Genomic DNA, 230,686 nt, shown 5'->3' on the forward strand with positions numbered 1-230,686 from the left:
ACCACCCGTCGGTCCCCGCGGGTCCCCCGCTCCCGCGGTCCCCTGTGGCGGTCCCCCGTTGACCCCCGTTGCGGACGGGTCCGGTGTCCGGTCCGCCGCCCCGTGCCGGCGGTCCCCTCCGTGCCCCTCCGCGTCCGCCACTCTTCCGTTTCCGCTGGTCGCGGCCATCCGCGCGGCTACTCAAACCCGTACCTGAGTACGCGTACCCAGACGCCGCGCGGGGTGCTCACGCTAGGGTGCGCGCATGTCCGTGCTCCCGCTCGTGTTCACCAGCGGCTGGGCCAGCGGGATCAACGCCTATGCCGTGGTCCTGCTGCTCGGTCTGTCCGGTGCGACCGGGGTGACCGACCAGGTCCCCGGGTCGCTGCAGCGCGCCGACGTGCTCGTGGTGGCAGGCGTGCTGTTCCTGTGCGAGGCGGTCGCCGACAAGATCCCCTACGCGGACACCGCGTGGGACGTGGCGCACACCGTGGTCCGCCCGGTGGCGGGCGCGGTGGTGGCGGCGCTGCTCGCCGGACACCAGGGGTCGCTGTCGCATCTGGCGGCGGGCGCGATCGGCGGGTCGGCGGCGCTGGCCAGTCATCTGGTCAAGGCGGGCACGCGGATGGCGGTGAACACCTCGCCCGAGCCGGTCAGCAACATCGTGCTGAGTCTGGTGGAGGACCTCGGGGTCGCCGCGATCGTGGTCTTCGCGCTGTTCCACCCGGTGGCCGCGGCGGTGATCGCCGGGGCGCTGCTCGCGGCGGGGCTGTGCGTGGTGGTGTTCGCCTTCTCCCGCATCCGGCGGTACTGGCGGCGCCGCCGCGAGCGCGGGGCCGGCCGCACGGGCGGTCCCGCGGGTGGTTCGGGTGGCGCGGGCGGCTCCGGCGGCGCGACGAGGTGGCCCGCGGCGACCTGACGCGGCGGGCCGCGGGTCCGGGCCCGGGGTACGGACCGGGGCCGCATACGGACCGGGCCCGGGGTACGGACCGGGGCCTCGCGTACGGACCGGGCCCGCGCACGGCCGCGCGCCGGGGTGCGGCGCACGGGTCCGGGCCGGGTGCGGCGCACGGGTCCGGGCCGGGGACCCGGGGCCGCGTACCGTCCTCTACAGTCCTGGTCATGGCACGGATTGCGGTGATCGGCGCCGGCATGGCGTCCATGGCGGCGGCGGCCCGGCTGGCGACCGGCGGCCACCGGGTGGTCGTCCACGAACGCGCCGGGACGTACGGCGGCGGCGTCGGCCGCGTCGCGCGGGACGGCTTCGCCTTCGACACCGGTCCCGGCCTGCTGACGCTCCCCGCGGTCTACCGCGACCTGTTCGTGAAGACCGGCAAGGAGTCCCTGGAGGACCGGGTCGACCTGGTCCAGGTGGACCCGGCGGGGCGCCACCTCTTCGCCGACGGCACGTCCGTGACGCTGCCCAACGCCTCCCGGTCCGGCGTGATCGCCGCGCTCGACGCGGCCTTCGGCGCGGGCAGCGGCGAGCGTTGGAGCGAGGTGCTGGTCAAGGCGCGGGCGACGTGGGAGGCGGTGCGTCGGCCGATGCTGGAGGAGGTGCTGCGGGACCCCGCGCTCGCGGCCCGCGACCCGTATCCGGCGCCGGCCATACGCGGGCTGTTCCGGCGGGCCGCGCCGCCGACGCTCGCCGGGGTGGCGGCGGCCGAGTTGGGCGATCCGCGGCTCGCCGCGGTGCTGGAGAGCTGGGCGCTGGGCGCCGGCCTGGACCCGCGGACCGCGCCCGCGTCGGCGACCGTACTGCCGTACCTGGAGGCGACGTTCGGACTGTGGTACGCGCGCGGCGGGATGCGGGCGCTGGCCGACGCGCTGTACGAGCGGTGCCTGGCGCGCGGGGTCGAGTTCCGCTTCGACGCGGAGGTGACCGGCCTGCTCACGTCCGAGAAGGGCGCGGCGGCCGGCGTCGAACTGGCCGACGGCACGCGCTGTGAGGCGGACGTCGTGGTCGCGGGGGCGCCGCTGCCGGCGCTCTACCGCGACCAGGTGGTGCCGTGGGAGCGCCAGGACGCGTGGCCGCCGATGGGTCCGGTCGGCGAACCGGGGCGCTGCACGGTCCACTTGGCGCTGCGCGGCGCGCGGCCCGCGGACGCGGCGCACCGCGCGGTGGTGCACGCGGCGGACCGGGGGGCGGCGCTGGACTGGCTGTTCAGGCCGCGCCGCGAGGCGCTGCCGCGGCCCGGGGCGCTGACGGTCGGCGTGCTGCGGCCGGACGATCCCGCGGTACGGCCGGACGACGGGCACGAGGCGGTGACCGTGGTCGCGACGGTGCCCGCGCACCAGGCCGGCGGGGTCGACTGGGACGCGCCGGGGGTCGCGGAGGGGGTCGCGGCGCGGATGGTCGAGGCGGCGGAGGCGGCCGTGCCGGGGCTGCGCGAGCGGGAGTTGTGGCGCGAGGTGCGGACGCCCGCGGACGCCGAGCGCGCCACCGGAGCGCCTGGCGGGTCGGTCCCCGCGCCGACGCTGCCGGGGATCGACGGTGCGCTCGTGCGGGCGCCCAACCGGGCGGCGCCGCCCGGGCTCTACGTGGTCGGCGGCTGGGCGCATCCCGGTGGGGGCCTGCCCCACGCGGGCATGTCCGCGGCCATCACCGCGGATCTCGTCGCCGGAGGCCCGGGCGGCAGCACATGACGCCGGGGCGCCGCGCCCCGATCGGCCCAACGCCGCGCGTCGTCCCCCGGCCGCCCCCCAAGGCCGGCGCAGCGTCGGGCGTCAACCCGCCCAGGGGGCGCGAGGAACGGCGCGACCAGCCACCCACCCGCTCGGTGATCCGGACACGACGGCGACAGCCCCTCCCGGCCGGTGACGACCCGCAGCACCGCGGTGGCTCGTCGCGCCCACGCGGCGCCAGCCGCACAGAAACCACAGCGCGGCGTCCCGCGCTGAAACCGCCCGGGAGGGGGTTATGCCTCGGGGCGGGCGGATTCAGCAGATCGAGGGGAAAGGCCGCCCGTTCGCCGCACGCCGAGCGCGAGCGACCTAGCGTGGGCGCGACCGACCGTGCAGGCCCGATGGGGAGGCATCACGCCGTGGGACAACCCTTCGTACTTCCGGACTTCTACATGCCGTACCCCGCGCGGCTGAACCCGCATCTGGAGCGGGCCCGCGCGCACACGCGGGAGTGGGCGCGCGGGATGGGAATGCTGGAGGGCTCGGGGATCTGGACGGCCGCCGACCTGGAGGCGCACGACTACGCGCTGCTGTGCGCGTACACGCACCCCGACGCCTCGGGCCCGGAACTCGACCTGGTCACCGACTGGTACGTGTGGGTGTTCTTCTTCGACGACCACTTCCTGGACATCTTCAAGCGGAGCCAGGACATGGCGGGCGCCAAGGCGTACCTGGACCGGCTGCCGGCGTTCATGCCGGTGGACCCGGCGCGGGAGGCGCCGGAGCCGACCAACCAGGTCGAGGCCGGCCTCGCCGACCTGTGGGCCAGGACCGTGCCCTCGACGTCGCACGACTTCCGCCGCCGCTTCCACGAGAGCACCCGGCATCTGCTGGAGGAGTCGCTGTGGGAGCTGTCCAACATCAACGCGGGCCGGGTGTCGAACCCGATCGAGTACATCGAGATGCGCCGCAAGGTCGGCGGCGCCCCCTGGTCGGCGAACCTGATCGAGCACGCGGCGAACGCCGAGGTCCCCGCGCGCATCGCGGCCTCCCGCCCGATGCGGGTGCTGCGCGACTGCTTCGCCGACGGCGTCCACCTGCGCAACGACCTGTTCTCGTACCAGCGGGAGATCGAGGACGAGGGCGAGCTGTCCAACGCCGTGCTGGTGCTGGAACGCTTCCTCGGCCTGGACCCGCAGCAGGCCGCCGAGCGGGTCAACGAGCTGCTGACCTCGCGGCTGCACCAGTTCGAGCACACCGCGCTCACCGAGGTCGAGCCGCTGGCCGAGCAGTTCGCGCTGACCCCGGCCGAGCGGCTGGCGGTGTTCGGCTACGTCAAGGGGCTGCAGGACTGGCAGTCCGGCGGCCACGAGTGGCACATGCGCTCCAGCCGGTACATGAACGGCGCGGACGCCGGCGCCCGCGAGGTCGGCGTGCGGGCGGCGGGGGCGCCGGGCGGGCCGACCGGGCTGGGCACCTCGGCCGCGCAGGTCGCGCAGATCCTCGGGTCGCTCGCCACCACGCTCCCGCAGCGCGCCCGCGCCTTCTCGCACGCCCCGCACCGGCCGACCGGCCAGGTGCGCAGGGCCGAGGTGCCGATGCCGTTCCCGACCACGCTCAGCCCGCACCTGGACGCGGCCCGGGCGCACGGCGTGGGCTGGGCGCGGGAGATGGGCATGCTCGGCCCCGAGCCGGGCTTCCCGCTGCCGGGCGGGCTGTGGGACGAACGCAAGCTGGTGGACTACGACTTCGCGCTGTGCGCGGCCGGCATCCACCCGGCGGCCACCGCGCAGGAGCTGGCGCTGACCACCAACTGGCTCACCTGGGGCACCTACGGCGACGACTACTACCCGATCGTCTTCGGCCGGGGCGCCCCTGACCTGACCGCGGCGCGGGCCGCCACCGAGCGGTTCAAGCTGTTCATGCCGCTGGACGCCGGGCCCGTGCCGCCGCCGCTCACCGCGCTGGAGCGGGGGCTCGCCGACCTGTGGCGGCGCACCGCGGGTCCGATGGACGCCCAGGCGCGGCGGCGCTTCCGCACCGCGGTCGAGGACATGTGCGAGAGCTGGGTCTGGGAGATCGGCAACCAGAAGCTGAACCGGGTGCCCGACCCGGTGGACTACATCGAGATGCGCCGCGCCACCTTCGGCTCCGACCTGACGATGAGCCTGTCCAGGATCGGCCACGGCGGCGCGCTGCCCGACGAGATCTACCGCTCCCGGCCGGTGCGCGGCATGGAGACCGCGGCCGCGGACGTCGGCTGCCTGATCAACGACGTGTTCTCCTACCGCAAGGAGATCGAGTTCGAGGGCGAGATCCACAACGCGGTGCTGGTGGTGCAGAACTTCCTGGACTGCGAGCCGCAGCAGGCGATGGACGTGGTCGGCGATCTGCTGGCCGCCAGGATGGCCGAGTTCCAGCACATCACCGGCGAGCAACTTCCCGCGCTGTACGAGGAGTTCGACCTCGACGATGCCGCGCGCGGGGTGCTGGAGGGCTATGTGCAGGAGCTGCGCGACTGGATGGCCGGCATCCTCACCTGGCACGAGGGCTGCCACCGCTACGAGGAGGCGACGCTGCTGCGGGACTTCCCGCACCCGGCGGCGCGTCCGGTCCGGCCGTGGGGCGTGCCCGCCGGCCTCGGCACCTCGGCGGCGTCCTGGATGACGCGGCGGGCCGCCGGTCAGTAGCGGTAGGGGTCGTACGGATCGGCGTACTGCTCGCGGGCCTGGTGCGGCTGCTGCTCGTGGCCGGCCTGCTCGGAGGAGGGCTGGTGCTGCTGCGGGATGTAGGGCTGCTGCTGGTCCTGGCCGTAGGCCGCGTAGGGGTCGGCGGCGGGCTGGTCGCCGTAGGAGGGGGCGGCGTAGCCGGTCCAGTCGCCGGCGCCCGCGGCCGTCCCGCCGCCGTAGCCGTAGCCGCCGCTGCCGTCGGCGTAGCCCGGTCCGGCGTCCTGGCCGCCGTAACCGGCGTACCCGCCGCCGTAGGAGGCGTCGTAGCCGGCCGCCGCGGGCTGCTCCTGCGGGTAGCCGTAGCCGCCGCCCTGGGCGTACTGCTCGCCGTACCCCGGACCCCAGCCCTGCTCCTGGCCGCCGCCCCAGCCGCCGGAGGCGTCGTAGCCGCCCTGCTGGGCGCCGCCGTCGTACGAGGCGGTGGCCGCGGCCGGCTGCGGCTCGCCGTCCCAGCCGCCGTAGCCCTGCGCGCCGTAGCCCTCGTAGCCGCCGCTGGTGTACGGGTCGGGGGTGTACGAGGAGCGGCTGTTGAACAGCGGGTACTCACCGCTGTCGTCGTGCATCGGGACCGGCTGGTAGACCTGCTCGTCCAGCTCCGCGTCGTCGCGGGCCAGTACGTCGTCGCCCGCGGGGGCCGCCGCCGCGGGGTCGTACTCCGGCTCCACGGGCGTGACTTCGAGCACCGGCTCGGCCGGGCGGGCGCCGCCGACCCTGCGGCGGCGGCTGGAGCCGGGCCGGCCGCCGAGCGCCCAGCCGGTGGAGAAGCCGCGCTTGTAGGACAGGGTGACGAAGCTCTGCCCGGTGCCGAAGGCGAGCGCGCCGAGCACGATCACCGCGATCTGCTTGCCGGCCACGCCGCCGACCACGCACATGAACCCGGCGAAGGCCAGCACCCGCCAGCGCAGCCGCGCCTTGTACTGCAGCAGCACCTCGCCGAGCAGCCAGAGCGCGACGACGCCGAAGGCGACGTAGAGCACCGAGTAGCCCATGTGCCCACTTCCTCACCGTTTAAGGGGTCACGCCGTCCGCTGGTGCAGCCCGAGGTTCTCGTAGATCTCCAGCGAAGCGGTGGAGTGGTTAAGCGTAATGAAGTGGAGCCCGGGGATGTCCTCCGCGAGCAGACGGCGGCACATCTCGGTGGTGAACTCGATGCCGATCGCCCGGACCGCGGCCGGGTCGTCCTGCACCGCGAGGATGCGGTCGGCCAGGTCGGCGGGGAAGGGGGCGTTGCCGAGCTGCGCGAAGCGCTCGATCTGCCGGACGTTGGTGACCGGCATGACCTCGGGGATGATCGGGATGGTGCAGCCGGCGCGGTCGACCCGGTCGCGCAGCCGCAGGTAGTCGTCGGCGTCGAAGAACATCTGGGTGATCGCGAAGTCGGCGCCGGCCCGGCACTTGTCGATGAAGTGCCGGGTGTCCTCGGCCGGGTCGGTGGACCGCGGGTGCATCTCGGTGAACGCGGCGACGCCCACGCAGAAGTCGCCGGAGTCCTTGATCAGCCGGACCAGTTCGGCGGCGTAGGTCAGCCCCTGGGGGTGCGGGACCCAGGGGGCCATCGGGTCGCCGGGCGGGTCGCCGCGGACGGCGAGCATGTTGCGGATGCCGGCGTCGGCGTACTGTCCGATGATGTTGCGCAGCTCGGCGACGGAGTGGTTGACCGCGGTCAGGTGCGCGCAGGGCGTCAGCGTGGTCTCCGAGACGATGCGGTCGGTGGCGCGGACGGTCCCCTCGCGGGAGGAGCCGCCGGCGCCGTACGTCACGGAGACGAAGGTGGGGGCGACCGCCTCGATGCGGCGGATCGCGTTCCACAGCGTCCGCTCGCCCTTCTCCGTCCGCGGGGCGGCGAACTCGAAGGAGTACGAGCGGCCGCCGCCGGCCAGCAGGTCACGGATCGTGAGCGCGCGGTCGGTGCGGGTGGATGCGGTGCCCAGGGCCATGCGGCCCAGGCTAGCCCGGAACGCCCCCTCGGCGTCCCCCCGCCGCCCACTTTGCCCTTCTTGCCCCGCCCTGCGCCGCCTCAGCGCCGGACGCCGCGCCTGCCGGGGGCGCGGCCCCGGTATGCGCCGCCTCGACGCGGGAAGGCCGACCGGCCCGGCCCGGAGCGTCAGGCGAGCGCGGCTCGGAGCGCGGTCGCCGCCGCAGCGGGGTCCGCCGCCTCGGTGAGCGCGCGGACGACGACGACACGCCGCGCGCCCGCCGCGACGACCTCGGAGACGTTCGCGACGTCGATCCCGCCGATCGCGAACCAGGGCCGCGCAGGGCCGAGCGCCGCCGCGTACCGCACGAGGGACAGACCGGGCGCCGGGCGCCCCGGCTTGGTCGGCGTGGGCCAGACCGGCCCGGTGCAGAAGTAGTCCACACCGGGCTCCACCGCCGCCGCGTCGACCTCCGCCGCCGCGTGGCAGGACCGCCCGATGATCACATCGGGCCCCAGGATCGCCCGCGCCGCCGCGACCGGCAGGTCGCCCTGCCCGAGGTGCAGGACGTCCGCGCCGGCCGCGTGGGCGACGTCCGCCCGGTCGTTGACCGCGAGCAGCGGGCCGTGCCGGCGGCACGCCTGAGCCAGCACGGCGAGCGCGGCCAGCTCCTCGCCGGCCTCGATGCCTTTCTGGCGGAGCTGGATGACGTCGACGCCCGCGCTGAGCACCGCGTCGGCGAACTCCGCGAGGTCGCCGCGCCCGGCCCGTGCGTCGGTGCACAGGTACAGCCGGGCCTCGGCGAGCTTCGCCCGCGCCGCGGCCCCGCGCGCGGACACCGGGCCGGGCGCGGGACCCGCGTCGCGACCGGGAGCGTGGCCGGAGGCGTGTCCGGAAGCGGAGTGGGAGTCGGCGGCGGTCATCGGGCCCCCCGGGGTCGGGTTACACGGCGAGCGCCTGCGCCCGGCGCTTCACCTCGGTCCCGCGATTCTCGCGCAGCGCCTGTACCGGGGTGCCCGGCAGGGTCGGGTCCGGGGTGAAGAGCCACTCCAGGGCCTCGTCGTCCGTGAACCCGTCGTCCTTCAGGACGGTCAGCGTGCCGGTCAGACCCTTGACGATCTTGCCGTCCCCGATGAAGTCGGCCGGCACCATGAGCACCTTGTTCTCCCCGCGGCGTACCGCGAGCAGCTGGCCCTCCTTGATCAGCGGGCGGATCCTGGTCACTTCGAGTCCGAGACGCTCGGCCACCTCCGGCAGGGTCAGCCAGGAGGGCACGAGAGCGTCGATGTGTGCGTCAACCGACGAGAAAACAGTCACGGGACAAGCCTGCCACCTGCCGCCGACAACCGCTGCGGCACGCCGCCGTACGGGCGTCAGACCACCGCGGACTTCAGCGGGACGGCGGGGTCCGCGACCAGCGCGGGGTCCACCGCGGCGCCGCGCGGGATCAGCTTGCGGGCCTGCGCCATGTCGCGCGGCCTGCCCACCGCGAGCACCGCGGCCAGGGTCCCGCCGCGCAGCCACACCGCCGACCAGGCCGGCGCCGCCGGGTCGCCGCGCAGCAGCATCGCGTCGGCCGCGCCGTGGTGGCCGGCGTACTGCACGAACCGGCCGAACTGCTCGGACCAGAAGTACGGCACCGGGTCGTAGCGCTCGTCGCCGCCGAGGAGGTTGGCCGCGGCGGTCCGCGGGCCCTGGACGGCGTTGTCCCAGTGGTGCACCAGGAGCCGCTCGCCGTAGCGGGCGGACGGGAAGGACGCGCAGTCGCCGACCGCGTAGACGTCCTGGGCCGTGGTGCGCAGCCGGTCGTCGGCGCGGACCGCGCCGCGGTCGTCCAGCGCGACGCCGGAGCCGCCGAGCCAGCCGGTGGCCGGGCGCGCGCCGATGCCGACGACCACGGCCGCGGCGGACAGCCTGCTGCCGTCGCCGAGCACGACGGCGCCGGGTTCGAGCGCCGCGACGGGGGAGCCGGTGAGCAGGTCGACGCCGGCCTCCTCGTACCAGTGCCGCATCGGGGCGGTGACCTCGGGCGGCAGCGCCCCGGCCAGCGGGCGGTCCGCGGCCTCCACGACGGTCACCGGGCAGCCGGCCTGGCGGGCCGCGGTGGCGAACTCCGCGCCGATCCAGCCGGCGCCGACCACCACGACGTGCCGCTGCCCGGCGAGCACCGGGCGCAGCGCGGCGGCGTCGTCCAGGGTGCGCAGCGGGTAGACCCCGGGCAGGCCCGCGGTGCCGGGCAGCGCGGTGGCGTAGGCGCCGGTGGCCAGCACCAGGCGGTCGTACGGGACCGGTCCCGCGTCGGTGGCCAGCTCGTGGCCGGCCGCGTCCAGTCTCTGGGCGCGGACGCCGAGGCGGAGGTCGACGTCCAGCGCGGCGAAGTCGACGTCGAAGCGGACGTCCACCGGGCCGGTCTCCGGGCCGGTCTCCGACCCGGCCACCGGTCCGGCCTCCCCCTGTGCGGCGCCCGCGCCCGCGGTGGCGGCCGAGGCCGCGAGGAGGACCGCCTTCGACAGCGGCGGGCGGTCGTACGGGGGATGCGGCTCGTCGCCCAGGAGGGTGAGGGCGCCGCGCCAGCCCTGGCCTCGCAGCTCGACCGCGGTCTGCACCCCGGCCATCCCGGCCCCGACGATCACGACGCGTCCGCTCACCCCTTCACGTTAACCCCTCCCCCTCGCCGCGGGACGCCGCGCTGCACAGCGGGCGCGGGGAACGGCCGCGCGGCCGGCGAGGGGCGGTGTCCGGTGCGTCGCCCGCCGGCCGATTTCGGGAACGGTCGTTCTTGACTGATCGTTCCTCAACTGCGTACCGTGGCGGTCATGGGCAGACCGAGGGCGTTCGACGAGGACGAGGTGGTGCGGGCGGCCGTGCGGCTGTTCGGCGGGCGGGCGTACGACGGGGTGTCCGTCGACGACCTCGTCACCCACCTGGGCGTGCACCGCAACAGCCTGTACAAGACGTTCGGCAGCAAGCGTGGCCTCTATCTGGCGGCTCTGCGCCGCCACGTCGCCGACGACGTCCGCCCGCTGGTCGACGCCCTCGCCGGTGCGAGGGAGGCGACGGACGTCGCGGCCGTGCTGCGGCTCGTCACGTCGGCCGACCTCGGCCTGCTCCTCCTCGCGGCGGTCGACCGCGCACGGGTCGACGCGGAGGTCGCCTCCGAGGTGACGGCCGCGTTGGCCGCCGTCGACCGGGCGATCGCCGACGCGCTCGGTGCTCGCGCCGACCTGGCCGCCGCGCTCACGGCCGCCGCGCTGGGCATGCTCGTGCGCGGCAGCCCCGGCGACGTCGCGACCGCGCTGGCCCGCCGCCTCGGCCCTTCCGCCTGACGGCCCGACAACTAGACAGCCCGACCACCCGACCACCCGACCAAGGAGCCCGGACATGGCACAGATACGTATCGTCGGCGACGACCTCGTCGTCGTGATGGAGGGGCTCGACAAGCTCTGGGCCTTCAAGGGCCGCCTGACCGTTCCGCTGGCCAACGTCCGCGGCGCGACCGCCGATCCCGGCATCGCCGCCGCGCCGAAGGGGATCCGCGCGCCGGGCTCCCACGTACCCCGCGTGATCACCGCGGGCACGTTCCACCAGGACGGCGACAAGGTCTTCTGGGACGTCAGGGACCCCTCGAAGGCCGTCGTGGTCGAACTCGCCGACGAGGAGTACGCACGGCTGGTCGTGCAGGTCGACGACCCCCGCGCGACCGTCGCCCTGGTCGAGGACGCCCTGGCCTGACGCGGCAGGCGCCCGGCGCCCGTCTGTGCGCTCGGAGCGCTAGAAGGCGGGGCGCTCCAGGTCGGGCAGGCCGTGGGCGGGAGAGGAGGCGAGGGCGTGGTGGCGGCGGGGGATGCGGCCGGCGAGGTGGGCCAGCCGCCCCGCGCGGACGGCCGCGCGCATCGCCTCCGCCATGAGGACCGGACGCTGCGCCCGGGTGACCGCGGACGCGAGCATGACCGCCGCGCACCCCAGTTCCATCGCCAGCGCCGCGTCGGACGCCGTCCCCGCCCCCGCGTCGAGGATCACCGGCACCGACGCGCGCTCCACGATCAGCTGGAAGTTGTGCGGATTGCGGATGCCGAGCCCGGAGCCGATCGGCGACCCCAGCGGCATCACCGCCGCGCATCCCACGTCCTCCAACTTCCGCGCCAGCACCGGATCGTCGTTGGTGTACGGCAGCACGGTGAACCCGTCGTCCACCAGCGTCTCCGCCGCGTCGAGCAGTTCGACCGGATCGGGCAGCAACGTCCGCTCGTCGGCGATCACTTCGAGCTTGACCCAGTCCGTGCCGAGCGCCTCGCGCGCCAGCCGCGCGGTGAGCACGGCCTCGCCCGCGGTGAAGCAGCCCGCGGTGTTCGGCAGCGCGCGGATGCCGTGCCGGGCCAGCACCGAGAGCACCGACCCCTTGGTCCGCGGGTCCAGCCGCCGCATCGCGACGGTGGTCAGCTCGGTGCCCGAGGCCAGCAGCGCCTGCTCCAGGACCTCCAGGCTGGGCGCGCCGCCGGTTCCCATGATCAGCCGGGAGGAGAAGGTGACGCCCGCGACGGTCAGCGCGTCGTCCGCGCCGGGGGCCGCCTGCGCGGAGGACGCCGCGGGCGCGGTCCCGTTCGTCGCCGGCTTCGGGGTCGGCTGCGGCGTCGGCTGCGGCATGGGTTTCGTCGTGGTCATCGCTCAGCCTCCCTGGACCGCGGTGAGGATCTCGATCCGGTCGCCCTCGGCGAGCGCCGTGTCCGACCAGCGGGCACGCGGCACCACGGTCTCGTTGAGCGCGGCGGCGACGCCGGAGGGCGCCGAGGTGACGGCGGCGACCAGGGCGTCCAGCGCCACCGGGGCGGCCAGCGTCCTGCGTTCGCCGTTGACCTGGACGGTGATGGCCGCGCTCATGCGTGCTGCTCCTGCCGTGCGGGGGCGGGCGGTACCGGGCCCGTCCCAGTCGTGGTGAACCGGTTGGCGCCGAACGCCCGTGCGTACTGCGGCAGTTCACCGGTGGACGAGGTGAGGACCTCGGCGAGGACGTCGCCGGTGACCGGGGTCAGCAGCACGCCGTTGCGGTGGTGGCCGGTGGCCAGCAGCAGCCCGTCCAGCGCGGTGGCGCCGAGCAGCGGCGCGTTGTCCGGGGAGCCGGGCCGCAGCCCGGCCAGCGTCTCGGTGAGCGCCAGTTCGGTGATGCCCGGCAGCAACTCGTGTGCGTCGCGCAGCAGTTCGTAGACCCCGCCGGCGGTCACCGTGGTGTCCCAGCCGAACTCCTCGCTGGTCGCGCCGAGTACGAGTTCGCCGTTGTCGCGCGGCACCAGGTAGACGTGGCTGCCGCGGACCACCGCCCGGACCGTGCGGGTGAGGAACGGCGGCTGTCCGGCCGGCATCCGCAGCCGCAGGATCTGCCCCTTGACCGGGCGCACCGGCGGCAGCGCGTCGTCGGGCAGCCCGGCGATCCGGCCGCTCTCGCTGCCCGCGGCCAGCACCGTCCGCGCCGCCGCGACCACCGTGCCGTCGGCGAGCACCGCGCCGGTCACCCGGTCGCCGTCCGCGGTCACCCGCGCGACGGCCGAGCGCAGGAACACCACGCCCGCCAGGTCCGCGGCCCGCAGCAGCGCGGTGGACAGCCGCCGCGGGTCCACCTGGTGGTCGCCGTCGACGCGCAGGCCGCCGCGGACGCCCGGCGCCAGCATCGGCTCCAGCCGGCGGCACTCGCGGCCGCTGAGCCACTGGGACTCCAGGCCCAGCGAGGTCTGGAACGCGTGCAACTCCCGCAGGTGCGCGCGGTCGTCCGCGTCCAGCGCCACCGCGAGGGTGCCGCAGCGGCGGTAACCGGTGTCCAGGCCCGTCAGTTCGGTCAGCTCCGCGGCGAAGTCCGGGTAGCGGGCGGCCGAGGCGAGGTTGAGGTCGAGCAACGCCTGCTCGCCGTACTGCAGTTCGGTGACCGCGGCGAGCATGCCGGCGGCGACGTGCGCCGCGCCGCCGCCGGGCGCGGGGTCCGCGACGGCTGTCGCGAGCCCGCGCTGGGCCGCGCGCCAGGCGGTGACGAGTCCGATGACGCCGCCGCCCACGACGAGGACGTCGGTGGTGTGGTGCAGGCCGTGTTCGCGCATCAGGTGGCGCGCTCCCTTCGCCGGCATGACCCGGATCAGGTTCGTACGGTCGGCGGCCGTCCAGCCGCCCTCTCAGCCCGGTCGTCCGGGCTCCCGCGTCTTCCTTTGGCCCCGCCAGCTTAGCCCCGGTCCCCGGCCGCGCGGCGCGGCAGGTCCGCGCCCGGCCCCGCGAGGGCGGCCGGCCGTCCCGGCCGGCGGGGCGGTCGCACGGCGCGGACCCGGGGACGGCTCGGCGTCCGAAAGGGCGGGCAGGTCACGGGTGTGTCCCGGAATGCCACGCGTTGGGCACAAGGACCACGCGTCGACCCGAATGGACCGAGCCGCCCTCGTAGAATCGGACGTCGTGGACATCACCGTGGAAGACCCGCTCGTCGGGCAGACGCTCGACCGGCGCTACCGGGTCGACAGCCGCATCGCCGTCGGCGGGATGGCGACGGTGTACCGGGCCGTGGACCTGCGCCTGGACCGCGAGCTCGCGCTGAAGGTGATGCACCCGGCCCTCGCCGCGGACACCGGCTTCGTGGAGCGCTTCATCCGCGAGGCCAAGGCGGTCGCGCGGCTGTCCCACCCGAACGTGGTCGGGGTGTTCGACCAGGGCACCGACGGGCCGTACGTCTACCTCGCGATGGAGTACGTCGCCGGCTGCACGCTGCGCGACGTGCTGCGTGCGCGCGGCGCCCTCCCGCCGCGCGCCGCGCTGGACATCCTGGAGCCGGTCCTCGCCGCGCTGGGCGCCGCCCACCGCGCGGGCCTGGTGCACCGGGACATGAAGCCGGAGAACGTCCTGATAGGGGACTCCGGCGGGGTCAAGGTCGCCGACTTCGGGCTGGTCAGGGCGGTCGACACGCAGACCAGCGCGAGCACCGGCGCGCTGCTCGGCACGGTCTCCTACCTCGCGCCCGAGCAGATCGGCCACGGCACCGTCGACCAGCGCACCGACGTGTACGCGTGCGGGATCGTGCTCTACGAGATGCTGACCGGCCGCAAGCCGTACGACGGCGACACGCCGATGAAGGTGATCTACCAGCACGTCAACGACGACGTCCCGGCGCCCTCCGCGACCGTGCCGGGCCTGGCGCCGCGGCTGGACGCGCTGGTGGCGCGGGCCGCCGCGCGCGATCCGCGGGACCGGCCCGCCGACGCCGTGCGCCTGCTGGCCGAGGTGCGCGAGGCGCGCGCCGCGCTGAGCCCGGCGGAGCTGGACCTCCAGCCGCGCGGCGCCGCACCCGCCGACGCGCCGCCGGCCGATCCCCGCTCCCCCGGCTCCGCACCCGCCGATCCCCGCTCCCCCGGCTCCGCACCCGCCGATCCGCGGACCGGCGCCGCTGTCCCCGTCGCCCCCGCCGCCGCGCTGGACGCGACGACCGTCCTCCCCCGGCTCCCGCGACCGCCGCCGCCTCCGGCTCTGCCACCGCCCCCGACGAGCTGCACCGCACCACCCGCCTGCTGCTGCCGCCCGCGACCGTCGACGAGGCTCCGCACGCCACCGTGCCGCACGCCCGCCGCGGGCCGCTGGCCGTGCTGGTCGCGCTGCTGGTGCTGCTCGGCGTCGGCGCCGGCGTGTGGTACATCACCGACGGCCAGTTCACGAAGGTGCCCGCGGTGCTGTCGCTCCCGCAGGCCGACGCCGAGCGCAAACTGCACGCCGCGGGGCTCGACTCGACGGTGCGGCAGGACTGGTCGCTCACCGTGCCGCGCGGCAGCGTGGTCGCCACCGACCCGGCGCCGGGCAAGCGCATCCGTTCCAACGGCTCGGTGACGCTGACGGTGTCCAAGGGCCCGCGGCTGGTGACGGTGCCGCCGGTCGCCGGGAAAACGCTCTCCGACGCGCGCGAGGCACTGCGCGCGGCCGGGCTGACCCCCGGCACCGTCACCCAGGACTTCAGCGACGACGTGCCGCGCGGCGCGGTGGTCGCCACCGACCCCGCGGACGGCACGAACCGCTCCCCCGGCACCCCGGTGGCGATCACGGTCTCCCGCGGCGCCCCGGTGGACGTGCCGGACGTGATCGGCGAGAGCGTGCCGGAGGCGCAGCAGGACCTGGAGGACGCCGGGCTGGACGTGGTGCTCGCGCCGGACAAGGTGTTCTCCGACGACGCCGACAAGGACACCGTCGCGCTGGAGTCGCCGAAGGCCGGTGAGCAGGCCGGCGAGGGCGAGACCGTGACGATCACGGTGTCCAAGGGCCGGCAGAAGTTCGACGTGCCGGACGTGACGGGCAAGAGCGCGGACGACGCCAAGCAGATCCTCCAGGACGCGGGCTTCGACGTACGGGTGATCAACCTGTTCTTCGGCGACACGGTCTTCAGCCAGTCCCCGGACGGCGGCGGCCAGGCGCCCAAGGGCGCGACGATCACCTTGTGGGTGCGCTGACCCGTGCCGCAGCCCGTGCCCGCGCCGTCCGTGCCACCCGCGCCGCCCGTGCCACTCACGCCGCCCGCGCCGCCGCGCAACCCCGTCGGCGGCCACGTCCCGGTCGCCGGCGGCCTCGCCGCCAAGGGGCTGGCGTACGCCGAGCGGATCGGCGCGGAGGCCGTGCAGGTCTTCGTGGCCAACCCGCGCGGCTGGGCGACCGGGCCGGGCGATCCGGCGGAGGACGAGCGGTTCAGGGCGCGCTGCGCCGCCTCCGGCATCCCCGCGTACGTGCACACGCCCTACCTGATCAACGTCGGCTCGCACACCGCCGCGACCGCCGAGCTGTCGGTGGCCTCGCTGCGGCACTCGCTGCGGCGCGGGCGGGCGATCGGCGCGCGCGGGGTGGTGGTGCACACCGGCTCAGCGACCGGCGGCCGTACCCGCGCGGCGGCGCTGGCGCAGGTACGGGAGCGGATGCTGCCGCTGCTGGAGGAGCTGACGCACGACGACGACCCGTGGCTGCTGCTGGAGCCGACCGCCGGTCAGGGCTTCTCGCTGTGCTCGCTGGCCGAGGACCTGGGCCCGTACCTCGACGCGCTGGACCGGCATCCGCGGGTGGGGGTGTGCCTGGACACCTGTCACGCCTTCGCGGCCGGCCACGACCTGGACGCGCCGGGCGGCGCCGAGCGGCTGCTGGACGAGCTGACCGCGGTGGCCGGGCCCGGCCGGCTGCGGCTGGTGCACGCCAACGACTCGGTCGGCGCGCGCGGCTCCCGGCGCGACCGGCACGCGAACATCGGGCCCGGTCTGATCGGCGCGGACGCGTTCGCCGGTCTGCTGCGGCACCCCGCGACGCGCGACGTGCCGTTCGTGATCGAGACCCCCGGCGGCCCCGAGGGCCACGCCGCGGACGTGAAGCTGCTGAAGTCGCTGCGCGAGGCTCCCGACGGCGCGGCGGCCGGACCCGGCGAACCCGCCGCGCACCCCGCCGGGCCGGCGGACCCGGCGGGCCCGACCGGCCCCTAGAGCTCCGGGCCGTCGCCCGGTTCCTCCTGGTAGGAGTAGCGCTGCTCGCTCCACGGGTCGCCGATGTTGTGGTAGCCGCGCTCCTCCCAGAAGCCGCGGCGGTCGGCGGTCATGTACTCCACGCCCCGCACCCACTTGGGGCCCTTCCAGGCGTAGAGGCGGGGGACGACGAGGCGGACCGGGAAGCCGTGCTCGGCGGTGAGGGGCTGGCCGCCCTGGTGGGTCGCGAAGATCGACGAGTCGTCGAGGAAGTCCTCGATCCGCAGGTTCGAGGAGAAGCCGTACTCGGCCCAGACCATGACGTGCGTGACGTTCTCGGCCGGCGGGGCGAGCTTGACGACGGTGGACGCGGAGACGCCGCCCCACTCCATGCCGACCATGGAGAACTTGGTGACGCAGTGGAAGTCGGCGACCACCGTGGCATAGGGCAGCGCGGCGAACTCCTCGTGGTTCCAGCAGGTCTTGTCGCCGTCGGCGGTCGCGCCGAAGACCCGGAACTCCCAGCGGTCGGGGCGGAACCGCGGCACCGGCCCGTAGTGGGTCACCGGCCAGCCGTGCTGGAGCCGCTGCCCCGGGGGAGCTGCTCCCCCTCGCGACGCTGCACCTGGCCCATGCGTCCATGGTGACAGACCGGGCGCAGTGCTTCGGACCAGGGCATCCCGGCCGCGTCCGGACAGCGCCCCAGCCGCGTCCCGGACAGCGCCCCAGCCACGTCCCGGCCGCAACTGAATGTAAGCCTCCGCTTACTGGAAGACCGGCACCGCCGGTGCGAGGATGCGGGCGACCATTGCGCGCGGTCGCGCGGACCGGACCGCCCGCAGGACTCCCAGGGAAGGACGGCGTTGCCATGCAGGGCGACCCCGAGGTGCTCGAGTTCCTCAACGAACAGTTGACCGCCGAGCTGACCGCGATCAACCAGTACTTCCTGCACGCGAAGATGCAGGAGAACTTCGGCTGGGTGAAGCTCGCGAAGTACACCCGGTCGGAGTCCTTCGACGAGATGCGGCACGCCGAGCTGATCACCGACCGCATCCTGCTGCTGGAGGGCCTGCCCAACTACCAGCGGCTGTTCCACGTGCGGGTCGGGCAGACCGTCACCGAGATGTTCCAGGCCGACAAGCAGGTCGAGGTGGAGGCGATCGACCGGCTGCGGCGCGGCATCGAGCTGATGCGGAGCAAGAGCGACATCACCTCGGCGCGGCTGTTCGAGGCGATCCTGGAGGACGAGGAGCACCACATCGACTACCTCGACACGCAGCTGGAGCTGGTGGAGAAGCTCGGCGAGCCGCTGTACATCGCGCAGTTGGTGGCGCAGCCCGACAGCGAGGACTGAGCGGCGAGGACTGAGCGGGGAGGGCTGAGCGGGGAGGGCTGAGCGGGGAGGGCTGAGCGGGGAGGGCTGAGCGGCGAGGACTGAGCGGCGAGGGCTGAGCGAGCGGGCTGAGCGGCGAGGACCGGACCGCGCGCTCAGGCGGCCCGCGTGTCCGGGAGCGCCGGAGCCGCCGCCGGGGTCTGCTCCAGCCGGGTGGCCGTCGCGCAGCCGGCGCCTCGGCCCAGCAGCGCCTGGATGCGCTTGACGCACGACCCGCAGTCCGTGCCCGCCTTGCAGGCCGAGGCGATCTGCCGGGGGGTGCAGCGGCCGCTGTCGGAGTGCTGCTTGACCTGCTGCTCGGTGATGCCGAAGCAGGAGCAGACGTACACGCGGTCACCGCCATCCGGGGCCCGAGGGACTGAGGTAAACCTCACCTTACCCGGCGTCCCCGGTACGGAAAAGCGACAAGGGGCGCGGACCGGTGTGATCCGCGCCCCTTCTCGGGCGGGTGCGCGCCCGGCCGCGGGTCCGCGCCCGCCGCCGGGCCGCCGCCCCGCCGCCGGGGTCACCGCGCCGGGGTCACTGCCCCCGGTACATCTCCGCGACCAGGAACGCCAGGTCCAGCGACTGGCTGCGGTTCAGCCGCGGGTCGCACGCGGTCTCGTAGCGCTGGTGCAGGTCGTCGACGAAGATCTCGTCGCCGCCGCCGACGCACTCGGTCACGTCGTCGCCGGTCAGCTCCACGTGGATGCCGCCGGGGTGGGTGCCCAGCGCGTGGTGCACCTCGAAGAAGCCCTTGACCTCGTCGAGCACGTCGTCGAAGCGGCGGGTCTTGTGCCCGGAGGCGGCCTCGAAGGTGTTGCCGTGCATCGGGTCCGACACCCAGACGACCTGCGCGCCGGACGCGGTGACCTTCTCCACCAGCGTCGGCAGCTTGTCCCTGACCTTGTCCGCGCCCATCCGCACGATGAAGGTCAGCCGGCCGGGCTCCCGGTCCGGGTCCAGGCGCTCGATGTACGTCAGCGCCTCCTCCGGGGTGGTGCCGGGGCCGAGCTTCACGCCGATCGGGTTGCGGATGCGGGAGGCGAACTCGATGTGCGCGCCGTCCAGCTGCCGGGTGCGCTCGCCGATCCACAGCATGTGGCCGGAGACGTCGTACAGCTCGCCGGTGCGCGAGTCGGTGCGGGTCAGCGCCGACTCGTAGTCCAGCAGCAGCGCCTCGTGGGAGGCGTAGAACTCCACGGTGCGGAACTCCGCGGGGTCGGTGCCGCAGGCCGCCATGAAGTTGAGCGCGTTGTCGATCTCGCGGGCCAGCGCTTCGTACCGCTGACCGGACGGCGAGGACTTGACGAAGTCCTGGTTCCAGGCGTGCACCTGGCGCAGGTCGGCGTAGCCGCCGGTGGTGAAGGCGCGCACCAGGTTCAGCGTGGAGGCGGAGGCGTGGTACATCCGCTTCAGCCGCTCGGGGTCGGGGATGCGGGCCTGCTCGGTGAACTCGAAGCCGTTCACCGAGTCGCCGCGGTAGGTCGGCAGCGTCACGCCGTCGCGGGTCTCGGTGGGCTTGGAGCGCGGCTTGCTGTACTGGCCGGCGATGCGGCCGACCTTGACCACCGGCACCGAGGCGGCGTACGTGAGCACCGCCCCCATCTGCAGCAGCGTCTTGAGCTTGTTGCGGATCTGGTCGGCGCCCACGGCGTCGAACGCCTCGGCGCAGTCGCCGCCCTGGAGCAGGAACGCCTCGCCCTTGGCGACCGCGCCCAGCCGGGCGCGCAACTGGTCGCACTCGCCCGCGAACACCAGCGGCGGATACGAGGCGAGGTCGGCGATCACATCGCGCAGCGCCTCGGGGTCGGGCCACTCGGGCTGCTGCGCCGCGGGGAGAGCGTGCCAGGTGTTGCCACCGGTCTGGGTGGGTGCGTTCACGGTCACGGTCACCAGGTTAAGGGGTCCGGTCGCCCGATCCGCCGTCCGCCCAGAGGGTGAGACATCGGGGACGCGCGAGGCCGGTCCCGGGAACCGGTGGGGTCACTGCTAACGTCTGCGGCTTCGGGGGCGGTCTCCGACCGGGGGGCTGCCGCAGGGGAGGGTGCGCCTGCGGGCGTGCCGGAAAGCCGGGGTCTCACCCGTGTCACGCAGCAGGAACCGCAACAGACACCGCAGGCGTACGTCGCTGATCGCGTACGGCGCCGGCGCCGCCGTGCTGGCCACGCTGGCCACGTACGGCACGCTCGCCATGGCGTCGCCGGGAGGGGGCGGCGCCGACGCCGAGGCCGCTTCGGCATCCTCCGCGCTGCAGGCCGACTTCGCGTCGGCCGCGCAGGAGTTCAAGGTCCCGCAGAGCGTGCTGATGGCGGTCTCGTACCGGCAGACGCTGTGGGACGCGCACGCCGGGAAGCCGAGCGCCACCGGCAACTACAACGTGATGGGCCTGACCCAGGTCCGCCCGCAGGACCTGGAGCAGCCGGCCGCCGCGGACCGGCTGGCCGAGATGAACCTCAGCGGCGACCCGGCGATCAGCCTGGCACTTCGACGCCGCCCGGGCGCTCAAGGCGGACCCGGCGCAGGTCGACACCTCCGACCCGCGGCTGCACACCCTGGACGCGGCGGCCGACCTGATCGGCGCGTCCGCCGACGAGCTGCGCAGCGACAGCCGGCAGAGCGTGCGCGGCGCCGCGGCCCTGCTCGCGCAGTGGGAGAAGGAGGCGTACGGGTCGCTGCCCGCGGACGCCGGCCGCTGGTACCCGGCGGTCGCCCGCTACAGCCAGTCCCCCGACGCCGGCGCGGCCGACCGCTTCGCGCAGCGCGTGTTCGCCTCGATCAGGACCGGCGAGTCCCGGGTCACCGACGACGGCCAGCAGGTCGTGCTGCCGGCCGACCCGTCGGTGAAGCCGGTCAAGGTCGGCAGGCAGGCGCTGACGGTGAAGGCCGCCGACGCCACGACCGCTGCGGTGACCGCGGACTGCCCGAGCACGCTGAGCTGCGCCTGGGTGCCGGCCGCGTTCAAGCTGAACGGCTCGGCCACGGACGACTGGGGCAACTACAACCCGGCCAACCGGGTCGCCGGGCCGCCCGCCGCGGGCGCCGAGGACATCCGCTACATCGTCGTGCACGACATGGAGGGCTCGTACGAGGGCTCCATCCAGGAGTTCCAGAACCCCGCGGTCTACGCCAGCGCCCACTACCTGGTGGCCGACGACGGCCGGGTCACGCAGATGGTCCAGAACAAGGACGAGGCGTGGCACGCGGCCAACAAGACGGTCAACATGCACTCCATCGGCGTGGAGGACGAGGGCTACGCGATGAAGGCGGGCTCCTGGTACTCCGAGCAGGAGTACGAGACGTCCGCGACGCTGGTGAAGTACCTGGCCCAGAAGTTCCACGTGCCGCTGGACCGCCAGCACATCATCGGCCACGACGAGGTCCCGGGCGTGCTGGACCCGAACGTCGCCTCGCAGCACTGGGACCCGGGACCGTACTGGGACTGGAACCACTACATGGCGCTGATGGGCGTCCCGCAGGGCGACCAGGGCGCCGGCGGGGTGCTCAAGACCGGGCAGCTGGTGCGGATCGTGCCGCCGTACACCACGGCCAACCAGCCCACGCTGACCAACGGCGGGACCGCGTTCGCCGCGCACCCGGCGAACTTCGTCTACCTCTACACCTCGGCCTCCACCTCCGGCGCGAAGAACACCGACCCGTATCTGGGCACCGGCCCGGCGTGGAGCGAGGGCTCGAACTGGGCGGACAAGGCGGTGACCGGCAGCGAGTACGTGGTCGCCGGCACGTCCGGCAACGACTGGACGGCCATCTGGTACGCCGGCAAGAAGCTGTGGTTCTACAACCCCGGCGGCCAGTGGACGGCGCCGGTCGGCACCACCGGCCAGACCGTCGTCAAGCCCAAGGCCGGCACCAGCGGCTACATCCCCGTCTACGGCCGGGCCTACCCCGAGCAGGCCGCGTACTCCGGCACCGGCGTGCCCGTGCAGGCCAAGAACGACGACCCGCTGACCAAGTACGGCGTCCCGCTCGGCCAGGGCCAGGCGTACGCGCTCGCCGGGCCCGAGGCGGCCGGCGACTACTACTACGCCGGCACCTACGCGGGCACCGCGGCCGGCGACCGCACGCTGGTCTCCGGGACGCAGCAGTTCTACCCGATCCAGTTCAACCACCGGATCGCCTGGGTGAAGGCGAGCGATGTGGTGCTGTCCACCAGCACCACGCCGGACAGCGGCGCCACCCGCAGCGACCTGATGGTGCGCGACTCCTCGGGCAACCTGTGGCAGTACCAGGGCACGGGCAAGTCCGCGGCGCCGTTCCTGAGCCGCTACAAGGTCGGGCCCGGTTGGAACACCTACAACCAGGTGACCCGGACCACGCCGCTGCGCGCGAACGGCACCGGCAACCTGGTGGGCCGCGACTCCACCGGCACCCTCTGGTACTACACGGCGTCGGGGAACATATCGAAGCCCTTCACCGGCCGCAGCAAGGTCGGCACGGGCTGGAACCAGTACAACCTGATCCTCGGCGGCGGTGACGTCAACGGCGACGGCAAGGGCGACCTGCTGGTCCGCGACTCCACCGGCACGCTGTACTACCACCCGGGCGCGGACACCGCGACGCACTTCAGCGCCCGCACCAAGATCGGCACCGGCTGGCAGCAGTACAACGCCCTGATCAGCCCCGGTGACATGACCGGCGACGGCAAGGCCGACCTGCTGGTCCGCGACGCGTCCGGCACCCTGTGGCTCTACCAGGGCACCGGCAAGCCCGCCTCGCCGTACCTGACCCGCACCAAGGCGGGCACCGGCTGGCAGTCGTACACCAAGATCCTCGGCGTCGGCGACATCACCGGCGACGGCAAGCCGGACATCCTGGCCCGCACCTCGGACGGCACGCTCTACGTCCACCCGGGCACCGGCAGCGCGACCGCTCCGTACGGCTCCCGGCTGAAGATCGGCACGGGCTGGAACCAGTACAACCTGTTCAGCTGAGCCGGCCGGCTGCGGTAGGGTCGGCGGCATGAACGCGCTGCCGGCCCCGCAGGCCGATCCGATCTCGCACCAGAACTGGTGGTGGACCGCTCCCCGGGCGGCCCACTGAGCATCGCGCGTATCCATCTCCCGCGAAGGCCGCCCCCCAAGGGGCGGCCTTCGGCGTTTCCCGGCCCGGCCGCCCCTTCCCCGCCCAGGAAGGACCACCGCCCGTGTCACGGACCACCGATCCCGCCGCGCCCGCCGAGCCCGCGGAGCCCGCCGCACCTGCCGCTCCCACCGAGGCCGCCGCTCTCGTCGAGCGGCTGCTGGCCGCCGACCGCACGCCGTTCGCGCTGCTGCACCGCCGCTCCCCCGGCCGCCCCGAGGGCGTGGTCGAGGTGCTGGTCGGGCCGGTCGGCGAGGTGGACCTGCTGGCGGACATCCCGCTGCCGGCCGGGGTCCCGGACGGCGGCCGGGCGGCCGTGGACGCGCTGGCCGTGGTGCCCTACCGGCAGATCCGCGAACGCGGCTTCGAGGTGCCCGACGACGGCGCGCCGCTGCTGGTGCTGCGGCCCGAGGAGGTCCTCGACGTGCCGCTGGCCGGGCTGCTGGACGCGCTGCCGCGGCGCGAGGTGCGGGTGGAGGGCGGCGCGTTCGACGTGACCGACGAGGCGTACGCGCGGGTGGTGCGGCGGGTGCTGGAGGAGGAGATCGGCAGCGGCGAGGGCGCGAACTTCGTCATCCGCCGCACCTTCCGCGGCGTCGTGCCGGACCACGGGCCGGACGCGGCGCTCGCACTGTTCGGCCGGCTGCTGCGCGGCGAGCGCGGCGCGTACTGGACGTACGTGGTGCACGTGCCCGGCCGCCGCACGCTGGTCGGCGCGAGCCCCGAGGTCCATGTGCGGGTCAGCGGCGGCACGGTGGTGATGAACCCGATCAGCGGGACCTACCGCTATCCGCCGCAGGGCCCGGACCCGGACGGCCTGCTGGCGTTCCTGCACGACCCGAAGGAGGTGGAGGAGCTGACCATGGTGGTGGACGAGGAGCTGAAGATGATGTCCGCGATCTGCCCGCTGGGCGGTGTCGTGGTCGGCCCGCGGCTGAAGGAGATGGCCCATCTCGCCCACACCGAGTACGAGTTGCGCGGGCGCACCGAGCTGGACGTGCGCGAGGTGCTGCGCGAGACGATGTTCGCCGCGACCGTCACGGGGTCGCCGCTGCAGAACGCCTGCCGGGTGATCGAGCGGCACGAGCCGCGCGGCCCCGGCGACGCCGGGCGCGGGTACTACGCGGGCGCGCTGGCGCTGATCGGCCGGGACGGCGCGGGCGCGCAGACGCTGGACTCGCCGATCCTCATCCGCACCGCGGACATCGCGCCGGACGGCGCCCTGAAGGTGCCGGTGGGCGCGACGCTGGTGCGCCACTCCGACCCGGCCTCGGAGGTGGCCGAGACGCACGCCAAGGCGGCGGGCGTGCTGACCGCGCTGGGCGTGCGTCCGGCGCCCGCGGCACGGCCGGCCGGGCCGCGCGGGCGGCTGGCCGACGACGTGCGGGTGCGGGCCGCGCTGGACGCCCGCCGGGCCCGCCTCGCGCCGTTCTGGCTGCGGATGCAGGCCGCCCCGGAGCGTCCGGGCGATGCCGGGCACGCGCTGGTGGTGGACGGCGAGGACACCTTCACCGCGATGCTCGCGCACGTGCTGCGCTCGGCCGGCCTGGAAGTCTCGGTGCGGCGCTACGACGAGCCGGGGCTGCGGCGGGCGGCGCTGGCGCACCGCGGGCCGGTGGTGCTGGGACCCGGCCCCGGCGACCCGGCGGACACCTCGGACCCCAAGATGCGGCTGCTGCGCTCGCTCGCCGCGGACCTGCTGGCGGCCCGCGCGCCGGCCCGGGCGGACGGCGAGCCGGGGGCGTCCGGGCCGGCGGGCGCCGCGGTCGGCGCGGGCCGCGGCGGGCTGCTCGGGGTGTGCCTGGGCCATGAGCTGATCGCCGCGGAACTCGGCCTCGACCTGGTCCGCAAGGCCGAGCCGCACCAGGGCGCGCAGCACACGATCGATCTGTTCGGGCGGCCGGAGACGGTCGGCTTCTACAACTCCTTCACCGCGCGCTGCGACGACGCGGTGACCGCCGAACTCGCCCTGCACGGCATCGAGGTGAGCCGCGACCCGGCCACCGGGGACGTGCACGCGCTGCGCGGGCCGCACTTCGCGGGCGTGCAGTTCCACCCGGAGTCGGTGCTGACGCTGGGCGGCGCGGCGATCGTCGCCGACCTGCTGGCGGCGGTGGCGGTCCCGGCCGGGCCGGTCGCCGACCGCGCGTAGCGGGCCCGTCCGCACCTGGCGCGGGACTGACCGCGCGCGGGTCCCGCGCCGGTCCGCGGGGCCCGCGCCGGTCCGCGGGGCCCGCGGCGGCTACGCGGTCTCGCCGAACTGGCCCGCGTGCACCGGCAGTTCCGCGCCGACGGGCTCGGCGAGCACCGGACCGATGAGCGCGAGCACCTCGGCGATCATCGTGAACTCGTCGGCGGTGCCGTCGACCACCAGGTCGGCCAGCGAGCGGGAGGGGGCGACGTGCGCGGCGTGCCGCTCCCGCCCGCTGGACAGGTAGTTCAGCAGCGAGATCCGCGGGTCCTGCCGTTGGACCTCGATCTTGCGGAGGATCTTCCGGGCCAGCCGGATGTCGTCCGGCGTGTCCACGTAGACCCGCCAGGAGGCTCGGCCGGTCACCGCCGCGAGGGTGAGGGCGAACAGGCCCTCGACGACGACCAGCCGGTGCCGTCCGGCCCGGGTCATCGCGTCGACGGCTTCGGCGACCGCGGCCTCGTCGATGGACCCCGGGTGGTTCCAGTCGAGCGTCTCGGCGCCGGTGGCGCTGAGGGTGCGCACCCCCCGCCGCGGATCGTGCGCGGGGGCGTAGAAGTCGTCCAGGTGCAGGAGGCCGACGGCCTCCGGATGGTGCCGCGCCAGCGCGTCGGCAAGGGTGGACTTGCCGGACGCGGTGCCGCCTGCGACCGCCAGTACGGGCACGTGCTGCCCTGCTGCCACACCCGCCATACCGGGCGCTCCTTCGAGGTGCTCAAGGAAAAACGAAGCGGCCGGACGAGCCGGGTGCAGGGATGGTAGGGCGAGGAGATCGACTGCGGCAAGCGCCGGTTCCGGCGTGGCTATCCGAAGAACACCCCGGCCTCGGCGTACAGGCCCGGGTCGACGGTCTTGATGGCGGCCGTGGCGTCGCCGATCGGCACCCGCACGATGTCGGTGCCGCGCAGGGCGACCATGGTGCCGAAGTCGCCGTCGCGGACCGCCTCGATGGCGTGCAGCCCGAAGCGGGTGGCCAGCCAGCGGTCGAAGGCGCTGGGGGTGCCGCCGCGCTGGACGTGGCCCAGCACGGTGGTGCGCGCCTCCTTGCCGGTGCGCTTCTCGATCTGCTTGGCCAGCCACTCCCCGATGCCCGACAGCCGGACGTGGCCGAAGGAGTCCAGGGTGCCGTCCTTGAGGACCATGTCGCCGTCGACCGGCATCGCGCCCTCGGCGACCACGACGATCGGCGCGTAGCGGATCTTGAAGCGGCTCTCCACCCAGGCGCACACCTGCTCCAGGTCGAAGCGCTGCTCGGGGATGAGGATGACGTTGGCGCCGCCGGCCAGGCCCGAGTGCAGCGCGATCCACCCGGCGTGCCGGCCCATCACCTCCACCACCAGGACCCGCATGTGGGACTCGGCGGTGGTGTGCAGGCGGTCGATGGCCTCGGTGGCGATGTTGACCGCCGTGTCGAAGCCGAAGGTGTAGTCGGTGGCGGACAGGTCGTTGTCGATGGTCTTGGGGACGCCGACGCACCTCACGCCGTGATCCCGCGAGAGCCGCGCGGCCACCCCGAGGGTGTCCTCGCCGCCGATCACGATGAGCGCGTCGACGCCGTCGGCCGCCAGGTTCTCCTGGACCCGCGGCGCCCCGCCCTCGACCTTGAGCGGATTGGTGCGCGAGGAGCCGAGTATGGTGCCGCCGCGCGGGAGTATGCCGCGGACGGCGGGGATGTCGAGACGGACGGTGTCCCCGTCGAGAGGGCCGCGCCAGCCGTCCCGGTAGCCGATGAAGTCGTAGCCGTATTCCTGGACGCCTTTACGGACGATGCCGCGGATGACCGCGTTGAGGCCGGGGCAGTCTCCGCCGCCGGTCAGAACTCCGACCCGCATGGACTCTTCCCTTCGTCGCAAGCCAGCTGTGCCGGATGTGCAACCTCCGCCAAGCTAGCGTGACTTGGGTCACATGTCGCCGCCCTGGTCGCCGTCCTCGCCGGCGCCCGGCCGGTCCAGGCCGCGTTCGATCGCGTACCGGACGAGCTCCACGCGGTTGTGCAGCTGGAGCTTGCCGAGGGTGTTCTGCACGTGGTTCTGCACGGTGCGGTGCGAGATGACCAGGCGCTGCGCGATCTGCTTGTAGCTCAGGCCCTTGGCGACCAGGCGCAGCACCTCGGTCTCGCGCTCGGTCAGCCGGGGCGCGGCCGGGCCGTCCTTCGCGGCGGCCGGCGGCGGCTCGGTGGCCAGCCTGCGGTACTCGCCGAGGACGAGTCCGGCCAGGCCAGGGGTGAACACCGGGTCCCCCGCCGCGGTCCTGCGCACCGCGTCCACCAGCTCGTCGCGGCCCGCGGACTTCAGCAGGTAGCCGGTCGCCCCGGATTTGACCGCTTCCAGTACGTCCTGGTGCTCGCCGCTGGCCGACAGCACCAGCACCCGCAGCGCCGGGTCGTGGCCGACGACCTCCTTGCACACCTGGACCCCGGAGGCGCCGGGCAGGTTGAGGTCGAGCACCATCACCTGCGGGCGGGCCGCGCGGGCCCGGCGCACCGCCTCGGGGCCGTCGCCGGCGCCGGCCACCACGTGGAAGCCGGCCTCGGACAGGTCGCGGGAGACCGCGTCCCGCCACATCGGATGGTCGTCGACGACCATGACCGTCACCGGCGGCTCGCCGCCCTCCCCCGGTGTCGCGCTGCCGAGCGTCATCGCCCTGTTCTCCCGTTCGAGTCGCCGAAAGCCGCCGCGGCGTCCGCGGCGGGGGTGGTGCCGGTGGTCTTCGTACGCCCGGTCCGGCCGGTCCGGCCGGTGTGCCCGGTGTGCCCGGTATGCCCGGTGCGGTCCGCGGGGCGGGGCAGCCGCAGCTCGACCTCGGCGCCCTGGCCCGGTACGGAGACCAGGTCCGCGCTGCCGCCGAGGTCGCGCAGCCGGCCGCGGATGGACTGCGCGACGCCGAGCCGGCCCTCGTGCTCGGCCGCGGCCAGCCGGCCCTCCGGGATGCCGGGGCCGTCGTCCCTGACCGACACCAGCACCGCGTCCGGCTCGTCCTCGACCAGCACCCACGCGTGCGCGCCGTCCCCGGCGTGCCGCCGTACGTTGTCCAGCGCCGCGCCGACCGCGGCGGTCAGCTCCGCCGCGTCCCGCGCGTCCAGCCACACCGGCGTGCCGGGCGCGGAGAGCGTCACACGCGAGGACGCCGCGTACGGCGCGAGCAGGACGCGCAGGTCCTGCGGGCCGTCGGCCGCGTCCAGGGCGCCGACGCCGCTGACGACGCCGGAGCCGCCTGAGCCGCCTGAGCCGTCGCGGCCGTGCGCACCGTCCGCGCCGTCCCGGCGGGCCGAGGCGCCCCCGCCGGCCGGGCCGCCCGGAGCGCCCGGGTGCGGCGGGATGCCGGTGATCAGCGCCCGCAGCGCCGCCTCCTGCTCGCCGGCCAGCCGGCCCAGCTCGGCCGCCTCGCCGCCGGCCCGCACCCCGCGCCGCTGGACCATCGCCAGCACCTGGAGGACTCCGTCGTGGATGTCGCGGGCCAGCCGCTCGCGCTCGCGGGTGGCGGCCTCGATCTGGAGCGCGCGGGCCAGGGTGCGCTCACTGGCCCGGGCCACCTCGACCACGTAGCCGATCGCGACGCCCGCCACCCACACCAGGATGACGTTGTGCACGGTGTCGCGGCTGGGGGTGCCGCGCTCGGCCAGGTCGGCGACGGCCACCAGCGTCGAGGCCAGCGCCGCCCAGCGCCAGCCGCCCTTGAGGGCGTACGCGAGCACCGCGCCCGCCGTCCAGATCGACGGCAGCGTGAAGGCGCCCGACTCGATCCGGCCGGCGGTGTCGACCCAGCCGGTGAGCAGGATGCCGCCGACCGCCACGGCCATGTCCGCCGCCAGGAACGGCCGGGTGCACCGCTCGGCGTTCCTGACCCGGCCGAGCGTGGCCAGCGTCCACACCGCGAGCAGCGCCATGTAGCAGCCGCCGGGCAGCGGGTGCCGCAGCGCGCGGTAGGAGTGGACGTAGAGCACCACCGCGTAGCCCATGGTGAGCACGCGGTAGGCGGTCAGCGCCCGCCACAGCGGCTGCTCGACCGACATCCGCGCGGCCACGCCTCACCCCTCCGCGGCGCGCTTGGCCGCCTCGGCGATCTGGCGCTTGGCGGCGGTGGCGTAGATGTCCACGTACTCCTGGCCGGAGAGCTTCATGATCTCGTACATCACCTCGTCGGTGACCGAGCGCAGGATGAAGCGGTCGCTCTCCATGCCGTGGTAGCGGCTGAAGTCCAGCGGGCGGCCGATCCTGATGCCGGGGCGGACGCTGAACTTGGGCATCACCTGGCCGACCGGCTGCACCTTCTCGGTGTCGATCATCGCCACCGGGATCACCGGCGCCCCCGAGGCGAGCGCCACCCGGGCCAGGCCGCCGGGCTTGCCCCGGTAGAGCCGGCCGTCGGGCGAGCGGGTGCCCTCGGGGTAGATGCCGAACAGCTCGCCGCGCTCCAGCACGGCCAGGCCGTCCTTGACCGCGGCCTCGCCCGCGCCGCGCACCCCCGAACGGTCCACCGGCAGCTGCCCGACGCCCTTGAAGAACGCGGCGGTCAGCCTGCCCTTGATGCCGGGCGAGGTGAAGTACTCGGCCTTGGCGATGAAGGTGACCTTGCGGTCGAGCACCGCCGGCAGGAAGAAGGAGTCGGAGAACGACAGGTGGTTGCTCGCCAGGATCGCCGGGCCGTGGGCGGGGATGTTCTCCAGACCCTCGACCCACGGGCGGAAGGCCGCCTTGATGGGCTGGCCGATCACGATCTTCATCGCGCCGTAGAACAACCGTGCCTCCTGTTTCCGACGCAATGACCTTAACGCCCCGGAGGGCCGGTGGGGCTTACCCCTGCGTGTGACGGCCGCGTACGCTGAACTGTCCGACCATGCAACGCCTCGCGTCGGCGCCTTGGCGCCCCGGAACGCCCGGAACAGGAGAATCCACGGTGCCGCTCATCCCCGGAGCCGAGCCGTACCGCCACGAAGGCGGCGAGACCGGCGTCCTGCTCTGCCACGGCTTCACCGGCAGCCCGCAGTCCCTGCGGCCCTGGGCCGAGTACCTGGCAGAACGCGGTCTGACGGTCTCCGTCCCGCTGCTGCCCGGCCACGGCACCCGCTGGCAGGACATGCAGGTCACCGGCTGGCAGGACTGGTACGCCGAGGTGGACCGCGAGCTGGCGCGGCTGTCGGCGCAGTGCTCCCGGGTGTTCGTCGCGGGCCTGTCGATGGGCGGCGCGCTGGCGCTGCGGCTGGCGCAGAAGCACGGCACCGCGATCAGCGGGCTGATCCTGGTCAACCCGTCGGTCAAAGCGGACAGTCCGCTGCTGAAGGCGGTGCCGGTGCTGCGCCACCTGGTGCCGTCGGTGGCGGGCATCGCCAGCGACATCGCGCTGGAGGGCTCCACCGAGATCGGCTACGACCGCACGCCGCTGCACGCGGTCCACTCGCTGACCTCCCTGTGGCGCACGGTACGTCCCGCGCTGCCGCAGGTCACGCAGCCGCTGCTGCTCCTGCACAGCAGGGTCGACCACGTCGTGCACCCGTCGAACTCGGCGGTGGTGCTCGCCAGGGTCTCGTCCCTGGACGTCACCGAGCGGGTGCTGGAGCGCAGCCACCACGTGGCGACGCTCGACCACGACGCCGAGCGGATCTTCACGGAGTCCTACGACTTCGTCCGCCGGCTGTCGCGGGACGTGGCGCCGGCGGCGGGCGTCAGACAGAACGGTAGGCACGAGGAGGGCACGGCCGTCGCCGAGGAGGGCACAGGTGGCTGACCCCGACCGCGAGGACGAGGGCGCCGCGCCGCTGGACGAGGACGCGGCGTGGGCGGCGCTGGTCGCGGGCTTCGACGAGGAGCCCGAGCCGGGCACGGAGCCGTCCTGGCCGGAGGCGGAGAACGTCCCGGAGGGCCGGGACCCGGTGCCGCCGCTGCCCGAGCCGAAGCCGCTGCCCCCGCCGCCCACCCGGAGCATCGTGATCCACCCGGTGATCCAGGGGCCGCGCGACTTCGAGCTGGAGGAGGACGAGGACGCGCACTACGAGCCGCCCGAGCCGCCCCCGCTGCCGGACGCGGACGTCACCACCAAGTTCGCGTGGATCGCGGTGCTCGGCGGGCCGCTGCTGCTGCTGGCGTTCGTGCTCTTCCAGCTCGACCTGACGTGGTGGGCCGTGGTGGTCGGCGTCGGCGGGTTCCTGGGCGGGTTCGCGACGCTGGTTGCGCGGATGCGCACGGACGAGGACGACGACGACCTCCCCGGCGGCGGCGCCGTCGTCTAGCCCCACCCGCCGGCTCCGCGCTGAGCGTTGCCCCGCTTTTCAGGGGGCGCGGGGCTCAGCGCCGAGCTGACGAGGAGGGGACGCGGACCGCGGCGAGGACCGGGAGGTGGTCGGTCGCGGCGGCGAAGTCCGCGGGGGCGACGCCGGCCGCCGCGGTGGGCACACCGCACCCCAGGACCTCGACGGCGCCCGAGGCGAAGACCGCGTCGATCCGCTGCCGCGGCGCCGCCGCCTCGGACGTGAACTCCCCGCCCCACGGCGCGGCCGCGTACGCGTCGGTGAGCGTCCCGGCGATGCGCCGGAACGCCGCCCCGCCCGGCCCTTCGTTGATGTCGCCGCCGACGACCGTGTGCGGCGTGCCCAGCGCGGCCACGCGCTCCAGCAGCAGCCCGGCCTGGGCGAGGCGCTCGCCCGCGTCGAGCGAGAGGTGCGCGGAGACGGCGCCGAGCCGCGCACCCCCGATCCGCAGCACGGCCGTGGCGAACCCCCTGCGGTGCAGGCCGGGAGTGTGCGGCAGCAGGACGTCCTCGGTGCGCTCGACGTGCGCGCGCGGCGACACCAGGATCATCGGACCGGTGGCCGGCGCGCCACCGGTGGCGTAGAACAGGCCGGTCGCGCTCGCCAGCCGGGCCGCGGACTTGCGCCAGCGGAAGAACCGCGGCGCCTCCTGGACCAGGACGAGGTCGGGGGCGCAGGCGCGGATCACCCGGGCCAGCGCCGCCGTGTCGTCCCGCATGGAGCGGATGTTGTAGCTGAGGACGCGGACGACGGCCGAGCCGTCCGGCTCCGTCGCCGACTCCGGCAGTTCCTCCACGCGCTCCCCGCTCCCCGCTCCTCGTTCTACCGTGCCTGCCGTACGCCCGCGCCCGCGGTGCCGCGCCGTGCGGACGCCGCGCGCCCGCGCCGTGCCCGCGGTCAGCCCTGGCGGGCCAGGTCCGCCGCGCCGACCAGTCCGGCCTTGCCGCCCAGCTGCGCGGCCAGCACCTGCGCGTGCGGGCGCCACTCGCCGCCGATCAGCCAGCGCCGGAAGGACTTGCGGATCGGGTCGAGGACCAGCTCGCCCTCGTCCGAGACGCCGCCGCCGACGATGAACGCCGAGGGGTCGAAGAGCGAGGCCAGGTCGGCCAGGCCCGCGCCGGCCCAGCGGGCCAGCTCGCGGAAGGAGTCGACGGCGACCGGGTCGCCCTGCCGGGCGGCGGCGCTGACGTGCCAGGCCCTCGATGCCGTCCGGGGTGCCGTCGCCGAGCGCCAGCAGCACCGCGGCGTTCTCGGGAGTGGCGGCGGCGCGCTGCCGGGCGTAGCGGACCAGGGCGCGGCCGGAGGCGTACTGCTCCCAGCAGCCCTGGCTGCCGCAGCCGCACAGCAGGCCGTCGGGGACCACCCGGATGTGGCCGAACTCGGCGGCGACGCCGAACCGGCCGCGGCGCAGCTTGTTGCCGATGATGATGCCGCCGCCCAGACCCGTACCGAGTGTGATGCAGATCACATCGGAGTGCCCCTGGCCGGCGCCGAAGCGGTACTCGCCCCACGCCGCGGCGTTGGCGTCGTTCTCGACCACCACCGGCAGGCCGACGCGCTGCTCGACCTTGTCCTTGAGCGCTTCGTGCCGCCAGTTGATGTTGGGCGCGAAGAGGACGGTGGCGCGCTTGTCGTCGACGTCGCCGGCGGCGCCGATGCCGACGGCCTCGATCTGATGACCCGTGCTGACCTGGCGTACGGCCTCGACGATCGCGTCCACGACGCCTTCGGGAGTCGACGGTGTCGGCACCTTCACGGTTTCGAGGATCGAGCCTTCCTCGTCGACCACTCCGGCCGCGATCTTGGTGCCGCCGATGTCGACGCCGATGGTGAGTCCCATGTGTCCCTCGGTTTTCGGTCGTTCCCCGCTAAGAGAACCGTACCGGAGTGAGGGTCAGTCGAGGTCGATGTGTTCAGCCGTTGAACGCTTGGACCCCTCACCGGCGGTCCAGCGGGCCTCCGCGCCGGCCACGGCGGAGCGGTAGGCCGCCAGGAGTTCGGCTCCGGCGGCCGCGAGGTGGTCGAAGAGGTCGGGGTTGCGGTCCACGATGGGTTCGACAACAGAACGCATCTGGGAGACGACGCCCTGGGCCGTCATCCGCACCGCGGGGTTGTCGAGGGCGGCCAGCTTGTCGGTCACCGCGGCCCCCACGGCCGAGGCGAGCCGGCGCAGCTCCTCCGCGGCGCTGCCCGTGTCGGCGCCCGCCTCCGCACGCCTGCGGGCCCGCTCGGCCGCGATGTCCTCGGCGCTGGCCTTCGCCCACGCGTCGGGCTCGGGCCGGTCCGTCGCTTCGCTCATCCTCGGCTCCCCACGGAACGTCATGTCGCCTTCTCGCCGCGTTTGCCCCGGCTCCCCTTCGACGGTACCCGAACTCCCGCGGGAGCAGAGGTGGTCGCGGGGCCGGCCGCGCGGGTCCGCCGGGTCCGCCGGGTCCCCGGGTCCCGCGCGGCACCGGAGACGGTCGGCGATCCGTCGGCCGGTCCGGCAGCGGGTCCGCCGCCAGATCCGTCGGCCGGTCCGGCAGCGGGTCCGCCGCCAGATCCGTCGGTCGGTCCGCCGACGGGTCTGTCGGCAGATCCTGACGGCCGGTGCGCCGGCCGGTTCGTCAGCGGGGCCAGAGGCCGGGGTCGGGGGTGAAGCGGACCCGCAGCGCGCCGTCGCGCAGCGCCGCGCCGGCGACCGTGCAACGGCGCAGCGCCGAGGGCAGCGGCACGATACGGCGGAAACCGCCCGCGTCGACCACGAGTTCGTCGCCGCGGCGCACCAGGTCGAGTCCCTCGCGGCCGGCGCCGGGCAGCGGCAGCGTCCAGACGAGGTGGCCCTCGGCGGCGAGGCGGTCCGCCACGTGCCAGGGGTCGGGACGAGGGGCGTCGGGCTCGGCGGCCCCGCCCGTGACCCCGCCTTCGGCAGGGCCGTGCCCGAACCCCGGCGCGGCGCCGGCGGGCCACCCCGCGGCGTCGAGCGCGTCCGCGAGCGCGGCCAGATCCGCGGGGGTGCGCGGCGCGCGGCCGAAATGCGGGATCTCGTGGTGCGGGACCTCGCGGGCGCCGTGGCCGTCGTCGACCGCACGGGCCTCGCGGTCCGCGTGGGGGGCATGGCCATCGCGGCCCGCGCGGGGGTCGTGGCCGGTGCGGCCCGCGCGGGGGTCGTGGCCGGTACGGTCCGCACGAACGTCGTGGCCATCGCGGCCCGCGCGCACGTCGTGGCCGGCACGCTCCGCGCACTGCGCGGCGAGCGACGTGAGCACGTCCTGCTGCTCCGCGGACAGGGCCGCGAGGAAAGGGTCGGCGGACCCGGTGGGCAGCACCCGGTCCGCGAGGACGCCCGCGAGCCGGTGGCCGTGGAGGGCCAGACCCGTGCGCGCGGTGCTCAGGACGTCCGCGGCGGACGGCCCGGAGGGGTCGAGGACCACCGCGACGGCGGTGCCCGCGGCGTCGATCACCCGCTGTACGGCGGCCAGTTCGCGGTCGGCGCGGGTCGCCGCGTCGTACGCCCACTCCGCCGGCATCGGGACGCCGGCGAGCTGGGCGAGCACCGGGCGCAGCGCGCGGGCTGCCTGGCGGTCGGCGGGCAGCAGCCGGCGCAGGTAGCGGCGCAGCTGCTCGGGCAGCGCGAGCAGCGCGACCGCCTCGCGGACCGGCGGCAGGTCGACCACGACCAGGTCCCAGCCCGCGCCGGGCAGCGGCGCGCCGGGGCCGTCGGCCGGGTCGCCGCCCGCACCGCCGCCCTCGGCGGGCACCGCGCGGGCCTCGCGCAGCGCCCGCAGCAGCGCGAACGCCTCGGCGCCGGGCAGTTCGGTCAGCTCCTCGGGATCCAGCGGCGGCGCCCCGAGCATCGCCAGCAGGCTGCCGATCCGGGCCTGCACGTCCAGCGCGCCGGCCCGGTAGGAGGCCGCGGGGTCGACGCGGGCCACGTAGAGGAGGTCGACGTCGGCGACCGGCGACGGCAGCGGCAGTCTGGTCGCGGTGACCTCGCCGCGCCGCCCGCTTCCGTCACCGTTCCCGTGCCCGCCGGGGGCGCCGGGCACGGCGGGCGGCAGCAGCGGGTCGACCACGGCGCGGTCGCCGGTCAGCAACAGCGTGCGCGCGCCACGGCGCGCGGCGGCCAGCGCCGTCGCGGCGGCGGCCGTCGTCCGTCCGGCGCCGCCCGCCCCGGTGACGAGCAGCGTCCGCACGGGCACGCCGCCGCCGGGCACGGCAGAGCCCGGCGAGGTCTCGTCACCCGGCCGCACGGGCCTCGCGTCGTGTTCCCCTTGCACCGGTCAGGCCGACCCGCCGGACGTCTTGGTCGGGCTGACCTCGTCGCGGCCCGCCGTCGTGGCGTCGGCGACCGCTGCGTCGGCCGTCGAGGCGTTCGCGGCGTCGGCCGTGGAGGCGTTCGCGGCGTCGGCGTTCGCGGCGTCCGGCGCTCCGGACTCGACGCGCTTCTTCAGCCCGGCCAGCGCGCGGTCGATGATGACCTTCTCCGCCTTGCGCTTGATCATCCCGAGCATCGGAATCTTGACGTCGACGGTGAGCTGGTAGGTGACCTCGGTGCGGCTGCCGCCGTCCAGCGGCGCGAGCGCGTACGAGCCGTCCAGGGTGCGCAGCATCTGCGACTTGACCAGCGACCAGCGCACCTCGTGGTCGCCGACCCAGGTGTACGCGAGGGTGTGGTCGTCGCGGATCGCGCCCGCGTCCAGCAGCAGCCGGACCTGCTCGGCGCGGCCGGCCGCGTCGGTGGCCAGCACCTCGGCCTCCTTGACCTCGCCGGTCCACTCCGGGTAGCGGCCGAAGTCGGCGATGACGCCCATGACCGCGGCCGGGGCCGCTTCGATCGTGATGCTCGACCTCGTGTGTTCCGCCATGGCCGTGGCCCTCCTGAACGGTGCTGCCAGTGCTGCCGGCTGCCGGACGCCGACCCGTCTGAAGGCTATCGCGCCGGAGTCCGCGCCACGCCTACCCGGGACGCCCGCTCCACCGCCCGCCCCGGCAACCGGGGAGAACCGACCCGCGGCGTAGCGCGGCGTACCGTGTGTGATGCTGAAAACATCTGTACAGCCCCCCTATCCCCGGAGCTTTACCGATGGGTAACGTCCAGCCCGTCCATCGTCCCTCCGGGTGCGCCGTGGCACCGATGAGGAGCAGTCGCCTTGCGTGAGTTCAGCCTTCCGGCACTGTACGAGGTCCCGGCGGACGGCAATCTGACGGATCTCGTCCGCCGCAACGCCGCGCAGCACCCGGACATCCCCGTGATCGCCCGCAAGGATCCGGCGGGAGGCTGGCAGGACGTGACCGCGAGCGCGTTCCTCGCCGAGGTGCGCGCCGCGGCCAAGGGGCTGATCGCCTCCGGGGTGGAGCCGGGCGACCGCGTCGCGCTGATGTCGCGCACCCGGTACGAGTGGACGCTGCTGGACTTCGCCGTGTGGAGTGCCGGCGCGGTGACCGTGCCGGTCTACGAGACCTCCTCGCCGTCCCAGATCGAGTGGATCCTCGCCGACTCCGGCGCCGTCGCGGTGGTGGTCGAGTCGGCCGCGCACGAGGACGCGGTGGAGTCCGTGCGGGTGCGGCTGCCGCGGCTGAAGCACGTGTGGCGGATCGACGCGGGCGGCGACGGCGCGAACGCGGTGGAGGCGCTGGCCGCGGCCGGCACGGACGTCTCCGACGCGGCGGCCGAGGAGCGGGCCGGCGCGGCCCGCGCGGACTCGCCGGCCACCATCGTCTACACCTCGGGCACCACCGGCCGGCCCAAGGGCTGCGTGCTCAGCCACCGCAGCTTCTTCGCCGAGTGCGGCAACGTGGTGGAGCGGCTGGCGCCGCTGTTCCGCACCGGCGACTCCTCGGTGCTGCTGTTCCTGCCGCTCGCCCACGTCTTCGGCCGGCTGGTGGAGGTGGCGAGCGTGATGGCGCCGATCCGGCTCGGCCTGGTGCCGGACGTCAAGACGCTCACCGACGACCTCCAGGGCTTCCGGCCGACCCTGATCCTGGGCGTGCCGCGGGTGTTCGAGAAGGTCTACAACACCGCGCGGGCCACCGCCCAGGCCGGCGGCAAGGGCCGGATCTTCGACCGGGCCGCGGCGACGGCGATCGACTACAGCCTGGCGCTGGACACCCCGTCCGGCCCCTCGCTGAAGCTGCGGCTGGCGCACCGCGTCTTCGACCGGCTGGTGTACGCCAAGCTGCGCGCGGTGCTGGGCGGCCGGGCCACCCACGCGATCTCCGGCGGCGCGCCGCTCGGCGAGCGCCTGGGCCACTTCTACCGCGGCATCGGCTTCACCGTGCTGGAGGGCTACGGGCTGACCGAGTCGTGCGCGGCGACCGCGTTCAACCCCTGGGACCGTACGAAGATCGGCACGGTCGGCCAGCCGCTGCCCGGCTCCACGGTCCGCATCGCCGACGACGGCGAGGTGCTGCTGTACGGCGAGCACCTGTTCACCGGCTACTGGAACAACGACGCGGCGACCGCGGAGGCGATGGCCGACGGCTGGTTCCACACCGGCGACCTGGGCGCGCTGGACGAGGACGGCTACCTGTCGATCACCGGCCGCAAGAAGGAGATCATCGTGACGGCCGGCGGCAAGAACGTCGCGCCCGCGGTGATCGAGGACCGGATCAGGGCGGACGCGCTGGTCGCCGAGTGCATGGTGGTCGGCGACGGCCGGCCGTTCGTGGGCGCGCTGGTCACCCTGGACGAGGAGTTCCTGCCGCACTGGGCGGAGCAGCACGGCAAGACCGGCCGCACGGTCGCCGAACTGGCCGCGGACCCGGACCTGCTGGCCGCGGTGCAGCAGGCGGTGGACGTGGGCAACGCGGCGGTCTCCAAGGCGGAGTCGGTGCGCAGGTTCCGCATCCTGCCCGGCCAGTTCACCGAGGAGTCCGGCCACCTCACGCCGTCGCTGAAGCTCAAGCGGAACGTGGTGGCCAGCGATTTCGCGGACGAGATCGAGGCGCTGTACGCGGCGCCGCGCGGGTAGCCCCACCGCGACACCGCGCGTGAACCCCTACAGCAGGGACGTCAGCCGGGTCGCCAGCAGGTCCCAGCGCCAGGACTCCTCGACCCAGGCGCGGCCGCGTTCGCCCATGCGGGCGCGCAGTTCGGGGTCGCGCAGCAGCGTCAGCACCCGCTCGGCGGTCTGCTCGCCGGAGCCGCCGCGGACCACCCAGCCGGTCTCGCCGTCCAGCACCGCGTCCGGCGCGCCCCCGGAGTCGCCGGCGACGACCGGCAGGCCGGTGGCGGACGCCTCCAGGTAGACGATGCCGAGGCCCTCGACGTCCAGGCCGCCGCGGCGGGTGCGGCAGGGCATCGCGAAGACGTCGCCGGCGCCGAAGTGCGCGGGCAGGTCCTTCCACGGCACCGGGCCGGTGAAGCGGACCGACGCGGCCACGCCGGTGCGTTCGGCCAGCCGCTCCAGGTCGCGGCGGTACGGCCCGCCGCCGACGATCAGCAGCACGGCGTCGGGGAACTCGCGCAGGACGCGCGGCAGCGCGAGGATCAGCGTGTCCTGGCCCTTGCGCGGCACCAGCCGCGACACGCACACCACCACCGGCCGGTCGGACAGGCCCAGCGCGGCCCGCACCGCCGCGCCGCCGGAGCCGGGGTGGAAGGTCTTCTCGTCGACGCCGGGCGGCAGTTGGACCATCCGCTTAGCCGCCCGCGGACCGAGCGCGGGCGCGATCCGCGAGCGGGTGTACTCGCCCAGGTAGGTCACGGTGTCGACGCCGTCGCCGATCCGCCGCAACAGCCGCCTGCTGCCGGGCAGTTGCGCCCAGCCGGCCTCGTGCCCGTGGGTGGTGGCCACCAGTCGCCGGGCGCCGGCCGCGCGCAGCGCGGGGGCCATCAGCCCGAGCGGCGCGGCGGCGCCGAACCACACCGAGGTGCAGCCGTGCTCGCGCAGCAGGGCCGCGGCCCGCCGGTTCACCCGCGGCACCGGCAGCAGCATCTGGGTGCGGTCCCTGATCACGGGGAACGGCTGCTCCGCGTCGAACCGCGCGACCTCCTCGCGGTCCTTCCACGTCGAGCAGTACACCACCACCCGGCCGGGGTCGAGCCGCAGCGCCATGCTGTGCACGAAGGACTGGATGCCCCCGGGCCTGGGCGGGAAGTCGTTGGTGACGATCAGCGTCTTGTCCATCCCGGCCGACAGTACCCGCTTCCCCGCGCCGGGTGGCGTGGGGCGTTCACCCGGGTGGGGGCGGGGGTCGCGTTCGTGCGGGCATCGGGGCGGGGCGCGACGCATGATGCGTTGCGTGACAAAAGCTGACAAAAGTGTGGAACGGCCGTCGGCGAGGCGGCCGTCGGCCGGACGGATCCTCGCGGTGTGGGCGGTGACCAGGGCCGCGATGCTGGTGTTCGTCTTCAAGGTGTTCCGCCTGCCCAAGCAGGTGATCCTCAACGACGTGTCGCACGTGTACGAGCCGTGGTTCGCGGTGCTGCGGCACGGGACGTTCCCCGCGCACGACGTGACGTGGCAGTACCCGCCGGGCGCCGCCGCGGTGATGGCCGCGCCGGCCGCGCTGCCGCTGGTGTCGTACACCACCGGCTTCTTCTGCCTGGCGTTCCTCGCGGACGCGGGCGTGCTCGCGGCGTTGCTGCGCGACGCGCGCCGGTCGGGGCGGGCCGCGGGGGCGTGGGTGTGGACGGCGGGCGTCGCGCTGCTCGGGCCGCTGGTGTACGCGCGCTACGACGTGCTGGTCACCGCGGTGGCGGTGGCCGCGATGCTGGCGCTGCCCCGGCGACCGCGGCTGGGCGGGGCGCTGGCCGCGGTGGGCGCGCTGCTGAAGGTGTGGCCGGTGCTGCTGCTGGTCGGCACCCCGCCGGGCCGGCCGACCCGGCGTGCGTGGACCGCGGCGGCCGGCACGGCGGCCGGGCTGCTGACGCTGTTCGCGCTGACCATGTCCGGCTCGCTGTCGTTCCTGACCATGCAGCGCGACCGCGGCACCGAGGTCGAGTCGCTGGGCGCGCTGGTCTTCCACCTCGGGCGGCACGCCGGCTGGCACGGCACGGTGCGGATGAACTACGGCTCGATGGAGTTCCTCGGCCCGCACGTGCACGCGGTGAGCCTGGCCGCGCTGGGCCTGAGCGTGGCCGGCTTCGGCTGGCTGCTGTGGTGGCGGCTGCGCGCCCGTACGTTCACCGCGGCGACGCCCTACGACGCGGCGTTCACCGCGCTGCTGGTGTTCACCACCACCAGCCGGGTGATCAGCCCGCAGTACATGGTGTGGCTGATCGGCGCGGGCGCGGTGTGCGTGACCGTGCGCGGCAGCTGCCAGCGGCTCCCGGTGCTGCTGACCCTGGCCGCGACGCTCTTCACCACGCTGGAGTTCCCGCTGTTCTTCCAGGAGGTGACGGCGAGCACCGCGTGGGGCGTGCTGCTCATCGCGGTCCGCAACGCGCTGCTGGTCGCCGCGTCGCTGCTGGCCTGCCGCCGGCTGTGGCGGGCGACCGGGCCGGGCGCGGCGGCCGACCGGTCCGCGTCGGCGACGCCGCTGCCGGCCCCGCCTCGGCGTCCGCGCTCAGCACCTCGCGCTGAGCGGCGATTCGTGCGGTGACCGCGGGCCGCGCCGCGACCGCGAACCGCGCCGCGACCGCGGGCCGCGCCGCTACCGCGGGCCGCCCGGTGACCGCGGGCCGCGCCGCTACGGCCGTCCGGCCGGCTGGGTCCTGGCCATCGCGATCCGCGCGGCCGGCGCGGGGTGCGTGGACAGCAGCAGGTGCAGCAGCCGCGGCGGATCGGGATCGGCGACGTTGGCGACCGTCAGCCGCCGCTGCATCGCGATGAACTCCTCGGGCGCGCCGGTCAGGTGCAGCGCGTGCAGGTCGGCGCGGCGCTCCACCCGGCGGCTCAGCGCCCGGCCGAGCGGCCCGAACAGCGCGCCGCCGAGCGCGGCGACCGCGGCGAGCAGCCACGCCGAGCGCGGGTCGGCGAACCGGTCCACGCCCGCCGCGTCCAGCAGCGGCCCCCATGTGACCACCGCGGCCAGGACGCACACCCCGAGCCCGGCGCCGAGCGCGCCCAGCAGGGTGCCGCGCGGCACGTCCCGGTGCACCACGTGCCCCAGCTCGTGCGCCACGACCAGTTCGACCTCGCGCGGCGCCGCGGTGGTCAGCAGCGTGTCGTAGGCGACGATGCGGCGGGTCCTGCCGAAGCCGGAGACGTACGCGTTCAAGGCGGTGGTACGGCGGGAGGCGTCGGCCACCAGCACGTCGCGGACCGCGACGCCGTCCCGCGCGGCGAGCGCGAGCAGGGCGTCGCGCAGCTCCCCCGGCGGCATCGGCGTGAAGCGGTTGAACAACGGCTCGAAGAGCAGCGGCGCGAGGAAGGACAGCACGACCGTCACGACCGCCGCGCCGAGCGCCGCCCACAGCCACCACAGCCGGGTGGCGCTGGCCAGCGCGTAGACCGCGAAGAGCGCTCCGAGCAGCAGCGGCAGCGAGATCAGCAGGCCGCGCAGCTGGTCGACGGCCCAGCCCCGCCAGCCCTGCGTGACCAGGCCGAACCGGGCCCGTACCACCCGGCCGCGGGCCGCGAACGGCAGGCCGAGCACGAACGGCAGCAGCACCAGCGTCACCGCCGCGCCCACCACCCGCGCCCACCAGGCCCCGCCGAACGCCCCGACCAGCCCGGCGCCGCCCGGCGTCAGCCCGAGGGCCGCGGTCAGCGCGAAGCCGGCCGCCGAGTCCGCGAGCGCCACCGGCACGACGCCGCGCCGCAGCGCCCGCCCCCGCGCCACCTCCTCGGCGCTGAAGTCGCCGGCGGCGTCCCGGGGTTCGTCCCGGACTTCGGAGTCGTCCGGGACCGCGGAGTCGTCCGGGACCGCGGAGTCGTCCCGGACCGCGGGGTCCTGCGGGGTCGCGGAGTCCTGCGGGGTCGCGGAATCGTCGTCGGGGAGCGGGGACTCAGCCGGGGGCAAGGTCACGCCAGCTCCTCCTTGAGGTAGGTGTGCCAGCGCGCGGTGAACTCGGTGAGGCCGATGCCGAGCGCCGCGCGCAGCCGCGCGTCCAGGTCGCCGCCGCGGGCGACGGCCCGGTAGAAGGCGACGAGGGTCTGCGGCGACCACTGGTCGGCGACCATCCGGCAGGCGAGCCAGCCGCCCTCGTACGCCTGGGCGAGATCCGCCGCCCGCGGGCGGAAGTCGGCGGCGCCGGGGAGCGCCGCCGGCAGGCGTCCGGCACGGACGTCCGCGGCCAGCTCCGGGGCGATCTCGCGCGCGGTGCGACCGGCGTCGCGGTAGGCGACCCAGTCGGCGATGCCCTCGGAGAGCCACAGCGGGGTGTGCGCGGTGGTCGCGGCGCGCGTGGCCACGTGGGTGGTCTCATGGGTCAGCACGGCCTGCCGGCCGAACGCCGACAGCTCGCCGAACGCGGCGGGGTTGACCACCACCCGGTCGGCCGGCGCGCCCGGGCCGACGCCCGCCTCGCCTGTGGTGACCGCGGCGATGTCCTGGTACGTGTCCGCGCCCCCGCCCAGCAGCGCGGTCAGCTGCGCCTCGGTCTCCGGCGCCTCGACGACCACCGTGCCGGGCCAGTCCGCGCCCCACGCGTGGGTGACCTCCGGCACCGCGCGGTCCGCGTCGGCGGCGTACTCGCGCAGCCGCGCGGGGTCGCCGAGGCCCAGCACCAGGCTGTGCGCGCCGCGGACGACCCGGACGCGGCCCTGGTCCCACAGCTGGACGTCGGTGCGGTGGCCGGAGGCGTTCCCGTCGTCGTCGGCGGCGAGGTACCACCGGCCGCCGCGCCGGTCGAACGTCAGGTACGCGGTGGAGACCACCGGCTGGGCGTCGTAGCCGCGCAGCCGGTAGCTCAGCCGGACCTCGGCGGCGGTGCGGTGGGCGCCGTCCACGGCGGCGGGCAGCCGGAAAGCGGCCGGACCGGTCCGCACCACGCGGTACGACCACGACGCGAGGGGTACGTCGGCGAGGTCGGCGAAGACCTGGCGCTGCGCGGCGGTGAAGCGAGTCGCCCTCGGGTCCAGGCCGCGGTCGAACGCGGCGCTGTCGTGCGTCACGACGGCGTGGGACCTGGCGGTCAGCAGGCGCTCGATCGCGGCGGTGTCCGAGCGCTGGGCCGCGCTCTTTCCGGGGGTTGCGCCGCCCCCGGTGCAGCCTGCCGCCACGCTTGCGGCGAGCGCCGCGCCGACCACCCACCGCGTCCCGCGGCGCACCCCACGCATCCCCCGATCCTACGCTCGGCGCTGCCCTCAGCCCGGCGCTGCCCTCAGCCCGGCGCTGCACCTCCCCCCGGGGCGCACCCCCAGCCCCTCAGCTCGGCGCTGAACCTCACCCCGGGGCGCACCCCTGCCCGCCCGCTCGGCGCTGGACCTTAATCCCAGGAGCGCGGCCACTTGCCCGCCGGCTCGGCGCTGGACTTCAACCCCAGGGGCGCGGGGAACTGCGCGAGCAACCACCCACCGGCTGGGGGTGCCTCCCAGGCGAAGCTCTGGGGGAGGTCCGGATCGGACCGATCTGCCCCTTCGGGACGGTGACGACCTGCGGGCCGCAGATGGCTGGTCGCGCAGTTCCCCGCGCCCCTGAAAAACAGGCCCAGCGCCAAGCTGACGGGCGGGGGGTGCACCCCGGGTTAAGGTCCAGCGCCCAGCTGACGGGCAGGGGCCGCGGCCCTGGTCTGGGCGCCCGGCGTCGGGCTGACGCACGGGAGCTGACGTCCGGCGCGGGGGGCGGGCTCAGGGGCGGGTCACGGCGGTGACGGGCATCATGTCGACCCGGTCGACGCGGACCCGGGCGCCCGGGTAGGGCGCGTGGATGACCCGCCCGCCGCCGATGTACATCGCGACGTGGCTCGCGTCGGCCCGGTAGATGACCAGATCGCCGGGCCGCGCCTGGCTCAAAGGCACCCGCACCCCCGCGTTCATCTGCTCCTGCGACGTCCGCGGCAGCGACACCCCCGCCCGCCGGTAGGCGTACTGCATCAGCCCGGAGCAGTCGAACGCGTTGGGCCCGGTCGCCCCCCAGACGTAGGGCGCGCCGATCGCCCGGCGGGCCGCGGCGACCGCGAGGGCCGCCCGCCCGGACGGCGCCGGCAGGTCCCCGAGGTGCGCGAGGTCGGGAAGGCCCGCGCCCCGGTCGCGGGAGGCGCGCGGGTCCCCGTAGGGATCGCCCGCCGCGTAGGCGGCGCGCTGCGCGGGCGGCAGCGTGCGCAGGAGCGCCCGCGCGGCCACCAGCGCCCGCTGGACGTCCCGCTTGCGCGCGGCCAGCTGCGCGCCGGTCCGGCGGAGGTCCGCGAGCTTCTGCGTGGCCTGGCCGCGCTGCTGGCGCAGTCCGCGCTCGGCCTCCTGGAGCTGTCGCAGCCGCTCGCCCTGCTGCCCGCCGAGCCGGTCGATCGCGGACGCCCGGTCGAGGAAGTCCGCCGGGTCGTCGGAGAGCAGCAGCGCGAGCGTCGGGTCGATCGCGCCCTCGCGGTACTGCGAGGCGGCCAGCACGCCCATCTCGTCGCGCAGTTCGTTGACGCGCTGCTGCGTGGCGGCGGCGCGGTCCTCCAGCGCGGTGAGGTCGGCGCGCAGCTGGCGGGTGCGCTCCTGGGCGGCGTCGTAGCGCTGGGTGGCCTGCTCGGCCTGCTGGTAGAGGCCGTCGATGCGCGTCGCGGTGTCCTGGGGAGCGGCGCCGGGGTCGGCGGCGGCCCGCTGGGCGGCGGTGCCGGCCAGCGCCGCGGAGGCGGCCGCGGCGGACAGCACGGTCACGCGGGTGGTGCGGGCGGCCAGCCCGGGCTGAGGGGTACGTCGATGCGAGACCACGGCAGCAGACAGTAGCCATGCCGTGGCACGCTGTACAAAGACCTGCCCGCTCGTACATCCGGACGGTGCGTCCCCGCCGCAGGTCACACGCGGGCGCGGGGCCCTGCGGGGCGCCCCCGCGTCACCCGTACGCCGTACCCCGCCCGGGCGTGCCGCGGACCGTCACGCCGCCGGACGCCGACCAGGGTTCGGACGGGGCCGGATGGGGCCGGACGGGGTCAGATGCGGACGCCGAACTCGAAGGGCATGTCGCTCATGGCCTCGTACCGCACCGACGCGCCGGGCTTCGGCGCGTGCAGGACCATGCCGTTGCCGGCGTAGAGGCCGACATGGTGGTAGTCGCCGTAGAAGATCACCAGGTCGCCGACGCCGAGCTGGGAGGCGTTGTAGATGCGGGTGCCGGCGTTGGCCTGCTCCTGCGAGGTGCGCGGGATGGACACGCCCGCCTGGCTGTAGGCCCAGGAGGTGAGGCCGGAGCAGTCGAACGAGCCGGGTCCGGTGGCGCCGTAGACGTACGGGTCGCCGATCTTGGACTGCGCGGCGGTGAACGCGGCCTGGGCGCGCGCGGTGGCGGCCTTCGCGTCGCCGAGGTCGACCCGGGAGCTGGCCCGGCTGGCGGCTATCGCGTCCTGCCGGTCCATCTCGGCGCGCTGGGCGGCGGTCAGCGAGTTCAGCACGGCCCGCGCCTGCGAGAGCTTGGTCTTGGCCTCGGCCTTGCGCTTGGCCAACTCCGCGCGGGTGCTCTGGAGTTCGGTGAGCTTCGCGGTGGCCTCGGCGCGCTCCTGGTCCAGCGTGCGCTTGGCGTCCTGGAGCTGGTCGAGCGAGCTGGCCTGCAGGGACGTCAACTGGTCCAGCGCGGTGGCCTTGTCCAGGTAGCTGTCCGGGTTCGAGGAGAGGAAGAGCTGGATCGTCGGGTCGACGCCGCCGCTGCGGTACTGCGAGGCGGCGATCGTGCCGAGGCTGTCCCGCAGCGCGTTGAGGTGCTGCTGCTGCCGCGCCACCTGGTCCTGAAGGGTTGATGCGTCCTTCTGGAGGGTAGAAAGCTTCTCGTTGGCCGCGTCGTACTTCTCGGTCGCCTGCTCCGCCTGCGTGTAGAGGGCGTCCACCTTGGCCTTGGCGTCCTTGACGGACTGCTTGGCGGGGGCCGCGTTGGCGGCCTGGGCGGAGAGGGCGACGGCCGCCGCAGCGGTCGCGGTCAGCACGGTCACGCGCGTGCGGCTTGCCGGCTTGGGACGACGGTGGGACGCCACGAAGGCGATCTCCTTCTTCCTTCAGCCGCCTACCGGTTCACTGGCGGGCGGCCCCCGAGCGTCATCCGGGTTGGATGATCGACTGCGCGGAGGTTCGACGCCTGACCCTAGTGACCCATCTGTGATCGGTTCAAATCCTTGTAGGCAAAATCTCGACCGGTTCGCACATTATTTACGGCAGCCGTACGGGCGGTGAGCCGATCGCGACGCACAGTGCCGTACGAAGCCCGAACAGCCGTGTCATCCACGGGCGTTCGCACCGAATCGGACGATGAGCGGACATCGTGGGTCAGCCGCGGGCGAGGCGCTTGAGCAGCAGCGTGGAGGCGACCGGGCGGGCGCCGGCGCGGGCGACGCCGTCGGCGACCTCGCGGTCCGCGGAGACCACCACGATCTGCCGGCCGGGCGGCTCGGCGCGCACCAGCCGGCGGATCAGCTCGTCCGCGGTCTCGCCGGCCTTGGAGAACAGCACCCGCACCCCGCGCGGCGGCGCGAGCAGCACCGGCGCGTCCAGGTCCGCGCCGTCGAAGACGCAAGTGACCTCGGCGCGGGTCTGCGCGGCCAGCACGGCCAGGCCCCCGAGCAGCCGCAGCCGCTGCTTCTCCAGCGGCAGCGCGGGATAGCCGGTCTTGGTGACGTTGTAGCCGTCGACCACCAGGTGGGCCTGCGGCAGCGCGAGCAGCTGGTCGAGCAGCGCCGGATCGGTCTCGGACAGCGCGCGGGTGGCGATGTCGCGGGCGCTGAACTGGCCGGGGGCCACCGCGTCGACGGTGTCGGCGGGGCGCACCGCCATGGAGTCGCGCGGCGGCAGGGCCAGTTCGCGGCGCAGCCCGGAGGCGGCGTCCAGCACCGTGTCCAGCAGCAGCCGCAGCCGTACGTCGGCGACGCCGCGGCCCTCCCTGGCCGAGCGGCGGCCGGCCTCGACCGCGGCCTCGGCCTCGGCGAGCCGGGTGCGCAGTCTGCGGGCCTCGCTCTCGGCCGCGGCGCGCTCGTGGGCGGCGGCGGCGCGCAGCTCGTCCAGTTCGGTCTGCACCTTGCGCTGGGCGGCCTCGGCGCGCTTCATGTCGCTGAGCGCGGCGCGCAGTTTGCGGTGCAGCGCGTCGCCGTCCTTGCGGGCGGCGTCGAGTTCGGCGCGGGCCCGGGCGGCGTCGCCGCGCGCCTGCTCCTGCAAGGACTCGACCTCGGCGCGCAGCCGGGCGACCTCGCGCAGCGTCTCCTCGTCGGCGCGTTCGGCGTCGGCGCGCTGCGCCTCCTCGCCGGCGGTGGCCACGAGCTTGGCCCAGCCGCCGGCCGCAGCAGGTAGGCGGCGGCGGCCACGTCCAGCGGGTCGGCGGCCGGCGGCGGGGTGCCCGCGTCGAGCGCGCCGGTCAGCTCCGGCTGCGCCTCGCGCAGCCGGGAGGCGACCTTCTGCCGGAAGGCGGCGTCGGACTCCAGCGCCGCGGCGAGCGCGGTCGCGGCGTACTTCACCCGCCGCGAGGGCGTGAAGCGGGCGTAGGGGCGCAGCGAGACGGGCAGTTCGGGGAAGGTGAAGCCGCCGAAGGCGTCGGCGGCGATCGTCACGACGCGGTGGCGCACGCCTTCGGGCAGCGGGCGGTCGAGCACCGGCTCGCTGTCGCCCGCCGCCCGCGGTGCGCCCGCCTCGGCGGCCGGCTCGCCGTCGCTGTCGTCCACGCGTCACTCCTGTCGCTTCCCGGCGTCCTCCCGGCCCCCTTCGATCCTCCGGCCGCCGCCCGTCGGTCCCCCCTAGGGCCTGTCGTGCGGGTCTCCGCGGAGACCCGTACGACGAGCCGTCGCCTCCATTGTCCCCGCAAGAGGTGTGAAACCTGCCTCGAACCGCACGTTCGGTCACCCTACGGCCTCGGAGGCCCGCGCGGTGCGGCGAGGCGGTTTTTGCCCGTTGTGCCCGGTCCGTCATGATCGGTGCATGGTCATCCCGGTGCACGACAAGAACCCGGTCCGCCGCACGCCGGTGGTGACGTACACGCTGATCGGCCTGTGCACCGCGGTGTTCCTGCTCGGCCCGCTGTCCGGCTTCATCCCCGCCTACGGCGGCGGGCATGCGCTGGCCTGCCGGCAGGCGGTGTACTTCGACCGGTGGGGGGTGATCCCCGCCGAGCTGTTCCACGGCCGGCTGCCGGTGTCGAGGCTGCCGCTGCCGCCGGCTGCCCGGCGCCGCACGACGGCTGGAAGTCGCCGTTCTTCTCGGTGCTCACCGCGATGTTCCTGCACGGCGGCTGGCTGCACCTGATCGGCAACATGCTCTTCCTCTACGTCTTCGGCGACAACGTGGAGAACCGCATGGGCCGCACCCGGTTCGCGCTGTTCTACCTGGCCGCGGGGTATCTGGCGACGTACGGCTTCGCGCTCGGGCACCCGGGCGACACACAGAGCCTGGTCGGCGCGTCCGGCGCGATCTCCGGGGCGCTGGGCGCGTACCTCTACCTCTATCCGAGGGCCCGGGTGACCAGCCTGTTCCCGTTCCTGTTCTTCATCCCGCTGCGGTTCCCCGCGTGGGTGGTGCTGGGCTTCTGGTTCGTGCTGCAGTGGCTGGCGGCGCAGACCGCGAAGGGCGGCCCGGGCGTCGCGTACCTGGCGCACGTGGTGGGCTTCGCCTTCGGCTTCCTGTGCGCGTGGGCCTGCTACCGGCCACGGCGTAAGGTGAGCGTCGTCATCGGGCCGACCCAAGGAGACATCCAGCCGTGATCACCGCGATCGTGCTCATCAAGACGTCTGTCGACCGCATCCCGGAGATCGCCGAGGCGATCGCGGCGCTCGACCATGTGAGCGAGGTCTACTCGGTGACCGGCGGATACGACCTGATCGCGCTGGTGCGGGTGGCCCGGCACGACGACCTCGCGGACATCATCCCGGGCCGGATCAGCAAGATCCCCGGCGTCGAGGCCACCGACACCCACGTCGCGTTCCGCACCTACAGCCAGCACGACCTGGAGGCGGCGTTCGCGATCGGCCTCGACTCCTGACCGGTCCCACCGGCTCCGAAGAGCCCGGGGACCCCGCCCGCCCGCCGGGCCCGACGACCGGGATCCCCGCAGCCGCTCAGTCCTTCTGCGGCACGCAGCGCCCGCCCTCGGTGGTGTAGCGCCACGCCGCGCCGTCCCTGACCAGGGTGCGCACCGCGGCCACGAAGCGGTCGACGTGCTCGACCGGGGTGCCGGCGCCGAAGCTGACCCGGATCGCGTTCAGCGAGCGCTCGCCGGGCGCCGCGTCGGGCGCCCCGCACTCCCCCGGCTCGCCCGGGTCGGAGTCCAGCAGCACGCGCACCAGCGGGTGCGCGCAGAACAGGCCGTCACGCACCCCGATGCCGTGCTCGGCGGACAGCGCGGCGGCGAAGTGCGAGCTGTTCCAGCCGTCCACGACGAACGAGACCACGCCGACCCGGGGCGCGCCGGGACCGAACAGCGACAGCACCCGCACCGCGCCGATCTCCCCGAGCCCGTCCAGCAGCCGTGCCAGCAGCGCCCGTTCGCGTTCCACCAGCGCCTCGAAGCCGGCGTCGCGCAGCGCCCGGCAGGCCGAGGCGATGGCGTACGCGCCGATGACGTTGGGCGAGCCGGCCTCGTGGCGGGCGGCGCCGTCGTGCCACTCGACGTCGACCCGGCCGTCCGCGCCGCGCGTGACGGTACGGGTGGCGCCGCCGCCGGCCAGGTACGGCTCCGCCTCGCGCAGCCAGTCCGGGCGGCCGGCCAGCACGCCGGAGCCGAACGGCGCGTAGAGCTTGTGGCCGGAGAAGGCGACCCAGTCCACGTCCAGCGCGGCCACGTCCACCGGGTGGTGCGGGGCCAGCTGGGCCGCGTCCAGCACGATCCGGGCGCCGTGCCGGTGCGCGGCGGCGGCCAGTTCGCGCACCGGCCACAGCTCGCCGGTGACGTTGGACGCGCCGGTGACGCACACCAGCTTCGGGCCCTTGGGCGCACCGTGCAGGGCCACGTCGAGCGCGGCCACCGCCTGCTCCGGGGTACGCGGCGCGGCCAGGCACACCACCTCGGCGTCGGTCGCCCGCTGCCAGGGCAGCAGCGCGGCGTGGTGCTCGGTCTCGAAGACGTAGACGCGGGTGCCGGCCGGGAGAGCGGCGGCCAGCAGGTTCAGCGAGTCGGTGGTGGAGCGGGTGAAGAGCACCTGGTCGCCGGGGCGGCAGCCGAGGAACTCCGCGACGGTGGCCCGGCTCTGCTCGAACAGGTCGGTGGACAGCTGCGAGAGGTAGCCGGCGCCGCGGTGGACGCTGCCGTAGTACGGCGCGTAGGCGGCCACGTCGTCCCAGACCCGCTGGAGGGCGGGGGCGCTGGCGGCGTAGTCGAGCGCGGCGTACGTGACGGTGCCGCCGGTCACCAGCGGCACGGACACGTCCCGGCCGAGCACCGGCAGCGGGGCCCGGCAGGCGGGGTCGGAGACGTCGCGGCAGGGGTCGGAACAGGCGGGTTCGGCGGCGCCGGCGGGCGCGGCGGCGGAGGCCGCGGCCGGCGCCGCGGGGGCGGACAGCGCGGCGGGCACGGCGGCGGTGCTGGAGACGGTGCCGGAGACGGTGGCGGCGGAGGGGGTGGCGGTGGTGGTGACGGTCACGGCGGAACTCCCGGAGGAAGGCATGCGAGGGTGCGCCCGCCGGCGCTACGGCGCGGCACAGCGGGGCGGTGCGGAATCGAGTCGACGGACGGAAGTGCGGAGAAGACGCAGAACCGGGGCCTGAAGGCCCTATCGCATTCGCTTGCTCATGAAAGAACTCCCCATGTCCGGCTTGCTGCGAGCCTTGCTGCTCACAGCCTGGTCATCACCCGGGGCACCCCGCCTCGGACGGAGGGTTGCCGGACAGCGAGCCGGGGCCTTTGCGCTGTCACTCGTGACCTGCAAGGAATTGTGCCACACCGTCCGCCCGGCGCAAGACGCCGTCCGATCGGTGGACGCCGTCGTGCGCCGGGCTCGTCTCGCGCCGGACGCCGAGCGCCGCGGAAAAAGCCGCGGAAAAAGGGGACAACGCGGCGACAAGGGCATCAGGCGTGGGTGGCCGCGGCCCAGCGCTCCAGGACCGCCGCCGCGGCGCCGGAGTCGATGGACCGCGCGGCCTGCTCCAGGCCGGCCGTGATCTGCTCCTGGAGGGTGCCGTCGGTGGGCGTGAGAGCCGCCAGCGCGGCAGCGGAGTTGAGCAGCACCGCGTCCCGTACCGGACCGGTCTCGCCGGCCAGCAGCCGGCGCGCCACATCGGCGTTGTGGGCGGCGTCCGCGCCGCGCAGCGCCTCCACCGGGACCAGCGGCAGCCCGACGTCCCGCGGGTCGAAGGACGTCCGCTCGACCCTGCCGTCGCGCACCACCCACACCTGCGAGGTCGCGGTGGTGGTCAGCTCGTCCAGGCCGTCGTCGCCGCGGAACACCAGTGCGGAGGAGCCGCGTTCGGCCAGCACCCCGGCCAGGATCGGCGCCATCCGCGGATCGGCGACGCCGGTGGCCTGGGCGCGCACCCGGGCCGGGTTGGTCAGCGGGCCGAGGAAGTTGAAGGTGGTGCCCACCCCCAACTCGGCGCGGGCCTTGGCGACATGGCGCAGCGCCGGATGGAAGCGGATGGCGAAGCAGAAGGTGATGCCGGCCTCCTCGGCGACCTCGGCCACCCGCTCCGGGGCCAGCTCCAGATTGACGCCGAGCTTCTCCAGCACGTCGGAGGCGCCGCTGGCGGAGGAGGAGGCGCGGTTGCCGTGCTTGACCACCTTGGCGCCGGTGCCGGCCACCACGATCGCGGACATCGTGGAGATGTTGACGGTCCTGGCCCGGTCGCCGCCGGTGCCGACGATGTCCACCGTACGGCCGGGCACCTCGATGGTGTTGGCGTGCTCGTACATCGCGCGGACCATGCCGGAGACCTCGTCGACGGTCTCGCCCTTGGCGCGCAGCGCCACCGCGAAGCCGGCGATCTGCACGTCGGTGGCCTCGCCGCGCATGATCCGGTCCATCGCCCAGGCCGTGTCGTCCACCGACAGGTCCCGCCCGGCGAGCAGCGCGCTCAGCAGGTCGGGCCAGGACCGGGGGGCCGTCGTCTCGCCCCCGCCGGTGTTCACAACGCTCATGCCCCACGCTCCCGCAACGGCTCCCTGAGTGGACCCTCACCCTATCGGCAGCGGCCGTGGACGCGGGTCGGCCCGGTGGGTCCGAAGCGGGACCCACCGGGCCGACCCGGTGTGTGGCGACGCCCAGCGCGGCGTCAGGGGCGGTCAGTGGTGACCGTGGCCCGAGGTGATCTCCTCGTACTCCTCCGCCGTCGGCTTCGGGATCTGGCTGTGCTCGCCGTAGAACCCGCGGGACAGCTTCGCCTGGAACTTCGCGACCGGGTTGGCCTTGCGCTCCACGCCGTTCTCGTCGACCTCCGGGCCGACCTCGATCGGCTTGGGCTGGACGTGCGCGGTGAGCACGTGCAGCTGCTGCTGCGACAGCGGCTCGTGCACCTCGATGAACTCACCGTGCGGCAGCCGCTTGATGATGCCGGTCTCCCGGCCGTGCAGCACCTTGTCGCGGTCCCGCCGCTGCAGGCCGAGGCAGATCCGCTTGGTCACCCAGAAGGCGAGGACCGGGGCCACGAAGAAGCTGACCCGTACGAACCAGGTGATCGCGTTGATCGACAAGTGGAAGTGGGTGGCGAAGATGTCGTTGCCGCCACCGATCAGCAGCACGAAGTACAGCGTCAGCCAGGCCACGCCGAAGCCGGTGCGCACCGGGCGGTTGCGCGGCCGGTCCAGCAGGTGGTGCTCCCGCTTGTCGCCGGTGACCCACGCCTCGATGAACGGGTACACCGCGATCGCGACCATCACCAGCGGGAAGATCATCAGCGGGATGAAGACGCCGAGCACCAGGGTGTGGCCCCAGGCCCTGATCTCCCAGCCGGGCATCACCCGGATCAGGCCCTCGGAGAAGCCCATGTACCAGTCCGGCTGGGCTCCGGTGGACACCTGGTCGGGCCGGTACGGACCCATCGTCCAGATCGGGTTGATCGTCGCGATCGCCGCGATGGCCGAGATGATGCCGAACACCAGGAAGAAGAAGCCGCCCGCCTTGGCGGTGTAGATCGGCAGCAGCGGCGAGCCGACGACGTTCTTCTCGGTCTTGCCGGCGCCCGGGAACTGGGTGTGCTTGTGGAAGAACACCAGGATCAGGTGTGCCACCAGCAGACCGGCCATCAGGCCGGGCAGCAGCAGGATGTGCACCGAGTAGAACCGGCCCACGAAGTCGTGGCCCGGGAACTCCCCGCCGAACAGGAACATCGACAGGTACGTGCCGACGATCGGCGTGGAGAGCACCGCGCCTTCCATGAACCGCACACCGGTGCCGGACAGCAGGTCGTCCGGGAGCGAGTAGCCGGTGAAGCCGGTGAACATGCCGAGGAACAGCAGGGTCCAGCCGAACAGCCAGTTGATCTCGCGCGGGCGGCGGAACGCGCCGGTGAAGAAGACGCGCATCATGTGCACGATCATCGCGGCGATGAAGATCAGCGCGGACCAGTGGTGGATCTGCCGGATCAGCAGACCGCCGCGGACCTCGAAGCTGATGTGCATCGTGGAGGCGTACGCCTCGGACATCCGCACGCCCTGCAGCGGCGCGTACGGGCCGTGGTACACGACCTCGTTCATGCTCGGGTGGAAGAACAGCGTCAGATAGACACCCGTGAGGATGAGGATCGTGAAGCTGTAGAGGCAGATCTCGCCGAGCATGAAGGACCAGTGGTCCGGGAAGATCTTGCGCAGGTTGGACTTGGCCAGCTTGTACAGCCCGAGCCGGCCGTCGGTCCACTGCGCGACCCGCTCGCCGGGGTTGGTCGGCCTGCGGCGGCTCGGCGTTTCGGTCGTGGTACTCATGAGCGCTCCCAGAAGGCCGGGCCGACGGGCTCTTCGAAGTCACCGAGGGCGACCAGGTTGCCGTCGCCGTTGACGCTGATCCGCAGCTGCGGCAGCGGGTGTCCCGCCGGGCCGAACAGCACCCGGGCGCCGTCGGAGAGGTCGAACGTCGACTGGTGGCACGGGCACAGCACGTGGTGCGTCTGCTGCTCGTAGAGGCTGATCGGGCAGCCGACGTGGGTGCAGATCTTGGAGAAGGCGACGATGCCCTCGTGCGCCCAGTCGCGCTCGCGCTTGTCCTTGATGTCCTCCGGCTTGAGCCGGACGATCATCAGGGCGGCCTTGGCGATCTGCTCCTGGAAGTCCTCGTCGGTCTCCTCCAGGCCCTCGGGCTTGGCGAAGGTCAGCGAGCCGACCACCACGTCCTCGGGCCGCAGCGGCTTGTCGGTGTTGGTGTTGACCAGCACCTTGCCGCGCGACCACATGGTGTGGTCGAGCTTCTTCTCCGGCAGCGGGCCGAGGTCACGCAGGATCACCAGGCCGGACAGCGGCACCAGGGTGAGCGCGCCGAACATGGTGTTGCGGATCAGCTTGCGGCGGCCGAAGCCGCTCTCCTTGGCGCCGGTGATCCACTGCTGGCGGACGTTCTCGCGCAGCTCGTCGTCGGCGTCGACGGGGTGCCGCTCGTCGGCGACCTCCTCGTCGGACATCAGCGTGCGGGCCCAGTGCACGGCGCCGGCGCCGATCGCGAAGAGCGCGACGCCCAGCGTCAGACCGAGCGAGAAGTTCAGCGCGCTGACATGGCCGATCGGGAAGATGTAGACGATCTTGTCGATCGGGAAGATGACGAAGCTGGCGATGAAGCCCAGCGTGCCCAGCATCGACAGGGTGAACAGCCCGGCGACCACGCGCTCGGAGTGCTTGGCGGCCTTCTCGTCGATGTCCTGGCGCCGGTACTCGTGGGGCGGCAGCCCGGGGTTGGCGAACGGGTCGGACGTGACCGCTACGTCGCCGCCGTGGGCGCCGTGTTCGCTCGGCAGGTTCTCTGACACGTCGTTGTGGGGTCCGGTTTCGCTCATGACTTCTTGGCCTTGGTCGTCCGGGCGGCAACCCAGGTGGCGGTGGCGAGCATCGCGCCGAGTCCGAAGACCCAGGCGAACAGGCCCTCGGGCACCGGGCCGAGCGCGCCCAGCGTGAAGCCGCCGGGGTTCTCGGACTTCGCCGTGTCGACCGCGTTCAGGTACGCGATGATGTCGGCCTTGGAGTCCTGCGGCATCGTGGTGTCCGGGAAGGACGGCATGTTCTGCGGGCCGGTCTGCATGGCCTCGTAGATGTGCTTGGGGTCCACGCCCTTCAGGCTCGGCGCGAACTTGCCCTCGCTCAGCGCGCCGCCCTTGCCGACGAAGTTGTGGCACTGCGAGCAGTTGGTGCGGAACAGCTCGCCGCCCTTGGCGGCGTCCGCGCCGGCCGGGCTGTACTGGTCCTTGGTCGGGATGCTGGGACCGGGGCCGAGGGAGGCGATGTACGCGGCGAGCTGGTCGATCTGCGCCTGGTCGTAGATGACCTTCTTCTTCGGGATCTGCGCGCCGGGCTGCTGGGCCGGCATGCGGCCGGTGCCGACCTGGAAGTCCACCGCGGCGGAGCCGACGCCGACCAGGGTCGGGCCGTCGGAGCTGCCCTGGCCCGAGGTGCCGTGGCAGCTGGCGCAGCCGACCGAGTACAGCTTCTTGCCCTGCTCGATGGCCAGGGACTGCGCTGAGTCGTCGGCCTGCGCCTTGGGCGCGGGCGCGAGCGCGGCGTACAGCCCCCCGGAGGCCACGAGCGCGAAGAGTAGGACGACGAGCGCCGCCAGCGGATGGCGCCGTCGTGCGGAGAGCTTTTTCACGGATTACCCCGGTGTCAGGATCTCTTGTGTCGATGCTGCTGGATGGTTCGGTCCCCGCACCGTCGTGGGGCGGTGCGCAGCCGGGCTACTTGATCAGGTAGATCGTGGCGAAGAGGCCGATCCAGACGACATCGACGAAGTGCCAGTAGTAGGACACGACGATGGCGGCGGTGGCTTGCTGGTGGGTGAACCGCTTGGCCGCGTAGGTGCGGCCGAGTACCAGCAGGAACGCGATCAGACCGCCGGTCACGTGCAGGCCGTGGAACCCGGTCGTCAGGTAGAACACCGAGCCGTACGGGTCGGAGCTGAGCGAGATCCCGTCCTTCTTGACCAGGTTCGTGTACTCGAAGATCTGCCCGCCGATGAAGATCGCGCCCATGACGAACGTCACGATGAACCAGGAGCGCAGCTTCTTCACGTCGCCGCGCTCGGCGGCGAACACGCCCATCTGGCAGGTGAAGGAGGAGAGCACCAGGATCGTGGTGTTGGTCGCGGAGAACGGCACGTTCAGCGCGTCTGCGTGTTCCTTCCAGAAGTCGGCACCCGTGACCGACCGGAGGGTGAAGTACATCGCGAAGAGGGCCGCGAAGAACATCAGCTCGGAACTCAGCCAGATGATGGTTCCGACGCTGGTCATGTTCGGCCGGTTGACCGACGGGTGCGCGTGCCCGGTTTCTACTGCTGTTGCTGTCGCCACGTCCGACATTATGTCGGTCGCTTATCCGGCGCTCACTCCGGGGGTCCCCTTCGGTGTGTCAAGGCCCCTGGGCTGGCAGCGAGTCGCCCTGGGGCGACGCGCCGGGCGATCACCCGCACGGGCGAACCCTTCTGGGGAAGCCGCTGGCGGGAGTAGCATCCGAGACACCTTGAGAAAACCTTCACGAGGAGGATCCAGGATGCAGGCGACCGCCACGGTGCTGGTCTACAGCGACGACGCGAACACCCGGGAGCAGGTCCGGCTCGCCGTCGGCCGCCGGCCTGCCGCAGACCTGCCGCCGGTGGAGTTCGTGGAGTGCGCCACGATGCCGGCCGTCCTCACCGAGCTGGAGCGCGGCGGCATCGACGCGTGCGTGCTGGACGGGGAGGCCAACCCGGCCGGCGGCATGGGCGTGTGCCGCCAGATCAAGGACGAGATCTTCCACTGCCCGCCGGTGATGGTGCTGATCGCCCGCCCGCAGGACGCCTGGCTGGCCACCTGGAGCCGGGCGGACGCGGCGGCGACGCTCCCGGTGGACCCGGTGGCGCTGAGCGAGGCGCTGGTGACGCTGCTGCGCCGCCGGGTCGCTCCGGCCTCCTCGGCCGTCGCGACCCGGTAGGGACCCGCAGCGGTCACAGGGTCTGCGGGCGCAGCCGCGCGGGGTGGGTGGCCGGGACGGTGGCGTCCACGGCGGTCTGGTCCTGGTCCGGCGCGGCGGCGGCCGGGCCGCCCGACAGGGCGCTGCCCTGCTGCCACTTCGACCAGCTCATGTTCCAGTCGCCGAAGCCGTTGTCGAAGGCCGTCATCATCGGGCCCTGGCTGTTGACGACCTGGACCAGGTCGCCGGGCCGCACGTGCTCGAAGAACCACTCGGCGTTCTCGGTGCTCATGCCGGTGCAGCCGTGGCTGACGTTGGCGTACCCCTGGGAGCCGACCGACCAGGGCGCGGCGTGCACGTACTCGCCGCTCCACGTCACCCGGGTGGCCCAGTAGACGGGCAGGTCGTACGAGTCGGAGCTGCCGGCGGCTATGCCGACCGTCTCGCTCTTCATCTGGACGAACTGCTGCTTCTCCAGCACGACCTTGATGCCGTTGCGGGTGTCGAAACCGGGCTTGCCGGTGGTGACCGGCATGGTCCTGATCACCTTGCCGTTGTCCTTGAAGGTCATCTGGTCGGTGCCGGCGTCGGTGATCGCCTCGATGCGGTCGCCGGTGTGCAGGGTGAGCGGCTTGTCGGCGCCGCCGTAGAGCTTGCCCTGGACGTGGACGCCGCTCAGGCCGCTGCTGACGGTGATGGTGGCGTCGGCCGGCCAGTACGTCTGCGGCCGGTAGTGCAGTGTCTTGTCGTCGACCCAGTACCAGGAGCCCTTGGCGGCCTGGGGGGTCGAGGAGACCCGCAGGTGGCCCTCCACGGCGGCCCTGGCGGCCTTGTCGTGCACGGGCTTGCTGAGCACGGCGGTGATGGGCTGGCCCACGCCGTAGGTGCCGGCGTCGGGGCCGAAGGCGACGTGCAGTCCGGCGTCGGCGGAGGTGGTGTCGAAGGAGACGACCTTGCGGCCGGGGTGGCCGTCGGAGTCCTCGGTGCTCACCCGGACGGTGTAGTGGACGCCCGCGGCGAGCGGGGCGGTGGACTGCCAGGCGGTGTCGTCCGCGCTGCGCCGGCCGGCTATGTAGCGCCCGGCGGAGTCGGTGGCCGTCACGTCGGTGATCCGGCTGCCGTCCTTGACGGCGACCTTGAGGGGCTTGTTCGGGTCGGCCTTGCCGCCCGCCGCGGTGCCGAAGGAGACGGCGGCGGCGGCCTCGTGCGGTGACGCGGCCAGCGGGTTGCCCCCGCTGCCGCAGGCGGTGAGCCCCACCGCGAGGGGGGCTATGAGAAGTGCGCAGCTCAGCGCCGTACGGCGCAGCGCCCGGTAACGGGGCGTGTCGGTAGCGTGGCTCATACCGCCACGCTAGGAACGCGCCCGGTTTTCCGCTCGGTGGGCGCGTGCAAACGAGCGGCGCCGGCCCGGGTCCGGGCTGGCGCTGCTCGTCGTCGCGCCGGGGCCGTCGCGGTGCGCGCACCGCGACGGCCGGGGAGGGCCGTACGCCCCTTACTGGGTGCGGTTCTCGCCCTTGTAGTACTCGAAGACCCAGCCGTACACACCGAACAGGATCACCGGCAGCGAGAAGAACAGCAGCCACCAGCCGAAGATGATGCCGAGGAAGGCGAGCGAGCCGCCGACCCCCAGCGCCAGCGGCTGCCAGCTGTGCGGGCTGAAGAAGCCCAGTTCGCCCGCGTCGTCGGCGACGTCCGCGTCCTCCCGGTCCTGCGCGCCGGTGTCGGCGCGCCGGGCGGTGAAGGACAGGTAGAAGCCGATCATCGTGCACAGGCAGAAGGACAGCAGCAGCGCCGTGGTGCCCACCGGCTCCTTGGACCAGAAGCCGTAGACGATGCCGGCGGCCAGGATGAAGACGGCGAAGCCCAGGAACATCTTGCCTTGGACCTTCACGACCGGCCCTCCTTGTCGTCGGCGCCGGTCAGCGGAGCGGTCGTGGCGCCCTGTGCCGCAAGGGCGTCGACAGCCGCGATCTCCGGGTGGTGCAGGTCGAACGCCGGGGATTCGGAGCGGATGCGCGGCAGCGTGAGGAAGTTGTGCCGCGGCGGCGGGCACGAGGTGGCCCACTCCAGCGAACGGCCGTAGCCCCAGGGGTCGTCGACCTCGACCTTCTTGCCGTACTTGGCGGTCTTCCACACGTTGTAGAGGAACGGCAGTATCGACAGCCCGAGCAGGAAGGAGCTGATCGTGGAGACGGTGTTCAGCGTGGTGAAGCCGTCGGCGGCCAGGTAGTCGGCGTAGCGGCGCGGCATGCCCTCGGCGCCCAGCCAGTGCTGGACCAGGAAGGTGCCGTGGAAGCCGAAGAACAGCGTCCAGAAGGTGATCTTCCCGAGCCGCTCGTCGAGCATCTTGCCGGTCATCTTCGGCCACCAGAAGTGGAATCCGGCGAACATCGCGAAGACGACGGTGCCGAAGACCACGTAGTGGAAGTGCGCCACCACGAAGTACGAGTCCGAGACGTGGAAGTCCAGCGGCGGCGCCGCGAGGATGACACCGGTCAGACCGCCGAAGGTGAAGGTGATCAGGAAGCCGATCGCCCACAGCATCGGTGTCTCGAAACTCAGGCTTCCCTTCCACATGGTGCCGATCCAGTTGAAGAACTTCACACCGGTCGGTACCGCGATCAGGAAGGTCATGAAGGAGAAGAACGGCAGCAGCACACCGCCGGTGACGTACATGTGGTGCGCCCACACCGTCACCGACAGGCCGGCGATGGAGATCGTCGCGGCGACCAGGCCGATGTAGCCGAACATCGGCTTGCGGCTGAAGACCGGGATGACCTCGGAGATGATGCCGAAGAACGGCAGGGCGATGATGTACACCTCTGGGTGGCCGAAGAACCAGAAGAGGTGTTGCCACAGCAGCGCGCCGCCGTTGGCCGCGTCGAAGACGTGCGCCCCGAACTTGCGGTCCGCCTCCAGGCAGAGCAGCGCGGCGGCCAGCACCGGGAAGGCCAGCAGCACCAGCACGGCGGTCAGCAGCACGTTCCACACGAAGATCGGCATGCGGAACATGGTCATGCCCGGCGCGCGCATGCAGATGATGGTGGTGATGAAGTTGACCGCGCCGAGGATGGTGCCGAAGCCGGAGAGCGCCAGGCCCATGATCCACATGTCGGCGCCGGCGCCCGGCGAGTGCACCGCGTCGGACAGCGGCGAGTAGGCGAACCAGCCGAAGTCCGCCGCGCCCTGCGGGGTGACGAAGCCGCCGACCGCGATGAGCGAGCCGAACAGGTAGAGCCAGTAGGCGAACATGTTCAGCCGCGGGAACGCCACGTCGGGCGCGCCGATCTGCAGCGGCATGATCCAGTTGGTGAACCCGGCGAACAGCGGCGTCGCGAACATCAGCAGCATCACGGTGCCGTGCATCGTGAACGCCTGGTTGAACTGCTCGTTGGACAGGAACTGGTTGCCGGGGCGGGCGAGCTCGGCGCGCATCATCAGCGCCATGACGCCGCCGATGAGGAAGAACGCGAACGACGTCACCAGGTAGAGCGAGCCGATCGTCTTGTGGTCGGTGGTGCTCAGCCACTTGATGACGACGGAGCCGGGGCTCTTGGTACGGACGGGCAGCTCGTCCTCGTAGCTGTCGTCGGCGGGCGCCGCGCCCTGGGGTTCGTTGAGAATGCTCATGTGGTCTTGGGCTCCGAGTTCTTCGCGTTGCCCGTGGTGGCAATGCCGGCCGGGATGTAGCCGGTCTGACCCGCCTTGGCCAGGTCCTTCAGGTGCTGCTGGTACTGGTCGGGCGTGACGACCTTGACGTTGAACAGCATCCGGGAGTGGTCCTGGCCGCACAGCTCGGCGCACTTGCCGCGGAACAGGCCGATCTTGTTCGGCGTGACCTCGAAGACGTTGGTGTGGCCGGGGATGACGTCCATCTTCATCAGGAAGGGCACCACCCAGAAGGAGTGGATGACGTCACGGGAGGTCAGGACGAAGCGGACGGTCTGTCCCTCGGGAAGCCACAGCGTCGGGCCGGGGTTCTCCTCGGTGCCGCTGGAGGGGGTGCCGACGTCGTAGACGCCCTCGGCGCCCTTGGGCATCAGCAGCTTGTTCGCCGGGATCTCGTCCAGCTGCTCGGGCACCTTGGCGGGGGTGGCCGGGTCGCCGTCGACGTTCTCGACGTAGTTGAAGCCCCAGCTCCACTGGAAGCCCACCACGTTGATGACGTGCTGCGGCTTCTTGGAGGTGTCGAGGAGCTTGTTCTCGTCCCGGGCGGTGAAGTAGAAGAGCACCGCGATGACCAGGATCGGGACGATCGTGTAGAACGCCTCGATCGGCATGTTGTACCGGGTCTGCGGAGGAACCTCGACCTTGGTCCGGCTGCGCCGGTGGAAGATCACGCTCCACAGGATCAGGCCCCAGACGAGGCACCCCGTCGCCAGCGCGGCGGCCCAGGAGCCCTGCCACAGCGAGAGGATCCTGGGGGCCTGTTCGGTTGCCGGACTTGGCATGCCGAGACGGGGATAGTCCTTGTACGAGCAGCCAGTGGCGGTCGCCAGGACCAAGCCCGCGGCCAGCACCCGCGGCAGCCATCGCCGTACCGGGCGCCGCGACATGGGGGTTCCGCCCACGCCCTTCTGGCCGTGGGGGAGGTCGGAGCCGTTGGGACTCACGTAGCGCCTTCCCGAGAGTCTCGCCCGCGCGTCCGAGTGTTCCGGCCGTCTGCTGGTCGGTCGGCCCGGTGCGCGGGCACTAGGTGTGGATGTTTATGCGGACCAAACCCTACTGGACGCCCTTCCGGCTCTCGCGGGGAGGGGGTCCAACGCGCCGGACCTCACCCCCAAGGGGCTGCCGATGAGGTCCGGGACGGTGCGCGGCGCGCCGCGAGCCGGTGTCCGCGGGGCCCGGAGTGCACGTCGGGGCAGGCGTTCTGACGCCTCGCCCGGGCCGCGCTGTACGGTGCGGAGGTGTCCTATTTCGACATGGCTTCGGCCGCTCCGCTGCACCCCGTGGCGCGCCAGGCGCTGCTGGCCGCGCTCGACGACGGGTGGGCCGACCCGGCCCGGCTGTACCGCGAGGGGCGGCGGGCCCGGCTGCTGCTGGACGCGGCGCGGGAGTCGGCCGCGGAGGCGGTCGGCTGCCGGCCGGACGAGCTGACATTCACTCCTTCGGGGACACGGGCGCTGCACTCGGCGGTGGCCGGCGCGGCGGCGGGCCGCCGCAGGACCGGCCTGGCACGTGCTGGTCTCCGCGGTCGAGCACTCCGCGGTGCTGCACGCGGCCGACGCCTACGACGCCGAGCGAGTGGGGGTGGACCGGACCGGGCGGGTGGACCCGGCGGCCTTCGCGGCGGCGCTGCGATCGGACACCGCGCTGGCCTGCCTGCAGTCGGCCAACCACGAGGTGGGCACGGTGCAGCCGGTCGCCGAGGTGGCCGAGGCGTGCCGGGCGGCCGGGGTGCCGCTGCTGGTGGACGCGGCGCAGTCGCTGCCCTGGGGCCGGCGCCGGACGGCTGGTCGCTGCTGGCGGGCAGCGCGCACAAGTGGGGCGGTCCGGCGGGCGTGGGCCTGCTCGCGGTGCGCAAGGGGACCCGGTACGCGCCGCAGGAGCCCGCCGACGAGCGGGAGTCGGGACGGGCGCCGGGCGCGCTGAACCTGCCCGCGGTGGTCGCCGCGGCGGCGTCGCTGCGCGCGGTGCGCGCGGCGGCGGCCGAGGAGGCGGCGCGGCTGGGCGCGCTGGTGGAGCTGATCAGGGCGCGGGTGCCGGATCTGGTGCCGGACACCGAGGTGGTCGGCCACGCCCGGCTGCGGCTGCCGCACCTGGTCACCTTCTCCTGCCTCTACGTGGACGGCGAGGCGCTGTTGACCGCGCTGGACCGGGCCGGCTTCGCGGTCTCCTCGGGTTCCTCGTGCACCTCCAGCACGCTGACGCCGAGCCATGTGCTCAAGGCGATGGGCGTGCTGTCGGAGGGGAACGTGCGGGTGTCGCTGCCGCCGGGGACGACGCGGGAGGAGGTGGAGCGCTTCCTGCGGGTGCTGCCGGAGGTGGTCGCGCGGGTGCGGGCCCAGGTGGGCGCGCCGGGCGCGTCGGGCGCGGGGGCGACGGCGGACGCCTCGGCGGGTGCCGGGGCGGGGGCGGGCGCGGGGGCGGACGGAACGGCGGGCGCGGGGGCCGGGGAGCCGGCGGCGCCGGCGGCGGAGAGCACCGAGCCGGGGGCCGGGCTGGTCGTGGACTCGCTGGGCAAGCGCTGCCCGATCCCGGTGATCGAGCTGGCCAAGGTGATCGGCGAGGTCCCGGTCGGCGGCCTGGTCACGGTGCTGTCCGACGACGAGGCCGCGCGCCTGGACATCCCGGCGTGGTGCGCGATGCGCGGCCAGGAGTACGTGGGCGAGCGGCCGGCCGAGCGCGGCGCCGCGTACGTGGTGCGGCGCCGCGACTGAACGTCAGGCCGGCAGGTGGGCCTGCACCTCGGCCGCGGCGGTGTCGCCGTACGCCTTGGTGAAGCGCTCGATGAAGTGGCCGCGGCGCAGCTCGTACTCCTGGGTGCCGACGGTCTCGATGACCAGCGTGGCGAGCATGTTGCCGATCTGCGCGGCGCGTTCGAGGCCGACGTTCCAGGCCAGGCCGGACAGGAAGCCGGCCCGGAAGGCGTCGCCGACACCGGTCGGGTCGGCCTTGCGCCGCTCCTCGGCGCAGTGCACGACGATCGGCTCCTCGCCCTTGCGGTCGATCCGCACGCCCTGCGCGCCGAGCGTGGTGACGCGGGTGCCGACCCGGTCCAGGATCTCCTCCGCGGTCCAGCCGGTCTTGGTCTCGATCAGGCCCTTCTCGTACTCGTTGTTGAACAGGTACGCCGCGCCGTCCATCAGCACCCGGATGTCCTCGCCCTCCATCCGGGCGATCTGCTGGGAGAAGTCGGCGGCGAAGGGGATGCCGCGGCTCCGGCACTCCTCGGTGTGCCGGATCATCGCCTCCGGGTCGTCCGCGCCGATGGACACCAGGTCCAGGCCGCCGACCCGCTCGGCCACCGCCTGCAGCTCGATCAGCCGGGCCTCGCTCATCGCGCCGGTGTAGAAGGAGCCGATCTGGTTGTGGTCGGCGTCGGTGGTGCAGATGAACCGCGCGGTGTGCAGCACCTCGGAGATCCGCACCGAGGAGGTGTCCACGCCGTGCCGCTCCAGCCAGGAGCGGTACTCGGCGAAGTCGTTGCCGGCCGCGCCGACCAGCAGCGGGCGGGTGCCGAGCTGGCCCATCCCGAAGCAGATGTTCGCGGCGACCCCGCCGCGGCGCACCTCCAGCGCGTCGACCAGGAAGGACAGCGAGACCGTGTGCAGCTGGTCGGCGACGAGCTGGTCGGCGAACCGGCCGGGGAAGGTCATCAGGTGGTCGGTGGCGATGGATCCGGTGACGGCGATGCGCACGGCGACGGGCTCCTGGGAGGTGAGGTGACGGCGGACGGACCCGGCGGACAGGTCCGGCGGACGGGGCTGGCGGGCGGGCGGCTGACGGGCGGCAGGCGGCCGGGGACGCCCGCGCGCCACGGAGAAACTACCCGATAGTAGGGCTTTCTCCTTCGGCACCCTCTGCCTAGGGTCGCATTATGAGCACCGACGCGCCTGCCGTTCTGCCCTCATCCCCCCTCGGCGAACCCGAAACGCTGCAGCAGCTGCTCGGCGACTGCCACCGGATGGCCCTGCACTGGAAGACGCCGGCCCCGCACGAGGAGGCGGTGGTCCTCCCGGCCGGCCTGCACGGCATCACCGTGCCGGCCGCGTCCGCGCACGTGGTGAGCGCGATGGCGGAGTACGGCGACTGACCGTCCGCGCCGCCTGCCGCGCCGCGGTGGAACCGGACGGCGGGGCGCCGCGTCACATCGGCACCTGACCGTTACGGAGCCGAAGGAGCACGCGGTGAGCACGGAACAGCACGACCACCCCGGCGACGGCCATCTCGGCGACGGACGTCCGGGAGCGGGACACCCGGGTGGCGCCGACCGGGGCGACGACGGGACCGACGGCGCGGGCGGCGCGGGCGCCACGGATGACGCGGGCGCCACGGTTGACGCGGGCGGCCCCGGCGCCTCGGGCCCGGACGGCGGCGCCCGGCGTGGGCCGCGGCTGACCGTCCTGGCCGTCGCGGTCGCGGTGCTGCTGGCCGGCGGCGGCGGTGCGTACTGGGCCGCCTCGTCGGGCGGCGACCACGGCGACGGCAAGGCGTCGGCGTCCCAGCCGCTGCGGTTCGACGGACCCGACCCGGTGAGCGGTGCGCCCGGAGCGGGGACCAACAGCATGCCGGTGACCGGCGGCGACACGTACAAGCTGACCGGCACGCTGCCGCAGGGGCCGGAGTCGGCGGCGGTCTACCGCGCGGCGCGCGGTCCCGACGAGGCCGCGGTGAAGAAGCTGGCCGAGCGGCTCGGGGTGACCGGGCCGGTCCGGCGGGTGAACGGGTCCTACGTGGTCGGCGGCGGCAAGGACGGCGGCGTGCCCACGCTGATGGTCGGCACGGACGCCCCGGGCGCGTGGTCCTACACGCGTTTCGGGCCGCCCGCGGTGGCGCAGCCGGACGGCGCCGATTCCTCGTCGTCTTCCTCGTCGTCGTCGTCCTCGTCCGACGACTCGGGCGCGTCCGCGCAGGGCTCCGACTCAGGGCCGGTGAGCGAGCAGCGGGCGCGGTCGGTCGCGCAGCCGCTGCTGGACGGCCTCGGCCTGTCCGGCGCGCATGTCGACGCGAGCCAGACGGTGGGCGCGCTGCGGACCGTCACCGCCGACCCGGAGTTCGGCGGCCTGCCGACGCACGGCTGGTCGACCACCGTGCAGGTCGGCGCGGACGGCGTGGTCGCCTCGGCGTTCGGGCGGCTGTCGGAGCCGGTCAAGGGCGCGTCGTATCCGGTGGTGAGCGCGGCGGCGGCGCTGAAGGAGCTGAACTCGCGGGCAGTGGCCTACCCGCAGATCTGCGCGATGCCGCTCCCCCAGCCCCGGCTGCCCGCACCCGGCGCCCGGTCCGACGGCGACGCGAAGGGCACGACCGGCGCGAGCGGCTCGGGCAGCGCGAACGCGTCAGGCAGCGGGAACGGGTCGAGCGCGGCGAAGGGCACGACCGGCGCGGGATCGACGCCGGGCGGCTCCAAGCCGTGCGTCCCCGCGGGCCCGCACGAGGTGCAGGTGCGCGGCGCGACCTTCGGGTTGGCGCTGCAGTTCGTCTCCGGCGTGCAGAGCCTGGTGCCGGCGTGGCTGTTCGACACCGCGCAGGCGGGCGTGGCGCGGACCGCGGTGGTGGCGCAGACCGCCGTGGACCCCGCGTACGTCACCGGCGGCGGCAGCGGCAACGGCTCGGCGTCGCCCACTCCGGTGCCGCCCGGCACGGTGAGCCCGGCCCCGGCGAACCCCGGCGGCCCGCGCCGCCCGGTGCCGCCCGCACCGTCCGGCCCCTCGGCGCACACCGTCGACGTGACCGCGTACCACGCGGCGGGCAGCACGCTCACCGTCACGTTCGAGGGCGGGCTCTGCCCCTCCTACACCGCGTCGGCCGACGAGAGCGCGGGCCAGGTCCGGGTCCGCGTCACCGAGACCCCGGCGCAGCCGGGCAAGATGTGCCCGATGATCATCAAGACGCTCACCCGCACGGTCACGCTGGACACGCCGCTCGGCACGCGGACCGTGGTGGACGCATCGGACGGGCAGCCGGTCAGGGGACAGTGACCGCTGCCGCACAACAGACCGGCGGCACCTGGTGGGGGTGCCGCCGGTCTGCTGTCCTGTCGCCGGCTTCACGCCGGCGACGACTCGGTCAGTGGAAGGAGTCGCCGCAGGCGCAGGAGCCCGTCGCGTTCGGGTTGTCGATCGTGAAGCCCTGCTTCTCGATCGTGTCCACGAAGTCGATCGAGGCACCGCCCAGGTACGGCGCGCTCATCCGGTCGGTCACGACCTTGACGCCGCCGAAGTCCTTCACCACGTCGCCGTCGAGCGAGCGCTCGTCGAAGAAGAGCTGGTAGCGCAGGCCGGAGCAGCCGCCGGGCTGGACGGCGACGCGCAGCGCGAGGTCCTCGCGGCCCTCCTGCTCCAGCAGGCTCTTCACCTTCGCGGCAGCGGCGTCGGACAGGAGGACGCCCTCGCTCGTGGTGGTGGTCTCGTCCTGAACCGTCATGTGCTTCACTCCCGGGTTGTACGGACGCTCAATGACTACCGATGCCTAACCGGTGCCCGCCCGGATTCATTCCGCACCTCCCGCGGCACGGCGAATCCGACCCGTCCGATGTGACGTCTTGCCGTCCATGCTCGCACACGACGCCCGCCGCCGGACCGTCCACGGGGAATGCGTCACACTGACGCACCCGGCAGCGTCAAACTGACGCGAACGGGTTATGATAGATAGCGTCAAGTAGACGAAAAGTCTGCGCTGCTGCGAAGAAAGGGCTACGGGCCCGTGACCACCACACAAACGCTGGACGTACAGCCCACCCCGCTCGCGCTGCTGCTGCTCGGCCGCGCGTCCGACCCCGCCAGCGAACGCGGCGTCGACTGCCCCGGCGACCTGCCCGCGCCGTCCGACCCGGACCTGGTGGAGCGCGCCCGCGCCGCCAAGGCGAAGCTCGGCGACCGGGTGTTCGTGCTGGGCCACCACTACCAGCGGGACGAGGTCATCGAGTTCGCCGACGTGACCGGCGACTCCTTCAAGCTGGCCCGGGACGCGGCGGCCCGCCCCGAGGCGGAGTACATCGTCTTCTGCGGTGTGCACTTCATGGCCGAGTCCGCCGACATCCTCACCTCCGAGCGGCAGCAGGTGATCCTCCCGGACCTGGCGGCCGGCTGCTCGATGGCCGACATGGCCACCGCCGAGCAGGTCGCCGAGTGCTGGGACGTGCTCACCGACGCGGGCGTCGCGGACACCACCGTCCCGGTCTCGTACATGAACTCCTCCGCGGACATCAAGGCGTTCACCGGCCGGCACGGCGGCACCATCTGCACCTCCTCCAACGCGCGGCGGGCCCTGGAGTGGGCGTTCGGCCAGGGTGAGAAGGTGCTGTTCCTGCCCGACCAGCACCTGGGCCGCAACACCGCGGTGCTGGAGATGGGCCTGGCGCTGGAGGACTGCGTCGTCTACAACCCGCACAAGCCGGGCGGCGGCGTGACCGCCGAGCAGCTGCGCGCGGCCAAGATGATCCTGTGGCGCGGCCACTGCTCGGTGCACGGCCGCTTCGCGCTGGACTGCGTCGAGGACGTCCGCGCCCGCATACCGGAAGTCAACGTGCTGGTGCACCCCGAGTGCCGGCACGAGGTGGTCACCGCCGCGGACTACGTCGGCTCGACCGAGTACATCATCAAGACGCTGGACGAGGCGCCGGCGGGCTCGGCGTGGGCGATCGGCACCGAGCTGAACCTGGTGCGGCGGCTGGCCGCGGCGCACCCCGACAAGCAGATCGTCTTCCTGGACAAGACGGTGTGCTTCTGCTCGACCATGAACCGCATCGACCTGCCGCACCTGGTCTGGGCGCTGGAGTCGCTGGCGGACGGCAAGGTCGTCAACCGCATCCAGGTCGACCCGGAGACCGAGCACTACGCCAAGGCCGCGCTGGAGCAGATGCTGGCGCTGCCGTAAGGCGGGGGCAAAGATGGATCGGTGATTCTTCGATCCGTCCGTGACGACGAGGAGGACGCGGAGGCGGTCCGCGAGATCGCTGCGGCCGCCTTCGGGGGCACGCGCGCGCTGCGGCCGGCGGCCGGCGCCGCGCCGGTGCCCGGTGAGCGGGGGTTCGGCGGGCCGGGACCCGGCGGCCGGGGTCCCGGCGCCGGCCGCGCCGCCGCCGGCCCCGACGCCGAGCGGATCACCCGGCAGGAGGGCCGGATACGGCACCTGGCGCGGACCGACCCCGAGGGCTGCTGGCTGCTGGAGGACGAGCACGCCGGGCCGGTCGGCGCGGTGCTGTCCTCGCGGCGCGAGGGCACCTGGGCGCTGTCGCTGCTGGCCGTGCTGCCCGAGGCGCAGGGCAAGGGCGTCGGCAAGGCGCTGTTGGCCCGCGCGCTGCTGTACGGCAGGGCCTGCCTGCGCGGCGTGGCCTGCCTGCCCGACGACCCGGTCCCGGCCCGTACGCTGCGCCGGGCCGGCTTCACCCTGCACCCGACGATGCGGCTGTCCGGCCTGCCCGACCCGGGCCGGCTGCCCGCGCCGGACGGTCCGGTGCACCAGGGCACGGAGCGGCACCGCGACCTGATGGACTCCGTCGACCGCCGCACCCGCGGCGGCGCGCACCGCGCCGACCACGAGGAACTGCTGCGCCACCACCGGCTGTTCGTGGTGGACGACCTGGCCGGCAGCGGCTACTGCTATGTCCGGCGGGGCCGGGTGGAGACGCTCGCGGCCACCTCCCGCCGGCTGGCCACCCGGCTGCTCACCGCGGCGCTGCTGGCCGCGCCCCCGGGCGAGCCGGTCCGCGTCGACCACGTCACCGCGCAGGCCGAGTGGGCGGTGGACGTGGCGGTGGCGGCGGGGCTGCGGATCACCACCTCCGGCTACGTGGCGCTGCGCGGGATGCGCCCGCCGGAACTGGCCCTGCCGTCCACGGCGTTGCCCTGACAGGCGCCGAGGGGGCGCGGCGGAAGCCGGGGTGGGCGCGGGGCCGTGGCGAGCGCGCCGGCCGGGCCGCGGGCCGCTGACCTCGCGAGCAGCCGTACGAGCGGCTAGCGGTGCGGGCGGACCAGGCCCGACTCGTAGGCGGCGACGACCAGTTGGGCCCGGTCGCGGGCGCCGAGCTTGGCCAGCGTGTGGTTGATGTGCGTCTTGACGGTGAGCGGGCTGACGCCGAGGCGCTCGGCTATCGCGTCGTTGGACAGCCCGGCCGCGACCTCCACGAGCACCTCGCGTTCGCGCGCGGTCAGCGTGTCCAGGCCGGTGACCGGCGTCGGCTCCGCGCTGTCGGCCGCCGCCTGCTGCTGCGCCACGAACCGGGCGATCAGGCTCTTGGTGGCGGCCGGCGACAGCAGCGCCTCGCCGCGGGCCACCGTCCTGATGGCGGCGAGCAGTTCGGCGGGTTCCGCGCCCTTGCCGAGGAAGCCGGCCGCGCCGGCCAGGATGGCCCGCACCACGTACTCGTCCGCCTCGAAGGTGGTCAGCACCAGCACCGCGCAGCCGGTCAGCGCCGGGTCCGCGGTGATCGCTCGGGTCGCCGCGATGCCGTCGACGCCCGGCATCCGGATGTCCATCAGCACCACGTCCGGCCGCTCCGCCCGCACCAGCGCGACCGCCTCCGCGCCGTCCGCGGCCTCCCCCACCACCACGAGGTCCGCCTCGGACTCCACCAGCATCCGCAACGCGCCGCGCATCAGCGCCTGGTCGTCCGCGAGCACCACCCGCAACGCGGCCTCCACCGGCGCCTCCACGCCCCCCGGCCCGGCCGCCCGCTCCCCGGCGGCCCCGCCGGAACCGCCCTCGCGGCCCGCCTGGCCCCGCGCCACGGCGACGGACCGCGCCCCGCCCCGGCCCGAGCGCGTCCCGACCGCCTCGGCGGCCGACGCGTCGTGGGCACCGGCACCGCGCCCGGCCGTCGACCGGGAGCCCTGCGCGGAGGCGGGTCGAGGTGCCGGAGCCTCCGCGCCGGCCCGCGGCCCGCCGGGGCCGGCGCGGCGCGCGGTGGCACCCTCGGCCGCCCCTGCGTCGTGGGCGGCCGGCGGGCGGGGGTCCCGCGCGGACGCGGTGTGCCGCCCGCGCGCGGTGGGGTCGAGCCGGGTCATCCGGCGGCCTCCTGGCCGGAGGCGGGGAAGTGGCGGGTACGCGGCGGGGCGGACAGCGGCAGCCGGACGTGGACCCGGAAACCGCCGCCGGGGCGCGCGCCGGTGCGGCAGACGCCGCCGAGCGCGGAGGCGCGCTCGTGCATGCCGAGCAGGCCGTGCCCGCCGCCCGGCGCGGAGTCCGCGTCCCGGCCCGCTCCTGCGAACACCGCGTCCTGCTCGGTGCCGCTCGCGGCGGACCGCGGGCCGGGTCCGGCCGCCGGGCGGCCGCGCCGCGCGGACGGCAGCAGGGCCGCCGCTGCGTTCGGATCGGGCGCGCCGGGACCACCGGGCGCGCCGTCGTCGTCCACCACCAGGTCGAGCACACCGGACTCGCGGCTGATCCGCACCACCGCGCCCGCGTCGGGCCCGGCGTGCTTCTGCACGTTCGTCAGCGACTCCTGGATGATCCGGTACGCGGTCAGGTCGATGCTCGCCGGCAGCTTCGGCGTGGCCGCCCCCGCGCACTCCACCGCGACGTGCAGCCCGGCCCGCCGGAACCCGTCGATGAGCTGGTCGAGCACGCCGAGCCCGGGCGCCGGCTCCATCGGCGCCTCCGGCTCGCCCGACTGCCGCAACAGCCCGACGGTGGCGCGCAGTTCGTCGAGCGCGGACCGGCTCGCCTCGCGCACGTGGGCGAGCGCCTGCTTGGCCTGGTCCGGCCGGCTGTCCATGACGTGCGCGGCCACCCCGGCCTGCACGTTGACCAGCGCGATGTGGTGCGCGACCACGTCGTGCAGCTCGCGGGCGATGCGCATCCGCTCCTCGGCCACCCGCCGCCTGGCCTCCTCCTCGCGGCTGCGCTCGGCGCGCACCGCGCGCTCCTCGATCGCCGCGACGTAGGCGCGCCGGCTGCGGGCCGCGTCGCCGACCGCGGCGGCGAGGCCGGTCCAGGCGAAGACCGCGAAGTTGGACTGGCGGTACCACGGCCCCGGGCCGAACGACATGGCCAGCACGGTCAGGCCGACGCACACCGCGAGCCCGGTGGTCCTGGTGGTCGGCCGGTCGGAGCGGGCCGCCACCGTGCACAGCGCCACCGCGACCGCGACCACCAGCGGGATGCGGCCGTCGACCGGCCGCAGCGTCAGGAAGAGCGCGGCCAGCAGCACGGTGAAGCCGAGCACCGTCCACGGCAGCCGGCGCCGCAGCATCAGCGAGCCGCAGGCCAGCGCGGCGAGCGCGGTGTCCAGCACGCCCGGCCGGTAGGAGTCGATGCCGACCACCGCGCCGATCAGCATGAGTGCGAACGCGGCCGCCGCGAGCGCGGCGTCCGCCGTGCTCTGGTGCGCGCGCAGCCACCGCCGGGGCGCTGCGAGGAGACCGGATGCGTACTGCACGGTAAGCAACGGTAAGGGACGCGGGGACGCCCCGCGCCGCCCGCACCCGAACCGGCCCCGGAACAGCGCCGGATCAGCCCCGGATCGGCCCCGGATCGCCCCGACGGCGCGGGACCCGGGCGGGACCCGGGCGGGACCCGGGCGGGACCCGGGCGGGATCAGCCCGGGATCAGCCCGTCGTCCCTGAGCATCGCCCTGACCTCCTCCAGCGTCGCGTCCGGCGACGGCAGGATCAGCCCGGACGGCTCCAGCGCGTCGTCGGGCAGCGGCTCGCCGCGGCTGCGCACCCCGTCCAGGAGCGCGCCCAGCGTGCGCCGGAAGCCCTCCTCGTCGGCCGCCTCGATCGCCGCGAGCAGGGCGTCGTCCAGCGTGTTCAGCTCAGGGAGATGGGCGTCGTCCAGCACCAGCTGGCCCTCGCCCATGATCCGTACGATCACAGCGGCCTCCTCCGTAGCCGTGCGCGCCGCGGTCGTGCCCGTGCCCGCGGCGGCGCGTCCTGCCGGTTCCGCGCGTTCCTACTGCTTGTCGAACCGCGGGGTGTCCTGGGGCTGCGCCTGGGCGGACTGGCCGCCCTGCCCCTGGCCGCTCTCGATCGCCTGCTGCGTGCCGCCGCCGGCCAGCTCCGCCTTCATCCGCTGCAGCTCCAGCTCGACGTCGCTGCCGCCCGACAGCCGGTCCAGCTCCGCCTGGATGTCGTCCTTGGCCAGGCCGCTGGGGTCGTCCAGGGCGCCGGAGGCCAGCAGCTCGTCCAGCGCGCCGGCCCTGGCCCGCAGCTGCTCGGTCTTGTCCTCGGCCCGCTGGATCGCCATGCCGACGTCGCCCATCTCCTCGGAGATGCCGGAGAAGGCCTCGCCGATCTGGGTCTGCGCCTGGGCGGCGGTGTAGGTGGCCTTGATGGTCTCCTTCTTGGTGCGGAAGGCGTCCACCTTGGCCTGCAGGCGCTGGGAGGCGAGCGTCAGCTTCTCCTCCTCGCCCTGGAGCTGGGTGTGCTGGGTCTCCAGATCGGCGACCTGCTGCTGCAGCGCCGCCCGGCGGGACAGCGCCTCGCGGGCCAGGTCCTCGCGGCCCAGGGCGAGCGCCTTGCGGCCCTGGTCCTCGTACGTCGACGACTTCTTCTGCAGCTCGGACAGCTGCAGCTCCAGGCGCTTGCGGGACGTCGCGACGTCGGCCACGCCCCTGCGCACCTTCTGCAGCAGCTCCAGCTGCTTCTGGTACGAGTAGTCGAGGGTCTCGCGCGGGTCCTCCGCCCTGTCCAGGGCCTTGTTGGCCTTCGCGCGGAAAATCAGTCCCATCCGCTTCATGACACCGCTCATGGGCCTCGCGCGCCCCCTTCTCGGCAAAAGCTCCAGCACCTCTACAGACCCCAGCCTACGGGCCCTGGTTCCATTACCGCACTGTTCGGGCGTCGATGCGGTCATCCGCAAGGACGATCACGCGGCGTCGGCGTAGGGCCCAGGGAGTAGGTGGGGGTCCCGGGGCCGGTGTTCCGTACGGGTCCGGCGCGGAACCGCGCGCGGGGGCGGTGTCCGGCCGGCGGACCGTGGTCTAGGGGCTGCGGCCGGGAACACGTAACCTTGGGGTTGTGTTCCGACGTCGCTCCCACGATTCCGACGACCGGTCCTCGGCCACCACCGCGGTGCTCGACGAGGACCAGGTCCGCGACCCGCAGGCTCCCAAGGGTCGCCCCACCCCCAAGCGCAGCGAGGCGCAGGGCGCCCGCCGCAAGGCGATGACCGTGCCCACGGACCGCAAGGCCGCGGCCCGGCAGGCCCGCGACGCGCGCAGGGCCCAGATGGCCAAGCAGCGCGAGGCGCTGCAGAGCGGCGACGACCGCTACCTGCCGGCCCGCGACAAGGGCCCGGTGCGCACGTTCGTCCGCGACTACGTGGACTCGCGGTTCCGCGTCGCGGAGTTCTTCCTGCCGATCGCGGTGCTCATCCTGGTGCTCAGCATCGTGCGGGTGGGCTCGCTGCAGACGGTCTCGCTGCTGCTGTGGCTGATCGTGATCGTGATGATCGTCGGCGACTCGTTCGTCACCGGGTTCCGGCTGCGCGGCCAGCTGCGGCAGCGGTTCCCCGACCGGAACACCAAGGGCGCGGTCGCCTACGGGCTGATGCGCACCCTCCAGATGCGCCGGCTGCGCCTGCCCAAGCCGCAGGTCGGCCGCGGCACCAAGCTCTGAACGGCGGGACGGGAGCCGTTCCCGGGGCCCAGGGGTTCGCCGGGGGCGCGGAGAACTGGCTGGCCGGTCTCGGCGGCCTGCGCAACACCGTGCGGCAGGAGCTGGTCGCCCGGCAGCTCGACGAGCAGCTCGCCGGGCTCGACGCGCTGGACGCGGGTCCGCTGCGGGTGCTGGACATCGGCCCCGGCCAGGGCACCCAGGCGCTGCGGCTGGCCCGCGCCGGCCACCTGGTGACCGGCCTGGAGCAGGACGTGCAGATGCTGCGGGCGCTGCGCGCGCAGGTCGCCGCCGAGCCGCCCGAGGTGCGCAACCGCTTCGTGGTGCTGCGCGGCGACGGCCGTGAGACCGGCCGGCACTTCGGCCCGGCCTGCTTCGACGTGGTGCTGTGCCACGGCGTCCTGATGTACGTGCCCGACCCCGAGCCGATGCTGGCCGCGCTGGCCCGCGTGCTGGCCCCCGGCGGCCTGCTCTCGCTGCTGGTGCGCAACGGCGACGCGCTGGCCATGCGGCCCGGACTGCTGGGCGACTGGGCGGGCGCGGCCGGCGCGTTCGACGCCGAGGGCTACACCAACCGGCTGGGCCTGGCCACCCGCGCGGACCGGCGCGGGCCGCTGACCACGGTGCTGACCGGCATCGGCGTGCCGCTGCGCGCCTGGTACGGGGTGCGGGTCTTCACCGACGCCGCCTCCGACCTGGCGCGCGTCCCGCAGGACCCGCACGAGCTGGCGCTGCTGCTGGACGCGGAGGAGCGGGCGGGGCGCACCGACCCCTACCGCGGGGTGGCGGCGCTGACCCATCTGTGCGGCGTTCGGACGTAGTGCCGGCGGCCCGGCTCCCGCCCGCGGCGCGCGGCCCGGGTGCGGACCGCCGGTGCGCGGCTGCCGGGCGCGGTCCGCTCGCGCGCCGGAGCGGGTAACCCGGGTGCGGTCCGCTCGCGTACCGGAGCGGGTAACCCGGGTGGGTGCGCGGGCCGGGCCGCGGGCGCGGCCGGACGTGATGATGCGGACATGAGCCGATCGCCGTACGCCCGTATCCGCCTCCTGCTCCCCGTCGCCGCGGCCACCGCCGCCGTCACCGCGACCGCGCTGCTGGCCGCCGGCTGCAGTTCGTCGGACTCCGGCTCCACCGGGACCCGGGCGAGCGGGGGCGCCAGCCGCAGCGCCGCGCAGCAGGCCGCGGCCGACACCGCGGTCTCCGACAGCGGCGCGCAGGGCCTGCAGAGCGCCTACCAGGACGCGGTGAAGAAGGTCCTGCCGTCCGTCGTGCAGATCACCACCGGCCAGGACCTGGGCTCCGGCGTCGTGTACGACGACAAGGGCGACGTGGTGACCAACGCGCACGTGGTCGGCGACGCCAAGACGTTCCAGGTGTCCCTGGCCACCGGCGGCAAGCCGCTCACCGCCAGGCTGGTGTCCTCGTTCCCGGCGAACGACCTCGCGGTGATCCGGCTGGAATCGCCGCCGAGCAAGCTCAAGCCGGCGTCGTTCGCGGACTCTTCCAAGGTGGCGGTCGGCCAGATCGTGCTGGCGATGGGCAGTCCGCTGGGCCTGTCCAGCAGCGTCACCCAGGGGATCGTGTCGGCCACCGGGCGCACGGTCAGCGAGGGCGCGTCCGGCGGCGGCACCGGCGCGACCATCCCCGACATGGTGCAGACGTCCGCGGCGATCAACCCCGGCAACAGCGGCGGCGCGCTGGTCGATCTGGACGACCAGGTGATCGGCATCCCCACGCTCGCCGCCACCGACCCACAGCTGGGCAGCGGCGCGGCCCCGGGCATCGGGTTCGCGATCCCGTCGTCCGCGGTGAAGCGGATCGCCGACCAGATCATCGACCACGGCAAGGTCACCGACTCCGGGCGGGCCGCGCTGGACGTGGCGGTCCGCGGCGTCGTCGGCCAGGACTTCCAGCCGGCCGGCGCGGCGATCGTCTCGGTCGCCAAGGGCGGCGCAGCGCAGAAGGCCGGGCTGCAGGCCGGCGACGTCATCACCAAGCTCGGCGGCACGCCCGTGACGACCGTGCAGTCCCTGACCGAGGCGCTCGCCGACGACAAGCCGGGCCAGAAGGTCCCGGTCACCTATCTGCGCAACGGCGCCACCAGGACCGTCCAGGTCACGCTGGGCTCCCTCTAGGAGCGGTGACGGGTCAGGCTGGGAGCGGTGGCGGGTCAGGGCCGGGCGCCCGCGCCGCCGTCCGCGAGGGCGACCGCGCCGCCGTCCGCGAGGGCGACCGCGCGCGCCTCGGGCACTCCCAGCATCAGCAGGCTCGTGACCGCCGCCGCCCGGGCGCCGTGGGTCCCGTCCGGCAGGTCGCTGTCGGCGATGGCGAACACGGCGCCGTAGGCGACCTGGCTGAGCAGGCCGGCAGGTACCGGGCGAACACGTCGGCGTCCTGGCCGCGCCGCACCAGGTCGGCGAGGAGTGCGTCGACCGGCCCGAGCAGTCCGTGGATCGCCTCGCCGTACTCGCCGCGGCGCAGCGCCAGCAGCACGCGGTACCGGTGCGCCACCGGCCACAGGCGGGCGACGAACGCCGCCCACGCCGCGTCCGCGTCCGCGACGGCGGCGGTGACGTCGGTGAGCACGGCCGTCATCTCGGTGACGGCCCGGTCGGTGAGCGTCTGGATCAGGTCCAGGCGCGAGGGGAAGTGGCCGTAGACCGTCCGGCGGACGACGCCGGCGGCGGCGGCGATGTCGCCCATGCCGGCGTCGGGGTTCTCCCCCAGTACGTCGAGGGCGACGTCGAGAATGCGGTCGCGTGTCTCGCTGGTCGAGCGCGCGCGGGAGGACTCGGTGGGCACGCGGCCATTTTTGCACACCGGTGTGCAGTGACGTACATTGCACACCGGTGTGCAATGAAGGGTCGCACCGTGCTCCGGCACTGTTCCGGCGCCGTTCCGGCACTGCTTCGGCATGTTCCGGCACCCGCCCAGGCACTGTTCCGGCGCTGCTTCGACGTACAGGAGAAAAGACGATGACCGCACCGACGCCGCACCTCTCGGACCTCGTCCGCCCGTTCACCGTCTCGATCCCGGACGCGGCGATCGACGACCTGAAACAGCGGCTGGCCGGGACCCGCTGGCCGGACCCGGAGACGGTGGGCGACTGGTCGCAAGGGGTCCGGGTGGAGAACGCGCGGGCCCTGGCCGACCACTGGCAGCACCGCTACGACTGGCGGCGGCTGGAGTCCGCGCTCAACCGCCACCCCCAGTTCGTGACCGAGATCGACGGTCTCGACATCCACTTCGTCCACGTCAGGTCCGAGCATCCCGACGCGATGCCGCTGATCCTCACGCACGGCTGGCCGGGGTCGGTCCTCGAATTCCTGAAGCTGATCGGCCCGCTGACCGATCCGGTCGCCTACGGCGGGGACGCCGCCGACGCGTTCGACGTCGTCATCCCCTCGCTCCCCGGGTTCGGTTTCTCCCAGAAGCCCACGCGGACCGGGTGGACCGCGTCGCGCGTCGCGAGCGCGTGGGCGGAGCTGATGACGCGTCTCGGCTACTCACGATGGGCCGCGCAGGGCGGCGACTGGGGCGCCGTCGTCACCACCGCGCTCGGGGCGATGCGGCCCGAGGGGCTCGTCGGGATCCACCTGAACACCCAGTACGCCTTCCCCGACCCGATCCCCGCCACCTTGTCCCCCGAGGAGCGCCGCGCGGTGGAGACCGCCGCCCTTTACGCCGGCGAACTCGGCGGGTCGAACCACCTCCAGCGCACCAAGCCCGAGACCGTCGGGTTCGCGCTCGCCGACTCCCCCGTGGGTCAGGCGGCCTGGATCTACGAGAAGTTCCAGTCCAAGAGCGACAACGACGGGCTCGCCGAGGACGCGCTCGACACGGACGACATGCTCGACGTGATCTCCCTCTACTGGTTCACCAACAGCGCGGCGTCCTCCGGCCGCATCTACTGGGAGAACGCGTCGGCCACCCTCGCCGGCCCGAAACTGACGCTCCCGGTCGGCGTGACCGTCTTCCCCAAGGACATCCCCCTCCCCCCGCGCAGCTGGATCGAGGACACGTACAGCGATCTGATCCACTACGGCGAGGCCGAGAAGGGCGGCCACTTCGCGGCCATGGAACAGCCCGAGACCCTGACCGCCGAAATCCGCACCACCTTCCGCCCCCTCCGCGCATAGCATCCGCCGAGCGCCAGCCGCTCAGGGGCGCGGGGCCGCATCCCATGTGCGGCTGGCGCCGCGTGCGCGCGACCAGCCCCCGGCGGCCCGCGGTAACGCCGAGCGCCAGCCCATCAGGGGCGCGGGGAACTGCGCGACGAGCCCACCACTCACCGGTGGTCCGGAGACAACAGCGCCACCCCACCGGCCCGGTGACGACCCGCGGGCCGCATGGGCCGAAGGCGAAGCGACGCGGCGTCGCTACGCCTCCTCGGGTGTGGACGAGGCTTCAACGTCAACGGAACCCGCGCCGGAGTCGGAGGCGGAGTCAGAGTCCGAGGCGGCCTCGGATCCCGCGTCCGCGCCGGAGGCGAGACTCATCGGCCCGTACACCCGCTTCTCCCCCTCGAAGAGGACGACCTGATCCGCGCCGCCCTCCGCGAGGTCCTTCCACACCTCGCCGATCCACGACTCCGCGTCGCCCTGCGTGGTGAACTCCTCCGGCTCCACCGCCGGGGCCACCTCCGTGCCGTCCGCCTTCTCGAACCGCCACGTCCACGCCATGTAACGTCTCCTCGCTCGTTCGCCGGATGGTCGGCAGGTGCTGCTCCGCAGCGTATCGGCCCGGTCCGCGGCTGTGACCGGCACCCGTACGACGCCCCGCCGGCGGCGTACCGGCGGGGTACTGGCGGCGTACCGGCGCGCGGGGCCGCCCCGCGCGCCGTCGGCGCTGACGCGAGACGATCGTCCCGTGGAACTGACCCTGCTCGGCACCGGCGCCCCCGCGGGCCTGCCGCTGCCCGACTGCCCCTGCGCGGCCTGCGCGGCGGCCACCGGCGCGGGCGCGCGGGCCGCGACCTCCGTCCTGGTCGACGGCGTGGTGCTGCTCGACCTGACACCGGGCGCCGCGCTGGCCGCCGCCCGGGCCGGGCAGACGCTCGCCGGGCTGCGCCTGGTGCTGCTGTCGCACCCGCACGACGGGCCCGCGGTGGAGATCCCGGCCGGGCTGCCGGCCCCGCGCGGGTGCCCGACGGGCGCAGGCTGCCGCTGACCACCGGCCACCGGGTGCGCGCGGTGCCGGTGGACGCGCCGGGCACCGGGTACGCGGTCGAGTCGCCGGACGGCCTGCGCGCGCTCTACCTGCCGCCGGGCTGCGCTCCCGCCGGGCTCGCCGAGGACGGCGCGGCGCCGTACGACCTGGCGCTGCTCGACGTGCTGGGCCGCCCGGACGCGCTCGGGCGGCTGCGCGCGGCCGGCGCGGTCACGTCCACCACGGACGTGGTCGCCGTCCACGTCGGACACGCGGCGCCGCCCGAGCCGGAGCTGGGCCGGCGGCTGGCCGCGCTCGGCGCCCGCGCGGTGCCCGACGGCACGACGCTGACCGCGGGCGACTACCAGCAGGTGCCGGACGTGCCGCGGCGCACCCTGGTGCTCGGCGGGGCGCGCTCGGGCAAGTCGGCGGAGGCGGAGCGGCGCATGGCCGCGTACCCGGAGGTCGTCTACGTCGCGACGGGCGGCCTGCGCGAGGGCGACCGCGAGTGGGCGCGGCGGGTGGCCGCGCACCGCGAGCGGCGGCCGACGAGGTGGCGCACGGAGGAGACCTGCGACCTGGTGCCGCTGCTCGCGGACGCGCAGGGGCCGCCGCTGCTGGTGGACTGCCTCGCGCTGTGGCTGACGCACGTCATGGACGAGGCGGGCGCGTGGGACGACGCGGCGTGGCACGAGGGCGGGGCACTGCGCGCGGTACGGGACCGGGCGGACGAGCTGGTCGCGGCGTGGCGCGGCACCCGGCGCACCGCGGTCGCCGTCTCCAATGAGGTCGGCTCCGGCGTCGTCCCCGCGACGGCGTCGGGCCGCCGCTTCCAGGACGAGCTGGGCCGCCTCAACGCCGCGATGGCCGCGGAGTCCGAGCACGTCCTCCTCGTCACCGCCGGCTGCCCCGCTCCCTGAAGCCCTGAGTCCGGCTCGACGCTGGACGTCATTCCCAGGGGCGCGGGGAACCGCTCCCCCGGACTCCGTCCGGGAGGTGCCCCCCACCAGCCCGTCTGCGGCCCGCAGGTCGTCACCGGCCCGAAGGGGCAGTTTCGTTCGGTCCGGACCACCGGCGGATGGGCCACGTCCGGCGGACCGGGGCAGCCGGGAGGGGATGCGCAACCCCAGCGGGAGCGGACCGGTAGGGTTCCGGGCGTGGACCGTATTGACTTGGACGCGTTCGGAACGCTGGTGGAACGCCCCGACGCGAGCATGCGTCGCGACTCGCAGGACCGATGGCGCGACCTGGTCCGCCCCGCCGCGGGCCTCGGCAAGCCCGCCGAACTCGCGGACTGGCTCGCCGCCGTCCAGGGCCAGGTCCCGGCCCGCCCGATCACCCGCCCCCGCGCCCTGGTCTTCGCCGCCGACCACGGCGTCTCCGCGCTGGGCGTCTCGGCCCGTCCCGCCGGCACCGCGTCCGCGCTGGCCCGCGCGGTCGTCGACGGCACCGCGCCGGTCGCCGTACTGGCCCGGCTGTACGGCGCGAGCATCCGCCTGGTGGACATGGCGCTGGACTGCGATCCCGCGGAGCTGCCCGCCGAGGCGACCGCGCACCGGGTACGCCGCGGCTCCGGCCGGGTCGACGTCGAGGACGCGCTGACGCTGGAGGAGGCCGACCAGGCGTTCCGCGCCGGCGTCGCGATCGCCGACGAGGAGGCCGACTCCGGCACCGACCTGGTGCTGCTCGGCGACCTGAGCGTGGGCGGCACCACCGTGGCCGGCATCCTGATCGCCGCGCTGTGCGGCACCGACGCCTCCGTGGTCACCGGCCGCGGCTCCGGCATCGACGACCTCACCTGGATGCGCAAGTGCGCGGCGATCCGCGACGGTCTGCGCCGCGCCCGGCCCGTCCTGGGCGACCAGCTCGCGCTGCTGGCCGCGGTGGGCGGCGCCGACTTCGCGGCGATCACCGGCTTCCTGCTGCAGGCCGCGGTCCGCAAGCTGCCGGTCGTGCTGGACGGCGTGGTCAGCGCGGCCTGCGCGCTGGTGGCGCAGCGCATCGCGTTCCGCGCGCCGGACTGGTGGGTGGCCGGGGTGGCCACCGGCGAGGCCGGGCAGGACAAGGCGCTGGACCGCGTCTCGCTGGAGCCGCTGCTGGACCGCGGGGTGAGCACGGGCGGCGGCGCCGGTTCCGTACTGGCGCTTCCCCTGCTCCAGGCCGCGGCCGCGCTCTCCGCCGAGCTGCGCCCGGAGACGCCGGAGCGGTCGGAGGCCGAGCCCACCCCTGACGTCACGGCATAACGGGCACAAGCCGCTTACCGGATAATCCGGTCATCAGCGCATATGCTTCCCGTTCATGGGAACCGCCCGGCGCGCCGCCGCCCTCACGGTGTGGTACCTCCGCATCGTCACCGCGGTGAACCTGCTGGGCGCGGTCTGGGTGAGCTTCGGGGCCGACATCCGCCGGCACAACGCGCAGGACTACTTCACGCCCTACCTGCTCACCGCCGGCTTCACCTCCACCGCGTTCGCGCTGTTCCTCGCGGTCGTGATGGGCCGCCGCAAGCGCGCCGCGTGGATTCTCAACCTGGTGCTGTGCGGCCTGTTCTTCGCGGCGCTGGCGCTGAGCATGGTGTGGCCCGACATCCACCGGCACCCGCAGAACTGGGTGTCGCTCGGCGTGACCACCGCGTTCCTGGTCGCCCTGCTGCTCGGCCGGTCCGAGTTCCGCGCCAAGGGCGACCCGGCGAACCCGTGGACCGCCGCGGTGGTCGCCGCGGTCGGCCTGGTGCTGGCCGCGCTGGTCGGCACCGGCCTGGTCGCCGTCACCAACGCCGCGCACGGCGCCGGCTTCGGCGACACCTTCGGCTACGCGCTGGTCCGGCTGGTCTCGCTGGTGCCCAGCGACGCGGACTTCATGACCATCTCCACGCCCGGCTGGGTGGACGTGGTGATCAACATCATGACCACCCTGCTGTTCCTGCTGGTCCTCTTCGTCGCCTTCCGCTCCCCGCGCGGCCGCGAACTGCTCGGCGCGCAGGACGAGGAGCGGCTGCGCTCGCTGCTCGCCGCGTACGGCGAACGCGACTCGCTCGGCTATTTCGCGCTGCGCCGCGACAAGAGCGTCATCTGGTCGCCCAGCGGCAAGTCCGCGATCGCCTACCGGGTGCTCGGCGGCGTCACCCTCGCCTCGGGCGACCCGATCGGCGACCCCGAGGCATGGCCCGGCGCTATCGACGCGTGGCTGGCCGAGGCCCGCCGGCACGCGTGGGTGCCCGCGGTGATGGGCGCGAGCGAGGAGGCCGGCACCGTCTACGCCCGGCACGGCCTGGACGCCCTGGAACTGGGCGACGAGGCGATCGTCGAGACCGGGGACTTCACCCTGGACGGCCGTGCGATGCGGACCGTCCGGCAGGCGTACAACCGGGTGAAGCGCTCGGGCTGCACGGTCCGCGTCCGGCGGCACGCGGAGATCCCCGCGGACGAGATGGACGCGCTGGTGGAGCGCGCCGACCACTGGCGCGACGGCGGCACCGAGCGCGGCTTCTCGATGGCGCTCGGCCGACTCGGCGACCCCGCGGACGGCGACTGCGTGATGGTCGAGTGCCACGACGGCGACGGCCGGCCGGTGGCGATGCTGAGCTTCGTGCCGTGGGGGCCGCACGGGCTGTCGCTGGACCTGATGCGGCGTGACCGCGGCGCGGACAACGGGCTGATCGAGTTCATGGTGATCGAGCTGATCCAGCGGGCCGACGAGGTGGGGGTGGCGCAGATCTCGCTGAACTTCGCGATGTTCCGGTCGGTGTTCGAGCGCGGCTCGCGGCTGGGCGCGGGCCCGGTGCTGCGGCTGTGGCACTCGCTGCTGACGTTCTTCTCGCGGTGGTGGCAGATCGAGTCGCTGTACCGCGCCAACGCCAAGTTCCGGCCGATCTGGGAGCCGCGGTATGTGCTGTTCGGGAAGTCGAGCGAGCTGCCCAGGATCGGCATCGCGGGAGCGCGGGCCGAGGGCTTCCTCGGCGTCCCCCGCATCCCGGTGCCGCTGCGGCGGCGGCGTGAGACGCCGTGAGGGGGCGTGGGTCCCGGGCCCGCTGCGGCGGTTCGCGCGCGCCGAGTGGGGCGTCGTCTTCCCCGACGTGTGGCGCCGGCTGCGCAGCGCGCGGCTGCGGGCGGTGCCGCTGACGCTCGCCTCCTGCGCGGGCGTCCTGGTGTTGCAACTGGTCCAGCACGACGAGGAGTCGAGCGACTGGGTCGAGCGGCTGGGCGGCGTCTACGCCACGCTGCCCTGGTGGATCGCGGCGCTGCGCACACCACTCTCGCTGTTCGTGCCCGACCCCTCGCTGCCGGTGTGGGGACTGCTGCTCCAGGTGGCCGTGGTGTTCGGCATCGCCGAGACCACGCTGGGCGCGCGGCGCACGCTCGTGCTGGCGCTGCTGGCCACGGTCGCGGGCACGTGGTTCGCGCGCTGGTCGCTGTGGACGGGCGCGGACCCGCTGCTGGGCCTCGCGCCCCGCGCCCTGCGGGTCCGCGACACCGGGCCGTCGGCGGCGGTGGTCGCCCTCGGCGTCCACACCGCGTGCCGCTACCGCGCGTGGACCACGGCGGCGGTGATCGCCTCGGCGATGGCGCTCGAAGCACTCTGGGACCCCAACCTCGCGGGCTACGAGCACCTTGCGGGCATCACCGCGATCCTCGTCGTGACCTTCGCCGAACTGCGCACGCCGGCGCTGCGCCGGGCGTGGCGCTTGTAGGCGCGGGGCGGGCGCGGAACCGGCAGGACGCGGAGCCGGCAGGCGCCGGGCTGGACCGAGTGGGCGTCAGCCGGAGACTTGGGTGCGGGTATCGCGGGCGCCGCGTGCTCCGGTGCGGGCGCCGCGTGCTCCGGTCCGGGTATCGCGGGCTCCGGTGCGGCCGGTGAACTCCCGTGGCACTGACCCCATGAGTCGCGGGAGTGCCCTGGAATCCCTTGACGCGAGGACCGTGCGCACCTGAGACTGAGCACGTCTCGGAGAGCGCTCTCCAACCACCGATCTGCGCCTGCCCCGCTCGCTCGCGACCGTCGTCGGCCGGGGTGAGCCGCCCGGCCGGGCGACCGCGCACCCGTAGCGCCGCGCATGCGTAGCACCGCGCGCCCGCACACCCACACCGGACCTGGGAGAAACGCATGACCGTTCGTCCGAGCCCGAACCTGAGTCCGCGCGGGGGCAGCAGCCCACGCCGAAGCCGACGCACGAGCCGTCGTCCCGTGTCCGCGTGGGCGCGGACGGCCGCCGCCGCGACCCTCGTCCTGGGCACGGCACTGGGCGGGCTCACCGCCGCGGGCTCCGCCCACGCCGACACGCCGGACGGGGTGTCGATCGACCTCGGCGGCGCGGGCGGTGACGGCTTCATCGCCGACGCCTACGGCACCGGGGGCCGCCCTGACACCATCCCCGCGGGGACGCCCAGCCTGCCCAACTTCGGCCGCACCGTCGCCCATCCGATCCCCGCCTCGATCTGGGACACCTCGCGCGTCGGCGAGTCCCATTACACGATCCCCGGGCTCACCGCGGGCGCCACGTACCAGGCCCGGCTGTACTTCATGGACTGGTACTACAGCCGGCCGGGCGAGCGGAAGTTCGACGTCTCCGTCAACGGCACGCGGGTCCTCACCGACTTCGACATCATCGGCACCGCGGTCGCCGCGGGCGCCGACGGGCAGGAGGCGTTCGGCGTCGAGGAGGACGTCACCGCGACGGCCGACAGCAGCGGCGTCGTCACCCTCGACTTCGACCGCGGCTCGGCGAACCAGCCGCAGGTCAACGCCATCGTGCTGGCGCCCGGGGAGTGAGGGCGCGGTAGCCTCGCGGGATGGCCGAGGCGGAGACGGGAGCGGGTCCGGGAGCGGGGACAGGCGCAGGGACGGAGACGGATGCGGGGCCGGGAGCCGGAGCCGAGACGGGAGCCGGAGCCGAGACGGGAGCCGGAGCCGGGCCGGGAGCCGGAGCCGAGACGGGAGCCGGAGCCGAGACGGGAGCCGAGCACGAGCCCGCACCCGCACCCGCACCCGCACCCGCACCCGCACCCGCACCCGCACCCGCACCCGCACCCGGCGGGGGACGTGCGACCGTCGCGCAGGGGTTGCGCTTCGCGTTCGGCACGCTGACCGCCGTTCCCGTCCGGCTGACCCGCTGGGACCGGCCCGCCGCCCGCGCGGGCATGGCGGCCGCGCCCTTGGTCGGCGCGGCGGTCGGCCTGTGCGCGGCGGTCGCCGGGGCCGCTCTGTTGCGGCTGGGCGCGAGTCCGTTGCTCGCGGCGGTCGCCGCGGTCGCGGTCCCGGCCGCGCTGACCCGCGGCCTGCACCTGGACGGCCTGGCCGACACCGCCGACGGCCTGGGCAGCGGCAAGCCCGCGCCCGACGCGCTGCGGATCATGAAGCAGTCGGACGTCGGGCCGTTCGGCGTGGTCGTGCTGGTGCTCGTGCTGCTCGGCCAGGTCGCGGCGCTGGCCGGCTGTTACGGGCACGGGTGGCGTGACGGCGGCGCGGCCGCGGTGGTGGCGGGGGTCGCGGGGCGTACGGCGATGACGCTCGCGTGCCGCCGCGGCGTCCCCGCGGCCCGCCCCGACGGCCTCGGCGCGGCGGTCGCCTCCTGCGTGCCGCCCCCGCTGGCCGTCGCCGCCGCGGCCGTCACCCTCGCCCTCGGCGCCGCCCTCGCGACCTGGCACGGCGCACTGGCCGCGGCCGCCGCCCTCCTGGCCGCCGAACTCCTCCTCCGCCGCTGCACCCGCCGCTTCGGAGGCGTCACCGGAGACGTCTTCGGCGCCCTGGAGGAGACAGCCTGCACCTGCGCCTACCTGATCCTCACCCTCCGCTGACCCCGCCGGGCCGCCGTCGACCGAACACGCCGTACCCGAACTCGGGGAGGCGCCCAGGCAGTCGTTCGTCGCCCGCGGCGCCGGCGCGGTGATGCCCGGTCAGGGCGGTGGCGCGTGCGTCTGTTGTGCCGATCGCGCGGAGAACCGGCGGGAGTCCGGTCCGGCTGGCCACACTGGTCGGGACGGTCGTGTCGGGACGGTCTGGTCGGGACCGTCTGGGCCGGGACCGTCTGGCCGACGACGGCCCGTGTCGCGGGTCGGCGTGGCCGGCACGGGAGTCGGGGTGGGCGCTGAGGGGGCGACGTGAGGACGGGAACGTACGCGCGGCTGCACGCCGAGATCGTGAGCACGCGCCTCGAACGCGAGCCGCTGCCCGCACGCCTGCACCGTACGCTTCGCGCGGTGTCCGGGGAGATGTCGCTGCTGCGGGCCGGCACGCTGGTGTGGCCGTCGATGACGGAGGACGCGTACCACCGCTACGGCCGCGTGCTGGCCGCTCAACTGGCCGAACTCGCCGTACGGGGACACCTGTGGCTCAGCTACGGCCGCGACCTGCCGGGACCCGCCGGTCTTGAGGTCGCCCGGCACTCGGGCGCCCCGCCGCCGGCGAGGGAGGAAGAGGCCATGCTGATGCGCGTCGTCCTCGGCGGTGAGGACAGCGTGCGCCTGGCGAGCCGGACCGACGGGCAGGCGTGGGACCGGCTGGCCGCGACGCTCCACAAGGCGCTCAAGGACGACGGCCTGGGCTGGAGCCGGCTGGACCGCTACCGGACCTGGAAGATCCTGTTGACGCTGAGACGGTGGATGGCCGAGTACGCCCGCCGGGAACCCGCCTGGCGGACGGACCCCGCCCTGCACCTGGCCGGCTCTCCCTACGCCGTCCTGTTCGGCATCGAGAACGGCTCCATGAGCTGGCCGCACCCTCCGGAGGAGGTCGTGTACCTGCCTTCCCTCCTGCCCCAGGCGTGCGACATGGCGGTCAACGGCACGGGGAGAAGCGCGTGGTGACCTCGTACGGCGGCCCGGGCGAGGAGGAGACCACGCTGGACGACACCGGCGGTGACCACGAGGACGCGTGGCCCCCCGGCACCCGCCTTCTGGACACCTACGAGATCACCGGCGCCCCCAGGCACGGCGGCATGGGCGTCGTCCACCCGGCCCGCCACCTCGGCTGGAACACCACCCTCGCCGTCAAGAGCCCGCGGCGGCGCCTGCTGAGCAGCCCGGCCGACCGGGAGGACTTCGTCCGCGAGGCCCGGACCTGGGCCGACCTCGGACTGCACCCGAACATCTGCGCCTGTCACTACGTCCGCACGGTGGACGGGTTCCCCCGGGTGTTCGCCGAGTGGGTCGGCCGAGGCAGCCTGGAGGACTGGATGCGCGGCGCGCAGGCGCCGTTGTACCAGGGCGGGCCGCGGGCAGCCGTGCCCCGCGCCCTCGACATCGCGATACAGACCGCGTGGGGTCTGGAGCACGCCCACGCCCAGGGCGTGGTCCACCGGGACGTGAAGCCGGGGAACATCCTGGTGGGTGACGAACAGCAGGTGAAAGTCACCGACTTCGGGCTGGCCCAGGCGGCGCGAAGCCACCGGGGCACACCCCGGTACCGCTCGCCGGAGCAGACCGCAGGGCAGCGGACGGGCCCCGCGACGGATGTGTGGAGCCTGGCGGTGGTCGTCCTGGAGATGTTCACCGGCGAGTGCACCTGGCTCGACGGATCGGCGGCCGGGGAAGCCCTGGCCGACCGCGTCGAGTCCGGCGCACCGATGGCCCTGCCCCTGCCGGAGGGGCTGCGCGAACTCCTGGACCACTGCCTGGCCCACGAGAGCGCGCAGCGCCCGGCCCGCATGGCGGACGTCGCCGCCGCGCTGGTGGCCGTCCACACCCGGGCGACCGGAGAGCCGTACGGCCGACAGCCGCCGGCCGCCTCCCGGCCGCGCGCCGCCGAACTCAACAACCTGGCCCTGTCGCGGCGCGACCTCGGCCAGGACGAGGAGGAGGTGCGGGGTCTGCTGCGCCAGGCCCTGGCGGCCGACCCCCGGCATCCTGAGGCGTCCTACAACCTGGGCATGATCAGCTGGCGGGCCGGCGAGACCACCCCCACCCAGGTGCCGGACGAACTGCGGGCGGCACTCACCGCCGGCAAGGACCTCCCCGGCTCCGCCGGCGCCGAGTACGACCTGCGGGTACGGCGCCTGATGGCGCTGGTCGACGCCGAACGCGGACAGTCCGCGCCGGCCGTCACGATCCCCGTCGTCGGCGATGCGATGGCCGCCGTGATGCGTCCGCTGCCCGACGGGACGCATGTGCTCGTCGGCCACGACGACGGACGGCTCACCCTGCACGCCACGGCCACCGGCGTCCGCGTCCGCACGTTTCCCGGCCACGCCCCCCACCAGGTGAACGCGCTGCACGTCTCCCGCGACGGGCGGCACGCCGTCAGTTCGGGCAGCGACCGCGTCGTCCGGCTGTGGGACCTGGCCACCGGAGCCCGCCTGGGGGCGAAGAAGCGCCGCGGCCCCACCGCGTATCTGACGGTGGCCGCGGACCTGCGGGTGATGGCCCTGCAGCCGTTGGCCGAGGAGGCCGACCGGATACGGATCTGGCGGCTCGGCACCCGCCGGCCGCGTCCGTACGTCCTCCCTCTTGCCGGCGAGGCCACCGCCGGCCCCTCTTCCTCGACGAGAACACGGTGCTGGTCGCCGAGCAGGGCGGCGCCGTCGACATCTGGGACTGGCGGCGGGGCCGGCGGCACGGCGCCTTGTCGGGGCACACCGGATCGGTACGGCACATGGCCGCCGACCGGACCGGACGGCTGGTGGTCACCGCCGCCGAGGAGAGCGATCTCGCCGTCCGGGTCTGGGACGTCCGCGCGGGACGCTGCCTGCACCGCCTCGAAGGGTGCATCGGGCCCCGGTGAGCGCCCTCGCCGTGAGCGCGGACGGGCGGCTCGCGCTGACCGGGGACGGCGGCCAGTCGGCACGCCTGTGGGACCTGGACGCCGGCGCCGGCCTCGGGGAGCTGGCCGGACACACCGGAGTGGTGGGTCGCGTCGCTCTCGCGGCGAACCGGGCGCTCACCGTCGAACTGGGCGGCGCGGCCAGGGTCTGGGACCTCGCCACGGGCCGCTGTCTGAACGCCTACGACCAGGTCGACGCCCTCGGGGCGCACGCGGAACTCACCGCGGACGGCCGCTACCTGCTCCAGGCCGGGCTGGGCCGGGTCGTCGTGCGGGACCTGGCCCGGCGCCCGGACGCGTCCCCGCTCCAGATCTGCCGTCCCCGCTCCACCGACGCCGTCTTCAGCGCGGACACGCGCAGCACGGCGCTGCTGCGGCGGGCAGCGCGCGAACGGGACGAGAGCAACACCGCCGCCGCGCTCGGCCTGCTGCGCGTCGCCCGGTCGCTGCCCGGTCACGAGCGATCGCCGGAGGCCATGGCCACGTGGCGGCAGATGGCGTCGACCACCCGGCCGACGGGATTCCGCGCCGCGTGGCTCAGCCGCCGCCTCGAAGCCGGTGACCAGCCCGTCCACGACGTGTGCAGCACCCCTGACGGGCGGCTCGCCCTCACCAGCGGCCACCGTGACCACTGCGTGTGGATCTGGGACCTGCCGGCCGGCCGCCGGGTGGGACGGCTCACCGGGCACACCGGCCCCGTGCACGCGCTGTGCGTGACGCCCGACGGCCGCCACGTCGTGACCGCGAGTTCAGACCGCACCGCACGGGTGTGGGACCTCACCGCGCTCGCCCACGGCCCGGCCGACCTGGGCGCGGGCGCCACGCTGGCCGGGCACGGCGACGCGGTGCTCGCCGTCGACGTGACGCCGGACGGCGGCCACGCGGTGACCGGGGACAGGGACGGCGCGGTACGGGTCTGGGACCTGCGGACCGGCGCCCGCGTCCACACGATGACCGGGCACCGCGGACCGGTCGACACGCTGTGCGTGACCGCTGACGGCCGCCATGTCCTGTCGGCCTGGCCGCTGGACGCGGGCGTCCGCCAGTGGGACCTGGGCACCGGTCGCTGCGTGCGGGTCCCGGAGACCTACCCCGCCGGCGGGCCCGTCTCCATGTGCCTCACCCCCGACGACCACCTGGTGACGGCCACCTGGCTGCGGAGCCAGGGCGGCGTACGGGTCCGGCACCTGCCCACCGGCAGGTTCCTGCACCGCCTCGGCACCGGCGACGCGGCCACGGCCCTGCGGGCGGTGCACTCCGTGCCCGTCGGCGGCTTCGTCCTCACCGCCGGCTCCGACCACGTCCTGCGGCTGTGGGACGTGGCCTCGGGCCGGAACGTGGGGCGGCTGGAAGGCCACCGGTGCGACGTGAACGCCGTGCACATGACCGCCGACTGGCAGCACGTCCTGGCCGCGGGAAAGGACGGCAACGTCCACATCTGGGACGTCGACTGGGAGCTTGCGGAACACCGGCCGCAGTGACGGCGCCGGTCCCCGCCCCGGCGTCCGGGCGCGTCACGGAGGTCTGCGCGCGCTCCCGAGGTGAACGGGGCCGGGCGGGTGGATGGCCATGGGTGGGACGGGGGCGCATACCATGCGAGGGGCCGGGCCGGCCCATCCACCGGCCGCTCGCACCAGGACCTCCGACCGAATAGGACCTCATCCACCGTGACTGCTCTGACACTCAGTACCTCCTCCGCCGCGGCGCTGCGCGCGGACGCCGTCGTCGTGGGAGTGACGAAGGGGGCCAAGGGCCCGCGTCTCGCCCCGGGAGCGGAAACCGTGGACGCCGCCTTCGACGGCGGCCTCGCCGGCGTGCTGGAGACGCTGGGCGCCTCGGGCGCCGAGGGCGAGACGACGAAGCTGCCCGCGCCGGCCGGCGTCAAGGCCGCGGTCGTGCTCGCGGTCGGCCTCGGCGAGGCCCCCGAGGACGGCGACGCCTTCGACCCGGAGGCGCTGCGCAAGGCCGCCGGCGTGGCCGCGCGCACCCTGGCCGGAGCGAAGAAGGCCGCGTTCGCGCTGCCCGCCGGCGCCCCCGAGGACGTCGAGGCGGTGGCCACCGGCGCGCTGCTGGGCGCGTACGCCTTCACCGCGTACCAGTCGCAGAACAGCGGCGGCAAGGCCCCGCTCGGCGAGGTCGCCGTGGTCGGCGCGAAGCCGCGGGACAAGGCGCACAAGGCCGCCGCGGAGCGCGCCACCGCGGTGGCCGCGGAGGTCAACCGGGCCCGCGATCTGATCAACACCCCCTCCAACGACCTGAACCCGACCGTGTTCGCCACCACCGTGCAGGCCGCGGCCAAGGAGTTCGGCCTGAAGGTCGAGGTGCTGGACGAGAAGGCGCTCGCCAAGGGCGGCTACGGCGGCCTGATCGGCGTGGGCCGCGGCTCGGCCACCCCGCCGCGGCTGGTCCGGCTGGCGTACACGCACCCCAAGGCGACGCGGACGCTGGCCTTCGTCGGCAAGGGCATCACGTACGACTCGGGCGGCATCTCGCTGAAGCCGGCCGGCCACAACGAGACCATGAAGTGCGACATGAGCGGCGCGGCCGCGGTCTTCGGCGCGGTCGTGGCGAGCGCCAAGCTGGGCCTGAAGGTCAACGTCACCGGCTGGCTGGCGCTGGCCGAGAACATGCCCGGCGGCAACGCGACCCGCCCCGGTGACGTGCTGAGGATGTACAGCGGCAAGACCGTCGAGGTGCTGAACACCGACGCCGAGGGCCGCCTGGTGCTGGCCGACGCGCTGGCCAGGGCCTCGGAGGAGTCTCCCGACGCGATCGTGGACGTGGCCACGCTGACCGGCGCGATGGTGCTGGCGCTGGGCGAGGGCCGGTTCGGCATCATGTCCAACGACGACGAGTTCCGCACCAAGGTGCACACCACGGCGCTGGCGGCCGGCGAGGACTCCTGGCCGATGCCGCTGCCGCAGCAGCTGCGCAAGACCTTCGACTCCCCCACCGCGGACATCGCGAACATGGGCGTGCGGATGGGCGGCGGCCTGATCGCCGGCCTGTTCCTGCGCGAGTTCGTCGGCGAGGGCATCACCTGGGCGCACCTGGACATCGCCGGTCCCGCGTTCCACGAGGGCGCGCCGTTCGGCTACACCCCCAAGGGCGGCACCGGCTCCGCGGTGCGCACCCTGGTCGGCCTGGCCCGGCAGGCCGCGGACGGCACCCTGCTCTGATCGGGTGAGGCGCGTCGGCCACGGCCCCGGGTCCCGCCGGCCGGGGCCGTACGCGCCTTCCGCGTCCCGTCGGCCGGGGGGCCGCACGGGTCCCCGCGCCGCCGCCTCCCGCCGTCCGGCCCGGGTATCTCGTTCGTCTCACACCGGCGGCCCGGTGACCCGCCGGGCGCGAAGAAGTGCGAGGATGTTGTCTCGGCACGACAGGGCCCCCTTTGAGACAAAGCGGCCGAACCAAAGCCGCCGACCGGTCATGGAGGCCGGACCCGGCGTACATGCATGGAGGACGTGACGTGGCGAACGACGCCAGCACTGTTTTCGACCTAGTGATCCTCGGCGGCGGCAGCGGCGGCTACGCAGCCGCTCTGCGTGCCGCACAGCTCGGGCTCGACGTCGCCCTGATCGAGAAGAACAAGCTCGGGGGCACCTGTCTGCACAACGGCTGCATTCCCACCAAGGCGCTGCTGCACGCCGGTGAGATCGCGGACCAGGCTCGCGAGAGCGAGCAGTTCGGCGTGAAGGCCACCTTCGAGGGCATCGACATCGCGGCCGTCCACAAGTACAAGGACGACGTGATCTCCGGCCTGTACAAGGGCCTGCAGGGCCTGGTGGCCTCGCGCAAGGTGACGTACATCGAGGGCGAGGGCCGGTTGTCCTCGCCGACCTCGGTCGACGTGAACGGCCAGCGGATCGAGGGCCTGGCACGTCCTGCTGGCGACCGGCTCGGTGCCGCGCTCGCTGCCGGGCCTGACCATCGACGGCAACCGGATCATCTCCTCCGACCACGCGCTGGTGCTCGACCGGGTCCCGCAGTCCGCGGTGATCCTCGGCGGCGGCGTGATCGGCGTGGAGTTCGCCTCCGCGTGGAAGTCCTTCGGCACCGACGTGACGATCGTCGAGGGTCTGCCGCACCTGGTGCCGGTGGAGGACGAGAACAGCTCCAAGCTGCTGGAGCGCTCCTTCCGCCGCCGCGGCATCAAGTTCAACCTGGGCACCTTCTTCCAGAGCGCGGAGTACACCGACAGCGGGGTCAAGGTCACCCTCGCCGACGGCAAGACCTTCGAGGCCGAGGTGCTGCTGGTGGCGATCGGCCGCGGCCCGGTCTCGCAGGGCCTGGGCTACGAGGAGCAGGGCGTCGCGATGGACCGCGGCTACGTCCTGGTCGACGAGTACATGCGCACCAACGTGCCGACGATCTCCGCGGTCGGCGACCTGGTGCCCACCCTGCAGCTCGCGCACGTCGGCTTCGCCGAGGGCATCCTGGTGGCGGAGCGGCTGGCCGGTCTGAAGACCGTGCCGATCGACTACGACGGCGTGCCGCGGGTGACGTACTGCCACCCGGAGGTGGCCTCCGTGGGCATCACCGAGGCCAAGGCCAAGGAGGTCTACGGCGCGGACAAGGTGGTCACGCTCAAGTACAGTCTGGCCGGCAACGGCCGCAGCAAGATCCTGAAGACCCAGGGCGAGGTCAAGCTCGTCCAGGTGCGGGACGGGGCCGTCGTGGGCGTCCACATGGTCGGCGACCGGATGGGCGAGCAGGTCGGCGAGGCGCAGCTGATCTACAACTGGGAGGCGCTGCCCGCCGAGGTCGCCCAGCTCATCCACGCGCACCCGACGCAGAGCGAGGCGCTGGGCGAGGCCCACCTCGCGCTGGCCGGCAAGCCGCTGCACGCCCACGACTGACACCCTCCGTAACGCCACCCCATCCGCACTGATCCGTTAGGAGCAACCGCAACCATGGCGGTTTCCGTAACCCTCCCGGCGCTCGGCGAGAGCGTGACCGAGGGCACCGTCACCCGCTGGCTGAAGGCCGAGGGTGAGCACGTCGAGGCCGACGAGCCGCTGCTCGAGGTCTCGACCGACAAGGTCGACACCGAGATCCCCTCCCCGGCGTCGGGCGTGCTCGCGTCCATCAAGGTCGCCGAGGACGAGACGGTCGAGGTCGGCGCCGAGCTGGCCGTCATCGACGACGGCTCGGGCGCCCCGGCCGCGGCGCCCGCCCCGGCCGCCGAGTCCGCGCCCGCCGCCCCGGCGCCCGCGCCCGCCGCCGAGCCCGCTCCGCAGCCGGCCGCGGCCGCGCCCTCCACCGAGCAGGCCGCCCCGGCGCCCGCGCCGACCGCGCAGGCCGCGGCCGGCGGCAGCGGCGCCTCCGGCACCGACGTGGTGCTGCCGGCGCTCGGCGAGTCCGTCACCGAGGGCACCGTCACCCGCTGGCTGAAGGCGGTCGGCGAGTCGGTCGAGGCGGACGAGCCGCTGCTGGAGGTGTCGACGGACAAGGTCGACACCGAGATCCCGTCGCCGGTGTCCGGCACGGTCCTGGAGATCCTGGTCCAGGAGGACGAGACGGCCGAGGTCGGCGCGAAGCTGGCGGTCATCGGGGCGGCCGGCGCCGCTCCGGCGCAGGCTCCCGCTCCCGCCGCGCCCGCGCCCGCCCCGGCGGCCCAGGCGCCCGCGCCGCAGGCTCCCCCGGCTCCGGCTCCGGCCGCTCCGGCGCCCGCGCCCGCCCCCGCCGCGCCCGCCCCCGCCCCGCAGCAGGCGGCTCCGGCGCCCGCCCCCGCCGCGCCCGCTCCCGCGGCTCCGGCCCCCGCGCCGCAGGCTCCGGCGCCGCAGGCTCCGGCGCCTGCCGCCGCGTCCTCCTCCGCCGCGGACGACGGCGCCTACGTGACGCCGCTGGTCCGCAAGCTGGCCGCGGAGAACGGCGTCAGCCTCGCCTCGGTGCGCGGCACCGGCGTCGGCGGCCGCATCCGCAAGCAGGACGTGCTCGCCGCCGCCGAGGCCGCGAAGGCCGCGGCTCCGGCCGCCGCCGCGCCCGCGGCCAAGGCCGGGAAGGCCGCCCCCGCGGCGTCCCCGCTGCGCGGCCAGACGGTCAAGATGACGCGGATGCGCAAGCTCATCGGCGACAACATGATGAAGGCGCTGCACTCGCAGGCGCAGCTGACCACCGTGGTCGAGGTGGACGTCACCCGCATCATGCGGCTGCGCGCGCAGGCGAAGGACGCGTTCGCGGCCCGCGAGGGCGTGAAGCTGTCGCCGATGCCGTTCTTCGTCAAGGCCGCGGCGCAGGCGCTCAAGGCCCACCCGGTGGTCAACGCCCGGATCAACGAGGACGAGGGCACGATCACCTACTTCGACACCGAGAACATCGGGATCGCGGTGGACTCCGAGAAGGGCCTGATGACCCCGGTCATCAAGGGCGCGGGCGACCTGAACATCGCCGGCATCGCCAAGAAGACCGCGGAGCTGGCCGGCAACGTGCGGGCCAGCAAGATCACGCCCGACGACCTGGCGGGCGCGACCTTCACGGTCAGCAACACCGGTTCGCGCGGCGCGCTGTTCGACACGGTCATCGTGCCGCCGAACCAGGCCGCGATCCTCGGCATCGGCGCGACCGTCAAGCGCCCGGTGGTCGTGGAGACCGCCGAGGGCACGGTCATCGGCGTCCGGGACATGACGTACCTGTCGCTCTCCTACGACCACCGGCTGGTGGACGGCGCCGACGCGGCCCGCTACCTGACCGAGGTCAAGGAGATCCTGGAGGCCGGCGAGTTCGAGGTCGAGCTGGGTCTGTGACCGGCTGAGCGCACGGTGACCGGCGCCCCCGCACCCCACGGGGTACGGGGGCGCCGTCCGTTCGGGGCGCCCGCCGTTCAGGGCGCCGTCCGTTCAAGGCCGTCCGTTCGGGGCGCCGCGCGTCCCGCGAGGCGCGGCCCGCGCCGCCCGGTCCCGCGTCGGGGGCGGGCGCGGCACGGCGGGAGGCATCCTTGCGCCATGCCCGTATCGTCTAAGGCACGCAACACGTGAAGGAGTGCGCACGATGGTCTCTGCCGCCACCTCTCCCCACCTGGTCGTGCACAGCCTCCGCGAGCAGATCCGCGAGCACATCCTGGAGGGCATCGTCAGCGGCCGGTGGCAGCCCGGCGAGCGCATCGTGGAGCGCAGGATCGCGGTGGAGCTGCAGGTCAGCCAGACGCCGGTGCGCGAGGCGCTGCGCGAGCTGGAGTCGCTGCGGCTGATCGAGGCGGAGCCGAACAAGGGCGTGCGGGTGCGCAACCTGACGGCGGCCGACCTCAAGGAGAGCTACCCGGTGCGGGCCGGCCTGGAGCAGGTCGCGGCGGAGCTGGCGGCCGAGCGGCTGGCCGCGGACCCCTCGGCGCTGGAGCGGGAGGTCGCCGCGCTGCACGCGGCGGACGCCGAGCTGGACGGCGAGGAGCAGGTGCGGCACACCGTGGCCTTCCACCACGAGCTGGTGCGGGCGGCCGGGAACGCGGTGCTGCTGCACGCCTGGGAGGCGCTGGGCATCGAGGTGTGGACGACGCTGTCGATCCGCTGGCTGAGCCCGGCGCCGCGCGCGTACGCCGCCGAGCACCAGGACATCGTGGACGCCTTCACCCGGCGCGATCCGGCGATCTGCGCGCTGATCAAGGCGCACGTCCTGAGCTGTGCGCCCCAGGTCTGAGGTTCCGCCACCGATTCGAAGGCGACAGCCATCGGGCACTGGGTGCCCTTAAGGCTGGCACCGCGTGCCGACTTGGAAGATATGGCCGTCCACCATTGATCGATCATCGATCGAGGACGTATCGTCGACCGTGGGGAGCGAAGCCCTGTCGTGCCGACACCGCATTCGACCCCTGAAGACCCTCCCTCCGTTCGGAAGGCGGCCACCCATGCCCGACGCCGTACGCAAGCACCGGCCGAGCCAGCTCGACCAGATCCCCGACCGGGACTCCGAGGAGACCGCCGAGTGGCGCGCGTCCCTGGACGCCGTCGCCGCGGCCGCCGGCCCGCACCGTGCCGCGTACCTGATGCGCCGCACCCTGGAGGCCGCGGCCGACAGCGGCGGCATCGCACTGCCCTCGCTGCTGGAGACCGAGTACATCAACACCATCCCGACCTCCGCCGAGCCCGCCTACCCGGGCGACGAGGCGATGGAGGCCAGGATCACCGCGTGGAACCGGTGGAACGCCGCCGCGATGGTCACCCGCGGCAGCCGCCAGGGCCTCGGCGGCCACATCGCCACCTTCGCCTCCGCGGCCTGGCTCTACGAGACCGGGTTCCAGCACTTCTTCCGCGGCAAGGAGGGCTCGGGCTCCGGCGACCAGCTGTACCTCCAGGGCCACGCCTCCCCGGGCATATACGCGCGCGCGTTCCTGGACGGCCGGCTCACCGAGGCGCACCTGGACCGGTTCCGGCAGGAGGCCGGCGGCGACGGCCTGCCCTCGTACCCGCACCCGCGGCGGCTGCCCTGGCTGTGGGAGTTCCCCACCGTCTCGATGGGCCTCGGCCCGCTCTCCGCGATCTACCAGGCCCGCTTCAACCGCTACCTGGAGCACCGCGGCATCAAGGACACCTCGGACTCGCACGTGTGGGCGTTCCTCGGCGACGGCGAGATGGACGAGCCGGAGTCGACCGCCGCGCTGGCGCTGGCCGGCCGCGAGGGCCTGGACAACCTGACCTTCGTCATCAACTGCAACCTGCAGCGGCTGGACGGCCCGGTCCGCCCCAACTTCAAGATCGTGCAGGAGCTGGAGGCGCAGTTCCGCGCCGCCGGCTGGAACGTGATCAAGTCGCTGTGGGGCGCCGCCTGGGACGAGGTCCTCGCGCTCGACACCGACGGCGCGCTGCTCCAGCGGCTGCGGGAGACCCCGGACGCCCAGTTCCAGACCTACGCCACCCGCGACGCGGGCTATGTGCGCGAGCACTTCTTCGGCGCGAACCCCTCGCTGCGCCCGATCGGCGCGCGGCTGGACGACGCGAAGATCACCGAGCTGTTCCGCGCCTCGCGCGGCGGCCACGAGCCGCGCAAGGTGTACGCGGCCTACCGCGCCGCCGTCGACCACAAGGGCGCGCCGACGGTGATCCTGGCGCAGACCGTCAAGGGCTGGACGCTCGGCGAGGGCTTCGAGTCGCGCAACGCCAACCACCAGATGAAGAAGCTCACCGGCGCGCAGTTCCGCGCCATGCGCGACCTGCTGGAGCTGCCCATCCCGGACAGCGCGCTGGACGCGGACGTGGTGCCGTACTGGCACCCGGGCGAGAACTCCCCCGAGGTGCGGTACCTGCGCGAGCGCCGCGCGGCCCTCGGCGGCCCGGCGCCGGCCCGCAAGGTCGTCGCCAAACCGCTGCCGCAGCCGGCCGACAAGGCGTTCAAGGCGCTGGAGAAGGGCTCGGGCAGCCAGGAGATCGCCACCACGATGGCCTTCGTCCGGCTGGTGAAGGACCTGATGCGGGAGAAGGAGACCGGCCGCCGCTGGGTGCCGATCGTCCCCGACGAGGCCCGCACCTTCGGCATGGAGTCGCTGTTCCCCTCGGCCGGCCTGTACTCGCCCAAGGGCCAGACGTACGACCCGGTGGACCGCGACCAGCTGCTGTACTACAAGGAGGCGAAGGACGGCCAGATCCTCAACGAGGGGATCACCGAGGCCGGTTCGCTCGCCGACTTCACCGCCGCCGCCACCGCGTACGCCACGCACGGCGAGCCGATGATCCCGTTCTACATCTTCTACTCGATGTTCGGCTGGCAGCGCACCGCCGACCAGTTCTGGGCGCTCGCCGACCAGCTGGGCCGCGGCTTCGTGATCGGCGCGACCGCCGGCAAGACCACGATGACCGGCGAGGGCCTGCAGCACGCCGACGGCCACTCGCACCTGACCGCCTCCACCAACCCGGCGGCGATCTCCTACGACCCGGCGTTCGCGTACGAGGTCGCGGTGATCGTCCGCGAGGGCCTGCGCCGGATGTACGGCCCCGGGCGCGACGGCGAGGACCAGGACGTCTTCTACTACCTGACGGTCTACAACGAGCCGAAGGTGCAGCCCGCCATGCCCGAGGGCGTGGAGGAGGGCATCATCAAGGGCCTCTACCGCTACCGGCAGGCCGAGGCCCCCGCGGCCGGCGCGCCCCGGCTCCAGCTGCTGGCCTCCGGCACCGCGATCCACTGGGCGCTGGACGCGCAGAAGCTGCTCGCGCAGGACTGGGGCGTGGCCGCCGACGTGTGGTCCGCGCCGTCCTGGACCGAGCTGCGCCGCGAGGCGCTGGAGTGCGACGCGGCCCGGCTGCGCGGCGAGGAGCGGGTGCCGTACGTGACTCGCGCGCTGGAGGGCGCGCCCGGTCCGGTCGTCGCGGTCAGCGACTGGATGCGGGCGGTGCCCGACCAGATCGCGCCGTGGGTGGAGCAGGACTGGACCTCGGTGGGCACCGACGGGTTCGGCCTGTCGGACACCCGCGCGGCGGCCCGCCGGCACTTCGGCGTCGACCCCGAGTCGGTCACCGTGCAGGCGCTGGCCGCGCTCGCCCGGCGCGGCGACATCGAGCCGGCGAAGGTCAAGGAGGCGGCGGAGCGCTACGGGCTCTGACGCGGGTGACGCCACGGCGGGCGGCCGGGCGGGTGGCGGATCTGCGCCGCCGCCCGGCCGCCCGTCCGGCGTGCGGCGGACGGCCGGCTGCCACCCGGAGGGCGTCCGCGAACGGCCGCCGTCCGCGCCCGGCCGCCGTCCGCCGCCTGCCGTTGCCGTCTTCCGTCCCGGCGGGCGTCCCGGTGGGTGGCCTGGCGGGAAACGGGCGGCGAACGGGCAGTGGCCGGGCGGAACCGGGCCGCAGCCGGGCCCGGTGGGCATCGGCGGTCGTAGCCGGTGCGTAGACGCGCCGTCGTCCATCACACGTAGGGCCTGGCGTATCCGGCGGGCGTCCCGGGCGCCGGGTGCGCCGGCCCGCGACGCCCGGGGCGGCAGCCGCGGGCCGGATCGGAGCTGAGAGACGCGCGTAGCCCCCGGGGCCGCCGCGACAGGCGGAGCGTCCACCGACGGGTGGGGCGCGTGCGCCGGCCGGGGCGGCGCCGCGGCGGCGGTGAATCGTTCTTGCGGGCGCCGTCACCGGCCGCTACGGTCCCCCGGTGCCTGCCAATCCCGCCCCCTTGACGGCGCCCACCGCCGACGACCTCCGCGCCTGGCACCGCGTGCAGTCCGCCGCTCTCGCCCACGACCGGCCCGGCGAGCCGGTGCCCGACCAGGAGGCCGTACGGGGCGAGCTGACCGTCCCCGGCGTGGACAGCCGGCGGGTGCTGTGGCTGGTGCGCGGGCGCAACGGCGACGCGGTCGCCACCGCCTCCTTACAGCTGTTCTCCGACCCGGAGCGCGCCCGCACCGCGGACGTCGGGCTGACCGTCCACCCCGCGCACCGGCGGCTGGGCGCGGGCTCCCGGCTGCTGGCCACCGTGGTCGAGGCCGCGGCCCGGGCCGGCTGCCGCACCCTGGTCGCGAACGCGGCGGCCGGCACGACCGTCGAGGCGTTCCTCGGCGCGCGCGGCTTCTCGCCGGCGCTGCGGCTGACCCACCAGCGGCTGCTGCTCGACGAGGTGCCCGAGCGTGTGCGGGACCGCCCGGACGCGCCGGACAGCGGTTACCACCTGGTCTTCTGGCCCGGCGCCGCTCCCGAGCACCTGATCGCCGGCTTCGCCCGGGCCCGCGGCGAGGCGGCCGCGACCGCCACCGGCCGCCTGGACCTCGGCCCGCGGTGCTGGGACCCGGCCCGGCTGCGCAAGGCCGCGGAGGTGGTGGCCCGCCGCGGCGAGCGGTTGCTGACGGTCGCGGCGCTCTGCGGCCCGCCGGACGGCGACGCCGGGGAGGGCGCGGGGTCCGCCGACGGCGGGATCGCGGGGTTCACCGAACTCGTCGTGCCCGCGCCGGGCGCCGGACACACCGCGCGGCAGTACGCCACCGCGGTGCTGCCCGCACACCGCGGCAACGGCCTCGGGCTGCGGCTGAAGGCCGAGATGCTGCGCCGGCTGGCCGCGGACCACCCCGGGATCACTGAGGTGCGCACCGACACCGCCGACGACGACCGGCACATGCTGGCGGTCAACGCGGCGCTGGGCTTCCGCGCGCAGCGCCGTACGGTGGTCTACCGGATGCGGCTGCCGGCGCGCTGAGCCCGCCCCCGGGTTTCGGTAACGAGACGGGTGCCATCCGGCGCGCTGGGCGTGCGTGGGACGGCCGCAACCGGGAAGCTTGACGCGTGATGGACGAGACCGAGTTCTGGGAGATCGTCGACGGCACGCGGGAGGCGGCCGAGGGCGATCCGGAGGAACACGCGGACCTGCTGGTCGAGCGCCTCACCCAGCTCGACCCGGAGGCCGTGCTGGACTTCGCCCGGCACTTCGAGACGCGCTTCGCGCGGGCGAACACCTGGGAGCTGTGGGGCGCGGCGGACATCATGCTCAGCGGCGCGGACGAGGAGTCGTTCGACTACTTCCGCTGCTGGCTGATCGGGCAGGGCCGGCACGTCTTCGAGGGCGCGCTGCACGCGCCGGACGAGCTGGCGGAGCTGGTCCCCGAGTTCGATCCCGAGACGGACGGGGACGCGGAGGATCTCGGCTACGCGGCGGACGAGGCGTACGAGCAGCTCACCGGTGTCCGCCTGCCCGAGCTGGGCCTGCCGGCCGCGGCCGGCGACGCGCCCGAGGGCGCGCCCCTCGACTTCGAGGACGAGGCCGCGATGTCCGCGCGCTACCCCCGCCTCTGGCTCCGCTTCAACTGAGCCCCCCACCGGGCCGGTGGTCCGCCCCCGACCTCATCCGCCCCTCGGGACGGTGACGCCCCTCCCCGCCGCGACGGCTGATCGGGGCACCCCCCGGACGGGGTCCGGGGGGTGCCGTTCCCCGCGCCCCGATGTGCTCGCGTCGAGCGCCGGCGGGTCGGCTCGACATTGGGCGTCGGCTCCCCAGAGGCGCGGGGAACGGCGCGAGCAACCGCCCACGGGCCGGTGGTCCGGAACAAGCCGCACAGCCCCCTCGGGGCGGTGGCGACCTGCGGGTCGCGGATGGTCCCTGATCGGCGCAGTGCCCGGCGTTTTGTGTGGGGGTCCGGGAGGATGGGGGCATGCGGATCGTGGTGAGTGGAAGCTCGGGGCTGATCGGGAGCGCGCTGGCGCGCACGCTGCGCGCGGACGGGCACGACGTCGTCAAGCTGGTGCGGCGCCGGCCGAAAGCCCCGGACGAGGCCGGCTGGGACCCGATCGCCGGCACCGTGGACAGCGCCCGGCTGGAGCACGCCGACGCGATCGTCCACCTGGCCGGCGCCCCCGTGGGCACCCGCCGCTGGACCCCCGCCCGCAAACGCGAGCTGCGCGACAGCCGTATCGCGGGAACCCGCACGATCGCCCGCGCGGCGGCGGCGCTCACGTCCCCGCCCCGCACCCTGCTGTGCGCGAGCGCGATCGGCTACTACGGCGACACCGGCGCCGACTGGGCCGACGAGCGGAGCCCCGCGGGCGCCGGCTTCCTGGCCGACCTGGTCCGCGGCTGGGAGGCCGCCGCCGACCCGGCCAGGGACGCCGGCATCCGCACCCTGCACGCCCGCACGGGCCTGGTCGTCTCCGCGGCCGGCGGCGCGTGGGGCCCGCTGTTCCCGCTGTTCCGCGCCGGCCTCGGCGGCCGGCTCGGCAGCGGACGCCAGTTCTGGAGCTTCATCGCGCTGCACGACGAGATCGCCGCGCTGCGCTTCCTGCTGGACACGCCGTCCCTGTCCGGCCCGGTCAACCTGACCGCCCCCGAGCCGCTGACGAACCGTGAGATCACCAAGGCGATGGGCCGCGTGCTGCACCGGCCGACGGTGGCCACCGTGCCCGCGCCGGTACTGCGCCTGGCGCTCGGCGAGTTCGCCGGCGACGTGCTGGGCAGTCAGCGGGTGCGCCCCAAGGTGCTGCTGGACGCCGGCTTCACGTTCACGTACCCCGAGATCGAGCAGGCGATCAGGGCGGCGCTCGACGCGCGCTCCCCCGTACCGCACGAGCCCGGCACACCGGACGCCGAGGGTGCGCAGGGGCCCGGGGGTGCGGAGGGCGCCGGGAGTGCGCAGGGTTCCGGGGACGCCGGGGACGCAGGCGACGCCGCCCCCGGCGCGGAGCGCGGCGAGCGCCCCGAGCCTCCCGGCAAGGGGTGATCCTCGGCCGGACGCGGGCCCGATCGTCCGGAAAGGGAACGTTCATCCCGCATCGATTGCCCTCGTCCGGGGCATGACCTCTACCAGCGTTCGCGCGACAGCGGCCACCCCCCGTGCCGGGGGGCGCGGGGTCGGGACCCCCGTGTGTCCGCACGCCTGCCCGACCGGCCCGTCGCCGTACGCGAGCGGGGAACGGACCCGATCTCCGGGAGGGGCATCGTGCTCGCACCAGCACGCCGGCAAGGGGCAGCCGCAACGGCGGACGTGATCGTGATCGGGGCGGGGCCGGCCTCGCCGCGGCGCGCCATCTCATCGACGGCGGCCTGCGGGTCACCGTCCTGGAGCGCTCGGACCGCGTCGGCGGCCGCAGCGCCACCGACACCGTGGACGGCTTCCGGCTCGACCGCGGGCCGCACCTGCTCAACACCGCCTACCCCGAGCTGCGCCGCCTGCCCGCGCTGCGCGGACTGCCGCTGGCGCCGCTCGCGCCCGGCGCGGTGCTGCGCTCGGCCGGCCGCGGCTACCGGGTCGGCGATCCGCGCGGGGCCCGCGCGGCGTTCAACTCCGCCCGTGCGCCCATCGGTTCGACGCTGGACAAGGCGCGGCTGGGCACCACGCTCAACCGTCTCGCCGCGACGCCGGTCGCGCGGCTGACCGCGCGCCCGGAGACCACCGCGGCGCTCGCGCTCGGCGCGCGCGGCTTCGCGCCGCGCACCGTCGAGGGGTTCCTGCGGCCGCTGCTGGCCGCGTTGCTGTGCGACCCGGAGCTGGGCACGTCCAGCAGGGTCGCGGACGTGGTGCTGCGCGGCTTCGCGCTGGGCCGCGCGTGCCTGGCCGTGGGCGGCGCGGCGACCGTGCCGGAGCGGCTCGCGGCGGCGCTGCCGCCGGGCACGGTACGGCTGGGGGTCGGCGCGGCGCGCGTCGCGGTCGACTCGGTGCTCACCGAGGACGGCGAGGAACTCCCCTGCCGCGCGGTGCTCGTGGCCACCGACGCGCGCGTGGCGGCCGAGCTGCTGCCGGGGCTGCGGGTGCCGGGCTTCCACCAGGTGACGGTGGTGCACCACGCCGCGCCCGAGCCGCCGCTGCGCGAGCCCGCGCTCGTGCTGGACGCGGACCGGCTGGGTCCGGTGTCGCACACGTTCCCGGCGAGCCTGGTGGACCCCACCCGGGCGCCGCGGGGGCGGGCGCTGGTCACGTCCGTGGTGCTCGGGCCGCCGCCGGACGGGGACGACGACAAGGCGGTGCGGGCGCACCTGGCGGAGCTGTACGAGGTGTCGACGGACCGGTGGGAGCTGCTGGGGATGCGTACGGACGCGGAGGCCCTGCCGGCCATGGCCGCGCCGCACGATCTGCGGCGGCCGGTGCGGGTGCTGTCCGGCCTCTACGTCTGCGGCGACCACCGCGGCACCAGTACGGTCCAGGGCGCGCTCCTGTCCGCGCGCCGCGCCGCGCGGGCCGCCCTCCGCGACATCCCCTCGCGGGGAGCCCGCCCCACCCCCGGCCGCCGCGCCGCATAACGCTGGGCGCTTTGCCCCCGGCCACGACACCAACTGCCCCTCCCGGGCCGGTGACGCCCCGCGGGCCCACCGTAGCTCGCCCCCCGGGGGTGACCCGACGCCCGACGTCACCCCCAGGGGACCATCCACGCCGCGACAGCTGATGGGGGTACCTCCCGGACGGAGTCCGGGGAGCAGTCCCCCGCGCCCCCGACAAGCCACGCCCGCACAACGGCCAACGTCACCCCCGGGGGCGCGGGGAACGGCGCGAGCAACCACCCACCGGACCGGCGGTCCGGGCACGACAGCAACAGCCCCCTCGGGCCGGTGACGACCATCCACGCCACGACAGCTGACGGGGGTACCTCCCGGACGGAGTCTGGGGGGAACAGTTCCCCGCTCCCCCGACAAGCCACGCCCGCGCAACGCCCGACGTCACCCCCCAGGGGCGCGGGGAACGGCGCGAGCAACCACCCACCGGACCGGTGGTCCGGGCACGACAGCAACAGCCCCCTCGGGCCGGTGACGACCATCCACGCCACGACAGCTGACGGGGGTACCTCCCGGACGGAGTCTGGGGGGAGCAGTTCCCCGCTCCCCCTCCAGGTGCTCGACGCCCAGCGCCACGCTGGCCGCCACCGCCGGGGGCCGGAAGTGGGCGCCACGCTCAGCGTGGGGGAAGCGCGGCGAGGCGATCGCGGAAAGCCCGAGCGGGCGCGGCGTCGCGGTAGGGATCGAGCCGCCGGGCGAAGTCCCGGACGTACTCCGCCGCACGGGCGGACCGCATGTCGGCCGCCGCGCGGACCACGTCGAACCCCAGCGCGCACGCCGCGTCGACCTCCCCGAGCCCCAGCCTCGCGCACGCCAGGACCGTACGGCAGAAGAGCCGGCTGCGCGCGTACGCCGGCGCGCGCAGCGCGAGGGACCGCTCGGCGTGCTGCGCCGCGGCCCGCCACTGCCGCAGGTCCCGGTGGCAGTGCCCGAACTCGTCCGCGAGCTGCGCCTCGTCGAAGAACCGCGCCCACCCGGGCACCTCGTCGCCGCCGCGCGCGGCGCCCAGCGACCGCTCGGCCCGCGCCAGCGCCGCCGCGCACGCCCGCGCCTCACCGAGCAGCCCGTGCCCGCGGGCCTCCGCCGCGTGCAGCAGCGCCTGCACCGCGTGCGGCGCCGCCGTGCCGACGCCCTGCTGAGCGACCCGCGCGAGCTGCACCGCCTCGCGCCCGTGCCCGAGGTACACGGCCTGCCGGCTCATCGTCACCAGGACGTAGCCGCCGAACACCCGGTCCCCCGCGGCCTGCGCCAGCCGCAGCGCCTGCACGAAGTAGCGCTGCGCGAGCCCGTGCGCGCCGATGTCGTACGACGTCCAGCCCGCCAGCCTGGTCAGGTCCGCGACCGCGCCGAACAGCTTGCGGCCGAGCGTCTCGCCGTAGCTGCCGCGCAGCATCGGCTCGGCCTCGTGCTCCAGGTAGCGGACCAGCGCCTGGCGCGCGTGGCCGCCGCCGTACGCGTGGTCGAGGGTGCGGAAGAGGTCCGCGACGGCCCGTACCGCGCTGATGTCGCCGGGGCCGACCGTGCCGGGCTCGGCGGGGACGGGCCACGGCACGCTCCCCCGGCTCTGGGCCGGCACCCGCGGCCCCGCGGTACCGGCCGCCCGCCCGCCCGCCGCCTCGGCCGCCCCCGCGGCGGCGGCAGCGAACGCCGCGCCCACCGCCACGGACCCGGGCCCCGCGCCCACGGACCCGGGCCCCGCGCCCAGGGAACCGGGCCCCGCGCCCACGGCCCCGGGCGCGACCGGCCGCGGCACGGACGCCACCGACTCGTCGGCCCGCCCGATCAGCCAGTCCCGGCTGGGCACCACCAGCCCCGCCGGCGTGAACGCGATCTTCCGCACCTCGGGCTGGTTCCCGGTGTCCTTGCGCCACAGCCCGCTGACGATGTCCACCGCCTCGCCGGGCGTCGAGGCGTACTCAAGGCCCGCGTAGACCGGCGCCGCCGCGTCCATGCCCAGGTCCTGCGCGGAAAGCCTGCGGCCCAGCCGCTGGGTGAAGACCTCGGCGATCAGCGCGGGCGTCGCGCCGCGCGGCTGCTGGCCGCGCAGCCAGCGGGTGACGGACGTCTTGTCGTACCGCAGGTCCAGGCCGTGCTCGGTGCCGAGCTGGTCGACCCTGCGGGCCAGCCCCGCGTTGGAGAAGCCGGCCTCCGCGATCAGCTCGGCGAGCCTGCTGTTGGGGCGGGTCGCGCGGCCCTCGGAGGGCTCCCCCGAGGCAGCCGGGCTCCCGGCCCCGGCTGCCTCGGGGGCCGCCGGGGCCTCCCGGACGGGCGGCGCGGCGAGCGCCGGCGGGCGGTCGGGCTCTGACTGGGGGGCACGGTCCGTCATCGGCAGGGCGGTCCACTTCCGCTGGGCGGGTCTTGGAGTCGGCGTGAATGTAACGGTCGGTGCCGAGGAGCTCACCGGAAGAACCTCATATTCCCCCGAACGAATGACCACCCGGCCCATTTCCGGGTAAACCGACCGGCGCGCTCCGGTGCTCGCTGCTACGCCCTCCGGGACCCGTGGGAGCCCCGCGGAGCCTTTCACCGGGCGTCCGCGGAGCCCCTCGCCGAGCCTTCGGCCGGCCCCGGCCGACGCGCCCGCCGCCGCCCGCATCGACCGCCGTACAGTGAGAGGGGCATTGCGACCACGAGCAGAGCCACAGCAGAAGGAGTCGTCGTGAGCGAGCTGCACTTCGTGCACCTGGGGTTCGGGGCCGACGCGGTGGAGTACACCGAGGCATGGCAGGAACAGCGCCGCGTGCACGGCGCGCGCTTCGCCGACGAGATCGAGGACACCTGCCTGCTGCTGGAGCACCCGCCGGTCTACACCGCGGGCCGCCGCACCGCCGACGACGAACGCCCGCTGGACGGCACCCCCGTGGTCGACGTGGACCGCGGCGGCAAGATCACCTGGCACGGCCCCGGCCAGCTGGTCGGCTACCCGATCCTGAAGCTGCCCCGGCCGGTCGACGTGGTCGCCCACGTGCGGCGCCTGGAGGAGGCGCTGATCCGTACCGCCGCGGACTTCGGGCTGGAGACCACCCGGGTGGAGGGCCGCAGCGGGGTGTGGGTGCTCGGCGACCCGGTCGAGGAGCGCGCCGCCAGGGGCCTGACGCTGGACTTCGACCCCCGCCTGGTGGGCCCCTCCTGGCCGAAGGCGGGCAAGGAGGGAGAGGAGTTCGACCCGCGGCTCAACGGCCCGGAGTACGCGCCGTCCAACGCCGGCCAGCGCCGCGAGGACCGCAAGCTCGCCGCGATCGGCATCCGGGTCGCCAAGGGCGTGACGATGCACGGCTTCGCCCTCAACTGCAACCCGGACAACACCTGGTTCGACCGGATCGTGCCGTGCGGGATCAGGGACGCGGGCGTCACCTCGCTCTCCGCGGAGCTGGGCCGCGAGGTCACCGTCGCCGAGGTGCTGCCGGTGGTGGAGAAGCACCTGACCGCGGTGCTGACGACCGCGGTGCCGCTGCCGCGGGCGGTGTAGCGGGCCGCGGTGCCGGTGTGACCTGCCAGGCATCCGCCGCCGCCCAGGAATGCGAGGGCGTACCCTGGCGTTCACCGAAGAATTGAAGCCGTAGGCAGAATCTCAGCTTAGGGAGCCGGCCGTGTCCGCAGTCTCACCCGACGGACGCAAGATGCTGCGCCTGGAGGTCCGCAACAGCCAGACCCCCATCGAGCGCAAGCCCGAGTGGATCAAGACCCGGGCGAAAATGGGCCCCGAATACACCCAGATGCAGAAACTCGTGAAGAGCGAGGGCCTGCACACCGTGTGCCAGGAGGCCGGCTGCCCCAATATCTACGAGTGCTGGGAGGACCGCGAGGCCACCTTCCTCATCGGCGGCGACCAGTGCACCCGGCGCTGCGACTTCTGCCAGATCGACACCGGCCGGCCGCAGCCGCTGGACCGCGACGAGCCGCGCCGCGTCGGCGAGTCGGTGCTCACCATGGACCTGAACTACGCCACCATCACCGGCGTCGCCCGCGACGACCTGCCCGACGGCGGCGCGTGGCTGTACGCCGAGACGGTCCGCCAGATCCACGCGATGACCGCGGACCGCCCGGCCGGCCGTACGAAGGTCGAGCTGCTCATCCCCGACTTCAACGCCGAGCCGGCCCAGCTCGCCGAGGTCTTCGGCGCCCGCCCCGAGGTGCTCGCGCACAACGTGGAGACGGTGCCGCGGATCTTCAAGCGGATCCGCCCGGCCTTCCGCTACGAGCGCTCCCTCGACGTCATCACCCGCGCGCGCGAGGCGGGCCTGGTCACCAAGTCCAACCTGATCCTCGGCATGGGCGAGGAGCGCGAGGAGATCAGCCAGGCGCTGCACGACCTGCACGACGCGGGCTGCGAGCTGATCACCATCACCCAGTACCTGCGGCCCTCGGTCCGCCACCACCCGGTGGAGCGCTGGGTGAAGCCCGCGGAGTTCGTGGAGCTGAAGGAGGAGGCCGAGGAGATCGGCTTCGCCGGCGTGATGTCCGGGCCGCTGGTGCGGTCGTCCTACCGCGCGGGTCGGCTGTTCCAGCAGGCCGTCGAGCGCCGGGAGCAGCTCCAGGCCGCCGCGGCCCGCTGACCTCGGCGCCGCGGTTGCGATCGGCTGCACCCGGGTGGCGCGCGGCCGCCGGCCACCCGTATCCGGCCCCTCCCGGCGCGGGCGCGGCGGCTTTCATCCGCGATTGACCGAGTGGTCACTGCCTGGTAACACGGAGTGGCCAGGCTGGTTCGGGCAGGGCCCGGCATCCCGTGCCGCGTCCGCACCGGGCGGCGCACCGCCGCGCCGCGCGGGCCGTGCCGCGGCCGTGTCCCGGCCGGCCGCTCACGCACCGCAGCCGTACCCGCCCCGTACCTTCCGCGCTGACGAGCCCAGGAGCACGCGATGCCGTCCCAGCCCCAGCAGGCGCACCCCCGTCCGCGCCCGTACGCGCCGGTGGCCGGCGCGCTGCGGGTCGTCGAAACGTTCCTGCTCAGCGGGGGCCAGCAGACCGCCCGCCGGAACGCCTGGGCGGCCGTGGTGGCCGACCGGCAGCGGGCCAGGGACCGCCGGGAAGCCGAGCGGGCGATGGCGGGCCTGACCGGTCCGCAGGCCCCCTCCCTGCCGCGGTGACGCGGGCCGCCGGGGCCGCCGCGCCGACGCCGCCGCGATGACCCGGTCGCGGTGACGGTGTCCCGCCAGGCCACGTATCCTTTGCGGCATGGCGAGGAAGGAAACATCCGAGAACGCTGGGCGGCTGGCACAGATCGCCCAGACCTACAAGATGACCCGGCAGGCCGACTCCACGATCGGTCTTGTCCTTGCGGCTGTGGGAATCGTCACCTTCGGTGTCATCCTCGCCCTCGGCTTCTTGATCGGTCACCCCATCTACGCGGGCATCCTGGGTCTGCTGCTCGCCCTGCTCGCGACGGCGGTCGTCTTCGGCCGGCGCGCGGAGCGGGCGGCCTTCGGCCAGCTGGAGGGCAAGCCCGGCGCGGCCGCCGCGGTGCTCCAGAACGTGGGGCGCGGCTGGACCGTCACCCCCGCGGTCGCGATGAACAAGAGCCAGGACGTGGTGCACCGCGCGGTGGGCCGCGCGGGCGTCGTGCTCATCGGCGAGGGCAACCCCAACCGGGTCAAGGGCCTGCTGGCGGCGGAGAAGCGCAAGGTCGGCCGGGTCGTCTTCGACGTGCCGGTGCACGACTACATCGTCGGCGACGGCGAGGGCGAGCTGCCGCTGAAGAAGATCAGGTCCACGCTGCTGCGGCTGCCGCGGGCGCTGAGCGGCCCGAAGACCACCGAGGTCAACGACCGGCTGCGGGCGCTCGGCGATCTGATGTCGAACATGCCGATTCCCAAGGGTCCGATGCCGAGGGGCATGCGGATGCCGAAGGGCCGCTAGCCGCTAGTTCCGGGGGCGACCCGGTTCCGGGTGACGGGGACGGCGGGCGGGACGACTCACGGGGGCGCGGACGACCGCGCCCCCGTTCGCGTACCGCGTCCGGATCGCGTACCGCCCCCGGATCGCGCGCCGGCGGGCTCCCGCACGGGACCGCGTCCACGTACGGCGCCCCGCTCGCGCACCGCGCGGGTCAGATGCGGACCTCGACCGACTTGGCCGCCTTGTCGTGCAGGCCCCGGGTGTCGCGGTCCCAGACGACGGCCGGGATGACGATCAGCAGCAGGACCGTGCGCACCAGCGCGGCCAGCGGGCTGAGCCGGCTGCCGTCGACGCCGACCACGCGCAGTCGCATGATCAGCTTGCCGGGCGTGGCGCCGACCAGCGCGAGGCCGATCAGGCTGACCGCGCCGAACACCGCGAGCGCCCAGTTGTTGGCGAGGTGGACGTCACGGCCCGCGATCAAGCCGTATGCGATCACCACGCAGAGGATCCAGTCGATGAAGACGGCCGCGACGCGGCGGCCGATCGACGCGATGGACCCCGGCCCCGACTCGGGGAGCCCGAGGCGCTCGCCACGGTAACCGAACTCCACGCCCATCTGCTCGGCGGCGGCCCGGGGCCCCGAGAGCCACGAACCGATGACATCCCTGTTGTCCACCCGTCCACGGTAACCCCCCGCGGATCCCGCCCGAACCGGGCTCCCCGCCGGCCCGCCCGCCCCCTCGCTCCCCCACTGCTTCCCCACTGGTCCCACGGGTGCGCCCCGGCCGCGCACCGCCCTCCCCGACGTGGCGGTTAACGTCCACGAAACAAATGGGTCATGCTGGAGAAATCCCTGATCCCTACTGTCGGGGTCAGCGTGCGCCACCGCACTGGCCGCGTCTCGATCGCCCACCCGACCGCGCTCCGGCCGGGCCTAGGAGGAGTTGGATGTTCCAGAACGCCGACGACGTCAAGAAGTTCATCGCGGACGAGGGCGTCAAGTTCGTCGACGTCCGGTTCTGTGACCTGCCCGGCGTCATGCAGCACTTCACGGTCCCGGTCTCGACGTTCGACCCGACCGAGGAACTGGCCTTCGACGGCTCGTCCATCCGCGGCTTCCAGGCCATCCACGAGTCGGACATGGCGCTGCGCGCGGACCTGACGACCGCGCGGGTGGACCCGTTCCGCAAGGACAAGACGCTCAACATCAACTTCTTCATCCACGACCCGATCACCGGCGAGGCGTACAGCCGCGACCCGCGGAACGTGGCGAAGAAGGCCGAGGCGTACCTGGCCTCCACGGGCATCGCCGACACCGCGTACTTCGGCCCCGAGGCCGAGTTCTACGTCTTCGACAGCGCGCGCTTCGCCACCCGGTCGAACGAGTCCTTCTACCACATCGACTCCGAGGCGGGCGCCTGGAACACCGGTGCGCTGGAGGACAACCGCGGCTACAAGGTCCGCTACAAGGGCGGTTACTTCCCGGCCCCGCCGGTCGACCACTTCGCCGACCTGCGCGCCGAGATCACCCTGGAGCTGGAGGCGGCCGGGCTGCAGGTCGAGCGCCAGCACCACGAGGTCGGCACCGCGGGCCAGGCGGAGATCAACTACAAGTTCAACACGCTGCTGGCCGCGGCCGACGACCTGATGCTCTTCAAGTACATCGTGAAGAACGTCGCGTGGCGCAACAACAAGACCGCGACCTTCATGCCCAAGCCGATCTTCGGTGACAACGGCTCCGGCATGCACGTCCACCAGTCGCTGTGGCAGAGCGGCTCGCCGCTGTTCTACGACGAGCAGGGCTACGCGGGCCTGTCCGACACCGCCCGCTACTACATCGGCGGCATCCTGCGGCACGCGCCGTCGCTGCTGGCCTTCACCAACCCGACGGTGAACTCCTACCACCGTCTGGTGCCGGGCTTCGAGGCGCCGGTGAACCTGGTGTACTCGCAGCGCAACCGGTCCGCGGCGATGCGCATCCCGATCACCGGCTCGAACCCGAAGGCCAAGCGCGTCGAGTTCCGCGCGCCCGACCCGTCCTCCAACCCGTACCTGGCCTTCTCCGCGCTGCTGCTGGCGGGCCTGGACGGCGTGAAGAACAAGATCGAGCCGGCCGAGCCGATCGACAAGGACCTCTACGAGCTGGCCCCCGAGGAGCACGCGGGCGTCCCCCAGGTCCCGACCTCCCTCCCCGCGGTCCTGGACGCGCTGGAGTCCGACAACGACTACCTCCAGGCCGGCGGCGTCTTCACCGCGGACCTGATCGAGACGTGGATCGACTACAAGCGCACCAACGAGATCGCCCCGATCCAGCTCCGCCCGCACCCGCACGAGTTCGAGCTGTACTTCGACATCTAAGCCGCCGGCTCGCCTCTGACGAGCGCCGCCGCCCCTGGGGGCGGCGGCGCTCGTCGGTGTTCGCGGACGAGGTGGCGAACGAGCCGGTGCTTTCGTGCCTTGGCGGCACGCCGTCTTCGTGGTCTGCAGCTTCACGCGAGCGGCTTCACGCGGGCGACCCACCTCTCGGGGTCGGCGATCTCGTCCCGGGTCGGCATCAGCGAGGGGTCCGCCCACGCCAGGTTGAGCGTGTCGACTCCGGCCAAGGTGACGACGTCGACGGCCCACACCGCGCCCGCGTCCTGGATGGCCTGGCGCGTCTCGGTGTCCGTGCCCTTGTCCACAACCGCCATGAGCGTCTTCATGTCCACCGACTCCCGGCCGGTCCGCGCACCGATCTTCCGCCCGATCAGCCGCGTGGTGACCTCGCCGTCCGCCCACCGCGCATGCCCGTGGAGAGCGTGGGCCGGCGCGATGTCAGGCCATCCCCGGACCTCCCGGAGAAGCGTCGTGTGCGCCAGGAACGCCCGCCCGTCGCTTGCCCGGTGCTGTGCCACACGGGCCAGATGGTGAGCGAGGACCTTCGTCAGCCCGTCGTCCTCCACACCCCATGCCGACAGTGCGTCCGGTACCAGAAGAATCTCCGGCTCCCACTCCTCCGTCTCGATCACCGTTCCCTCGATGAGCTGCCACAGGAGGTCGTGCTGGCTCGGCCCTGCCAGAGGGGACCTTCGGATCACGTCGACCGCGGATTCCGGCAGCCCGAAGTCCCGTACGTCGCGCGTGATGACGCGTTCGGTGTACGCGGCGCGGGCCTCGTGCCAGGACTCCGGCGTCACCAGGCGGATGACGGGAGATTCGCCCACCGGCAGGTGCGTGACCTCTTCCACGACCGGCAGCACCGCATCGGCGAGTTCACTCACCACCCCGCCCAACGAGATTCTGCGGGGTGCTTCCACTCGGACATCGCAAAGCGGCACGGTTCCTCTTCCTCGTGAAAAAACAGGGAAGGCCCTCAGCGGATGGTCAGCCACCCTGCCCGCTGAGGGCCCCGGTGCCCCGCGACGGGGGAGAACGCTGGGACACCGACCCACGCCACTCACGGCGCGGGGATTGAATGCCGCCCTTACCCGGATGCGGCGGCCATCGGGGAGCGGTGAAGCGTTTGCGACGGGCCTGCGCTCACAGCGGCGCAGCGCGGGAAACGACGGCCCAGACGATCTTTCCCGGACCCTCCCGGTCCTTCACGCCCCACTGCCCATCGGTCAGGGCGTCGACCAAGAGGAGACCGCGGCCTGATTCGGCGTCGTCCGGCGCAACAGCTCGGAACTCCGGGCTGCGCTCAGTGATGTCGTGCACCTCGATGCGCACGCCGCGCTCCAACCGCTCGAACCGCGTCCCGATCACGTGCCCGTACGGCGGATGCGCGTGCGTGATCGCATTGGTCACCAACTCCGAGACCACCAACCCGGCATCGTCCGCAAGAGCGGACAGGCCCCACAGGTCGAGGCGCAACAGCAGCAGCCGCCGCGCCTTGGCCACCGAGCGGGGCGCAGGCGGCCACGTCCTCATGACGTCCCCCGCCGACCCCGCCGACCCGGCCGGGGACAGAGCGCCGATCACCGGAGACCTCCCCGCAGTTCCGGAAGTGCCGCGGCCACGCGTGGATGAACGATCGTTCCGGACACTTCCCAGGGCTGCGGCAGGATGTACGCGCCCTGCTCCACGGTTGCGGCCCGTCGTGAATCGGTTCGCCGGAACGAGCGTCAGACGGCGCCGGGGCACCCCCGCGGCGAACCGCCTGCACGGCTCGCTCGGACCGCCGGCCGAATAACACGACCAGTAGGCAGAACAGTTGGACGATAGGCTTGCTCACGTCGACGCTCCTCTGAAGCGTTGGCCACGCCCCGGGGCCGCTAGCACGGTCGCCGGGGTCTTACCTGCGGCGATGTGTTCAGCGGGGCTGCGCGGGGTACGGCCGTCTATGCGCCGCTAGCACGACGCCTTGCATGAGCCCATCGTTCAGAAGGCAGCGCCTACAGGGGAGTTGACGAGCCTTGACTATGCTGGAAGTAGCTTCAGTCAACCCCTAGAGGTTCACGATGAGTGACTTTGCTGATCTTGCCCGCAAGGCACTGCGGGATAGCGGCTACTCCATGAGCGCCGCGGCCCGTGCACTGAACTACGACCTTGCGTATTTGAGCAGGGTTCTCAACCGGAAGCAGGCGCCCTCGCGCGCTCTCGCCCGCGCCCTGGATGAATTAACGGGTATGCAGAGCACACTTGTTGAGAGTCTGGAGCCACGCACCATCGACGGCGAACGCGTGTCACACGCCGCCGCACATCCGTTCCGCCTCGACGGTGCGGCTGTAAGCGCTCTGGCGGGGGCTCTGGCCGCCCAGCGCCACGCGGATGATGTAGTTGGACCGGAACCGCTCATCGGGGCGGCGGAAGCCCAGAGGGAAGCCCTTCTGGCCATGCTGCGGGAGGCGCGCGGTAGTCATCGGGATGCACTGGGCGCTGTCGTTTCGGAATCCGTGCAATTCGTGGGATGGCTGAACATCGAGCTCGGCCGGTACGCGCGCGCCGACAATTTTCTCAATGAAGCAATCGCGCTGGCAGATGACATCGGCGACGGATCTCTTATCGCCCAGGCGTACAACCTCAAGGGCAACATTGCGCGGCAGCGCGGGCAATTCCAGGCGGTACACCGAAACTTTGTGGCCGCCTACGTCAGCGAATCGACAAAAAGGCAGCGCGTGGTGAATGGTGCGCAAGCCGCTTCGGCTCTGGCTCTTCTCGGCAGGCGCAGCGAAGCTGAACGAATGCTCAACGAGATCGAAATGCTGCGAGACAAAGCGGCTGACGAGAATCCACCGGGTACGGCATACTGGCTCACCCCAGAGTGGCTGTCCATCCCTATCGGACACGTGCATTTCCACCTTGGCAGGCCACAACAGGCAGCCGCATACATCAGCCATGGGCTGGACAGCCTACCCCCGGAACACAGGCAGGCCCTGTGGACTCGTGAAGCACGGGCCGCGCTGGAGCAGGCAGAAAACGCATAAACACCTGCCCCGCCTTGACGCATCCCCGGGCAGGTCATGCCGTTCGCGCAAGTACGCGCTCGTTTGACAGCGCCTCTCTTCGTTTCCGTCCGGTGGACGGCCGGGGGCGGGGCGCGCGGCGGATCGGCGGGGGGTGGGTCAGACTGGGGGCATGCCTGAAATGCCGGAAGTCGAGGCCCTGCGGCAGTTCCTCGGGGAGCACCTGGCCGGGCGCACCGCCGGGGCGGTGTTCCCTGTGGCCGTGCATGCGCTCAAGACGTACGACCCGCCGGTCACCGCGCTGGTCGGGGAGCCGTTCGGGGAGGTCGCGCGGCACGGGAAGTTCCTCGACGTCGGGGTCGGGGACGCTCACCTGGTGCTGCACCTCGCGCGCGGCGGGTGGGTGCGGTGGAGCGACAAGCTGCCCGCCGCGCCGCCCAAGCCCGGCCGCGGGCCGCTCGCGCTGCGGATCAGGCTCGGCGAGCCGGACGACGGCGCCGGCCTGGACGTCACCGAGGCGGGCACGCAGAAGCGCCTGGCCGTCTACGTGGTGCGCGACCCCGCGCAGGTGCCCGGCATCGCGCGGCTCGGCCCCGACCCGCTGGACCCGGACTTCACCCTCGACGCCTTCGCCGCACTGCTCGGCGGCGAGCGCCGCCAGATCAAGGGCGTGCTGCGCGACCAGGGCGTGATCGCCGGCATCGGCAACGCGTACTCCGACGAGATCCTGCACGCGGCGAAGATGTCGCCGTTCAAGCTCGCCGCCAAGCTCACGCCGGAGGAGACCGCCCGGCTGTACGCGGCGATGGGCACGACGCTGACCGACGCGATCGAGCGCTCCCGCGGGCTGCCGATGCGCGAGCTGAAGGCCGAGAAGAAGTCCGGCCTACGGGTGCACGGCCGCAAGGGCGAGCCGTGCCCGGTGTGCGGCGACACCATCCGCGAGGTGTCCTTCAGCGACTCGGCGCTGCAGTACTGCCCCACCTGCCAGACCGGCGGCAAGCCGCTGGCCGACCGCAGGATGTCGCGCCTGCTGAAGTGAGGGCCCGGCCCGGGCTGGGCTGGCCCGGGCTGGGTCGCGGCCCCGTGCATACGGTCCGGCCCCGTACGCACGGGGTCGCTCGCGGTGCGCCGCCGCTACGATGCCGGTGCTCCTGCACGGTTCGCACCTCGCATCCCGGGGTCGCCGACGGCCCCGGACGTCGTCTCGGAGGTAGGCATGCGCACCAGGCACCGCGATCCGGCGCGCCGCAGGCACATCCCGCACCGCAGGCACATCCCGCACCGTATGCACGACGCCGCCCGGCGGCGCACCCGGTTGCGCCCGCCGACCGGCCGCGCCCTGCTCGCTGCGGCCGGGCTGGCCGCCGCCGCTGCCCTGGGCATGGCCGTGGCGCCGACGGCCTCGGCGACCGCCGCCCCCGCGGCCTCGGCGGATGCGATCGAGGCGATCGGCCCGCAGCAGTGGTTCACCGGGGACGTGAACGGGACGGCCGCCGGCGCCGTCATCAAGGTCGGCTGCTTCGGGCCGGTCACGCCGGCGTCCACCGGCCATCCGCTGGCCGGCCAGACCGTGGCCGTGCACCACGTCGCGGCGTCGACCGCCACGTCGGCCGGATACACCGGGGATTCGGCCGACCGCGTCGTCGTCGGCTTCGAGGACGCGGGCCCGGTCGTCGGGCTGCCCGTGTCGATCGGCGCCTACGACACGGCGGTGGCCATCCCCACCGACCTCCAACTGCCGTGCTACGGACCGGGGAAGGTGAACTTCGTGCCGGCGCCGACGAGTTCCACGGCGCGGTCCACGACCGTGCCGGTCACGTACGTGAGCATCGGCGACTGAAGGGACGCGCGCGTCGGCGCGACGGCTGCCGCGGGGGCGGTTCGCGCGGGTCGCGAACCGCCCCTGTGCGTAGGCAAGTTGGACGACCGGCACGCAGGGCGCGACGCTCAGGACCCGTAGACCTGGAGGCCGGAGAGCTGGCCAGGCCAGCCGGTGTTGGCGGTGAAGGTGAGCCGGACGTAGCGCGCGGTCGCGGCCGAGGACAGGGTGACCGTGGCGGTGTTGCCGGTGGCCGGGTCGAACAGGCGGCCCGCCGGGGCGGCGAGCTGGCTGAACGTCCCGCCGTCCACGCTGCCTTGGACCGACAGGGTCTGCGTGCGCGCGCCCCACGCGGCGGACGGCGGCAGCGTCAGCACGAGCCGCCGGACCGTCGCGGCCGAGCCCAGATCGACCTGGATCCACTGCGGGAAGGCGTTGTTGGCCGACTCCCAGTACGTGTTCGGGTCGCCGTCCACCGCGTTGCCCGACCCGTAGACCTGGGTGTGGCTGCTCTCCGAGGTCGGGCGGCGCAGGGCGAGGTCGGTGGCGGGCGGGGTGCCGCCGCCCCCGTCGCCGGTCATGGGCTGGGTCGGGCGGACCGCGGTGAGCGCGATCTGTCCCTTGAGCATCCGGCCGCCGTCGCCGGTCAGCCGCAGATAGTAGTCCGAGGAGCAGGCCGTGCCGTCCTCGTCCAGCGCGAGGAAACCGGAGTCGACCGGCGTCCAGGCCTGCGACTCGGCGGTCTTGGCGATCTGGTTGCCCTCGTTGTACTCGTCGAACATCGAGATGTAGATGCCCTGCACGCCGGCCCGGCACATGTTGTAGAACTGCCGCCACATGAAGTCGCCGTGCGCGCGCTGGCGTGCGGAGACGTCGCCGGGCAGCACGCAGGGCTGGTAGTCGATGCCGTGCGCCGCGCAGTCCGCCTCGTCGCCGACGGTGTACGTGGTGTAGGCGTTGTCGGAGTCCGCCGCGGTGCCGATCGCGCCGACCATCCACGGCGAGAGCATGTCGAACGCGTGGTAGACGTCGGTGTATCCGGTACGGGTGCCCGCGCCGCCGGTACGCCACTCGCGCGGCACTCCGCCGATGACGTAACAGCCCTGGGCCTTGAACCAGTTGATCACGTCGAGGCAGGCGTCGGCGGTGAACGGGTGGTTGGCGTCGTTGAAGCCGAAGCCCCAGACGCACACGACCGGCTTGCCGTTCTGCGTCGCGTACTGCGGCGAGGCGGTGTGCGCCTTCATCTTCTGCGTCCAGTCGGTCTTGATCTCCGACTGCATGCCGGTCCAGCCGGTGACGTCGTACATGAGGTAGAACTTCACGCCCTTCGACTCCGCGGCGCTGCGCACCTTCTGCGCCATGGCGTCGCGGGTCGGGCCCTCGCCGCCGGTGGGGTTGAAGCGCTGGAGCGCGGCGGTGTCGATGCCGTAGGTCTTCATCCACTGGAAGTGGGTGTCGACGGTCTGCTGGTCGTAGGAGGAGAAGAGGGTGGCGGGCTGGCCGTTGCCGAGGTTGCCGTACCCGGTCTGGTAGCCGTGCGTGTAGTCGCGCATGTCGGGCCAGCACTTGATGCCGGTGTTCGACGGGGACGGCGGCCGGCCCAGTCCTGCGTCCAGTGCCACCAGCCGGCGATGGGGGCGCCGTCGCCGGCGCAGGCGAACCAGCCCTGGTAGCCGACGGTGATCTTGCCGACGACGTCGCCGGGCGGGCTGGCGGCGGGGACGGCGGACGCGGCGGGGGACGCGGTCGCGGACGGGGCGGCGGTCGCGGCCGCCGCGGTGAGGGGCCGGCCGCGGTGGCCGCGACGGCGGCCTGCAGGAAGGTCCGGCGTGTGACGCCCATGGGTCTCCTCCGGTGGTGTGGGGGCGGGAGGTGCGTGGGGCTGGCGGGGCGGGGCGCACGGAGTGGGCGGTGCGCGGGGCTGGGGGCGCGAGGCGGGGGTTCAGGGGCGGGGTTTCACGGGTGCGAGTCCACGGGTGGGGGTGCCGGTGGATCGTAATCACACGGATACGCGGACGCAATAGTGCGCGCACAGAGTGAAATAATGTACGGGCGTACCGCAAGAAACCCCCAGAATGGGTCCTGGGGGTCGGTGTGGGGCCGGGCGGGCGCGGCTCGGGAGCGCCTCGCGGGGTTCGCGGCGCGCGGGTCCGCCGAGGTCGGGCGTACTTTCATGCGGATCTCAGACGACCGGCGGCCGGCTCTCAGGGGAACCCCAGAATGCGTGCCTAGCGTCGCGGCCATGGAACGGGAGCAGGCGCCGCAGGGGGACGGCGAGGACGCGATACGCGAGGACGCGGGGGCGGCCCGGGAGGTCGCAGCGCCGGCGGACGTTGCCGCGACGGCGCCGGGGGTCGCGCAGACGGCAGGGGTCGCCGGCATCTCCCCGGAGGTCGCCGCAGCGCCAGGAGACGCAGCGCCGGCGGACGTTGCCGGGACGGCGCCGGGGGTCGCGCAGTCCGCTGGAGTCGGGGACACGGCGCCGCGGGTCGCGGGCAGCGTGTTCGGGAGCGTCGCCGCGCTGCTGGGGCGGCTGCGGGGCCGGCCGCTGGCCGTCTCGGTGACGGCGCTGGCCGCGATGGCGGTCCTGACGGTGGCCACGATCGCCCAGTCGCCGGACAACGCGGCCGGCTCCGACGCGCGCCCGGCCGCGGGCACGGCGTCGCCGACCAGCGCTCCGGCGGCGACTGACTCGGCCACCGACGCGACGGCGACGCCCAGCACCTCGGCGACCACGCCCACCGCGTCGTCCGACCCGACCGGCGCCCCGACCTCGGCCGCTGCCTCGGCCCGGGCCTCCGCCTCCCCCGCCGCGGCGTCCGACGCCGCCGCGACCGCCGCAGCCCGGGTGCGGGCCGCGATCGACGCGCTGCCCGGGACCGGGGACCTGGCGGTCGCGGTCACCGACCTGGACGGCGACGGCGCGGACGCCGGCACCGCGTACGACACCAGCGACGAGGCCGGCAACACGTACGACACCGCGAGCATCGTCAAGGTCGACATCCTGGCGGCGCTGCTGCTGCGGCACCAGGACGCCGGCACCCACCTGACCGACGCCGAACGCGGCCTGGCCACCGCGATGATCGAGCGCAGCGACAACGACGCGGCGACCGCGCTGTGGGACACCGTCGGCGGCGCCGCCGGACTGGCAGCGGCGAACCGTACGCTCGGCCTGACCGCGACCGACGGCGGCGCCGGCGAGTTGTGGGGTCTCACCCAGACCACACCCGGCGACCAACTCACCTTGCTGCGTGCCGTGTTCGGCGACGGCGACGCCTCTCCGCTGTCCACCGCGTCCCGCGCCTACGTGCGGTCCCTGATGGGCGCGGTGACCGCGGGCCAGCGCTGGGGTGTCTCCGCCGCGGACTCCGACGACGCCGGCTTCGCCCTCAAGAACGGCTGGCTGCAGCGCACCGCGACCGGCCTGTGGGACATCAACAGCATCGGCGAGGTCACCTACCGCGGCCACCGCCTCCTGATCGCCGTCCTGTCCTCCGCCCAGCCCACCGAGTCAGCCGGCATCACCCTCGCGGAATCCGCCGCCCGCGCCACCGCCGAGGCGTACACCGCTTCCTGACCACCGCGGCACGCCACGGCCTCCCCGACCTGTCAGCGTCAGCCGTACCACCGGACCGCCCGAGCCGACGGGCTACTGGCGGGTGAGCCCAGCGGGGTCGATGGCGAGGGGGAACGGATCGTCCAACCGCGTGGTCACACCGGAGAGCGCCGTCGTCCGCTCCACATAGCGGCCGTCCTTCAGCTCGTACACCGCGAGCATCGGGGCGGGATCGAATTCGAGCCGCCAGAAGTGCGGGATGGCGGCCTCCGCGTACAGCATGGGCTTGACCTTGCGGTCCATGGTGCTGTTGCCCGGGGAGACCAGTTCGACGACGAGCTGAACCGCTTCGATGTCGACGGTGACGGGATCCGCGGCGGTCGCTCCGGCATCGGCCACGACCAGGTCGGGTACGACAAGTCCCGACGGCAGGACGACGTTGACGCCTTCCAGGATCTCCACCGGCGCGCCGACGGCCCGAGCGGCCGCGTCCAGGGCGACGTGGAGGCGGAACGAGGCCCGCTGGTGGCGGACACCGGGCGCGGGGGACATCACGAGGGACTCCCCCAGCAGTTCGTACCGGTTGCTGCGGTCCTCGGGCAGGGCGAGGACGTCGGCGACGGTCCAGGGCCCGGTGTGGTCGATGGCAACGCTCATTCCCTTTCACCTCCTCGTCCGCCCGACAGCCGCGGCGTCACCCGAGCAGGCGGTACACGGCCAGCATAAGGCGGAGCGACGGCGTACGGCCGACCCACCGCGCTGCTCGGGGCGACACCGGCGGGGTTGCTCGGCGGGTCACTCGGGGACGTCGATCAGGACCTTGCCGACCGTTCCGGACTGGACCGCGTTGTGGGCGTCGGCGGTTCGGGCGAGGGGGAAGCGGTGGAGGGGGAGGCCGGCGGACTCGCCGGTGCGCAGGGCGCGGGCGGCCACGGCCGCCGAGACCGCGGCGACGGCGCGGTCCTTGGCGGCCTGGGTGATGGTGTAGACGAGCAGGCCCTGCCAGCGCAGGTTCGCGGTCATCGAGGGCCGCACGGGGATGGCGGCGTCACCGCCGTCGTCAGCGTAGAAGGCGATGGTCGCGCCGGGCGCGGCGACCTCCGTGTCGAGCCGCGCGTTGGCCGCGGGGGCGACCTCGACGACCAGGTGGACGCCCTCGGGGGCCAGCCGGCGGATCTCCGCGGCGGCGTCCTGCGCGCGGTAGTCCACCACGTGGTGCGCCCCGGCCCGGGTGGCGAGCGCGGCCTTCTCGGGGCTGCTCACGGTCGCGATGACCGTGGCGCCCGCCCAGCGCGCCAGCTGCACCGCCGCGTTGCCCACCGCGCCCGCGCCGCCGGCGACCAGCACGGTGCGGCCGTCCAGCGCGCCGGGGGCCAGCTGCTCCGGGCCGTCCTCGGCGACGGTCAGCGCGCGGTGCGCGGTCAGCGCCGGGATGCCGAGGCTCGCGCCGAGGTCGAAGGAGGCGTGGTCGGGGAGCGCGACGGCCTGCCGGGAGGGCAGCGTCACATACTCCTGCGCGGTGCCGTCGGCGCGCTGCCACGCGGCCTCCCACAGCCATACCCGCTCCCCGACGCGCTCGGCCGGCACGCCCTCGCCGACCGCGTCGACGGTGCCGGCGCCGTCCTGGTTGGGGACCTGCTCGCCGTCCGGGTCGGTGGTCGAACGCCGCTTCCAGTCCGTGGGGTTGACGCCGGAGACCGCGACCTTGACCCGCACCTCGCCGGGGCCGGGCTCGGGCACCGGCCGTTCGGTGAGCGTGAGGACGTCGTGGCTGCCGCTGGTGCTGTACGTGATCGCTTTCATGGGCAGTGAAAGCCCGCGGACCGGCCCGTTTCTTCCCGGGCGCGGCACACATCACACGTTCGGCCCAGCGGCGCCACGCGTCCTGCGGTTCAGCCCGCCGCGAGCAGCGCGCTGAGCGCCGACGCCTGGGTGCGCCAGTCCGCCACGCCGCCGCCGGCCCAGCGCTCGCCGAGCCGGTTGAGGCTGTCCCGGTCGGAGTTCCACACGCTGGCGGCCTGGGTCTGCGCGAAGGAGTTGTACGCGCCGCCGGTCGCGCCGTTCAGGTCCTGGAGGTAGCGCATGAACACGCCCTTGAACTGCTTGCCGTTGTCGTCGCAGGAGTTGGAGCCGGTGTCGCAGGACTCGGTGAGGATGCCGCCGGAGGTGAGCGCGGGCGAGGAGACCGCCGCGTCCGCGAGCCGCCGCGCGGTGGCCAGCGCCGAGGAGTCGCCGGTCGCCCTCCAGATCTCCACGCCGGCGCCGATCGCCAGGCCCTGGTTGTAACTCCACACCGTCTGGCCGTTGTTGGCGCAGGAGGAGGTGAGTCCGTCGTTGACCAGGCCGGAGGAGTTAATCAGGCCGCTCGCGGTGAACCAGTGCCACGCGGTGGTGGCGCGGCCCAGCCACAGCGAGTCGCCGGACAGCCGCTGGTGCAGCTCGGCGGTGATGGTCACCCACAGCCCGTTGGTGACCGCGTTCTTGTACGTGCGCTCGCGGTCCCACCACACGCCGCCGCCGCAGGTGCTGGTGTCCCACAGGCCGTTGACGTAATTGGCGATCGTGACGGCCTCGTTGAGGTACGCGGTGTTGCCGGTCAGGTCGTACGCGTCGATCCAGGCCAGCGCCCACCACTCGGCGTCGTCGGTGGCGCGGCTGATGAAGTCGCCGTCGATGGGGTCGGAACTGCGCGCGCCGGCCGGGAAGGACGCCTTGTCGATCTGGTAGGTACGGTCCACGACCCAGCGGTAGCGGGTGTCGCCGGTCTGCCGCATGTAGTCGATGACGGTGGTGAGCGCCACCGCGCTGTTCCACCAGCTCGACGGCCAGTAGGCGGTGTTGGGGTCGTAGGAGTACATCAGCGCGTCGGCCGCCGCGGCGTCGCGGGTGACCGCGGGCCGCGCCCAGGCGGTGCAGCTGCCGTTCTGGCCCTCGACCGCGCGCCCGCAGGCACGCACCGCTCCGCCGTACAACCGGCCCAGCGGGTCACTGGTGTTGAAGGCCGCGGTACGGGTCCCGGTGGCGCCGGACGGCACGCTGGTGCGGCCCTTGGAGGAGCCGTCGGGCCAGCTCGCGCCGCTGTCCCAGGAGCGGTCCAGCCAGATCTCGTCGCCCGCCTTGCCGCCGGAGATGGTGCCCCAGGCCAGGCCCCCGGAGTCGGTGTGCAGGGCGATGGTGCGGCCGTTGAGCGTGGTCGGGGCGACCGGCTGGACGTCGCCGGAGCCCGGAGCCGCGCCGTCGCACACGGTCGCGCAGACCGACAGGTGCGCCCAGTTGGTGCAGGTCACTCCCCCGGCGTCGCCGCACGCGCGGAGCACCGCGCGGCGGTGGTTCGTGGGGTCGTAGAGGTTGTACATCAGGGTGCGGGTACCGGTCCACGAGGAGGGGATCCACGCCTTGCCGAGCAGCCCGTCCCAGGTGGAGCCGCCGTCCCAGGAACGGTCCAGCCACACCGAGTCGTTGAGCACGCCCTTGTCGATGCTGGCCCACGCCATGCCGTCGACGTCGTCCACGTGGAGTTCCAGCAGCCGGCCGTTGAGGTTGACGTTCGGCACCGGGAAGGTCTCCTGCGCGGCCTGCGACGGATCGCGGGTGTCGCAGTACAGCGCGCAGACGGTGGTGCTCGCCGCGGGGGACGCGGAGGTCGCGGACCTCGCGGATCCCGCGGTCGCCGCCGGGGACGCCGAGGCCGCGGATGCCGCCGACGACGCTGACGCCGCCGACGACGCGGATGCCGCGGCCGACGGGCCGCCGGGTTCTGCGCCCCATGCCGCGGCGGGCGTCCAGCCCGCGGCGACGAGCGCCAGGAGGAGCAGCAGCACGGCCGGCAGAGCAGGCCGCGGGAACGCCTTGCGCACGGGTGGCCCCTTCCTCGTCCACCGCTCTTCAACGTGGTAAATGAGAGCGGTTTCAAGGGCATGACAGCACGGCCTTGATGTCATGTCCATAGCGGAAGCCGAAGTGGCCAGTGTGTCAGCAGAAGCCGGACGAGGCCCGATTGAGGCACCTCGCCCGGTCTGCCGCACCACCACCGGGCGTCACCGTGGTGGAGGCCCGACCCGTATAACGTTGTAAAGCAGAGGGTCCGCGACCTCCGCCGGCGCTACTCCCCGCGGTCCCCGCGGCGAAGTAGTGGTCGAGGGCGAGGTCCGCGAGCAGGTCGGGGTGTTCCGGGCGCCAGTCCAGCAGCTCGCGGGTGCGGGCGGCGGTGGCCGGGATGTCCAGGCCGACCAGGCCGGCGAGGAAGCCGAAGCGGGCCTCGGCCTGATCGGGCGCGACCGCGGCGACCGGCACGTCCAGCCGGCGGCCGATCTCCTCGGCGATCGCCCGCAGCGGCACGCCGTCGTCGCCCACCGCGTGCAGCCGCGAGCCGCCGGGCGCCTTCTCCAGCGCCAGCCGGTAGACGCGGGCGGCGTCCCGGGTGTGCACGGCGGGCCAGCGGTTGGCGCCGTCGCCGAGGTAGCCGGACTCGCCGGCCCGGCGGGCGGCGGCGATCAGCGTCGGCACGAAGCCGTGGTGGTCCAGGTCGCTGTGCACGACCGGGGGCAGCCGCACCACCGAGGACCTGACGCCGCGCGCGGACAGCCCGACGACCTCGTTCTCCGCCTCGACGCGGGGGCCGGCCGTGCGCACCTGGTCCTCCGTGCTGGGCGTGCCGGGGACGTCCGAGCCGCCGGTGCCGGAGGTGCCGACCAGCGGCTTGCCGCTGCCGGCCAGCGCGTCGCCGAGCGCGCGCACCACGGCCAGGTCGTCGGCGATCGCGCCCTGGTAGTTCCCCGAGCGCATGGCCTCGTGCTTGAAGGCGAGGTGGATCACCCCGTCGGCCTCGGCGGCGGCCTCGCGCAGGCCGTCCAGATCGTCCAGGTCGCCGGTCCGCACCCGGGCGCCGAGCGCCTTGAGCGCGGCGGCGCCGGACTCGGACCGGGTCAGGCCGGTCACCTCGTGGCCGGCGGCGAGCAGGTCGGGGAGGAGGGCCGAGCCGATGTGGCCGGTCGCTCCGGTGACGAAGACGTGCATGGGGAGCCTCCTGGCGTCCTTCCGCGCTCCGGGCGGGTCGTCCGGAACGGTGACAGGACTCTGTCTTGTCACCACCGTAACATCTGATGCGACAGAGTCCTGTCACGTAGACTTCCGGCATGGCGAGGTGGGAACCCAATGCGCGGGAGCGACTGGAACGCGCCGCGCTGGAGCTGTTCCTGCAGCGCGGCTACGAGAGCACGACGGTGGCGGAGATCGCCGAGCGCGCGGGGCTGGTGCGGAGCACGTTCTTCCGGCACTTCGCGGACAAGCGGGAGGTGCTCTTCGGGCGCGACGAGCTGAAGCTGCTGCTCCTCGACGGGATCGCGGGCGCGCCGGACGGCGCGTCGCCGATCGAGACGGTCGGGGCGGCGCTCCAGTCCGCGGCGGCGGCGTTCAGCCCGCAACGACGCGCTTTTGTGCGGCAGCGGCAGCAGGCCGTCGCCGCCAACAGCAACCTGCTCGAACGCGAGCTGCTCAAGCGCGCGGGGCTGGCCGCGGCGATGGCGGAGGCGCTGCGCGGACGCGGCGTCGCGGAGCCGACGGCGAGCCTGGCCGCGGAGGTGGCCTCGCTCGCGCTGCGGACGACGCTCGCGCGCTGGGTGGAGGTGGAGGTGGGGGCGGAGGCAGAGGAGGCAGCACCGGCGGGTGCGGCGGGGTCGACGGGTACGGAGGAGCCCTCGGCGGCGGAGTCCACGGATGCGGCGGACGGCGCGACGGACGGCGCCTGGGCGGACCCGCGGGACTTCGGCGCGATCGCGCGCGACCAGCTGGCCGCGCTGCGGGCGGCGGGCGCGGCGCTGGGCTGACGGGCGGCCCGGCGGCCGGGCGTCACGGAACGGCTGCTACGCATCGGGCGCCACGTGTCCCGGCGTCGCGGACGGTCCGCGTGGACGCGCTTGGCGCGCGGGCGCCTCGGCGGTCGCGGCGTCCCCGCTTCCCCGGCGGGAGCCGTCAGGCGGGGTCGGGGAGGGCGACGCGGTCGGCGGCCGGGGGGACGCGCGGCGGGGCCGGGACGTAGCTGCCGGAGGCGCCGCCGTGGCCGCGGTGGACCAGTAGGCCGGAGAGCGGGTCGGGCACCGCGTCCAGCGCGGCCCGGGTGCCGGGCAGCGACTTCCAGTCCAGCCAGGCGCGTTCCTCGGCGAAGGCCACTTCGAGCACCACGCCCCAGTTGTGCGCGAACCACTGCCAGGACGACGCGCCGTTGGTGACCAGCGACTCGGCGAGCGCCTGCGCATGGGCGTCGCGCCAGCCGGCGGCGGAGACCCCCGCGCGCTCGGCGTCCAGGACCTCGATCGACCACCAGTCCGCTGCAGTCATGCCATCGACGATAGACACGTGCCGACTCCGCCGGAAGGGTCCCAGCGCGTCCGGGCCGTGATCCTTTGTCCGGATGCGCCGGAGATCACCGCGGCGGCACGGCGCGAGGCCCGCCACCGGCCGACGACCACCGCCCGGCGCAGGGCCCGTTCACGCGAGGCCCACCGGGCAGCGCCTGACGCCGAGTCAGCCGCCCGACAACGACCAAGCGCCGGTCGGGCAGGCTCGCCTGTACAGCCGTCGTACCCGCCGACGACGCCTGGGCCGGCCCCGGGCATCCACCTCCGAGCCGCTCAGCGTCGGCGCTGGTGCTCGCGTCCATGAACCTCGGCTTCAGCGCACGGGATGGTCGTTCTACGTCCCCGAAGGACCGTCGCGCTCACAGACCGGGCGAGGACGACCCGGCGTCGTCACTCCACCCACGACAGCCTCTCGTCCGATGTGGGACAGGGTCACAGGAGCCCGCGGAGTGCCGCATCGGCCTGGTCCACGGCCGCGGTGAGGGTTTGGGCGTGGGCTGCTGGGAGTTTTCCCGCGTCGAGCCCCGACTTCTCGATCGCAGCTTGGAGCTTCTGTTCCTGCTCGCTGGTGAGGTGGGTGCTCACCGTGTGGTGCAGGACTTCCCGTGCAGCGTGGGCGTCGAGAGTGGCCGCTTCGGCGACGGCCTCTTTGAGGAGGGCGGCATCGGGGGCGGCGTGGTCCCGGACCAGTTCGAGGGCAGTCAGTCCGGCCCGGGTCTGGAACACGGCGGTCATGGGGTCGGGCGGGGTGATCAACGCGCGGACGTCTTGTAGGACGAGATCCTGGTCTGGTTGCGGCGCGGGCCAGCAGCAGACGCGTAGGAGGGCCGCGATGGTGTTCTCCCACGGTTCAGTGGGGACGGTGGAGTCGATCGTGGCGCGGGCTTCCTGGTCGAGACCGCGTTCCAGCAGGGACATGATCTTGATTTGGCGTCCGTCGAGGAGGCGGTTGCCGATGCCGCGGTGTGCGGTCATGGCGTCAGCGGCTTCGGTCCAGCGCCCGATCCTCGCCAGGGCTCTCGCCCCGTCCACGAGCACGGTGATCCATAACTCCTCGCAGACTTTCCGGTGGCTGGCCTCGGTGTCGATCAGCATCGACAGATCAACGGTGTTGCCGCGGATCTCTGCTGTGCCGCGTTTCTGGGCGGCGTGGTACAGCCGGGTGAGTACGTCGTAGGCGGCTTCGGCGTCGCCTTCGCGGGTCAGCAGCCGGGAGACGTTGATCAGGGGCATGAGCGCCATCACGGCGATGCCCCCCGTGAGGTGTCTGGCGTCGGCGAAGACCTTGTGCTGCCTCCAGCACAGCTCGGCGGCCAGGTCGGGCATCCCGACATCGGAGGCGATCAGAGCGGCGTAGTTGAGGACCCCGCTGGCGCGGACCACCAGATCATGGTGGCTCGCGCCGGCGGGCTCGACGGTCAGCCCGGTGAGGTGGGCGATGCGCTCGTCCAGTGGTAGCGCGGGTGCCTTGGGGCGGCGGACCAGGGGGATGCGGCTGGCTATCGCGGGGACCATCGGGTCATCCCTTGCGGGGCCAGTCGATGACGAGTCGGCTGAAGGTCTTGTCGATGACGAAGCGCGGATCGGCAGCCGTGAGCTGGTCGCGGGCATCGCCGACGGCCATGCGGAAGGCGGGTTCCGGCGCGTGGTTGCCCCAGCCCTCGTCCCAGTCGCGGATCTCGCCCGCGACCCGGTCGGCGAGCTCGGCGGCGCGGGGCCCATGGCCGATGACGCCGATCTCCCAGAACCTGCCGTGCTCGTCCTCGCCCTGGCGCACGGTCAGGTAGGCCAGGGTGTCGCCGTGGAGTGCGGCCATGGAGCCCCAGCCGAAGTGCGGGGTGAAGCCGGGGCGGGTCCCGGGCATGCGGGACAGGCCGTTGGGCAGCACCGAGGTGAGGTACAGGTACAGCCACTCCCAGGGGTCGCCCTGGCGGAACTTCACGCCGGTGTAGACCTTGGCCTGGTTCTGGTCCAGGACGGTGCGGATCGCGTCGCGGTCCACCTGCTGCTCGCTGAAGGTCTCCAGCCGGACGGTCCCCTCACCGTCCATGGGTACCAGCGTGTAGATGTCGTCCATGACGCCCTTGCGCAGCGGCACGAACGTCGCCATCTCGCAGGACACCGTCCGCCAGTGGTCGCCGTCCCGCTCGAAGGCGAAGGACCGCGAGATGCTGCCCCGAATACGCATCGGCAGAACCAGGCGCCCGCCGGGGGCGAGCTGGTCGAGCAGCTTCACCGGCACGTCGCCGGCGCCGACGGTGAACTGGATACGGTCGAAGGGGGCGTGCTCGGGGAGGCCGGCCGCACCGTCGCCCAGCACGACCGTCACGTTGGTGGTCCCGGCCTGCGCGAGGTTTTTGCGGGCGCCGTCCACGAGGTCCTGGTCCACGTCGAGGGTCCACACGTGACCGCCGGGGGCGACGAGTCGGCCGAGGAGCGCGGCGTTGTAGCCGGTGGCGGCTCCGGCTTCCAGGATCTTGTGGCCGGGCTCGGCTCCCATCTGCTCCAGCTGGGTGGCGACGATCGAGGGTGCGGAGATGCAGGAGATCATCTCGCCGGTTTCGTCGTGCTTGGTGGGCACCGCGTCGTTGATGTACGCGGTCGGCAGGTCGACGCCGGGGAGGAACTGGTGGCGCTCGGTGTCGCGGAAGGCGGTGATGACTTCGGGAGTGCGCAGGTTGTGGTTGTCGATGAGGCGGCTGACGAGTGCTTCGCGCAGGTCAGAGGGGTCGGTGGCGGGGCTCACAGTGGTCTCCATTCCAGTGAGGCTAGAGGTCGGATGGGTGGTCGGGCGGCTGGACACGTCCGCTGACTCCCCGTCGGCGAAGGCGACTTGGCGGCCAAGCCAGGCCGTGGCAGCTTGCTCGGGAGTGGGCACCCCGGCACGGTTGAAGGTGAAGATCGCGTGATGGGCGAGTACGGCGCGCAGGCCCCGGGTCAGCCTCCCGTTCGCGGCCAGCTGCCTCAGTTGGCGCCCGGTGCTCTCGAACGCCGCGACGCGTTCGGCCCAGTAGGGTTCGGCGTCCGGCCGCAGGGCTGCGTCGGCGTTCATCAGACGCCGCATGGCCGCGATCGCCTGCTCGCGCCGCGGGCCGGTGGGCGGAGTGACGGGGGGTCGCAGCTGACCGAGCTTCGCCCAGACGTCACCGGTCTCGAACGGGTCCAGTCCTGCCGCCCGGAACATGGCGGAAAGGAGCAGGACGCAGCGTTCGCGGGCTCGGCCATCCGGGAGGGCGGATTCGGCCAGGGCGGCACGGCTGTCCGCACAGAACAGGTCGTGCGCGATGATCAAGCCCTCGGGGCCGCCGAACGCTTCGGTCTCCGGCTCGTAGAGGCCGATCACCCAGCCCGTGGCCCTCTGCTCGGCGACGAGGCGGTCCAGCAATTCGGCTGCGGGTTGCGTGGTGCGCAGTCGCAGACCCCCGTCCTTGCGCAGGAAGTGGAACGGCTGCCCGCTCAGAGCGGACGACAGCGCGCCTGCGGCCTCGGGGGTTAGCCCGGCTCCGCCGGGAAAGGACACGCGGGCGTGCCACCAGTCTTTCTCGGCCGGGGTGGAAAGGTTCTCGTCGTCGAAAATCATGGCGCTGGGCGCTCCTTGTGTGCTCGGTTCGGTTGGCGGTGGGCTCAGGTGATCAGTAGGGCGCGGGTCCAGCCGGTGGTGTCCGCGCCGTCCAGCGCCAGTTGCGCACCGGCTCGGCCTTCCAAGAAACCGGGTTTGGTCAGCCGGTCCAGGCCGGTGGCCAGGCGCTGCTTCAGGTCTGTGACCAGCAGTACGAAGCGGTCCGGGGCACTGCTGTCGGTGGCGACGGCGCGGGCGACGGTCACCAGGCCGACCCAGCCGTGGCAGAGGGAGGCGTCGGTGATCCGGCCAAGACAGGCAGGGTCGGCCAGCGCGCGCACGATGGCTTCCTCTGCCGCGCGCCGGCGTACCGGATCGCCCAGAGCGAGGGCGGCCAGTTGCTGGGCGCGAGCGATACCGATCTCGCCGTAGCACCAGGACGGGCGGGAGGGCTCCGGCTCGGGCTTTTCGGCGGCCGACAGTTCACCGTGAGTGGTCCAGTAACGGCAGCCGTACACGTCCAGCCAACGAGCGAACGCCCCGATGGCGTCCTGCTGACCGGGTACCGTCACATCGTGCTGAGCGGCGAGGGACAGTAGCGCCAGCGGACCGGCGATGCCGTGCGCTACTCCGTTGTTGCCGTGGCCGCCGTCCATCTGCTCGCCGGCAGGACCGACCGCCGACCACCACCCCGGCAGCTCCCGACTTCCGACGCGCACCGGCTGCGACAGAGACACCAGATAGGCCAGAACCTCTCGCAGCAGTGGTGAGGCCGTGCCGCGCATCAGCAGCAGCGCGGCCAGCCCGGTCAGACCTCGGATGAGGTCGAACTCTGCGAGGTGGGGTAAGTCCCCGGACACCTGCCGCCGACGCGCCGCTGCCAGCCGGACGGCCACGACGCGGTCCACCGCATCGCGGACTTCCCGGCCGGCACGCCCGGCACGGCCGAGCACGAATTCCAGAGCTGGGGCGCCGTGGTACAACGACGCGTTGCCGCCGGCGCTGACCCCGCCGGCCACTGCCTGCGCCAGACTGCTCCGCCCGGCCACGAGGTCGCCTCGCTCGATGTGCAGCAGCGTGATGCCCAGCGCGCCTTCCGACAGATCCTGCGTCCGGGGCAGGGGCGCCGCCGTCATGAGCGCGTCCGCAGTGGGACGACGATGCTGTGGGCACGGCCGCCGAGCCATCCGTCGGCATCCGGCGGCGGAGCGTCGTGCAGTTGCGCGACACCGGTCGGGCTGGCATCCAGGTGGGCACGCAGCAGGTCCAGGTGCATAGCCTGGTCGAGGTCGAGGGGGAGCCGTTGGTCGTCCTCCGCCAACAGCACGCGGCTCGGCGCATGGAACCGGCCCAGCCAGGCGTGCAGCCCTTCGGCCCACTCGTCCAGGCTGGCCGTATGGCTGGGCAGGTCCTGGGCGCGCAGCTTCCACCGCGCGGACGCCAGGATCGACCGCCGGTAGTGCAGCGCCGGCGTGAACGGCAACGTCCATGCGGCGCCCCAGTCGAACCAGGTCACCTGCGGCGCCGCGGCCCGGCTGATCTCGGCGAGGAATCGTGGCAGGGCAGGTGTGTAGTTGTTCCACAGGAAGTTGATCGCGGTGGGTGCGAGAACTTCCAGGTGCGTGCCGGTGGCGGCCTCGGTGAGGTAGAGGCGGCCGTCGCGTAGGCCGACGGCAAGGTCGGACGGGAGCAGCACCTCCTCCGTGCGGTGCCGGAACTCTCCGACGCTGATCACCCGCGGCAGCGCCTGGGGGGCGCGCGTCAGCAGGTCCGCGTGGACGCGGGCGGCGTGGAAGGAGAGTTGGACCAGTTCCGCGCCGGGCTCGACTGCGGGCAGTCCGGTGTACGCCGCGCCGGCCTCTGGGAACAGGTGCCAGAACCGTCCCGTCATCGAGCCGGCAGCGCGGGAGACAGCGGACACCTGGAGTCGGAAGTCCCCGCGGTCCAGAGCATCTGTCGAGCCGGCCCGAACCTGCATGCTCAGCTCCAGGTGGGGCGGACGAAGAGCGGCCTTGCCCGCAGCGGCCTCCAACTGCTCGATCATCGCGCCGGACAGGCCCACCGACCTGTTGCCCTCGACGCCCGCGATACCCGCCCACTCCAGAAGGAGCCTGTCCCGCCGGGTCATCGGACGGGGCGCCTCGGACACCTTGCCGAACCCCTCGGGAAAGCCCAGGCCCCGCTCGCTGTCGGTCACCAGCTCCAGCGGCACCTCGACGCCCTCGCCGTACCGCTCGGCGAACTGCTCGGCGTACCGGCGCCACACCCTGGTTCCCATCGGGTGCGCGGCAAGCCGGGTCAGGACCGTCGCAGTGGTCTCCGCCTCCGTCAAGACCGCCTCAGGTAACCGCACCGCGGCGTCCAGCCGCAGATCCGACGCCGTCGAACTGCTGCGGATGTCCTCGCGCAGAGCGGCCGGCAGGCAGACGGTCGGATCGACCACGGTGGCGGGTGCTCGCAGTGAGGAACGCAGCAGCCGTACCCTCAGGAGCTGCGCGAGCAGCCCGGCCCGGTGGTGCGGGGCCGTGTTCGGGAACTCGGCAGCGAGCTTGCCCAACAGGGCCGAGTACCGGAGCGGTGACCGGGCCGCGTCGAGTACCAGCGCCACTGCGGGCGTCAACGCGAGAGAGAACTCCGAGGCGCCCTCGGAGGGGACGTAGACGCGCCCGCCTCGCCGTTGCGCGAGGTTGTTGAGACACACGTCGATGTCGGCCATCCGCTCGGCGTCCGCCTCCCAGGCGCTGATCGCCGCGTCCACCACCACTGGGTCCGGCCGGACGACCGCCTGGTGCCGGTCGCCGACACGAGCTTCGGTCGTACCGCCGAACTCGATTGCGGCGACGCCCGCGAACAGGCCGTACGGGGTGGAGCGGCCCGTGTACCTGATGGCGTATCGCGCGGTGGCCAGCGCCGCTCGCCGTACCCGACGTAGCTTCGGGGATCGTCCGTCGAGGATCGACCGGACTTGGCGGGCAAGGTCCGGGCTCGCGCCGGCCACGGCCTGACCGAAGGTGTCATCGGCCCACGCCGCGGTCAGCCACGAACGCCATCGTTCGAGTGAGGCGTCAGACCCCGGCCAGGGCGGCACGTCCGGTCCGGTGAGGTTCACGGCGGCGCGTAGCATCCCGCCGTCGACGCCGCGATACCAGCTATGGCGTGATCGTGTCATCATCCACACTCCGTTCCTGGCAGAGGGCGCGGGCTGGACGGGGAACCCCGTCCAGCCCGCCGTGACGAACCGACCTGGCTACGAGGTGGTGCAGGCGCTCGGGCAGGAGCTACCGCAGTTGTCGCCGGTGCCGCACATCAGCACCGTCTCGGTTGCCGGAGTGCCCTCGATGAAGCTGATGTCGAGCCCGAACGGATCGTCGTCCACGACCTCGGCGACCGACGGCATGGCAGCCGCCGGCTCACCCAGTTGAACGGTCATACGAACCTCCTTGTGTAGTGGCGGAGTAGTGCAGGTGCCGGGCCCTGCTGAGCCCGGGATCTCATCGCCAAATGACCGCGATGGCACTGCGTGACGGGGACACAGTTCCCACGGCGGGGTCAGAGCGGCGAAGTCCTGTGAGGACGGTCGTCATGAGGCCGTGCCCGCGAGAGCTTCCTCAGTCACGGCGAGCACCAGATGCACCGAGTGGTCATGTGTGGTCACCCTGTGCTCGATGCCTTTCGGATCAGGTCGCTCCGGGGCGTTTGCGCTCCAGGATCACGAGGGGGCAGTTGAGGGCGTCGGCGATCTTCTTGAGGTTCGCGGGGGTGGCGCTGCGCCAGCCGGACTCGATCTCTCCCATCAGCTGTTCGGAGACTCCGATCTCCCTGGCGAGGGCCCGTTTGGTCAGCCCGGCCTTCTCCCGGGCCCAGCGCACGGCCTCGGGTTCCTGGTGCAGGCGCCGGGGAGCCGTCCTCGTGCGGTGGACCGTGGGGCGTTCCACGGCATCTCCCTTCAGGGAATTCATGGCGGTACGGGTTCGCGCGGTGCGCGGGCTCCGGTCCCGTCGCGCTCTGGACCGCGTTCGACCCCGCTCCGCCTCACGGGGGAGGGAAGGCGGAGCGGGGAGTTCAGGGGGTGGTGTGATGGTGGTTCCGGGCGCGGGGTGGGTCCGCGGCGTGTTCGGGTGTTTAGGATCTGCCGGCGGCCGGTGTGGCTATGCGGGGGTGGGCTCGGGGTGGGCGGGGCTGGGACGGGGGTTCCAGCGGTCGTGGAGTTCCCAGGTGTGGCCGCCGGGGTGGCCCTCATATTCGCCGCAGCCGCCGAGGTCGGGGTGGGAGGCGGGGCAGTCGGGGAGAACGAGCAGCGTGTCGGGGGTGTCGTCCTGGGGCCATCGGCTCCAGACGGCGGTGTTGTCGTCGACGTCGTGGACCAGGGCGTAGTGATGGCCGGCGGCGTGGTGTTCGAGGGTGCAGCGCAGGTCGCGGATGTCCGCGGGCCTGCAGTAGTCGTCCGCCGACCATGCCAGGGCGGTGAGTGCGAGCCGGTCGGGCAGGACCGTCATGGTCGAGCAGACGGCCCGGCGGGTGGGCCTGGGGAGGGGGCTGGTGCTGAGCGTGTGGTTCACGGCGTGTTCCTGGAGTGAGTGAATGCGTACGAGTTCGTCTGCGGCGGGGTGAGGTGAGTTCGGGAGAACTGGTCGGGGGTGGTGCTCGGGTGAGGGGGTCTACGGCAGGCGGCGATGCCGCCCGCTCGGAGGGGAGAGCGCGTGCGGCCTGATCGCGCCGACGGTGGTCAGGCCCAGTTCGGGGCCGGTGTCGCGGGCCATCTGCGTGTCGAGGATCTGGTCGGCCAGCGACTGCGTACACGCCGCGCATGCGAACACGTCCGCGCTGACACCAAGCACCGTGGCCGGCCCCAGCCACACCACCCGCGCCGATTCACGCCCGCACCACAACCAACAACGCCCGGTCACCCAGAGGTTGTCGTCGTCCCTCTCGGCGACGGGAGGCAGCCGCCACGGTGCGGCACGGCGGAACCGGTCGAGCGGGGATTCCGTAGATCGGGTGGCGTGCAACGCTTCGTCACCGCGGGCCTCGGCCTTCCCCGTGCGAGCGGAGGGTCGAGCGTGCTTGTCCAGTCGGGCGTCGTTCTCCTCCGGCGCCTCCGTGCGGCGCAGCAGTGCGCACTGGGCCTCGGTCATCGACCCGCACCCCCGAGGGTCAGCGTGCACCAGGTCGTCGTGCCGTCGGGGCTGACACCCCACTCGTCGGCGATCGAGGCCACGAGGAACAGCCCGCGGCCGGACTCGCTGTCGGCGTCGGCAACGGTCAACTGCGGCCGGTGATGCGATCCGTCGTCGACCGCAATCAACAGCCCCTGCAGAGTGATCAACAGACGGAACCCGATCTCGCCGTGCTGGCCGTACTGCAGGGCGTTCGTGACGAGTTCGCTGACCAGCAGCCTCGCATCGTCCGCGAGCGAGCCCAATCCCCAAGCAGACAACTTGGCTTCGGTGAGGTGGCGAAGCCGACCCACCCACTTGACCACGGGAGTTCCTTCGCTTCCACCATCTGTGGCGTTGGCGAAAATCCGCACGTCCAGCTCGTCGCAGGTCGGTTCGCCGACGTCGGGAACCTCGGCGTTGGGTGTGGCGGTGTTCGTCGACGGATGCGTTGCCCGGGTCATGAGTCCGACCCCCCTCTCCGGGGGCGGACGAGACGCGGCACTTTCACGGCCGGAGCACGTTGCGCAGCGGCCACGGCCGTGCTTGCCGAGTGCAGGCCGGCGGCAGCCGAGAGAAGGTTCTCGCGGCGCTCCGAGTTCGCGGTGGTCAGCAGAAACGCGCTCACGACGCCGCCTCCTGGCCGCCGCCCGGGCGCAGCAGAGCCGCCAAGTCAACGCAGAGCGCGTCAGCTTCCTCAGCGGTGAGGACCAGCACGGTCGTCGTTCCGGAAAGGCGCCTCCCGAGCCGGCGGAGCCGGACCGGGATGGCGACACGTCCGGCCTGGGTCAGCTCTGGCGCCCCGGGGGCGCGTTCGACGCGCCAAGATCGCAGCGCCCCGTTCGGCAGCAGGTGACGTTCTGTCATGTCACTCACCGTAGGAGCGCAGTCGCCCTGCGACCCTGAGAAAAAATCAGGGCAGACTAACGGTCAGGGAGTACCGCTTTCTAGGCGGTCATGCCGATGTGCTGAGCAACGGCCCGAAGATCCTCTCTCCACATGGGCTTTTCGCGCTTGAGGAGGTCCGCGACTGCCTCCCGAACCAGCGGCGAGAAGCCCACCTCTTCCGGGGACTGCTCCGTGATTCGCTTGAGCATGAAAACCGTGCCGAAGTCGTCACGTTGGATGCGGTTGCAGTTCATGACCTCGATCAGGTACCGGGTTCGTCGCTCAAGGGGCAGCTCGGGGTTGTCCTCGACGCTGTCGGCCACGCGTAGAGCCTCCACCGTGTCGCCCTCTTCGGCCCGCAGGTGTACCGCGTGCATGGCCACGTTCGTCGGGCCGAAGCTGGTGTGCCAATCGTTGCGGTCCTTGCCAAGCCGTGCCGCTACCTGCTCGGCGCCGTGATACAGGTCCCAGGCCACCGGGCCCTGGTGGTCGCGGACGGCGGCGACGGCCGCCGACAAGTGGAGTGCTCCGTACGCGGACAGGTGCTCCGAGGTGGCGTCTTCGCCAGGGCGGCAGCTCTCGATGGTCTCGCGCGCCAGGGCAACGCTGTCGGCCACGTCTCCCGACGACGTGAGTACGCACGCCAGGCTCCACGTAGCCGCGGCGAGGAGAGCCGGGTCGCCGACCTGGTCGGCCAGGGCGACACCGCGATCGGCCGCGATGCGAGCCTGCATTGGTTCACCCACGCGTCGCAGCCATACTTGAGCCATGCCGTACACGGAGATCAGCAGCGCCACCGCCTGCCGCTCTTGCTGCTCGCCGTCGGCGTCGCGCACGGCTGCATAGCCCTGCCGTAGGAGATTCGGAAGTCGGCCACCGATGTCGGCGTACCGGTTCCGGGTCTGCGTCTCGTACACCCGCCAGGCGTCGTTCACAGCAGCGCGGTACTCCTCGATGCGCACCTCGCCGATCCCGGACGGGAGCAGCGAAGAGGGCAAGGACAGAGTCCGGCGGATCGCCGGCACGGCCTCGTGGCCGGCGCGCGGCCCGGAAACCGCACTCGTCAGGACGCCGCCGGTCAAGTCCCTCAGATCACGGACGTGGAGCACCCGCGCGAGGTCGATCAGTACCGACAAGCGGTCGATGGGCAGGAAGCCTTTCTCGACCTTGTACGCCCAGTTCTCCGACTTACCGACCAACTCGGCCATGGCCTTCTGCGACAGGCCCCGGCGCTCGCGGTAGTAACGGATGCGGTCACCGATACCGAAGTCCTCTACGACGGCCATGGCCTGACGTCCCCTCAATCGGTCGAGTCAGTAGTCGCTATGCCTCCCGGCCAGGGTACGGCCCAGCGCTGGGAAGGCCGCAACCTTCGCCAACGGTTACCATCCGAACGACAGCGCACCCACGCGCCGCCCTCGGCGCGAATATCGTCCGTACGGAGCGATCAATGACCTACCGTGGCCTGATTCTCGACTTCGGCGGGGTTCTCACCGTCCACATGCGGCTGAACCGGGAGGCGTTCGAGCGCAGCGAGGGGCTGGAGCCCGGCGCCTACTACCGCGCGTTGAACGAGCATCCGGACGGGGTGGCGGTCTACGCAGCTTTGGAGGTGGGCGAGGCCACGCAGGAGGACTGGAACCGCGTCATCGGCGGCATCCTCGGTATCGATCCCACGGACCTGATGCGGCGCGCGCTGGCCAACCTCCACCTGGAGCCGGCCATGGTCGACGCCGCCCGTCGCGCCCGCGCCGCGGGCATCAAGGTCGCCATGCTCTCCAACAGCTTCGGCCTCACGCCCTTCAACCCCTACGCAGCGCTCGGCACGTGGGACGGAGAGTGGGACACGATCGTCCTGTCCGAGCAGCTCGGCGTACGCAAGCCCGACCCGGCCATCTACGCGCACACACTGAAGCAGCTCGACCTTCCCGGCGAGGACTGCGTGTTCGTCGACGACCGCGCGGCCAACCTGCCGCCGGCCGAAGCGCTCGGCATCCGCACGATCCACCACACGCAGGTGGCCGACACGATCGCACAGCTCGACGCGCTGCTAGATCGCGCCACGCTGGCGACCTGATCACGCGGCATCCGCGTCTGGGCGCGGGCCGCGGCTCGCCCGCACCGAGGGTGTGAGATCGGCCAGGTCGCGCATCCTCGACTGTGCACAGCACCCCGCCGGCCCCGCCCGGGTCTTGGTGACTGGTCCAGCCACAGCCAGGCTCGTCGAAGACCGGCCGTTCGGTCGACAACCTCAACCGCCGTGCGGCGCCGGGGTGTTCAGTCCAGCGCTGCCTCCGCCGCCGCGAGGATCTCCGTCACCCTCGCGCCGAACCGCGCGTCGCACGCGTGGGGTTCGCCCGAGACCAGCGCGTCCACCGCCGCGGTCAGCGCGTCGGTCGCCGATCCGCCCAGGTCCTGCGGGTAGGCGGCCACGCCGTGCGCACCGCGGAACTCGACCGTCACACCGGCGGCTTGGGGCGGCGCGGAGAGCGTCAGCAGGGCCGTGCTGGACGCGCCGCTCTCATGACGCAGCGTCAGGTGGACGGTGTCACGCGGCCCGCGGGCGGCGTGCACCTCGACGGCGTCGCCGAGCACGGGCAGCAGCACGGACAGCGCGTGCGGGCCGACGTCCCACAGGCCGCCCTTGTCCCTGCGCCACGGCGAGTCGGCGAACGGGCTGGTGGCCGTCGTGCCGTCGTCCGGCGGGAACACCGCGCCGTACCAGTCGGCGCGCGCGGTGAACCAGTCGCCCGTGGCGGCCTGTTCGGCGATCCAGCGCGCGGCGGCTGGTGCGAAGCGCAGCGTGAAGAACACCAGCGAGCGCACGCCCGCCGCCTCGACCGCGTCGGCGACCTCGCGGGCCGCCTCGACCGTGGTGGCCAGCGGCTTGTCCAGCAGCAGGTGCCGGCCGGCCCGGGCGGCGCGCGCGGCGAGCGGCGCCTGGACCGCGGGCGGCAGGGCGACGGCCACCGCGTCCACGTCGGCGATCAGCGCGTCGGCGTCGGCGTAGGGGCGGGTGTCCAGCAGCCGGGCCGCCTCCGCGGCGGCCTCGGGCCTGCGGCCCCACACGCCGACGAGGTCGACGCCGGGGTGCGCGGCCAGCGCGGGCCCGTGCGTCGCGCGCGCCCAGGGCCCGGTGCCGAGCAGACCGACGCGCAGCCGCCCGCCCCCGCCGCCGGACACCGCGCCAGCCTCGGCGTCCGCGGATCTGCCGGCGCCGACGCCCGCCGACGTAGCGGCCGCACCCGCACCCGCCGACGCACCGGCACCCGCGCCTGCCGACGCACCCGCACCCGCACCCGCACCCGCCGACGCACCGGCCGCACCCGTGCCCGCGCTCGTGTTCACCTCCGCGTCCCCCTTCACGCCCGGGTCCGCGGCTCCTCGTGGCGGACGTACGCCTCGCGGTCCAGGTCCCGCAGGTCCACCGAGAACTGCACCTCCAGGTGCGGCAGCGGCGCGATGTGCCAGGCGCAGCAGGTCGAGGGCCGCCTCGGTCACCTCCCGCTTGACCTCGGGGGTGCGGCCGGCCAGCAGCGCGATCTCGGCGTGCACCAGGGCGTAGTGCGGCGAGCCGTCACCGATGAAGGTGTCGTCGAGCCGGACGAACCGGGTCTTGCAGCCCTCGGTCTTCGCGCCGGCGGCCCGGACCAGCACCTCGTGCAGGTCCTTGCCGAAGGCGGGCCGGTCGAAGGCGTCGGCCACGGCGGCGGAGTATTCAACGATGGTGTGCGGCATGCGCCCGAGCATAGAGCGTGTCCGCCAGGTCGCGCCGCACCTCAGCGGGCCGGGTTCACACACGGTTAACACCTGGGCAACGGTCGGGAAAAACGTTCCTGGGACTCTGCACCCGGCCCGACCAGCGCGGCTCGGCGCCGGCACCCGCGACCACGTTCGCCAAGGATTTCGTTAAGGACGGCGTCACCGTGACCTACAAGGCTGAGTACATCTGGACCGACGGCACCCGCCCGACCGCCAAGCTGCGCTCGAAGACCAAGATCCTGGCCGACGGGGTCGAGCCGCCGGTCTGGGGCTTCGACGGTTCGAGCACCAACCAGGCCGAGGGCCACGCCTCCGACCGCGTGCTGCAGCCGGTCGCCACCTTCCCCGACCCGATCCGCGGCGGCGCGAACATCCTGGTGCTGTGCGAGGTCCTCAACATCGACGGCACCCCGCACGAGTCCAACACGCGTGCGGCGCTGCGCGAGGTGGCCGAGCGGTTCGCGGACCAGGAGTCGCTGTTCGGGATCGAGCAGGAGTACACCTTCTTCCAGGGCTCGCGCCCGCTGGGCTTCCCCGAGAACGGCTTCCCGGCCCCGCAGGGCGGTTACTACTGCGGCGTCGGCGCCGACGAGATCTTCGGCCGCCCGGTGGTCGAGAAGCACCTCGACAACTGCCTGGCCGCCGGCCTCGGCATCTCCGGCATCAACGCCGAAGTCATGCCGGGCCAGTGGGAGTTCCAGGTCGGGCCGCTGAGCCCGCTGGAGGTCGCCGACCACCTGTGGGTGGCGCGCTGGCTGCTCTACCGCACCGCCGAGGAGTTCGGCGTCTCGGCGACGCTCGACCCCAAGCCGGTCAAGGGCGACTGGAACGGCGCCGGCGCGCACACCAACTTCTCCACCAAGCGGATGCGCGAGAGCTACGAGGCGGTGGTCGAGGCCGCCGAGGCGCTGGGCCGCGACGGCAAGCCGCTGGAGCACATCAGCAACTACGGCGCGGGCGTCGAGGCGCGGCTGACCGGCGCGCACGAGACCGCGCCGTGGAACGAGTACAGCTACGGCGTCTCCGACCGCGGCGCGTCGGTGCGCATCCCGTGGCAGGTCGAGGTGGACCAGAAGGGCTACATCGAGGACCGCCGGCCGAACGCCAACGTGGACCCGTACGTCGTGACGCGGCTGATCGTGGACACCTGCGGCAGCGCGCTGGAGAAGGCCGGCCTGGTCTGAGCCGTCCGCGACAAGGGGCGTCCGTCGGTGGGACGGGCGCCCCTTTCGCATGTGACCATCGCACCAATGGCTCGTTTGACACCGCGTGAACACGCGAGCGCAGACAGCGAATTCACCCGTCGCCGTGCCGCAGCAGGGCGGGCATCCGGACGCCCCGGTCGCGGTGGAGGAAGCCGAGGCGGCGCTCGTCGAGCACTATCCGCGGCTGGTGCGGCTGGCGTATCTGACGCTGCCGGCCGGGCTCGGCAGGCACCGCCGTGTGATCACCGCCCACCGGCTGGCGCAGCGCGCGCTGCCGCGGTCCGCGCGGACCGCGCGCGGCGGCGCGTACGGGCTGCTGCGCCGCGAGGTGCTGCGCGAGGCGATGGCGTACGGCGAGGGCGGCCGGCTGCGGGCGGCGGCGCGGACCGCGCTGGACGCGCTGCGGCCCCCGGCGGTGCTGGGCCTGCGGGTGCATCCGCAGGTCGGCGGTGACGCCGAACTCGCCCTGGAGCGCGCCTTGTCGGCGCTGCCCGCGGCGGCCCGCGCGGCCTATGCGCTGCAGCGCCTGGAGGGGCTCGGCGAGCGCGTCGCGCGGTCGGTGCTGGAGTCGGCGGGCGCGGCGGACCCGGTCGGCGCGCTGCGGGCCGCGGCGGGCGTGGCAGCGGGCGGGACGGGCGCGGGAGCGGGCGGCGTCGGCGCGGGCGGCGCGGGCCTCGGCATGGGCGCGGACCCGGGCGCGGGCGGCGCGGGGGCGGGCGGCGCGGGGGCGGGCGCGGCGGGCGGCTCGGGCGCCGGCTCGTCCGGCGCGGGCGGCGGCGCCGAGCTGCTGCGGGCGCCGCAGTTCGACCCGTGCACCGTGCAGGCGCGGCCCACCGACCTGCTGCGCCGCCGTCAGCGCAGCCGCGTCGCGCTGGTCGCCGCGGCCGTGCTGGGCGTGGGCGCGCTGCTGCTCGCGGTGGACGACGGGGGCCACGGCGGCGCCCGTTACACCGCCGCGGGCACGCCGGGCGCGGACCCGCGGGCGCTGGACCCGGCCGCGCTGGTGCGGGTCGCGCCCACGCTGTGGCGCTCGACCGGCCGGCTGGACTTCTCCGCCTGGCCGGCCCGCGGCGACCGCGCCTCCGACACCGCGCTGCTCGGCCGGGCCCTCGCGGTGTGGGCGCGCCCGGGCTCCTCGGTGGACGTCGGCGCCACCCCCGGCACCCCGCGCTCGGGCCCGGCGCAGCCGCCGCAGCTGCTGTTCGCGGGCGACGTGGACGAGGCGACGGTGGTGGTCTTCTACGACGGGCTGCGGGTGGTGCGGTATGCGCAGCCGCGGCACGGCGGCGGACGGGCGGCGCTGGACCTCGCGCAGGCCGCGAACGCCGATCTGACCAGTTCGGCGGCGGTGCTGCTGGACCGGGTGGACGGCAACGCCCGTTATCTGACCGCCCCTTGGGTGGCCGCCGCGCAGAGCCGCGACCTGCTGGCGCCGGACCGCCCGGCCGCCTCGGTGCACCGGTCAGGCGACGGCGTGACCGACCCGGTGCGGATGCCCGCCGCGCTGACCGGCGCGGCCTGCGGGTCCTCCTGGCCGGTGCTCCAACTGCGGTCCTCCGCGGCGGTCGTGGAGCACCACAGCTTCCTCGTCACCGACCTCGGCGACATCCTGCCGACCCATCTGACGTACACCGCGCCGCCGTCCGCCGGGGTGCCCGCGGGCGCGCCGCGCGAGGCCACCGGCACGCGGGCGCTGGCCAGTTGGGCGCACGACGCCTGCGGGCTCGCCCAACTGCGGGGCCAGAGCGTGAAGTCGGTCAACGACTGGGAGTTCGCCCGCACTCCGCTGCCCGAGGGGCCGGCACCGCGTCGTGGACCTGCGATCGGGCGGACACCTGGCGCGGCCCGGGGCTGGCCACCGTACGGTTCGTGCCGCCGGACGCCGCCGCGTCGGCCGCGGGTTCCGTGGTCGGGCAGCAGGCCGACGGCAGCGCGTGCGGCCGGTTCGGGCGGGACGTGATGGCCGGGGTGATGTGGCGGGCGCCGTCCGCGGACTGGTATCTGGTGGCCGCGGGCAGCCGCGGCGTCACCCGGATCACCGCCTCGCACGGCGTCGACGCGCGGGCCGACGGGCCGTTCCTCGCGGTGCGGGCGCCGCGCGGCGCCCGCGCGACGCTCACGGGACGGCTGGCCTCGGGCGGTTCGCTCGCGCCCCTCGGCCAGCGCTGAGCCGCCCCGGCCGCGGCGGCCGGGTCGGTTCGGGGGCCGGGGCGGCCGGGGCCGGGGTGGCCGGTCCTCCCGCGACGCCGCCCCGGCCGCCGCCCCTCAGCGGGTCCGCTCGAAGACCGCCGCGGTCCGCGCCGGGACGCTGAACGTGCCGGTCGCCGCCGCGTAGGACGCGGTCCGCACGACCGGGTCGGCGCCCGCCGCCTGGACCGGGTGGAGGGCGTACCGGGTGCCGGCGAGCGCGTCGATCCGCTGGTCCTGGCGCCGCGGCGTGGCGTTGAGCACCACGACCAGATCTCCCGCGCGCATGGTGATCACGCCGGGCGTCTCGCCCGTCCCCGACAGCGGGAACGACACCTGCCGCTGGACCTGCGCGGCAGTGGTGAGGTGGAAGGCCGGCTCGGTGCCGCGGATGCGCAGCAGATCCTGGTACGCCGCCGACGCGCCGGCGATCTGCGCGCAGCTGGGGGTGATCGCCGGATCGTTCAACAGGGGCGTGGCGTAGGGCCACTTGTCCCGGTTGTCGGCGGCCGGCGGCAGTCCGCGGCCGAAGCCGTCGGTGCTGCCGCCGTCCCGGCAGGTCCAGTGCACCGCGTTGAACCAGTCGCCGGAGTCGAAGGAGTTGCGGTCCAGCGACTTCGAGCGCAGCAGGTCCGAGCCGGCCTGGTAGAGCGCGGGCCCCTGGGAGAGCGCCGCGGTCGCCTCGGCGACGACCTGCATGCGCGCCCGGTCGGCCGCCGGGGTGCCGGCCGGCAGCTTGTAGGCGAGCGCGTCGTACAGCGACTCGTTGTCGTGCGCGTCGACGTAGGCGAGCGCGTCGCCGGGCGCGTCGGCGTATCCGGCGGGTGCGCCGTTGTAGTCGACCTCGCCGCCGGTGACCTGCCGGCCGGTGGAGTCGGTGAAGCGGAACTCCCTGAGATTTCCGGTCAGTCCGACCTCGATGAGGTCCTGGTAGTGCAGCAGCCGGGCCCTCTGCTCGGCTACGGTGCCCTGCGACGTCGAGGAGTTGGGGTCGGTGTACAGGCCCGAGGCGAAGCCCTGGACGCCGGGGTCGGCGTCGAAGGGGCTGCCGCCGCGCACCGCGTCGCGGGCCCGGTCGGAGAAGGTGGCGATGCCGGTGCCGGCCATGTTGGCCTGGGTGGCCTGCACGAAGCGGGAGTCGTCGGCGACCTCGCCGAAGTTCCAGCCCTCGCCGTAGAGGATGACGTTCTTGCCGTCCACGCCGTCCTTGGCGAGGGTCAGCCGGTCCAGGGCGTGCCGCACGGCGAGGATGTTCGCCTTGGGGTGGTGACCCATGAGGTCGAAGCGGAAGCCGTCGACCTTGTACTCCTTGGCCCAGGTGACGACCGAGTCGACGACGAGCCTGCCCATCATGGCGTTCTCGGGCGCGGTGTCGGCGCAGCAGGTGGAGGTCGCGACCGAGCCGTCCGGCATCAGCCGCTGGTAGTAGCCGGGCACGATCTCGTCGAGCACCGAGGTGGGGGCCTCGCCCGCGGCGGAGGTGTGGTTGTAGACGACGTCCATCACCACGCGCAGCCCGGCGTCGTTGAGCCCCTGCACCATCTGCCGGAACTGCACGGTGCGGGCGGGGCCTCGGGGATCGGTGGCGTACGAGCCCTCGGGCACGGTGTAGTGGTAGGGGTCGTAGCCCCAGTTGTAGGCGTCGGTGGCCTGCTGCGCGGTGACGCACGCCTGCTGCCGGTCGCTGGCCGGGCCGTACGAGCCCAGGTCGCAGTCCGGCGTGGTCTGTTCGGCGGCCTGTTCGGGGACGGTCGCGAAGTCGAACGCGGGCAGCAGGTGCACATGCGTGATGCCGGCCCGCGCCAACTGCCGCAGGTGCGTCATGCCGGCCGAGGAGCGGTCGGTGAACGCGGTGTACGTGCCGCGGTCGCGGACCGGCACGGTGGGGTCGTCCGCGGAGAAGTCGCGGATGTGCAGTTCCTGGATCTGCGCGCGGCTCATCGGCACGGCGGCGGGTTTGCGCTGCCGCGCCCAGCCCTTCGGCGCGAGCCGCGGGTCGTCCAGGTCCACCAGCAGGCTCTGCCGCGAGTCGGCGGTCAGCGCGGTCGAGTACGGATCGGTGACCTCGTTGACCACGACCTTCCGGACGCTGGGCGCCCAGACGGTGACGTCGTAGCGGTACGGCCTGCCGGTCCAGGAGCGTTCGCCGCGCACCGACCACACGCCGTCCGCCGGGTCCTGCCGCATCGATACGGTCCTGCCGCCGATCGTGAGCCCGACGTGCTGCGCGGTGGGCGCCCACACCGACAGCGTCGGCGTGCCGTCGCGGCCGAACACCGGCCCGAGCGGGGCGTGTTCGGCCCGGGCGGCGTAGAGGTCGTCCAGCACGCCCTGCGTCTGCACGCCGGTCGCGTCCAGCAGGGCGCCGTGGGCGTCGCGTTGCACAGCGACGAGCTGGCCGCGCAGCGCCTCCTTCTCCCGGGCGCGGTCGCGCGGGTCGACGGTGAAGGCCGCGTACCCCTTGAGCTGCGGGAATCTGGCGAGCTGCGCGGCGCTGAGGCCGTCGGGGTCCCTGGTCAGCCGGATCGTCCGGCTCCGGCCGGTCAGCTCGCCGCCGGCGAGGGCGAGGCCGCCGTCCGCGGCGTACCGCAGCTCCTGGGCGGCGGACGGCGCGTCGGTCTGCCAGGCGAGGGTGCCGGCGTCGATCCACTGCGCCCTCGCGGCGCCGAGGTCCGGTTCCGCCGCCGCGGTCCGCGTCGGCGGGTCCGACGCGGCGGGCCGGGCGGACGCGGCCGGCGCGGTGAGGGCGGCCAGCGCGGTCAGCGCCGTCAGCGTGGCGAGCAGGGGCAGCCTGAAGAGAGGGGCCACGGGCGGTTCTCCTTGTGTTTCCCCGTCCCGGGAGGACGAGAACGGCCTCGCGCGCCCGTCCTCACGCGCCTGATTCCGGGAGCCGCCCCGGCCACGGCGCCGGAGCTGTCCGGGACCGTATCCCCCTCCAGCGGATTGCTGCAATACCCCGCAACGCCTTGCAGAAAATTTCTTGCAGAGGCTTTCGCAACGTGTTGCAGCCCTGTTAACGTCCGGTCCAGCCCGAGCGAGGGGGCCGGACCGGGGACGGGGCGGCTGTCCACGGATCAGGGTGTTCGGGCACTTCCCTCATCAAGGAGTCAGGTATGCGACGCGGCATATCCGCCGTGGCGATGGCCGCGGCCATCGTCCTCGGGGTCACCGCCTGTGGCGGCGGCAGCGACAGCGGGAGCGGCAGCAAGGGCGGCGCGGCGAAGGACCCGGCCGCGGTGTCGGGGACCATCACCTACTGGGACACCTCCGACGCCAAGAACGAGGCCCCCGCGTACCAGGCGCTGATCAAGGACTTCGAGGCGAAGTACCCGAAGATCAAGGTGAACTACCAGAACGTGGACTTCACGACCGTGGAGCAGAAGTTCAAGGCCGCCGCGCAGAGCGGCAAGGGCGCGCCTGACGTCGTGCGCACCGACGTGGGCCTGATCCCGGAGTACGCGTCGCTGCACTACATCGCGCCGCTGGACGGCACCGCCGCCCTCCAGGACACGCAGGACTTCGTGACCGGACCGCTCGACACCACGAAGTACGACGGCAAGACGTACGGCGTGCCGTCGGTCACCGACACCCTGGGCCTGCTCTACAACAAGGAGATCTTCGCCAAGGCGGGCATCGCCCAGCCGCCGGCCACCTGGGACGAGCTGATCGCCGACTCCGCGACGATCAAGCAGAAGGTGCCGGGCGTCGCGGGCACGTACGTCAACCCGGACTCGTACTTCCTGTTCCCGCTGCTGTTCGGCGAGGGCGCGGACCTGGCCGACCCGGCGGCGAAGAAGATCACCATCAACTCCCCCGCGGCCGTCAAGGCGGTCACCGAGGCGAAGAAGATCTACGACACCTCCTCGCTGAAGGTCGACTTCGCCAGCGCGTACGACAACATGCAGACCTCCTTCAAGACCGGCAAGGTCGCCATGCTGATCCAGGGCCCGTGGTCGGTCGGCGACGACCTGACCGGCTCCGCCTTCAAGGGCAAGGAGTCCAACCTCGGGTACGCGCCGGTGCCAGGCTCCTCGGGCAAGGCGCTGGCCCCGACCGGCGGTCACGACCTGGCGGTGTACCAGGGCTCGCGCAACCTCGACGCGGCGTACCTGTTCACGCAGTTCATGACGTCCAGCAGCAGCCAGCAGCAGATCGCGCTGAAGAACGGCACCCTGCCCACCCGCACCTCCGCGTACACCCCCGAGGTGCTGAAGAACCCGACCATCGCCGGCTTCAAGCCGATCATGGACACCGCCCGGCCGCGCGTCGCGCTGCCGCAGGTCGGCAGCCTCTTCACGCCGCTGCAGCAGGAGTACATCAAGATCCTCCAGGGGCAGACCTCGGTCCGGTCCGGGCTGGACGCCGCCGCGAAGGACTTCGGCAAGCTGCTGCCCGGCTACACCGTCCAGTAGCCCGACCGGCGCGCGGCCCGGCCGGACCGCGCGCCCGCCGAACCCCGGACCGGCCGGCCGGAGTCCCGTGCGCCGAACGGGGGGCACGGGACCACGCGCCCGGCAGGCCGGTCCGGCCCTCGCCGCGGACGGACCCGAGGCGGACCGTCCGCGCGGCCGCGACGACAAGCCCGCCGACAACAAGCCCACCGACGACAAGCCCACCTGATCAGAAGCCGAGGAGCGATGACCACCGCCACCATGGACGACCGCACCCGGGACGCCGGCGCCGCGCCGCGCGCCCCGCGCGGTGCGTGGACGTCGGTCAAACGGTCGTGGGACAAGCACTGGTACGCGTGGGCGATGGTCGCCCCGGTGGTCATCGTGATCGGCGTGCTGGTGCTGTACCCGCTGTGCTACGGCCTGTACCTGTCCTTCACCAACGCCAACGAGCGCAACGTCGCCCAGAACATCGGGCCCGTCCACATCGGCGCCAGCTACCACTTCGTCGGCCTGCACAACTACGGGCAGATCCTCTCCGGCCGCGACGGCGACTTCTACCCGCGCCTGGAGTGGACGGTGGTCTGGACGGTGTCCTGCGTCGCGGTCACCTACGCCATCGGCCTGGCCATGGCGCTGCTGCTCAACCGGCCGATGCGGTTCCGGCTGTTCTACCGGCTCGCGCTGATCCTGCCGTGGGCGGTGCCCGCGTTCATCGGCGTGTTCGCCTGGCGGCTGATGTTCAACTCGCAGTACGGCGTGTTCAACGACATCATCACCAAGGTGGGGCTGCCGGCCCAGGACTGGCTGGGCACGCCGACCGCGCAGAAGGTCGCGGTGGTCCTGGTCAACATCTGGTGTGGCGTGCCGTTCATGATGGTCGCCCTGCTCGGCGGCCTGCAGGCGATCCCCGGCGAGCTGTACGAGGCCGCGGAGATGGACGGCGCGAGCCCGTTGCAGCGCTTCGCCAATGTGACGGTGCCGGGGCTGCGTCCGGTGACCAACACGGTGATCCTGCTGTCGACCGTGTGGACGTTCAACATGTTCCCGATCATCTACCTGCTGCTCGGCAACAACACCACCGGCGACACCGACATCCTCGTCACGCACGCCTACGAGCTGGCCTTCTCCGGCGGGGCCGCCGACTACGCCGGCTCGGCGACCTACGGGATCGTCATCCTGCTGATCCTCGTGGCCTTCTCCACCTTCTACCGCCGACAGCTGAAGCCGCAGGACTAGGAGCCGCCGCCATGAGCACCACCACCCACCGCGGCTCCGCCGCCGGCACCGCCGCCGCCACCGCCGCCCCCCGCTCCGGCCGGCCCCGCGGCCGCGGCCGGCGCGGCGTCGGCGCGTCGATCGCCCTGCACGCGACGCTGCTGGCCGCCAGCGCCGTCGCCGTCTTCCCGGTGCTGTGGATCGTCTTCATCTCGCTGGGTCCCAGCAGCGCGTGGCAGCAGCCGCACGAGGTGTTCAGCCACCTGGGCCTGGGCAACTACCGGTTCGTGCTGCTGCACAGCCACTTCCCGCGCTGGTTCCTCAACTCCGTGGTGGTGGCCGCCGCCACGACCGTCCTGGGCGTGCTCATCGCGGCCAGCGCCGGTTACGCGGTCTCCCGGATGCGCTTCCCCGGCCACCGCTCGCTGATGTGGACCTTCCTGATCACCCAGATGTTCCCGGTGGCCGTGCTGATCGTGCCGCTGTACAACCTGCTGGTCCGGCTGGACCTGCTGGACACCTACCTCGGCCTGGTGCTGGTCTACTGCACCATCTCGGTGCCGTTCTGCGCCTGGATGCTCAAGGGTTACTTCGACACCATCCCGCGCGAGATCGACGAGGCCGGGCGGGTCGACGGGCTCACCCCGTTCGGCACCTTCTGGCGGCTGATCATGCCGCTGGCCAAGCCGGGCCTGGCGGTCACCGCGTTCTACAGCTTCCTCACCGCCTGGGGCGAGGTCGCCTACTCCAACCAGTTCATGCGCGAGCCGCACGTCACCCTCGCGGTCGGCATCCGCACCTTCGCCTCCGACCAGCGCGCCGACTGGGGCAGCATGACCGCCGCGTCGGTGGTCATCGCGATACCCGCGGCCGTCGTCTTCATGCTCGTCCAGAAGCACCTGGTGACCGGTCTGACGGCCGGCGGCACCAAGGGCTGACCCTCCCCGAACTCTCAAAGGGAATCCATGAGCCAGCACCTCGCCGACACGCCCAGCTCCGCCACCGACCCGGCGGCAGCCGACGCAGCCGACGCCGCCGCGGGGCGCAGAGACTGGTGGCGGGACGCGGTCATCTACCAGGTGTACCCGCGCAGTTTCGCCGACGGCAACGGCGACGGCATGGGCGACCTGCCCGGCGTCACGGCCCGGCTGCCGTACCTGCGGGACCTCGGGGTGGACGCGGTGTGGCTGTCGCCGTTCTACGCCTCCCCGCAGGCCGACGCCGGCTACGACGTCGCCGACTACCGCGCGGTCGACCCGATGTTCGGCAGCCTGCCGGACGCCGACGACCTGGTGCGGGCGGCGCACGCGCTGGGCCTGCGGGTCATCGTGGACGTCGTGCCCAACCACTGCTCGGACCAGCACGAGTGGTTCCGGCAGGCGCTGCGCGAGGGCCCCGGCTCGGCGCTGCGGGACCGCTTCCACTTCCGTCCCGGCCGCGGGGCCGACGGCGAACTGCCGCCCAACGACTGGGAGTCCATCTTCGGCGGGCCGGCCTGGACGCGCACCGTCGACCCCGACGGCACGCCCGGCGAGTGGTACCTGCACCTGTTCGCGCCCGAGCAGCCGGACTTCAACTGGGAACACCCCGCGGTGCACGAGGAGTTCGCCTCGGTGCTGCGCTTCTGGCTGGACCTGGGCGTCGACGGCTTCCGCGTCGACGTCGCGCACGGCCTGGTCAAGGCCGAGGGGCTGCCCGACATCGGCCACAGCGAGCAACTGGCCCTGCTGGGCACGGCCGCGATGCCGTACTTCGACCAGGACGGCGTGCACGAGATCTACCGCGACTGGCGCGCCATCCTCGACGAGTACCCCGGCGAGCGGATCGCCGTCGCCGAGGCGTGGACGCCGACCATCGAGCGGGCCGCGCTGTACCTGCGCCCGGACGAGCTGCACCAGGCGTTCAACTTCGAGTACCTGTCGACGGGTTGGGACGCGGCCGAGCTGCGCGCGGTGATCGACCGGTCGCTGGCCGCGATGGGCGCGGTGGGCGCGCCCGCCACCTGGGTGCTGTCCAACCACGACGTGACCCGGCACACCACGCGCTTCGCCAACCCCCCTGGCGGCGGCACCCAGTTGCGCACGCCGGGCGACCGCGCGCTGGGCCTGCGCAGGGCGCGCGCCGCGACGCTGCTGATGCTGGCGCTGCCCGGCTCGGCGTACCTGTACCAGGGCGAGGAGCTGGGCCTGCCGGACGTCACCGACCTGCCCGACGAGGTGCGGCAGGACCCGTCGTTCTTCCGCGCGGCCGGCCAGGACGGCTACCGCGACGGCTGCCGGGTGCCGATCCCGTGGTCGGGGACCGCCGCGCCGTACGGTTTCGGCCCGGTCGAGGGCGGCCCGAGCTGGCTGCCGCAGCCGCGCGAGTGGGCGGCGCTGAGCGTCGAGGCGCAGACCGGCGACCCGCAGTCCACGCTGGAGTTGTACCGCGCCGCGCTGCGGCTGCGCCGCGAACTGCCGGCGCTCGGCGCGGGGACCGCGGTGACGTGGCTGGACGCGCCGCAGGGCGTGCTGGCGTTCCGCAGGGACGCGGCGGACGGTACGGGCGAGGCCGCGGGCACGCGTGCGGGTGCCGGCACGGGTGCGGGTGCCGGCGCGGGGGCGGGCACGGACGCCGGTACAGGCACGGGTGCGGGCGCCGGCTCCGGTTCCGGTTCGGGCTCCGGCGGCTTCGTCTGCACGGTCAACACCACCGGCGCGCCCGTGACGTTGCCCGCGCCCGGCCGCGCGCTGCTGTCCAGCGGCCCCGCGCCGCGGCCGGCGGACGACGGCGCCGGCGCCGCCCCCGGCGCGGCCGGCGCGGCCGGCGAGAGCGCCGGCGCACGCACCGGCGGCGATTCGGCCGCCCTTGTCACGATCGCCGCGGACACGGCAATTTGGTGGGCGATCTGACGTGGTGGCGTTCCGTCCCCTAGGCTCCGTGGGTGTGACCGCACGGCTCGCTGACATCGCAGCCCAGGCGGGGGTCAGTGAGGCGACGGTCAGCCGGGTGCTCAACGGCAAGCCAGGGGTCTCCCCGGCCACCCGCGAATCCGTCCTCGCCGCGCTCGACCTGCTCGGCTACGAGCGGCCGGTACGGCTGCGGCAGCGCAGCGCCGGGCTGGTCGGCCTGATCACCCCGGAGCTGCTCAACCCGATCTTCCCGGCCTTCGCCCAGATCATCGGGCAGGCGCTGACCCGGCAGGGCTACACCCCGGTGCTGGCCACCCAGACGCCCGGCGGCTCCACCGAGGACGAGCTGGTCGAGATGCTGGTCGAGCGCGGGGTGGCCGGCATCATCTTCGCCTCCGGCCTGCACGCCGACTCCACCGCCGACATGGAGCGCTACGCCCGCCTGCACGGCCAGGGCGTGCCGTTCGTGCTGATCAACGGCTTCTCGGAGAAGATCGACGCGCCCTTCGTGTCCCCGGACGACCGCGCGGCGGTGCGTCTGGCGGTCACCCACCTCGCGGCGCTCGGCCACCGCAGGATCGGCCTGGCGGTCGGCCAGCAGCGCTACGTCCCCGTGCAGCGCAAGATCGAGGGGTTCCTCGCCTCCATGGGCGACGTGCTGGGCATGCCGGAGGGCGAGGCCAGCACCCTCGTCCGGCACTCCCTGTACACGCTGGAGGGCGGCCAGGCCGCCGCCGCGGCGCTGATCGCCTCCGGCTGCACCGCGATCGTCTGCGCGTCCGACATGATGGCGCTGGGCGCGATCCGCGCCGCCCGCCAGGAGGGCCTGGCGGTGCCCGAGGACGTCTCGGTGGTCGGCTACGACGACTCGCCGCTGATCGCCTTCACCGACCCGCCGCTGACCACGATCCGGCAGCCGGTGGCCGCGATGAGCCAGGCCGCGGTGAACGCGCTGCTGGAGGAGATAGGCGGCACCCCGGCCCCGCACAGCGAGTTCGTCTTCATGCCGGAGCTGGTGGTGCGGGGCTCCACCGCGGCGGGCCCCGCCGACCGCGGGGAGGCGCCGGGCCAGCCGCAGGGCCGGACGCCCGGCCGGACGGCGGGCCGGACCGATCCCGCGCCGCCGCCCACGGCCGGCCAGGGGCACGGGGTGTCCGGTTCCAGGGGGGTGTGACTGCGAGGCAGACGGCATCTGGCAGACTGGTGTCCTATGGGGGAACCTTCCGCTAAGACGACCAAGACGCTGAACGGCGGCGGCACCGACGCACCCCGCTCCGACCAGCGGGAATCCACGGAACCGTCCCCCGCCGCCGGTGCCACCGGCGTCACCGCTACGGCTCCGGCGCGCTCCTGGCTGGCCCGCCTGCGCACACCGCGCAGCCCGCGGCTGTGGGTCGAGATCGTCCTGATCGGCGTCAGTTACTACGCGTACTCACTGGTCCGCAACGCGGTGCCGACCAAACGCCACCTCGCGATGCAGCACGCGGACTGGGTGTGGTCCTTCGAGCACCACGTCGGGCTCGCCGTGGAGCACTCGATCAACCACACGATGAACCAGGTCACCTGGCTGATCGTCGGGATGAACTACTACTACGCCACGCTGCACTTCATCATCACGATCGGTGTGCTGGTGTGGCTGTACATCTACCACCCCGGGCGCTACGGACCGGCCCGGCTGGTGCTGTTCGTCACCACCTGGCTGGCGCTGGTCGGCTTCTTCGCCTTCCCGCTCGCGCCGCCGCGGCTGATGGTGGGCGGCGGGTTCATCGACACGGTCGAGGTGCACCACACCTGGGGCTCGATGTCGCAGGGCGACCTGGCCGAGGTGTCCAACCCGTACGCGGCGATGCCGTCGATGCACATCGGCTGGTCGCTGTGGTGCGGCATCACCATCGCGACGCTGGCCAAGCCGCTGTGGGTGAAGATCCTCGGCGCGCTCTACCCGGTGCTCACGCTGACCGTGATCATCTCCACCGCCAACCACTTCTGGCTGGACGGCGTCGGCGGCGTGTTCTGCCTCGCGATCGGCTTCACGGTCGCCTACCTGATCTACGGCAAGTGGGTGTACCGCCTGCCGCGGGTGCCGGCGCGGGTGCCGGCGCGGGTGACGACGTCGCCCCCGGCGACGGCGGCGACGGCTTCCTCCCGGAAGTAGCTCCGCCCGACCGACGTTCCCGGCGCCCCGGGAGGCCGCGAGCCTCCCGGGGCGCCGGCGTGTGCGGGGGGCGCCGCACCGGCGGGTGCGCGGGCGTGCCGCGCCCGACCCCGGGCCGGTCGTGGTGGAAGCGGCTCAGTCCTCGTAGAAGAGACGCTCCACCACCGCGCGGGCCCGGCGGGTGCGGCGGCGGTAGTCCTCCAGCATGTCGCCGACGTGACCGGCCGGGTACCCGAGGTAGCGGCCGACCGCGGCCAGCTCGCGCGGGTCGGCGGGGAAGGTGTGGCCGGGCCGGCCGCGTACCAGCATCACCGCGTTGCGCACCCGGGTGGCCAGCACCCACGCGTCGTCCAGCACCGCGGCGTCCGCGGCGCCGATCAGGCCCTCGGCCCGGGCGGCGGCCAGCGCGGGCCGGGTGCCGGTGGTCCGCAGGGCCGGCAGCTCGGCGGCGTGCCGGAGCTGGAGCAGCTGGACGGTCCACTCGACGTCGGACAGCCCGCCGCGGCCCAGCTTGGCGTGGGTGGTCGGGTCGGAGCCCCGGGGCAGCCGCTCGGACTCCATCCGGGCCTTGAGCCGGCGGATCTCGCGGACCGCCTCGTCGTCCAGCCCGCCCGCGGGGTAGCGCAGCGGGTCGATCAGCTCCACGAACCGCCGGCCGAGCCCGGGGTCGCCGGCCACCGGGGAGGCCCGCAGCAGCGCGTGCCGCTCCCACACCAGCGACCAGCGCCGGTAGTACGCCTCGTACGAGGCCAGGCTGCGGACCAGCGGGCCGCTCTTGCCCTCCGGGCGCAGGTCGGCGTCGATCAGCAGCGGCGGGTCGGCGCTGGGCACCGCGAGCAGCCGGCGCAGCTCGTCGGCGACCGCGAGGGCCGCCCGGCTCGCCTCGGCCGGCTCCGCGCCCTCCAGCGGGTCGTGGACGAACAGCACGTCCGCGTCCGAGCCGTAGCCCAGCTCCCGGCCGCCGAAGCGGCCCATGGCGATCACGGAGAAGCGGGTGGGCAGCGGGCGGGCGTCGCTGTCGGTCACCGCGGCGACCGCGGCGCGCAGGGCGCCGGCCAGCGTGGCCGAGGTCAGGCCGTAGACCGCGGTGCCGACGCGGTCGACGAGGTCCGCGGGGGCGACGGCGGAGTGGGCGGCGGGGCCGCTGCCGGGCCGGGCGGGCGCGGTGTCGTCCGCGCCGGCGCGGGGCCGGCGCCGCCCACGGCCGGACCCGGGCCGCCCGCTCCGTTGCCGTTGCCGGCGGCGGAGGCGCGCGGGGAGCCGGCCCCGCGCCGTGGACCGGCCCGGCACCGTGGACCGGAGCGGCGCCGTGGACCGCAGCCGCGCCGTGGACCGGCCCGGCACCGTGGACCGCAGCTGCGCCGTGGACCGGAGCGGCGCCGGAGCCGGAGGTCGAGCCGGAGCCGGCCCGGGCCGGCCGCGCCGCGCGGGAGCGGGCCCACGCCCTGGACCGCCGCCGCGGCGTCCGGCGCGGGCTCGACGTCGTCGCCGTACGTGTCGATGAGGTCGGCCGCCGCGGTGCGGAACAGCTCGCGTCTGCGCACCCCGCGCACCGCGTCGACCGCCTGCTCGGGGGTGTCGGCGCGGCCCACCGCGGCCAGCACCTCCTGCTCCAGCGCGGCGTGCTCGCGCGGCGCGAGACCGTCCGGTGAGCCGAGCAGCGCGACCGCCTCGGGCGCGCGCATCAGCAGGTCCGGCGCGAGCCGGCCGGAGGACAGCACGCGGGCCAGCCGCTGCGCCGCCGCTCCCTCGTCCCGCAGCAGCCGCAGGTACCAGGGCGTCCTGCCGAGCGCGTCGGAGACCTTGCGGAAGCCGAGCAGCCCGGCGTCGGGGTCGGCGGAGTCGGCGAACCAGCCGAGCAGCACCGGCAGCAGCGTGCGCTGGATCGCGGCCTTGCGGCTGACCCCGCTGGCCAGCGCCTCCAGATGGCGGATGGCCGCGGCGGGGTCGGCGTAGCCCAGCGCCTGCAGCCGCTCGCGGGCCGCGCCGGGGCCGAGCCGCGCGCCGTCGCCGCCCAGTTGGGCGACCGCGTCGAGCAGCGGGCGGTAGAAGAGCTTCTCGTGCAGCCTGCGCACCTCGACGGCGTGCCGCCGCCACTCGCGGTTCAGGTTCGCCACCGGGTCGGCGCGGAAGCCCAGACCGCGGCCGAGCCGGCGCAGGTCGGCCTCGGTGTCGGGCACGAGGTGGGTGCGGCGCAGCCGGAAGAGCTGGATGCGGTGCTCCATCAGCCGCAGGAAGCGGTAGGCGGCGTCCAGCGAGGCGGCGTCGGCGCGGCCGACGTAGCCGCCGGCGGCGAGGTCGGCGAGGGCGGTCAGGGTGGTGCCGCTGCGCAGCGAGGGGTCGGAGCGGCCGTGCACCAGTTGCAGCAGCTGCACCGCGAACTCCACGTCGCGCAGGCCGCCGGGGCCGAGCTTCAGCTCGCGGTCGACGTGCGCGACCGGGATGTTGTCCACCACGCGGCGGCGCATCTCCTGCACGTCGGTGACGAAGTGGTCGCGGTCGGCGGCCTGCCAGACCAGCGGGCGGATGGCCGCGACGTACTCCTCGCCGAGCGCCGCGTCGCCGGCCACCGGTCGGGCCTTCAGCAGCGCCTGGAACTCCCAGGTCTTGGCCCAGCGGCGGTAGTAGGCCAGGTGCGAGGAGAGGGTGCGGACCAGCGGCCCGTTCTTGCCCTCGGGCCGCAGGTTGGCGTCGACCGGCCAGATCGTGCCCTCGGCGGTGGTGTCGGAGCAGATCCGCATCATGCGCGCGGCCAGTCGGGTGGCGGCCTGGACGGCCCGGCGGGCGGCGTCGGCGGGGTCGGGAGGATTGGGGGCGGGTGCGGGCAGGCGGCGCCCGGAGCGGACGCGGCGCCGGAGGTGCCCGGAGCGGACGCCGCGCCGGAGGTACGGCCGTCGGGCGCCGCGGACGGCCCCGCGCCCCGGCGCCCCGCCGAACCCTCGGGCGGCCCCGACAACCCCGACGCCTCCAGCGGCTCCGACGCCTCGGCCAGCTCCGACGCCTCCGGCGGCTCCGCGACGAAGATGACGTCCACGTCGGAGACGTAGTTCAGCTCGTGGCCGCCGCACTTGCCCATGCCGATCACCGCCAGCCGGCACGCCGCCGCGTCCTGCGGCTGCTCGGCCGCCGCCATGGCCAGCGCGGCGCGCAGCGTCGCGGTCGCCAGGTCCGCCAGCTCGGCCGCGGTGCGCGCCAGGTCGCTGGTGCCGCACACGTCGCGGGCCGCTATCCCCAGCAGGCAGCGGCGGTACGCGCGACGCAGGGCGTCCGGCGAGTCGGCGGCGGCCAGACCGTGGACGAACTCGGCGACGCCCGGATGGAGGTCCGCCGCCTCGTACGTGACCAGGGCGTGCCAGTCCGCCGGGTGCCTGGCCAGGTGGTCGCCGAGCGCCTCGGACGCGCCGAGCACGCCGAGCAGCCGGTCGCGCAGCGGCTTGGCGGTGGTGACGGTGTCCAGCAGCGCCCGCCGCTCGGCCGGCTCCAGCGCCTCGGCCAGCCGCACCAGGCCGCGCAGCGCCTGGTCGGGGTCGGCGGTCGCGCCGAGCGCCTCCAGCAGCACGGGATCGGTGCGGACGCCGCTGAGCACGTCCAGGTCGAGCAGCCGCTCGGCCGCGCCGGGGTCGGTGAAGCCGTGCCGCAGCAGCCGCGAGAACGTACTGCTGCGTCGCCCCTGCATGCGCCCTCCCGGCGGGTTGGCCCGTCCCGTGACCACGTCGTGTCCCCAAACCTACCCACCACGGCCGCGGCCCCCCACTCCACGGTCCCCCGCACCCGGCGAGCCACACGTTTGCTGAACGTTCACGCGCGGACGGGGTGCGACAGAGGGGCGTGAGCCCTACGGTTTGGCATGCACACCGCACACCGCACACCGTATTCACCCCCTCACCGGAGGTAACCCGTGCGCACGCGCCGCGTGACCCGCACCCGCACCCGCACCGCACTGCTGACCGCCGGCGGCCTGGCCGCCGCCTCCGCCGGGCTGTGGGCGGGCCTCGGCGCCGACGCCCAGGCGGCGGGCTCGGTGCCGACCCCCGACCACACCGTGGTCGTGGTGATGGAGAACCACGCGTACAGCCAGGTGATCGGCAGCTCCAGCGCCCCGTACATCAACTCGCTGAAGTCCGGCGGCGGCAACCTCACCCAGAGCCACGCCATCACGCACCCCAGCCAGCCCAACTACTACGCGCTCTTCTCCGGCTCCACGCAGGGCGTCACCGACGACAGCTGCGTCACGCCGGGCTTCAGCTCCGCGGCCAACCTCGGCTCCGAGGTGATCGCGGCCGGCAAGACCTGGGCCAGCTACAACGAGACGCTGCCCAGCGCCGGTTCGACCGTGTGCAAGAGCGGCGACTACGCGCAGAAGCACAACCCGTGGTTCGGCTTCAGCAACGTGCCGACGTCGACCGCGAAGACCTTCGCGCAGTTCCCGACCGACTACTCGACGCTGCCGCGGGTCTCCTTCGTCACGCCGAACCTGTGCAGCGACATGCACGACTGCTCGGTGTCCACCGGCGACACCTGGATCAAGAACAACCTCGGCGGCTACGCGACCTGGGCCAAGACCCACAACAGCCTGCTCGTCATCACCTTCGACGAGGACAACTCGCTGAGCGGCAACCGGATCCCGACGGTGTTCTACGGCCAGCCGGTGACCGCGGGCAGCTCCACCGCCACCACGTACAACCACTACAACCTCCTGCGCACCCTGGAGGACCTGGCGGGCGTCTCCTCGCACGCCGGCCAGGCCGCCTCCGCGTCCGACATCACCGGGATCTGGGCCGGCTGACGGATGTACCTCAGCGAGAGCCGCCGCGGCACTCCCGCGGCGCCCGCGCCGGAGGCGGCGTCCCCGTCCCCGGTCACGCCCGCGGCCACGCCCCCGGCGGCGGGCACGGGCACGGCCGCGGACACGGGCACGGCCGCGGGCGGGCGCCGCGCGGGCACGGCCGTCGGCGCCACCGTGCTGGCGCTGGGCACGGTCAGCCTGGTCACCGACATCTCCTCGGAGATGGTCACCGCGGTGCTGCCGCTGTACCTGGTGACCGGGCTCGGCCTGTCCCCGCTCGGCTTCGGCCTGCTGGACGGCGTGTACAACGGTTTCAGCGCGCTGGTCCGGCTGGTCGGCGGCCACCTCGCCGACCGCGGCGGCCGGCACAAGGCGGTGGCCGCGGCCGGCTACGGCCTGTCGGCGCTGTGCAAGCCGCTGCTGCTGGCCGTGCACACCCTGCCGCTGATCGGCGCGGTGCTCGCGGCGGACCGCACCGGCAAGGGGCTGCGCACCGCGCCGCGCGACGCCATGATCTCCCTGTCCGCCCCGCCCGAGCGGCGCGGCCGCGCCTTCGGCGTGCACCGTGCGATGGACACCACCGGCGCCCTGCTCGGCCCGCTCGCCGCCTTCCTGATCCTGCGTCAGGCGGCGGACGGCTACGACGCGGTGTTCACGGTGAGCTTCTGCGTCGCGGCTGCGGGCGTGGTGGTGCTGCTGCTCTTCGTCCCGGCGCGGGCGTCCGGCCTCGGGTCCGCCCGGCGGGAGGCCGAACGCCCGTCGCTGCGGGCCGCGGCGGCCCTGCTGAACCGGCGCGAGCTGCGCGGACTCACGCTGTGCGCGGTGGCGTTGGGCCTGGCGACGGTCAGTGACTCGTTCGTCTACCTACTGCTGCAGCGCCGGCTCGGCGTGCCCGACCGCTGGTTCGCGCTGCTGCCGCTCGGCACCGCGGCGGCCTTCCTGCTGCTGGCCGTGCCGCTCGGCCGCTGGGCGGACCGGGTGGGCCGCTGGCGGGTCTTCGTCGGCGGCCATGTCGCGCTGCTGCTCGCGTACGGGCTGCTGCTGTCGTCGCTGCGCGCGGGCGTGCTCCCGTACGCCGTGCTGGCGCTGCACGGCGCCTTCTACGCCGCGACGGACGGCGTGCTGATGGCCGCGGCGGCCGGTTCCGTGCCGGCGGCGCTGCGGTCCAGCGGGCTCGCGCTGGTGCAGACCGGTCAGGCGGCGGCCCGTTTCGTCTGCTCGCTCGGCTTCGGCGCGGCGTGGACGGCGTGGGGCGACCGCTCGGCGCTGAGCGGGGCCGCGGTCGCGCTGGTGGTGAGCGTGGCGCTGGCGCTGGCGCTGCGGCCGCGCGAGGGCGGGGGCGCGCCGGGGACGATCCGGGGGGCTGCGCGCACATGACCGTACGCGGCAAGGTGCTCGTGCTGCTCGCCTGCGTGGTGGTGCTGGTCTGCGTGGCGGGCGCGGCGGTGTGGCACGCGGCGGAGCGGGCCGACCGGAAGAACCAGGTGCAGGCGGGCGGGCCGGTGGTGCGCCCGGGGGCGGTGTCCCTGGCGCCGGACGGCGGGGCCGCGGCGGCGCGATCACAAGGACAAGAACGATCACAAGGACAGGAACAGGGTCAGGCAGCGGCGAGCGGTACGTCCGGCCCGCGGATCGTCTTCCGGTCGATGGCCTGGGGCCCGCACCGCGACGAGCTGACCAGCGTCCCCGCGGGCGCCCCGAACGGCCCGCGCACCGCGTCCGGCGTGAGGTGCCTGCGCTTCTACGCGGCCGGCGGCACCGGCATCTGCCTGCAGGCGGTGCGGGGGCCGGTCAGCGACACGTACCGCGCGGTGGTGCTGGACGCGCGGCTGCGCCCGGTGCGCACCGTCGCGCTGGCCGGCATCCCGACCCGGGCCCGGGTCTCGCCCAGCGGCCGGATGGTCGCCTGGACGGTGTTCGTCGGCGGCGACTCGTACGCGGGCACGAACTTCTCCACCCGGACCTCGATCCTCGACACCCGCACCGGCGTCCTCCAGCCGACCCTGGAGGACTACGCGGTGACGCGCGGCGGCCACCGCGTCAGGGCCGCCGACGTCAACTTCTGGGGCGTCACCTTCGCCGACGACACCACCTTCTACGCGACGCTGGCCACCGGCGGCCGCACGTACCTGATCCGCGGCGACACCGCGACGCGCACGGCGGTCACGCTGCGCACCAACGTCGAGTGCCCCTCGCTCTCCCCCGACGGCACCCGCATCGCCTTCAAGAAGCGGGTCCCCGGCCTGTCCTCCGACGCTCCCTGGCGGCTGTACGTCCTGGACCTGGCCACCCTGCGCGACCACCCCACCGCCGAGACCCGCGACGTCGACGACCAGGCCGTCTGGTCCGACGACCACACCCTCGTCTACGCCCTCCCCGGCGACTACGGCTCCGACCTCTACGCCGTCCCCGCCGCCGGCCCGGCCACCCGCGCCTGCTGACCCCCTCCGCCCTCTCCCCCGCCTGGATCCCCTGACCGCCCGCCGGCCCTACAGCACCGGCAGGTTCTTCCGCAGCTCGAAGGCCGTGACCTCGGAGCGGTACTCCTCCCACTCCTGCTTCTTGTTGCGCAGGAAGAAGTCGAAGACGTGCTCCCCGAGGGTCTCGGCGACCAGTTCGCTGCGCTCCATCAGGGCGATCGCCTCGCCGAGGTTCTGCGGGAGGGGCTCGATGCCCAGGGCGCGGCGCTCCGCGTCGGACAGGGCCCACACGTCGTCGTCGGCGCCGGCGGGCAGTTCCAGGCCCTCCTGGATGCCCTTCATGCCGGCCGCGAGGAGGACGGCGTAGGACAGGTAGGGGTTGGCGCCGGAGTCCAGCGAGCGGACCTCGACGCGGGTCGAGCCGGTCTTGCCGGGCTTGTACATCGGCACCCGAATCAGCGCCGAGCGGTTGTTGTGGCCCCAGCAGATGTACGAGGGGGCCTCGCCGCCCGCGCCGGCGGTGCGCTGCGAACCGCCCCAGATCCGCTTGTAGGAGTTCACCCACTGGTTGGTGACCGCGGAGATCTCGCCCGCGTAGCGCAGCAGTCCCGCGATGAAGGAGCGGCCGACCTTGGAGAGCTGGAACTCCGCGCCGGACTCGTAGAACGCGTTGCGATCGCCCTCGAAGAGCGACAGGTGCGAGTGCATGCCGGAGCCGGGGTGCTCGGAGAACGGCTTGGGCATGAACGTCGCGTGCACCCCCTGCTCCAGCGCGACCTGCTTCATGACCAGGCGGAACGTCATGATGTTGTCGGCGGTGGACAGCGCGTCGGCGTACCGCAGGTCGATCTCCTGCTGGCCGGGCGCGCCCTCGTGGTGCGAGAACTCCACCGAGATGCCCATCGACTCCAGCATCGTGATGGCCTGGCGGCGGAAGTCCATGCCGACGTTCTGCGGGGTGTGGTCGAAGTAGCCGGAGTTGTCCGCAGGGGTCGGCCGGCCGCTGTCCAGCGGCTTGTCCTTGAGCAGGTAGAACTCGATCTCCGGGTGCGTGTAGAAGGTGAAGCCCAGGTCGGAGGTCTTGGCCAGGGCCCGCTTGAGGACGTAGCGCGGGTCGGCGTAGGAGGGCGAGCCGTCGGGCATCAGGATGTCGCAGAACATCCGCGCGGTGCCGGGCGCCTCGGCGCGCCAGGGCAGCACCTGGAACGTGCCCGGGTCCGGCTTGGCGATCATGTCCGACTCGTACACCCGGGCGAAGCCCTCGATCGCCGAGCCGTCGAAGCCGATCCCCTCGTCGAACGCCTGCTCCAGCTCGGCGGGGGCGACCGCGACCGACTTCAGATAGCCGAGCACGTCGGTGAACCACAGCCGAACGAAGCGGATGTCGCGCTCCTCCAGGGTGCGGAGAACGAACTCCTGCTGCTTGTCCATATCCATCCATCCTTGCGAGCTCGGCCTGCCCCGCGGACGGCCGCGGCGGGGGTCACGAGCATTGCACCACACCGTTTCGGCCGCGTTGCCGTCCCCGCTCCCCCATAGGGCTCATCGTGCCCATAGTGCACGGGGGAATCCCCATCGTGCCCCGGGGAGGGCCCGCGACGCCCGCGGGGGCGGGCTCAGCCGAAGGTGTCGATGGACGCGATCTTCCAGGAGCCGCCCTGCCGTACGGCGTCCACGGCGAACATCGCCGCCGCGTAGGTGCTGCCGCCGGCGCTGGCCGAGGACGCGGTGCTGGTGTTGCGCTGGTCGGCGTAGACCAGCACCCGGGCCCGGTCGCCGTCGATGGTGACCACGCCGGTGTCGGTGACGGTCGTGGTCAGCACGAGCTTCTTCGCCGGGGCCTGGGCGCGCACCTGGGCCAGCATCGTGGCGTACTGCCGCACGGCTCGGCCGGTCAGCACCCGCGCGGCGGCGGCGTCGGTGCGGGCGGTGTCGGCGTAGTCGTACGAGAAGACCGCGTCGACGTCCTGCGCGATCGCGCCCTTGACCTCGCTGGTACGGGCGGTGTCGGTCAGCGCGGTGTTGCCGGTGGCGGAGGAGTCGCGCAGGTCCGAGGCGCGGTGCGCGGCCCACGCGGCGAAGCCGCCGAGCAGCACGGTGAGCAGCGCGAGGGCGCCGGCCAGGACGGCGGTGCGGGAGAGGCGGCGCAGGGCGGTCCGGGCGGCCGACGCGGCGGGCTCGGGCGACGCGGTGGACTCGGCCGACGCGGCGGGCTCGGCGGCGTGCGCGTCGTCGGCTTCCGCGGTACGCGGCTGGGCCGGCCGTACGGTCCGGGGTCGGGCGACCGTGGCGGCGGACGCGGCGGCGAGGCGGCGCTGCCGGTTGATCAGGTGGCGGGTGGTCGACATGGCGGCTGGCGGTCCTCTCGCGGTACGCGGTACGGCGGCGGTGCGGTGGGCGGTGCGGCGCTACCGGCCCGGGGACGGCTGACCTGTTCCGGAATCGGCACCGGAGCCGGCGCTGGAGTCGGCTGCGGTGTCCGCGCTGTCGCCGAGGGGGGCCTGGCCCAGGGCGCTGAGCTTCCAGCCCGCCGGGGTGCGGGTCAGCTCGCCGAGCATCCGGCTCTCCTTCACCGACGGCCCGCCCTTCGGCGCCCGCACGGTGATCCGCAGCGCTACCATCACGCTGGCCTTGCCCGCCCTCGTGTCCAGCTCGGTGACCGCGCCGGACAGCACCTTCGCGGTGCTCACCGTCTGCGCCTGCCGCACTTCCTTGACGAAGTCGGCGCGGCCCTGGACGAGTTGGGAGTGCAGTTCGCCGGTAGTGCTGGACTCCCACACGTCCAGGCCGTGGTCGACGTCGCCGTGGTCGAGGGTGTTCATGTTCTGCACGGCCTGTTCGCCCGCGGCCAGCACGGTGTCCCGGGCGCGGGCGAACGCCGCGTCGTCGTCGTGCGCGGCCGAGTACCACGCCCAGCCGCCCCACGCGGCGGCGACCGCGGCGGCCACGACGAGGGCGAGGGCGGCCAGCACGAGGGGCGTGACCCGGCCGAGCGGGCCCCCGCGATGCTCCGTGCCGGCCGCGGTGTCCTCGCGACCCTCCTGACCGTCCGCCGTTACCTCGCGGCCCTCGCGGCCCTCGCGGTCGTTGCGGTCCTCGCGGTCGTCGCGGTCCTCGCCGTCCTCCCGGGCCGCCTCGTCCGGGTCCTGCGGCCTCGCGGACGGTGTGTCCGGCGTGCTCGCGCGCATGTCGTGTCTCCCCCTAGCGTGCGGTGAGTTCGGTGATCCGCCAGTGGCCGCCGCTGTACTGCGCGGTCACCGAGAGCTGGGCGGCGGCGCTGGTCGCGGCGCCGCCGGCGCGCTGGGCGGTCTGGTCGAGGAAGACCAGCAGCCGGGCGCGGTGGCCGGTGAGCGAGACGACGCCCGCCCGGACCACCCGCGTGGTCAGCGTCAGCCGCTGGCTCGCGACCTGCTCTCTGATCTGCGCGAACAGCGACTGGTACTGCGTCGCCGCGTGGCCCGCGAGCACGTCGCGCGCGGCCTGCGCGGTGGACTGGGTGTCGTCGGGCGTGTAGGCGAAGACGCGGGTCAGCGCGTTGCTGACGTCGCCGGTCACCTGGTCGGTGGCCGCGGTGTCGGTCAGCGCGCGGTTGCCGGTGGCCGCGGGGTCCCGCAGCTGCGCCGCCGCGTACAGCAGCCAACCGGACGCGAGCACCGCGGCCAGCAGCACGGCGACCGCGGCGACCCGCCGCCGCGGCCACCGCGCGGCGCGCCGCAGGAGCCGCCGGAGGCGGCCGGGAGCGGCGGGAGCCGCGGCCTCGACGCCGACGGCGGTCTCGGCCTCGGCCTCGGCATCGGCGGCCTCGACGCCGACGGCTTCCGCGGTCGCGCCCACAGCGGTCGCGCCCACAGCGGCTTCGGCGTCGGCGACCTCAGCCGTCGCGGCCTCCGTCGCCTCCGCGTCCGTCGCCTCCGCGTCCGTCGCCTCGGGCGGGTGGTGGGTCGTGGTCATGCCCGGGTCCTTCCGTCAGCTCGCGCCGAGGGGCACGGCGGTGAGCGCGGTGAGCTTCCAGGTGCCGCCGGTGCGGGACAGGGCGGCCTCGAAGCGTTTGCGGTCGGAGGTGGCCGCGCCCGAGGCCAGGGTGGTGCGTACGGACACGGTGGCGATGAGCCGCGCGGTGCCGGCGCGGGTGTCGAGTTCGGTGACCGCGGCGTCGGTGACGTCGCCGCTCGCGGTGGTGTCCGCGGCCTTGAGCCGTCCGGCGTCGGAGGTGTGGCTGCGGGTGAGCTGGTCGTGCAGCGGTCCCGACGTCACGTCGAGCCAGGCCGCCAGGTCGCGGTCGACGTGGCCGCGCTCGACGCTGGTCACCCGGGCGATGTCCGCCCGGCCCGCGTCGAGGGCGGCGTCGCGCGCCTTGCCGTAGCCGAGCGCGCCGTCGCCGCGGGTGTCGGCGTAGACCCAGCCGGAGACGCCGAGCAACACCGCGGCGGCCGTCCACGCCGCGGCCCAGGCGAGCGTACGTCCCCCGGGCCGCCGTCCCCTGCGGGCCGCCTTCGCCGCGGGCGGGTCCACGACGACGGCGGAGGCCGTGGAGGCAGCGGCGGAGGAGGCCGTGGAAGCACCGGCAGCCGCAGCAGCACCGGCAGCCGCGGCGGCCGGCTCGTCGTGCGTCGTCATGGCGTGTCCCCCAGACCGAGGAGGCCCGCGAGCGTGGTCGGGGCGGCGGACGGCAGCGCGGGAAGGCCCAGCGCGCCGGGGAGTGCGGGTGCGGCGGCGGACCGCGCCGCCTGCGCGCCGGACGCGTTGGACGTACCGGATGTACCGGATGTGCCGGCGGCGCTGGAGGACGTGCCCGTCGTCGCCGTGGTGGACGTCGGCAGGACCGAGCCGGGCTGCGCCGGTTCCGGCACCCCGCCGCCGCTCGGTGCGTGCGCCGAGCCGCGGACGTCGCGGCCGGAGGAGGCCGGGGAGGTGCAGCGCGCGGCGGTGTTGAGGGCCGTGGCCGGCGCGCTGGTGTCCAGCCCGTTGCGGTAGACGGTGCCGCCGTAGCCGGAGGTGCACGGCAGCGGTGAGAAGAAGGTGACGGCCATCCCGAAGTTGACGCCCTGCGCGGTGACCGCGGTGGAGCCTGCCGCGACCACGGCGGGCACCTTGACCAGGAACTCCTGGATGCCGTGCTGCCGGGTGACCGCGACGTCGGAGGTGGTGAGCAGGTTGGCGAGCACCACGCTCAGGTCGGGGCCGACGTCCCGCAGCAGCGCGCTGACCTGGCCCGCGGCCTCGGGCGTCGCGGCGATCAGCCGGCGCAGGTCGGCGTCGGAGGAGTCGAGTCGCGCGGCCAGCTGACTGGCGTTGGCGGCGAAGGACCTGATCGCGTCGCCCTCCTCGGCCTGGGTGCGCAGCACGGTCTGCCCGTCGACCATCAGCTGGGTGTCGACGGGCAGGTTGGCGTCGGCGGCGGAGACGAACGCGCTGCTGTTGTCCAGCAGCGACTGGAGGTTGGTCGCCTGCCCGTCGAAGGCCTGGCCGAACTCGTCGACGACCGTGCGCAGGCTGTCCAGCGGCACCGAACCGGCCAGGCTGTCGACGCTGGTGAGCAGGTCGGTGACGGGCGCGGGCACGCTCGCGTCGGCCGCGGCGATCCGTGAGCCGTCGTGCAGGAAGGGGCCCTGGTCGGTGCTCGGCCGCAGGTCGACGTACTCCTCGCCGACCGCGGACAGGTCGGCGACCACGGCCTTGAGGCGGCTGGGGATGCGTGGCGCGGAGTCGTCGATCCGCAAGGTGGCCTCGACGCCCCGGTCGGTGAGCGACACATCGCCGACGCGGCCCACCGAGACGCCGCGGTAGGTGACGTCGGCGTGCTTGAACAGGCCGCCCGCCTCGGGGAGTTCGACCTTCACGTCGTAGTAGCCGCTGAGCCCGACGTAGCGGCCGAGGTCGGCGTAGCGCACCCCGATGTAGCCGAGCACGAGGACGGCGACGAGCAGGAAGGCGATGTTCTTGGCGACGGTGGTCCTCGTCAGCATCAGCGGCCCTCCGTGGTGGTGACCGAGGGCAGCGGCAGCGGCAGCCCGCCCTGTTTCTTCGCCGCGGGGGCGTCGGTGGGCGTGGGGGTGGGGCCGACGCCGGGGTAGGTGCTGTCGTCGGGTTGCAGCGCCGGGACGATCCGGGTGCCGGGCGCGGCGGTCATGTCGAGGTAGACGTTGAGGTAGTCGCCCTTGACGCCGTTGAGGACCTCGTCGGTGAAGGGGTAGGTGACCAGGACCTGGAGGGAGTCGGGCAGGTCCTTGCCGGAGTCGGCGAGCCGCTGGAGCGTGGGCGCCAGCGCCTTGAGGTCGGCGACCATGTCGTCCTTGCTGCGGTTGACGGTGTCGACCGCGACGCCGGACAGCGTGTCGAGCGAGCGCAGCATGGTGACGAGCGAACCGCGCTGCTGCTCCAGCACTTTGAGGCCGGGGCTGAGTCCGGTGAGCACGGTGCCGATCTGCCGGTCGCGGGCGGCGAGCGTCGCGGAGAGCTGGTTGACGCCGTCGAGGGCGTCGGTGATGTCCTGCTTGTGCGTGTCGAGGTCGCCGACCAGCGTGTTCACCTGGGTGAGCATGTCGCGGATCTGCGGCTCGTTGCCGGTGAGCGCCGCGTTCAGCTGGGTACTGATGGTCTTCAACTGCTGGATGCCGCCGCCGTTGAGCAGCATGGACAGCGCGCCGAAGACCTCCTCGACCTCGGGGTTGCGGTTGGTCCGCGCGATCGGGATGACGTCGCCGGCGCGCAGCCGCCCGCCGGCGCTCTCGCCGGTCGGCGGCCCGGACAGCTCGATGTACTTCTCGCCGAGCAGGCTGGACTGCTCCAGGTGCGCGTAGGCGTTGGCCGGCAGCACCACCTTGCCGTTGACCTTCATGGTCACCACGGCCTGCCAACCCGCCCGGTCCGCCGTCCCCTTGCCGTGGTCGTCGGCCAGGCTGATGCCGGTGACCCGGCCGACCGCGACGTCGTTGACGCGTACCGACGCCTGCGGGACCAGGTCCAGCACGTCGGCGAACCGGGCCTTGACGGTGTAGGGGTGGGCGCCGAGGTCGGCGCCGCCGGGCAGCGGGATGTCCTGCACGCCGCCGAAACCGCAGCCGGTCAGGGCGAGTCCGAGGGCCGCGGCGCCGGCGGCGGCGGTCGCGATACGGGCCCGGGCCGTCGTGCGCGTCATCGGTCGGCTCCGTTCGCGGCGTGGGCGGGGCCGACCGCGGGCAGCGGCAGCGGCAGGTCGGCCGGCGGGGACGCGGCGTTCGGCGTACCGGTGGAGGCGCCGGTCCCGGCCGGCGTGGAGCCGCCCGCGGTGGCCGCCTTCCTCGGGGTGGTCAGCGGTCCGCCCATGCTCAGCTCGTTGATGTCCGCGCGGCCGTCGAGAGCCCCGGTCCTCGGGTTGTACGCGTTGAGCACGTTGTCCGCGGCCAGCGGCGCGGTGTCGAGGAGTTCGGCGAGCGAGGCGCGCTGGTCGACCAGGGTCTGCGTGATGGGTTCGAGCTTGGTGACGCTGGTCTTCAGGCGGGCGCGGTTGTCCTGGACGAAGGTCTTCACCTGGCCGAGGGCGGTGGACAGTTGCCGCAGCGCGCCGGCGAGGTTCTCCTTGTCGTCGGCCAGGAAGCCGCTGACGGTGGAGAGTTGGTCGGTGGCGGCCTTCACCTTGCCGTCGTTGGCCTTCAGCATCGCGGTGAAGGACTGGAGGTAGGACAGCGTGGCGAACAGGTCGTCGCTGCGGCCGTTGAGCGTCTTGGAGGCCGCGCCGAGCTGGGCGATGCTGTCGCCGATGGCCTTGCCGTTGCCGTCGAGGTTGGCCGCGCCGGTGTCCAGCAGGTCGGACAGGGCGCCGGTGGCGTTGGCGCCGTTCGGGCCGAGGGCCTTGCTGAGCTGCGTGACGCTGTCGTAGAGCTGGTCGACCTCGACCGGGGTGGCGGTGCGGGTGGCGGGGATGACCGCGTGGTCCTTCAGCCGCGGGCCGCCGGTGTAGGCGGGGGTGAGCTGGACGTAGCGGTCGGCGACGACGCTGGGCGCGACGACGACCGCGCCCGCGCCGGCCGGCACCTTGACGCCGTGGTCGAGGGTGAGGGTGACCTTCACCTGGGTGCCCTGGGGCGTCACCGCGTCGACCGTGCCCACCTTGACGCCGAGGACGCGCAGGTCGGAGCCGGGGTAGACGCCCACGGCGTGGTCGAAGTAGGCGGTGACGCGGGTGCCGCCGGGGCCGCCGAAGGCCAGCAGGCCGGCGGTGACGGCGCCGGCCGCGATCACGGCGAGCACGATGGCCAGGGACAGCGCGCGCCGTCCCAGGAGCGCGGTCATGAGGCGCCTCCGGTCGCCTTGGGGGGCATGCAGCCGGTGGTCGGCGGGGTGCCCTTCGGCAGGTAGTTCCTGGGCACCAGGCCGCACAGGTAGCTGTCGAACCAGCGGCCGTTGCCGAGGGTGTTGCCGACCAGCCGGTAGTACGGCCCGGCGAGCGCCAGCGCCTTGTCCAGGCCGGCCTGGTTGGCGTCCAGCACGGTGGTGACGCGGTCCAACGCGTCGAGGGTGGGCGCGAGTTGCCGGTTGTTGTCGGCGACCAGGCCGCTGAGCTGGGTGCCCAGGTTCTGGGTGCCGACGAGCAGGTCGTGGATGGCGTCGCGGCGCTTGTTCAGCTCGTCGAGCAGCAGGTTGCCGTCCGAGACGAGCGCCTGGAAGCGGCCGTTCTGGTCCGACAGCGTCTTGGTGAGCTGCTTGCTGCCGGAGAGCAGGTCGGCGAGTTCGGCGTCGCGGCTGGAGACCGTCTTGGACAGCGCGGCCAGGCCGGTGGCGGCGCTGCGCACCGAGGCGGGGGTGTCCTTGAACGTCTCGGAGATCGTCTCGAAGCTCGCGGCGAGCTGCGCGGTGTCGATCGCGCCGAAGGTGCGGCCGAGGCCGTTGAACGCCTCGGTGACGTCGTACGGCGAGGTGGTGCGGGTCTTGGGGATGCGCTGGGCGGGGTCCTGCGGGCGGCTGCCGAGCGGGTCGACGGCCAGGTACTTCTCGCCGAGCAGCGTCTTGATGCCGATCGCGGCGGTGCTGGCGTCGCCGATCCAGGTGTGCCGGACCCGGAAGGTGACCTTGACCTTGTCGCCGTCCAGCGAGACGCCGGTGACCTTGCCGACCTTGACGCCGGCCACCCTGACCTCGTTGCCCGGGCGCAGCCCCGCGGCCTCGCTGAAGTCCGCGGAGTAGGAGGTGCCGCCGCCGATCACCGGCAGCGCGTCGGCGTTGTACGCGACCAGGCCGGCCAGCACCAGCAGCGCCAGGCCGATCGCGCCGACCAGGACGGGGTTGCGGTGCCGCAGCGGTGTGAACAGCGGGCGGCCGCGGCGAGCGGGGGCGCGCAGCCGCAGCCGGCGCGGCGCGCGGAACCTGGGCCTCATGACCGGCACCTCGCTTCGGTGATGGCGATGCCGGTGGGCGGCGCGCTGCCGTCGGAGGTGCGGACCCCGGAGACGGTGGCCTGGCAGAGGTAGAGGTTGAGCCAGGAGCCGTAGGAGGCGGTCCGGCCCACCGCCTCGAACTTGCGCGGCGTCTGCTTCAGGAAGTCCTCCAGCTGCGGGCTGTTGTCGGCGAGGTTGGTGGACAGCCGGCCGAGCTGGGCGATGGAGTCCTTCAGCGGCGCCCGGCCGTCGTCGAGCAGTCCGGCGGTGCTGGTGGTGAGCTGGGAGATCGCGGTGATCGACTGACCGATCGGCTCGCGGTCCTGGGAGAAGCCGGTGACCAGCTGCTGGAGCGAGGCCACCAGGTCGTCGAAGCCGGCCTCGCGGGTGTTGACGGTGGTCAGCACCGAGTTGAGGTTGTCGATGACCTGGCCGATCACCTGGTCCTTGGCGGCGAGCGTGGTGGTGACCGAGCCGACGTCGCTGATCAGGCTGTCGACGGTGCCGCCCTCGCCCTGGAGCACCTCGACGATCTCCCCGGCCAGTTTGTTGACCTCGGTGGGCGACAGGCCCTGGAAGAGCGGCTGGAAGCCGTTGAACAGCTGGGTGAGGTCCAGGGCGGGGGTGGTGCGGTCCAGCGGGATGGTGGCGCCGGGGCGCAGCACCCCGCCGACCGGTCCGGTGCCCTGGGCGAGGTCGATGTAGCGCTGGCCGACCATGTTGAGGTACTTGATGGTCGCGGTCGCCGACGCGGGCAGCACCCGGCCCTTCTGCACCGAGAAGTGCACCTGGGCGTAGCGGCGGTCGACGACCTTGATCGAGTCGACCTGGCCGACCTTGACGCCGGCGATGCGCACGCTGTCGCCGGAGACCAGTCCCGTGGTGTCGGTGAACCGGGCGTTGTAGCCGGTGGTGTCGCCGACTCCCGCGCCGGCGATGCTGACCGCGAGCACGGCGGTGGCGAAGGCGGTGACCAGCACGAAGATCAGCGATTTGACGATCGGCCCGGTCAGGCTGCGGCGCTTCACCGCACCGTCACCTCCGTCCCGCGGAAGACCGGCCCGGTCAGCAGGCTGCTCCAGTCCGGCAGTGACTGCGGCGCGGCGTCCATGGAGGGCGCGAGGAGTTCGTTGACCAGTTCGTTCTCCTGCGGGGAGTTGGCCAGCGGCGCGGTGCCGCGGCCGGTGTACGGGACGGGGTAGCACTGCGGGCCGCCGGTCGCGTCGTAGACCGGGGTGTCCTTGCCCGGGGTGTACTTGCCGCGGGAGGGCTCGGTGCTGACGTCCACGTGCAGACCGGGCTGCCCGGTGCCCTTGCCGAGCGCCTTGTCCATGACCGGCACGAAGTCGGCGAGGGTGCGCAGCGTGCAGGGGAAGGACGGGGCGTACCGCGCGAGCAGGCCGAGGGTGCCGCGGCTGTCGGCGGACAGCCGGATGAGGTTGTCCCTGTTCTGCCGCAGGTAGGTGGTCAGGTCCTGCGCGGTGGCGGTGGCCGTGCCGTACAGGGTGCTGAGGTTCGCCTGCTCCTGGGCGATGGTGCCGCTGGTCCTGGTGAAGTCGGTCAGGGCCTGCACGATGTCGGGCGCGGCGTCGTCGTAGACGTGGCTGACGGTCACGAGCTGCTCGATGTCGTCGTTGAGGGCCGGCAGTTGGGGGTTGAGCCCCCGCAGGTAGCGGTCCAGCTGGACGAGGGTGGTGCCGAGCTCGGCGCCGCGGCCGTCGAGGGCGGTGGCCACCGCGTTGAGGGTGGCCGACAGCTTCTGCGGCTGGACGGCGGTCAGCAGCGGCATCACGTGGTCCAGGACCTGCTGGAGCTCGATGGCGTCGCCGGAGCGGTCCTGCGGGATGAGCGCGTGCGCGCGGAGCGTGGGTCCGCCGGGAGCGCTGCCGGCCGGCGGCACCAGCGCGACGAAGCGGGCGCCGAAGAGGGTGGTGGGCAGCATCTGGGCGGTGACGCCGGCCGGGATGCGGTGCAGCTGCCCGGGGTCGAGGGCCAGGGTCAGCCGGGCGCCGTCGCCGTCGGCGTGGATGGCCTCGACCCGGCCGACGACGACGCCGCGGACCTTCACGTCGGCGCCCAGGTGCATCTCGTTGCCGGCGCTGCCGGTGACCACGGTGACGGTGGCCTCGTCGCTGAAGTCCTTGTCGTAGACGGCGACGGCGAGCCACGCCAGCAGCGCGGGGATCAGCAGGAAGACGATGCCGGCGGTGCGGCGGCGGGCGGTGGCCGCGCGCGTCCCGCGCGGTGCGGGCGGCGGCGGGGGCGAGGGCGCGGCGGCGGGCTGCGGCAGCGTGTCGGCGGCGGTCATCCGGCCACCCGCACGGTGGTGGTGGCGCCCCAGATCGCCAGCGACAGGAAGAAGTCGGTGATCGAGATGATCACGATGGCGTTGCGCACCGAGCGGCCCACCGCGATGCCGACGCCGGCCGGGCCGCCCTTGGCGGTGTAGCCGTAGTAGCAGTGCGCGAGGATCACCACGACGCTGAAGATCAGCACCTTCAGCGTGGACAGCAGCACGTCCTCGGGGGCCAGGAACAGGGTGAAGTAGTGGTCGTAGGTGCCCTTGGACTGGCCGTTGACCCACACCGTGACCAGCCGGGAGGCGGCGTAGCTGCTGAGCAGGCCGATGCCGTAGAGCGGCACGATCGCCACCACGCCGGCGATGATCCGGGTGGTGACCAGGTACGGCATGGAGCGGATGCCCATGCCCTCCAGCGCGTCGACCTCCTCGTTGATGCGCATCGCGCCGAGCTGTGCGGTGAAGCCGGCGCCGACGGTCGCCGACAGCGCCAGGCCGGCCACCAGCGGGGCGATCTCACGGGTGTTGAAGTAGGCGGAGATGAAGCCGGTGAACGCGGTGGTGCCCAGCTCGTTCATCGCCGCGTAGCCCTGGAGGCCGACGACGGTTCCGGTGGCGAGCGTCATGCCGATCATCACGCCGACGGTGCCGCCGATCACGCCGAGGCCGCCGCTGCCGAAGGCGACCTCGGCCAGCAGCCGCTGCACCTCTTTGATGTAGCGGCGCAGGGTGCGCGGGATCCACAGCACGGCGGTGATGTGGAAGATCAGGTGGTCGCCGGTCTCGTCCAGCCAGCGCAGCCAGCGGGTGGCCGAGCGCCGGGGGCGGGGCCGCGGGCCGGGGGGCGGCGGCTCGGCCGGCGGTGCGTCCTTGTCGAGCAGGGCCATCGCTCAGGCTCCCTTCTGCGGGACGAGCTGCAGATAGATCGCCGTGAGCACGACGTTGACCAGGAACAGCAGCAGGAAGGTGATGACCACGGACTGGTTGACCGCGTCGCCGACGCCCTTTGGGCCGCCCTTGGGGTGCAGGCCGCGGTAGGCGGCGACGATGCCGGCGATGAAGCCGAAGACCAGCGCCTTGATCTCGCTGATGTACAGGTCGGGCAGCTGGGCCAGCGCCGAGAAGCTGGACAGGTACGCGCCGGGCGTGCCGTGCTGCATGATCACGTTGAAGAAGTAGCCGCCGAGGGTGCCGACCACCGAGACCAGGCCGTTGAGGAAGACCGCGACGAGCATGGTGGCCAGCACCCGCGGCACGATCAGCCGCTGCACCGGCGAGACGCCCATCACCTCCATCGCGTCCAGTTCCTCGCGGATCTTGCGGGAGCCGAGGTCGGCGCAGATGGCGCTGCCGCCCGCGCCGGCGATGAGCAGCGCCACGATCAGCGGGCTGGCCTGCTGGATGACGGCCAGCACGCTGGCCCCGCCGGTGAACGACTGCGCGCCCAACTGCTGGGTGAGCGAGCCGACTTGCAGAGCGATGACGGCGCCGAACGGGATGGACACCAGTGCCGCGGGCAGGATCGTGACGCTGGCGACGAACCAGAACTGCTCGATCAGCTCGCGTACTTGGAACGGACGGCGGAAGGTGTCGCGCACGGTGGTGGCGGCCAGCGTCATCAACTGGCCGGTCTCGCGCAGCGCTCCGGTGCCCGGCACGGACCTGCGGGGGCGGGCGGCCGGCACGGCGGCGGGCGGGCGCGGCGGCGCGGTCATGCGGGCTCCCCCTGCGGGGTGTGCGGGGCCAGCCCGGTCTTGATCGCCTCGCGGGCGGCGGCGGGCAGCGTGTCCCACATGGACAGCACCCGGGCGCGGTGCCGCTGGACGGCGCGCCGGGCCGGCAGCCCGGGGCTGGGTTCGAGCTGCGGCACGATCCGCGGCGGGCCGCCGGGGCCGATGCCGCCGAGACCGCCGGGGCCGCCGTCGAGCTGCTCGCGGGCGATGAGCGCCTCGTCCTTCTCCTCGGACATGCCGATCGGGCCGGACCTGCGCCCGGACAGGAACTGCCGGACCACCGGCTCCTGACTGGTCAGCAGCAGCTCGCGGGGGCCGAAGGCGACCAGCTCGCGGCGGAAGAGCATGCCCATGTTGTCCGGCACGGTCGCGGCGATGTCGAGGTTGTGGGTGACGATCAGCATCGTCGCGTCGATCTGCGCGTTGAGGTCGATGAGCAGTTGGGAGATGTAGGAGGTGCGCACCGGGTCCAGGCCGGAGTCCGGCTCGTCGCACAGGATGATCTGCGGGTCGAGCACCAGCGCGCGGGCCAGCCCGGCGCGTTTGCGCATGCCGCCGGAGATCTCGCCGGGCAGCTTGCCCTCGGCGCCGAGCAGGCCGACCATGTCGATCCGCTCCATGACGATGCGGCGGATCTCCGACTCCTTCTTGCGGGTGTGCTCGCGCAGCGGGAAGGCGATGTTGTCGAAGAGGTTCATCGAGCCGAACAGCGCGCCGTCCTGGAACATCAGGCCGAAGAGCTTGCGGGCCTCGTAGATGTCGCGCTCGGGGCTGTTCACCATGTCGACGCCGTCGACGAGCACCCGGCCGCGCTCGGGTTTGAGCAGGCCGATGACGGACTTGAGGAAGACCGTCTTGCCGGTCCCGGAGGGGCCGAGCATCACGCTGACCTCGCCGGCCGGCAGCGTGAGCGTCACGTCCTGCCAGACGTTCTGTGTGCCGAACGACTTCGTCAGTCCCTCGACGGTCACTTCGATTCCCATGGCACCTCCCTGGGGGCGACGTTGGTGCGGCGGTGGTGCGGCGGTGGTACGGCGGCGGTACGGATCGGTGCGGGTGCGGATCGGTGGCGGGCGCGGTCGGTGGCGGGTGCGATCAGTGGCGGCGCTGCGGCAGTTGCGGGATCTGGATCTCCGGCTGGCAGGTGGTCTCGGGGACGTTGACCGGGTCGCACAGCCGGCCCTGGGAGAGGTTGAGGGTGTTGCCGGGGCCGGACAGCGACGCGGTGAACAGCGCGTCGAGGTCCTCCCCGTGCGAGCGGCAGCCGGTGAAGGGCGGGACGACGAGGTTCTCGTCGATCAGCGGGCCGCCGTTGACGATGTCGTAGTCGGGCTTGCCGTCGCCGCCGGGCAGGTAGTCGTCCTCGCGGCCCTTGAGCTCGACGTCGACGGGGGTGGCGGTGCGGCAGTTCGGACCGACGTCCAGCGGGGTGCCGTTGATCCGCACGTCGTGCACCCGGATCTCCTGGTAGCCGCCGATGGTGGTGAGGATCGGCTGGTCGAAGAAGGTGTCGCCGCTCTGCACGACCGTCATCAGGCCCTTGGGCACGAACTCCACCGACGCGGTGGTCGGCATGAAGCCGTAGGTGAGGAAGGTGGCCTTCGACGGCGGCAGCGTCAGGTCGAGGACCGAGTCGACCTCGACGTACTCGTTGGTGAAGTCCAGCACCTTGCGGCGGCCGCCGTTGACCTCGGCCATCACCGGGTGGGCGTGCGGGTCGTTGACGATCATCGCGCCGTTGAGCTTGTTGACGTTGGAGAAGCCGACCGCGAAGCCGCACATCGGGGCGTCGGGGAAGGCCGGCTGGCCGGGCATCGGCAGGACGATCGCGGTGGAGCCGGTGGGCGGCAGCCGCTTGGGGTCCGGGTCGCCGGTGGGCGTCTTGCCGCAGGTGGTCAGGCCCGAGTGGACCGTGCCGTCCTGCGGGAGGATGGCGCCGGGCCGGCCGGCCGCGGTGTTGGCGCCCGTGGCGCCGGGCGCGCCCGGGGAGGTGCCGCCGGCGGTGGGGGTGCGTCCGGCGGACGCCGAACCGCCGGGGCCGGGTGTGCCGGGCGCGGCGCCGGACACCGGGACGGTGGCCAGCGCGGTGTCCTGGCCGGGGGCGGGGGCGCAGTCGCCGAGGAGGTCGGCGCCGCCGCCGGAGCCCGAGCCGGTGGTGCCGCCGGAGCCGGAGCCCGCGGCGTCCCCGGAGCCGGAACCGGAGCCGGCGCCGAGCCGGCGGTGCCGGCCGTGCCTGCTGTGCCGGTGGCGCCCGCGGTGTCCGCCGCGTCCGCGGACAGGGCGGCCGCGTGGCTGCCGGTGCCGGTGCCGGTGCCCGAGGCACTGTCCGAGCCGGCGGCCGTACCGCTGTCCGTACCGCTGCCCGCACCGCCGTCCGAGGCCGTACCCGTGCCGGAGCCCGTGGAGCCGCCGCTCGCGCCGGCCGAGTCCGTCGACCCGGTCGAACCCGCCGAGCCCGCCGAGCCCGCCGAGCCGCCGCCCGTGCCGCCCGCGGAACCGCCGGAGGCCGATCCGCCGGCCGGCGGCGTACCGCCCGGACTCCCCCGGAGGACGCCGCGGCCTGCGGGTGCAGCGTCAGCGCGAGCGCCGCCGGGTGGAAGACCACGTCGCCCCCGGCGCTGACGGTGACCGCGGGGACCGTGCCGGTGAGCTTCAGCGCCAGGTCGCCGGTGCCGGACACCGGCGTGGCGCCGGCGGTCAGGCCCGGCCAGTCCGCGTCGGCGGCCGAGCCGCCCTGGGTGATGTGCGCGGTGAGATCGCCTGTCGCGGTGACCGCGATCGTGCCCGCGGGCAGCATCGCGGTGACGCCCGCGCGCGGAATGGTGACGGTCATGGCGAGGTCGCCGGGCTGAATCGGTTTTCCGCTCCGTCCGGCCGCCGGGAATTCCTGCCGGAATGCCACGGTGACGTCCTGCGCCCCCGAAGCGAAACGGCACGCGTACGCCATGGACAGCTCTCCCCCGCCCCCGCTCGCCACCGAGTCCGTCCCGGGGAGCAACCCTGCCACCAGCGCGGCCGTGGCGACGGCGGCGAGCCGCACCGTTCGGCGCGCTCCCAGGCCACCCCTCATCTAGGACTCCTCACGGCAGGCTCGGCGCCAGGACATTACGTGCGGGTAATAAATCCGGGCAAGTGATCGAACAGCCGAAGCTGCGACGGGTTGTGCGCGGTCGGATTTCTTGTCATTCGATGACAAGGGAAAAGCGGAATTTTGTCGTCCAGTGAGTACGGCGGAGTGACCGCGTACTCACGTCGCAGCGCACGCGCCTCCGCCGCCGGACGCCGGACGCCGGGCGCCGGGCGCCGGGCGCCGGGCGCCGGATGTCGGATGTCGGATGCCGCTCCATCGGGACAGGGACCCGGCCCCGGGTCACGGGGCGGGGTCCCTGCCGATGCGGTCCGGCCGCGGCGGCCGCGGCCGGTGGGGGTGCGTCAGATCACGGGGAGGTGATCTGCAGGGTGGCCGGGCTCAGGGCGTAGTCGCCCTTGTACGAGACCGCGTCACCGGAGTTGATCAGGCCCAGGCAGATGCCCGAGACGTTCCACGCGTGCAGGTTGCCGGTGCCGAGCAGCGACAGCACGTGGGTGGTGTTGTTGTACTTGACGTCGAGCGTGGCGGTGCTGCCGCTGGTCGCGCCGCCGAAGTCGGCGGTGCAGCCGGCACCGCTGATGTGCGCCTTGACGCCGGTGATCGTGCCGGTGGTGACCGGGCTGGCGTAGCTGACCGCGTTGATCGCCCACGGCAGGTTCTGCGCGGCGACGCTGAAGGTGATGCCCAGCGGGCCGGAGCAGCTGGTCCAGGTGACGGCGGAGATGGACCCGATGCCGGTGCCGGACGCGCCGCTGGCGTTGGCCGCGGAGCCGGTGGCGGTCGAGGTGGTGCACTTGAGCTGGGTGCCGGTGGAGCTGTCGGTCAGCGTGGAGTTGGTGGATTTGCCGGTGAAGCTGCCTCCTCCGGTGACGGTCCACGTGCCGGCGGCGGACGCCGGAGAGGCCGCCAGACCCACCGCCGCGGCGAGCGCGGCGCCGGTGACGAGACTGCTCTTGGTGAGGGTGGAGAGCTTGCGCACGGGCTGGTCCTTCCTGGGAGTTTGCGTGCCGGTCAAACCGCGAGTCCTCGCAGCTGAGCGGGAATTCGGTTGCGACTCACTGGCTGGGACGCCGGGTACCGATTCCGGTCGGTCGCCCTTGCGCTGCTGGACGTTACGCACGGGTAACCGAGGCGCGCAATAATCGAGTCGAAGATTCTCGGCCGCACCCTACCGGCGGGTATTTTTCTGTCACCCGGGCAACAGTCCCGACCGGTTTTTTGTGAAGAAGTGAGCAATGTAGCCCCGGCCGGGTCCGCACTCCCGGCCAACTCCGCCGGCCGCGGCCCGGCCACTTTTCCGGCCCTTCCCGGGCGCTTTCCGGCACATCCCCCGCGCCTGCCGGCTTCGCCCCGCACAGCCCCCGCGCGGCGCGGTACGGTCTGCCCACGGACGCCGCGGAGCCCAGTGCCCGCACGGGCCGACAACGTTTGCGTGTTCGGGGTGCTGCGCTCCGTGCACGATTGGTCTATCTTGCAGCAAGGTCACCGACGCGACGCTGCGTGGGGGGAAGGGGGACGTGGATGACCGTCATGCGGCAGACCCCGGATCAGACGGAAGCCATGGGACCCATGGGTCCGATACCGCGCGAGTTCGCCGCCGTGATGCGCCCGGAACTCCCCAGTCTTTTAGAAGAGATGGCCGCTGAAATCGTCGCCGCGATCCCCGAATACGGACCGCTGCTCGAAGGCCCCAACGGCCGCGTGATCAAAATCGGGATCGAGCAGAGCATCGCCACATTCGTGGACCGGGTGGCGGCGCCCACGGCGACCACCGCGCTGCGCGACGACCTGTGCCGGCAGTTCGGCCGCTTCGAGGCGTACGAGGGCCGCAGCCTGGACAGCCTGCAGTCGGCGTACCGGATCGGCTGCCAGGTGGCGCTGCGCCGGGTGCGCACCGTCGGCCGCCGCTACAGCCTCTCCGCCTCCTTCATGCTCACCTTCGCCGACGCGCTCTTCGCGTACATGGGCGATCTCGCCGAACTCTCCCGCGAGGGCTACGTCCAGGCGCTGGAGGAGCTGGGCGAGGAGCCGGACAACCGGCGCAGGCGGCTGCTGCGGCGCATCCTCGGCGGCGCCGCGGTGGCCCGCGGCGCGCTCGCCGAACTCGCCGACCACTCCGGCTGGCCGCTGCCCGAGGAGGTGACGCTGGTCGCGCTCGCCCCGGGCAGCCGCCCCTCGCGCGCCGCGCTCGACCGGGACCTGCTGGTGGACTTCGCCGACCCCGAGCCGCACCTGCTGATCCCCGGGCCGCTGACCCCGGCGCGGCGCGAGAGCCTGGCCGCCGCGCTCGACGGCTGCCGCGCCGCGGTGGGCCTGACCACCGCGCTCGGCGAGGCCGCCGACTCGCTGCGCTGGGCCCGGCACACGCTGGCGCTCGCCGAGTCGGGCATCATCTCCCCCGCCGGCGGCGCGAACGGGACGGGCGGCGCGAACGGGATGGGCGGCGCGAACGGAACCGGCGGGACCGCGACCGGCGCCGCCACCGAGGCCAGGACCACGGCCATGACCGAAGCCGGGACCGGGGCCGCCTCCGCGGACGGGGGCGGCGTCCTGCTCAGCGAGGACCACCTGCTGCCGCTGTGGCTGCTCGGAGACTCGGCGCTGGCCGACCAGATCGCCACGAAGTACCTCGCCCCGCTGGTCGGGCTGACCCCGGCCCAGCGCAGCCGGCTGATCGACACCCTGCGCATCCGGCTCACCACCCGCGGCACCGCCGCCCAGGTTGCCGAGTTGCTCGGGGTGCACCCGCAGACCGTCCGCTACCGGCTGCGCATCCTGGACCGGGCCTTCGGCGACCAGCTCGCCGACCCCGATGACCGGTTCGCCACCGAGATCGCCCTGCGCGCGCTGCACCTGCGCGAGCACGGCGAGGGCGGCGGCGCCCGCACGAGTCCCCCGCGGGGCCCCGCGCCGGCAACCGCCGCCCCTGAGCGGGCGGGCGCGCGGGCGTCGCGCGCCGTCCGGCGACGCCCGCCGCCGCCCGGACCGTTACGAGGCGTACGCCTCCAGCTCGGAGAGCCGACCGGCCTGGCCCGTGTTCCCGGTGAACGTCAGCCGCAGGTAGCGGGTGCTCGCAGGCCGTAGGCGACGTCGACGGCGTTCCGTGAGAAGGGAACCCGGTCGCTCAAGAGGTTCCGCACACGCTAGGGAGGGTGGACACATCCCAGCAATATGTCGATCAGATTTCGCAAAATCTGGATGACTTGCAGAGATCACGCAAATTGACCGCAAGAAACTTGCGCCTCCTGTACTAGAATCGACGCCATGACACGACGACTTGCCGAGGTGGCAAAGAAGGTCGGGGTGAGCGAGGCCACCGTCAGCCGGGTGCTGAACGGGAAGCCGGGAGTCTCCGACGCCACACGGGCCGCGGTGCTCACCGCCCTTGACGTGCTCGGATACGAACGGCCCACCCAGCTGCGCGGGGAACGCGCCCGCCTGGTCGGCATGGTCATGCCCGAGCTGCAGAACCCGATCTTCCCGGCCTTCGCGGAGGTGGTCGGGGGGCGCTCGCCCAGCAGGGCTTCACACCGGTGCTGTGCACCCAGACCGCCGGCGGGGTCTCGGAGGCCGACTACGTGGAGCTGCTGCTCCAGCAGCACGTCTCCGGCGTGGTCTTCTTCGGCGGCCTCTACGCCCAGGCCGAGTCCCCGCACGACCACTACGCGCGGCTGGCCGAGCGCAACCTGCCGACCGTGCTGATGAACGCCGCCATCGACCACCTGGACTTCCCGCGGGTCTCCTGCGACGACGCGGTGGCGGTGGAGCAGGCGATGAACCATCTGATCTCGCTGGGCCACCAGCGGATCGCCCTGGTGCTGGGCCCGCCGGACCACGTGCCGTCGCGGCGCAAGCTCGCCGCCGCCCGCCGGGTCGACCCCTCGGTGACCGTCGAGCACGCGCTGTTCACCCTGGAGGGCGGCCAGGCCGCCGCCAGCCGGCTGCTGTCCCGCGGCATCACCGCGTTCATCTGCGCCTCCGACCTGCTGGCGCTGGGCACCATCAGAGCCGCGCGCCGCCGCAGGCTGTCGGTTCCCGAGGACGTGTCGGTGATCGGCTACGACGACTCCTCGCTGATGAACTGCACCGAGCCGCCGCTGACCACGGTCCGCCAGCCGATCGAGGCGATGGGCCGGGCCGCGGTGGACCTGCTGGCCGGCGAGATCAGCGGCGCCTCGGTCGACCACGACGAGCTGTTCTTCGAGCCGGAGCTGGTGGTGCGCGGCTCCACCGGACCGGTCCGCGACGCCGCCCGCATCCCGCACCCGGAGGCTCGCGCGAACGCCTGACCCGGGGTCCGCGACCTGCGGCGACGGCGGCGCCGGGGGTCGGGAGAGCGCTCTCCCGACCCCCGGCGCCGCCGCGCGTCCGCCCCCGGAGCCATCGAGCGACCGGTCCCCCATCGCCCCACTGTCACCGCCGCCCCCGTGACCAAGTCGTGTCTTTGCGAAATTCACGCGACATCTTGCGGACATCTATCGGGTTAAGTACGTTGAGCCAACCCGGGACGGCGGCGCAGCACCTGCGCCGGACATCATGGCCGCCATGTGCCACGGGGGTCCCAGAGTGCAGTCCAACGACGCGCAGTGGTTCAGGGGAAGGGTTTGCGAAATGAGCAGAATCGGCTACCGCAGACTGGTGGCGGTCGCGCTGGTCACAGGCATCGGCCTGGCCGGCGCGGCGTGTTCCAGCGACAAGAAGGACGACTCCGGCAGCAAGGCCAGCAGCGCTTCGGCCGGGACCCCCTTGGACCCCAAGACCAAGGTCACCATCAGCGTCGACTGTGAGCCGCCGACCACCAAGAAGGCCGAGCGCAAGCAGTGGATCGACGACGTCGCCGAGTTCAACAAGACGTACCCGAACGTGACGATCAAGAGCAAGGACACGTTCCCCTGCGAGGACCCGGACAAGTTCACCGCCCAGCTCCAGGGCCAGTCCGAGACCGACGTCTTCTACAGCTACGTCACCGACCTCAACCAGGTCCTCGACGCCGGCCAGGCCGCCGACATCAGCGCGTACGTCAACGACAAGACGGTGCCGAACCTCAAGGACATCGACCCCAACGTCCTGAACATCCTCAAGGACGACGGCAAGCTCTACGGCCTGCCCACCACGAACTACTCGATGGGCCTGATCTACAACCGCAAGATCTTCAAGGAGGCCGGCCTCGACCCCGACCGGCCGCCGACCACCTGGGACGAGATCCGGCAGGACGCCAAGGTCATCCAGGACAAGCTGGGCAGCAAGGGCATCCACGGCTTCTTCGAGTACGGCGCCGGCAACCAGGGCGGCTGGCACCTGACATCCGCGCTCTACGGCGCCGGCAACAACGTGGTCAGCCAGGACGGCACCAAGGCCGCGTTCAACGGCCCCGAGGCCACCCAGATCCTGCAGACCATCCACGACATGCGCTGGGTCGACAACAGCATGCCGGCCAGCCCCGGCAAGGCGTGGGGCGAGAGCCAGAAGGCGATGGGCGCCGGGCAGATCGGCATGTACCTCGCCGCCCCCGACGACATCCAGCTGATGGTCCAGCAGTACGGCGCGAACTACGACGACCTCGGCATGGCGCCGATCCCCGGCGGCAAGACCTCGCTGATGGGCGGCAACGACTACTTCTTCAAGAAGTCGGACAGCCCGGACCAGATCAAGGCCGGCATCGCCTGGATCAACTTCAAGTTCCTGACCCTGAAGAAGGGCCAGTTCAACTACGCCCGCAACAAGGCGGACGGCATCCCGGTCGGCCTGCCGCAGCCGTTCTTCTTCACCGGCCAGGCCAAGGCCACCGACACCGCGGACAAGACCCAGTACGCCACCGTCCCGGTCGCCAACTACAAGAGCTACGTGGACGCGCAGGTGCCGGTGAAGGCCGAGCCGCCGAACGCGCAGAAGCTCTACACCGTGCTGGACACCGTGATGTCCGGTGTGCTGACCGACAAGAACGCCAACATCGGCAAGCTCCTGTCCACCGCCTCCAGCCAGGCGGACCAGCTGCTGGCCGCCGGCCAGTAGCAGCGCAGCCCGCGGGGGCCGGTCGGCGACCGGCCCCCGCGGGCGCGACACGGACGCGCCCCGCGCACCGCGCCCGGGCCCCGTGCGCCCTGTCCGCACCGTTCCCAGCCGAGGAGCCCCCATGGCGGCGACGACCGTCCCCGAGAAAACGACCAAGCGCCACGCCGGGCGCGCATCGGGCCCGCAGCCCGCAGGCGGCCGCCGGGGCCTGAGCCGCACGGTGGCCCACAACCTCCAGGCCTACGGGTTCCTGATCGGCGCGATCCTCTGCTTCGGCCTGTTCTCCTGGTACCCGATGGTCCGGGAGTTCATCATGAGCTTCCAGCAGACCAGGCGCGGCGTGACCAGCTGGGTCGGCCTGCACAACATCAAGACCGTCTACCACGACCCGTACTTCTGGACGGCGTGGAAGAACACCGCCGAATTCACCCTCTACGCGCTGGTGATCGGTTTCGCGGTGCCGTTCTTCGTGGCCATCCTGCTCAACGAGCTGCGGCACGCGCGGGCTTATCTGCGCATTCTGGTCTACCTGCCGGTGATGCTCCCGCCGGTGGCCGGCGCGCTGCTGTTCAAGTACTTCTACAACCCCGAGTACGGGCTGTTCAACCACATCCTGTCGTTCTTCCACCTGCCGACGTCGCAATGGCTGGACTCCTCGCACACGGCGATGATCTCGGTGGTGATCGCGGCGACCTGGATGAGCATGGGCAGCGCCACGCTGATCTACCTGGCCGCGCTGCAGAACATCCCCGGTGAGCTGTACGAGGCCGCCGACCTGGACGGGGCAGGCCTGTGGAGCAAGATCTGGCACGTCACGATCCCGCAGACCCGGCTGGTGCTGTCGCTGATGCTGCTGCTGCAGATCGTGGCGACGATGCAGGAATTCACCAACGTGTACCTGATGGCCGGCGGAAACGGCCCGGAGAACTCCACGATGACCGTGGTCTACATGGTCTACCAGTACGGATACCGCTACAACAACTTCGGCGGCGCCGCAGCGCTCGGCCTCTTCCTGCTCCTCGTACTCGCCGGATTCTCCGCCCTGTACGCACGGCTGAGCCGGAACAGCGACTAGGAGGGATCGCGTCATGGCAGAATTCACCCCCCAGAACCGGACGCTGATCTCCTCGGCGTCGCTGGCCCGGCGCAAGGGCAAGATCGTCTACTGGACCGTGCTGTCGGTGGTGCTGGTCGTCTTCACGCTGGTCTTCGTCGGCCCGCTGTACTGGATGGCGACCAGCGGCTTCAAGTCGGTGCACGAGGTGCTGCACAACCCGCCGACGCTCTTCCCGCACCACGCCCAGCCGTCCAACTACAAGACGGCCTGGACGCAGCTCAAGCTCGCCCGGCTGCTGTGGAACACCCTGTACTACGCCTTCGGCGCGCTCGCCTTCCAGCTGGTCTTCGACGTCTCCGCGGCCTACGCGCTGTCCAAGCTCCGCCCGGTGCTGGGCAACGTGATCCTGGGCGCGATGCTCGCGACGCTGATGATCCCGGCCGCGGTGCTGATCATCCCGCAGTACATGACCGTGCTCGACCTGCCGCTGCTGCACGTCAACCTGATCAACCACCCGTGGGCGATCTGGCTGCCGACGGTCGCCAACGGCTTCAACATCTTCCTGCTCAAACGCTTCTTCGACTCGATCCCGAACGACCTGATGGCGGCCGCCGCGATCGACGGCGCGGGCCCGACCCGCACGCTGGTGTCCATCGTGCTGCCGATGTCCCGGCCGATCCTCGGCGTGGTGTCGATCTTCGCGGTGGTGAACGTCTGGAAGGACTTCCTCTGGCCGATGCTGGTGGAGCCCGACCCGACGAAGCAGCCGATCAACATCGGCATCAACTCGCTGTCCCAGGGCGTGCCGCAGAACGTGCTCATCGCGGCGCTGGCGATCTCCGCGGTGCCGACGCTGCTGATCTTCCTGCTCTTCCAGCGCAACATCATGTCCGGCCTGACGGCGGGCAGCCTCAAGGGCTGACCGCCCGCGCGTCCCGCACCCGCGCACCCCGCACGACGTACGCACCACCCATCAGCACTCCGCCGCCGGTCCCTCCATCCGATCCCCGCCAACCGGGGCCGGCGGCGGGGTCCCACCTGCCCGAAAGGACGTTGACGTGGCAGACACCCCTCAGCCCGAGGCCGACGAGAACTGGTGGCGCGGCGCGGTCATCTACCAGGTCTATCCGCGTAGCTTCGCCGACAGCAACGGCGACGGGACCGGCGACCTCGCCGGGGTGCGGTCCCGCCTCCCGTACCTGGCCGAGCTGGGCGTCGACGCCCTGTGGTTCAACCCCTGGTACCCCTCGCCGATGGCCGACGGCGGCTACGACGTCGCCGACTACCGGGACGTCGAACCGGTCTTCGGCACCCTCGCCGAGGCCGAGAAGCTGATCTCCGAGGCCCTGGCGCTGGGCATCAGGACGATCATCGACATCGTGCCCAACCACATCTCGGCCGCGCACCCGTGGTTCCGCGAGGCGCTGGCCGGCGGGCCCGGCCACCCGGCCAGGGAACGGTTCTGGTTCCGGCCCGGGCGCGGCGAGCACGGCGAACTGCCCCCGAACAACTGGCCCTCGCAGTTCGGCGGGCCAGCCTGGACCCGCACCACCGACCCGGACGGCACGCCCGGCGACTGGTTCCTGAACCTCTTCGACTCCGAGCAGCCCGACCTCAACTGGAACCACCCGCAGGTGCGGGCCGAGCACGAGGACATCCTGCGGTTCTGGTTCGACCGCGGCGCCGGCGGGGTGCGCATCGACTCGGCCGCGATGGTCTGCAAGGACCCGCTGCTGCCCGACCTGACCGACGACCCGGCCGCGCCGCACCCGTACATCGACCGCGACGAGCTGCACGACATCTACCGCTCCTGGCGGCGGGTGGCCGACGCGTACTCGGCCGGCTCGGGGACGGCTGCCGACAACAATGTCCGGCCCGGTGGGGCGCCGCGCACCCGCATCCTGGTCGGCGAGGTGTGGCTGCCGGACGCCGAGCGGTTCGCCCGCTACCTGCGGCCCGACGAGATGCACACCGCGTTCAACTTCGACTTCCTGTCCTGCCCGTGGGAGCCGGAGCGGCTGCGCGCCTCGATCGACGTGACGCTGGCCGCGCACGCGCCGGTGAGGGCGCCGGCCACCTGGGTGCTGTGCAACCACGACGTGACGCGCACCGTCACCCGCTACGGCCGCGCGGACACCGGCTTCGACTTCGCCACCAAGGCGTTCGGGGTGCCCACCGACCTGGAGCTGGGCACCCGGCGGGCCCGGGCGGCCGCGCTGCTGACGCTCGCGCTGCCCGGCTCGGTCTACCTCTACCAGGGCGAGGAGCTGGGCCTGCCGGAGGTCGAGGACATCCCGGTGGAGCGGCTGCAGGACCCGATGTACCTGCGCTCGGGCGGCGCCAACCCGGGCCGCGACGGCTGCCGGGTGCCGCTGCCGTGGTCCGGCGACCGCGCGCCGTTCGGGTTCGGTCCCGCCGGGTCGGCCGAGCCGTGGCTGCCGCAGCCGGCGGACTGGGCGGCGCGCACCGCCGAGGTGCAGGCCGCGGACCCGGCGTCGATGCTGTCGCTGTACCGGGCGGCCATCGCGCTGCGCAAGGCGGAGCCGGGCCTCGGCGACGGGCCGCTGGAGTGGCTGGCCGCGGCGCCGGGCGTGCTCGCCTTCCGCCGCGGCGAGCGCTTCTCCTGCGTGGTCAACCTCTCCCCCGAGGCCGTGGAGCTGCCGCCGCACGGCGAGCTGCTGCTCACCTCCGGGCCGCTCACGCCCGAGGGGAGGCTGCCGCGGGACACCGCGGTCTGGCTGCGCGACTGAGCCGCCGCCGATCCCGCGTCCGCTCCGGGGCCCGCGATCCGTCGCGGGCCCCTTCGCCGTGCCCGGGCCCGCGTCCCGAGCCCGCGTCCCGAGCCCGAGTCCCGAGCCCGAGTCCCGGCCCGCGTCCGGACCCGCGGCCCAGGCCCAGGCCCGCCGTCCAGGCTTTGCCGGATCTTTACGATACGAGACGGGGCCGTATCGAAAATCACCGTACGCTTGTTCTCATGGCTGCTACCTCGACGACTCCGGGCCCCGCCGCGGGCTCCACCGTTCCGGAGGCGATCCACCGACGCCGGTGGGCGATCCTCACCGTGCTGCTGTTCAGCCTGCTCGTAGTGGTGCTGGACAACTCCATCCTCAATGTGGCGATGAAGACGATCGCCCAGCCCTCCCCCACCGGCCTGGGCGCGACCCAGAGCGAGCTGGAGTGGGCGATCAACTCCTACACCCTGGTCTTCGCCGGCCTGCTGTTCACCGCGGGCCTGCTCGGCGACCGGCTCGGACGCAAGAAGGTGCTGCTCTTCGGCATGTTCGTGTTCGGCGCGGGCTCCGCGCTGTCCGCGTTCGCCGGCTCGGCGGGCGAACTCATCGCCTGGCGCGGAGTGATGGGCCTCGGCGGCGCGTTCATCATGCCCGCCACCCTCGCCATCATCATGAACGTCTTCGAGCGCGAGGAGCAGCCGCGCGCGATCGGCATCTGGGCCGGTGTAGTCGGCCTCGCGATCGCGGTCGGCCCGATCACCGGCGGCGTGCTGCTGCAGCACTTCTGGTGGGGCTCGGTCTTCCTGGTCAACGTCCCGATCGTGATCGCCGGTCTGATAGCGATGTTCGTCATCGTTCCGGACTCCAAGGACCCCAGGCCCGGCAAGCTCGACCCGGTCGGCGTGCTCACCTCGATCGCCGGCCTGGTGCTGCTGATCTACGGCATCATCAAGGGCGGCCAGTACGGCGACTTCACCCGCCCCGAGGTGTGGGTCACCTCCCTGGCCGGCGTGCTCGTGCTGGCCGGCTTCGTCTGGTACGAGTCGCGCAGCGACCACCCGGCGCTGGACGTCCGGTACTTCAAGAAGCGGCAGTTCTCCGCCTCCGTGGCGGCGATCGGCCTGGTCTTCTTCGCGCTGATGGGCGTGACGTTCTTCATCGTCTTCTACACCCAGTCCGTCCGCGGCTACAGCGCCCTGCAGTCCGGCCTGCTGCTGCTCCCGCTGGCCGCCGCGCAGATGGTCTTCGCGCCGCGCGCCCGGATACTCGTGGACCGGATCGGCGCCCGGCTGGTGTGCGCCGGCGGCATGGCGCTGACCGGCATCGCCTTCCTCGGCTTCCTGCTGCTCGGCCAGAGCACCCCGATCTGGGTGCTGGAGGTCCTGTTCTTCCTGATGGGCACGGCCATGGCGCACGTCATGCCGCCGGCCACCGTGATGATCATGTCCTCGCTGCCGCGGGAGAAGGCGGGCTCCGGCTCGGCGGTCAACAACACCTTCCGTCAGGTCGGCGGTGCGCTGGGCGTCGCGGTGCTCGGCTCGCTGATGTCCACGCTGTACCGCAACGGGATCGACGACCACCTGAACGCGCTGCCCCCGTCCGCCCGGCACGCCGCGGGCGAGTCGATCGAGGCCACGCTCGGCGTCGCGGACCGGCTCGGCCCGCGCGGCCAGTCGCTGGTGCAGCCCGCCAACGACGCGTTCCTGCACGCCATGCACATCACCGCGGCGGCCTCGGCCGGCGTGGCGCTCTTCGGCGCGCTGGTCGCGCTGCTCTTCCTGCCGCCCAAGGCCGCGCCCGAGAAGGCCGCGCCGCGCGACACCGAGGAACGCGACATGGTGGGTGCAGAGCAGTGACCTCTCCGCACCACCCGCACCACCCCGCTCAGGAGCAGGAGTCCGGCGCCAGGGACACCAAGGACGCCGCCGCGGCCCAGGTCATCGCGGCGGGGCCGGGCACGGGGCCGGACGCGGACGCCGGGTGCGCAGCCCTCTCGGTGTCCGCGTCCCGGCGCGGCCGACCCCGGGACGCCGGCGTCGAGCAGAGCGTCGTGGACACCGTGCTGCGGCTGGTCTCGGAGGGGACGAGCTTCGCCGAGCTGTCGATGGAGCGCATCGCCCGCGAGGCCGGCGTCGGCAAGGCGACGGTCTACCGACGCTGGCCCAACAAGGACGCGCTGCTGCTCGACGTGATCGCCGTCGCGGAGACCGCGCCGCCCCACAAGAAGCGGACCGGCGTGCTGCGCACGGACCTGATCTCGGCCGTGGAGTACATCCGGCAGCGCAGCCTGGCCAAGCGGGAGTCGGCGCTGCTGCGGTCGATACTCGCGCAGGTGCACAGCAACAGCGTGCTCTGGCAGCGCTATCACGACACCGTGGTGGCCAAGCGCCGCCACCTGCTGATGGACCTGCTGGAGGACGGCATCGCCTCCGGGGAGATCCGCCCCGACCTGGGCGACGACGTGGACCTGCTGTGCGACATGGTGGTCGGCCCGGTCCTCGCCCGCGCCACCCTGCGTCCCGGCGCGGCCCTGCCCGAGGACCTGGCCGAACGCGTCGTGGACACGCTGCTCACCGGAATGAGGCCGCGCCCCTGAGTATGTGATGGTCTTGTCACAGGCCACCCGAACGCAGCACATCGCGGAACCCATGACCCCCCGCGGCCCGTCGGTTCACATATCGACCCCGTAGGGTCGGGAGCACATCCGGCACGGCAGCGAGGTTGGCTCATGACGCAGGCGTACGGCGGCACGGAAGCGACTCAGGACGGCGAGCCCGTGTCGCATCCGGCCCCTGCGCCGGGGCCGCGCGGCGCACGCACCCGTTTTCTGCGCTGGTGGCGCCCGGAGGGCATGTGGCGGCGCGGCATCGTCACCGCGGCCCTGGCCGTGGTGCTGACGCTGCTGCTGTTCCTGCACTCCGACATCCCCAACCGGATAGGGAATCTGGGCAGTCTGCTGGAGACGTTCCTGCCCTGGGTGGGGCTGGCGATCCCGGTGCTGCTGGCGGTCGCCGTGGCGCGCCGCTCGGCGACCGCGCTGATCGCGCTGCTGCTGCCGATCGCGGTGTGGCTGAACCTCTTCGGCGGTCTGGTCGCACCCAAGTCTGCCTCCGGCGGCGACCTCATGGTGCTGACGCACAACGTCAACGCCGAGAACCCCGACCCGGACGGCACCGCCCGCGACGTGGCCGCGGCGGGTGCGGACGTGGTGGCGCTGGAGGAGCTGGCGGTCAGCGAACAGCCGCGTTACGTCAGGGATCTCAAGGCGGCGTACCCGTACCACTCGGTGCAGGGCACGGTCGGGCTGTGGAGCAAGTACCCGATCAGTGGGGTGCGGGCGGTGGATATCCGGATGGGCTGGACCCGGGCGATGCGCGCCGCGGTCGCCACCCCGCACGGCACGGTCGCGGTCTATGTGGCCCATCTGCCGTCGGTACGGGTGAAGTTCGACGCCGGGTTCACCGCGAATCAGCGGGACCGGGCCGCGGACGCGCTCGGGCACGCCATAGCGTCCGAGCCGCTGCACAGCGTGGTGCTGCTCGGCGACCTCAACGGCACCATGAACGACCGGGCGCTGGCGTCGGTGACCTCGCAGCTGCGCTCGACCCAGGGCGCGGCGGGCAACGGCTTCGGCTTCAGCTGGCCGGCGTCCTTCCCGATGGCCAGGATCGACCAGATCCTGGTCAAGGGCGTCGACCCGCGGTCCTCGTGGACCCTGCCGAGGACGGGCAGCGACCACCTCCCGGTCGCCGCCCGCCTGCAACTGCCGTAGCCTGCCGACCGCTACGAGCGCTGCGGGCCCTCGCCCTCGCGCCACAGGTCGGTGATCGGCAGCCGGCGGTCCTTGCCGAAGCCCTTCGGCGAGATCTTGGTGCCCGGCGGGTACTGCCGCCGCTTGTACTCGGCGGTGTCGGTGAGCTTCAGCACCCGCGTCACCAGCTCCGGGTCGAAGCCGGCCGCGACGATCGCCTCGCGGCCCTGGTCGCGGTCCACGTACAGCTCCAGCACCCGGTCCAGCACGTCGTAGTCCGGCAGCGAGTCGGTGTCGACCTGGCCGGGGCGCAGTTCGGCGCTCGGCGGCTTGGAGATGGAGTTCTCCGGGATCGGCGGGACCTGGCCGCGGGCCGCCGCGTCGTCGTTGCGCCAGCGGGCCAGCCGGTAGACCAGCGTCTTGTAGACGTCCTTGATCGGCCCGTACGCGCCGACCGAGTCGCCGTAGAGGGTGGAGTAGCCCACCGCCAGCTCGCTCTTGTTGCCCGGCGCGAGCACGATGTGGCCCTCCTGGTTGGAGATGGCCATCAGCGTCACGCCGCGCAGCCGCGACTGGAGGTTCTCCTCGGCCAGCCCGGTCAGCTTCAGCGCGTCCATGTAGGCGTCGAACATCGGCGCGATGGGCACGGTGCGCAGGTGCAGGCCGGTGCGGTGGGCGAGTTCCGCCGCGTCGCCCTTGGAGTGCTCGGAGGAGTAGGCGGAGGGCATCGACACGCCGTGGACGTTGTCGGCGCCGATCGCGTCGCAGGCGATGGCGGCGACCAGCGCGGAGTCGATGCCGCCGGACAGGCCGATCAGCACCGAGCGGAAGCCGTTCTTGCGGACGTAGGCGCGCAGGCCGGTGACCAGCGCGCCGTAGACCTCGGCCTCGTAGCCCAGCGGTTCGGCCTGCCGGCCGGGGAACTCCTTCTTGTGCTGCTTGACCGGCTTGTCGGAGAGCGTGACGTGCTGGACCCGCATCCCGTCGGCGACCTGGCCGCTGGGGGCGGTGCCCTTCGCCGCCGGCAGGTCGAGGTCGAGGACCACGCTCTCCTCGTGGAACTGCGCGGCGCGCGCGATCACGCCGCCCTCCCGGTCGACCACGATCGTGTCGCCGTCGAAGACCAGCTCGTCCTGGCCGCCGACCATGGCCAGGTAGGCGAGCGTGCAGCCGGCCTCGGCGGCCCGCCGGCGGACCAGCTCCAGCCGGGTGTCGTCCTTGTCCCGCTCGTACGGGGAGGCGTTGATCGACAGCAGCAGCCCGGCGCCGGCCTCGCGGGCGCCGGGCACCCGGCCGCCGTCCTGCCACAGGTCCTCGCAGATCGCCAGCGCCACGTCGACGCCGCGGACCCGGACCACCGGCATGGTGTCGCCGGGCACGAAGTAGCGGAACTCGTCGAAGACGCCGTAGTTGGGCAGGTGGTGCTTGGCGAAGCGCAGCGCGACGCGGCCCTGGTGCAGCACGGCGGCGCAGTTCTGCGGCGCGCGGCTGGCTGGCCGTAGGTCGGGCGGGCGCTCTCGCTGCGGCCGAGGTAGCCGACCACCACCGGCAGCTCCCCCAGGCCCTCGGCGGCCAGCCGTTCGGCCAGCGCCACCAGCGCGGAGCGGCTGGCCTCGACGAAGGAGGCGCGCAGCGCCAGGTCCTCCACCGGGTAGCCGGTCAGCATCATCTCCGGGAAGGCCGTCAGGTGGGCCCCCTGCTCGGCGGCGCGCCGCGACCACGTGACCACCGCCTCGGCGTTCCCGGCGATGTCGCCGACGGTGGAGTCGATCTGATTCAGGACGATCCGTAGGTGAGCCACCCCGCCATCATAATCGTCACACCGACGCGATGTCGCGTGCGGGCGTCCCCGCGCCGCTGTCTGCCGCGTCACGCCGCGCACGGCTTTCCGCGGCCGGGGCGGCGTGCCAGCATGGAAGTGGTCCGGGGACGCCGTCAGGGCGCCTCGAGATGACATGAAGGAGCCGTCACCATGACGCAACTTCCTGCTGCCCAGAAGACGCCCGCGGCGTCCTCCGGCACGGACAACCCCAAGGCGCTCTACGGGGGCTCGGGAACCCGCCGCATCACCGTGCGGGACCTGGCGCTGGCCAAGGAGCGCGGCGAGAAGTGGCCGATGCTCACCGCCTACGACGCGATGACCGCCTCGGTGTTCGACGAGGCCGGCATCCCGGTGCTGCTCGTCGGCGACTCGATGGGCAACTGTCACCTGGGCTTCGACACCACCGTCCCGGTGACGCTGGACCACATGGCGATGCTGGCCGCCGCCGTGGTCCGCGGCACCAGCCGGGCGCTGATCGTGGGCGACCTGACCTTCGGGTCGTACCAGGAGGGCCCGGTCCAGGCGCTGCGCAGCGCGACCCGGCTGGTCAAGGAGGCCGGGGTCGGCGCGGTGAAGCTGGAGGGCGGCGAGCGCTCGCTGGCCCAGACCGAGGCGATCGTGCAGGCCGGCATCCCGGTCATGGCGCACTTGGGCCTGACCCCGCAGTCCGTCAACACGCTCGGCTACCGGGTGCAGGGCCGCGGCGACGAGGCGGCGCACCAGCTGATCCGCGACGCCAAGGCGGCGCAGGAGGCCGGCGCGTTCGCGGTGGTGCTGGAGCTGGTGCCGGCCGAGGTGGCGGCCGAGGTCACCGCCTCGCTGCACATCCCGACGATCGGCATCGGCGCGGGTCCCCACACCGACGCGCAGGTCCTGGTGTGGACGGACATGGCCGGGATGACGTCGGGGAAGGTGCCGCGCTTCACCAAGCAGTACGCCGACCTGCGGCGGGTGCTCGGCGACGCGGCGAAGGCGTACGCGGACGAGGTGGTCGGCGGGGCGTTCCCCGCGGAGCAGCACACGTTCCACTGACGTCCGCGGGCGGTCGGCGGCAGGTCGGGCGGACCCCGCGCTCCCGGCGGGGCGGTCCCGCGCTGCCGGCAGGTCCGGCGGCGTCCGGCGGTTTCCGCGCGTCCCCGCGGTTTCGTCGGGTCCGGCGCATCTGGTGCGAGACTTCCGGGTTGCTTCCGTTTTGCCGCCGTGACGTTTGAGACATCCCGGCCTTCCGTGCGTACAAGGGGGTGGCGCCGCCGACGGGCGGCGCCGCTCCCGGAACCACAGGAACCGCCATGACCGTCCGGACCGCCCGCGTCCACCAGCTTGCGCCGACCGCCGCCGAGGGCCGCTGATGGCCCGGTCCGCGCCACCCGAACTCGACCGGCGGCGGTCCGTACGGCAGGATGCCGCCGTGGACGGACCACCCCTGGAGCCTCCCGACCCGGCCGGCCCGCCGTCCGGGCCCTCGTCGGGTCCGCAGCCCGAGGAAGAGCTCATGCGGGCCCTGTACCGGGAGCATGCGGGCGCGCTGTTCGCGTATGTGCTGCGCCTGGTCGCCGGCGACCGCTTCCTCGCCGAGGACGTGGTGCAGGAGACGCTACTGCGCGCCTGGAAGAGCGCCGCGAGCCTGGACCCGTCGGCGCGCTCGCTGCGCCCGTGGCTGGTGACGGTGGCCCGCAGGATCGTGATCGACACCCACCGCAGCCGCAGCGCCCGCCCCCAGGAGACGTCGCCCGCCGCCTTGGAGCAGATGCCGGCGCACGACGAGATCGAGCGCTCGCTGCGGCTGATGACCATCTCCGACGCGTTCCAGGATCTCACCGCCGCCCACCGCCAGGCGCTGGTCGAGACGTACTTCCGCGGCCGTACGGTCAGCGAGGCGGCGCAGGAGCTCGGGCTGCCGCCGGGGACCGTCAGGTCCCGGGTGTTCTACGCACTGCGCGCGCTGCGGAACGCGCTGGAGGAGAGAGGGGTGACGACCTCGTGAACCCGCATGTGGACGTGGGCGCCTACCTGCTCGGCGCGCTGGACGACGCGGAGATGACGGCGTTCGAGGAGCACCTCGCCGAGTGCGACGCGTGCGGGCGGGAACTGGACGAGCTGAGCGGCGTGCTGCCGGCGCTCCAGGAGCTGCGCGAGGACGGCGTCGGCCCGGTCGCGGGCACCTTCGCCGGTGCGGGCGGCGGTACGGGCGGCCGTACGGGCGGGCCGGGCGCCGCGGGCGGCTTCGCCGCGGCGGTCGCGGACGGCTCGGCGTTCGCCGGCCCGCCCAGCGGCGACGGCCTGCTGGAGCGGCTGCTGGCCACCGTCGCGAACGAGCGCAGGACCCGCAGGCGCCGCCGCCTGGTCGCGATGGCCGCGGCCGCGGTGCTGGTGGTCGGCGGCCCGGCGATCGCGGTCGTGGCGACCTCGGACGACGGCCACGGCACGCCCGCGGCCTCGGCGGACTGGAAGGCCAGCGACCGCGGCACCGGCGTCTCCGCGGACGTCGCGATCAGCGACCGCGCCTGGGGATCGGCGGTGGACCTGAAGCTGACCGGCGTCTACGGGCCGAAGATCTGCCGCCTGGAGGCCGTCGGCTTCGACGGCGGCAAGCAGACCGCGGCCACCTGGTCGGTGCCTCCGGACGGCTACGGCACCCGGCACCACCCCCTGCCGCTGACCGTGCACGGCGCGTCCGGGCTGCACAAGGACGCGATCAGCCGGTTCGACGTGCGCGCCTCGGACGGCACGCTGCTGGTGAGCATCCCGGACCGCAGCTCGCCGCCGAGCGACGAGCCGCGCCGCCAGACCGGGGAGTGACCCCGGGCCGCCGACAGGCCGCCGACACCGCCCGCGCGGCCGTGTCGGCGGCGGTGTCAGCGCCGTGTCGGCGCCGTGTCGGCGGGGTCCGCCATCGTGGTGGACATGACGACGCGACGTACTGACGACAGTAGGACCGCCGCCGTCGAGGTGCGGGGTCTGGTCAAGCACTACGGCGAGACCAAGGCCCTCGACGGGGTGGATCTGGAAGTGCGCCAGGGCACGGTCCTGGGCGTGCTGGGCCCCAACGGGGCGGGCAAGACCACGCTGGTGCGGGTGCTGTCCACGCTGGTGCAGCCCGACGCGGGCAGCGCCCGGGTGGCCGGCTACGACGTGCTGACCCAGCCTCGGCAGCTGCGCCGGGTGATCGGCCTGACCGGGCAGTACGCCTCGGTGGACGAGAAGCTCTCCGGCCGCGAGAACCTCTATATGATCGGCCGGCTGCTCGACCTGTCCCGCAAGGACGCCAGGGCCCGGGCCGACGAGCTGCTGGAGCGCTTCTCGCTGACCGAGGCGGCCCGCCGCCCGGCGATGCAGTACTCCGGCGGGATGCGCCGCCGCCTGGACCTGGCGGCGAGCATGATCGGCCGGCCCGCGGTGCTCTACCTGGACGAGCCGACCACCGGCCTGGACCCGCGCACCCGCAACGAGGTGTGGGACGAGGTGCAGCGGATGGTCGCCGAGGGCGCGACCGTGCTGCTGACCACCCAGTACATGGAGGAGGCCGAGCAGCTCGCCGACGAGCTGACGGTCATCGACCGCGGCCGGGTGATCGCCCGGGGCGAGGTGGCCGAGCTGAAGGCGAAGGTCGGCGGTCGCACGCTGGAGATCCGCCCGGCCGACCCCGCGCAGGCCGCGGCGATGGCCGCGGCGATCGCGGAAGCGGGTCTGGACGGCGTGGCCGGCGCGACCGCCGACCCGGCCGAGGGCCTGGTCAGCGTGCCGATCCTCAGCGACGACCAGCTCACCGCGGTGGTCTCGCTGCTGGGGACGCGGGGCTTCGCGCTGGCGGGCATCGGCACGCATCTGCCGAGCCTGGACGAGGTGTTCCTGGCGATCACCGGCCAGAAGACGCCGCCGCAGTCCGGCGACGCCGCGCCCGCACGGGAGCAGGGCGACGGCGACGGCAAGGGCGGTGTCCCCGGCAGCGGCGGCAGCGGCAGCGGCAGCAGCGGCAAGGGCGACAGCAACGACAACGACGACAACGCGAAGGTGGAGGTGTCGGTATGAGCACGGCGACCGCGACGACGGCCGCCGTCCCGCCGAGGACGGGCGCCGCGGACGGCAGGATCGGCCTGCGGGCCAACCTGCGGCACATCGGCGCCCTGGCGCGCCGCAACATGCTGCAGATCAAGCAGGACCCGGAGTCCATGATGGACGCCCTGCTGATGCCGGTGATCTTCACGCTGCTGTTCGTGTACGTCTTCGGCGGCTCGATCACCGGCAAGGGCCACCAGCACGAGTACGTGAACTACGTGATCCCCGGCCTGATGGCGATGATGGGCATGAACATCGCCATGGCGGTGGGCACCGGGGTCAACGACGACTTCAAGAAGGGGGTCATGGACCGGTTCCGCACGATGCCCATCGCGCGGTCCTCGGTGCTGATCGCCAAGATCGTGGTCGAGCTCGGCCGCATGCTCATCGCCATCGCGATCCTGCTCGGCATGGGGTTCGCGCTGGGGCTGAGCATCGAGACCGACGTGCCGCACCTGCTGGCGGCCGTGGCGCTGTCCGGGGTGTTCGGCGCCTCACTGATGTGGATCTTCATCCTGCTGGGGCTGACCATGAAGTCGCCCCAGGCGGTCCAGGGGGTCGCGATGCTGGTGCTGATGCCGTTGCAGTTCGGAAGCTCGATCTTCGCCAAGCCGACCACCATGCCGGGCTGGCTGGAGAACTTCACCAAGGTGAACCCGCTGTCCAACCTGGCGGACGCCTCGCGCGCGCTGATCAACGGCGGCGCGGTCGCGCACTCGGTGTGGGTGACGCTGGCGTGGGCGGTCGGCATCACGCTGGTCACCATGCCGCTGGCGGTCGCGCAGTTCCGCAAGAAGACCTGACCGGGAGCGGTACGGCCGCCGGGTCCGTCCGCGCGGGTCTATCCGCGCGGGGCCGCCCGTCGCGGTGCCGCCCGCCGCGGTGCCGCCCGCCGCGGTGCCGCCCGCCGCGGTGCCGACGGCCCGCGACCGCTCAGTCCACGTCGCGCATCAGGGCGACGGCCTCCTCCACCGAGGGGCCGTCGCCCTCGGCGTACGCGGCCGCGTACTCCTGCTCGCCGAGCAGGGCCCGCAGCCGCGCCCGCAGCTCCTCCAGCCGCTCGGCCTCGGCGGGAGGGACGACCGAGGGGCGCAGCCGGTCGTGCATTCCTGTCAGCGTGGCCGCGCGCCGCGCCCGCCGCCGGGCCGTGTCCTCCCCCGGGGCCTGCTCCGCGAGGAGCGTCAGCAGTTCCACCGTGCCGGGCGCCAGCATGATCGGCAGCCGGGGGTTGATCAGATGGGCCAGCGGGTGCCGGGCCAGGACGTCGATACCCTCGGCGATCATGCCCAGACCGCCCTGCGGGTCGCCGGACCGGCCGGTCAGATAGCCCTTGAGGGACTGGATCACCCCCGCGACGAAGCCGTGCGCGCCGTCCGGGGACAGCTCGGCCGCGGTGGCGTCGCTCAGCGCCTGCTCGACGATCTCCATCGCCTCGTCGACCCGGTCGCCGCGGCCCAGGTGCAGGGCGAGCAGCATCCGGCCGAAGAACGCCGCGCCGTCGCTGTGGGCGCCGAACCGCTCGGCCTGAGCCACGCCCTCGCGCAACAGGCGTTCGCCCTCCTCGGGCCGGCCCGCGCTGATGGTCGCGTCGCCCATCCGCACGGTCAGCACCGGGACGTACTGCTCGGAGCCGATCTTGCGGACCAGCGCGATGCCCTCGCGGCAGCACTCGATCGCGTGCTCCCACTGGCCGCCGTTGATCGACGCCTCGGCCTCCGCCACGAGCGTCTCGGCGGCGCCCCACTCGTCGCCGATCCGCTGGAACAGCCGGCGGCTCTCGCCGATGTCGCGCAGCGAGTCCGCGAGCAGGTCGCCGACGTCGTTGTTGATCTTCGCCCGCATCTGCAGCGAGAACGCCAGCTCCCAGGGCCGGTCGTGGGTCCGGCACGCCTGCACGGTCTCGTCGATCATCTCGCGCAGCCGGGTGTAGTCGCCGGTGAAGAAGGCGCCGAAGGGGCGCATGATGCCCGGCTGCCGGGCGGACTGCGGCAGGTGCGGCGGGTAGGCCCGGACGAGTTCGGCGCCGAGGCTGCTGAGGTCGGGGTCGCCGAACCACTGCCCGTCGCCCTCGCGCGCCGAGACGTCGATCAGCCGCACCCAGCGGCGGGCCTCGCGCAGCCGCTCGCCCTCCATCGGCGGCGGGTCGTCCAGCGGTCCGCGCTCCAGCGGCTGCGGGTCGGACAGCGGGTCGGCGAACGGGTCGGGGCCGAGCGCCGCCACCGCGGCCGGCCAGGTCCTGCGCTCCGAGACGTAGTTGCGCACCTCCCAGAACCACGAGCAGCCGAGCACCAGTTGCAGCGCCTGCTGCTCGTCGCCCGCCGCGACCGCGCGGCGCAGCGCGGCGCGCAGGTTCTCGTGCTCGCGCTCCAGCCGCTCGAACCACAGGAGTTGGCCCGCGCCGCGCAGCCTGGGGTCGGCGGTGCGGACGTACTCCCGGAAGTACGCGGTGTGCCGCGCCTCGACCGCGGCACGCTCGCCGGACTCGGTGAGCCGCTCGGCGGCGTACTCCGCGATGGTCTCCAGCATCCGGTGGCGCACGCCGTCCTCGCCCTGCTCGGCGAGCACCAGCGACTTGTCGACCAGGGAGGCGAGCAGCGCGGCGGTGTCGGGGGCGGCTATGCGCTCGCCCGCGGCGCTCCGGCCGGCGGCCGTGGCGGACCCGGCGGCCGTGGGGTGCGCGGTCGCCGCGTCCCCGGTCGCCGCCTCCCCGGTCCCGGGGTGCCCGGCCGTGGCGTGCCCGGTCGCCGCGTGCGCGTCCCCGGGCTCCGGGTCGGCGCAGACCGCCTCGGCCGCCTCCAGGGTCCAGCCGCCGCGGAAGACGGCGAGGCGGCGCAGCAGCACCCGCTCGGGGCGTTCCATCAGGTCCCAGGACCAGTCCACGACCGCGCGCAGGGTCTGCTGGCGCGGCAGCAGCGTACGGCTGCCGCCGGTCAGCAGCCGGAAGCGGTCGTCCAGGCGGTCGGCGAGCTGGCGCGGGGAGAGGCTGCGCAGCCGGGCCGCGGCCAGCTCGATGGCCAGCGGCAGCCCGTCGAGCCTGCGGCACAGCTCGGCGCAGGCCGCGGGGTCCTCCTCGATCGTGAAGCCGGGGCGGGCGGCGGCCCCGCGGTCGGCGAGCAGCCGCAGCGCGGTGGGGTCCGGCAGCGGGTCGAGCGGGCGTACCAACTCGCCCGGCACGCCCAGCGGTTCACGGCTGGTGGCGAGGACGGCCAGGCCCGGGCAGTCGGCGAGGAGCTGCTCGGCGAGGGACGCGGCGGCGTCGATGACGTGCTCGCAGTTGTCCAGGACCAGCAGCAGGCTGCGGCCGGCGCAGTAGTCGGCGAGCTGCCGGGCGGCGTCCCTGGGCTTGGTCTCTGCGGCGATCGCGGCCTCCGCGGCGCTGCCCGAGTGCAGCAGCGTCTCGCGCAGGCCGAGCGAGCTGATCACCGCCTCGGGGACGGTCGCCGGGTCGCTCACCGGGGCCAGTTCCGCGTACCACACGCCGTCCGGCCAGCGGTCCGCCACCAGGTCGCCGGCCTCCTGCGACAGCCGCGTCTTGCCGGTGCCGCCGGGCCCGGTGATCGTCACCAGGCGGGCCCGCGCGAGGTCCCCGCGCACCGTCTCCAGGTCGCGCTCGCGGCCGACGAAGCTGGTCAGGCGGGCCCGCGCGTTGCCCCTTCCCGCGCGGACGCCGCGGCGGCCGCCCGCGGGGCGGCCCGCCCGCGCGGCGTCCGCGGCGCGGTGTCCCCGGCCGCCGGCCGGGTCGCCGTAGCCGCCCTGGCCGCCCTGGCCGCCGTGGCCGGAGCCGCCCACCGCGGCCCCGGACCCCGCGTACGCGTACGCGCCGTCGCCGTGGTCCACACCGCCGGCGGGGCCCTGGCGGGACCGAGAGCGGGGCCGCGAGCGGGGCCGGGTTGAGGAGTTCGGCGTGCAGGGCGCGCAGTTCGGCGCTCGGGTCGGCGCCCAGTTCGTCGGCGAGGGTGCGGCGCAGACTCTCGTACGCGCCGAGCGCGTCCGCGGTGCGCCCGGTGTCCCGCAGCGCGCGGATCCACAGCGCGTGGACCGGCTCGTCCAGCGGATGGGCCGCGGCCAGCTCGGCCAGCTCCGGCAGCACCTGGCCGGCCCGGCCGAGCGCCAGCTCCGCGGTCAGCCGCTGCCGCAGCGCGCCCAGCCGCAGCGCCTCCGCGCGCACCGCCGCCGTGCCCCGGTCCGGCAGGTCGGCGAGCGCCGGCCCGTGCCACAGCGCCAGCGCCTCGCCGAGCAGCCCGGCCGCCTTGACCGGGTCGCCGTCGGCCAGCGCCCGGCCGCCCTCCTCGGCGATCCGCTCGAAGCGGTAGAGGTCGACGTCGTCGCGGGCCGCCTCCAGCCGGTAGCCGCCCTCGACCGACCCGACCGCGGCGTGCCCGAGCGCCCGCCGCAGCCGCCCGACCAGCGCCTGCAGCGCGCCGGTCGCCCCGGCGGGCGGGTCGCCGTCCCACACCTCGTCGATCAGCGCGTCCGCGCCGACCACCCGGCCGGGCCGCAGCGCGAGCGCGGTCAGCAGCGCGCGCAGCCGCCCGCCGGCGAGCGGCACGGGCGTGCCGTCGTCGCGCAGGGCCTGGGTGGTGCCTAGGATCACGTAGCGCACGGGCCCATTGTTACGGAGTGCGGGCCCCGGGCGCGCCCGGCGTCGCGGGCGCGCGGGGCGGGAGCGCGACGCGGCCGCGGCCCGGTGGCCGCGCCGCCCGCCCGTACCGCCTCCCTCGGCAGGAACCCGACGCCGCCCGTGCGCGTTGGTGAGGGCAGAGCCGGTACGGCCTGTGCCGCGTCCGCGGCGGATGGCATGATCGGGCGGCCAGGCCGCGTCCCGCGTGCCGGGTCCGCGCCGCACCCCGTCCGCAGGAGAGCCCGTCCCATGAGCGTCACCCCGATCCGCCGCGTGCAGCGCGGCAGCGAGACCAGGGTCAGCCCGGTGTTCCTCGGCATCGCCGCGGTGATGGCCGTGTCCGGCTGGGCGGTGTGGACCGGGTTCGCCTCCGACGCCCGGTTCGCGATCTTCCTGTTCGTGGTCTCCGGCTGGCTGGTCTCGCTGTGCCTGCACGAGTACGCGCACGCCCGCACCGCGCTGCACAGCGGCGACCTGAGCATCGGCGCCAAGGGCTATCTGACGCTGAACCCGCTGAAGTACGCCAACGCGGCGCTGTCCGTCGTGCTCCCGGTGATCTTCGTGATCATGGGCGGCATCGGCCTGCCCGGCGGCGCGGTGTACATCGAGCGCGGACGTATCCGCGGCCGGCTGCGGCACAGCCTGATCTCGGCGGCCGGGCCGCTGACCAACGTGGTCTTCGCGGTCGCGCTGATGGTGCCGTTCTGGACCGGCGCCGCCGACACCTGGCCGACGAACTTCCTGGCCGCGCTCGCGTTCCTGGCGATGCTCCAGGTGACCGCGGCGCTGCTGAATCTGCTGCCGGTGCCCGGCCTGGACGGCTACGGCATATGGGAGCCGTGGCTGTCGCCCTCGTTCAAGCGGCAGGTCGAGCCGTTCGCGCAGTTCGGGCTGCTGTTCGTGTTCGGCGTGCTGTGGATCCCGTCGGTGAACGTGACGTTCTTCGACGCGATCTACCACGTGCTGGGCTGGTTCGACGTGCCCGGTTCGTACGCGGACTACGGCTACGCGCTGTTCCGGTTCTGGAAGAACTGACCGGGCGGGGATCGGCGGGGCGCGGCCGAACCGCCTACGCCTGACTGGCCCTCGTGTCGCCCTACGCCTGACCGGCCCGCGCGTCGGCCTACGCCTGACGGGCCCGCGCGACGCCCTACGCCTGACCGGCCCGCGCGTCGGCCGCCGCCGCGTCCGCCTTGGCCTTGCGGCGGTAGTACCACCACATGTTGCTGGTGACGCCCGCCAGCAGCACCCACACGATGCCGAGCCAGCTGCCCTTCGCGAAGGACACCGCCGCGGCGGCGACGGCCAGCAGGCACATGACGAGGGCGTAGAGGGCGAGGCGGGGCATCGGCGGGGGCTCCCAGGGGGTACGGGCGGTACGGCGTGTCGTGCCGCCATTGTCCCCCATCGCCGGGCGCCCCCGCACGGGGCACGGTGTTCGGGCCCTGTTCGGTGGCGCCCCGCCGGAGCGGCACGGCAGGATGCCGCAATGGACGCGTTACGGGTGGCGCGGCTGCGCGAGGCGCTCACCGGCACCGAATGGCCGCAGGCCACGCGGGAGTTCGGGGCGGCGCTGCGGGGCGCCGCGCGGCGGGGCGGCGGCGGGCTGCTGCTGGTGGGCACGCACGCGTACGAGCCGTGGCACATGGCGGCGCACCTGGAGGAGGAGGCGGCCTGGGCGTCGGCTCCGGAGCTGGCGCCCACGCTGGTGCGCCACCGGGTGCCGGAGGGGGCGCGGCCGCACCTGTCGGTGGGCCTGGCGCGGCTGGCGGCGGCGCGGCGCGGTGAGACCGTCCTCGTGGTGGCGCCCGCGGCGGTCGAGGACGCGTTCCTCGACCGTTTGGCGTCGGTGCGGCGGGCCGGGGCGCGGGTGCTCGCCCTCGACGCGACGGACGGCGCCGACCTGCGCGGGGTCGCCCACGAGTCGCTGGTCCTCCCGCGCGCCCTGTCCCTGGACGCCGCCCAGCACCTCGTCGCCGCGGGCGCGGCGCACGCGCCCCGATCGCGCTCCCGGCTGGCCCGCCTCGCCGACCGCCTCACCACCCCGCCCCCGCGCTGGTAGCGCCGAGGCCGCCACCGCCGGTCCCGGTCTCCACGACATGCTCGGCGAGGGCACGCCGCACACCCTGCTCAACCGGTTCACCGGCGACGGGTCCCGGGAGCCGCGGTAGCCCGCGGTGTGCGGCTCCCCGGCGTCCGGGGCGGCCGGCGGGGCGGTAACGTAGCGGGTGGCGGGGCGAGGGAAGGAGCTCGATGGCAGGCAGGAACAGGGTCTCCGGCTGGATGCGACGCCGCTCGCAGGACACTGGCTCTTCCGCCCCCCTCGACCGGGACGCCCTGACGCTGGCCGCCGCGCGGGCCGGCTTCCCGGTCGCCCCGGCCGCCCACCCCGAGGGCTTCGGGTGTTCGTGCGACCGCATCGGCTGTCCCTCGCCGGGCCAGCACCCGCTGTCGATGGCCTGGCAGACCCAGGCGAGCACCGACCCGCAGACGGTCGCTGCCTGGCTGGCCTCCCATCCGCTGGCCAACTTCGTCACCGCCACCGGCATCGACCACGACGTGCTCGACGTGCCCGCGGAGGCCGGCCACCTCGCGCTGGAACGTCTCACCGCCGACGCCGCCGCGTTCGGACCGGTCGCGCTGCTCGGCGACGCGCGCATGCTGTTCTTCACCGCCACCCGCGGCACCCCCGCCGACGAGGACGAGTGGTGGCCGTGCGCCCTGGACTGCCACCCGGAGACCGCCGACGAGCACCCCGGCATCCGCTGGCACTGCCGCGGCAGCTACGTCCTGCTGCCGCCGTCCCGGCTCGCCTCCGGCGGCGCGGTCGGCTGGCTCCCCGGCCACGGCCCCGACCTGCCGCTGCCCGACCCGCTGCTGGTCCTGGACATCCTCAGCGACGCGTGCGCGCGCTTCGGGTACGAGCCGGAGCCCGCGCAGCTGGTCTGGGACCGCTGAGCCCGCCGCGCTTCACCCGCCGTTTCACTCGCCCTTCGCGGACACCAGCCCGGTGCGCCGGCTGAGGAAGTCCACCCGGGCCGACGGCCCGCCGGACCCGCCGCCGCTCCCCGCGTCCTTGCCGCCCGGCGCCAGGGGGACCGTCGCGAGCTGCTGCCCGACCCGCGCGAGCGTCACCGCCGTCTTCGGCGTCCCGGTCATCAACGCGCGGGTGCTCGCGTCGACGGACAGGTTGAAGCCGGCCCGGTAGGTGGACCTGGACTGGTGGCGGGTGGCGAAGAAGACCAGCGCGCCGCCGTCCTTGGTGCGCAGCGCGGCCGGCGCGAAGTCGCCCGCGGTGTCGGCCTGGTCGGCGTACTGGGTGACCGAGTCGGGCGTTCGGGCCTTGGCCGCGCGGTCGGCGCGCAGCTGGGTGGTCGAGGGGCCGGGCGCGAAGTCCGCGGCGCGGGAGCCGGACTGGAGGTAGCCGGCATAGGCGGAGCTGAGCGCGTCGGGCCGTACCAGCAGTCCGGGCTGGTCCGCGGGCACGGGCAGGACGTGGCCGCCCTGGTCGGTGGCGAGCGCCGGCATCGCGCCGTCCGGGACCACCGCGAGGTAGTCGGCCCGCCACGGCTCGGCGGCCGAGCCGCGGCGGAACAGCAGCACCCAGCGCGCGGTGGTGCTGCGGTTGGTCGCGGTGTCCGCGACGAAGAACTTGGGCCAGCCCACCTGCCGGGGTATCAGGTACCTGGTGTCGCTGAGCTTGAGCGGGTCGGCTGCGGCGTTGCCCTCGGGGTGCTGGGTGTGCGCGGCCTTCACCTGCGCGGTGTCGATCTCGCCCAGCGGCCCGGCCTCGATCTGCGCGACGTAGCTCTCGTCGTAGGTCCGCGCGGCCTCGGTGTCGACCTGCGCGAAGTGCGTGAGCACCCGGGCCGCCTCGGCCGGGCTCAGCGAGGGGATGTTCTCCCGCTCGCCGTGCACGGTCACACAGCCGGCCAGCGGCGCGGCCAGCGCGGCGGCCGCGGCCCCCAGCCGCAGCCCGCGGCCCAACCTGCGGCGGATCATGGTGCCTCGGCCCCCCTCGGCGTCACTCGCGTCGGCGTCACCCGCGTCGCCGTCACCGGTGTCGGCGTCACCGGGAAAATCGGCGTCACCCGTGTCGGCGTCACTCGCGGAAATCGCCGCCACCCTATCGGGCCGCGGCGACCCGCCGCGCGGCGGTCACGGCAGCGTGAGGACCTCCGCGCCGTCCGCGGTGACCACCAGGGTGTGCTCGAACTGCGCGGTGCGCTTGCGGTCCTTGGTCACCACGGTCCAGCCGTCGTCCCAGATGTCGTACTCGTGCGTGCCCAGCGTGAGCATCGGCTCGATGGTGAAGGTCATGCCGGGCCGCATCACGGTCGTCGCCCGCGGGTCGTCGTAGTGCGGGATGATCAGCCCGGAGTGGAACGAGGTGTGGATGCCGTGCCCGGTGAAGTCGCGGACCACCCCGTAGCCGAACCGCTTGGCGTACGACTCGATGACGCGGCCGATGACGTTGATCTGCCGGCCCGGGCGCACCGCCTTGATCGCGCGCTCCAGCGACTCGCGGGTCCGCTCGACCAGCAGCCGGGACTCCTCGTCCACGTCGCCGACCAGGTACGTGGCGTTGCAGTCGCCGTGCACGCCGTGGATGTACGCGGTCACGTCGAGGTTCACGATGTCGCCGTCGCGCAGCACCGTGGAGTCGGGGATGCCGTGGCAGATCACCTCGTTGACCGAGGTGCACAGCGACTTGGGGAAGCCGCGGTAGCCCAGGTCGGAGGGGTAGGCGTGGTGGTCGACCATGTACTCGTGGGCGATCCGGTCCAGCTCGTCGGTGGTGACGCCGGGCGCGACCGCCTTGGCGGCCTCCTCCATCGCCCGCGCCGCGATCCGCGAGGCGGTGCGCATCCGCTCGACCGTCTCCTCGTCCTGCACCTCGGGTCCGGTGTACGGCGCGGGGCCGGGCCTGCCCACGTACTCGGGGCGCGGGATCGACGCGGGCACGCGCCGGGTCGGCGAGACGGTGCCGGGGACGAGCAGTGGCTGACCAGACATGCCGACGAGTGTATCGGCGGGTGATCGGGCACGATGGCGCTAGGGCCGCCCTCGGCGGGCGGGCTGTCCCGGGCCGTCGCGGCGGGTCGGGCACGGTGACGACGAGGAGGCCGTCGATGGCGCTGTTCAAGGCGAACAAGCCCGCGGGCAAGCCGGGCGAGTGGTTCTACTGCCTCAAGCACAAGAAGGTCGAGGAGGGCCCGGAGTGCCCGGCCAAGGACCGGTTCGGGCCGTACCCGACACGGGCGGAGGCGGAGCACGCGATGGAGCGGGTGGCCGAGCGCAACGACACGTGGGACGCGCAGGACTGAGGTCCGGGCTGAGGCCCAGGACAGAGGTGCAGGACTGGGGCGGCGGGTGTCGCTACGGCGCGGTCCGCGCCGGGGCCGGGTCCGCGGCGTCGGGCTGGGCGGGGCGCGGCTGAACGGGGTCCGGCTGAACGGCGTCGGGCTGCGCGGGGTCCGGCTGAACGGGGTCGCGGTCCGCGGGGCCGGCCGGCGCCGGGACCGGGCCGGTGTGCCGGCGGTCGTCGTAGCCGATCAGCGCCGGCAGCCACGCGGCGAGCAGGCCGACCGACGCGACGCAGGCCAGGCCGCCGGTCCACACCGACGTCCGCGCGGAGCTGAGCGCGGCCACGCCGCCGGAGCGGACCTGGCCGAGCTGCGGGCCGACCGAGTACGAGAGCACCTCGATCCCGGCCAGGCGTCCGCGCAGCGCGTCGGGGATGGTCTGGTTCCACATGGTGGAGCGGCCGATGCCGCTGATCATGTCGCAGCCACCGGCCGCCGCGAGGAGGACCAGCACCAGCCAGATCCGCCCGGTCCAGCCCGCCGCGGCCATCGCCGCGCCCCAGCCGGCCGCCGCGAGCACCACCATCAGGCCGTGCCGGTGCACCCGCGAGGACCAGCCGCTAATCAGGCTCACCAGCAGGGAGCCGACCGACCCGGCCGCGTACATCAGGCCGAGCGACCAGCGGGCGTGCAGGTCGTCGGCGAGGAAGGGGAAGATCGCCGCGGGGTAGGCGAAGAACATCGCGGCCATGTCGATCACGTACGTGCCCAGCAGCTCCTTGCGGCCCCAGGCGTAGCGCGCGCCCTCGGCGATGCCGCGCAGCGACGGCGGCCTGGCGTCGTGCGCGGCGGGCGAGCGGCGCAGGCCGAGGCCGAGCAGCAGGGACACCGCGAAGGTCACCGCGTCGGCGCCGTACGCCCAGCCGAGGCCGGCCCAGGCGATCACCAGGCCGGCCAGCGAGGGGCCCGCGATGGCGCCGACCTGCCAGCGCAGCGAGTTGAGCGCGGCCGCGGCGGCGAGCTGCTCGCGCGGCACGATACGGGGCACGATCGCGTCGAGGGCCGGCCGCTGCAGGCCGGTCAGCGCGCTGGACAGCGCGGCGGCGGCGTACAGCGGCCAGACCACCGGGTGCGGCAGCAGCGTGTTGACCAGCAGACCCGTCACCAGCAGGCCCTGCGCGGCCTCGGACGCGAGGATCAGCGTCTTGCGGTCGACGGCGTCGGCCAGCGCGCCGCCGTAGAGCCCGAAGACGATCAGCGGCGCCAGTTCGACCGCGCCGATCGCGCCGACGGCCGCGGCGGAGCCGGTCAGGTCCTTCAGCTGCACCGGCAGCGCGACGAAGGTCAGGAAGCTGCCGAAGTTCGTGATGGCGCCGGCCAGCCACAGCAGCCGGAAGTCCCGGGACTCCCGCCACGGCGTCAGGTCCGGCAGCAGTCCCCGGTGACGCCTCCCGCCCGGCGCCCCGCCGCCCCCGCGCGCTCCGCTGCCGCCTCCTCCGCCGCCCGCGCGACCCGCGCCGCCCTCGCCGTCCCCGCCGTCGGAACTCTCCGTGACCACCACGGCCACGCATGCTCCCCGTTCCTCCTCCGCCCGGGCAACGCATTTTCCCGCCCGCCGGACCGGGCGGGTCGGCCCGTCCCGGCCCGGCGGCTCGCGAGCACTCGGGGGCCGTGGACGGGCCGGTGCCCCTAACCTGGTACCTGATGGCGGCGCCGTAGAGCGAAGGAGACGATCATGACCACTGCTCCCGGTGGCGCTCCGGGCCGGCCCGAGCCTGCCGTGCCCGCGCATCCGCTGCGGACCATCCGTGACATCCGGGATTCCCTTCCGGCCGACCAGGCCCGGCACTTCGACGCGGAGCTGGCCGACACGGAGCTGGAGGCACTGCCGGAGATGCTGAGCCGCTGGGTCCGGCTGGCCACCGACGGCTTCGAGGAGTTCCTGCTGTCCCGCCCCTTCGAGGGCCTGGAGTTCGGCGCCCGTTCCTACGACGACGACCAGGCGGGCGATCAGTGATCTATCTGCTCGACACGAACGTCGTCGCCGAGCTGACCACCCGAGTGCGGCCCGACCCCCGCGTCGTTGCCTGGCTCCGCTCGACGCCGCGACCCAACCGTTTCCTGAGCGTCATCACTGTCGCCGAGATCGAAGCAGGCGTGACGGCCACGCCGGACCCCGCGCGACGAGCCCGGTACGCCGAGGTGCTGGCCGCAGCTCGCTGGGAGTACCGGGACCGCATCGCACCCATCGGCGAACGCGAGGCGGCAGCGTATCTCGCCGTTCATAAAACCTTGAAGGCCGCCGGCGCCGGCATCGACCCACCCGACGCTCTCATCGCCGCCACGGCGTTGGCCAACGGCTGGACCGTGGCCAGCCGCAACACCAAGCATCTGAAGCGCACCGGTGCGGCGGTGCTCAACCCTTGGGAGTTCGACCTCTAGTCCTGGTCGCGGGTCGGATCGGCGACGCGCTCGGGGGCGCCGCTCGACGGCGGGCAGGAGCCGGACCGATCGGGCGCGGGGAGGCGCTGCGGACGGCGCCGACGGACGGGTGCCGCCGGGGGGCCGGGGGCGCACAATCACGGTACGCGGACCACACCTTCGCGCCCCGGCGTTCTCAACCACCCCCCGAGGAGCCAGCCTTGCGCAACGCGACACCCCGCCGCTACCTGATGTGCCCACCCGCACACTTCGGCGTCTCGTACTCGATCAACCCGTGGATGGACCCGACCAAGCCCGTCGATCCGGCGCTGGCCATGTTCCAGTGGGAGGACCTGCGCGACCGCTACCGCGCGCTGGGTCACACCGTGGAGATCCTCGATCCGCTGCCGGGCCTGCCGGACATGGTCTTCGCGGCCAACGGCGCGACCGTCGTGGACGGCCGGGTGCTGGGCGCCCGGTTCGCCAATCCCGAGCGCACCGCCGAGGCGCCCGCGCACGTCGCCTGGTTCCGCGCGCACGGCTTCGCCGAGGTGCGCGAGCCCGAGCACGTCAACGAGGCGGAGGGCGACCTCGCGGTGACCGCGACCTGGATCCTGGCCGGCCAGGGCTTCCGCAGCAGCCCGCTGGCGCACGACGAGGCGCAGGAGTTCTTCGGCCGCCCGGTGATCAGCCTGGAGCTGACCGACCCGCGCTACTACCACCTGGACACCGCGCTGGCGGTGCTGGACGACGCGCGCGACGAGATCATGTACTACCCGGGCGCGTTCTCGCCGGGGAGCCGCGCGGTGCTGGCCAGGCTGTTCCCCGACGCGCTGCGGGCCACCGCGCGCGACGCCGCGGCGCTCGGCCTGAACGCGGTGAGCGACGGGCGCCACGTGCTGCTGCCGCGGACCGCCGGCGGCCTGCTGGAGCCGCTGCGCGAGCGCGGTTTCGAACCGGTGCCGGTGGACCTGTCGGAGCTGCACAAGGCGGGCGGCAGCGTGAAGTGCTGCACGATGGAGCTGCGGCCGGCCACGCCGTAGCGGCGGTCCGCCGCCCGGGGCGCGAGCCGCCGCGCCGGGAGCCGCCCACCCCGTAAGGTGCGGCGCATGCATGCTTCGTACGACGCGGTGATCGTCGGCGGCGGCCACAACGGACTGGTGGCCGCCGCGTACCTGGCCCGCGCGGGCCGCCGGGTGCTGGTGCTGGAACGGCTGCCCGCGACCGGCGGCGCCGCCGTGTCGACCCGGGCCTTCGCCGGGGTCGACGCGCGGCTGTCGCGCTACTCCTACCTGGTGAGCCTGCTGCCCCGGAAGATCGTCGACGATCTGGGCCTGCGGTTCGCGGTGCGCCGCCGCCGCATCTCCTCCTACACCCCGCGCGGCGCGTCCGGGCTGCTGGTGGACGCCGAAAACGAGGAGCGCACCCGCGAGCAGTTCGTCCGGCTGACCGGCTCGGACCGGGACTTCGAGGCGTGGCGCCGGTTCTACGGGATGACGCGGCGGGTCGCCGAGGCGGTGTTCCCGACCCTCACCGGCCCGCTGCCGACCCGCGCCGAGCTGCGACGGGCGATCGGCGACCCGGCGGCCTGGGAGGCGCTGTTCGAGCGGCCGATCGGCGAGGCGGTCGAGGCGGCGTTCGAGGACGACACGGTCCGCGGCGTGGTCCTCACCGACGCGCTGATCGGCACCTTCAGCCACGCCCACGACCCGTCGCTGAAGCAGAACCGCTGCTTCCTCTACCACGTCATCGGCGGCGGCACCGGCGACTGGGACGTGCCGGTCGGCGGCATGGGCGCGTTCACCGACGCGCTGGCCGGCGCGGCGCGGGCGGCGGGCGCGCAGATCGTGACCGGCGCGGAGGTCACGGGCATCGCGACCGACGGCGTACGGGCCGAGGTGACGCTCGCCGACGGCCGGACCGTGGGCGCGGCGGACGTGCTGGTGAACGCGGCCCCGTACACCCTGGCCGGGCTGCTCGGCGAGGAGCGGCCGGCCAGGCCGGAGGGCGCGCAGCTGAAGGTGAACATGCTGCTGCGCCGGCTGCCGCGGCTGCGGGACGCCGCGGTCGACCCGCGCGAGGCGTTCGCCGGGACCTTCCACGTCGCGGAGTCCTACGGGCAGTTGCAGACCGCGTACGAGCAGGCCGCGGCGGGCCGGGTGCCGGACGCGCCGCCCTCGGAGATCTACTGCCACAGTCTGACCGACCCGTCGATCCTGGCGCCCGAACTGGCCGAGCGGGGCATGCACACGCTGACGCTGTTCGGGCTGCACGCGCCGGCCCGGCTCTTCGAGCCGCAGGCGGCGGGAGCGGCGGGAGGCGCGGGCTCCGGCGACGCCAAGGCCGCTCTGCTGGAGGCGACCCTCGCGCAGCTGGACGCGGTGCTCGCCGAGCCGCTGGCAGACTGTCTCGCGGTGGACGCGGACGGGCGGCCGTGCCTGGAGGCGAAGTCGCCGCTGGACCTGGAGCGGGAGGTCGGGCTGCCCGGCGGGCACATCTTCCACCGCGACCTGTCCTGGCCGTTCCGCGAGGACGGGGACGACGGCGAGGACGGGGAGGGCGCGAGCGGGGGCGTGGGGGCGGACGCAAGCCCCGGCTCAGGCTCCGGCTCAGGCGCAGGTCCCGGCTCAGGCTCCGGCTCCGGCGGTGTGACCGGCCGCACAGGCCGCTGGGGCGTCGGCACCGCCCACCCGAACGTCTTCCTCTGCGGCGCGGGAGCCGTCCGCGGCGGCGGCGTCAGCGGCGTCCCCGGCCACAACGCGGCGATGGCGGTCCTGGAGCGGACCCACGTACACCCACGGGAGCAGGAACGATGACGAACAGGCCCTCGATCCGCAGGCCCTCGATCCCCCGGCCCGCGCTGCCCCGACGGTCCTCCGGCTCCGGCCGGCGGACCGTCGGCCGCCAGTGGCTGCGCGGCGGCGGCCGCTGGCACAGCCTCGCCGAGGACGGCGAGAGCGCGCCGCAGCGCAGCACCGCCGACGTGGTGGTGGACTGCGCGGTGTACGAGGACGGCTGCCGGGCCGCGTCGATGCCGCCGGAGCAGGCGCTGCGCGAGGCCCGCCGGCGCAAGGGCGGCTTCGCGTGGATCGGCCTGCACCAGCCGGAGGCCGAGCACCTGGCGGAGATCGCCGAGGTGTTCGGGCTGCACCCGCTGGCCGTGGAGGACGCGGTGCAGGCCCACCAGCGGCCGAAGCTGGAGCGCTACGGCGACACGCTGTTCCTGGTGCTGAAGACGATCGTGTTCGTGGAGCACGAGAAGCTCACCGCGACCAGCGAGGTGGTCGACACCGGCGAGCTGATGATCTTCCTGGGCCCGGACTTCGTGGTGGTGGTCCGGCACGGCAGCGCGCCGGGCCTGGCCAAGGTGCGCCGGGCGCTGGAGTGCCGGCCCGACATGCTGGCGCACGGCCCGTCCGCGGTGCTGCACGCCATCGCCGACCAGGTCGTGGACGACTACCTGGACGTGGCCGACGCGGTCGAACTCGACGTGGACCAGATGGAGTCGGACGTCTTCTCGGCCGGCCACGGCGACGACGCGGCACGGATCTACCAGCTCAAGCGGGAGCTGATCGAGTTCAAGCACGCGGTGTACCCGATGGCCCGGCCGCTGGAGCGGCTGACCGACGGCGCGGAGGGTCTGGTGAGCGCGGAGATGGGCCGCTACTTCCGCGACGTCTCGGACCACCTGTCGCACGTGCGTGAGCGGCTCATGGCGGCGGGCGAGCTGGTGGACGGCCTGCTGGCGGCCAATCTCAGCCAACTCGCGGTGCAGCAGAACGTCGACATGCGCCGGATCAGCGCGGGCGCGGCGATCCTGGCGATCCCGACGATGATCGCCGGCTTCTACGGGATGAACTTCCAGCACATGCCGGAGCTGCGCTGGACCTTCGGCTACCCGCTGATGCTGGGGGTGACGGCGACGCTGTCGGCGCTGTGCTACCGGGCGTTCCGCCGGGTCGGCTGGCTCTAGGGGGTGTCCGGCGGCGGCCAGGCGTCGCCCCACTCGGCGCCGCGGGCCGCGCGGTAGGCGTCGCCGTGCCGCTTGGCGACGGTCGCGCGGACCAGTCCGTCGTCCGGTGTGCACAGGTCCAGCAGCACCTGGCCCTTGCGGATCTGCGGGTGCCGCACCACGCGGCCGGGCGCGGGCGTGCCCGGCACCGCGGCGGGCCGGACCGCGGCCACGTAGCCGAACTTTTCGTCCTCGTACGGCAGGGTGCCGCCCTTGACCTGGCGGTGCAGGGAGGTGCGCGGGACGCGGGCGGCGAAGTGGCACCAGTCGCCGCCGGCCACCGGGCAGTGCGCGTCGTGCGGGCAGGGCGCGAGCACGGTCAGGCCGGCCGCGATCAGCCGGTCGCGGGCCTCGGCGATCCGCGCGAAGCCCTCGGGCGTGCCGGGTTCGGCCACCACCACCGCGCCGAGCGCGGCCGCCGCTGCGGCGTCCAGCAGTGATGCCCGGTCGGCGGGGGCGAGTTCGCCGATCACGTACGAGACGGTGACCAGGTCGGCCGCGGGCAGCCGGGGCGCGCCGGCCAGCGGGGCGCGGGTCCACTCGGCGGCGCGCACGGAGGGCTCGGCGGCGTCGGCGGCCAGTGCCCGGCCGAGGGCGAGGGCGGCCTGCGACCAGTCGAGGACGGTGCTGGTGTGCCCGCTGCCCGGCCAGGCGTCGGCGACCGCCCAGGTGGCCGCGCCGGTGCCGCCGCCGAGGTCCAGATGGGTGCGCGGGGCCCAGCCGGCGGTCCTGGCGCGCAGCGCGTCGAGCGCGGAGCGCGCCGCGGCGTAGGTGGCGGGCATCCGGTAGGCGGCGTAGGCCGCGACGTCGGCGGCGTCGCGCAGGATGGGCGCGGCCGGCGCGACGGTCGGCGCGGCCCCGCGGTAGTTGTCGATCAGGCGCTCCACCTGCGCGGACGCGCGGCCGGGCGCGGTTTCGCGCAATTGCCGGGCGAGGGCGTCGCGGAGATCGTCGGGGAGCTGCTGGACGGTGGGCACAAGGGAACACTGTAAGGGGCGGCCGCAGGGTGGTCGGCTTCTTACAGACTGTGGCCGCTCGTTGGCCATAGGTGGGTTAACTCGGTCATAACATCGGCCCGAATATGTGCAATCCGCAGCGCGCGACCACCCGCTTGGCCTAGCGTTCCCCCGTATCAGGGCGACGCCGGCTCTTGGGGAAGTGCCGGAGCGTCCCGTCGGTCGCGATGTGCCAGGGGGGTCCGTGCGGCGTATCGAAGGTGACCCGGCGATGCCGGTGATGTCCGTGGAGAGTGAGCCGAGACACGGGCGGGGCAACGCCGCGCACCTCCTCGGCCCGTCCGCGGGGCCGGACGGGAGCGGGCCGACCGCCGCTTCCGTCGTGTCCACGGCGTCGGCCGGACCCGGTGTACCCGTCCCCACCGTCCCCGTCGTTCCCGTCGTTCCCGCGGCCGAGGACAGAGCGGTCGGCGCGGCCGAGGACAGAGCCGTGGACCGGGCCGTGGACAGACCCGGCCGGACCGGCGGCGGGACGGGGACCAGCATCAAGGCATCGGTGAACGCCGGTGCCTTCGTCATGCCCGGGGCGCCCGGAGCGCCCGTGCCGCGGGTGGGGCCCGTGCCGCACGGGGGCGGCGGTGCGGCGGGGGCGCCGGAGGTGGCGGAGATGTCGCACGTGCGGGGCGTACCAGCCCGGTCGGGCGTACCGGGTGCACCGGACGCGGGGGTTGCGGGCGGCGCAGCGGTTGCGGCGGACCCGGCGCGGGTTCCGGACGCTCCCGGCGACCCCGGCGCTCAGGGCGGCCCGGGCGACCCCGGCGCTCACGGCGGTCCGGGCGCCGGCGGCCGGCACGGCGTGCACCGCTCGCACACCACGTACGGCGACAAGGCTCCCTGGTACCTGCCGCTCGCGGTGGTCGTGGACGCGCTCGGCGTGCTGGTGCCGCTGCTGCTGGTGCTCGGCGACGGCGGCCAGCCGCACCCGCTGGAGTGCGCGCTGGTGGCCGCGGGCTGCTGGGTCGCGATCCGCGCGGTGCGCCGCCGTTACGCCGCCGGCGACCTCGGCGAGCACCGCTCGGTGCTGCCGGTGCTCGGCGACTGGCTGGTGCTGCTCGGGGTGCTGGCCGTGCTGCGCACCGCGTTCGGCGAGATCGCCCGGCCGGCGCTGGTGCTGGCCGGGCTGGCCGCGGGGCCGGTGCTGACGGTGGCGGCGCGCAAGGGCAGCCACCGCCACCTGTGCGCGGCCCGCCGCTCCGCGCAGGCGGTGCGGCGGGTCCTGGTGGCCGGCGAGCCCAGCACCGTGGACCACGTGGTGGAGCACCTGTCCTCTCGCACCGACCACGCGTACGTCGTGGTCGGCGTGGTCCCGGTCGGCGGCGCGAAGCTGGAGTGCGGCGTGCCGGTGGCCTGGCTGGCCGCGCTGGACCCGGACCGGCCCGGCGAGGACGCGGCGACCGTGCTGCGGGCCGCGGGCGCCCAGGGCGCGGAGCTGGTGCTGCTGGCCACCGGGCCGCGGCTGTCCGCCGAGCGCACCAAGCGGCTGTCGTGGGCGCTGCACGACGCGGGGATGCCGCTCGCGCTGCTGCCGGGCCTGGTGGACGTCGCGGTGCGCCGGGTGCAGCTGGACGCGCCGGCCGGGCTGGCGATGCTGCACATAGCGCCGCCGCTGCGGCGCGGCCCGCAGGTGGGCCTGAAGTCGGCGCTCGACCGGTCCGGCGCGGCGCTCGGACTGCTGCTGCTCGCGCCGGTGTTCGGGCTGGTCGCGCTCGCCGTCAAGGCGACGTCGCCGGGCCCGGTCTTCCACCGGCAGACCCGCTACGGGCAGGACAGCACGCCGTTCACCATGTGGAAGTTCCGCACGATGGTGGTGGACGCGGAGGCCCGCAAGGCGGAGCTGGAACGCAGCGGCGCGAACGAGAACGACGGCCTGATGTTCAAGATGCGGCGCGATCCGCGGGTCACGTCGGTCGGCCGGCTGCTGCGCCGGCTCTCCCTCGACGAGCTGCCGCAGCTGATCAACGTGCTGCGCGGCGACATGTCCCTGGTCGGCCCGCGACCGCCGCTGCCGGAGGAGGTCGAGCGGTACGACGAGGTGGAGCGGCGCAGGCTCGCGGTGAAACCCGGGATCACCGGGCTGTGGCAGGTCAGCGGGCGCAGCGATCTGTCCTGGGACGAGACGGTGGCGCTGGACCTGCACTACGTGGACAACTGGTCCTTCACCGGCGACGTCGACGTCATGGCCCGCACCCTCCGGGCCGTCCTCGACGGCCGCGGCGCGTACTAGACGCCGGGCGCTGGGCGCTGGGCCGATCAGTGGCCGGGGCCGCGTTTCCTGTGCAGCCGGCGCCGCGTGGGCACGCTCAGCCGGCGCCGGGCTTCCGCCCGAGGGGCGCGGGGAACTGCGCGGCCGGCCTTCCCCAGAGCTTCGCCTGGGCGGTGCCCCCAGCGGCCCGCAGGTCGTCGCCGTCCGAAAGGGGCAGTTCCCTTCGCTCCGGACCACCGGCGTGTGGTCGGTTGGCCGCGCAGTTCCCCGCGCCCCTAATCCGCGGCGTCCGGCGCCACGGGGGCCGGGGGTTCCGGCGCGGCCGGGGGCTGCTCCGGCACCGGGGGGATGGACGGGGCGGCCGGGGGCGGGGTGGGCCCGGCGGCGGCAGGCGCCACGGGGGCCGGGAGGATCGTCGGGGCGGCCGGGAGCGCGTCGGTGAGGAGGGCGGTGAGGCGGGTCAGCGCCGCGGTCGGCGTGAGGTGCGCGGTCGCGTAGTCGCGCGCGCGGGCCGCCACCGCCTCGTCCGCGGCCAGCGCCCGCACCGCCGCGCGCAGGGCCGCCGGGTCGCCGGGCGGCACGACCGCGCCCGCCTTCGCCCGGTCGACCTCCCGCGCCGTGCCGCTGTCCGCGGCGACCGCCGCCACCACCGGTCGCCCGGCGGCGAAGTACGAGGTCAGCTCGGCCGGCACGGCGGCGTCGGTGACCGCCAGCACGTCCGCGGCCCCGAGCACGTCGGGGAACTCCTCGTCCGCCGCGGTCCGCGCGAAGTCGAGGTTGGGCAGCCCGCCGGACAGCGCCCGCAGCGCCTCCTTGCCCGCGCCCTCCCCCATCAGCACCACCCGCAGCGTCGGGTCCTGCCGCGCCGCCTCCACCAGCACCCGCTGCGCCGGCGTCAGCACGCCCGCGTAGAGCAGCACGGTCTGCCCCGGCCGCCAGCCGAGCAGCGCGCGCATCTGCTCGCGGGGGCGCGAAGGCCCGGGTATCAGCGACCAGTTGGGCACCAGCCGGATGCGTTCGCGGGGCACGCCGAGCGCCGCGACGCCGTCGACCAGCGTCTCGTGGGTGACGCCGACCAGGGCCGCGCGGCGCAGCGCGTACCGCTCGACCGCGCGGGCCGCCGCGGACCGTACGCCGAGCAGGTTGCGCACCAGCGGGACGTAGGGCACGCCGGCCCGGGCGGCCAGCCGGGCGCCGGCCACGCCGGCGGCCAGGCTGGGCAGTTGCGCGGCCACCAGGTCCGGCGGTCCCATCTCGGGGACCCCGGCGAGCCCGCCGCGCAGCAGGGAGAGTTCGAACAGGGCGCGCCGGGGCAGGGTCTGACGGCTCGGCACCCGGTGGGCGCGCCGGTGCACGGTGACGCCGCCGCGCTGCTCGCGCGTGGTGCGCACGCCCGCGTACGCCGGGTCGAGCCGCCAGGCGGGGTAGTGCGGCATGCCGGTCAGGACGTGGACCTCGGCGCCCAGGGCCGCCCAGTGCTCGGCGATCTGCGTCGCGTACCGGCTGGTACCCGCCTGCTCGGGCGCGTAGTTGGTGGACACGAACAGCAGCCGCCGGTGCGCGACGGTTCCGGTCACGGAGCGCTCCCCTTCTCCTCCGGGTTCCCCGGGACCCTGCGGACCCGCCGATCCCCCGATGCGAACACGCGCAACCCTAGCGTTCAGCCGTACGAGCCATCCCGGTGCCGTGGACGCCGACCTGACCGGCAAATCGGTCAAAACACCTTAAAGTGATCGGCGATGTCCGAGTCGATCTCCCGCCGCGACCTGTTCCGGGCGACGGCCTCCGGTGCGCTGCTCACCGGCTGCGCCGCGCCCTCCTCCCCCGCGCCCGGAGCCCCCGAGGAACCCGCGGCGACGCCCGCCGCCCCGGCGTCCGGGGCGCCCGCGTCCCGCGCACCCGCGACGGCGTCCCACCCGCCCGGCCCCGCGCCGCTGCCGCCCGGTCTGCCCGACCAGATCGAGCACGGCCCGGCCGACCGGCCGCTGGTCGCGCTGACCTTCCACGGCCAGGGCGACCCCGCGATGGCCGGCGAGCTGCTCGCCGAGGCCGAGCGGGCCGGCGCGCGGGTGACCGTGCTGGCCGTCGGGACCTGGCTCGACGCGTACCCGAGCGTGGCCCGACGGGTGCTGGACGGCGGCCACGAGCTGGGCAACCACACCCAGACGCACGGCGCGCTGGACGCGATGGACCGGGCGCGGGCCGCCGCCGAGATCGAGGACTGCGCCCGCCGGCTGGAGCGGCTGACCGGCTCGCGGGGGCGCTGGTTCCGGCCGTCGCGGACCCGGCTGGCCACGCCGCTGGTCGTCGAGCTGGCCCGCCGGGCCGGCTACCCGCACCTGCTGTCGTACGACGTCGACCCGCTCGACTACACCGACCCCGGCCCGGCGGCCGTGCGGGCCGCGACGGCCCGGCAGGTGCGGGCCGGCTCGGTGGTCTCCCTGCACTTCGGGCACCGCGGCACCGTCGCCGCGCTGCCCGGGATCCTCGACGACCTGCACCGCCGCGGCCTGCGCGCGGTCACGACCTCGGAGCTGCTGACCTGATGCGCCGACTGCCGACCTCCGCCCGCGTCCTGCTCGTCGCCGCCGCCGCGGCCCTGGCCACCGCCGGCTGCGGCGGCCAGGCGCGGCACACCCCGCACCCGGCGACGAAGGCCGCCGCCGCGCCGGCCCGCCCCGCGGTCGCCCCCGGCCTGCCCGGGATGCCCGCGCCGCTGGACCCGCACGACCTGTACGCGGCCGACCGGCCGAACCGGCTCTCCCCGGTGGTCCGGGACTTCCCGTCGCGGGTGTACGTGCCCAACACGGAGTCCAACACCGTCTCGGTGATCGACCCGCGCACGTACAAGGTGATCGAGACCATCCCGGTCGGGCTGCAGCCGCAGCACGTGGTGCCGTCGTGGGACCTGAGAACGCTGTGGGTCAACAACGACGTCGGCAACTCGCTGACCCCGATCGACCCGGCCACCGGGAAGGCCGGGAAGACCGTGGACGTCCACGACCCGTACAACCTCTACTTCACCCCGGACGGGAAGTACGCGGTGGTGATGGCCTCCCTCGACCGGCAGCTGGTGTTCCGGGACGCGCACACCATGGCGGTGCGCAAGGCCGTGCCGGTCAGCTGCTACGGCGTCAACCACGCCGACTTCTCCCCGGACGGGCGCTACTTCATCGTCTCCTGCGAGTTCTCCGGCGAGCTGCTGAAGGTCGACACCGCGAGGATGGAGGTGGTCGGGCAGCAGAAGCTGCCGTACGACGGCGCGATGCCGCAGGACGTGAAGATCAGCCCCGACGGGAAGACCTGGTACATCGCCGACATGGTCGCCGACGGGGTGTGGGTGATGGACGGCGACAGGTTCTCCCGGCCGACCCTGCTGCGCACCGGCAAGGGCGCGCACGGGCTGTACGTCTCGCGCGACTCGCGCACCCTGTACATCTCCAACCGCGAGGAGGGCTCGGTCTCGCTGCTGGACCTGGCGACCGGCCGGCTGACCGGCAAGTGGCACATCGACGGCGGCGGCAGCCCCGACATGGGCGGCGTCTCGGCGGACGGCAAGGTGCTGTGGCTGTCCGGGCGCTACGACTCCGAGGTGTACGCCCTGGACACCGCGACCGGCCGCACGCTGGCCAAGATCCCGGTCGGCGCGGGCCCGCACGGCCTGTGCGTGTACCCCCAGCCGGGCCGCTACTCGCTGGGGCACACGGGCGTCTTCCGCTGAAGCCGCGCCCCCGGCGCGCGGGGCCCGAGCCGCCGCCGGCCCCGCGCCTGCCGCGTCGGGACCCGTCCCGAGCCGCCCGTGCTGTGCTGAGCGGATGGACGCGGAGGTGTACGGGCGGGTGTGCAGCCGGCACCCGGTGTCGCACAGGGCATGGAGCAGGCTCCTGGCGGGACCGGTGGCGCTGGGGGGCGCGGCGTCCGTCGCCGAGGTGGTGCTGGCCCTGACGCGGCCCGACATGCTGCTGCCCGGTTCCGGGTGGATCGGGCCGGGGGGCGCGGGCGGTCCGCTCACCGCCGTGTGGATGCTGACGCTGGGGCCCGCCGCGGTGCTGATGGCGGCGATGCTGCGCTGGCTGCCGCGCGGATACCTCGACGTCCGCGAGCGCGGCCTGGTGTGGGGGACCGCCTGGCGGGCCCGGGGCCGCCGGTGGGAGGACGTCCGGGCGCTGGACGTGCGGCGCGGGACGGTGTTCACCGCTCCTTCGCCGACGCCGACGGGCCTGTACTACCGCTGCACCGTCGTCTTCGCCGACGGCAGCCGGGTGACCTTCCGCGACAACACCGCCGGGTACGCGGCGCTGGAGAAGCAGCTGTGGCGGCGGTGCCCCGCGGCGGTCGGGCTGCCGCCGGAACAGCAGCGGTGGCGGCGGTGGCGGTGGGCCTGGCCGGCCGGCGCGCTCCTGCTGCTGGCCGCCGACGCCGCGGCGTGGCGGTACGTGTCCAGCGCCCCGGCCGAACGCGAGGTCCGCGAGGAGGGCCGCACCCGGCTGGTCCAGAACATCAGCGACGGCCGACTCGTGGCGATCAGCACCGGCATGCTGATCGTGCTGGCCCTCGCCCTGGTCTGCCTGTTCGTCACCTTGTGGCACCTGTGGGGCCCGACGTCCGGTGACCGCGGCTGAGCGCCCGCCGCGCGGCCGCGTACCCGCGTGACCCGCCCGGCCCCCTGGCCTGGCCGGCCCCTACCCGGCCTTCGCGGCGCGGGCCAGGCGGGTCGCCGCGGCGGCGCGGGGGGCGTTGCCCACGCGCCAGCTGCGGCAGGGGTGGACGGCGTTGGCGAGCAGGACGAGGAAGGCGCCGCCGGCCGGGTCGAGGACCAGGCTCGTACCGGTGAAGCCGGTGTGGCCGACCGCGCCGCGGCCGGCCAACTCGCCCATGAACCACGGCTGGTCGGCCTCGAAGCCGAGCGGGCGGCGCACCCCGTCGGGGTCGGGCACGCCGCCGAGCAGCAGGTCGACGGAGGCGGGCGAGAGCACGCCGGCGCCGCCGTCCAGCAGGGCGCGGGCGAACAGCGCCAGGTCCCAGGCGGTGGAGAACAGCCCGGTGTGGCCGGCGACGCCGCCCATCGCGTACGCGTTCTCGTCGTGCACCTCGCCGTGCACCATGCCCCGGTCGAGCTTGGCCCAGGGCCTGCGCTGGTCCTCGGTGGCGGCGATCCGCGGGCGCCAGGCGGCGGGCGGGGCGAAGCGGGTGTCGGCCATGCCGAGCGGGCCGGTGACGCCCTCGGCGATCAGCCGGTCCAGCGGCCGGCCGGTGAGCTGCTCCAGGACGGTCTGCAGGTGCAGCAGGTTGAGGTCGGAGTAGCAGCGGGCCGCGCCCGGCGGGGTCAACGGCTGCTCGGCGGCGAGCGCCGCGGCGCGCGCGGCGGCGTCCGGCAGCTCGTACAGCGGCAGCTCGGGCCGCAGCCCGGAGGTGTGGGTGAGCAGGTGGCGCGCGGTGATGCCGTGCTCGGCCGCGGCGGTCAGCGCGGGCGCGTAGCGGGCGATCGGGGCGTCGAGGTCCAGCGCGCCGCGTTCGATCTCGCGGACCGCGGCGACGGCGGTGAAGAGCTTGGTCAGCGAGGCGAGGTCGAAGACGGTGTCGGCGCGCATCGGCACCCGCGCGTCCCCGGGCAGTTCCACGCCGCGGTCGGCGTCCTCGTCGTAGCGGGCGTACCGGACGGCCCAGCCGAGCGGCTCGTGCAGTGCGACGGTCCGGCCGCGGCCGGCCAGCACGACCGCGCCGGCGCACCACGGATGCGCCGCGACCTCCGGGCCAGCCTCGGCGGTCCGCGGGCCCGGCGCCGCGGTCCCCGGCGCGGCGGACAGGTGCCCGGCCAGTTCGGGGACGAGCCGGCGCAGCTCGTCGGAGTCGAGCCCCGCCTCACGGCAGGTACCTCTCGACAGCGGCGGGGCCATCTTCCTCCAGTGCTCTGCGGGCCTGCTCGATCAGCTCCGGGGTGCAGTCCCGGCCGGAGGCCATCACCAGGTCCTCCGGGTCCACCGTGTGCTCGGACCCCGTGTGCAGTGTGCTGTCTGCCGCCTTGAACGCCCAGGTGCGCTCGTCGGCGCGCTCCTCGGTGCGTTCGTCCGGAACGTCGGACATCGCTTCCTCCCAGGGGGTGACCCTACGGTCCCTCCACCGTACGCCGCCCGCGCAGGCACAGCCCGACGAAGGCCGCGCAGGCGACCGTGACGCAGCCGAGCTGCGTGACCGCCATCGGCACGGCGGTGCCGTCGCCGGCGATCCCGCCGAGCGGCGAGAGGACCGCGCCGATCAGGAAGGACGACGTGCCGATCAGCGCGGACGCGGAGCCCGCCGCGCGCTTGGTGCGCAGCAGCGCCTGGGTGTTGGTGGTGGGCAGCACCAGGCCCATCGCGGACATCAGCACGAACAGCCCGGCGGCGATCTCGGGCAGCGTGGCCCGCCCGAAGACGCCGGTGGTCAGCAGCACCAGCGCGACGGAGGCGGCGGTGATCAGCGCCAGGCCGACCGCCAGCACCTTGTCCATGTCCACCCGGCCGACCAGCACCTTGCCGCCCAGCTGGCCGACGCCGACGAGGCCGATCGAGTTCAGGCCGAACAGCAGGCTGAAGGTCTGCGCGGAGGCGCCGTAGATGTCCTGGACCACGAACGACGACGCGGACACATAGGTGAACAGCGCCGCGAAGGCGAAGCTGCCGGCGATGACGTAGCCGGTGAACACCCGGTCGGCGAGCAGCCGGCGCATCGATCCGAAGGTGCCGGCCAGCTCGCCGCCGTGCCGGTCCTCCGGCGGCAGCGTCTCGTCGAGCCGCCGCCACACCACGAGGGTGAGCAGCACCCCGATGACCGTGCAGACGACGAAGACGCCGCGCCAGTCGGTCAGCCGCAGGATCTGGCCGCCGATGACCGGCGCGACGATCGGCGCGACGCCGGATATCAGCATCAGCGTGGAGAAGAAGCGGGCCATCTCCACGCCGTCGTACAGGTCGCGCACGACCGCGCGGGAGATCACGATGCCGGCGGCGCCGGCCAGGCCCTGCACCAGCCGGAAGCCGATCAGCAGCCCGGCGGTGGGCGCGAACGCGCAGATCGCGGTGGCCAGCACGTAGATCGCCATGCCGGCCAGCAGCGGCCGGCGCTGGCCCCACCGGTCGCTGAGCGGGCCGACCACGAGCTGCCCGAGCGCCATGCCGGCCAGGCACGCGGTCAGGGTGAGCTGCACGGTGGCCGAGGGCGCGTGCAGCGCGTCGGTGACCTGCGGCAGCGCGGGCAGGTACATGTCCATCGACAGCGGCGGCAGGGCGGTCAGGCCGCCGAGCACGAGGGTGACGAGCAGGCCGGTGCGGCGGGCGGCCGCGCGGCGGACCTCGGCGGAGGGGGCGACGGCCGGGGTCCGGGTGGGTGAGGGGATCGGGGTGGGGGTCTCGTACGCGGGGGTCGTCGGCCCGGCGTCCTGCACGGCGGCACGCTCCATCGGGGGGTAGGTGAACCGCCGCCTATTCTTTCATCCTGCACCGACCCACCGACACCGAATACGAGGGCTGCTGGCGATGACGCGCGACACATCCGTACCGAAGATCCGGTGGGGCGTCCTGGCGACCGGCGGCATCGCCGCGACCTTCACCGAGGCACTGCGGTCGCTCCCGGACGCGGAGGTGGTCGCGGTCGGCTCGCGCAGCCCGGAGGGCGCGAAAGCGTTCGCCGAGCGGCACGGCATCCCGCGCGCGCACGGCAGTTGGGCGGAGCTGGCCGCGGACCCGGAGGTCGACGTGGTCTACGTGGCGACGCCGCACTCCGCGCACCGGGCCGCCGCCGGGCTGTGCCTGGAGGCGGGCAAGCCGGTGCTGTGCGAGAAGGCGTTCACCATCAACGAGCGCGAGGCCCGCGAGCTGGTCGAACTCGCCCAGGAGCGCGGCCTGTTCCTGATGGAGGCCATGTGGACGTACTGCAACCCGCTGATCCGCAACCTGGTCGCGCTGGTCGCCGACGGCGTGATCGGCGAGGTCCGGCAGGTCTCCGCGCACTTCGGCTTCCCCGGCGACTTCGAGCCGGGGCACCGGATGCGCGACCCGAGGCAGGGCGGCGGCGCGCTGCTGGACCTCGGCGTCTACCCGGTAGCGTTCGCGCAGCTGCTGCTCGGCGAGCCGGACGAGGTCCAGGCGTGGGCGCACCTGACCCCGGAGCGGGTCGACGACACCACCGGCATCGTGCTCGGCTGGCACGGCGGCGCGGTCGCCGCGCTCTCCTGCACGTTCGCTGCGGACACCGGCGCGCCCGCCTCGGTCGCCGGGACCGCGGGCCGCATCGACATCCCGGACGGCTTCTTCAACGCCGACCGCTTCACCGTCCACCGGCCGGGCGAGGCCCCGCGCACCGTGCGGCTGGCCGACGTCAGCGACGACCACGACCGCGGCACGATGCGCCACGAGGCCGCGGAGGTCATGCGCTGCCTGCGCGCGGGCGAGACCCAGTCCCCGCTGGTCCCGCTGGAGGGTTCGCTGGCGGTGATGCGGACGCTGGACCGGATCCGCGACAGGATCGGCGTGACCTACCCGGGCGTGGACTCAGCCGGCGGCGGGCGCGGCGTGGGCGTGGGCGTGGGCGGTCTCCGCGGGCGCCGCGGGTGCCGTGTGCGGGCGGCGGGCCGGCGCCGTGTGTGGGCGGCCGGCGGGCGCCGCGGGTGGGCGGTCCGCGCCGGAACAACGTGCGGTCGGCGGAAGTTGAGGCGGGCATGGTGACGAGTACGGGACAGGGTGGCGACAACGGACCGGCCGCGGGGGAGGTCCTGCGGTACACCGCGTTCTCGACCGATCCGGCGGGCGGCAACCCGGCCGGGGTGGTGCTGGACGCCTCCGGGCTCGACGACGCGGCGATGCTCGCCGTCGCGGCCGACGTCGGCTACTCGGAGACGGCGTTCGTGACGGGACGCGCGGATGCGGGCGGGTCCGCGGCCGCGTCGGAAGCCGGCCCCTTGCCGGGAGCCGGGGCTGCGTCGGGAGCCGGGGCCGCGTCCGGAGCCGCAGCCGCGTCGGAAGCCGGAGCCGGGGCCGTTTCGGAAGGCGGAGCCGGGGCCGGGCGAATGCTGGACGTGCGGTACTTCAGCCCCAAGGCCGAGGTCACGTTCTGCGGCCACGCCACCGTGGCGACCGCGGTCGCGCTGGCCGAGCGCATCGGCCCGGGCGACCTGCTGTTCCGTACCCCGGCAGGCGAGGTCCCGGTGCACGTCGCGGCCGGCGCCGACGGTGTCCTGCGGGCGACCCTCACCAGTGTCGAGCCCTCCGTCGAGGAGGCGCGGGACGCCGACGTCGCGGAGGCGCTCGCCGCGCTCGGCTGGGCGGCCGGCGACCTCGACCCCGCGCTGCCGCCGCGCATCGCCTACGCCGGCGCCCGGCACCTCGTGCTCGCCGCCGCCACCCGCGCTCGACTGGCCGACCTGCACTACGACTTCGACCGGCTCGCCGCGCTGATGACCGCGCTCGACCTGACCACGGTGCAACTGGTCTGGCGGGAGAGCGCGACGGTCTACCACGTCCGCGACCCGTTCCCGGTCGGCGGTGTGGTGGAGGACCCGGCGACCGGCGCGGCGGCCCTCGCCTTCGGCGCGTACCTGCGGCGCCTCGGCCCGGTTCCGGCCGTCCTCACCCTCCACCAGGGCGACGACCTCGGCCGCCCCGGCGTCCTCACCGTCGAGCTGCGGCCCGGCGACCCCCGGGTCCGCGTCACCGGCGCCGCGACCGCCATCCCGGCCGGGGTGTAGCCCGCACAGCCGTTGCGAGGTGGGAACCCCGGCCGGGCACGTCATGCCCCGTCCAGCGGGAAGAACGTGGTACGCCACGCGGGCGGTGCGCGCCGACGCGTCGCGCACCGCCCCCACCCGATGCTCGTGCCGGCTCCCGACGGCCCCTCGCCCGGATCACTCGGATCGACGCGGTCGCCGAGCGCCTCGCGGGCGGCGAGCCCCCTCGACGTGACCGCGCCGTGGCTGTTGCGGCCCCACCGCGCGTGCACGGACCCCGGGACGGCTTCCGCGGCGGCCCGCGAACCGGCCCGGACGCAGCACCCGCCGAGACTGCCCCCTACCCCGCCCCCGGCATGCTCGGCGGCCGTGAGGGGGAGGTCGGTTTCGTGCCGCTGCCCGGCGGCGCGGTTCGTTCCCAGAATGTGTCCCTCGTCCGTATTGAAAGGCGGCATCGCGCATAGGAAACTTCCTCGGCAACGTTGTCATACGCTATGGCAACGTTGTCAAAGAGCGCCGCGACCGCAGCGCCTCACCGAAGTCTTCGTGAACGGGAGCGGTGTCCATGCCGAAGAACCCTCCGCACGTGTCAGGACGCGACGCCGCCCCGGGCCGCCTCCGAGGTATGGCGCCGGAGGTGGTCGGCACGCTGCTCGCGGAAGCGCGGCTGGACACGGCGGCCGGGGCCAGGGCGGGAACGGCGTCCTGCGCCGGGTGGGATTTGGTGCTGGACGACCGCGCGGGGGTCGCGGGCGGCGCGGAGCTGTCCGCGGCGGGCGCGGCGGCGCGGGCGGACGCCTCCGATGGGCTGGAGGGACTCGACGGACTCGACGGGCTGGACGAGCTGGACGGGCTGGGCCCATTGGCCGAGCTGGATCGACTCGACGGGCTCGACGCCATGGCCGAGTTGGACGGGCTCGGCGACCTCGGGCGCCTGGACGGCGTGGACGGCTGGGACGGCGTGGACGGCGTGGGCGGCCGGGACGCCTTGGAGGCCCGCGACGTCTTGGGCGGCATGGGCGGCCTCGACGGCGCGGGCGGGGCGGACGACGCTTCCGACGTATCCGGCGGGTCGGCGCGCCACTCGTGGTGGTTCGTGCGCCGGTTCGCGCTCCCGGCCGACGCGGCGAACGGGTTGCTGCTCGACGTCGAAGGGGTCGGCCACGACGCGGAGTTCTGGCTCGACGGCCGACGGGTGGGCGCCCTGCCGCACCCGTTCGCGCGGGCGCGGTTCGACGTGACCGAGGCGGCGCGGGTCGCGGCGACCGGCGCGGGCGCGGCGGACGCCGGCGGCGCGCGGATCGCGGCCGGCGGGACCGCCGCGAGCACCGGAACCGTCCCGGACGGCGAGACCGCCCCGAGCGGCGGATCCCTCGCAGTCGGCGGAACCGTCCCGGCCGGCGGCACCCTCACAGACAGCGGACCCGCCGCGAGCAGCGCGCCCGTCCCGGACGGTGCGACCGCCCCGCACAGTGAGCCCATCCCGCACAGTCAGCCCATCCCGCACAGCGAGCCCGCCCCGCACCGCGAGACCTTCCCGAACCGCGACACCGCCGCAGGCGGCCCCCGCCTGCGGACGCTGGTCGTGCGGCTCGCGCCCGAGCCGCATCTGGCCGGGGCCTGGGCGCAGGCGCCGGCGGTCGCGCCGCGCTGCCCCGACGCGGCCGCGCGGCCGGCTCGACGGGCCACGGCGCAGAGCGTGGCCGCGCTGCTGGCCCCGCGGGTACGGCTCCGGGCGCGGCCGTCCGCCTCCCCCGCCGGTGCGCGCGGCGCGACGGCGTACCGCGACCCGGCGACGCTCGCCGCACTGGACCTCGGGGTCCGCGGCTGGTGGCCCGGGGAGCCCGGGGAGTGGGAGGCGGCGCGGGAGGGCGCGGGGCTGCCCGAGGCGTTCGTGCGCGCGGTGGAGGAGCGGCTGGGCGCCGCGACCTCGGCGGCGGCCTTCCTGCGCAGGGCGCGGATCGTGGACTACGAGAGCCTGCGCGCGGCCGTGGAGGCCGCCGCCGCCCGGCCGTTGCGGCACGCCGGGGTCCGCGGAGGCGGCACGGGACGGCCCGACGCGGGGCCGGAGGTCGTGACGGGGTGGACCGACGCGGGACGCTGCGGGGTGCGCGCGGCGCGGGCGCGGCTGCACGTCCAGGCGGACCCGCGCGACGGCGCGGTGGTCGTGGTCAACCGGGGGCCGGACGCGCTGCGCGGCGCGACGGTCACCGCGCGGTTGTACGACCTGGCCGGCCGGCCGCTGGCCGCGCCGGTGACCGCGGCCGCCGACGTCCCGGCGGCCGGGGCCGCCCGCGTGCTGACCGTGCCCTTCGAACGCGCCCTGCCCGCGGCCCACTTGCTGCGGCTGACCCTCACCGGCCCGGACGGCGTTCCGGCCGCCGCCAACGACTACTGGCGGCACCGCACTCCGACGGATCTTCGCTGCGTCAACGGCCTGCCGTTCACAGGGCTTTCGCTGCGGACGTCCGCGGCCGGGCGCTCGGCGGTGACGGCCGTGGTCACCAACACCGGTGCGTGGCCCGCCGCGTGGGTGCGCGTCGCGGTGCGCGGGCGGGAAACGCCCCT

At 74.0% G+C, this 230,686-nt stretch carries 179 protein-coding genes, 21 pseudogenes and 2 riboswitches (1 of these 202 cut by a window edge); of the genes and pseudogenes, 99 read left to right on the forward strand and 101 right to left on the reverse strand.

Going from position 1 to position 230,686, the window contains the following annotated elements; genetic code table 11:
• Positions 1-244 precede the first annotated feature (244 nt).
• The 3 genes from VSR01_RS08315 to VSR01_RS08325 all read left to right on the forward strand — a co-directional run bounded on the left by VSR01_RS08315 (position 245) and on the right by VSR01_RS08325 (position 5,294).
• Positions 245-898 carry a DUF4126 domain-containing protein gene (locus VSR01_RS08315; protein ID WP_326448614.1) on the forward strand — a complete coding sequence of 218 codons (654 nt, stop codon included), beginning with the start codon at positions 245-247 and terminating at the stop codon, positions 896-898.
• Between the two features lie 203 nt (positions 899-1,101).
• Complete coding sequence (locus VSR01_RS08320) at positions 1,102-2,625, forward strand: phytoene desaturase family protein (RefSeq protein ID WP_326448615.1); 1,524 nt, start codon at positions 1,102-1,104, stop codon at positions 2,623-2,625.
• 398 nt (positions 2,626-3,023) lie between these two features.
• Positions 3,024-5,294, forward strand: a complete 2,271-nt coding sequence (locus VSR01_RS08325) for a terpene synthase family protein (protein ID WP_326448616.1) — start codon at positions 3,024-3,026, stop codon at positions 5,292-5,294.
• Here the strand turns inward: VSR01_RS08325 and VSR01_RS08330 are convergent.
• From VSR01_RS08330 to VSR01_RS08350, 5 genes are all read right to left on the reverse strand, one after another.
• Positions 5,288-6,322 carry a hypothetical protein gene (locus tag VSR01_RS08330; RefSeq protein WP_326448617.1) on the reverse strand — a complete coding sequence of 345 codons (1,035 nt, stop codon included), beginning with the start codon at positions 6,320-6,322 and terminating at the stop codon, positions 5,288-5,290. The two genes, VSR01_RS08325 and VSR01_RS08330, sit on opposite strands and share 7 nt — an antisense overlap.
• A gap of 27 nt (positions 6,323-6,349) precedes the next feature.
• Complete coding sequence (gene metF, locus VSR01_RS08335; protein ID WP_326448618.1) at positions 6,350-7,270, reverse strand: methylenetetrahydrofolate reductase [NAD(P)H]; 921 nt, start codon at positions 7,268-7,270, stop codon at positions 6,350-6,352.
• A 167-nt stretch (positions 7,271-7,437) separates the two neighbouring features.
• Positions 7,438-8,172 carry a thiamine phosphate synthase gene (thiE, locus tag VSR01_RS08340; RefSeq protein WP_326448619.1) on the reverse strand — a complete coding sequence of 245 codons (735 nt, stop codon included), beginning with the start codon at positions 8,170-8,172 and terminating at the stop codon, positions 7,438-7,440.
• 19 nt (positions 8,173-8,191) lie between these two features.
• Positions 8,192-8,566 (reverse strand): Rv2175c family DNA-binding protein, encoded by a 375-nt coding sequence (locus tag VSR01_RS08345; RefSeq protein WP_326448620.1) that lies wholly within the window; start codon positions 8,564-8,566, stop codon positions 8,192-8,194.
• A gap of 56 nt (positions 8,567-8,622) precedes the next feature.
• On the reverse strand, positions 8,623-9,864 hold the full coding sequence (locus VSR01_RS08350) for an NAD(P)/FAD-dependent oxidoreductase (protein ID WP_442785658.1): 1,242 nt from the start codon (positions 9,862-9,864) through the stop codon (positions 8,623-8,625).
• A 201-nt stretch (positions 9,865-10,065) separates the two neighbouring features.
• On the opposite strand from VSR01_RS08350, the gene VSR01_RS08355 reads away from it, so the two are divergent.
• Both VSR01_RS08355 and VSR01_RS08360 read left to right on the forward strand, forming a co-directional pair.
• Positions 10,066-10,575, forward strand: coding sequence for a TetR/AcrR family transcriptional regulator (locus VSR01_RS08355; protein ID WP_326448622.1), 510 nt, complete (start codon positions 10,066-10,068; stop codon positions 10,573-10,575).
• Between the two features lie 55 nt (positions 10,576-10,630).
• Complete coding sequence (locus VSR01_RS08360) at positions 10,631-10,981, forward strand: hypothetical protein (protein WP_326448623.1); 351 nt, start codon at positions 10,631-10,633, stop codon at positions 10,979-10,981.
• 39 nt (positions 10,982-11,020) lie between these two features.
• Here the strand turns inward: VSR01_RS08360 and VSR01_RS08365 are convergent, their stop codons facing one another.
• From VSR01_RS08365 to thiO, 3 genes are all read right to left on the reverse strand, one after another.
• Positions 11,021-11,911 (reverse strand): thiazole synthase, encoded by an 891-nt coding sequence (locus VSR01_RS08365; RefSeq protein WP_326448624.1) that lies wholly within the window; start codon positions 11,909-11,911, stop codon positions 11,021-11,023.
• A gap of 3 nt (positions 11,912-11,914) precedes the next feature.
• Positions 11,915-12,127 (reverse strand): sulfur carrier protein ThiS, encoded by a 213-nt coding sequence (gene thiS, locus VSR01_RS08370; protein WP_326448625.1) that lies wholly within the window; start codon positions 12,125-12,127, stop codon positions 11,915-11,917.
• On the reverse strand, positions 12,124-13,359 hold the full coding sequence (thiO, locus tag VSR01_RS08375; RefSeq protein WP_326448626.1) for a glycine oxidase ThiO: 1,236 nt from the start codon (positions 13,357-13,359) through the stop codon (positions 12,124-12,126). The genes thiS and thiO overlap by 4 nt, the downstream gene beginning before the upstream one ends.
• Positions 13,344-13,430: riboswitch (TPP riboswitch) on the reverse strand. Its footprint overlaps the gene before it by 16 nt.
• Before the next feature lie 212 nt (positions 13,431-13,642).
• Between thiO and pknB the strand changes: the two are divergent.
• Both pknB and VSR01_RS08385 read left to right on the forward strand, forming a co-directional pair.
• Positions 13,643-15,705 (forward strand): annotated as a pseudogene (gene pknB / locus VSR01_RS08380) (Stk1 family PASTA domain-containing Ser/Thr kinase).
• 48 nt (positions 15,706-15,753) lie between these two features.
• Positions 15,754-16,713 (forward strand): deoxyribonuclease IV, encoded by a 960-nt coding sequence (locus VSR01_RS08385; RefSeq protein ID WP_326448627.1) that lies wholly within the window; start codon positions 15,754-15,756, stop codon positions 16,711-16,713.
• Here the strand turns inward: VSR01_RS08385 and VSR01_RS08390 are convergent.
• Entirely contained in the window at positions 16,710-17,342 is a 633-nt protein-coding gene (locus tag VSR01_RS08390; RefSeq protein WP_326453556.1) for a sulfite oxidase-like oxidoreductase, read from the reverse strand. The genes VSR01_RS08385 and VSR01_RS08390 overlap by 4 nt on opposite strands.
• Positions 17,343-17,560: 218 nt before the next feature.
• Here VSR01_RS08390 and bfr point away from each other — a divergent pair, with 218 nt between their 5' ends.
• Entirely contained in the window at positions 17,561-18,046 is a 486-nt protein-coding gene (gene bfr, locus VSR01_RS08395; RefSeq protein ID WP_326448628.1) for a bacterioferritin, read from the forward strand.
• Between the two features lie 134 nt (positions 18,047-18,180).
• Here the strand turns inward: bfr and VSR01_RS08400 are convergent, their stop codons facing one another.
• Positions 18,181-18,414: a (2Fe-2S)-binding protein gene (locus tag VSR01_RS08400; protein ID WP_326448629.1), complete on the reverse strand. Its 234-nt coding sequence runs from the start codon at positions 18,412-18,414 to the stop codon at positions 18,181-18,183.
• Positions 18,415-18,604: 190 nt separating this feature from the next.
• Positions 18,605-19,954, reverse strand: a complete 1,350-nt coding sequence (locus VSR01_RS08405; RefSeq protein WP_326448630.1) for a class II 3-deoxy-7-phosphoheptulonate synthase — start codon at positions 19,952-19,954, stop codon at positions 18,605-18,607.
• A gap of 731 nt (positions 19,955-20,685) precedes the next feature.
• Here VSR01_RS08405 and VSR01_RS08410 point away from each other — a divergent pair.
• Positions 20,686-23,016 (forward strand): N-acetylmuramoyl-L-alanine amidase, encoded by a 2,331-nt coding sequence (locus VSR01_RS08410; protein WP_326448631.1) that lies wholly within the window; start codon positions 20,686-20,688, stop codon positions 23,014-23,016.
• A gap of 305 nt (positions 23,017-23,321) precedes the next feature.
• Complete coding sequence (locus VSR01_RS08415; RefSeq protein WP_326453557.1) at positions 23,322-25,316, forward strand: chorismate-binding protein; 1,995 nt, start codon at positions 23,322-23,324, stop codon at positions 25,314-25,316.
• A gap of 90 nt (positions 25,317-25,406) precedes the next feature.
• Here the strand turns inward: VSR01_RS08415 and VSR01_RS08420 are convergent, their stop codons facing one another.
• From VSR01_RS08420 to VSR01_RS08440, 5 genes are all read right to left on the reverse strand, one after another.
• A complete protein-coding gene (locus VSR01_RS08420; RefSeq protein WP_326448632.1) occupies positions 25,407-26,048 on the reverse strand; it encodes a uridine kinase family protein in 642 nt (213 codons plus the stop codon).
• A gap of 110 nt (positions 26,049-26,158) precedes the next feature.
• On the reverse strand, positions 26,159-27,187 hold the full coding sequence (locus tag VSR01_RS08425; protein ID WP_326448633.1) for a 6-phosphofructokinase: 1,029 nt from the start codon (positions 27,185-27,187) through the stop codon (positions 26,159-26,161).
• A 69-nt stretch (positions 27,188-27,256) separates the two neighbouring features.
• Entirely contained in the window at positions 27,257-27,994 is a 738-nt protein-coding gene (locus tag VSR01_RS08430; RefSeq protein WP_326448634.1) for a response regulator transcription factor, read from the reverse strand.
• A complete protein-coding gene (gene macS / locus VSR01_RS08435; protein ID WP_326453558.1) occupies positions 27,991-29,367 on the reverse strand; it encodes a MacS family sensor histidine kinase in 1,377 nt (458 codons plus the stop codon). Before macS ends, VSR01_RS08430 begins: the two co-directional genes overlap by 4 nt.
• A gap of 15 nt (positions 29,368-29,382) precedes the next feature.
• Entirely contained in the window at positions 29,383-30,093 is a 711-nt protein-coding gene (locus VSR01_RS08440; protein ID WP_326448635.1) for a lysophospholipid acyltransferase family protein, read from the reverse strand.
• 158 nt (positions 30,094-30,251) lie between these two features.
• On the opposite strand from VSR01_RS08440, the gene VSR01_RS08445 reads away from it, so the two are divergent.
• Positions 30,252-31,079 carry an alpha/beta hydrolase gene (locus VSR01_RS08445; protein ID WP_326448636.1) on the forward strand — a complete coding sequence of 276 codons (828 nt, stop codon included), beginning with the start codon at positions 30,252-30,254 and terminating at the stop codon, positions 31,077-31,079.
• Entirely contained in the window at positions 31,072-31,581 is a 510-nt protein-coding gene (locus tag VSR01_RS08450; protein ID WP_326448637.1) for a hypothetical protein, read from the forward strand. Before VSR01_RS08445 ends, VSR01_RS08450 begins: the two co-directional genes overlap by 8 nt.
• 55 nt (positions 31,582-31,636) lie before the next feature.
• Here the strand turns inward: VSR01_RS08450 and VSR01_RS08455 are convergent, their stop codons facing one another.
• The 5 genes and pseudogenes from VSR01_RS08455 to VSR01_RS08475 all read right to left on the reverse strand — a co-directional run.
• Positions 31,637-32,395 carry an endonuclease/exonuclease/phosphatase family protein gene (locus VSR01_RS08455; protein ID WP_326448638.1) on the reverse strand — a complete coding sequence of 253 codons (759 nt, stop codon included), beginning with the start codon at positions 32,393-32,395 and terminating at the stop codon, positions 31,637-31,639.
• A 101-nt stretch (positions 32,396-32,496) separates the two neighbouring features.
• Positions 32,497-33,439, reverse strand: a pseudogene (locus VSR01_RS08460) (ROK family glucokinase).
• A 54-nt stretch (positions 33,440-33,493) separates the two neighbouring features.
• Positions 33,494-33,898 carry a DUF5304 family protein gene (locus VSR01_RS08465; RefSeq protein WP_326448639.1) on the reverse strand — a complete coding sequence of 135 codons (405 nt, stop codon included), beginning with the start codon at positions 33,896-33,898 and terminating at the stop codon, positions 33,494-33,496.
• Between the two features lie 307 nt (positions 33,899-34,205).
• Positions 34,206-35,831 (reverse strand): ArsA-related P-loop ATPase, encoded by a 1,626-nt coding sequence (locus tag VSR01_RS08470; protein WP_442785417.1) that lies wholly within the window; start codon positions 35,829-35,831, stop codon positions 34,206-34,208.
• 174 nt (positions 35,832-36,005) lie between these two features.
• Positions 36,006-36,446: pseudogene (locus tag VSR01_RS08475) on the reverse strand (SRPBCC family protein); the annotation flags it as partial.
• 285 nt (positions 36,447-36,731) lie between these two features.
• On the opposite strand from VSR01_RS08475, the gene VSR01_RS08480 reads away from it, so the two are divergent.
• A complete protein-coding gene (locus VSR01_RS08480; RefSeq protein ID WP_326448640.1) occupies positions 36,732-38,552 on the forward strand; it encodes an AMP-dependent synthetase/ligase in 1,821 nt (606 codons plus the stop codon).
• A gap of 27 nt (positions 38,553-38,579) precedes the next feature.
• Here VSR01_RS08480 and VSR01_RS08485 read toward each other — a convergent pair whose 3' ends face one another.
• Entirely contained in the window at positions 38,580-39,710 is a 1,131-nt protein-coding gene (locus VSR01_RS08485) for a glycosyltransferase family 4 protein (protein ID WP_326448641.1), read from the reverse strand.
• Positions 39,711-39,813: 103 nt separating this feature from the next.
• Between VSR01_RS08485 and VSR01_RS08490 the strand changes: the two genes are divergently transcribed.
• Entirely contained in the window at positions 39,814-41,127 is a 1,314-nt protein-coding gene (locus VSR01_RS08490) for a glycosyltransferase 87 family protein (RefSeq protein ID WP_442785418.1), read from the forward strand.
• Positions 41,128-41,214: 87 nt separating this feature from the next.
• On the opposite strand, the gene VSR01_RS08495 is transcribed toward VSR01_RS08490, so the two are convergent.
• From VSR01_RS08495 to VSR01_RS08515, 5 genes and pseudogenes are all read right to left on the reverse strand, one after another.
• Complete coding sequence (locus VSR01_RS08495; protein ID WP_326448642.1) at positions 41,215-42,495, reverse strand: M48 family metallopeptidase; 1,281 nt, start codon at positions 42,493-42,495, stop codon at positions 41,215-41,217.
• Positions 42,492-43,748 (reverse strand): hypothetical protein, encoded by a 1,257-nt coding sequence (locus VSR01_RS08500; protein ID WP_326448643.1) that lies wholly within the window; start codon positions 43,746-43,748, stop codon positions 42,492-42,494. The genes VSR01_RS08495 and VSR01_RS08500 overlap by 4 nt, the downstream gene beginning before the upstream one ends.
• 510 nt (positions 43,749-44,258) lie before the next feature.
• Entirely contained in the window at positions 44,259-45,326 is a 1,068-nt protein-coding gene (locus VSR01_RS08505; protein ID WP_326448644.1) for a C40 family peptidase, read from the reverse strand.
• Between the two features lie 218 nt (positions 45,327-45,544).
• The gene (locus VSR01_RS08510; RefSeq protein ID WP_326448645.1) at positions 45,545-46,576 is read right to left on the reverse strand and encodes a C40 family peptidase; all 1,032 of its coding nucleotides are present in this window, start codon (positions 46,574-46,576) and stop codon (positions 45,545-45,547) included.
• Between the two features lie 289 nt (positions 46,577-46,865).
• Positions 46,866-48,178, reverse strand: a pseudogene (locus VSR01_RS08515) (NYN domain-containing protein).
• Between the two features lie 322 nt (positions 48,179-48,500).
• Between VSR01_RS08515 and VSR01_RS08520 the strand changes: the two are divergent.
• Positions 48,501-49,279: pseudogene (locus VSR01_RS08520) on the forward strand (rhomboid family intramembrane serine protease).
• A complete protein-coding gene (locus VSR01_RS08525) occupies positions 49,276-49,557 on the forward strand; it encodes an Lrp/AsnC family transcriptional regulator (protein ID WP_326448646.1) in 282 nt (93 codons plus the stop codon). Before VSR01_RS08520 ends, VSR01_RS08525 begins: the two are co-directional and overlap by 4 nt.
• 76 nt (positions 49,558-49,633) lie before the next feature.
• Here VSR01_RS08525 and VSR01_RS08530 read toward each other — a convergent pair whose 3' ends face one another.
• The 6 genes from VSR01_RS08530 to ctaE form a co-directional block, all read right to left on the reverse strand.
• A complete protein-coding gene (locus VSR01_RS08530) occupies positions 49,634-51,154 on the reverse strand; it encodes an aminotransferase class V-fold PLP-dependent enzyme (RefSeq protein WP_442785419.1) in 1,521 nt (506 codons plus the stop codon).
• A gap of 163 nt (positions 51,155-51,317) precedes the next feature.
• A riboswitch (SAM riboswitch) is annotated at positions 51,318-51,434 on the reverse strand.
• A 145-nt stretch (positions 51,435-51,579) separates the two neighbouring features.
• Positions 51,580-52,644, reverse strand: coding sequence for an anthranilate phosphoribosyltransferase (gene trpD / locus VSR01_RS08535; RefSeq protein WP_326448647.1), 1,065 nt, complete (start codon positions 52,642-52,644; stop codon positions 51,580-51,582).
• Between the two features lie 144 nt (positions 52,645-52,788).
• Entirely contained in the window at positions 52,789-54,423 is a 1,635-nt protein-coding gene (gene qcrB / locus VSR01_RS08540) for a cytochrome bc1 complex cytochrome b subunit (protein ID WP_326448648.1), read from the reverse strand.
• A complete protein-coding gene (gene qcrA, locus VSR01_RS08545; RefSeq protein WP_326448649.1) occupies positions 54,420-55,481 on the reverse strand; it encodes a cytochrome bc1 complex Rieske iron-sulfur subunit in 1,062 nt (353 codons plus the stop codon). Before qcrA ends, qcrB begins: the two co-directional genes overlap by 4 nt.
• Positions 55,478-56,287, reverse strand: a complete 810-nt coding sequence (gene qcrC / locus VSR01_RS08550; RefSeq protein WP_326448650.1) for a cytochrome bc1 complex diheme cytochrome c subunit — start codon at positions 56,285-56,287, stop codon at positions 55,478-55,480. The genes qcrA and qcrC overlap by 4 nt, the downstream gene beginning before the upstream one ends.
• Positions 56,288-56,372: 85 nt before the next feature.
• Complete coding sequence (ctaE, locus tag VSR01_RS08555) at positions 56,373-56,993, reverse strand: aa3-type cytochrome oxidase subunit III (RefSeq protein ID WP_326448651.1); 621 nt, start codon at positions 56,991-56,993, stop codon at positions 56,373-56,375.
• Positions 56,994-57,183: 190 nt separating this feature from the next.
• On the opposite strand from ctaE, the gene VSR01_RS08560 reads away from it, so the two are divergent.
• On the forward strand, positions 57,184-57,603 hold the full coding sequence (locus tag VSR01_RS08560; RefSeq protein ID WP_326448652.1) for a hypothetical protein: 420 nt from the start codon (positions 57,184-57,186) through the stop codon (positions 57,601-57,603).
• A 13-nt stretch (positions 57,604-57,616) separates the two neighbouring features.
• Here the strand turns inward: VSR01_RS08560 and VSR01_RS08565 are convergent, their stop codons facing one another.
• From VSR01_RS08565 to ctaC, 4 genes are all read right to left on the reverse strand, one after another.
• Positions 57,617-58,924, reverse strand: a complete 1,308-nt coding sequence (locus VSR01_RS08565) for a L,D-transpeptidase (protein ID WP_326448653.1) — start codon at positions 58,922-58,924, stop codon at positions 57,617-57,619.
• A gap of 150 nt (positions 58,925-59,074) precedes the next feature.
• The gene (locus VSR01_RS08570) at positions 59,075-59,473 is read right to left on the reverse strand and encodes a cytochrome c oxidase subunit 4 (protein WP_326448654.1); all 399 of its coding nucleotides are present in this window, start codon (positions 59,471-59,473) and stop codon (positions 59,075-59,077) included.
• Complete coding sequence (gene ctaD, locus VSR01_RS08575; protein ID WP_326448655.1) at positions 59,470-61,212, reverse strand: aa3-type cytochrome oxidase subunit I; 1,743 nt, start codon at positions 61,210-61,212, stop codon at positions 59,470-59,472. The genes VSR01_RS08570 and ctaD overlap by 4 nt, the downstream gene beginning before the upstream one ends.
• Complete coding sequence (gene ctaC, locus VSR01_RS08580; protein ID WP_326448656.1) at positions 61,209-62,195, reverse strand: aa3-type cytochrome oxidase subunit II; 987 nt, start codon at positions 62,193-62,195, stop codon at positions 61,209-61,211. Before ctaC ends, ctaD begins: the two co-directional genes overlap by 4 nt.
• A 294-nt stretch (positions 62,196-62,489) precedes the next feature.
• Between ctaC and VSR01_RS08585 the strand changes: the two are divergent.
• Positions 62,490-63,962: pseudogene (locus VSR01_RS08585) on the forward strand (cysteine desulfurase/sulfurtransferase TusA family protein).
• A 3-nt stretch (positions 63,963-63,965) separates the two neighbouring features.
• On the opposite strand, the gene VSR01_RS08590 reads toward VSR01_RS08585, so the two are convergent.
• Positions 63,966-64,943: a carbohydrate kinase family protein gene (locus tag VSR01_RS08590; RefSeq protein ID WP_326448657.1), complete on the reverse strand. Its 978-nt coding sequence runs from the start codon at positions 64,941-64,943 to the stop codon at positions 63,966-63,968.
• Positions 64,944-65,122: 179 nt separating this feature from the next.
• On the opposite strand from VSR01_RS08590, the gene VSR01_RS08595 reads away from it, so the two are divergent.
• Together VSR01_RS08595 and VSR01_RS08600 are read left to right on the forward strand one after the other, a co-directional pair.
• Complete coding sequence (locus VSR01_RS08595) at positions 65,123-65,338, forward strand: hypothetical protein (protein WP_326448658.1); 216 nt, start codon at positions 65,123-65,125, stop codon at positions 65,336-65,338.
• A gap of 94 nt (positions 65,339-65,432) precedes the next feature.
• A complete protein-coding gene (locus VSR01_RS08600; protein WP_326448659.1) occupies positions 65,433-67,223 on the forward strand; it encodes a hypothetical protein in 1,791 nt (596 codons plus the stop codon).
• 88 nt (positions 67,224-67,311) lie between these two features.
• Here the strand turns inward: VSR01_RS08600 and VSR01_RS08605 are convergent, their stop codons facing one another.
• Positions 67,312-67,668 carry a HesB/IscA family protein gene (locus VSR01_RS08605; RefSeq protein ID WP_326448660.1) on the reverse strand — a complete coding sequence of 119 codons (357 nt, stop codon included), beginning with the start codon at positions 67,666-67,668 and terminating at the stop codon, positions 67,312-67,314.
• 279 nt (positions 67,669-67,947) lie between these two features.
• On the opposite strand from VSR01_RS08605, the gene nadA reads away from it, so the two are divergent.
• Both nadA and VSR01_RS08615 read left to right on the forward strand, forming a co-directional pair.
• Positions 67,948-69,120 (forward strand): quinolinate synthase NadA, encoded by a 1,173-nt coding sequence (nadA, locus tag VSR01_RS08610; RefSeq protein ID WP_326448661.1) that lies wholly within the window; start codon positions 67,948-67,950, stop codon positions 69,118-69,120.
• Positions 69,121-69,141: 21 nt separating this feature from the next.
• Positions 69,142-70,095 (forward strand): GNAT family N-acetyltransferase, encoded by a 954-nt coding sequence (locus VSR01_RS08615; RefSeq protein ID WP_326448662.1) that lies wholly within the window; start codon positions 69,142-69,144, stop codon positions 70,093-70,095.
• 104 nt (positions 70,096-70,199) lie between these two features.
• On the opposite strand, the gene VSR01_RS08620 is transcribed toward VSR01_RS08615, so the two are convergent.
• From VSR01_RS08620 to VSR01_RS08635, 4 genes are all read right to left on the reverse strand, one after another.
• Positions 70,200-70,874, reverse strand: a complete 675-nt coding sequence (locus VSR01_RS08620; protein WP_326453562.1) for a response regulator transcription factor — start codon at positions 70,872-70,874, stop codon at positions 70,200-70,202.
• 371 nt (positions 70,875-71,245) lie between these two features.
• Positions 71,246-72,622 carry a sensor histidine kinase gene (locus VSR01_RS08625; protein ID WP_326448663.1) on the reverse strand — a complete coding sequence of 459 codons (1,377 nt, stop codon included), beginning with the start codon at positions 72,620-72,622 and terminating at the stop codon, positions 71,246-71,248.
• A 158-nt stretch (positions 72,623-72,780) separates the two neighbouring features.
• Positions 72,781-73,059 (reverse strand): PspA-associated protein PspAA, encoded by a 279-nt coding sequence (pspAA, locus tag VSR01_RS08630; RefSeq protein WP_326448664.1) that lies wholly within the window; start codon positions 73,057-73,059, stop codon positions 72,781-72,783.
• A 78-nt stretch (positions 73,060-73,137) separates the two neighbouring features.
• Entirely contained in the window at positions 73,138-73,935 is a 798-nt protein-coding gene (locus VSR01_RS08635) for a PspA/IM30 family protein (protein ID WP_326448665.1), read from the reverse strand.
• A 269-nt stretch (positions 73,936-74,204) separates the two neighbouring features.
• Between VSR01_RS08635 and VSR01_RS08640 the strand changes: the two genes are divergently transcribed.
• From VSR01_RS08640 to VSR01_RS08650, 3 genes are all read left to right on the forward strand, one after another.
• Positions 74,205-74,804 (forward strand): DUF3043 domain-containing protein, encoded by a 600-nt coding sequence (locus VSR01_RS08640; RefSeq protein WP_326448666.1) that lies wholly within the window; start codon positions 74,205-74,207, stop codon positions 74,802-74,804.
• A gap of 89 nt (positions 74,805-74,893) precedes the next feature.
• Positions 74,894-75,622: a class I SAM-dependent methyltransferase gene (locus tag VSR01_RS08645; protein WP_326448667.1), complete on the forward strand. Its 729-nt coding sequence runs from the start codon at positions 74,894-74,896 to the stop codon at positions 75,620-75,622.
• A 189-nt stretch (positions 75,623-75,811) separates the two neighbouring features.
• Complete coding sequence (locus VSR01_RS08650; RefSeq protein WP_326448668.1) at positions 75,812-76,933, forward strand: S1C family serine protease; 1,122 nt, start codon at positions 75,812-75,814, stop codon at positions 76,931-76,933.
• Between the two features lie 124 nt (positions 76,934-77,057).
• On the opposite strand, the gene VSR01_RS08655 is transcribed toward VSR01_RS08650, so the two are convergent.
• A complete protein-coding gene (locus VSR01_RS08655; RefSeq protein WP_326448669.1) occupies positions 77,058-77,600 on the reverse strand; it encodes a TetR/AcrR family transcriptional regulator in 543 nt (180 codons plus the stop codon).
• 173 nt (positions 77,601-77,773) lie between these two features.
• On the opposite strand from VSR01_RS08655, the gene VSR01_RS08660 reads away from it, so the two are divergent.
• A complete protein-coding gene (locus VSR01_RS08660; protein ID WP_326448670.1) occupies positions 77,774-78,937 on the forward strand; it encodes an epoxide hydrolase family protein in 1,164 nt (387 codons plus the stop codon).
• Between the two features lie 351 nt (positions 78,938-79,288).
• Here the strand turns inward: VSR01_RS08660 and VSR01_RS08665 are convergent.
• Positions 79,289-79,480, reverse strand: a pseudogene (locus tag VSR01_RS08665) (hypothetical protein); the annotation flags it as partial.
• 187 nt (positions 79,481-79,667) lie between these two features.
• Between VSR01_RS08665 and VSR01_RS08670 the strand changes: the two are divergent.
• From VSR01_RS08670 to VSR01_RS08755, 19 genes and pseudogenes are all read left to right on the forward strand, one after another.
• A pseudogene (locus tag VSR01_RS08670) lies at positions 79,668-80,866 on the forward strand (bifunctional adenosylcobinamide kinase/adenosylcobinamide-phosphate guanylyltransferase).
• A gap of 237 nt (positions 80,867-81,103) precedes the next feature.
• Positions 81,104-82,189, forward strand: a complete 1,086-nt coding sequence (locus VSR01_RS08675) for a nicotinate-nucleotide--dimethylbenzimidazole phosphoribosyltransferase (RefSeq protein ID WP_326448671.1) — start codon at positions 81,104-81,106, stop codon at positions 82,187-82,189.
• Positions 82,190-82,244: 55 nt separating this feature from the next.
• Positions 82,245-83,954 (forward strand): phosphatidylglycerol lysyltransferase domain-containing protein, encoded by a 1,710-nt coding sequence (locus VSR01_RS08680; RefSeq protein ID WP_326448672.1) that lies wholly within the window; start codon positions 82,245-82,247, stop codon positions 83,952-83,954.
• Positions 83,941-84,636 (forward strand): hypothetical protein, encoded by a 696-nt coding sequence (locus tag VSR01_RS08685; protein WP_326448673.1) that lies wholly within the window; start codon positions 83,941-83,943, stop codon positions 84,634-84,636. The genes VSR01_RS08680 and VSR01_RS08685 overlap by 14 nt, the downstream gene beginning before the upstream one ends.
• Before the next feature lie 494 nt (positions 84,637-85,130).
• Complete coding sequence (locus VSR01_RS08690) at positions 85,131-85,715, forward strand: malectin domain-containing carbohydrate-binding protein (protein WP_326448674.1); 585 nt, start codon at positions 85,131-85,133, stop codon at positions 85,713-85,715.
• 290 nt (positions 85,716-86,005) lie between these two features.
• Positions 86,006-86,740 carry an adenosylcobinamide-GDP ribazoletransferase gene (locus tag VSR01_RS08695; protein ID WP_326448675.1) on the forward strand — a complete coding sequence of 245 codons (735 nt, stop codon included), beginning with the start codon at positions 86,006-86,008 and terminating at the stop codon, positions 86,738-86,740.
• Positions 86,741-87,043: 303 nt separating this feature from the next.
• Entirely contained in the window at positions 87,044-87,748 is a 705-nt protein-coding gene (locus VSR01_RS08700; protein ID WP_326448676.1) for a hypothetical protein, read from the forward strand.
• A 131-nt stretch (positions 87,749-87,879) separates the two neighbouring features.
• Positions 87,880-89,205, forward strand: a pseudogene (locus VSR01_RS37685) (protein kinase domain-containing protein); the annotation flags it as partial.
• Between the two features lie 227 nt (positions 89,206-89,432).
• Positions 89,433-89,660, forward strand: a complete 228-nt coding sequence (locus VSR01_RS08705; protein WP_326448677.1) for a hypothetical protein — start codon at positions 89,433-89,435, stop codon at positions 89,658-89,660.
• Complete coding sequence (locus tag VSR01_RS08710) at positions 89,657-91,180, forward strand: WD40 repeat domain-containing protein (protein WP_326448678.1); 1,524 nt, start codon at positions 89,657-89,659, stop codon at positions 91,178-91,180. Before VSR01_RS08705 ends, VSR01_RS08710 begins: the two co-directional genes overlap by 4 nt.
• A 186-nt stretch (positions 91,181-91,366) precedes the next feature.
• A complete protein-coding gene (locus VSR01_RS08715; protein WP_326448679.1) occupies positions 91,367-92,878 on the forward strand; it encodes a leucyl aminopeptidase in 1,512 nt (503 codons plus the stop codon).
• A gap of 290 nt (positions 92,879-93,168) precedes the next feature.
• Positions 93,169-94,558: pseudogene (lpdA, locus tag VSR01_RS08720) on the forward strand (dihydrolipoyl dehydrogenase).
• Positions 94,559-94,612: 54 nt separating this feature from the next.
• The gene (sucB, locus tag VSR01_RS08725) at positions 94,613-96,445 is read left to right on the forward strand and encodes a 2-oxoglutarate dehydrogenase, E2 component, dihydrolipoamide succinyltransferase (RefSeq protein WP_326448680.1); all 1,833 of its coding nucleotides are present in this window, start codon (positions 94,613-94,615) and stop codon (positions 96,443-96,445) included.
• A 244-nt stretch (positions 96,446-96,689) separates the two neighbouring features.
• Positions 96,690-97,331 (forward strand): GntR family transcriptional regulator, encoded by a 642-nt coding sequence (locus VSR01_RS08730; protein ID WP_326448681.1) that lies wholly within the window; start codon positions 96,690-96,692, stop codon positions 97,329-97,331.
• 208 nt (positions 97,332-97,539) lie between these two features.
• Entirely contained in the window at positions 97,540-100,227 is a 2,688-nt protein-coding gene (gene aceE, locus VSR01_RS08735) for a pyruvate dehydrogenase (acetyl-transferring), homodimeric type (RefSeq protein WP_326448682.1), read from the forward strand.
• A gap of 536 nt (positions 100,228-100,763) precedes the next feature.
• Positions 100,764-101,798, forward strand: coding sequence for a GNAT family N-acetyltransferase (locus tag VSR01_RS08740; RefSeq protein ID WP_326448683.1), 1,035 nt, complete (start codon positions 100,764-100,766; stop codon positions 101,796-101,798).
• 89 nt (positions 101,799-101,887) lie between these two features.
• Entirely contained in the window at positions 101,888-102,406 is a 519-nt protein-coding gene (locus VSR01_RS08745; protein WP_326453563.1) for a DUF4240 domain-containing protein, read from the forward strand.
• A 341-nt stretch (positions 102,407-102,747) separates the two neighbouring features.
• Positions 102,748-103,632: pseudogene (locus VSR01_RS08750) on the forward strand (TIGR01777 family oxidoreductase); the annotation flags it as partial.
• Positions 103,633-104,132: 500 nt separating this feature from the next.
• A complete protein-coding gene (locus VSR01_RS08755; RefSeq protein ID WP_326453564.1) occupies positions 104,133-105,326 on the forward strand; it encodes an NAD(P)/FAD-dependent oxidoreductase in 1,194 nt (397 codons plus the stop codon).
• 646 nt (positions 105,327-105,972) lie between these two features.
• Here VSR01_RS08755 and VSR01_RS08760 read toward each other — a convergent pair.
• The gene (locus VSR01_RS08760) at positions 105,973-107,682 is read right to left on the reverse strand and encodes a regulator (protein WP_326448684.1); all 1,710 of its coding nucleotides are present in this window, start codon (positions 107,680-107,682) and stop codon (positions 105,973-105,975) included.
• A 333-nt stretch (positions 107,683-108,015) separates the two neighbouring features.
• Here VSR01_RS08760 and lipB point away from each other — a divergent pair, with 333 nt between their 5' ends.
• From lipB to VSR01_RS08780, 4 genes are all read left to right on the forward strand, one after another.
• A complete protein-coding gene (gene lipB, locus VSR01_RS08765) occupies positions 108,016-108,825 on the forward strand; it encodes a lipoyl(octanoyl) transferase LipB (RefSeq protein WP_326448685.1) in 810 nt (269 codons plus the stop codon).
• 121 nt (positions 108,826-108,946) lie between these two features.
• The gene (gene lipA / locus VSR01_RS08770; protein ID WP_326448686.1) at positions 108,947-109,912 is read left to right on the forward strand and encodes a lipoyl synthase; all 966 of its coding nucleotides are present in this window, start codon (positions 108,947-108,949) and stop codon (positions 109,910-109,912) included.
• A 303-nt stretch (positions 109,913-110,215) separates the two neighbouring features.
• The gene (locus VSR01_RS08775; protein ID WP_326448687.1) at positions 110,216-110,443 is read left to right on the forward strand and encodes a hypothetical protein; all 228 of its coding nucleotides are present in this window, start codon (positions 110,216-110,218) and stop codon (positions 110,441-110,443) included.
• 88 nt (positions 110,444-110,531) lie between these two features.
• Complete coding sequence (locus VSR01_RS08780; RefSeq protein WP_326448688.1) at positions 110,532-111,212, forward strand: DUF4191 domain-containing protein; 681 nt, start codon at positions 110,532-110,534, stop codon at positions 111,210-111,212.
• Between the two features lie 190 nt (positions 111,213-111,402).
• On the opposite strand, the gene VSR01_RS08785 is transcribed toward VSR01_RS08780, so the two are convergent.
• The gene (locus VSR01_RS08785; protein ID WP_326448689.1) at positions 111,403-111,870 is read right to left on the reverse strand and encodes an RDD family protein; all 468 of its coding nucleotides are present in this window, start codon (positions 111,868-111,870) and stop codon (positions 111,403-111,405) included.
• A gap of 272 nt (positions 111,871-112,142) precedes the next feature.
• On the opposite strand from VSR01_RS08785, the gene glnA reads away from it, so the two are divergent.
• Entirely contained in the window at positions 112,143-113,552 is a 1,410-nt protein-coding gene (gene glnA / locus VSR01_RS08790) for a type I glutamate--ammonia ligase (RefSeq protein ID WP_326448690.1), read from the forward strand.
• A gap of 131 nt (positions 113,553-113,683) precedes the next feature.
• On the opposite strand, the gene VSR01_RS08795 is transcribed toward glnA, so the two are convergent.
• Together VSR01_RS08795 and VSR01_RS08800 are read right to left on the reverse strand one after the other, a co-directional pair.
• Positions 113,684-114,490, reverse strand: coding sequence for a zinc-dependent metalloprotease (locus tag VSR01_RS08795; protein ID WP_326448691.1), 807 nt, complete (start codon positions 114,488-114,490; stop codon positions 113,684-113,686).
• 223 nt (positions 114,491-114,713) lie between these two features.
• Positions 114,714-115,103, reverse strand: coding sequence for an ATP-binding protein (locus VSR01_RS08800; protein WP_326453565.1), 390 nt, complete (start codon positions 115,101-115,103; stop codon positions 114,714-114,716).
• 530 nt (positions 115,104-115,633) lie between these two features.
• Here VSR01_RS08800 and VSR01_RS08805 point away from each other — a divergent pair.
• From VSR01_RS08805 to VSR01_RS08815, 3 genes are all read left to right on the forward strand, one after another.
• Positions 115,634-116,599, forward strand: a complete 966-nt coding sequence (locus VSR01_RS08805; RefSeq protein ID WP_326448692.1) for a helix-turn-helix domain-containing protein — start codon at positions 115,634-115,636, stop codon at positions 116,597-116,599.
• A 151-nt stretch (positions 116,600-116,750) separates the two neighbouring features.
• On the forward strand, positions 116,751-117,620 hold the full coding sequence (locus VSR01_RS08810; protein WP_326448693.1) for an Fpg/Nei family DNA glycosylase: 870 nt from the start codon (positions 116,751-116,753) through the stop codon (positions 117,618-117,620).
• 177 nt (positions 117,621-117,797) lie between these two features.
• Positions 117,798-118,421 (forward strand): hypothetical protein, encoded by a 624-nt coding sequence (locus VSR01_RS08815; protein ID WP_326448694.1) that lies wholly within the window; start codon positions 117,798-117,800, stop codon positions 118,419-118,421.
• A gap of 107 nt (positions 118,422-118,528) precedes the next feature.
• On the opposite strand, the gene VSR01_RS08820 is transcribed toward VSR01_RS08815, so the two are convergent.
• Entirely contained in the window at positions 118,529-120,025 is a 1,497-nt protein-coding gene (locus VSR01_RS08820; protein WP_442785420.1) for a discoidin domain-containing protein, read from the reverse strand.
• A gap of 620 nt (positions 120,026-120,645) precedes the next feature.
• Between VSR01_RS08820 and VSR01_RS08825 the strand changes: the two genes are divergently transcribed.
• Positions 120,646-121,980 carry a serine hydrolase gene (locus VSR01_RS08825; protein ID WP_326448695.1) on the forward strand — a complete coding sequence of 445 codons (1,335 nt, stop codon included), beginning with the start codon at positions 120,646-120,648 and terminating at the stop codon, positions 121,978-121,980.
• Positions 121,981-122,052: 72 nt separating this feature from the next.
• Here the strand turns inward: VSR01_RS08825 and VSR01_RS08830 are convergent, their stop codons facing one another.
• The 4 genes from VSR01_RS08830 to VSR01_RS08845 all read right to left on the reverse strand — a co-directional run bounded on the left by VSR01_RS08830 (position 122,053) and on the right by VSR01_RS08845 (position 126,975).
• The gene (locus VSR01_RS08830; protein WP_326448696.1) at positions 122,053-122,616 is read right to left on the reverse strand and encodes a Uma2 family endonuclease; all 564 of its coding nucleotides are present in this window, start codon (positions 122,614-122,616) and stop codon (positions 122,053-122,055) included.
• A 138-nt stretch (positions 122,617-122,754) separates the two neighbouring features.
• The gene (locus VSR01_RS08835) at positions 122,755-123,762 is read right to left on the reverse strand and encodes an NADPH:quinone reductase (RefSeq protein WP_326448697.1); all 1,008 of its coding nucleotides are present in this window, start codon (positions 123,760-123,762) and stop codon (positions 122,755-122,757) included.
• Between the two features lie 89 nt (positions 123,763-123,851).
• On the reverse strand, positions 123,852-125,816 hold the full coding sequence (locus VSR01_RS08840; RefSeq protein WP_326448698.1) for a glycoside hydrolase family 76 protein: 1,965 nt from the start codon (positions 125,814-125,816) through the stop codon (positions 123,852-123,854).
• Between the two features lie 115 nt (positions 125,817-125,931).
• The gene (locus tag VSR01_RS08845; protein WP_326448699.1) at positions 125,932-126,975 is read right to left on the reverse strand and encodes an SDR family oxidoreductase; all 1,044 of its coding nucleotides are present in this window, start codon (positions 126,973-126,975) and stop codon (positions 125,932-125,934) included.
• A 119-nt stretch (positions 126,976-127,094) separates the two neighbouring features.
• Between VSR01_RS08845 and VSR01_RS08850 the strand changes: the two genes are divergently transcribed.
• A complete protein-coding gene (locus tag VSR01_RS08850; protein WP_326448700.1) occupies positions 127,095-127,784 on the forward strand; it encodes a helix-turn-helix domain-containing protein in 690 nt (229 codons plus the stop codon).
• A 145-nt stretch (positions 127,785-127,929) separates the two neighbouring features.
• On the opposite strand, the gene VSR01_RS08855 is transcribed toward VSR01_RS08850, so the two are convergent.
• The 12 genes from VSR01_RS08855 to VSR01_RS08910 all read right to left on the reverse strand — a co-directional run bounded on the left by VSR01_RS08855 (position 127,930) and on the right by VSR01_RS08910 (position 139,204).
• On the reverse strand, positions 127,930-128,295 hold the full coding sequence (locus tag VSR01_RS08855; protein WP_326448701.1) for a hypothetical protein: 366 nt from the start codon (positions 128,293-128,295) through the stop codon (positions 127,930-127,932).
• A gap of 452 nt (positions 128,296-128,747) precedes the next feature.
• Positions 128,748-129,830 carry a hypothetical protein gene (locus tag VSR01_RS08860; RefSeq protein ID WP_326448702.1) on the reverse strand — a complete coding sequence of 361 codons (1,083 nt, stop codon included), beginning with the start codon at positions 129,828-129,830 and terminating at the stop codon, positions 128,748-128,750.
• 4 nt (positions 129,831-129,834) lie between these two features.
• A complete protein-coding gene (gene fxlM, locus VSR01_RS08865; RefSeq protein ID WP_326448703.1) occupies positions 129,835-131,895 on the reverse strand; it encodes a methyltransferase, FxLD system in 2,061 nt (686 codons plus the stop codon).
• Between the two features lie 44 nt (positions 131,896-131,939).
• On the reverse strand, positions 131,940-133,010 hold the full coding sequence (locus VSR01_RS08870) for a lanthionine synthetase LanC family protein (RefSeq protein ID WP_326448704.1): 1,071 nt from the start codon (positions 133,008-133,010) through the stop codon (positions 131,940-131,942).
• Positions 133,007-134,998, reverse strand: a complete 1,992-nt coding sequence (locus VSR01_RS08875; RefSeq protein ID WP_326448705.1) for a lantibiotic dehydratase family protein — start codon at positions 134,996-134,998, stop codon at positions 133,007-133,009. Before VSR01_RS08875 ends, VSR01_RS08870 begins: the two co-directional genes overlap by 4 nt.
• Positions 134,999-135,121: 123 nt before the next feature.
• Positions 135,122-135,304 carry an FxLD family lanthipeptide gene (locus VSR01_RS08880; protein WP_326448706.1) on the reverse strand — a complete coding sequence of 61 codons (183 nt, stop codon included), beginning with the start codon at positions 135,302-135,304 and terminating at the stop codon, positions 135,122-135,124.
• 247 nt (positions 135,305-135,551) lie between these two features.
• Positions 135,552-135,809 (reverse strand): helix-turn-helix domain-containing protein, encoded by a 258-nt coding sequence (locus VSR01_RS08885; protein WP_326448707.1) that lies wholly within the window; start codon positions 135,807-135,809, stop codon positions 135,552-135,554.
• A 213-nt stretch (positions 135,810-136,022) separates the two neighbouring features.
• Positions 136,023-136,433 (reverse strand): hypothetical protein, encoded by a 411-nt coding sequence (locus tag VSR01_RS08890; RefSeq protein ID WP_326448708.1) that lies wholly within the window; start codon positions 136,431-136,433, stop codon positions 136,023-136,025.
• Between the two features lie 99 nt (positions 136,434-136,532).
• Positions 136,533-137,009: a hypothetical protein gene (locus tag VSR01_RS08895; protein ID WP_326448709.1), complete on the reverse strand. Its 477-nt coding sequence runs from the start codon at positions 137,007-137,009 to the stop codon at positions 136,533-136,535.
• Positions 137,006-137,494: an ATP-binding protein gene (locus tag VSR01_RS08900; RefSeq protein ID WP_326448710.1), complete on the reverse strand. Its 489-nt coding sequence runs from the start codon at positions 137,492-137,494 to the stop codon at positions 137,006-137,008. Before VSR01_RS08900 ends, VSR01_RS08895 begins: the two co-directional genes overlap by 4 nt.
• 160 nt (positions 137,495-137,654) lie before the next feature.
• On the reverse strand, positions 137,655-137,897 hold the full coding sequence (locus VSR01_RS08905) for a hypothetical protein (protein ID WP_326448711.1): 243 nt from the start codon (positions 137,895-137,897) through the stop codon (positions 137,655-137,657).
• Between the two features lie 80 nt (positions 137,898-137,977).
• Positions 137,978-139,204: a helix-turn-helix domain-containing protein gene (locus tag VSR01_RS08910; RefSeq protein ID WP_326448712.1), complete on the reverse strand. Its 1,227-nt coding sequence runs from the start codon at positions 139,202-139,204 to the stop codon at positions 137,978-137,980.
• A 164-nt stretch (positions 139,205-139,368) separates the two neighbouring features.
• Here VSR01_RS08910 and VSR01_RS08915 point away from each other — a divergent pair, with 164 nt between their 5' ends.
• Positions 139,369-139,995, forward strand: coding sequence for an HAD-IA family hydrolase (locus tag VSR01_RS08915; RefSeq protein WP_326448713.1), 627 nt, complete (start codon positions 139,369-139,371; stop codon positions 139,993-139,995).
• A gap of 200 nt (positions 139,996-140,195) precedes the next feature.
• Here VSR01_RS08915 and VSR01_RS08920 read toward each other — a convergent pair whose 3' ends face one another.
• Entirely contained in the window at positions 140,196-141,077 is an 882-nt protein-coding gene (locus VSR01_RS08920) for a Gfo/Idh/MocA family protein (protein ID WP_326453566.1), read from the reverse strand.
• 375 nt (positions 141,078-141,452) lie between these two features.
• Positions 141,453-141,668 (reverse strand): annotated as a pseudogene (locus tag VSR01_RS08925) (isomerase); the annotation flags it as partial.
• A 176-nt stretch (positions 141,669-141,844) separates the two neighbouring features.
• On the opposite strand from VSR01_RS08925, the gene glnII reads away from it, so the two are divergent.
• From glnII to VSR01_RS08940, 3 genes are all read left to right on the forward strand, one after another.
• On the forward strand, positions 141,845-142,864 hold the full coding sequence (glnII, locus tag VSR01_RS08930; RefSeq protein ID WP_326448714.1) for a glutamine synthetase: 1,020 nt from the start codon (positions 141,845-141,847) through the stop codon (positions 142,862-142,864).
• 124 nt (positions 142,865-142,988) lie between these two features.
• Positions 142,989-144,845, forward strand: coding sequence for a hypothetical protein (locus VSR01_RS08935; protein ID WP_326448715.1), 1,857 nt, complete (start codon positions 142,989-142,991; stop codon positions 144,843-144,845).
• Complete coding sequence (locus tag VSR01_RS08940) at positions 144,845-145,054, forward strand: hypothetical protein (protein WP_326448716.1); 210 nt, start codon at positions 144,845-144,847, stop codon at positions 145,052-145,054. The genes VSR01_RS08935 and VSR01_RS08940 overlap by 1 nt, the downstream gene beginning before the upstream one ends.
• A 96-nt stretch (positions 145,055-145,150) precedes the next feature.
• Here the strand turns inward: VSR01_RS08940 and pulA are convergent, their stop codons facing one another.
• Entirely contained in the window at positions 145,151-147,880 is a 2,730-nt protein-coding gene (pulA, locus tag VSR01_RS08945; RefSeq protein WP_442785421.1) for a pullulanase-type alpha-1,6-glucosidase, read from the reverse strand.
• A gap of 305 nt (positions 147,881-148,185) precedes the next feature.
• Here pulA and VSR01_RS08950 point away from each other — a divergent pair, with 305 nt between their 5' ends.
• The 7 genes from VSR01_RS08950 (at position 148,186) to VSR01_RS08980 (ending at position 155,727) form a co-directional block, all read left to right on the forward strand.
• Positions 148,186-149,484 carry an extracellular solute-binding protein gene (locus tag VSR01_RS08950; RefSeq protein ID WP_326448717.1) on the forward strand — a complete coding sequence of 433 codons (1,299 nt, stop codon included), beginning with the start codon at positions 148,186-148,188 and terminating at the stop codon, positions 149,482-149,484.
• 67 nt (positions 149,485-149,551) lie between these two features.
• Positions 149,552-149,692, forward strand: a complete 141-nt coding sequence (locus VSR01_RS08955; RefSeq protein ID WP_326448718.1) for a hypothetical protein — start codon at positions 149,552-149,554, stop codon at positions 149,690-149,692.
• Between the two features lie 17 nt (positions 149,693-149,709).
• A complete protein-coding gene (locus tag VSR01_RS08960) occupies positions 149,710-150,702 on the forward strand; it encodes a carbohydrate ABC transporter permease (protein ID WP_442785422.1) in 993 nt (330 codons plus the stop codon).
• A gap of 11 nt (positions 150,703-150,713) precedes the next feature.
• Positions 150,714-151,619, forward strand: a complete 906-nt coding sequence (locus VSR01_RS08965; protein WP_326448719.1) for a sugar ABC transporter permease — start codon at positions 150,714-150,716, stop codon at positions 151,617-151,619.
• A 27-nt stretch (positions 151,620-151,646) separates the two neighbouring features.
• Complete coding sequence (locus VSR01_RS08970; RefSeq protein WP_326448720.1) at positions 151,647-153,572, forward strand: glycoside hydrolase family 13 protein; 1,926 nt, start codon at positions 151,647-151,649, stop codon at positions 153,570-153,572.
• 34 nt (positions 153,573-153,606) lie between these two features.
• Positions 153,607-154,746, forward strand: a complete 1,140-nt coding sequence (locus VSR01_RS08975) for a LacI family DNA-binding transcriptional regulator (protein WP_326448721.1) — start codon at positions 153,607-153,609, stop codon at positions 154,744-154,746.
• Between the two features lie 36 nt (positions 154,747-154,782).
• Positions 154,783-155,727, forward strand: coding sequence for a phosphatase PAP2 family protein (locus VSR01_RS08980; RefSeq protein WP_326448722.1), 945 nt, complete (start codon positions 154,783-154,785; stop codon positions 155,725-155,727).
• A gap of 135 nt (positions 155,728-155,862) precedes the next feature.
• Here VSR01_RS08980 and VSR01_RS08985 read toward each other — a convergent pair.
• Positions 155,863-156,843, reverse strand: a pseudogene (locus VSR01_RS08985) (bifunctional [glutamine synthetase] adenylyltransferase/[glutamine synthetase]-adenylyl-L-tyrosine phosphorylase); the annotation flags it as partial.
• A gap of 320 nt (positions 156,844-157,163) precedes the next feature.
• Positions 157,164-159,452: pseudogene (locus tag VSR01_RS08990) on the reverse strand (bifunctional [glutamine synthetase] adenylyltransferase/[glutamine synthetase]-adenylyl-L-tyrosine phosphorylase); the annotation flags it as partial.
• A gap of 188 nt (positions 159,453-159,640) precedes the next feature.
• Here VSR01_RS08990 and VSR01_RS08995 point away from each other — a divergent pair.
• The 3 genes and pseudogenes from VSR01_RS08995 (at position 159,641) to VSR01_RS09005 (ending at position 162,989) form a co-directional block, all read left to right on the forward strand.
• Complete coding sequence (locus VSR01_RS08995) at positions 159,641-160,513, forward strand: alkaline phosphatase family protein (RefSeq protein WP_326453568.1); 873 nt, start codon at positions 159,641-159,643, stop codon at positions 160,511-160,513.
• A 3-nt stretch (positions 160,514-160,516) separates the two neighbouring features.
• A complete protein-coding gene (locus VSR01_RS09000) occupies positions 160,517-161,890 on the forward strand; it encodes an MFS transporter (protein ID WP_326448723.1) in 1,374 nt (457 codons plus the stop codon).
• Positions 161,887-162,989: pseudogene (locus tag VSR01_RS09005) on the forward strand (TolB family protein). The gene VSR01_RS09000 and the pseudogene VSR01_RS09005 overlap by 4 nt, the downstream one beginning before the upstream one ends.
• 13 nt (positions 162,990-163,002) lie before the next feature.
• On the opposite strand, the gene VSR01_RS09010 reads toward VSR01_RS09005, so the two are convergent.
• The 17 genes and pseudogenes from VSR01_RS09010 to VSR01_RS09090 all read right to left on the reverse strand — a co-directional run bounded on the left by VSR01_RS09010 (position 163,003) and on the right by VSR01_RS09090 (position 180,388).
• Complete coding sequence (locus tag VSR01_RS09010; RefSeq protein ID WP_326448724.1) at positions 163,003-164,364, reverse strand: glutamine synthetase family protein; 1,362 nt, start codon at positions 164,362-164,364, stop codon at positions 163,003-163,005.
• Positions 164,365-164,549: 185 nt separating this feature from the next.
• Positions 164,550-165,281, reverse strand: coding sequence for a hypothetical protein (locus tag VSR01_RS09015; protein ID WP_326448725.1), 732 nt, complete (start codon positions 165,279-165,281; stop codon positions 164,550-164,552).
• Between the two features lie 60 nt (positions 165,282-165,341).
• Positions 165,342-165,905, reverse strand: coding sequence for a nuclear transport factor 2 family protein (locus VSR01_RS09020; protein ID WP_326453569.1), 564 nt, complete (start codon positions 165,903-165,905; stop codon positions 165,342-165,344).
• A gap of 229 nt (positions 165,906-166,134) precedes the next feature.
• Entirely contained in the window at positions 166,135-166,884 is a 750-nt protein-coding gene (locus tag VSR01_RS09025; protein WP_326448726.1) for a hypothetical protein, read from the reverse strand.
• A 15-nt stretch (positions 166,885-166,899) separates the two neighbouring features.
• Complete coding sequence (locus VSR01_RS09030; RefSeq protein ID WP_326448727.1) at positions 166,900-167,550, reverse strand: hypothetical protein; 651 nt, start codon at positions 167,548-167,550, stop codon at positions 166,900-166,902.
• On the reverse strand, positions 167,547-168,899 hold the full coding sequence (locus tag VSR01_RS09035; protein WP_326448728.1) for an MlaD family protein: 1,353 nt from the start codon (positions 168,897-168,899) through the stop codon (positions 167,547-167,549). The genes VSR01_RS09030 and VSR01_RS09035 overlap by 4 nt, the downstream gene beginning before the upstream one ends.
• Positions 168,899-170,071 carry an MCE family protein gene (locus VSR01_RS09040; protein WP_326448729.1) on the reverse strand — a complete coding sequence of 391 codons (1,173 nt, stop codon included), beginning with the start codon at positions 170,069-170,071 and terminating at the stop codon, positions 168,899-168,901. The genes VSR01_RS09035 and VSR01_RS09040 overlap by 1 nt, the downstream gene beginning before the upstream one ends.
• A complete protein-coding gene (locus VSR01_RS09045) occupies positions 170,068-171,204 on the reverse strand; it encodes an MCE family protein (RefSeq protein ID WP_326448730.1) in 1,137 nt (378 codons plus the stop codon). The genes VSR01_RS09040 and VSR01_RS09045 overlap by 4 nt, the downstream gene beginning before the upstream one ends.
• Positions 171,201-172,286 (reverse strand): MCE family protein, encoded by a 1,086-nt coding sequence (locus VSR01_RS09050; RefSeq protein WP_326448731.1) that lies wholly within the window; start codon positions 172,284-172,286, stop codon positions 171,201-171,203. Before VSR01_RS09050 ends, VSR01_RS09045 begins: the two co-directional genes overlap by 4 nt.
• Positions 172,283-173,314, reverse strand: a complete 1,032-nt coding sequence (locus VSR01_RS09055; RefSeq protein ID WP_326448732.1) for an MCE family protein — start codon at positions 173,312-173,314, stop codon at positions 172,283-172,285. The genes VSR01_RS09050 and VSR01_RS09055 overlap by 4 nt, the downstream gene beginning before the upstream one ends.
• Positions 173,311-174,594: an MCE family protein gene (locus VSR01_RS09060; protein WP_326448733.1), complete on the reverse strand. Its 1,284-nt coding sequence runs from the start codon at positions 174,592-174,594 to the stop codon at positions 173,311-173,313. The genes VSR01_RS09055 and VSR01_RS09060 overlap by 4 nt, the downstream gene beginning before the upstream one ends.
• Positions 174,591-175,472, reverse strand: coding sequence for an MlaE family ABC transporter permease (locus VSR01_RS09065; protein WP_326448734.1), 882 nt, complete (start codon positions 175,470-175,472; stop codon positions 174,591-174,593). The genes VSR01_RS09060 and VSR01_RS09065 overlap by 4 nt, the downstream gene beginning before the upstream one ends.
• A 3-nt stretch (positions 175,473-175,475) precedes the next feature.
• Positions 175,476-176,300, reverse strand: coding sequence for an MlaE family ABC transporter permease (locus VSR01_RS09070; RefSeq protein ID WP_326448735.1), 825 nt, complete (start codon positions 176,298-176,300; stop codon positions 175,476-175,478).
• Complete coding sequence (locus tag VSR01_RS09075) at positions 176,297-177,301, reverse strand: ABC transporter ATP-binding protein (protein ID WP_326448736.1); 1,005 nt, start codon at positions 177,299-177,301, stop codon at positions 176,297-176,299. The genes VSR01_RS09070 and VSR01_RS09075 overlap by 4 nt, the downstream gene beginning before the upstream one ends.
• Positions 177,302-177,413: 112 nt before the next feature.
• Complete coding sequence (locus VSR01_RS09080) at positions 177,414-178,385, reverse strand: hypothetical protein (protein ID WP_326448737.1); 972 nt, start codon at positions 178,383-178,385, stop codon at positions 177,414-177,416.
• A gap of 541 nt (positions 178,386-178,926) precedes the next feature.
• Positions 178,927-179,388 (reverse strand): annotated as a pseudogene (locus VSR01_RS37690) (DUF6801 domain-containing protein); the annotation flags it as partial.
• 367 nt (positions 179,389-179,755) lie between these two features.
• Positions 179,756-180,388: a hypothetical protein gene (locus VSR01_RS09090; protein ID WP_326448739.1), complete on the reverse strand. Its 633-nt coding sequence runs from the start codon at positions 180,386-180,388 to the stop codon at positions 179,756-179,758.
• A gap of 590 nt (positions 180,389-180,978) precedes the next feature.
• On the opposite strand from VSR01_RS09090, the gene VSR01_RS09095 reads away from it, so the two are divergent.
• The 9 genes and pseudogenes from VSR01_RS09095 (at position 180,979) to VSR01_RS09135 (ending at position 192,982) form a co-directional block, all read left to right on the forward strand.
• On the forward strand, positions 180,979-182,493 hold the full coding sequence (locus VSR01_RS09095; protein WP_326448740.1) for a helix-turn-helix domain-containing protein: 1,515 nt from the start codon (positions 180,979-180,981) through the stop codon (positions 182,491-182,493).
• A gap of 180 nt (positions 182,494-182,673) precedes the next feature.
• A pseudogene (locus tag VSR01_RS09100) lies at positions 182,674-183,698 on the forward strand (LacI family DNA-binding transcriptional regulator).
• Positions 183,699-184,020: 322 nt separating this feature from the next.
• Positions 184,021-185,421, forward strand: a complete 1,401-nt coding sequence (locus VSR01_RS09105) for an ABC transporter substrate-binding protein (protein WP_326448741.1) — start codon at positions 184,021-184,023, stop codon at positions 185,419-185,421.
• Between the two features lie 121 nt (positions 185,422-185,542).
• Positions 185,543-186,496: a carbohydrate ABC transporter permease gene (locus tag VSR01_RS09110; protein ID WP_326448742.1), complete on the forward strand. Its 954-nt coding sequence runs from the start codon at positions 185,543-185,545 to the stop codon at positions 186,494-186,496.
• A 13-nt stretch (positions 186,497-186,509) separates the two neighbouring features.
• The gene (locus VSR01_RS09115; RefSeq protein WP_326448743.1) at positions 186,510-187,400 is read left to right on the forward strand and encodes a carbohydrate ABC transporter permease; all 891 of its coding nucleotides are present in this window, start codon (positions 186,510-186,512) and stop codon (positions 187,398-187,400) included.
• 136 nt (positions 187,401-187,536) lie between these two features.
• Entirely contained in the window at positions 187,537-189,228 is a 1,692-nt protein-coding gene (locus VSR01_RS09120) for a glycoside hydrolase family 13 protein (RefSeq protein WP_326448744.1), read from the forward strand.
• Between the two features lie 224 nt (positions 189,229-189,452).
• Positions 189,453-191,066, forward strand: a complete 1,614-nt coding sequence (locus VSR01_RS09125; RefSeq protein ID WP_326448745.1) for an MFS transporter — start codon at positions 189,453-189,455, stop codon at positions 191,064-191,066.
• On the forward strand, positions 191,063-191,806 hold the full coding sequence (locus tag VSR01_RS09130; RefSeq protein WP_326448746.1) for a TetR/AcrR family transcriptional regulator: 744 nt from the start codon (positions 191,063-191,065) through the stop codon (positions 191,804-191,806). The genes VSR01_RS09125 and VSR01_RS09130 overlap by 4 nt, the downstream gene beginning before the upstream one ends.
• A gap of 255 nt (positions 191,807-192,061) precedes the next feature.
• Positions 192,062-192,982, forward strand: a complete 921-nt coding sequence (locus tag VSR01_RS09135; RefSeq protein ID WP_442785659.1) for an endonuclease/exonuclease/phosphatase family protein — start codon at positions 192,062-192,064, stop codon at positions 192,980-192,982.
• Positions 192,983-192,993: 11 nt separating this feature from the next.
• Here the strand turns inward: VSR01_RS09135 and VSR01_RS09140 are convergent, their stop codons facing one another.
• Both VSR01_RS09140 and VSR01_RS37695 read right to left on the reverse strand, forming a co-directional pair.
• Positions 192,994-194,424: an NAD+ synthase gene (locus VSR01_RS09140; RefSeq protein ID WP_442785423.1), complete on the reverse strand. Its 1,431-nt coding sequence runs from the start codon at positions 194,422-194,424 to the stop codon at positions 192,994-192,996.
• A gap of 170 nt (positions 194,425-194,594) precedes the next feature.
• Positions 194,595-194,918 (reverse strand): annotated as a pseudogene (locus VSR01_RS37695) (nitrilase-related carbon-nitrogen hydrolase); the annotation flags it as partial.
• Between the two features lie 15 nt (positions 194,919-194,933).
• Between VSR01_RS37695 and panB the strand changes: the two are divergent.
• The 5 genes and pseudogenes from panB to VSR01_RS09165 all read left to right on the forward strand — a co-directional run bounded on the left by panB (position 194,934) and on the right by VSR01_RS09165 (position 199,642).
• Positions 194,934-195,815 carry a 3-methyl-2-oxobutanoate hydroxymethyltransferase gene (gene panB / locus VSR01_RS09145; RefSeq protein ID WP_326448748.1) on the forward strand — a complete coding sequence of 294 codons (882 nt, stop codon included), beginning with the start codon at positions 194,934-194,936 and terminating at the stop codon, positions 195,813-195,815.
• 316 nt (positions 195,816-196,131) lie between these two features.
• Complete coding sequence (locus VSR01_RS09150) at positions 196,132-196,767, forward strand: sigma-70 family RNA polymerase sigma factor (protein WP_442785424.1); 636 nt, start codon at positions 196,132-196,134, stop codon at positions 196,765-196,767.
• Positions 196,764-197,582: an anti-sigma factor family protein gene (locus VSR01_RS09155; protein WP_326448749.1), complete on the forward strand. Its 819-nt coding sequence runs from the start codon at positions 196,764-196,766 to the stop codon at positions 197,580-197,582. Before VSR01_RS09150 ends, VSR01_RS09155 begins: the two co-directional genes overlap by 4 nt.
• A gap of 105 nt (positions 197,583-197,687) precedes the next feature.
• Positions 197,688-198,674 (forward strand): annotated as a pseudogene (locus tag VSR01_RS09160) (ATP-binding cassette domain-containing protein); the annotation flags it as partial.
• 134 nt (positions 198,675-198,808) lie between these two features.
• Complete coding sequence (locus tag VSR01_RS09165) at positions 198,809-199,642, forward strand: ABC transporter permease (RefSeq protein ID WP_326448751.1); 834 nt, start codon at positions 198,809-198,811, stop codon at positions 199,640-199,642.
• A 130-nt stretch (positions 199,643-199,772) separates the two neighbouring features.
• Here the strand turns inward: VSR01_RS09165 and VSR01_RS09170 are convergent, their stop codons facing one another.
• Both VSR01_RS09170 and VSR01_RS09175 read right to left on the reverse strand, forming a co-directional pair.
• The gene (locus tag VSR01_RS09170) at positions 199,773-202,676 is read right to left on the reverse strand and encodes an ATP-binding protein (RefSeq protein ID WP_326448752.1); all 2,904 of its coding nucleotides are present in this window, start codon (positions 202,674-202,676) and stop codon (positions 199,773-199,775) included.
• Between the two features lie 115 nt (positions 202,677-202,791).
• Positions 202,792-203,685 (reverse strand): annotated as a pseudogene (locus VSR01_RS09175) (AfsR/SARP family transcriptional regulator); the annotation flags it as partial.
• Between the two features lie 24 nt (positions 203,686-203,709).
• Between VSR01_RS09175 and VSR01_RS09180 the strand changes: the two are divergent.
• Positions 203,710-204,495, forward strand: a complete 786-nt coding sequence (locus VSR01_RS09180) for a site-2 protease family protein (protein ID WP_326448753.1) — start codon at positions 203,710-203,712, stop codon at positions 204,493-204,495.
• Positions 204,496-204,610: 115 nt separating this feature from the next.
• Here the strand turns inward: VSR01_RS09180 and VSR01_RS09185 are convergent, their stop codons facing one another.
• Positions 204,611-204,808, reverse strand: coding sequence for a hypothetical protein (locus VSR01_RS09185; protein ID WP_442785425.1), 198 nt, complete (start codon positions 204,806-204,808; stop codon positions 204,611-204,613).
• Between the two features lie 141 nt (positions 204,809-204,949).
• Between VSR01_RS09185 and VSR01_RS09190 the strand changes: the two genes are divergently transcribed.
• Positions 204,950-205,522: a hypothetical protein gene (locus VSR01_RS09190; RefSeq protein ID WP_326448755.1), complete on the forward strand. Its 573-nt coding sequence runs from the start codon at positions 204,950-204,952 to the stop codon at positions 205,520-205,522.
• Between the two features lie 191 nt (positions 205,523-205,713).
• On the forward strand, positions 205,714-206,418 hold the full coding sequence (locus tag VSR01_RS09195) for a bifunctional DNA primase/polymerase (RefSeq protein ID WP_326448756.1): 705 nt from the start codon (positions 205,714-205,716) through the stop codon (positions 206,416-206,418).
• Between the two features lie 24 nt (positions 206,419-206,442).
• Here the strand turns inward: VSR01_RS09195 and VSR01_RS09200 are convergent, their stop codons facing one another.
• The gene (locus tag VSR01_RS09200; RefSeq protein ID WP_326448757.1) at positions 206,443-207,462 is read right to left on the reverse strand and encodes a hypothetical protein; all 1,020 of its coding nucleotides are present in this window, start codon (positions 207,460-207,462) and stop codon (positions 206,443-206,445) included.
• A 156-nt stretch (positions 207,463-207,618) separates the two neighbouring features.
• Positions 207,619-208,476 carry a type I methionyl aminopeptidase gene (gene map, locus VSR01_RS09205; RefSeq protein WP_326448758.1) on the reverse strand — a complete coding sequence of 286 codons (858 nt, stop codon included), beginning with the start codon at positions 208,474-208,476 and terminating at the stop codon, positions 207,619-207,621.
• A 116-nt stretch (positions 208,477-208,592) separates the two neighbouring features.
• Between map and VSR01_RS09210 the strand changes: the two genes are divergently transcribed.
• Positions 208,593-208,787: a hypothetical protein gene (locus VSR01_RS09210; protein WP_326448759.1), complete on the forward strand. Its 195-nt coding sequence runs from the start codon at positions 208,593-208,595 to the stop codon at positions 208,785-208,787.
• Positions 208,788-208,839: 52 nt separating this feature from the next.
• Here VSR01_RS09210 and VSR01_RS09215 read toward each other — a convergent pair whose 3' ends face one another.
• Complete coding sequence (locus tag VSR01_RS09215) at positions 208,840-210,201, reverse strand: MFS transporter (protein ID WP_326453571.1); 1,362 nt, start codon at positions 210,199-210,201, stop codon at positions 208,840-208,842.
• Positions 210,202-210,501: 300 nt separating this feature from the next.
• Here VSR01_RS09215 and VSR01_RS09220 point away from each other — a divergent pair, with 300 nt between their 5' ends.
• From VSR01_RS09220 to VSR01_RS09240, 5 genes are all read left to right on the forward strand, one after another.
• A complete protein-coding gene (locus VSR01_RS09220; protein ID WP_326448760.1) occupies positions 210,502-210,783 on the forward strand; it encodes a hypothetical protein in 282 nt (93 codons plus the stop codon).
• Positions 210,780-211,208, forward strand: a complete 429-nt coding sequence (locus VSR01_RS09225; protein WP_326448761.1) for a type II toxin-antitoxin system VapC family toxin — start codon at positions 210,780-210,782, stop codon at positions 211,206-211,208. Before VSR01_RS09220 ends, VSR01_RS09225 begins: the two co-directional genes overlap by 4 nt.
• A 200-nt stretch (positions 211,209-211,408) precedes the next feature.
• A complete protein-coding gene (gene ddaH, locus VSR01_RS09230; protein WP_442785426.1) occupies positions 211,409-212,230 on the forward strand; it encodes a dimethylargininase in 822 nt (273 codons plus the stop codon).
• A 66-nt stretch (positions 212,231-212,296) separates the two neighbouring features.
• The gene (locus VSR01_RS09235) at positions 212,297-214,003 is read left to right on the forward strand and encodes a phytoene desaturase family protein (RefSeq protein WP_326448762.1); all 1,707 of its coding nucleotides are present in this window, start codon (positions 212,297-212,299) and stop codon (positions 214,001-214,003) included.
• Positions 214,000-215,160: a magnesium and cobalt transport protein CorA gene (locus VSR01_RS09240; RefSeq protein WP_326448763.1), complete on the forward strand. Its 1,161-nt coding sequence runs from the start codon at positions 214,000-214,002 to the stop codon at positions 215,158-215,160. The genes VSR01_RS09235 and VSR01_RS09240 overlap by 4 nt, the downstream gene beginning before the upstream one ends.
• On the opposite strand, the gene VSR01_RS09245 is transcribed toward VSR01_RS09240, so the two are convergent.
• A complete protein-coding gene (locus VSR01_RS09245) occupies positions 215,157-216,176 on the reverse strand; it encodes a small ribosomal subunit Rsm22 family protein (RefSeq protein WP_326448764.1) in 1,020 nt (339 codons plus the stop codon). The genes VSR01_RS09240 and VSR01_RS09245 overlap by 4 nt on opposite strands.
• Positions 216,177-217,011: 835 nt before the next feature.
• Between VSR01_RS09245 and VSR01_RS09250 the strand changes: the two genes are divergently transcribed.
• Complete coding sequence (locus VSR01_RS09250) at positions 217,012-218,439, forward strand: sugar transferase (RefSeq protein ID WP_326448765.1); 1,428 nt, start codon at positions 217,012-217,014, stop codon at positions 218,437-218,439.
• A 254-nt stretch (positions 218,440-218,693) separates the two neighbouring features.
• Here the strand turns inward: VSR01_RS09250 and VSR01_RS09255 are convergent, their stop codons facing one another.
• On the reverse strand, positions 218,694-219,995 hold the full coding sequence (locus tag VSR01_RS09255) for a glycosyltransferase family 4 protein (RefSeq protein WP_326448766.1): 1,302 nt from the start codon (positions 219,993-219,995) through the stop codon (positions 218,694-218,696).
• Between the two features lie 162 nt (positions 219,996-220,157).
• On the opposite strand from VSR01_RS09255, the gene VSR01_RS09260 reads away from it, so the two are divergent.
• The 3 genes from VSR01_RS09260 (at position 220,158) to VSR01_RS09270 (ending at position 223,040) form a co-directional block, all read left to right on the forward strand.
• Complete coding sequence (locus tag VSR01_RS09260) at positions 220,158-220,964, forward strand: polysaccharide deacetylase family protein (protein WP_326448767.1); 807 nt, start codon at positions 220,158-220,160, stop codon at positions 220,962-220,964.
• Positions 220,964-222,139 (forward strand): YVTN family beta-propeller repeat protein, encoded by a 1,176-nt coding sequence (locus VSR01_RS09265; protein ID WP_326448768.1) that lies wholly within the window; start codon positions 220,964-220,966, stop codon positions 222,137-222,139. The genes VSR01_RS09260 and VSR01_RS09265 overlap by 1 nt, the downstream gene beginning before the upstream one ends.
• Before the next feature lie 94 nt (positions 222,140-222,233).
• Entirely contained in the window at positions 222,234-223,040 is an 807-nt protein-coding gene (locus tag VSR01_RS09270) for a hypothetical protein (RefSeq protein ID WP_326448769.1), read from the forward strand.
• 60 nt (positions 223,041-223,100) lie between these two features.
• Here VSR01_RS09270 and VSR01_RS09275 read toward each other — a convergent pair whose 3' ends face one another.
• The 3 genes from VSR01_RS09275 to VSR01_RS09285 are packed head-to-tail and all read right to left on the reverse strand — an operon-like array spanning position 223,101 to position 225,856.
• A complete protein-coding gene (locus VSR01_RS09275; protein ID WP_326448770.1) occupies positions 223,101-224,315 on the reverse strand; it encodes a serine hydrolase domain-containing protein in 1,215 nt (404 codons plus the stop codon).
• Positions 224,281-224,502 (reverse strand): hypothetical protein, encoded by a 222-nt coding sequence (locus tag VSR01_RS09280; protein WP_326448771.1) that lies wholly within the window; start codon positions 224,500-224,502, stop codon positions 224,281-224,283. Before VSR01_RS09280 ends, VSR01_RS09275 begins: the two co-directional genes overlap by 35 nt.
• Before the next feature lie 22 nt (positions 224,503-224,524).
• The gene (locus VSR01_RS09285) at positions 224,525-225,856 is read right to left on the reverse strand and encodes a multidrug effflux MFS transporter (RefSeq protein ID WP_326448772.1); all 1,332 of its coding nucleotides are present in this window, start codon (positions 225,854-225,856) and stop codon (positions 224,525-224,527) included.
• Positions 225,857-225,932: 76 nt separating this feature from the next.
• Between VSR01_RS09285 and VSR01_RS09290 the strand changes: the two are divergent.
• The 3 genes and pseudogenes from VSR01_RS09290 to VSR01_RS09300 all read left to right on the forward strand — a co-directional run.
• A pseudogene (locus VSR01_RS09290) lies at positions 225,933-226,940 on the forward strand (Gfo/Idh/MocA family protein); the annotation flags it as partial.
• Positions 226,941-227,113: 173 nt separating this feature from the next.
• A complete protein-coding gene (locus VSR01_RS09295; RefSeq protein ID WP_326448774.1) occupies positions 227,114-228,139 on the forward strand; it encodes a PhzF family phenazine biosynthesis protein in 1,026 nt (341 codons plus the stop codon).
• A gap of 604 nt (positions 228,140-228,743) precedes the next feature.
• Positions 228,744-230,686, forward strand: the 5' portion of a protein-coding gene (locus VSR01_RS09300; RefSeq protein ID WP_326448775.1) for a hypothetical protein. The gene runs 238 nt beyond the window's last position; only the first 1,943 of its 2,181 coding nucleotides appear in the window; its start codon is at positions 228,744-228,746; the stop codon falls past the right edge of the window.

It is taken from the genome of Actinacidiphila sp. DG2A-62 (assembly GCF_035825295.1).
Lineage (GTDB): Bacteria > Actinomycetota > Actinomycetes > Streptomycetales > Streptomycetaceae > Actinacidiphila.

Excerpts from the sequence above, each read along its gene's own strand:
- VSR01_RS08780 (WP_326448688.1), top strand. The coding sequence starts at position 110,532 with ATGGCGAGGAAGGAAACATCCGAGAACGCTGGGCGGCTGGCACAGATC.
- VSR01_RS08775 (WP_326448687.1), top strand. The coding sequence starts at position 110,216 with ATGCCGTCCCAGCCCCAGCAGGCGCACCCCCGTCCGCGCCCGTACGCG.
- thiE (WP_326448619.1), bottom strand. The coding sequence starts at position 8,172 with ATGACCGCCGCCGACTCCCACTCCGCTTCCGGACACGCCTCCGGCCAC.
- VSR01_RS08965 (WP_326448719.1), top strand. The coding sequence starts at position 150,714 with ATGAGCACCACCACCCACCGCGGCTCCGCCGCCGGCACCGCCGCCGCC.
- VSR01_RS08565 (WP_326448653.1), bottom strand. The coding sequence starts at position 58,924 with ATGAGCCACGCTACCGACACGCCCCGTTACCGGGCGCTGCGCCGTACG.
- VSR01_RS08330 (WP_326448617.1), bottom strand. The coding sequence starts at position 6,322 with ATGGGCTACTCGGTGCTCTACGTCGCCTTCGGCGTCGTCGCGCTCTGG.
- VSR01_RS08910 (WP_326448712.1), bottom strand. The coding sequence starts at position 139,204 with ATGGCCGTCGTAGAGGACTTCGGTATCGGTGACCGCATCCGTTACTAC.
- glnA (WP_326448690.1), top strand. The coding sequence starts at position 112,143 with ATGTTCCAGAACGCCGACGACGTCAAGAAGTTCATCGCGGACGAGGGC.
- VSR01_RS09185 (WP_442785425.1), bottom strand. The coding sequence starts at position 204,808 with ATGCCCCGCCTCGCCCTCTACGCCCTCGTCATGTGCCTGCTGGCCGTC.
- thiO (WP_326448626.1), bottom strand. The coding sequence starts at position 13,359 with ATGCCGGCGAAGGGAGCGCGCCACCTGATGCGCGAACACGGCCTGCAC.
- VSR01_RS09220 (WP_326448760.1), top strand. The coding sequence starts at position 210,502 with ATGACCACTGCTCCCGGTGGCGCTCCGGGCCGGCCCGAGCCTGCCGTG.
- VSR01_RS08605 (WP_326448660.1), bottom strand. The coding sequence starts at position 67,668 with ATGACGGTTCAGGACGAGACCACCACCACGAGCGAGGGCGTCCTCCTG.
- VSR01_RS09075 (WP_326448736.1), bottom strand. The coding sequence starts at position 177,301 with ATGGGAATCGAAGTGACCGTCGAGGGACTGACGAAGTCGTTCGGCACA.
- VSR01_RS08355 (WP_326448622.1), top strand. The coding sequence starts at position 10,066 with ATGGGCAGACCGAGGGCGTTCGACGAGGACGAGGTGGTGCGGGCGGCC.
- VSR01_RS08950 (WP_326448717.1), top strand. The coding sequence starts at position 148,186 with ATGCGACGCGGCATATCCGCCGTGGCGATGGCCGCGGCCATCGTCCTC.
- VSR01_RS08680 (WP_326448672.1), top strand. The coding sequence starts at position 82,245 with ATGGGAACCGCCCGGCGCGCCGCCGCCCTCACGGTGTGGTACCTCCGC.
- VSR01_RS08810 (WP_326448693.1), top strand. The coding sequence starts at position 116,751 with ATGCCTGAAATGCCGGAAGTCGAGGCCCTGCGGCAGTTCCTCGGGGAG.
- VSR01_RS09200 (WP_326448757.1), bottom strand. The coding sequence starts at position 207,462 with ATGATCCGCCGCAGGTTGGGCCGCGGGCTGCGGCTGGGGGCCGCGGCC.
- VSR01_RS08730 (WP_326448681.1), top strand. The coding sequence starts at position 96,690 with ATGGTCTCTGCCGCCACCTCTCCCCACCTGGTCGTGCACAGCCTCCGC.
- VSR01_RS08940 (WP_326448716.1), top strand. The coding sequence starts at position 144,845 with ATGGCCGGGGTGATGTGGCGGGCGCCGTCCGCGGACTGGTATCTGGTG.
- VSR01_RS09210 (WP_326448759.1), top strand. The coding sequence starts at position 208,593 with ATGGCGCTGTTCAAGGCGAACAAGCCCGCGGGCAAGCCGGGCGAGTGG.
- VSR01_RS08560 (WP_326448652.1), top strand. The coding sequence starts at position 57,184 with ATGCAGGCGACCGCCACGGTGCTGGTCTACAGCGACGACGCGAACACC.
- VSR01_RS08875 (WP_326448705.1), bottom strand. The coding sequence starts at position 134,998 with ATGCTACGCGCCGCCGTGAACCTCACCGGACCGGACGTGCCGCCCTGG.
- VSR01_RS08365 (WP_326448624.1), bottom strand. The coding sequence starts at position 11,911 with ATGACCACGACGAAACCCATGCCGCAGCCGACGCCGCAGCCGACCCCG.
- VSR01_RS08835 (WP_326448697.1), bottom strand. The coding sequence starts at position 123,762 with ATGAAAGCGATCACGTACAGCACCAGCGGCAGCCACGACGTCCTCACG.
- VSR01_RS09265 (WP_326448768.1), top strand. The coding sequence starts at position 220,964 with ATGCGCCGACTGCCGACCTCCGCCCGCGTCCTGCTCGTCGCCGCCGCC.
- VSR01_RS09015 (WP_326448725.1), bottom strand. The coding sequence starts at position 165,281 with ATGTCGACCACCCGCCACCTGATCAACCGGCAGCGCCGCCTCGCCGCC.
- VSR01_RS08960 (WP_442785422.1), top strand. The coding sequence starts at position 149,710 with ATGACCACCGCCACCATGGACGACCGCACCCGGGACGCCGGCGCCGCG.
- VSR01_RS09070 (WP_326448735.1), bottom strand. The coding sequence starts at position 176,300 with ATGACCGCGCCGCCGCGCCCGCCCGCCGCCGTGCCGGCCGCCCGCCCC.
- VSR01_RS08895 (WP_326448709.1), bottom strand. The coding sequence starts at position 137,009 with ATGACCGAGGCCCAGTGCGCACTGCTGCGCCGCACGGAGGCGCCGGAG.
- qcrA (WP_326448649.1), bottom strand. The coding sequence starts at position 55,481 with ATGAGCGAAACCGGACCCCACAACGACGTGTCAGAGAACCTGCCGAGC.
- VSR01_RS09190 (WP_326448755.1), top strand. The coding sequence starts at position 204,950 with ATGGACGCGTTACGGGTGGCGCGGCTGCGCGAGGCGCTCACCGGCACC.
- VSR01_RS08760 (WP_326448684.1), bottom strand. The coding sequence starts at position 107,682 with ATGACGGACCGTGCCCCCCAGTCAGAGCCCGACCGCCCGCCGGCGCTC.
- VSR01_RS08980 (WP_326448722.1), top strand. The coding sequence starts at position 154,783 with ATGGGGGAACCTTCCGCTAAGACGACCAAGACGCTGAACGGCGGCGGC.
- VSR01_RS08490 (WP_442785418.1), top strand. The coding sequence starts at position 39,814 with ATGATGCGTTGCGTGACAAAAGCTGACAAAAGTGTGGAACGGCCGTCG.
- panB (WP_326448748.1), top strand. The coding sequence starts at position 194,934 with ATGACGCAACTTCCTGCTGCCCAGAAGACGCCCGCGGCGTCCTCCGGC.
- VSR01_RS08660 (WP_326448670.1), top strand. The coding sequence starts at position 77,774 with ATGACCGCACCGACGCCGCACCTCTCGGACCTCGTCCGCCCGTTCACC.
- metF (WP_326448618.1), bottom strand. The coding sequence starts at position 7,270 with ATGGCCCTGGGCACCGCATCCACCCGCACCGACCGCGCGCTCACGATC.
- VSR01_RS08825 (WP_326448695.1), top strand. The coding sequence starts at position 120,646 with ATGGAACGGGAGCAGGCGCCGCAGGGGGACGGCGAGGACGCGATACGC.
- VSR01_RS08320 (WP_326448615.1), top strand. The coding sequence starts at position 1,102 with ATGGCACGGATTGCGGTGATCGGCGCCGGCATGGCGTCCATGGCGGCG.
- qcrB (WP_326448648.1), bottom strand. The coding sequence starts at position 54,423 with ATGAGTACCACGACCGAAACGCCGAGCCGCCGCAGGCCGACCAACCCC.
- map (WP_326448758.1), bottom strand. The coding sequence starts at position 208,476 with ATGTCTGGTCAGCCACTGCTCGTCCCCGGCACCGTCTCGCCGACCCGG.
- VSR01_RS09050 (WP_326448731.1), bottom strand. The coding sequence starts at position 172,286 with ATGAGGCCCAGGTTCCGCGCGCCGCGCCGGCTGCGGCTGCGCGCCCCC.
- VSR01_RS09280 (WP_326448771.1), bottom strand. The coding sequence starts at position 224,502 with ATGTCCGACGTTCCGGACGAACGCACCGAGGAGCGCGCCGACGAGCGC.
- VSR01_RS09110 (WP_326448742.1), top strand. The coding sequence starts at position 185,543 with ATGGCGGCGACGACCGTCCCCGAGAAAACGACCAAGCGCCACGCCGGG.
- VSR01_RS09165 (WP_326448751.1), top strand. The coding sequence starts at position 198,809 with ATGAGCACGGCGACCGCGACGACGGCCGCCGTCCCGCCGAGGACGGGC.
- VSR01_RS09060 (WP_326448733.1), bottom strand. The coding sequence starts at position 174,594 with ATGACCGCCGCCGACACGCTGCCGCAGCCCGCCGCCGCGCCCTCGCCC.
- VSR01_RS08635 (WP_326448665.1), bottom strand. The coding sequence starts at position 73,935 with ATGAGCGGTGTCATGAAGCGGATGGGACTGATTTTCCGCGCGAAGGCC.
- VSR01_RS08420 (WP_326448632.1), bottom strand. The coding sequence starts at position 26,048 with ATGGCGGGTGTGGCAGCAGGGCAGCACGTGCCCGTACTGGCGGTCGCA.
- VSR01_RS08880 (WP_326448706.1), bottom strand. The coding sequence starts at position 135,304 with ATGACCGTTCAACTGGGTGAGCCGGCGGCTGCCATGCCGTCGGTCGCC.
- VSR01_RS09025 (WP_326448726.1), bottom strand. The coding sequence starts at position 166,884 with ATGACCACGACCCACCACCCGCCCGAGGCGACGGACGCGGAGGCGACG.
- sucB (WP_326448680.1), top strand. The coding sequence starts at position 94,613 with ATGGCGGTTTCCGTAACCCTCCCGGCGCTCGGCGAGAGCGTGACCGAG.
- VSR01_RS08815 (WP_326448694.1), top strand. The coding sequence starts at position 117,798 with ATGCGCACCAGGCACCGCGATCCGGCGCGCCGCAGGCACATCCCGCAC.
- VSR01_RS09150 (WP_442785424.1), top strand. The coding sequence starts at position 196,132 with ATGGCCCGGTCCGCGCCACCCGAACTCGACCGGCGGCGGTCCGTACGG.
- VSR01_RS08745 (WP_326453563.1), top strand. The coding sequence starts at position 101,888 with ATGGACGAGACCGAGTTCTGGGAGATCGTCGACGGCACGCGGGAGGCG.
- ctaD (WP_326448655.1), bottom strand. The coding sequence starts at position 61,212 with ATGAGCATTCTCAACGAACCCCAGGGCGCGGCGCCCGCCGACGACAGC.
- VSR01_RS09195 (WP_326448756.1), top strand. The coding sequence starts at position 205,714 with ATGGCAGGCAGGAACAGGGTCTCCGGCTGGATGCGACGCCGCTCGCAG.
- VSR01_RS08845 (WP_326448699.1), bottom strand. The coding sequence starts at position 126,975 with ATGCACGTCTTCGTCACCGGAGCGACCGGCCACATCGGCTCGGCCCTC.
- VSR01_RS09180 (WP_326448753.1), top strand. The coding sequence starts at position 203,710 with ATGAGCGTCACCCCGATCCGCCGCGTGCAGCGCGGCAGCGAGACCAGG.
- VSR01_RS09135 (WP_442785659.1), top strand. The coding sequence starts at position 192,062 with ATGTGGCGGCGCGGCATCGTCACCGCGGCCCTGGCCGTGGTGCTGACG.
- ctaE (WP_326448651.1), bottom strand. The coding sequence starts at position 56,993 with ATGTCGGACGTGGCGACAGCAACAGCAGTAGAAACCGGGCACGCGCAC.
- thiS (WP_326448625.1), bottom strand. The coding sequence starts at position 12,127 with ATGAGCGCGGCCATCACCGTCCAGGTCAACGGCGAACGCAGGACGCTG.
- VSR01_RS08430 (WP_326448634.1), bottom strand. The coding sequence starts at position 27,994 with ATGACGCTCGGCAGCGCGACACCGGGGGAGGGCGGCGAGCCGCCGGTG.
- VSR01_RS09105 (WP_326448741.1), top strand. The coding sequence starts at position 184,021 with ATGAGCAGAATCGGCTACCGCAGACTGGTGGCGGTCGCGCTGGTCACA.
- VSR01_RS08860 (WP_326448702.1), bottom strand. The coding sequence starts at position 129,830 with ATGGTCCCCGCGATAGCCAGCCGCATCCCCCTGGTCCGCCGCCCCAAG.
- VSR01_RS09260 (WP_326448767.1), top strand. The coding sequence starts at position 220,158 with ATGTCCGAGTCGATCTCCCGCCGCGACCTGTTCCGGGCGACGGCCTCC.
- VSR01_RS09115 (WP_326448743.1), top strand. The coding sequence starts at position 186,510 with ATGGCAGAATTCACCCCCCAGAACCGGACGCTGATCTCCTCGGCGTCG.
- VSR01_RS09295 (WP_326448774.1), top strand. The coding sequence starts at position 227,114 with ATGGTGACGAGTACGGGACAGGGTGGCGACAACGGACCGGCCGCGGGG.
- VSR01_RS09285 (WP_326448772.1), bottom strand. The coding sequence starts at position 225,856 with ATGGAGCGTGCCGCCGTGCAGGACGCCGGGCCGACGACCCCCGCGTAC.
- VSR01_RS08850 (WP_326448700.1), top strand. The coding sequence starts at position 127,095 with ATGGCGAGGTGGGAACCCAATGCGCGGGAGCGACTGGAACGCGCCGCG.
- VSR01_RS08905 (WP_326448711.1), bottom strand. The coding sequence starts at position 137,897 with ATGACAGAACGTCACCTGCTGCCGAACGGGGCGCTGCGATCTTGGCGC.
- macS (WP_326453558.1), bottom strand. The coding sequence starts at position 29,367 with ATGTCGGTCGAGCAGCCGCTGTGGCGGGCGCTGACCGCCTACCGCGTG.
- VSR01_RS09045 (WP_326448730.1), bottom strand. The coding sequence starts at position 171,204 with ATGACCGCGCTCCTGGGACGGCGCGCGCTGTCCCTGGCCATCGTGCTC.
- VSR01_RS09010 (WP_326448724.1), bottom strand. The coding sequence starts at position 164,364 with ATGGACAAGCAGCAGGAGTTCGTTCTCCGCACCCTGGAGGAGCGCGAC.
- VSR01_RS08350 (WP_442785658.1), bottom strand. The coding sequence starts at position 9,864 with ATGGCCGGGGTGCAGACCGCGGTCGAGCTGCGAGGCCAGGGCTGGCGC.
- VSR01_RS09030 (WP_326448727.1), bottom strand. The coding sequence starts at position 167,550 with ATGACGACGCACGACGAGCCGGCCGCCGCGGCTGCCGGTGCTGCTGCG.
- fxlM (WP_326448703.1), bottom strand. The coding sequence starts at position 131,895 with ATGATTTTCGACGACGAGAACCTTTCCACCCCGGCCGAGAAAGACTGG.
- VSR01_RS08915 (WP_326448713.1), top strand. The coding sequence starts at position 139,369 with ATGACCTACCGTGGCCTGATTCTCGACTTCGGCGGGGTTCTCACCGTC.
- VSR01_RS08595 (WP_326448658.1), top strand. The coding sequence starts at position 65,123 with ATGAGCACCGACGCGCCTGCCGTTCTGCCCTCATCCCCCCTCGGCGAA.
- VSR01_RS09270 (WP_326448769.1), top strand. The coding sequence starts at position 222,234 with ATGGACGCGGAGGTGTACGGGCGGGTGTGCAGCCGGCACCCGGTGTCG.
- VSR01_RS08465 (WP_326448639.1), bottom strand. The coding sequence starts at position 33,898 with ATGAGCGAAGCGACGGACCGGCCCGAGCCCGACGCGTGGGCGAAGGCC.
- VSR01_RS08800 (WP_326453565.1), bottom strand. The coding sequence starts at position 115,103 with ATGAGGACGTGGCCGCCTGCGCCCCGCTCGGTGGCCAAGGCGCGGCGG.
- VSR01_RS09035 (WP_326448728.1), bottom strand. The coding sequence starts at position 168,899 with ATGCTGACGAGGACCACCGTCGCCAAGAACATCGCCTTCCTGCTCGTC.
- VSR01_RS09125 (WP_326448745.1), top strand. The coding sequence starts at position 189,453 with ATGGCTGCTACCTCGACGACTCCGGGCCCCGCCGCGGGCTCCACCGTT.
- VSR01_RS09000 (WP_326448723.1), top strand. The coding sequence starts at position 160,517 with ATGTACCTCAGCGAGAGCCGCCGCGGCACTCCCGCGGCGCCCGCGCCG.
- VSR01_RS08855 (WP_326448701.1), bottom strand. The coding sequence starts at position 128,295 with ATGACTGCAGCGGACTGGTGGTCGATCGAGGTCCTGGACGCCGAGCGC.
- VSR01_RS08315 (WP_326448614.1), top strand. The coding sequence starts at position 245 with ATGTCCGTGCTCCCGCTCGTGTTCACCAGCGGCTGGGCCAGCGGGATC.
- VSR01_RS09065 (WP_326448734.1), bottom strand. The coding sequence starts at position 175,472 with ATGGCCCTGCTCGACAAGGACGCACCGCCGGCCGAGCCGCCGCCCCCC.
- aceE (WP_326448682.1), top strand. The coding sequence starts at position 97,540 with ATGCCCGACGCCGTACGCAAGCACCGGCCGAGCCAGCTCGACCAGATC.
- VSR01_RS08425 (WP_326448633.1), bottom strand. The coding sequence starts at position 27,187 with ATGCGGGTCGGAGTTCTGACCGGCGGCGGAGACTGCCCCGGCCTCAAC.
- VSR01_RS09095 (WP_326448740.1), top strand. The coding sequence starts at position 180,979 with ATGGGTCCGATACCGCGCGAGTTCGCCGCCGTGATGCGCCCGGAACTC.
- VSR01_RS08970 (WP_326448720.1), top strand. The coding sequence starts at position 151,647 with ATGAGCCAGCACCTCGCCGACACGCCCAGCTCCGCCACCGACCCGGCG.
- VSR01_RS08870 (WP_326448704.1), bottom strand. The coding sequence starts at position 133,010 with ATGACGGCGGCGCCCCTGCCCCGGACGCAGGATCTGTCGGAAGGCGCG.
- VSR01_RS09040 (WP_326448729.1), bottom strand. The coding sequence starts at position 170,071 with ATGACGCGCACGACGGCCCGGGCCCGTATCGCGACCGCCGCCGCCGGC.
- VSR01_RS08900 (WP_326448710.1), bottom strand. The coding sequence starts at position 137,494 with ATGACCCGGGCAACGCATCCGTCGACGAACACCGCCACACCCAACGCC.
- VSR01_RS08805 (WP_326448692.1), top strand. The coding sequence starts at position 115,634 with ATGAGTGACTTTGCTGATCTTGCCCGCAAGGCACTGCGGGATAGCGGC.
- VSR01_RS09235 (WP_326448762.1), top strand. The coding sequence starts at position 212,297 with ATGCATGCTTCGTACGACGCGGTGATCGTCGGCGGCGGCCACAACGGA.
- VSR01_RS08650 (WP_326448668.1), top strand. The coding sequence starts at position 75,812 with ATGAGCCGATCGCCGTACGCCCGTATCCGCCTCCTGCTCCCCGTCGCC.
- VSR01_RS09275 (WP_326448770.1), bottom strand. The coding sequence starts at position 224,315 with ATGGCCCCGCCGCTGTCGAGAGGTACCTGCCGTGAGGCGGGGCTCGAC.
- VSR01_RS08485 (WP_326448641.1), bottom strand. The coding sequence starts at position 39,710 with ATGGACAAGACGCTGATCGTCACCAACGACTTCCCGCCCAGGCCCGGG.
- VSR01_RS08830 (WP_326448696.1), bottom strand. The coding sequence starts at position 122,616 with ATGAGCGTTGCCATCGACCACACCGGGCCCTGGACCGTCGCCGACGTC.
- VSR01_RS09240 (WP_326448763.1), top strand. The coding sequence starts at position 214,000 with ATGACGAACAGGCCCTCGATCCGCAGGCCCTCGATCCCCCGGCCCGCG.
- bfr (WP_326448628.1), top strand. The coding sequence starts at position 17,561 with ATGCAGGGCGACCCCGAGGTGCTCGAGTTCCTCAACGAACAGTTGACC.
- VSR01_RS08360 (WP_326448623.1), top strand. The coding sequence starts at position 10,631 with ATGGCACAGATACGTATCGTCGGCGACGACCTCGTCGTCGTGATGGAG.
- VSR01_RS08500 (WP_326448643.1), bottom strand. The coding sequence starts at position 43,748 with ATGCGTGGGGTGCGCCGCGGGACGCGGTGGGTGGTCGGCGCGGCGCTC.
- trpD (WP_326448647.1), bottom strand. The coding sequence starts at position 52,644 with ATGAGCGTTGTGAACACCGGCGGGGGCGAGACGACGGCCCCCCGGTCC.